This is a genomic window from Leifsonia sp. 115AMFTsu3.1 (genome assembly GCF_004362795.1).
GTDB lineage: Bacteria > Actinomycetota > Actinomycetes > Actinomycetales > Microbacteriaceae > Leifsonia.
The window spans coordinates 725,628-953,219 of the sequence record NZ_SNYB01000001.1; the positions used below are offsets into that span (position 1 = coordinate 725,628).

Genomic DNA, 227,592 nt, shown 5'->3' on the forward strand with positions numbered 1-227,592 from the left:
CGCCCGTCACCGAGGCGTAGCCCCGCGCGGCCGGGTGCTTCCAGGAGAGGGTCGCCCCGCCGGAGAGGCGGGCGTCGACGGCCGGGTACGTCGCCCGCTCACCCGCGGTGACATCGTGGAGGTCGAACCGGTCGAGCGTGATGTCCGCACCGGGCAGCAGGGTCGTCCCGTCGACGCTCGCCCGCAGCGACAGCGCGTGAGTGCCCGCGGTCAGGTGGATCGTGGCATCCGCCGTCCCGCGGTATCCCCAGCCGAGATCGGCGGAGTACTTCACCAGCCGGCCGAAGGCGCCGTCGACGAACAGCGCGTGCTGCCCGGGCGACGCGTTCGTGCCGCTGAGCACCGACAGCCGGTAGTCGCCGGTCGTCGGCACGGTCACGTTCCAGGTCGCGGAGGATCCGGCGCGGTTGAACGAGCCGACGTCCTTGCCGCCGGACGCCATGAAGGACCACTCGCGCGACGGGTCCTGCGTGTAGACGGTCGCGTTCGCGAGAGTAGCGTTCTCGGCCTCCGTGCTGTTCACCAGGTCTGCCGACACCGGCTGCGGATCGGTGAGCCGCGGGGTGATTTCCAGCTGGTACGCCGAGTAGCGGTCACTGTTCGGAACGGTCACCGAGAGCCGCCCGTCTGTGACCTCCGCGGTCGTCGACAGGATCACCGGAGGCTGGAGCGAGGCGCCCTCCGCCCCGTTGAGGCGGTCGGCGCGGACGCGCACGTCGACGGTCGAGCCGAAGGTGGATGCGTCGAGTCCCTTCACATCGACCGCCACGTCCGAGGATCCTCCGCCGAACAGCACGGTGGCCGTGCGAGCGCCGGTGTCGATGGCGGCGAGGCCCTGGAGGGAGTCCGGCGTGTTCAGCTTCGGCGGGGTGACCTGCGCGGTCGTGGAGCCGGCGAGGTCGCCGTACCAGTTGAACATCCACCATCCGCCGTTCGCGCCGTTGTTGCGCGAGGAGTTGTCGGAGAGGTTGCCCGCGTAGTTCCAGTACGCCGTCTGCGCGTCGACCTTCTCGCTCTCGAACATCGAGATCCACTGGATGAGCTGGCCGGGCACGCCCATGTCGCGCAGCATCCCGAACTCGGTGATGTTGACGGGGATGGGCGCGATCCCGAGCCGCTGGAGCAGCGCGGTGTACTCGTCGTGGTGGCCTCGGAACGTGGCCAGGTTGTAGGTGCCGAGTTCGTGCCAGATGAAGATGTCCGGGAGTTCGGAGCGGGCCTTGGCGTAGGCGAGGAAGTCGGCGCTCCGGTCGGGGTGCCAGACGGAATCGCCCGGTCCCCCGACGCGGGCGTGCCCGAGGCCGTGCTCGGCGTAGACGCCCTGGATCACCTGGTAGGCGGCCGACCAGTCGGCGAGGAACTGGTCCTTCTGCGTCGACCAGTTCGGGTACCAGTTGCCGCCGTCCGGCTCGTTGAACGGGATGAAGACGTACTTCTCGGGATGCTTCGACGTCGTCGCGACGTCCTCGACGACCTTCTTGAGAATGGGGAGGTAGTCCCAGACCCCGTCGCCGTTCGCGTCGCCCGGCCGCGTGCCGCCGTTGTAGGGCCAGTCCGGATACATGTCCTGCGCGTAGACGTACAGGTCCTGGCCTCCGCCGGCGAAGAACGACGACTCGACCTGCAGCGCGTCGCCGTTGGGATGCTGAGCACCGAAGGGCGGCTTCTGCGACGTGTTGGTGATGTGGGCGCCGTTCAGGACGGACTGGCTCGGAACCCCGTCGTCGCCGAGGCCGTAGAGCGTGCCGGTGGCGCCACCTCGGAAAGCGCCGGTGGTCTGGGAGAAGTCGACACCGAGGTGGTCGACGCCGGCGGCGCCGGCGGGAAGGGCGGAGAGGCCGCTCACCGCGAGGGCGAGCCCGGCAGTGATGGCGATCGAGGGCGGGAGGATGCTGCGCAGGCGGCGCCTGCGATGTGTTCCGTTCACGCGGTACTCCTTCGTACGGATCGGTTGGACGGTTCCGGGCTCGCGTCGGGTCCCCACTGTGGAGCGCCACTCTGAAACCGCTATCATGATAGCGATATCGCCGCGGCCCGCAAGTGTCGATGTCACCCAATGACCGCGCCGCTGATAGCGCTATCAGAAAAGACTTGCGCTGCGATCTGATAGCGCTATCATGAACCGACGCGGCAACCGGCCGCCACCATCCACGATGACGAGGAGACCGATGACCGACCGCCTGAGCTGGGGCACCGAGAAGCTGACCGTCGAGATCGAATGGTCGGCAGACTCCGCACCCCGAATCGCCGCGGTCGAGCACGACGGGCTGCGGCTCGACATGCCCACGGGGCTCCCGCTGGTCGACGTGCTCGCGGTCAACCAGGGGCACTCGCTCGCCAGCGACCGGCTGGTCCACACGGCGATCGGGCACGACCTCCGCTATGCAGGCCACGACGAGGCGGCCACCGCCACCGGATCGGCCCTGCGGGTCCGGCTCGACCACGTACAGGCCGGCCTCCGCATCGAGCTGCTCCTCGAACTCACCGACGGCCTGTCGGTGCTCCGTTCATCTGCCACCGTCCTCAACGACGGTCACGAACCCGTCGTGCTCCGCTCCATCCCATCGCTCGCGCTCTATCTCGGCGGCAACGGCCGCAGCAGCATCCGCGAGTGGGAGGTCTACCACGCGCTCAGTGACTGGCTGGGCGAAGGGCGGTGGGTGCGCGAGCCGCTCAACGGCGTCCGCTTCCCGCGCCTCGAACAGCAGCTGACCAACCACAACCCGCGCGGAGAGTTCAGCGTGATCTCCTCCGGCACCTGGTCCACCGGCAAGCACCTGCCCGTCGCGGCGGTCCGGTCGACGCGGCTCGGAGCCGCCTGGGCCTGGCAGATCGAGCACAACGGCGCCTGGCGCTGGGAGCTGGGGGAGGACACCGCGAGCGGCTATCTCGCCCTCTCCGGGCCCACCGACACCGACCACCAGTGGAGCGAGGAACTCCGGCCCGGCGAGTCGTTCACCACGGTCACCGTCGCCCTGGCTCTCGCCCGCGACGTCACGTCGGCGATCGGCCAGCTGACCGCCTACCGGCGCGCACACCGGCGGCCCCATCCCGACAACAGCGCGATGCCCGTCGTCTTCAACGACTACATGAACACCCTGAACGGCGACCCGACGACGGAGAAGCTGCTCCCGCTCATCGACGCGGCCTCCCGCGTCGGCGCCGAAGTGTTCTGCATCGACGCGGGTTGGTACGACGACAGCGGCGAATGGTGGGACACCGTGGGGGAGTGGATGCCGAGCACCACACGTTTCCCCGGCGGGCTCTCGGAGGTCATCGACCACATCCGAGACGCCGGGATGGTGCCCGGCCTCTGGCTCGAGCCCGAGGTCATCGGGGTGAACAGCCCGATGGCCGACCGTCTGCCCGACGGCGCCTTCCTGCAGCGCAAAGGCGAGCGCGTCGTCGAGCACCACCGCTACCACCTCGACCTCCGGCATCCGGCGGCGCGCGAGCACCTGGACTCCGTCGTCGACCGGCTCGTGCACGAGTTCGGGATCGGCTTCTTCAAGCTCGACTACAACATCAACCCGGGGCCGGGGACCGATCGGGATGCGGACAGCGTCGGCGCCGGACTGCTGGCCCACAACCGCGCCCACCTCGACTGGCTCGACGGCGTGCTCGACCGCCATCCCGGTCTCGTGCTCGAGAACTGCGGTTCCGGGGCGATGCGCTCCGACTACGCCATGCTCTCCCGGCTGCAGATGCAGTCCACCTCCGACCAGCAGGACTTCCTCAAGTACCCGCCGATCGCGGCGAGCGCGCCGGCCGCGATGCTGCCGGAGCAGGCGGCGAGCTGGGCGTATCCGCAGCCGGAGATGACGATGGAGGAGGTCGCCTTCTGCCTCGCCACCGGACTCCTCGGCCGCTACTACGTCTCCGGGCATCTGGCGCGCATGGACGCCGATCGCCTGGCGCTCGTCTCCGACGCGGTCGGGGCCGCCAAGCAGCTGCGCGGCGAGCTCACCGCATCCACCCCCTTCTGGCCGCTCGGCATCCCCACCTGGGACGCGGGGTGGACCTCGCTGGGGCTCGCGATCGACGACGGCGCCCTGGTGGCCGTCTGGAACCGCGACCCGGCGACCCCCGAGGTCCGGCTCTCCCTTCCGGCGTTCGCCGGACGGGAGCTCACGGTCTCGACCGTCTTCCCGCGATCCCTTCCCGACTGGGAGACCCACTGGGACGCGGGGACAGGAGAACTCACCGTCACCAGCCCCACCGGCGAGGTCGGCGCGCGGGTCCTCCGCCTCCAGGCCGCGACGAACATCGCGTCCGCACCGCATTCCGCAACCCGAACCCAGTAGCGCTACCGTCGCTACGTCACTCAAGGAGAGCAGTTCAATGAAGATCGCTTGGAAGGGAGCCGCCTCGATCGCGGCCATCGCCGCCGCCGCGGCGCTCGTGCTGTCGGGGTGCAGCGACCCCGGATCCGGAGGCGGCAGCGCGGGCAGCGCGTCGTGGCCGGCGCAGGACACCAAACTCGACGGCGTCGACCTCACCATCTGGGCCGCGCAGAACTCGAACAAGACCCCCGAGAGCGTGATCACGGGCTTCGAGAAACTGACCGGCGCGAAGGTGAAGGTCGTCACCATCCCCGACCCGTACGAGCAGGGCGTACAGACCAAGGTCGCGACGGGTGACAAGCCAGACCTCGCCTTCTGGCAGCCCACGGCTTCCGAGCTCACGGCGCTCAACGCGGCGCAGAACCTGCAGTCGCTGGAGGGCGCTCCGTGGGTGAAGAACTACACCGGCAACCTGGCCGACATGACGGGCACGCTGGACGGCACGCGCTACGCCGCCCTGGTGACCACCCCGGCCGTCATCGGCGTCTACTACAACAAGGAGGTGTTCTCGAAGAACGGGATCACCGCCACCCCGAAGAACTGGGACGAGTTCATCGCCCTGGCCGAGCAGCTGAAGGCCAAGGGAGTCGACCCCTTCTACGAGATGGGCGGCGACAAGTGGGCCACCCAGTGGTGGGTGCAGGCGCAGCTGGCCGACGCCGCCAAGGACGGCCTCTGGGACAAGGTGAACAAGAACGAGGAGAAGTTCACCGACCCGACCATCCAGGGCGCGATCGACAACTATCAGAAGCTGATCCAACAGGGGCTGTTCAACGCCGACATCAAGACCGCGACATTCGTCGACCAGGGGAACGCACTGCTCGGAGGCAAGGCGGCCATGGCGATGCAGGTCAACTCGTTCTTCGGCGAACTGCAGGCCACCTCCAGCACCGAGGAGCTGAACAAGAAGATCGGATTCTTCCCGATCTCGCCGAAGGGCAACGTCGGCACGTACATCCCGGACCAGTCGAACGCCCTCGTCGCCTTCAAGACGGGTGACAGCAAGCGGGAGGCCGCCGCCCGTCAGTTCCTCAGCTACTGGCTCGGAGACGGGTACGCCGACTTCGTGAAGGCGCAGTCGACCGTGTCCCTGATCAAGGGCGTCGACACCCCCAGCAGCGTCCCCACCGCCCTCACCGATGTGGCGGCATCCCTCGACGGGTCGGTCGGTTCGATGCAGGCGCTCGCCGTCGCGAACCCCGACCTGTATCTGAACCTCGCCGACATGATCCAAGGGACCAAGACCCCGGTCCAGGTGGCAGAGGCGACACAGGCGCAGTTCGCACAGCTCGCGAAGGCGCAGGGAGTCAAGGGCTTCTAGCCGACGGGCGTCGGGGCGGACCCCCCACCCGCCCCGGCGCTCCCCGACCACTCGCAGAAAGGCAGACACCGTGACCGCCCAACTCGCCCCGCCCGCCCCCGCGGCCGCGCCGACGGCCCGCCCGAGTGCGCCGCGACCGCGAGGCCGCCGACGGCAGGACCACCCTGCTTGGTTCCTGGTGCCCGCGCTCCTCGTCCTGATCGTCTTCTTCTTCGTCCCGACGATCTTCAACTTCGTGTACGCGTTCACGAACTGGTCCAGCTTCCACAGCGACATCGGCTTCGTCGGCACCGACAACTTCGCGGCTCTCTTCACCAACGGCAGCCTGCTGAACGACCTCCGGATCACGCTCGTCTACGCCATTCTCGTCGCCGTGTTCCAGAACGTGTTCGGTCTCATCCTGGCCCTCGTGCTGGAGCGCGACACCCCGATCAACCGCTTCGCGCGCGTCGCCTTCTTCGTCCCCGTCGTGATGTCGGCGCTCGCCGTCGGCTACATCTTCCAGGCGATGCTGAAGCCCGAGGGCGCGCTCAACCAGATCCTCGGCTTCGTCAGCGGGCAGCACGTGTCCATCGCCTGGCTCGGCAGCACCACGTGGACCATCGTCGTCGTCGCCCTGATCCACGCGTGGAAGTGGATGGGCCTCTCCATGCTGATCTACCTGGCCGGTCTCAAGACCATCAACGAGGACATCCTGGAGGCCGCCCGCCTCGACGGCGCCGGCTGGTGGACGACGTTCCGCACCATCCGGTTCCCCCTCCTCGCCCCCGCCGTGACGTTCAACGTCGCGACCGCCTTGCTCGGCTCGATGAACGGCTTCGACGTCGTCCAGGCGACGACGGGAGGCGGCCCCGGTGGAACGACCGAGCTGCTCAACATCTTCATCTTCCGCACGTTCGGGCAGGGACTGTTCGCGCAGGCGACCACCATGAGCCTCACCCTGTTCCTCATGGTGACGGTCCTGGCCTTCCCGGTGATCTACTTCCTCCGCAGAAGGGAGAACGTGCTGTGAGCGCGCTCGCCTCCACCGCCCGCCGTCGCCGCCGGCCTCTGAAGCCCTCGCGCGTCGTCCAGCCGATCGTCGCCATCCTGCTGGTCGTGCTCCTGCTCGGCATCCCCTTCTGGCTGGTCGTCGTGACCGCGGGAAAAGACCAGGCCGAGGCCCTCAACCCCAGCCTGGCGCTGCCGACCAGCTGGCACCTGCTGCCGAACTTCGCGACCGTCCTGGACCAGGGACGCATGGTCCCCGCCTTCTTCGGCAGCCTGCTCATCATGGTGCCGTCGGTCTTCGGCGTCCTCCTCCTCGGCGCGATGGCGTCGTGGATCCTGGGCCGACGGCGCGGGCGCGCGATCTCGTTCGTCTATGCGCTCGGCATCAGCGGGATCGTGCTCCCGCCCGCGGTCGTGACCATCGTGCTCCTGCTCCGCCAGTTGGGGCTCGCGGGCACGGCCGTCGGGATGATCGGCGTCTACATGGGCATGTACATGTCGACCGTCATCTTCTTCGTGACGGGTTTCGTCCGCACCATCCCGGTGGAACTGGAGGAGGCGGCGCGCGTCGACGGCGCCGGCCCGGTGAAGGTGTTCTTCCGTGTCATCCTGCCGCTGCTGACCCCGACGCTCGCGACGGCGACGATCCTGATCTGCCTGTACATCTGGAACGACGTCTTCTACGCGCTGTTCGTGGTGGGGGGACGGCTCGACACCCTCCCGCTCAACCTCTACCAGGTCGCCAGCGCGGGTCTGTACCTGCAGAACTGGCACCTGATCTTCGCCTACATCATCCTGATGAGCCTTCCGCTGCTGATCACCTTCACGGTGATGCAGCGCCGCATCATCTCGGGCATCACCAGCGGGGCCGTGAAGTGACGGAGCGGGGCGCGTGGCTATGCTGAGGGCGATGCCGAACAACGCGCCGAAACCGCCCGTGATCAGCGACGTCGCGCGCCGCGCCGGCGTCTCGGTCCCGACGGTGTCGCGCGTCCTCAACGGCGCCGCGTACGTGTCCGACGAGAAGCGCTCACGCGTCATGGAGGCGATCCGGGAGCTCGACTTCCGTCCCTCCGCCGCCGCGCGCGCGCTGGTGGCCCGTCAGCCGCGGCTCATCGCCGTGATCGCCGGCAACACCTCCCGGTACGGGTACGCCGAGACGATCCGTGGGATCGAGGAGCGCGCCCGCGCGGCCGGTTACACCGTGAGCATCACCGTGGTGGAGTCCGCCGACGATGAGACCGTCGACGGGGCCGTGTCGCTCGTGCTCGATCAGCCGATCGCCGGGGTCGTCGTCCTCAAGTTCGACCCGCCCGGCGTCGCGGCGCTTCATCGGCTTCCGAAGTCCATCCCGACCGTGTCGATCTCCGGCGTCCGGGAGTCGGGGGTTCCCCAGGCGGTGCTCGCCGAGGCGGACGCCGCGGAAGAGGTCGTCGACTACCTCCTGGAACTCGGCCACTCGACCGTCCATCACGTACGAGTGCCGCCGTCGCGCAAGGAGGACGGCCGAACGACCGGCTGGAAGCGGGCGCTGACCGCCCGCGGAGCCCCGGTCCCCCCGCCGGTCGACGCCACCTGGGAGCCGGAGTCCGGGCGCGAGATCGGACGCGCCCTCGCCGACGACCCGTCCGTCACCGCCGTGTTCTGCGGAAACGACGAGATCGCGATGGGAGTCATCCGGGGTCTCGTGGAGAAGGGCAAGCGCGTGCCGCAGGACGTCAGCGTCGTGGGGTTCGACGACCATCCTCTCGCCCGGATGTGGAGCCCGCCGCTGACCACGGTGGACCAGGACTTCGTCGGGCTCGGCTCCCGCGCCTACGACCTGCTCGAGCGCGTGATCGCGGGCGGCAAGGTACGGAAGTTCTCCTCGGAGCGCCCGACCGTCGTCATCCGCGAGAGCACGGCGCCGCCGCCCGCCTGACGACGGGAGTGATGCCTGATCGCGGCCCCGCCGGACCGGGGGCGTATGACTGGAGCATGACGAACACTGCTGCCACCACCGACGGCTGGACGGGCGCCTGGGCCGGCGATCCCGGCGAACTGGTGTACGGACTCGACCTGTCGCGGTTCGCGGACGGCGACGGCGACGGGTTCGGCGACTTCGCCGGGGCGATCGAGCACCTCGACTACGTCGCCTCGCTCGGGGTGACCTGGATCTGGCTGCTGCCGTTCTATCCCAGCGCCCGTCGCGACAACGGCTACGACGTCGACGACCATCTCGCCGTCGACCCGCGGTTCGGCGACCTCGACAGCCTGCGCGCCTTCCTCGACGCGGCGCACGAGCGGGGGATGCGCGTCCTCATCGACGCGGTGCTGCACCACACCTCGGACCGGCACGCCTGGTTCCGCGCGGCCGTCGACGCGCCGGACTCCACCGCCGGACGCTTCTTCATCTGGAGCGAGGACGACTCAGTCGAGCCGGGCGACCATCCGATGTTCCCGGGCGAGGACGACGCGGTCTGGGCGTACGAGCCCCGGGCCGGCCGGTACTACCACCACCAGTTCTACGAATTCCAGCCGGACCTCAACGCCACGGATCCGGACGTGTTCGAGGAGATCGTCCGGGTGCTGAGCTACTGGCTGGAGGTCGGCGTCGACGGCTTCCGCATCGACGCGGCCCTCCTGATCGTGCAGGGCAAAGGCCGGCCGGACACGGATGTGGACGACGGCTCCTTCTTCGACCGCCTGCGCGCACGTCTCCGCGAGGTGAAGCAGGATGTGGCGCTCATCGCCGAGGCGGACGAGTCGCCGGAGCTCATGGCGGCCCTCGTCGAACGCGGCCGGTTCGAGGCGGTGATCGACTTCACGCTGAACAACTCACTCATGCTCGCGCTCACCCGGGGTCGGGCGCAGCCACTCGTGGACGCCCTCCGGCGTCTCGACGACACCATCCCGCCCGATGCGCGGCTCAACTTCGTGCACAACGCCGACGAGCTCGACCTGCAGCAGTTGAGCGACGACGAGCGGAAGGAAGCGTTCGAGCATTTCGCGCCCGACCCGTCCATGCTGATCTACGGGCGCGGCATTCGGCGCGGCTGGGCGCCGATGATGCAGCCCGATCAGCGGGTGCGCATGACCCTGAGCCTCCTGTACGCGCTGCCGGGCGTCCCGCTGTTGCTCGCCGGCCAGGAGCTCGGAGTCGGCGACGACCTGAGCATCGAGGGTCGCGGGGCCGCCCGGACCACGATGCAGTGGGACGATTCGCGGTGGGGCGGGTTCACGAGCGCGGAGGAGTCGCCCCTCACCCTGCCGGCGCAGGTCGACGGGCCGTACGGATTCCGGGAGGTGAACGTGCGGGCGCAGGAGGGCGACCCGGCGTCGCTGCTGACCCTCGTGCGGAGGATCGCGGAGCTCCGCCGGGAGAAGGGGGCGGGTGCAGCCGGATGGACGGCGCTCGACGTGGGCGCCCCCTCCGTCCTCGCCCTGCGGCGGGACGGGCTCCTCACCGTGCACAACCTGTCGGGCGAGTCCGTCCAGCTCGATCTCGCCCGTCACCTCGACCTCGGGCGCGAGCCGGAGGCGCCGCTCGCGGAGGGATGGGACGGCCGGGTGCTCGGCCCGTACGGCTTCGCGTGGCTGTCCCTGTGAGCGCATCCGACGGAGTGTCGACGGCGGGATGCCCTACTCGACACCGCGTACAGCGCTGCCGCCGGCCGGCTCCGCCTAGCATCGCAGTGCGCGCGGCCCGTCGTGGAAGGCCGCGCGCACCTTCTTCCCCTGGATGGCCTTCGCTAGACGGCGCGGATGGTCCAGGATGCGGTGGCCGATGCTCCCGGTTCCAGCACGATGAGGTCGGTGCCCGAGTTGTAGGCGTCCGGCGGGCACGTCATCGGCTCGACGGCCAGTCCGAGTCGGTTCAGCTCAGGGACGGGCTGGTCGGCCGTGTGGATCTGTACCCACGGGCAGTCCTCGCCCCAGGCGAGCTCCACTCCGGTGCCCTCCGCGGTCGTGACACGGACGACGGCCGCGCCGCCCGCCGAGCGGGAGAGGCCCGTGAAGGCGTGGTCGATGAACGTGTCGCCGATGGTCCGGGGCGTGCGGAAGTCCCAGTCGCCGCCCTGCTCGGTCGCGACGTCGGCGAGGCCGGTCGGGATCAGGCGGTCCTCGGTGACGGTGAGCACCTGATCGGCGGGGAGGGACAGCGTCCAGTCGTCCACTCGGCCGTCGCCCGCGACGAGGTACGGGTGCGGGCCGGTGCCCCACGGGGCGCGCGTCGGCCCGGTGTTCGTGCCGGTCACCGTCGTGTGCAGGCCCTCCTCGTCGAGGGAGAACGCGACCGTCACCTCCACGCGGTGCGGGTAGCCGGCCTGCGCCTCGATGGTCGCGGCGAACGTCACGCTGTCCGCGGCTCGATCGACCGCGACGAAGTCGAGCCAGGCCGCCAGTCCGTGCAGGGCGTGCCCGCGGGTGGGCTCGGTGAGCGCGAGCTGCTGCTCGACGCCGTCGAAGGTGTAACGGCCGTCGACGACCCGGTTCGGCCAGGGTGCGAGGGTGGCGCCGCGGAACGCGGGACGCACCTCGTCGGCCTCGAACGGGACGACGAGGTCGCGTCCGTCGAACTGGAGCGTCCGCAGGGTGGCGCCGACCGACGCGATGGTCGCGTGGTAGTCGCCCGCCGTGAGGCCGAAGTGGGTACCGGAGATGGGTGTGCTCATCCGCCCATTCTCTCCAACCCCTCCGCCCACCGTCGAGTCCGCAAACTTTGCACGCTCTGGAGCTCCAGAGCGTGCAAAGTTTGCGGACTCGACGGCGGGGGAAGAGGGGCGTCAGGCGGAGGCGCGGAGGGCGGCGTAGAGGTCGGCGCGGGCGGCGAAGGACGTGAGGTCGCGACCGAGCAGCCGCTCCGCCTCGGCGACGCGCGCACGGAGTGTGTGGCGGTGGATGCCGAGCTTCCGGGCGGCGACGTCGTACACGCCGTCCGAGTCGAGCCAGGTGCGCAGGACGCCCGGCAGCGACGGATCCGCGGCGGTCAGCGGGCGGAGCGCGCTCTGCGCCACCGCGCGGGCGTCCGGCGTGTGCAGCAGCGCCAGCATCCCGGCCCCGGCCACGTCTTCGAACGAGGGGATGGGGTCATCGGCGGTTGCGCGGCCGCGCGCCGCGATCGCCTGCTCCAGGGCCGCGGGCAGCGCATCCAGCTCGGCCGGAGCCGACAGCCCGCCGCGCAGGTCGAACCGCACCGCGATGGCCGAGGCCGCGTCGTCGTCGCCGAGCACGAGGAGGTCGGCGCCCTCCCGCGCGAAGAAGCCGGATGCGTTGCTCTCGAGCCAGTCGAGCGCGGCGGCGATCGCCGGGCCGCTCAGCACGGCGACGCGGAGCGGCGCGGCGGGGAGCGCCCCCAGCACCGGCTCGGCGACGGACGCGGCGACACCCAGGTCGCCGGCGAGCAGGGCGCGCCACACCGCCGTGCGGAGACGCTCCCGTGCCGCGTCGGCGGCCCGCGACTGTTCGAGCGCCAGCCCGGCCAGGGCGACGACGCCGGTCACGACCTGCTGTGCGGCGGCATCCAACCCGTCCGACCCGACGGCCAGGACGCCGCGGAGGCGCCCGGCGGCGCCGAGGGTCTGCAGAGCGAACGGTCCGGCGTCGGTCCCGACCGTACCCGCGGCGCGACGGCCGCTCCGCAGCAGCGGGTCGGCGGCGTCCGCGAGCGCCTTGCGTGCCCGCGCGTCGAGCACACCCGACGGGTAGCTGCGCGCAACGGCGCCGTCGCCGCCGACGAGCGCGACCGGTCGCTCGATCTGCCGCGACAGCTCGGACAGCACGGCGCCGAGGGCATCCGGCCGCAGGGCCGCGAGCGAGATCGCGCGCGACGCACGCAGCGCCCAGGTGCTGCGGGCGTACGCATCGGCCGCCACGCGGTCGGCCACGAAACGCGCGATCGCGATGAACGGCGTCCGGTAGGGCACCTCGAACAGCGGGAGGCCGTGCCGGGTGCACGCCTCGACGAGCGCTGCCGGCGCCCCGTCACGGACCACCTCCGTCCCGAAGCCGAGCGCCGCGATGCCGTGTTCGGCCAGCCGGCCGACGTACGGCTCTGCGTCCTCCGGCGGCTCCGTCACCAGCAGCACCTGGCCGCGCGACAGGAAGGGCGTCGGGTCGGGCAGGTCCGAGCTGTGCGCCCAGGCGAGGGACGCATCCGGGTCGCCCACTCCGGCGGGGGTCAGCAGGCGCAGGCCCAACTCGCCGCGCGCGAGCAGCTGGGTGAGGGTGGCGGGCATCGTGCTCCATCTGCCAGGGTGTCGATCCCCGACGCTGCGATTGTACGTCGCGTCCAGGTCGTGGTTCGCGCCGACTTCTTACATTCGACACATGACCATCCTCGACACCGCCATCGACACCCCCGTCGGCGGACCCTCGCTCCCGCAGGAGCGCCGGCTCGTCACCCCGATCCCCGGCCCCGAGTCGCGCAAGCGCGCCGAGCGCAAGGCCCAGGCCGTCGCCGCCGGCGTCGGCACGACCATCCCCGTCTACACGGTCGCAGCGGGAGGCGGCGTGCTGGTGGATGTGGATGGCAACTCCCTCATCGACTTCGGCTCCGGCATCGCCGTGACCGGCGTGGGCAATTCGGCCCCGCGCGTCGTCGACGCCGTCAGCGCGCAGGTCGCGGCCTTCACCCACACCTGCTTCACCGTCGCGCCGTACGACTCGTACGTCGACGTCGCCGAGGCGCTCAACCGGCTGACCCCCGGCGACTTCGCCAAGCGCAGCGCCCTGTTCAACTCGGGTGCGGAGGCCGTCGAGAACGCCGTCAAGATCGCCCGCCACTACACGGGCAAGCAGGCCGTCGTCGCGTTCGACCACGCGTACCACGGCCGCACCAACCTCACGATGGGCCTCACCGCCAAGAACCAGCCCTACAAGAACGGCTTCGGGCCGTTCGCCCCGGAGATCTACCGCGCACCGCTCAGCTACCCGCTGCGCGACGGAGGTCTCTCCGGCGCGGAGGCGGCCAAGCGCGCCATCGCCATGATCGAGAAGCAGATCGGCGCAGCCAACCTGGCCGCGCTCATCATCGAGCCCATCCAGGGCGAGGGCGGCTTCATCGTCCCGGCCGACGGCTTCCTCCCCGCCCTGCAGCAGTGGGCGAACGCGAACGGCGTCGTCTTCATCGCCGACGAGGTGCAGACCGGCTTCGCCCGCACGGGCACCATGTTCGCCTCCGAGCAGTTCGGCATCGTCCCCGACCTCATCGTCACCGCGAAGGGGATCGCGGGCGGCCTCCCGCTGTCGGCCGTCACCGGTCGCGCCGAGATCATGGACGCCCCGCAGGTCGGCGGCCTCGGCGGGACCTACGGCGGCAACCCGCTCGCCTGCGTCGCCGCGCTCGCCGCGATCGAGACCTACGAGCAGGAGGACCTGGCGGCGCGCGCCCGGCAGATCGGCGACATCCTGTTCGAGAAGCTGGGCGCCCTGCGCGATGCGGACGCTCGCGTCGCCGAGGTGCGCGGCCGCGGTGCGATGGTCGCGATCGAGCTCGTCGACCCCGCAACAGGCGAGCCGGATGCCGCGCTCACCGCGAAGGTCGCCGCCGCGGCCCACGCGGCCGGTGTCGTGCTGCTCACCTGCGGCACGTACGGCAACGTCATCCGCTTCCTCCCTCCGCTGAGCATCCCGGACCACCTCCTCATCGAGGGCCTGGACGTCGTCGCAGAGGCGGTGGCGGGCGCATGACCATCGTCGACACCACCGCGGAGCTGACCGCACGTGAGGCCGAGCTGCTCGCCCGCGTGCCCGACGGCCTGTTCATCGCGGGCCGCTGGGAGGCGGGCTCCCGCGACCCGATCCAGGTGCAGGATCCGGCCACCGGGCGCGTCATCAAGCGCATCGCCAACGCCGATCCTTCGGACGGGATGCGCGCGCTGGATGCCGCGGTCGCCGCCGCCGACGAGTGGGCCGCCACCGCGCCCCGCGTCCGCGCCGAGATCCTCCGCCGCGCCTTCGACCTGCTGCAGGAGCGCCGGGACGACTTCGCCCTGCTGATGACGCTCGAGATGGGCAAGCCGCTCGCCGAGGCGAACGGCGAGGTCACCTACGGCGGCGAGTTCCTGCGCTGGTTCTCGGAGGAGGCGGTGCGCATCTCCGGCCGCTTCGGCCAGAACCCCGAGGGCACCGGCACGATGGTCGTCTCGCAGCGCCCGGTCGGCCCGTGCTTCCTGATCACGCCGTGGAACTTCCCGCTCGCGATGGCCACCCGGAAGATCGCCCCGGCGCTCGCCGCGGGCTGCACGGTCGTGGTGAAGCCCGCCGAGCTGACGCCCCTGACCACGCTGTTCTTCGCTCAGCTGCTCGCCGATGCCGGTGTGCCCGCCGGCGTCGTGAACGTCATCCCGACGAGCACGGCGCGCACGGTCTCCGAGCCGATCATCGCCGACCCGCGCCTGCGCAAGCTGTCGTTCACGGGATCGACCCCGGTCGGCCGGTCGTTGCTCGCCCAGGCCGGCCAGAACGTCCTGCGCACCTCGATGGAGCTGGGCGGAAACGCGCCGCTCGTCGTGTTCGGCGACGCCGACCTCGACAAGGCGGTGGAGGGCGCGATGCTCGCGAAGTTCCGCAACATCGGCCAGGCCTGCACGGCGGCGAACCGGTTCATCGTCCACGAGTCGGTCGCCGACGAGTTCGCCCGCCGTGTCACCGAGAAGGTGCAGGCGCTGCGGATCGGGCGCGGCACCGAGGAGGGCGTCACCATCGGACCGCTGATCGACGACCGTGCCGTCGCATCCATGTCGGCCCTGGTCGAGGATGCGGTGGGCCGCGGCGCCCGCGTGCTCACCGGCGGTGCCGCGCCGGAGGGCGACGGCTCCTTCTTCGAGCCGACCGTGATCGTGGATGTTCAGCCCGGCAGCGAGATCCTCCGCGAGGAGATCTTCGGGCCGATCCTCGCGATCACCACCTTCTCGACCGAGGACGAAGCGGTGGCCGCGGCGAACTCCACCGAGTACGGCCTCGTCGGCTACGTCTTCACCCAGGACCTGGCTCGCGGCCAGCGGATGATCGACCGCATCGACACCGGGATGATGGGGCTCAACACGGGCCTGGTGTCCAACGCCGCTGCGCCGTTCGGCGGCGTGAAGCAGTCGGGCCTCGGCCGCGAGGGCGGCCTGGAGGGCATCCACGAGTACCTCAGCACGAAGTACACGCTGATCCCGGCCTGATCGGGACGACGGGGGAGAGCGCGCCGATCAGTCGGCGCGCTCTTCCGCGTTCAACTCCTGCTTCACGTCGTGCTCGATGAGGACCGGGACGAAGTCGCGGACCGGCGCCCCCTCGAACTCCTCGTGGTGCTTCTCGACCAGCTCGTCGATGCGCTCGCGCGGCACCTGCGGATAGCGCTCGGCGAGCCGCTCGGCGGCGTGCTCGACGGCGAGGTCCTCTTCGCTGGCGTTCTGGCGGTCGTCGATCGTCATGGCGCGATTATGCACCCGCCGGGTTAACGAAGTGGAGGCCTTCTGCCAGGCTGATGCCATGGATGAGACCATCGAAGTAGTCGTCGTTCGCGTGTTCACGAACGAGAGCGGCCGTAACGGCAACGAGCTCGGCATCATCACGAGCTCCCCGGCCACGGCGTCCCGCGAGCAGGACATCGCCAACCCGCTCGGCTTCAGCGAGACCGTGTTCGTGGATGCGCTGGACGAGGCGGGGCGTGCCGCCACGATCCGAATCTTCACACCGGCGCGCGAGCTGCCGTTCGCGGGCCACCCGAGCGTCGGCACGGCCTGGTGGCTGTCCGATCAGCGGACCCCGGTCGACGTGCTCCGGGAGCCCGCGGGGGACGTCGAGGCCACCGTCGACGACGACACCGCGTGGATCACCGCCCGCGCCGAGTGGGCGCCCACCTTCGAGTGGCTCGAGCTCCAGTCGCCGGAGGATGTGGACGCGCTCGACCCGTTCGCGTTCACCTCCGGCCACCACTACGCCTACGCCTGGATCGACGAGGCGGCGGGGACGCTGCGCTCGCGGATGTTCGCACCGGACATGGGGATCATCGAGGACGAGGCGACCGGCGCGGCGGCCATCGCGCTGACGGCACGCCTGGGCCGGCCGCTCAGCATCCTGCAGGGCGAGGGGTCGCAGCTGGCGACCGAGCCGCTGGGCGACGGCCGCATCCGCGTCGGCGGGAGCACGGTCTACGACCGCACGATCGAGGCGACGCTCTAGCAGCGGTCTCCGAAACGCGGCACGCCGCCATCCCGAGCGGGATGACGGCGTGCTGCGCTGTGGAAGGGGCGTGCCTACTCGGCGACGCCCACGTACTCCGCGGCCTCGTCCGGGGTCTGCGCCGCCGAGTCGAGGCGGTCGCGCAGCGCACGGCCGAGCGACGCATCCACGTTCGTCCAGTACTGGATGGCGCGCTCGCGGATGTCCTCGCGCTTCACACCGCCGACGGCGCCGGCGATCGTGTCGAGGAACCGGGCTCGCGCCGCGTCGTCGAACACCTCGCGGTAGAGCGCGCCGGCCTGACCGAAGTCGTCGTCCTCCGCGTGCAGCGTCGCCGCCGAGCGGACGAGCGCGCCGTCGGACTCCCAGGAGCCCTCACCCGCACGCTCCGCCTGGGCGGACGGACCGCCGAACGAGTTGGGCGCGTACACCGGGGCGTCCGCGGGCTTGAAGCCGTGGCGCGCCGCGCCGTCCTGCGAGTAGTTGTGGACGGGTGCGACCGGGCGGTTCACCGGCAGCTCGTTGTAGTTGGTGCCCACGCGGTAGCGCTGGGCGTCCGGATACGAGAACACGCGGGCCATCAGCATCTTGTCCGGGCTGATGTCGATACCGGGAACGGTGTTGGCGGGCGAGAACGCGGCCTGCTCGATCTCGGCGAAGAAGTTCTGCGGGTTCTCGTTGAGGGTGTGGATGCCGACCTCGATCAGCGGGTAGTCGCTGTGCGGCCACACCTTGGTCAGGTCGAACGGGTTGAAGCGGTACGTCTTGGCGTCCTCGTACGGCATGACCTGGACGGACACGCGCCACGCCGGGAAGTCGCCGCGCTCGATCGCCTCGTACAGGTCGCGGCGGTAGTGGTCCGCGTCGGCGCCGGCCAGCTGCTCGGCCTCGACGCCCGTGATCTCCTCGTTGCCCTGCAGCGAGTGGAAGTGGTACTTCACCCAGAAGCGCTCGCCGGCCGCGTTGATCCACTGGTAGGTGTGCGAGCCGTAGCCCGGCATGGTCCGCCATGAGCGGGGGAGACCGCGGTCGCCCATGAGGTAGGTGACCTGGTGGGCCGACTCGGGCGACAGCGTCCAGAAGTCCCACTGCATGTCGGCGTCGCGGAGGCCGGATCCGGGGAGGCGCTTCTGCGAGTGGATGAAGTCGGGGAACTTGATGCCGTCGCGGATGAAGAAGACGGGAGTGTTGTTGCCGACGATGTCGTAGTTGCCCTCGGTCGTGTAGAACTTCACCGAGAAGCCGCGCACGTCGCGCCAGGTGTCGGGCGAGCCCTGCTCGCCGGCGACGGAGGAGAACCGCTGGAGGGTGCGGGTGGCGGTGCCGGGCTGGAAGACCGCCGCCTTGGTGTAGGCCGTCACGTCGCCGGTGACGACGAACTCGCCGAACGCGCCGCCGCCCTTTGCATGGACGATGCGCTCCGGGATGCGCTCGCGGTTGAACTGGGCGAGCTTCTCGACGAGGTAGCGGTCGTGCAGCGCGGTGACGCCGTCGCGGCCGGCCGTCAGCGAGTGGGCGTCGCTGGCGACGGGGGTTCCGGTCTGGGTCGTTGTGTAGTCGTCCGTCATTGTTCTCCCGGTGTCGGTGAGCGCTCGCGAGTGCTGAGCGTTCAGGGTTGCTGAGCGCGCGCGGCGCGCTCCTGGCAGGACGGGCACAGACCCCAGAAAGTGACTTCGGCCGTGTCGATCGCGAAGCCGCCCGCATCCGAGGGATGCAGGCAGGGCGCGTGACCGACGACGCAGTCGACGTCGGCGACCGCACCGCATCCGGTGCACACCACGTGGTGGTGGTTGTCTCCGATGCGCCGCTCGTAGAGCGCAGCCGAGCCTGCCGGCTCGATCCGCCGCAGCAGTCCCGCCGCAGTCAGGTCGCCCAGAACGTTGTGGACGTTCTGGATCGACGTACCCGGAAGGGTCGGCAGCAGCGTCCGGAAGACGGTCTCCGCGTTCGCGTGCGGCCGGTCGGTCAGCGCTTCCAGCACCGCCACCCGGCCACGTGTCGCTTTCAGGCCGGCATCGCGCAGTGCGCTCTCGAGCCGTGCCGTGTCCATGACCCGAGCTTAGCCCGATATTTTGAATAGCTAAAAATACGTGATGACCCGGGCGTGGCGCCGCCCGAGTTCGGCGCGCGACCGGCGGACCGGCAGCTTCTCATGCGCGACGGTGACCGGGCCGATGGCTTTGCTGATCGCGCGCAGGGCGTCGCCCTCGGTCTCGGCCTCGACGGCGACGACCATGCGACGTCGGTCGCGGTTGCGAATCACGGTGAGCTCCATGACGCTCCTCTTCCTCCCGCCCCCTGCGGGTCTCATCCACTTGAGACGAGAGCACGGGACGGTCGTGACGCGGGCGGTCGGCGTTCGCAGAGGTCTGTCAGGAATCGCTACCGCGAGCGGGAGCGGAGGCGGGTCTCCTCGAGATCGAGCAGCGCCTGCGCCTCGGTGAGGACGCGGGAGGGATACGACCCGCGGGAGCGTTCGAGCAGCAGCCGCTCGCGCTCGGCATCGACGACGGCGAGCCGCAGCGTCCGGTAGACGTGGTGCGGGCGGCTGTCCTGGGGTGCGTCGCTCAGCAGGGTGCGCTCCCACGCGGACTCCGCGCGCAGGTACGACGACTGCCGCACCCGCTCGACCACCTCAGGGTCGATCGTCGTCATGGTCTGGGCCGCGGTCTCCGGGTCGTCGAGCACCGCGAGTCCCGCCTCGCTCAGGTCGTCGAGGAGCTGCGCGAGCAGCCGGCGGTCCTCCCGGGCGTCCGCGCCCTGGAGCCCGAGGGTCCGGATCAGCCAGGGCAGCGTCCCCCCCTGCACCACCAGGCTGACGAACGCGACGGTGAATGCGATGAGGATGAGTTGGGGGCGGTAGGGGATGTCGCTCGGCAGCGACTGCGCGGCCGCCAGGGTGACGACGCCGCGCATCCCGGCCCAGCCGAGGACGACGCCGCCCTTCCAGTCGATCGCCTCCTGCCGGTACTCCTCCAGGTCGGTGCGATGCCGCTCGTACCGCTGCTCCGCCCGCTGCTTCCGCAGGGCCTGCCATCGGTAGCGGACGGGATGGTCGCGGAAGTAGCTGATCATCAGCCACTCGCGCAGCACGGAGCGTTCGGCATGCTCCGCGCGTCTTCGCAGGCCGAAGATGAGCGGGACGATGAGCACGAACCGGATGACGATGAGCGAGAGCACGGCGATGAGCCCGAGGCCGACGGCGTTCCACACGCTCAGCACCTCGGGGTTCTCGACGTCGCTGACCAGCGTCCGCAGTTCGAGGCCGATGAGCAGGAAGACGCCGTTCTCGAGCAGGAACTGGATGGTGCGCCAGTTGATCTGGTCGCTGATCCTCGCCTGCGCGCTGAACTGACGCGGTGCGGCGTGCCCGGTGTAGAGGCCGGTGATGACGACTGCGAGGACGCCGGAGCCGTGCAGGGCCTCGGTCGGCGCGAACGCGGCGAACGGGACCACCACGGAGAGCGCCGTGTCGAGCACCGGGTCGCTGAGCTTGGATCGCACCCACACCGAGACGAAGCCGACGACGAGACCCACGACGAGCGCGATGACCACGGCGGAGATGAAGTCGACGACGCCCGCCCACGGAGTCGCGAGGGCGCCGAGCGCGGCCGCGAGGGCCGTCCGCAGGAGCACGAGGGCGGTCGCGTCGTTGACCAGGCCCTCGCCTTCCAGCACGGTCAGGAGGCGGGGTGGGAGACCGAGCTTGCGGCCGATCGATGTGGCCGCGACGGCGTCGGGCGGGCTGATGATCGCGCCGAGCGCGATGGCCGCCGCGAGGTTGAGATCCGGCAGCATCGTGTACAGCACGAAGCCGGAGGCGAAGGCCGTGATCACGACGAGCACGACGGAGAGGCCGGCGATCGGGGCGAGGTTCCGCCGGAAGTCGGTCAGCGGGACGCTGATGGCCGCCGCGTACAGGATCGGCGGGAGGAGGCCGTCGAGGATGATCTCGGGCGGCACCTCGATGTCGGGGACGCCGGGCAGGAACGACAGCGTGACGCCGACGATGACCAGGATGATCGGAGCCGCGATGCCGAGCTTCCGCGAGAATGCGGCCACGCCGACGATGACCGCCACAGCGATCACCGCATAGACGCCCAGCTCCATCCTCTAAGCGTACGGGGCCGTCCGGCGGGGCGCCCTGGTCAGCGGGGGCGGAGACCGTCGATGGCCATGGCGAGGACGCGGTCGCGCTGCTGGTCGTCGTCGAAGGCGACCCCGGCGATCCCGGACACCATGCGGATCACGTCGCCGATCGTGGCGTCGGAGCGCAGCTCACCCGCTTGCTGCGCCCGGCGGACCAGCGGCTCGCCGGCGTCGTAGAGCGAGGTGCGGCAGCTGAGCAGCACGGGGGAGTCCTTGTTGAGGCCTTCGATGAGCGCCCGCTTCGTACCGACGTAGGCGATGAAGCGGCGGAGCCAGGCCTGGACGGCCTCCCAGGGCTCGAGCGATCCCGCCTCCTCCGCTGCGCGGACGACGGCGGCGACCTCGTCGATGTATACGGCCTCCACCAGCGAGTCGCGCGTGGGGAAGTTGCGGTACAGCGTCCCGATCCCGACCCCGGCGCGGCGGGCGATGTCCTCGAGCGACGCGTTCGGTCCCTGCTCGGCGAAGGCCTCGCGTGCGGCGGCGAGCAGCGCGTCGAAGTTGCGTCGGGCATCCGCCCTCTGCGGTCGGGCGACGCTCGGTGCTGTGGTCTCGGTGCCGGTCACGGCAGCTGTCCTTTCGGGTCGGACCTCGGGGGTCGAAAACTCGAGGTTGCGAAGCGGAGGCACCCTCCGGTAATGTATTGAGCGTAACCGGAGGAACCCTCCGAACGGAGCCTCCCTCCAATTCTACGCCTTTCGGCACCTCTCGAGAAACGGAAACCCCGGACAATGTCTCGATCCCATCCCGGACTGACCTTCGCCGTCCTGGCGCTCAGCGTCGGTTCCTTCGCGACGCTCCAGTCGCTCGTCGTCCCCGTCCTCCCCGTCATCCAGTCCGACCTGCACACCACGACCGCAGGCGTCACCTGGACCATGACCGCGTGGCTCATCGCCGCCGCGGTCGCGACGCCCCTGCTCGGTCGCGTCGGCGACCTCGTCGGCAAGCGTCGCATCCTCGTCCTCGCGCTCCTGGCCGTCGCTCTCGGAAGCGTCGTGGCCGCCGTCGCGCCGTCGATCGGCGTCGTCATCGCCGGTCGCGTCATCCAGGGTCTCGGCGGGGCGATGTTCCCGCTCGCCTTCGGCATCATCCGCGACGAGTTCCCCGCGCGCCGCCTCCCGTCCGCGATCGGCGCCATCGCCTCGATCATCGCCATCGGCAGCGGTCTCGGGACGGTGCTCGCCGGACCCCTCGCCGACGCGCTCAGCTGGCGCGGCCTGTTCCTGCTCCCCGTCGCCCTGACGGTGACCGCCGCCGTGCTCGCGCTGATCTTCATCCCCGAATCGCCCACCCGGGCGACCGGTGGCGTGAACCCGTGGGCGGCCGTTCTGCTCTCCAGCTGGCTCGTCGCCCTCCTCCTGCCGCTCAGCACGGGCGCGCAGTGGGGCTGGTCGTCGCCGGGCGTGATCGGCCTGTTCGTCGCCGCCGCGCTGCTCCTCGCCGGCTGGATCATCGTCGAGCTGCGCTCACGGCATCCCCTCGTCGACATGCGGCTCATGCGCGAGCCGGGCGTCTGGTCCATGAACGCGGCGGCCGTCTTCATCGGCGCGTCGATGTTCGCGATCTTCGCCTTCTTCCCGCGGTTCGTGCAGACGCCGACCTCGACCGGGTACGGCCTGGGCGCATCCGTGGCGGAGTCGGGGATGCTGATGCTCCCGATGCTGGTGACCATGGCCGTGACCGGCTTCCTGAGCGGCCCGCTCGCCCGCTGGGTCGGCTTCCGCGCGCAGATCGTGGTGTCGGCGGTGCTCATGGGGGCCGCGGCCCTCTCGCTCGCCTACCTCCACGGGTCGCTCGTGGCCGTCGCCGCCGCCTCCGGCGTGTTCGGCATCGGACTCGGTCTGATCTACGCGGCCATCACGAGCGTGGTGGTGCAGAGCGTCCCGGCCACCCAGACCGGGATCGCGAGCGGGATGAACGCCAACCTGCGCACCGTCGGCTCGGCGGTCGGAGCGGCCGTGATGACGGCCCTCGTGACCGGCGCGATCGCTCCGGACGGGCTCCCCGCGGAGTCCGGCTACACCGAGGGCTTCACGACGGCCGGCGTGCTGGCGCTCGCGGCAGGGGCCGTGACCGTCGTGGCCGCGTTCCTGATGCGGGCGGCCCGGCGCGTCGCCGAGGCCGAGGCCGAGGAGATCGTCGCGACCGCGGTCGTGGAGACCGTCGAGCCCGTGCCGGCGGCAGCCCTGGTGGACATCGCGGCGCTGTCCTCCGCGGAGGCAGAGGCGGCCGAGATGGCCCGCCTCGCTGCGAAGGTCGACGGCGAGCTGTCCGTCACCGTGCGCGACGAACGGCGCGAGAGCCTCGAGGTCGCCTGACCGTCTCTCTCTCGACGAAGGCCCGGATCCGCACGGATCCGGGCCTTCATCGTCGTTCGGGACACATCGGCCGTGGCCGGCGTCAGACGCGCAGTGCCGCCGCCTCGCTGCGCCAGCGCGCGAGCGGGGCCCACGGGTCGTCGGCGCCGGCGCGGACGAGATCCACGTGGGCGACCAGCGCGGGGTCGGTCTCGAACCACTCGGTGCCCGGGATGCGCAGGTGCGCGAACTGCTCGTGGCGCCGGTGCTCGACGGTCCGGTCGCCGCGTTCGAACGCGAGCACCTCGTCGTGCGGCAGCGCCGCGAACCGTTGGGCGGGGTTCGCGGTCGTGCCGATCTTGATGCGGTCACGGAACCGCAGGTAATAGACCACATCCACTCGGGATGCGGCCGCGCCCTCCGGAGGCGGCTCGCCCACTCGCCACTCGCACACTGCGCAGAGCCACCCCGACGGGTAGCGGACGCCCAGCCGCGAACCGCAGAACGCGCACGGTGACGGCAGCGCGTCCGTCACGCCGAACTCGGCGTCAACCAGATCGTGCGCCTCCAGCAGGTGGGTCAGGCACAGCCGGAGGGACGCGCCGGGATGCGCGGGGCTCTCGCAGAGTGCGCAGACGGTGTCCATAGGGTGAGGCTAGCCGCGCCCGCCGACAGCGGGCGCCTCAGAGAGTTCGCGGTGCAGCTCAGCGCGGCGGGCGGCAGCGGATCAACTCGAGCTCGCCACTCAACCCGATCGGGCCGTCGGCGAACGCGGTGAGCACCGTCGCCCCGCGGCTTAGCGGCACGACCGTGCCGCCCTCCGCCTCCAGCCGTCCCTCTCCGCCGAGCACGACGAGCACCGAGAACCCGAGGTCGAGCTCGCGGGAGCCCGAGACGCGGAGGCGTTCCGCCGCGAAGAACGGATCGGCATCGCCCGGGAACAGCGTCTCGGCGCCGCGTCCCCGGCGCAGGGCGGCGATCCGCTCCTCGGGCGTCACGTCGCGGGTCAGCCCGTCGATCGCTGTTTCCAGGTCGAGGCCGAGCAGCGCGTCGTGCTCGGAGAGCATCCGCCGCTCCAGCAGCACCGAGAGGTCGGTCGGCTGCTGGAGCTCCACGAGCGTCACACCCGGGCCGATCGCGTGCGCGAGCCCGGCCGGGACGAGCAGCGTGTCACCGGCGGCCAGCGGGACGCTGTTCATCGCATCGAGCATCGCGTCGGCGTCCTGGCCGTCCCACCAGACGCGGACCTCGTCGGTCGAGACGGGGCGGCGGAACCCGAGGAACGCGGAGGCGCCCGGCTCGGCCTCGATGACCGCCCACGCCTCCGTCTTGCCGAGCGGGCTGTTCAGGTGGCGATCGGCGAACGCGTCGTCCGGGTGGTAGTGGACGAAGAGGCGCTCGGCGGTGTCGAGCAGCTTCACGAGCAGCATCGTGCGCGCGCCGAAACGGGCGACATGCTCCTGGCCGAGAAAGGGCACGGGGTCGGCCGCGACCGCGTCGCGCAGGGTGCGGCCGTCGGGCAGCACGGTGAGACCGACACCGCCACCCGCGAAGACCTCGGTGGTCGAGGCGACGAAGTCCTCCGGCGTGAACGGGCTCGGCTGCGGTGTTCCGCGGAAGCGCGCGATGCCCGCGCCGCCCCGGTACGGCCGATCGAGAGGCTGGTTCGGGCCGAGCAGGAGCGGCGTCGCAGTGGTCACCGACACACAGTAGTACCGCGTGCGCAGTGCCGGGACGGGCGCCCCGCTCGCGCTACGTTGGGACAATGCGTGCAGGGGACGGGCAGCTCGGTCGAGTCCGCCCGTTCTGGCTGCTGCGGAGCCGTGCGCAGCGCGGAACGCTCGTGTCCACCGGCCTCGTCGTCGTGGTGATCGCCTTCCTCGCGTCCGTGATGACCGGCCTGGCGCTCCGCTCTCCGGATACGGCGGTGCGGGCCACGCTGGAACACGAGCCGGCTGCGGCGACCTCGCTCGCACTGCAGGCGTCGCAGGGATCCGACCCGGAGGTTCAGGACGCCGCGGTCCGGTCGGTCGTGGCGCGCCAGTTCCCGGGTGTCCCGCTGCGCATCGCGCAGACGACGTTCGTGCCGACGGTCGCCGTGGCGGGCGGTGGCAGCGCGACATTGCTGGTCGCCTCCGATGCCCTGCAGGAACGAGCGCGGCTGACCTCGGGACGCTGGCCCGCATCCACCCCCGGCCCGGGCGCGGGCGAAGCGGCGGTCGACACCGACTTCGCGCGGGCGCACCGGCTCGGTCTCGGCGACACGGCCGTCCTGTCCGGCCCGGACGCCCCGGTCAGCGTCACGGTGGTGGGCATCTGGCGCCCGGTCGCCCCGGCGTCGGCGGCGTGGCTGGGCCTCGCGAGCGGCGCCGGCGGAACCGACGGTCGGGCGATCGTCTCGGATGCGCTGGCGGGTGAGGCGGGAGACGGCACCTCGGTGCAGTGGGTCCTGACCCCGGACGCCGACCGCATCACCGCCGCGCAGCTACCGCGGCTGCGGGCGGGGCTCGCCGGCGTCGCGGACGCACTGAGCGACGACTCGACCGCCGCGGCCAGCCCGTTCTCGTCGAGCGGTCAGGCGCTCGCGACGACGACAGCCATGGAACGCTCGGTCGTCGCCGTGCGCGCCGTCATCCCGATCCCGCTGAGCGTGCTCGCGGTGTGCGCGGTGATCGCTCTCGCGCTGCTCGGCCGTCTGCCCGCCGATGCTCGCCTGGTCGAGACGCGACTGCTCCGGTCGCGCGGCGTGACCCTCCCGTGGCTCGCACGCTCGGCGGCGCTGGAGTCCGGCGCGGTGGCTCTCGTCGCGGTGATCGTGGGCACGGCGGCCGGCCAGCTCGTGCTCCGATCGCTGACCGGCGGGCCCTCCGCGGGTCTCCCCGGAGCGGTGGATGTACTGCTCCCACCCCTCGCCGCTCTCGTCGCCGCCGTGGCCGCCGCCACGCTGACGACCGTGCTGTCGGCGCGGTCGCTCACCGACGCCCCGGGAGCCGTCGAGGCGGGCAGGGGCCGCACCGCCGTCTCGGCCGGTCTCGCGGTGCTGGCGATCATCGCGGCCGCCGTTGCCCTGTGGCGGGTCGTGGTCTTCAGCTCGTCGACGGCGTCGGGAGACGGGGGCGGGATCGATCCGGCCGGCGTCGTCGCCCCGGCCGCGGTGCTCTGCGCCATCGCGCTTCTCGGGCTGTCGCTCTTCGGTCCAGCAGCCGGCGCCGTCGAGCGGCTCGCCGGCCGCGGCCCCGGCGTCGCCGGCGTCCTCCCCGCGCGTCAGGTCGGGCGCGGGATCGCGCTGTTCTCCGGGCCCGTCGCCCTCATCGTCCTCACGGTCGGCGCGTTGACGTTCGCGGCGGGATATGCGGGCACGTTCTCCGGCTTCCTCCGCGACTCCACCCTGCTGACGACCGGGGGAGCAGTCCGCGCCGATCTCGGCGTCGGCGGCAGCCCGAACGACGGCGGCGACCTGTCCGGCGCTGATCGCCTCGAGGAGGAGGGGGTCACAGCGTCGCCCGCCATCGTCGACGACGCCACCATCGGCGACACGAACGCTTCCGTGATCGTCATGGACACCAGCCGGCTCCCCGCACTGGTTCCCGTCGGCGGGTATCTGCTCGGAACCGGCGCGCTCGCCGCCTCCCTCCCTGACAGGGCCGGTCTGCCCGGAGCGGACCTGCCCGCCGACACCCGGTCGGTGGCGCTGCGTGCGACGACGGCGTCGGCCACCGGTGTGGCGACGCCGACACAGGTGACGGTGTGGATGGCGACAGCCGCGGGCGAGGCCGTCCCCATCACCGCGCAGCCGGCAGCCGCCGGTGACACCGACATCGCGTTGCCGGATCACGTCGGGCGTCGGCTCGTCGCCGTGGATGTCACGACCGAGTCCGCGGGCGCGACCGACGTGACCGTCGCGGTGACCGGACTGCCTGTCGCCTCGAAGCCCGCTGGGGCGTGGTCGCTCGCGCCGACCGCCTTCGGCGCGGAGACGCCGTTCCGTGCCGCCGGGACCGGTCGGGCCTCCGCAGCTCTGCTCGAGGGGAGGGTGACCACCCGCTTCCTGCCGGACGCCGAGCCGATGCTGCGGGTCGCCGTCACGACGGCTCTCGCCGCGGACGACTCCCTGCGGGTGGGTCAGCAGATCGACGTGAACAGTCCGGTCGGCGGACTGACCGCGACCGTCGACCGCATCGTCCCCGCGCTGCCCGGGACCACCGCGGAGCGCGCCGTCCTCGCCGACTACTCCGCGGTCACCGCACAGCTGCTCCGCACGACACCCTCCGTGACGCGCGCGAGCTCGATCTGGGTCACCGGCCCCGACACGGCAGCCCTTGAGCGCTCCGTCGCCCGAGTCGCGGGACGGGATGCGGTGGTCACCACCGCAGAGGGCGACTTCGTGTCGCGCTTCCTCAGCGGCGCCGTGCTGAGCACCTGGTTGGGCGCGGCCGGCTGCGCGCTGCTGGCGGTCGCCGCGGTGGCCGCCGCGATCTCCTCCGCGCTGCGCCGCCGCCGCGGCGAGGTCATCGTGCTCCGCGCGGTCGGCCTGTCGGCGAAGCAGCAGGCATGGACCCGGCGGGCCGAGGTCATCGGCGTCTCTGCGGCCGCAGTCCTGTTCGGCCTGGCCGGCGGCGTGGTCGTCGTGCTGCTCGTCGGCAACACGCTCGCACGGCTCTCGGTCGTGACAGCGCCGTCGACGCTGTCGGTGCAGGGGCGTGTGGATCCGATCGGGATGGGTGTCGGCCTCCTCGCGCTGGTCGCCGCTCTCGCCGTCGCCGTCTGGGCCTACGGGCGGTCCGTGCGGCGTCAGGCGTACGACACGGCCTACCGGGAGGAGACCCGGTGAACGCGCGTCCCGTCTCGGACCTCCGGCTGTTCGTCCGCTCGCTCCGAGCGTTCGGAGGCGGCCTCGCCCTGCTCGGTCTGGTCGCCCTCGTGACCGCGACGGCGCTGGCCGCCTGGCCGCGGGTGAGCAGTGAGATTCTCGGCGGTGAACTGCGCCATGAACTCCAGCAGGCCGGAGCGGGTGGCCGTGACCTCACCACCGCGATCCGCACCGGGGGCGTGTCGAACGGGCCGGCCGTCGATCCGGTTCGGCTGTGGGACGGCCTGCCCGGGATCGCCGAGAAGGTGCGCGACCGGATGGCGCCGACGCTCCGTGCGGCGACCGAGCCGGGTGACTCCGCGGCTCGGAGCGACGAGCTGCCGACCACCGCTCCGGCGGGCGCGGAGGGCAACAGCCGCTACTCGGTCACCATCGAGGCCTACCGGGACCTGCGGAAGACGGCACGGCTCGTGGAGGGCACCTGGCCGACCTCCCCCGGAGCGTCGGCTGCTTCGCCCGTCCCGGTGGTGCTCACCGCCGATGCCGCTCGGCTGCTGGGCTGGCGTGTCGGCGAGGACCGTCGATCCTCCGTCGCGCCGGGCGAGGAGCTGTCGTTCCGCTTGACGGGGACGATCGCGCCGCGGGACGGCTCAGCCGACTTCTGGGATCTCGACGTCAGCAGAGCGCGCGGACACTTCGTCGACGGCGGCGACTCGGGCAAGGACTTCGGAGGGGTCGCATGGGTCGATCCCGGAACGTGGACCGCGCTCGCACCGCGCGTCGGCGCGACCTTCGCCTCCGTCTGGTTCCCCGTCGAGCCGCGGCGGTTTACCGCAGAGACGCTGCCCGCCGTGCGCAGCGCGCTGGGCGGGTTCCTGGCCTCCCCGCTGTCGGCCACGGTGGGCGACGCGACCATCCCGCTCGCCGTCGCCACCGCGGTACAGGGGCCGCTGGACGAGTTCGTCGCTCGCGCGCAGCCGGCCCAGACCCTGTTCGCGATCCTCGTCAGCGGACCCCTGGTGGTCGCCTTGACGGTTCTCGCGCAGGGGACACGTCTTGTTCTGGACCGGCGGCGACCCGCGCTCGCGCTGATGACCGCGCGCGGCGCATCCCCGGTCCGCCTCCGCACCGAGCTTGCGGTGCAGGGGCTGCTCGTGTCGGTCCCGGCCGCGACGCTCGGACTGCTCGCGGCGGTGGCCCTCACCCCCGACGGCGTGCCCGTGACGCTGCCGGCCGCTCTCGCCGCCTTCTGCGCTGTGCTGCCTCCGATCGCACTGGTGGTGGCGGCCGGGCCGCTGTCTCCCTCGGCCGGGCACGGCGGACGGTCGCGCTGGGCCTGGGTCGCCGAGACCGTGGTCATCGGCCTGGCGGCGCTGAGTGTCGTGCTGCTCACCCGGCGCGGGCTCGCGTCTCCGGCGGCCGGCCTGGAGGTCGACCCGCTCACCGCCGCCACCCCGGTCCTCGTGGCGCTCGCCGCCTGCGTGGTCGTCGTCCGGCTGACCCGGTACCCGATCGGCTGGATCGCGGCTGCCCTCCGGCGCGGCCGCGGGCCGGTGGCGTTCCTCGGCGCTTCGGCGGCTGGGCGATCACGCTCCGGACTGCTCTGGCCCGTGTTCACTCTCGTCGCCGGGGTGAGCATCGCGCTCTTCTCGGTCAGCATGCTGGCGACGGCGACCGCCGGTGTGGCGGAGGGTGCGCGCATCCGGGTCGGAGCCGATCTGTCGCTCACCGCCGCATCCACCCTCAGCCAGCGGCAGGTGGATGCGGTCGGCGACCTCGCGGGCGTCCAGCGCACGGCCACGGTCGAGTGGGCCGGCGGCCTGCGCCTCACGGCCGGCGGAGTGTCGTCGGACGTCTCCGGGTACCTCGTGGACCCCCGGCGGCTCGACGCGGTGCAGGCCGACCTGCCGCCTGCGGCGCGGCTCTCCTCCGCCCTGAAGGGCGGGATTCCGGGCCGCACCGCGGCAGCGCTCGGCGGCTGGTCGAGCCAGATCCCGATCACCAGCGCGCTCGTTGTCACCGGCGGCACCAACGTGCACCTCGGCGTGAAGGAGCTCGATTTCGTACCCGGCATCTACGTGCGGGACGCCGAATGGGTCTACCTGGACGGCACCGCGCTCCCGGCCTCGAGCGACATCTCGGGCCGCCCGCAGACCGTGCTGGTGAAGCTCGCTCCGGGCGCGGACGCGGCGCGCGTCCACGCCGAGCTCGTCCGGATCGGGGGAGAGGGAGCCCTGGTCGGTGACGCGATCGCCGAGCGCGACGCCCTGCGTTCGTCCCCGTTGGTCGCGGGCACCGAGCTGGTGGCCGTGCTGTCCATCGGGCTGACCGTCCTGCTCTGCGTGGCCGCGTTGCTTCTCACGCTGGTCATCAACACGTCGGCACGGGTGCGGCTCGTGGCGACCCTGCGGACCATCGGATACAGCTCGCGCCAGACCGCCGGAGTCCTCGCCTGGGAGCTCGGGCCGGTGCTGGTCGTCGGCATCCTCGCCGGAGCCGTCGTCGGGCTCGTGCTGCCCGCCGTCGTGCTGGAGCCGCTCGACCTGCGCGGCTTCACCGGCAGCCCCGTCCAGCCGCCTGTCGTGCAGGACCCGCTGCTCGTCGCCGCGGCATTGACCGGGTTCGTCGTCGTCGCCGTCGTGGCGACGCTCGTCGCCCTCGCAGCAGCACGTCGTCGTTCGGCGGCGGCCGTGCTGAGGATCGGAGGAGGAGAATGACCACCGTGACCGTCCCTGCCGACGCAGCCATCGACTGCACCGACCTGGTCCGCATCTTCACGGCCGACGGCATCGAGGTGCAGGCGCTCCAGGGACTCACCCTGCGCGTCGAGAGCGGCGGCCTCGTCGCCATCGTCGGGGCGTCCGGATCCGGCAAGTCGACGCTCCTCGGCATCCTCTCGGGGCTCGACAAACCGACGGCCGGGTCGGTGACCGTGGCCGGGCGGGACCTGCTCGCGCTGCGCAGCCGGGAGCGCGTGGACTACCGGCGCCGCACGGTCGGATTCGTCTGGCAGCAGACCTCGCGCAACCTCCTCGGCTATCTGACCGCCCGCGAGAACCTGGCCCTCGCGATGTCCGTCGCCGGAACCGGCGACCGCGACCGGCGCGCGGTCGAGCTGCTGGAGCTGCTCGAGGTCGGGCACTGCGCCGACCGCCGCCCGACCGAGATGTCCGGTGGCGAGCAGCAGCGCGTCGCGATCGCGGTCGCCCTGGCCAACGAGCCGCGGGTGCTGCTCGCCGACGAACCGACGGGCGAACTGGATGAGGCCACCAGCGCCGAGGTGCTGGAGGCCATGCGCGGGGTCAACCGCGAGCTGGGCGTCACCACGCTGATCGTCACGCACGACCCCACCGTCTCGGAGCATGTGGCGCGCACCGTCCAGATCCGCGACGGGCGCACCGCGACCGAGGTGCTGCGGCGCACGGGTGTCAACGAGGAGGGTCACGAGCACACGGTCGCCGAGGAGTTCGCGGTGCTCGACCGTGTGGGGCGGCTGCAGCTGCCGCAGGAGTACCTCACCAGCCTGGGGATGCGCGACCGGGTCCGACTCGCGCTGGAGCAGGACCATGTGGGCGTCTGGCCGCACGCCGCAGACGAGCCGCACGCACCAGAAGAGGAGGTCCGCCCGTGACGATCGCAGAGACCCGGCGGGGCCGACCGGACTACGAGCGGGATATCCCGCTGCTCGTGGCGGAGAGGGTGACCCGCACCTTTGGAACGGCGGCGGGAACGGTGACGGCGCTCGCCGAGGCGAGCCTGACGGTCCGCCCCGGTGAGCTGGTGGTGGTCAAGGGCCCGTCCGGTTCGGGCAAGACGACCCTCCTGAACGTGCTGAGCGGCCTCGATCGGGCGAGCGGTGGTCGCGTGGTTCTCGACGGCGTCGACCTGTCGACCGCGTCGGAGGCGCAGCTGGTGGACCTGCGACGCCGCAGCACCGGGTTCGTCTTCCAATCGTTCGGGCTGGTGCCCGTACTCTCCGCGGCGGAGAACGTCGAGCTGCCGCTCCGCCTGCTCGGCGTCGCCCCGGCGGAGCGCGATGCCCGGGTGGATGCGCTCCTGGACAGCGTCGGACTCGGCGGCCATGCGCGGCAGCGGCCGACGGAGCTCTCCGGCGGTCAGCAGCAGCGCGTCGGTATCGCGCGGGCGTTGGCGGGCGAGCCGCGCATCCTGTTCGCCGACGAGCCGACCGGGCAGCTGGACAGCATGACCGGCCGCGCGATCATGGACCTGCTGGTCGCCCTCGTCCACGGCCAGGGGATCGCCGCGGTCGTGACCACGCACGATCCACTGCTGATGGCACGCGCCGACCGGGTGCTCGAACTGCACGACGGGCGGCTGGGAGCCGGGACGTCACGCCCGCGCGGCCGCCACGCGGCGCCCCTCGTGGGCGGCGAAGTGGCCGACCACGGCAGCAGCCGCGGTCACGACCGTGGCGAGTCCGAGCGGTAGGGCGATCCCGAACCTCAGCAGCAGCGCCCCGACCAGTGCACCCAGCGCGATGAGCACGACCGCACCCGCCCGCCGGCGCCACGGCTGGCCGGAGCCGCCGGCGAGCACCGAGTCGGCGGCGAGGCCGGTGATCGTGGACGTGACGACGACCGTGGTCACATCCTTGACGGCCAGGTGCCGGGCGACGGCCGCCTGGAATCCCATCGCCGCGGCGAGCAGGACGGTGATGCCGAGCTCCCACGGCTTCGGCGGGACGCCGCCGGTCGCGATCGTGACGCCGGTGAGCACCGCCAGAGCGGCGGCGACAGCGGTGAAGGACCAGCTCGTCCGCGTGTTCCAGCCGATCGTCTCCCGACGCAGCGTCCGGCCGCCGATGACGGCTCCCGCCATGAAGGCGATGAGCGCGACCAGCGGCCCGACCCACGGCAGGCCTTCGGCGCCCACGATGGCCATCCCGAGGATGACCACATTGCCGGTCATGTTGCCCGCGAACACTTTGTCGAGCCCGAGGTAGCCGACCGCGTCGACGATCCCGGTCGAGAAGGTGAGCGCGAGCATGAGCACCAGGGTCATCTCGCTCTGCCGCTTGCTGCCGTCTGTCATCGGTCCTCCTTCATGCCGCTGACAGGATCGCATGCGGGCGCACCGAGTCCCGCATCGGGGCGAGCGGATAACGACTTCGTAACGGCCGTTTGCGTCAACGCGTTTGACGCTCATAGCGTGACGTCAATCGATTGAAGTCAACCGATTGACGCACAGAGCGAAGGAGCGCCGATGCTGACGATGAAGGACATCGCCTCGCACGTCGGCGTCTCCGTGTCGAGCGTCAGCCTGGTGCTCAGCGGTCGCGGCGAGGGCCGCGTCAACGCCTCGGTCGCGCAGCGCATCAAGCAGGTCGCCGACGAGCTCGGCTACGTGCCGAATCAGCTGGCCCGGTCGCTCAAGACCAAACAGAGCCGCACGATCGGGATGGTGTCCGACCAGGTCGCCACGGTGCCGTTCTCCGGTCACATGCTCGCGGGCGCGCAGCAGGCGGCCTGGGACAGCGGCTTCATGCTGATGCTCATCGACACCTACGGCAACGACGAGGTGCAGACCCCGGCTGTCCAGTCCCTCCTGCAGCGTAACATCGAGGGCCTCATCGTCGCGACCAACTTCCACAAGCTCGTCGAGTTGCCGCTCGTCCCGCCGACGATGCCGGTCGTCATCCTCGACGGGCGTCCCTCCGTGGAGGATGCGCATCCCACGGTCGACTACGTCGTGCCCGACGAGGAGCTGGGGGCCTACACCTCGACGCGCCTGCTCATCGAGGCCGGTCACACCCGGATCGGCTTCTGCGACGTCCGCGCCTACCCGATCGCCTCGCGGCTGCGCGCCCGCGGCCACGAGCGGGCGCTGACGGAGGCCGGCCTCCGCCGGGACGAGAGCCTCACCGTGGTCGCGGAGGACGCGGCCACGCGGTTCGCCGTCGAGCCGGCCCGGCAGCTGCTCGACCGGGAGGACAGGCCGACCGCCGTGTTCTGCTTCAGCGATCAGACCGCGATGGGCTTCTACCAGGTGGCGCGCCACCTCGGGCTCGACATCCCCGGCGACCTCTCGATCGCCGGCTTCGACAACCAGGAGTTCGTCGCCGAGGCGCTCGACCCCGGCCTCACGACCGTGCAGCTGCCGCACCGCGACATGGGCGCGTGGGCGGTGCGCCGCGTGGTCGGCCGGCTCGACGGATCCCTCGACGGGGCCGAGCGCGAAGGGTTCCTCATGCCCTGTGCGCCCGTCCTCCGGCACTCGATCGGGCCGCCTTCCGGCACCTGACCGCATCCCGGCCCACATATCCCGCCGCACACACCCGAATCATCGACCGGAGGCACCGGTGGCGCGAGCCTGCCCGCGCGCCCGCCGTCCTCCTCGCCATGCCCACCATCCGCACCACCCAGAACACACGCACCCCGAACACCCGATGCAAAGGAGCAACGCAATGACAACACCCCGGAAACCGGGCGGCCGCACCGTCGCCCGTCTCGCCGCCGCAGCAGCGGCGGTCGCCGTAGCCGCCGCCGGCCTCGTCGGCTGCAGCAGCGGCAGCGGCGGAGACGCCGGCAAGACGTTCACGATCCTCCAGTACGAGGACCCGAAGACGGCGCAGGGCCAGGGCTGGCAGCTCGCCCTCGAGATGTTCAAGAAGAAGCATCCCGACGTGAAGGTCGACTTCCAGACCACCAGCTTCGACGCCGTCCGCAAGAACGCCAAGCTCACCCTCGGCGGCAACAAGGTGCCCGACGTCGTCGAGTTCAACAAGGGCAACGCCGACGGCGGCCAGCTCGCCAGCCAGGGACTGCTCACGCCGCTGAACGACCAGGTGGAGAAGTACGGCTGGGACAAGAAGGTCACCGGCGGCATGCAGTCCTTCGCCAAGTACGACGAGCAGGGCAAGGCCGGCTCCGGCGACTGGTACGGCATCCCCAACATCGGCGAGTACGTCACCTTCTACTACAACAAGGATCTGTTCGCGAAGGCCGGCATCGCCGCCGAGCCGAAGACCATGGACGAGTTCGTCGCGGCGATGCAGAAGCTGCAGGCCGCCGGGATCACGCCGGTGTCGTCCTCGGCGTCGACCAACCAGGGCTTCAACCAGATGTGGGTCTGGTACTCGCTCGTCTCCGCCTACGCCGACCGGAAGCAGATCGACGACTTCATGTTCCTGAAGGGCAAGGTCGACTTCTCCGCGGACCCGTGGAAGAAGGGCACAGAGCAGTTCCAGGACTGGATCGACAAGGGCTACCTCGGCACCGACCTCGCCGGCCTCACCTACGAGCAGGCGAACGTCAACTTCCTCAGCGGGAAGACCGGGATGCTCATCTGGAACAACGGCGTGTTCTCGCGGGTGAAGGACCAGAAGGACTTCGCCTGGGGCTACTTCACCCTCCCCGGCGCGAACATGTCGATGGGGTCGTCCGGCCACCTGTGGGGCGTGCCCGCGAAGGCGAAGAACAAGGACCTCGCCTACGACTGGATCGACACGACGCTGAGCCCGGAGGTCCAGAACAAGATCGGCGAACTCGGCGGCCTTCCGCTCGCGGGCGACTCCTCGAAGATCACCGACCCGGTGACCCGCGCGTACACCGAGCGCTTCGACGAGATCGTCAAGGCGGACACCCTGACCTTCTACCCGGACTACCCGGTCCCCGGGTTCCTGGACTTCATCCAGACCAACATGGCCGCGATGTCCAACAAGAACGAGACGGCTGACGAGTACATCCAGAAGCTGCAGAAGTTCTACGACGACGGCAAGAAGGCGACCGACCAGGGCTGAGCGGCGGGGCGGAGCCGCCGAACGCGGCTCCGCCCCACCCTCCGGATCCGGAGAGCATGACATGACGACAGCGACACCATCCGCGGCGCCCCCGCTGCGGCGCCGGCGGTCAGCGCGACGCGCCGGGTACTGGATGTACCTCCTCCCGATGATCATCGGGACGGCGGTGATCGTCCTCCTCCCGTTCGCGGTGAACGTGTTCATCAGCCTGTTCCGCTGGAAGGGCGGCATCGCCCCGATGCGCTGGAACGGTCTGCAGAACTACGTGGACCTGCTGCACGACTCGCAGTTCTGGCTGGCGTTCACGAACACGATCTTCATGATCGTCGGCATCGTGATCGTCCCCACCCTGCTCGGGCTGCTGCTGGCGGCCATGCTCTTCGACTACATCGGCCGGGAGTTCGGCGGCCGGACGGCCGCGTTCCTCCGAGCCACCTACTACCTGCCGCAGATCCTCCCGATCGCGGTGGCCGGCTTCATCTGGAGCTGGGTGCTCGCCACCCAGAACGGCCTGCTGAACAGCGTGATCGAAGCGCTGGGGGTGAAGAGCCCGCCCGACTGGCTCGGCGACCCGAACATCGCGATCTACGCCGTGATGCTGATGCTGATCTGGCTGCAGCTCGGCTATCCGGTCGTCATCTTCATGGCCGCCCTCCAGCGCGTGGACCCGGAGCTGTACGAAGCGGCCTCCCTCGACGGCGCCGGCTGGTGGCGGCGGTTCCGCGCCATCACGGTCCCGCAGATCCGGCCGGAGGTGTTCGTCGTGGTGATCACCGCGACCGTCGGCGCGCTCAAGGTCTTCGCGCCCATCCTCATCCTCACCGGAGGCGGACCGGAGGGCTCGACCGTCGTGCCGTCCTACTACTCGTACCGGAACTTCTTCGAGCTCTCCAAGGTCGGCTACGGCTCCGCCATCGCGACCGCCATGTCCATCGTCATCTTCCTCGTCGCCGGCGTCATGCTCTGGCTCCAGCGGCGGGGCGCCCGAGAGGAGGCCGCCGGATGACCACGACGACCGCACCCACCGAGTCCCGTCCGCGCCGGGCCGATGCGCCGCAGCGGACCGTCCACGCGGGCACCCGCCGACGCCGCCCGCGACGGCCCCTTCGGTGGCTCATCCTCGCGGCCGCCGTGCTGATCGCGCTGGTGATGCTCGCGCCCCTCGTCCTGCTCGTGCTCAATGCGTTCAAGACCGGCACCGACTACTCGGCGCATGGCCCGCTCGCGCTTCCGACCAGCTGGAGCCTGCAGTCGTTCCAGGACTACCTCGACCGCGTCGACTTCCTCCGCGCGCTGTGGAACTCGGTGGTCATCTCGACGCTGGTGGCTCTGCTGGGCACGCTCGTCTCGCTGCTCAGCGCCTACGCGATCGGCGTCGGCCGGGTTCGCGGGAGCACGGCGCTTCTCGCCGTGTTCCTGCTGGCGACGATGCTGCCGCAGGAGGCGCTGATCTACCCGCTGTTCTACGGGGCGCAGGCCACCGGTACCTTCAACACCGTGTGGAGCGTCATCATCGTCTTCACCGTGCTGCAGGCCGCATTCGGCACCTACCTGCTGTCGAGCGTGATGTCGACGCTGCCGCCGTCGCTCCTGGAGGCCGCCGCGCTCGACGGCGCCGGACGCTGGCGCATCCTCTGGTCGGTCGTCTACCCGGTGATGCGGCCGACGCTCTCGGTGCTGATGGTGTTCTTCTTCGTCTGGACGTGGAACGAGTTCTACATCCCGCTCATCCTGCTCTCCGACCAGTCGGTGCAGACCGTGCCGATCGCCCTCGCGACCCTGCAAGGTCAGAACTCCATCGACATCACCTCGCTGAACGCCGGGTCGCTGCTCTCGCTGCTGCCCACGCTGGTGTTCTTCATCATCTTCCAGCGCACCCTGAGCCGCGGCGTGACCGTCGGCTCGGTCAAGTAGCCGCCCGACCCACCCATCCGATCCACCCATCAGACCTGAGGAGAACCGTGCTTCCCACCCTGTCCGACCTGCTCGCCGCCGACGGCGTGCGCTCCCGCTCCATCAACGCGGAGAACCCCACGGGCGCGCCTGGCGCGGCTGCGGCGGCGAGCTCGCACCTCGGCCCCGGCCGGAAGGGCAGCGCGTACGCGGCCCTGCCCGCCGGCGGCAGCCTGACGCTCGCCGACATCGAGGGGCCCGGCGTCATCCGCCACATCTGGATCACGGTCCCCGACCGCACGGACGGCGGGCCGTTCGTGCTGCGCGACCTGGTGCTGCGGATGTACTGGGACGACGAGGAGCAGCCCGCGGTCGAGGCGCCCCTCGGCGACTTCTTCTGCAACGGCTTCGCCGCGCGGGCGCTGGTCACCTCCGAGCCGATCGTGGTGGCGCCCACCGGCGGGATGAACTCGTACATCCCGATGCCGTTCCGGCGGCGCGCCCGCATCGTGCTGGACAGCGACCACGCAGTTTCGGTCGACCACGTCTTCTTCCAGGTCGACTACACCGTCGGCGACGACATCCCCGAGGGGACGCCGCTGTTCCACGCGCAGTGGCGGCGCTCCAACGCGACCACGGCGCTGGGGGAGGACCACGTCATCCTCGACGGCGTCGCCGGACGCGGCCGCTACCTCGGCACCTACATCGGCATCGCCTCGCTCTCGCGCTACTGGTGGGGGGAGGGTGAGGTGAAGTTCTTCGTCGACGGCGACACCGACCTCCCGACGCTGTGCAGCACCGGGCTCGAGGACTACGCGGGAGGCGCCTGGGCCTTCCAGGACGAACTGCGTCACGACCCGGAGCCCGTTCCTCTGACGTTCAGTGCGCCGTACTGCGGCTATCCGTTCTTCAGCACCCGCGACGACACGCGCGGGGGCACCTTCATCACCTCCACGGCGCCGATGCACGCGGTGTACCGGTGGCACCTGCCCGACCCGATCTTCTTCGAGAGCGACCTGCGCGTGACCGTGCAGCAGATCGGCGTCTGGGACAAGGGACTCTTCGAGCGCACCGACGACGTCTTCTCCGTCGCCTACTGGTACCAGACCGGTCCGCGGCCGGAGGCGCCGGCCTTCCCGGACGCCGCGGCCCGCGTCCCGCGCTGATCCGCGGCGGGGAGCTCAGACCCGGGCGGCGACCGACGCCCGTTCGATGACCGGCATCGGGATGAGCTCCTCGCCCGCCGGGCCGGGATGCAGCAGCAGCTCGACCGAGCGAGCGCCCATCGCCTCGTGCGGGAGGGCGACGGTTGTGAGGCCGGGCCGCAGGTAGGCGGCGAGCTCGTCGTTGTCGAACGAGACGATGGAGAGGTCGTCCGGGATGCGCAGGCCCGCTTCGCTCACGGCCTGGTAAGCGCCGAACGCCAGCCGGTCGTTCATCGCGACGATGGCCTGCGGGCGGTCCTTCCGGCGGAGCAGCTTCCTGGTCGCCTCGTAGCCCTCGTCGGGCTCCCACAGCCACACGGACGTCTCGGAGACGAAGTCGAGGCCGAGCTCCGCCATCGTGTCGCGGATGCCGGCGACGCGCTGTGCGACGGTCGCGGAGCGGAACAGCCCCTTCTCCTTCGCGTCGCTCTGGCCGAGAAGGGCGATGCCGTCGCGGAAGCCGGCGTCCGCCAGCACGTGGACGGCTGACCGGCCGCCGCCGTACTCGTCCGGCAGCACCGCGTGCGGGAAGCGCGCGTTCGTCGCGTTCAGCATGACCACCGGCGTCTCGATCCGCATGTCGGGGAGGAACAGCTCCCTCGCACGCATCGTGGCGAAGACGATGCCGTCGACCTGCCGGTCGAGCGCTGCGCCGATCGCCTCGGTCTCGCGCTTCGGTTCGCCGTCCGTCTCGAGCACCATCATGACGTGACCCGCCGTCTCGGCCGCGTTCAGGGCTCCCTTGATGAGCCCGGAGGCGAAGCGGGTGGTGGCGACGACGTCGGAGATGAACGCGATCGTGTGCGTCTTGTCCGTCTTGAGCCCGCGGGCCGCGACGTTGGGCCGGTAACCGAGCTCGGCGGCGGCCGCGTGGACGCGGTCATGGGCGTCCTGCGAGAGGCGTGTGTCCGGGCGGCCGTTGAGGATCATGGATGCCGCCGAGACGGAGAGGCCCGCCTTCCTGGCGACGTCGGCCAGGGTCACGCGCTTGCTCAGCATCGAGACGTCCTCCTCCTGTTCGGGATGGTAGCCGCTTGGGTGCGCCGTTCGCGGAACGCAGTTGACAATGTGCGCGACGTATCTCAGTATAGGGCCTGCTGAAAGCATTTAGCACTGGGATCGGTATCGACCCATCCTGTCGACGAAGGAGTCCTGCATGTCCACACCATCTCGCGGGCGGAGGGTGCGCGGCGCAGCAGCCGCCGGCCTCATCGCCTCGCTCACCGCACTCGTCTTCACCGGCTGCGCGCCCGGATCCTCCACCTCCGGCGCGACCACCGCGACCGACGTCAGCACGAAGCTCACGTCGGACAAGGTTCAGCTGACGATCGCCGACGAGACCGGGTTCCCGCTGACGGACGACCTGACCAAGGAGTTCACCAAGCAGCACCCGAACATCACGTTCAAGATCACCCGCGACACGTTCCAGAACCTCACGGCCAACGCCCCCAAGCTGCTCGCCAGCTCCACGCCGCCCGACCTCATCCGCCTCCCCACCCTCGGCGACACGGTGAAGGACGGCCTGGTGGCCAACCTCGATCCCTTCTTCACTGCGTACGGCTGGGACAAGTGGTCCCCGGCCCAGCTCGCCCCGCTGCGCATGACCAAGGACGGCGTGCGCGGCAGCGGTTCGCTCTACCAGCTGGGCCTCGGCTACAGCGTCACGGGCATCTTCATGAACACGAAGCTCGCGGCCCAGGCCGGGATCACCGCTCCGCCGGAGACCCTCGGCGAGCTCGAAGCCGACTTCGCCAAGGCCAAGGCGGCCGGCATCGCGCCTCTCGTCGAGGGCGACAAGGACGGCGTGGTCAACTTCACCGTCCAGGCGGCGATGAACCAGTACGCCGACAAGCAGGAGTTCCTCGACTGGATGTTCAACAAGCCGGGCGCGACCTACAACACCGCGGGCAACGTGAAGGGCGCCGAGCTCATCCGGAAGTGGGCGGACGCCGGGTACTTCCCGTCGGACATCAACGCGCTCGACTACTTCACGTTCGTCAGCCGCTTCCAGGACGGCGGGGGCGTCTTCACGTTCAACGGCAACTGGGAGGCCGCGAACTACGCCAAGAAGCTCGGTAAGGACCTGACGTTCTTCCTGGTGCCCCCGGCGGAGAAGGGCGGAGACCACGTCGCGATGGGTGCGGCCAACTCGTTCTCGGCCGCAGCGAAGTCGAAGCACCTCAACGAGGTCGCCTACTTCCTGAACTGGGTGCACACCAACGACAAGGCGCGCCAGATCGTGGTCGACGTGACCGGCGCCGCCCCGGGCGGTGACCCGGCGCAGGCCCAGCCGAAGGTCGAGAAGGGCTCCATCACGGAGCAGGTCCTCGCGGCGGCGGCCCAGATCGCCAAGGAGGACGGCCAGGTCGACTTCATGGCGAACACCACGGCGGGCATCTACGCCGGCGCGATCATCCCCGAGTCGCAGCTGCTGGTGACCAGCAAGATCAGCGGCCAGGAGTTCGTCGACAAGGTGCAGGCGTTCTACGAGCAGGAAGTGAAGAAGTAACGATGACCTCGGTGCGACCCCGCGCGGGCGACGACACGACCCGCCATACCCCGTCGGCGCGACGGGCGGTTCGCGACGGTTCGCGCGGGGCCGCATCCGGGACCCCCGTGCGTCCGGCCACCCGGAAGCGGATGGCCGGACGCACGGGACGGATCGGCTGGCTGCTCGTCGCTCCCGCCCTGTTCTTCTACGCCGCGTTCGTGCTCTGGCCGCTCATCCAGGGCGTCCAGTACTCGTTCTACGACTGGAACGGCATCGGCGCCTCGACCTGGGTCGGGCTCTCGAACTACCTGACGGTGTTCACCGATCCCGACCTCCTCGGCGCCATCCGGAACGCGTTCATCCTCATCGCGTTCTTCACCGTCATCCCGGTGGTGGCGGGGCTCGTGCTCGCCACGCTCATCCGCTCCATCCGGGCCGGGTTCTTCTCGAGCCTCTCGCAGACGGTGCTCTTCCTCCCGCAGATCATCCCGCTCGCCGCCGCCGGCATCGCCTGGTCGTGGATGTACGCCCAGACCGGCGCGGTCAACCAGATCCTGGGATGGATCGGGCTGGGCGGTCTCGCGCGCCCGTGGCTCGGCGACTACCAGACCGCCCTCCCGTCCGTCGGACTGATCGGCTCGTGGACGCTGACCGGCCTGTGCACCGTGCTGCTCCTCACCGGCATCGGCAAGATCGACGCCTCCCTCTACGAGGCCGCGCGGCTCGACGGGGCCGGCTGGTGGCGCGAGTTCTTCACGATCACCCTCCCCGGCCTCCGCCAGGAGCTGGCCGTGCTCATCACCATCACGATCATCGCCGCGCTCAGCAGCTTCGACATCATCTACACGACCACTCTCGGCGGTCCCGGCCGAGCCACCCTGGTGCCCGGCATCTCCATCTACCGGATCGGGTTCACGCAGAGCGAGGTGGGGCTGGCCTCCGCTTTCGGCATCGTGCTCATGATCCTCGTCCTCGTGGTCGTCCTCCCGATCCAGCGCCTCTCGAAAGTCCGTGACCAATGATCGTCAATCCCGTCGAGAAGTGGACCGGCCGCGTGCTGCTCGTCCTCGTGCTCGTGCTCACCGTCATCCCGCTGCTGAACATGGTGTCGGCGGCGCTGCAGCCGGCCGACGTCAACCCGACCGGTCTCGCGTGGCCGACGAACCCGCAGTGGGGCAACTTCGCCGAGGCGTTCAACACCGGTCATGTCTGGGAGCTCCTCGGGTCGAGCGCCCTCATCGTGCTCGGCGTCGTGCCGATCAGCCTCGTCATCGCGAGCCTCGCCGGCTACGCGCTCGGCAGCCTCCGGATGAAGGGGTCCCGCGCCCTGCTGATCCTGTTCGTGCTCGGGCTCACCATCCCGTTCGAGGCGCTGATCATCCCGCTCTACTACGAGATGCAGTCGCTCAACGTGCTGAACACGCAGTGGGCGATCATCCTCCCGCTGATCGGGCTGTTCATGCCGTTCAGCGTGTTCTGGATGCGCGCCCACTTCGTCGGAGTGCCCACCGAGCTGTCCGAGGCGGCGCGGGTCGACGGCGCGGGGATGTGGCAGGAGCTCCGGCTCATCCATCTTCCCCTCGCGCGTCCGGCGCTGTCGGCGCTCGGCATCCTGCTGTTCCTGTGGACGTGGAACCAGTTCCTGCTGCCCGTCGTGCTCATCGCCGACCCGCTGCAGCGCACGGTTGCCGGAGCGCTGACGTTCTTCCAGGGGCAGTACAGCCTCAGCATCCCGCTGCTGAACGCGGGAGCGCTGATCATCATCCTGCCGACGATCCTGGTCTTCGTCATCTTCCAGCGCCAGTTCATCAAGGCGCTCATCCAGGGCGCGGTCAAGGGCTGACGGATGGGGTTCAGCAGAGACGGTCACTGGGTCTGGGATTTCTGGGTCGCCGACGACGGCGACCTCTTCCACCTGTTCTACCTGCACGCGCCGGTGTCGCTCGTCGACCCGGACCTGCGGCACCGCAATGCCAGGATCGGGCACGCCACCTCGGCCGACCTCGTCGACTGGGACGATCACGGGACGGTGCTGGGCCCCGGGGGTCCGGGCGACCTGGACGCCTCGGCGACCTGGACGGGCAGCGTCGTCCGCGGCGACGACGGCGCCTGGCGGATGTTCTACACCGGGTCGGCGTTCCTCTCGGCGGCCGAGATCACCAACATCGAGACCATCGGCGTCGCGGTGTCCGACGACCTGTTCCACTGGCGCAAGGACGATCGGCTGCGGCTGCAGGCCGACCCGCGCTGGTACGAGGTGCTGCCGGACCGCACCTGGCACGAGGAGGCGTGGCGCGATCCGTGGGTGTTCCGCGATCCCGGCGGAGAGGGCTGGCACATGCTGATCACGGCCCGCGTGCGTGACGGCGCGTCCGTCCGTGACCGCGGCGTGGTGGGCCACGCGGTCTCGCCCGACCTCGTCGACTGGCGGGTGCAGTCGCCCCTGACGGAGCCGGGAGCGGGGTTCGCGCACCTGGAGGTGCCGCAGAGCGTCCGGCTGGACGGCCGCGATTGGCTGCTGTTCTCGTGTGACACGGCGCATCTCGCCGGCGAACGTTCGGACGGCCCCGGCGGGATCTGGATCGCGCCATCGGCGTCGCCGCTCGGGCCGTTCGAGCTCGAGGCGGCCGACCTGCTTCTGGACGAGCGTTACTACGCAGGGCGCGTGGTGGTCGATCGCGATGGGTCGCCGCACCTCCTGGCGTTCGAGAACACCGGGGAGGCGGGCGGTTTCGGCGGCCGGATCACCGACCCGATCAGGCTGACGACGGAGCCGGACGGCTCCGGAGGGATGCGGCCGAGAGCTGCGATCGACGAAACGGAGACGAAGACCAGATGACCGACGTGATCGAGGGCACCGCAGCGACCGGCTTCGAGGAGGTCGGCTCGGCGTTCGCCGACGCCTTCGCCGGGAGGCCGACGATGGGCGCGGCCCTGTCCGTCCGCGTCGACGGCCGGCCGGTGGTGCAGCTGTGGGGCGGCGTGAAGGACGAGCGCGACGGACAGGCGTGGACGGCGGACACGGCATCGGTCGTGTTCTCGTGCACCAAGGGCGTCATGTCCATCCTCGTCGCCCGCCTGGTGCAGGACGGCCTGCTCGACTACGAGGCGCCCGTCAGCCGCTACTGGCCCGAGTTCGCCGCAGCGGGGAAGGGCGACGTGACGGTCGCCGAGCTGCTGTCCCACCGCGCCGGACTCTCCGCCCTGCGCGAGCGGCTCACTCTGGATCAGGCGCTCGACTGGGAGACGGTCACCGGGTTCCTCGCCGCCCAGGAGCCGCTGTGGAGGCCGGGTTCCGGCTACGCCTATCACGCGCTCACGCACGGCTGGCTGGCGGGCGAGCTCGTCCGCCGCGTCACCTCCACGATGCCCGGCGCCTACCTGGCGTCGGTCGCCGCGCCCTGGTCGGACGACCTGTGGATCGGGCTGCCGGCCGGCCGCGCCGACCGCGTCGCGCACCTGCAGGCGTCGGAGAGCCAGCGCGAGGCCGGAGAGCAGCTGGAGCAGGCCGAGTCGCCGTGGACGGCCCTCGCGATGACGCTCGGGGACGCCTTCCCGCCGGAGCTCGTGACGCCGGAGGGCGGCTTCAACGACCCTCGGGTCCGGGCCGCGCAGATCCCCGGCGCCGGCGGGATCGCCACCGCGGACGCCCTCGCGTCCCTCTGGTCGTCGACCGTCGTCGAGACCGACGGCGTTCGGGTGCTGGACGACGATGTGCTGGATGCGGGTCTCATCCCGATGAGCGGCGGTGAGCCGGTGTTCCCGACGCCCGGGCCGTGGCCTCGGTGGGCGCGCGGCTTCCAGCTGGACTCGGAGGCGCGGCGGTACCTCGGTCCGTCGAGCCTGGGACACGACGGAGCCGGTGGCCAGGTCGCCTTCGCCGACCGCGACACGCGCGTCGGGTTCGCGTTCGTCACCAACTGGATGGAAGCGGGAGCCGACGAGCGGGCGACGAACATCGTCGCGGCGCTGAAGCGCGCGCTCGCGGGCTAGCCAGCCCCGCCCTCCGCTGAAGTGCACGTAGTGGTGGCTATTCCGCCGGGATAGCCGCCACTACGTGCACTTCGACGCGGGATTCGCGACCGACCTCGTGCTCGTGGAGGGACGAGGCGAGCATCTCCATCCCGATGCCCGGGGCCAGCGGCGCGCGGTAACGTCCGCGGGTAACCTCGGCCGGGGTGACGAAGTGCTCGTGCAGGTGCGTCGTGTACTCGATCATCCGGCCCTCCTGGCTGCCCGAGACGGCGACGAAGTCGAACATCGAGAAGTGCTGCACCGCCTCGCACAGGCCGACGCCGCCGGCGTGCGGGCAGACCGGGACGCCGAACTTCGCCGCGAGCAGCAGGATCGCGATGTTCTCGTTGACCCCGGCGACGCGGGTCGAGTCGATCTGGACGATGGATGCGGCGCCCGCCTGCAGCAGCTGCTTGAACAGCACCCGGCTCATGCCGTGCTCGCCGGTCGCGATCGGCACCGGCGCCACGGCCCGGGCGATCGCCGCGTGCGCGAGCACGTCGTCCGGGCTGGTGGGCTCCTCGACCCAGGCGAGGTCGAAGGGCTGGAGGGCGCGGATCCACTCGATGGCCTGGTCGCGATCCCAGCGCTGATTGGCGTCGATGGCGATCCGGATGTCGGGGCCGACCGTGTCGCGGGCCACGCGGAGGCGGCGGAGGTCGTCATCGAGCCGGTCGCCGACCTTGAGCTTGATCTGCGTGAAGCCGTCGTCGACCGCCTCGCGCGCCAGGCGCCGCAGCTTCTCGTCGGAGTAGCCGAGCCAGCCGGGTGTCGTCGTGTATCCGGGATACCCGTCGGCGAGCAGTTCGGCCTCGCGCGCAGCACGGCCGGGCTCCGCCGCGCGCAGCAGCTCGAGCGCCTGCTCGGGGGTGAGGGCGTCGGTGAGGTACCGGAAGTCGACGAGCGAGACGAGCTCTTCCGGCGACATGCGGGACAGCAGCTGCCAGAGGGGGAGGCCCGCGCGCTTGGCCTTGAGATCCCAGAACGCGTTCACGACGGCGCCGATGGCCATGTGCATGACGCCCTTCTCGGGGCCGAGCCAGCGCAGCTGCGAGTCGTGGACGAACTCGCGCCAGAACCCGCCGAGGTCGTCCAGGATCGCCTCGACGTTCCTGCCCTCCACGCGGTGGGCGATGGCCTCGATGGCGGCGACCTGGACGTCGTTGCCGCGGCCGATCGTGAACACGAAGGCGTGGCCCTCGTGGCCGTCCGGGGCGTCGGTCGTAACGCGCAGGTACGCGGCGGAGTAGTCCGGGTCCGGGTTCATCGCGTCCGACCCGTCCAGCAGGGCGGATGTCTCGAACCGCACATCCAGGGTCTCGAAGCCCGTGACGATGCTCACTCCGTTGTCCTCTCGCTCGTCCTCCTCAATATCCTATTGGATATAGTCCAACGAGCGCCAGCAAGACACATCGTGCACGCGGGAAGTGCGACCGGCCAGGAGGTGTAGTGGTCGGCGGGGTGACTCAGGCGTGCGCCAACGGGGTGCGTCGCACGTGATCCTTTGCGGTCGCCGCCAGCACTTCGGCGATGCGCTCCACCCCGGCGTCGCCGCGGAGGGAGGAGCGGTAGGCGACGTCGATGTGCCGCTGCAGCGGGAGTGTGGGCGCGCACAGTGTCACGCCCTCAGGGACCGACGGGACGGTGAGTCCAGGCACGAGCGCGACACCGGCTCCCGCGGCGACGAGTTCGAGCTGTGCGGCGAAGTCGACGCTCTCGGCCACGACCCTCGGCCGGAAGCCGGCCAGCCCGCAGGCGCGATCCACCATCTCATAGCAGGTCAAGTCCGCCTGCGGCGCCACCCACGAGTGCTCGGAGAGATCGGCGATGTCGACCATCGGAGCCGCCGCGTCGTCGTCGGCGCGGATCGCCAGCCAGACCCGCTCGCTGACGAGCCGGCGGCCCACGATGCCGTCCGGGAGGCGGCGGGGGACATTGGAGTACGAGTGGACGACGGCCACATCCGAGAGCCCGCTGAGCAGATTCGCGAGGGCTTCCGCCGGCTCCGGCGTGCTCAGGTTCAGCTGGATGCCGGAGTGCTCGGACAGGTGCCTCCAGGTGTCGGCGACGAAAGTCCGGGCAGCCGAAGGGAAGGCGGCGAGCCGGTAGGTTCCGGCCCTCCCGAGTCGGAGGGATTCCACCTCGAGCTCGGCGAGCGAGAGCCGGTCCAGTACATCCCGCCCGTGCTCGGCGAGCAGTCTCCCGGCTGGCGTGAGCGCCAGGCGCCGCCCCTGACGCTCGGTGAGGGTGACGCCGAGCTCCTTCTCCAGGGCGGAGAGCTGCATCGAGATGCCGGGCGCCGTCAGCTGAAGCTCCTCGGCGACCGCCGCGATGGTCCCCAGCCGATCCAAGTCGGCGAGCATCCGGAGCTTGCGTACATCTATCATCTGTGAACTTTAGCATTCAGAGCTTAAGGCCGAATCGATGCTGAGCTCAGACGGCGAGAACGTCACACAAAACTAAGCGTGAGTGAGTTATCGCATAAAGATTATTCACTTGTGCTGTATGGAACACGTCAAGAATCCTTGGAGAGTGAAAGCGAATCGCGGAGTCTTGGGCGGTCTGGCCGTCGTCGTGCTGTGGGCCAGCGCCTTCCCTGCTATCCAGGTGGCCGCGCCGGCCTTCGGTGTGATCGGGCTCTCGTTCGTCAGACTCGCGGTGGCGATGATCGCGCTCCTGGCGTTCGCAGCGGTGAAGCGGGTCAGGCTCCCGAGGCCGCGCGATTTCGGTTGGATCGTCGCCGCTGGATTCTTCGGGATGACCACCTACCAGCTACTCCTCAACGAGAGCGAGCTGCACGTGCCTGCGGGGACGGCGAGCATCATCGTCGCGGCCGCACCGCTCGTCTCGGTCGCGGTCGCCTTCCTCCTCTTCCGCGAACCCGTCACGCGGTTCACCGTCGTCGGCAGCCTGATCGCCCTGGCGGGGGTGGCCGTTGTGTGCCTGGCGCGAGCAGGCGTGTCGCTGTCCGCCTCCGTGTGGATCGTCGTCGCGGCGATGGTCGTACAGGGCATCTATCATCCCCTGCAGCGGCCGCTGTTGAAGACCTACACCGGTCTCGAGGTCGCCACCTACACGATGGTCGCCGGCACCGCGATGACGCTGCCCCTCGTCCCGTTCGGGTGGGGGCGGCTGGTCGAGGCGTCGCCGACAGGATGGATAGCGGCCGTCTACCTCGGTCTTCTGCCGTCCGCGCTCGGGTTCGTGCTCTGGGGCTACGCGGTCGGCCATCTCCCGATGGCGATCGCGACCTCTCTGCTCTACCTCGTCCCGCCGATCGCGGTGTTCATCGCCTGGGTCTGGCTGGGCGAGATCCCGCTCCCCACCGAACTGATCGGCGGCCTCATCGTGATCGCAGGCGTCGTCGTGATCTCGCAGGGCGCACGCCTCGTCCGGCGCGCCCATCGCCGTCAGCCGGCGACGGTATCCATCGAGCGCTGATCGTGGAATCGAGCAGTGGAGAAAGCGCGACGGGAAGAGGGACCCTAGCCGGCCTTCTCGGCCTCGGCGAGGCTCGCGGAGATGCGGGCGTACGACTTGGTGATGTGGTCGAGCATCGCCTTCTCGGCCGAGGCGGGCTTGCCGCTGCGCAGCGCCTCGAGGACGGCCTCGTGCTCGCCCGACGTCTCGTCCACGACGCCGTGCTTGAAGTAGATGCGGTACTGGTGCATGTGCGAGCGGAGGCGCCCGATCGCGTCGGCCAGCAGGGCGTTGCCCGAGTGCTCGGCGATGATGCGGTGGAACTCGGCGTCCTGGTTGGCGAAGTCCTTGTAGTCCTTGAAGCGGTCGCCGCCGGTCTGCGCCGCCTGGCCGCTGCGGTGCATGGCGTCGCAGAGGTCCTCCAGCTGCTTCAGCGTGTCCGCATCCAGCTCGCCCGCCGCGTTGCGGGTCGCGTACGGCTCCAGCAGCCGCCGCATCTCGAACAGCTGACGCAGCCCGTCGCTGTCGAGCAGGGGCGCCGCGGTGTAGCCCTTCAGGGCCTTCTTGACGACTAGGCCCTCCGACTCGAGGCGCGCGAGCGCCTCCCGGACCGGGGTGGGGGAGACGTTGAGCTGGCGGGCGATGCCGTCGATGCTGGCGCGGCTGCCCGGCTCGATCACCTGGTCCATCAGCAGGCCGAGGACGGCGTCGTACACGTCATCGGCCAGCGCCCGCCGCGCCGGCAGGAAGTGTTCCCCCGATTGGATCGTCATGTGCACATCCTAGGTCGGCGTCCGAAGAACCGAGAGGATAGAGGATGCAGGATCTTCACGGCAACAGCCCCTCCTCCCGCAGCTCCCCCCATACCGCCTCGGGCACCGGGGGAGTGGACAGCAGGGCGTTCCGTTCCATCTGGGCCGGGGTGTCCGCCCCCAGCACCACGGTCGAGACCGCGGGATGCCGCAGCGGGAACTGCACCGCCAGCTGCGGCACCGTGACGCCGTGACGCTCGGCGACGTCGGCGATGCGGTTCACCCGCGCGATCAGCTCAGGCGACGCCGCGCCGTAGACGAACGTCGCGTCGGGCGCGGGCCGGTCGGTGGCGAGGATGCCGGAGTTGAAGACCGCCGCGACGGCGACCGACACTCCTCGCTCCTGCGCCGCGGGGAGCAGCTCCTCCTCGGCGGAGGGGTCGAGCAGTGTGTACCGGTTCGCGCACATCACGATGTCGAGGTCCGTCTCGCGGACGAAACGGGTGAGCATGGCGGTCTGATTCATCCCGGCCCCGTAGGAGCGGATGACGCCCTGCGACCGGAGCTCGTCGAGCGCCGGGAAGGCGCCCTCCAGTGCTTCCCGCTCGTGATCGTCCGGGTCGTGGACGAACAGCACGTCGATGCGGTCGACACCGAGGCGTCGCAGGGAGTCCTCTACCGAGCGGAGCACGCCGTCGCGCGAGTAGTCGAAGCGGCGCCGCAGGGTCGCGGGCACGTCGAACAGGTTCGCGATGTCGGTGTCTCCCGGCCGGTAGTCCGGGTTGGGATCGAGGACGCGGCCGACCTTGGTCGAGAGCACGTACTCGTCGCGCGGGAAGGCGCGCAGGCTCTCGCCCAGACGCTCCTCGGCGAGCCCCAGGCCGTAGTGCGGCGCCGTGTCGTAGTAGCGGACGCCCGCCTCCCAGGCGGCGGGGACGATGCGCGGCCACTCGTCTTCGGGCCGTGCGCTGTAGAGGTTGCCGAGGGCGGCGGCGCCGTAGCCGATCGGACCCACCGACAGCCCGCCCCGCCCGAACGCGCGCTTCGGGCCCATCAGGCGACCCGCAGGTCGTCGACGGCGTCCAGGTCCCACTCGATGCCGAGGCCCGGCTGCGACGGCGCGAGACCGTGACCGTCGCGGATCGCCATCTCGGTGCGGGTCACAGCGCGCAGCTGGGGGATGTGCTCCAGATAGAGCGCGTTGGGCACCGCGCAGCACAGCGACACGTGCAGCTCCATCAGGAAGTGCGGAGCCACCGCCACGTTGAACGCCTCCGCGAGGTGCGCGACCTTCAGCCACGGCGTGATGCCGCCGACGCGGGCGACATCGACCTGGACGATGGAGGCGGCACCCGACTGCAGGTACTCGCGGAAGTGGCCGACCGAGTAGATCGACTCGCCGACCGCGACCGGGACACTGGTCGACTCGGCGAGCCGGCGGTGCCCGGCGACGTCCTCCGCGGGGAGGGGCTCCTCGAACCAGAAGATGTCGAGCTTCTCGAACAGGGCGGCGCGGCGGATGGCCTCGGCCGCCGTCAGGGACTGGTTCGCATCCACCATGATGTCCATCCTGTCCCCGACGGCCTCGCGGACGGCGCTCAACCGCTCGAAGTCCTCGTGCGCGCGCGGCTTGCCGACCTTGATCTTCACGCCGCCGAGCCCGCGCCGCTGCGACTCGACCGCCTGAGCGACCAGCTCGTCCGTGCTGAAGTGCAGCCAGCCTCCCTCGGTGTCGTACAGCGGGATGCGCGGCTGCGCTCCTCCCGCCGCCACCCAGAGCGGCAGGCCCGCCGCCTTGCAGCGCGCATCCCATACCGCGGTGTCCACGGCGGCGAGCGCGAGCGAGGTGATCAGGCCGACGGTCGTGGCACGGGTGGAGGAGAACAGGGCGCGCCAGACGTCCTCCGGACGGTTCACGTCCATCCCGACCACCACGTCGAGCAGCGTCTCGCGCAGGAGGCTGAGGACGGCGGCGCCGCCGGTCCCGATCGTGTAGCTGTAGCCGATCCCCTCGACCCCGCCCACCGTGCGCAGCCGGACGAAGATGGTCTCCTGCTTGAGGAACGACTGCACCGCATCCGTGCGGACCGTCTCCACCTCCAGGTCGCTCAGCCAGGCCTCGGCGCTGACGATCGTGCCGTCGACGGCGGTGAGGGCGGCGGGCGGGGCGAGGCTCATGGGTGTCTGCTTTCTGGTGAGGGACGGGGAGGTCAGCGGCCGCCGAAGCCGCCGAGGGCGACGCCCTTGATCAGCTGGCGCTGCAGCAGCGCGACGATGATCAGCGACGGGATGATCGCGATGGTGGATGCGGCCATCATCAGGCTCCACTGGGTGCCGTGCTCGCCGGTGAACATGGAGAGCCCGAGGGGCACGGTCGCCAGCTCCTGGCTGTTGATGATGATCAGCGGCCACAGGTAGGAGTTGTAGTAGCCGACGAACGAGAAGACGCCCAGCACCGACAGCGGGGCGGTGAGCTGCGGGAGCAGCACCGACCACAGGGTGCGGAAGCGCGAGGCGCCGTCGATCAGCGCCGCCTCCTCGAACTCGATCGGGATCGTCAGGAAGAACTGGCGGAGCAGGAACGTGCCGAACGCGGTGAACGCGAACGGGATGATCAGGGCCGTGTACGTGTCGACGAGCCCGAGCTGGTTCATCATGATGAACAGCGGGACGACCAGCACCTCCTGCGGGAGCACCAGCGTGAGCACGTAGAGCAGGAAGATGCGGTCGCGGTACTTGAAGCGGAGGCGCGAGAACGCGTACGCCGACAGCACCGCCACGATGACGGAGAGCAGAGCGCCGCAGATCGAGACGAAGAAGCCGTTGAAGATGAACCGGCCGAACGGCACCAGGGTCCACGCATCCACGAAGTTCGACCACTTCACCTCGGACCCGATGAAGGTCGGGTGGGGCGAGAACACCTCGGACTCCGGCTTGAGGGCCGAGAAGAACATCCAGATGAAGGGGAAAGTGAACAGCAGCGCGACGATGGCCATCAGCAGCGTGTTGAGCCAGGTCTTCGTCACGACGACGCGCTGGGCCGGCCGGAGTCCGTGCCGGCGGCCGTTCGTGCGAGTGCCCGCGCGTTCGAGCGTGTCACTTGTCATAGTTGACCCACCTCTTCTGGCCCGCGAACTGCAGGGCGGTGATGATCATGACGACGATGAACAGCATCCACGCCAGCGCCGACGCATAGCCGAGCCGGTCGAAGACGAAGCCGTTGCGGTACAGGTAGAGCACGAACGTGTTCGTCGACTCGCCCGGTCCGCCCTGGGTCAGGATCTGCGGCTGAACGAAGACCTGGAACGCGCCGATCATCGTCATCGTCATGGTGAAGAACAGCGACGGCGAGATCATCGGCAGGATGATCGACCGCAGCCGCTGCCAGGCGTTCGTTCCGTCCATCCGGGAGGCCTCGAGGATCTCCTTCGGGATACCGCCGAGACCGGCCGAGAGCACGATCACGTTGTAGCCGAACGACTGCCAGACCGACATCGCGATGACGGACGCAAGGGCGAAGCGGGAGTCGGAGAGCCAGCTGGGACCGTCGATGCCGATGCCGGCGAGCGCCGAGTTCACCAGGCCGTCGTCGCTGAGGAGCAGCCGCCAGACCAGGGCGTTCGCGACCATCGGGGTGATGGCCGGCAGGAAGAAGATGACGCGCCAGAACCCGGCGAACTTGATGCGGGTGTTGAGCCACAGCGAGACCGCCAGGGCGACGGCCAGGTTCAGGGCCGTGTAGACGAAGGCGAAGATCACCGTGTTGATCAGTACCGTGTAGAACGTCGGGTCGCTGAACAGCTTCTGGTAGTTCGCCAGCCCGATGAACGTGGGGGAGCCGAACAGCGGCCACTCGAACAGGCTGATGACGAGCGACCCGAGCAGCGGGACCACGATGAAGAACGTGAAGCCGGCGAGACCCGGCCAGAGGTAGGCGAGGGCGACCAGGCCGTCCCCGCGGCGCTTGCGGCCGCCCCGGCGGGGAGGGGTGGGATGCGGCACGCCGAACGGGCGGGTCGGGGGCGCGGCGGGTGCCGCCGTCTCCTCGGAGACGACGGCACCTGTGACCAGGGGGGAGGTCATGCGCTACTGCCCGACCGACTTCTGGATCGTGCTCAGCACGTCCTTGGCCGTCTTGTCACCCCGGTATCCCTCGACGCCGTACTGGGTGAACAAGGTCTCCACCTGGTTCCAGGTGGGGGTGGTGATCTGCGCCGTCGCGTTCTTCAGCAGAGCCTGCACCGCGGCGTACGCCTCCGGCGACTTGCCCTCGGCCCAGGCCGACTGGGCGTCGGCTCGGGAGGGCACGATGCCGCGCTTCTCCGCCTGACCCTTCAGGACGCTGGTGTCGGTCATCGCGACGATCGCCTTGAAGGCCGCGTCCGGGTTCTTGCAGTTCTTCGCGATGCCGAAGCCGGAGCCGGCCGTCATGCCGTGCGCCTCACCAGAGGTGCTCGGAACGATCGTCACGCCCATCGTGAACTTGGCGGCGTCGGCGAAGGTGCCGTACATCCACGGGCCCTCGATCAGCATGTCGACGGCGCCGCTGGTGAACGCCGACTGGGAGACGTCGGAGCCGTCCGCGGCCTCTGGCGCCTTCGCGATGCCCTCCTTGCCGACCAGGTCGAAGTAGGACTGCACCTGGTCCACCAGCTTGGAGTTGGTGAGGTCGAGCTTGGAGTCCTTCACGGCCTCCGCGCCGTCGGCGATGGCCCAGGCGTTCGGGATGAAGAAGCCGGGGGAGATCGCGAGCGCCTTGTGGTCGCCCGTCGTCAGCTTCTTCGCGTCGGCCAGGAACTGCTCCCGCGTGTAGGTGGTGCTCGGGAGCTGCAGGCCCGCCTTCGCGAAGTTGTCCGCGTTGTAGTAGAGGACGATCGGCTCGGCGTCGTAGGGGATCGCGCGGATCGTGCCGTCCACCGTCATGCCCTTGAGCATCGACTCGTCGAACTTCGAGGTGTCGAGCTTGTTCTTCTTGATCAGGTCGTTCAGCGGCATGAGCAGTCCCGAGAGCTCCTGGGCCCGCGCGGCCTGGGTGGTGAGCAGGCAGGGCGGGTTGGAGCCGCTGAGGCGGGTCTTGACCTTGGTCCAGTAGTCGTTGAAGCTCGGGCCTTCGATCGTGACGTCAAGGTCGGGGTCGACCTTCTTGCCGAGATCGATGAAGCCTTCCCACTGGTCGCGGTCGCTCTGACTGCTGACCCAGGTGTACATGCTGATCGGGCCGCCCTTGGCGTCGCCCCCGCTGCCGCCGGCGCAGCCGGCCAGTGCGGTGAGTGCTCCGGTCAGCAGGACGGCGGTGCCGATCCTGGCCGCCCTGCGCTTGCTTCGTGGTGTCACGTGCTGTGCCTCCTCCATTGGATTCATCCAGGTGATCGCCTTGCGTTGGTGGTGCCTGTCGTTCTGTCTTCGTGAGGATCGTCCGGGGCGTCCTCGCCCGTCGGGTGGTTCACAATCCTATAGGGTCTACGATATAGGCCTCATGCGGAGCTTAGATCGGACCCGGTCGGCGGTCAAGAGGTCGGCCCGGTCTACGCGAAATCGATCGCGATGACATCGACGACCGCGCCCGATGCTGCCGGCGCCGGGATGTGCAGCTCGCCCAGCGGGTCGACTCCGGGCGCCGGCTGCTCGTGCACCTCCAGGTTCACGTCGTACGGAAGCTCCTCGCCGGTGGCCAGCAGGCGGACCCCCGTGACCCGGCCGACGGGGATGCCGCGCACGACGACCTCCTCGATCGGACGCATCACCAGGTGCAGGTACAGGGTCCCCAGCCGAGCGGTGGACGGACCGTAGAAGTCGACGCCGACGGTGGGGGAGACGTCCACGACGCTCTCGGCGTGCACGTCCATCCACTCGCCGATCTCCTCCAGGGTGCGCACCTGCGACTCGTTGAGGCTGCCGTCGCCCTTCGGTCCGATGTTGAGCAGGAGGTTGCCGCCGCGCGACGCCACCTCGATCAGTGTCGTGATCAGCGAGGTGGTGCTCTTGCTCTTGGTGTCGCCCGGCCGCCACGCCCACATCTGGCCGATGGTCATGCACAGCTCCCACGGCCCGTCGGGCGCGGTGACGGGGAAGCCCTGCTCGGGCGTCTTGTAGTCGCCCTGGCCGAGCAGGCGGTCGTTGATGACGACGTCCGGCTGCAGGGACTTGATCAGAGCGCGCAGGCCCGCGCTGTCCCACTCCTGCTCCGACCGCTCCCACTCCCCGTCGAACCAGAGCAGGTCGATGGTGCCGTAACGGGTGAGCAGCTCGGTGAGCTGGCCGCGCAGGTACTCCTGGTAGCGCTGCCACTGCTCGGGCGCCGCGCGGCGGTGCCGGTCGTCGGCGACCGGTGTTCCGGCGTTGGCCGGGTCCCCGGCGGCCGGCCAGTGCTCGAGAGCGTACGGCCGGTCCTCCATGCGGAACGCGGGGTAGTCCGGGTGGTTCCAGTCCGGGAGGCTGTAGTAGATCCCGACCCGGATGCCCTCCGCGCGGATCGCCTCGACGAACTCGCGCGTGATGTCGCGCCCGAAGGGGGAGTGCTCGATGCCGAAGTCGGACTGCTCGGTGTGGAACATGGCGTAGCCCGCGTGGTGGCGGGCAGTGAAGACGACGTAGCGGGCGCCTGCGCGCTTCGCGAGACGGGCCAGAGCGACCGCATCCCACTCGACCGGGTTGAAGGTCGCCGCAGTGGACTGGTACTCGTCGACGGTCACGGTGTCCTCGACGCCGTCGGAACCGGGGATGATGGAACGACCGACCAGCGGCCAGGAGATCTCGATCCCCTGCTGGCTGGCGTGGTCCCAGTGCACGAACAGGCCGAAGCCCGCACCGATGAACCATTCGCCTCCGGGCAGGCGGAAGTCGGTGGGCCGGACGAACGAGGCGGGGGGTGCGTCGAGCGCGGTGGTCACGGGAACTCTCCTTCGAGTGGGGGATCGCATCGTTGAACACGGATGCTATTGCCTATAGGATATGGATTCCGGACGCATCCCACAATCGCTCCGGCGCATCCATTCGACGACGAAGGAGACCACCCGTGGCCATGTTCACAGACGATCCCGTCCGCCCGGAGAACTACCGCCGGTTCGAGCGCGAGGTGCCGCAGTGGTTCACCGACGCCAAGCTGGGGATCTTCGTGCACTGGGGGCCGTACTCGGTGCCGGCGTGGGCCGAGCCGATCGGTGAGCTGGGCACGATCGAGAAGGGGTACTGGTTCGCGCACAACCCGTACGCCGAGTGGTACTACAACACCATCCGCATCCCCGGCAGCCCGGCTGCCGACCACCAGCGGGATGTGTACGGCGGAGCGCCCTACGACGACTTCATCGACCAGTGGGACCCGGTCGACTTCGACCCGGAGGCGTTCATCGCGCTCGTGAAGAGCACCGGCGCCCGCTACTTCGTGCCGACGACGAAGCATCACGACGGCGTGACCCTGTGGGATGCGCCCGGCACCGACGGCCGCAACACCGTCGCCCGCGGCCCGCGCCGCGACCTCGTCGGCGCCTTCGAGCAGGCGACCCGTGCGGCCGGCCTGCGCTTCGGCGTCTACTACTCCGGCGGGCTCGACTGGCACTACTCCGAGCTGGAGCCGATCACCGACGACGGCCAGGCCTTCCGCCGCCCCGTCGACGCCGGCTACGCCGAGTACGCGTACGAACACGTCGCCGACCTCATCGACCGCTACCGTCCGGATGTGCTCTGGGGCGACATCGAGTGGCCGGATGCGGGCAAGCCCAGCGGTCCGCACAGCATGGAGCGACTGTTCGAGAAGTTCTACGCCGCCGCCCCCGACGGCGTCTCGAACGACCGCTGGGGCGAGACGCACTGGGACTTCCGCACCAGCGAGTACCAGAACGGCACCAACGTCGAGGGCGCCGGCGCGTGGGAGAACTGCCGCGGGATCGGCTACTCCTTCGGCCACAACACGCTCGAGGACGAACGGCACATGCTGAGCGGCCCGGATGCGGTGAAGACCTTCGTCGACATCGTCTCGCGCGGCGGGAACCTGCTGCTCAACGTCGGCCTGACCGCTCGCGGGACCGTACCCGATCTGCAGCGCCGGACGCTGGAGCACCTGGCCGCGTGGAACGCGGTCAACGGGGACGCCGTGTTCGGCTCGCAGGTGTTGGACGCATCCATCGCCCGTCCGTCGGAGGAGCCGTGGGTGCGCTGGACGCGCGGCGGCGAGGGCGGCGGGTGCGACTCGGTCGCGAACGCGTTCGTCGACGCGACGGGCTCGGTGCGCCTCGAGGGTGTGTCGTCCGCGGTGGATGCGGGCAGCGCGCGGCTCGCGGACGGCACGCCGGTCGCCGCGACGCGGGACGGCGACGCCATCGCCCTGACCCTCCCGGAGCCGGCGGTCGCCGGGCCGGCCCTCGTCCGGTTCGACCTGGTCTGAGCCATGGCGATTGACGCGCACCTGCACCTGTGGGACCTGGAGCACGGGACCTACTCGTGGCTGTCCGACGCGGTCGCCCCGATCAACCGGACCTTCACGCTCGCCGAGGCGGAACCTCAGCTGCGGGAGGCCGGGGTGGACGGGGTCGTGCTCGTCCAAGCGGCGAGCACGATCGAGGACTCCGCGGCGATGTTCGCCGTCGCTGCCGAGTCGCCGCTGGTCGCCGGTGTCGTCGCGTGGGTCGATCTGCTCGACCCCGACCGGGTCGGAGAGCAGCTCGACCGCTGGGCGGAGGCGGGGCCGCTTGTGGGCATCCGGCACCTCATCCACGACGAACCCGACCCGGACTGGCTGGCGCAGGAGCCGGTGCGCCGGTCGCTCGGTGTGCTCGCCTCCCGCGGGCTGACGTTCGACGTGATCGGAGTGCTGCCGCGGCACCTGGAGCATGCGGTCGCGCTCGCCGACGAACTGCCGGAGCTGCGGCTCGTCATCGACCACCTCGGAACCCCGCCGGTCGGCGCGGAGCCCGGTGACTGGGGGAGTCTGATGGACTCGCTTGCGCGCCGCCCGAACGTCTTCGCGAAGCTGTCCGGCCTGACGACCCTCGGTCCGGCCGGGCGGGCGTCGGCGGCGGACCTGCGTCCGTACGTCGATCGAGCGCTCGCCGCATTCGGCCCGTCGCGCCTCCTCTACGGCGGGGACTGGCCGGTCTCGACCCTCGCGACGCCCTACGCCGAGACCATGGCCACCGCGCGCGCCCTCCTCGAGCCGCTGACCCCCGCCGAGCGCGACGAGGTGCTGTCGCTCACGTCGCGCCGCGCCTACCGCCTCCCCTGACCCGCGACATTCGTGCCGAATGTGCGGAATGCGGCGCTCAAAGCGCACATTCGGCACGAATGTGCGCGTCCTCGCCCCACCGCGGCGTGTGAGATTTGCGCCAAATCGCGGTTCTGAGCGCCGCATTCCCGCGATTTGGCGCAAATCGTGCGGGTGATCCGCCGTTGTCTGCGAGCACCCCGCGCTGACAAGCCCCGAGATTCGTGCCGAATGTGCGGAATGCGGCGGGCAAAGCGCACATTCGGCACGAATGTTGCCGCCCTCTCCCCATCGCTGCGTGTGAGATTTGCGCCAAATCGCGGTTCTGAGCGCCGCATTCCCGCGATTTGGCGCACATCGTGCGGGAGATCCGCCGTCGCTTGCGAGCACCCCGCGCTGACAAGCCCCGAGATTCGTGCCGAATGTGCGGAATGCGGCGGGCAAAGCGCACATTCGGCGCGAATGTGGGCGCCCTTACGGCGTTCGCCCGACTCCGCGGTGCGAGATTTGCGCTCAATCGCGGTCCTGCGCGTCACGTCCCGTGAAGATTTGCGCCAAATCGTGGTTTTGGGCGCCGTATTACCGCGATTTGGCGCAAATCTCGCGCGGAGGTGGCGTGGGTTGCCGCGATTTGGCGCAAATCTCGCGAGGGGATCAGGCGTCGGCGTCCTCGCGCGCAGCGGCGGGGGCGTTGCGGAGGGGTTGCAGGCGGGTGAGTTGGGTGACGTGGTGGGGGCCGAGTTCGGCGAGGGAGGTGACTTGGAGGAGTTTCATGGTGCGGGTGAGTTGGTCGGTGAGGATGTGGATGGTGCGGTCGACACCCTCCCGGCCGCCGGCCATGAGCCCGTAGAGGTAGGCGCGTCCGATGAGGGTGAACTTGGCGCCGAGGGCGTAGGCGGCGATGATGTCGGCGCCGTTCATGATGCCGGTGTCGATCGCGACCTCCGTGTGCCGGCCCACTTCCCGCACCACGGACGGGAGCAGGTGGAACGGGATCGGGGCGCGGTCGAGTTGGCGGCCGCCGTGGTTGGAGAGCACGATCCCATCCACCCCGTGGTCGACCAGGGTGCGAGCGTCTTCGAGGGTTTGCACGCCTTTGATCACGAGTTTCCCGGGCCACATGTCCCGGATGATCTTCAGGTCGTCGTAGTTGATCGACGGGTCCATCGCCGCATTCAACAGATCCCCGACCGTGCCGCCGGTGGACGACAACGACGCGAACTCCAGTTTGGGGGTGGTGAGGAAGTCGTACCACCACCACGGCCTGGGGATCGCGTTCAGAATCGTCCCCAGGGTCAGCTGCGGCGGAATCGAGAACCCGTTGCGTTTATCCCGCAACCGCGCCCCGGCGATCGGGGTGTCCACGGTGAAGAACAACGTGTCGAACCCCGCAGCCGCCGCCCGCTCCACCAGACCGTAGGAGATCTCCCGCTGCCGCATCACATACAACTGGAACCAATTCCGGCCGTGCGGGTTCGCCGCCTTCACATTCTCGATCGACGTGGTCCCCAGCGTGGACAGAGTGAACGGGATCCCCGCCGCCCCCGCAGCCCCGGCCCCGGCGGTCTCGCCCTCGGTCTGCATCAACCTCGTGAACCCGGTCGGCGCGATCCCGAACGGCAACGCCGACGGCCCACCCCAAATCTCACACGACGTATCCACCGTGGACACATCGCGCAAGATCGACGGATGGAACTCCACATCCTGAAACGCCTGCCTGGCCCTGGCCAGCGACAGTTCGCCCTCCGCGGCGCCCTCGGTGTAGTCGAACGCCGCCTTCGGCGTCCGCCGACGCGCGATCCTGGCCAGATCCTCGATCGTGAGCGCCGCCTCCAGGCGACGCTTCTTCGAATTCAGCTCCGGCTTCCGGAACTGCATCAACTCCAACAACTCCGCCGGACGAGGCAACTGACGATCGACCACCGGGCTACCTCCGCGGCCGCAGCGAGTACATCCCGCCGTCGACCGGCAGGATGACGCCGTTGCTCGACCCGGACGTCGGCGACGCGAGGTACGCGACCGCCTCCGCGACCTCCTGCGGCTGCACCAGGCGTCCGCTCGGCTGGCGTGCCTCGAGCGCCGCGCGCTCCGCATCCGGGTCGGCGGCGGAGTCGAGCAGGCGGCCGACCCACGGGGTGTCGGCGGTTCCGGGCGCGACGGCGTTGACGCGGATGCCCAGCGGCAGGCAGTCGGCGGCGATCGCCAGGGTCATGGCTGAGATGGCGCCCTTGGATGCGGAGTACAGGACCCGCTGCGGCAGGCCGGCCCAGGCGGCGATCGAGCTGGTGAGCACGACAGCGGGCGAGGGCGACTCCTTGAGGTGCGGCATCGCGTGCCGGATGGTGCGGGCCGAGCCGATCACGTTGACGTTGAGCACGCGCATCCACTCGTCGTCGTCGTTCGCCTCGATGTCGCCCTGCGCGCCGATCCCGGCGTTCGCGATGACGACATCGAGCCGCCCGGCCTCGGCAACGACCGCGGCGATGGCCTCCCGCACGCTGGCGTCGTCCCCGATGTCGCAGCGGATGCCGGTGTGCGGGGCGCTCACGGCGTCCGGGTCGAGGTCGAGCGCGAACACGCGCGCTCCCTGGGCGGCCAGCTCGTCGGCGATCGCCCGGCCGAGCCCGGACGCACCGCCGGTGACGGCGGCCACCAGGCCATCGAAGTGCGACATCCTTGTCTCCTTGCAGTGAGGGTGGGTGATGGATGCGGTCAGAGCGCCGGCCGCACGGTCGAACGCTGCGCGCCCAGGCCGTCGACTTCGACCTCGACCTCGTCGCCGGCGGCGAGGTACGGGAAGCGACCGGAGAGGCCGACCCCCTCGGGGGTGCCCGTGTTGATGAGGTCGCCCGGTTCGAGCACGGTGAACCGGCTGAGCCGGTAGACGATCTCGGCGACGTTGAAGATGAGGTCGCTGGTGTTCGAGTCCTGGCGCGATTCGCCGTTGACGCGCGAACGGATGCCGAGTCCGCTCCCGTCGCCGACCTCGGCGGCGGAGACCAGCCATGGGCCCAGCGGGTTGAAGGTCTCGAAGCTCTTGCCCTTGCTCCACTGGCCGAGGGAGCGCTGCAGCTGGTACTCGCGCTCGGACACATCGTTGGCGACCGCGAAGCCGGCGATGTGGTCGATGGCCTGCTCGGGGGAGTCGAGGTAGCGGGCGCGCTTGCCGATGACCACGGCGAGTTCGACCTCCCAGTCGGTGGTCGTGGACCCGGGCGGGAGCAGGATGTCGTCGTTCGGCCCGACGACGGTGTTGGGGTGCTTGTAGAAGACGACGATGTCGGTGGGCGGCTCGGAGCCGGACTCGCGGGCGTGCGCCGCGTAGTTCATGCCGATGCAGATGACGGATTGGGGGCGGGCGATGGGGGCGCCGATGCGGAGTCCGGCCGGGTCGAGCTCGGGGAGGTCCCCCGCGCCTGCGGCGGCCTCGGCCCGCGTCAGGCCGTCGTCGGAGAGGAAGGCGCCGTCGATGTCGGCGGTGAGGGGGCGCAGGTCCCACGTGGTGGTTCCGTCGGTGACGACGGGGATCTCCGCTCCCGGCTCGCCGAGTCGCATGAATCGCATCGAGGGTCCTTTCGCTCGCCTTCCGGCATCGAGACTATTACTATTTCCTATAGGAATTCAAACTTCGGACGCAAAGGAGCACCGGGATGCGCGTCGCGCTTCACTCCATCATCCGCGACGGCCACGAGGCTGCCTACGACGCCGCGCACTCCGCCATCCCGGACGACCTCGTCGCGTCATTCGAACGGCTCGGAATCCACGACTGGCAGATCTGGCGCAGCGGACGCGACCTGTTCCATGTGGTCGACTGCGACGACTTCGCCGCGGCGATGAGCGCGCTGGACGACGACCCCGCCAACCAGCGCTGGCAGGAGTCGATCAACCAGCACGTCGACCACTTCGCCACGTCTGGCCCCGGCGCCGAGGGGATGGTGCTGCCGCAGGTGTGGAGCCTGGCGGCCCAGCGCGTCGATGCCTGAGACGGTGCGTCTTCAGGCATCCACGAGCCGCAGACGATCGCGAAGGACCGCGAGCGCGCCGCGCCGGTCGCCAGTGGCCCCCGCCTCGTGCCCGGCGCCCGGCCACTCGCGCAGCGTCACCGGGGCGGCGTAGGCCTCCGCTGCCGCGCGGGCGGTCGCCGGCGGGCAGATGTCGTCGTCGAGGCCGTCGCTGATCCATCCCGGTGCCGACGCGTGCCGGGCGGACGTGACTCCGTCCACGTACGCCAGCGTCCACGCCACCGCATCGGACCGGTCGGGATGCTGCGCCAGGTACGCGCGCAGCTCCAGCCACGGCCCGTTGCGCGCCAGCCGGATGCCCTGCGGCGCGTCCGTGAGGAAGGGCGCCTGCGCCAGAACGGCGGAGAGCTCGGGTCGGAGGGCTCCGACGCCGAGGGCGATCCCGCCGCCCTGGCTGTTCCCGATCGCCGCGATCCGGTCGCCGTCCACCTCGTCCAGCGAGCGCAGCACGTCCACGGCGCGAGCCGCATCCACGAACACCCCACGGTAATAGGAGCGGTGCGGGTCCTCGATCCCGTCGAGCAGGTGCCCGGTGCTGCCGCCGCCCTGGCCGTGCGTGTTCATGACCAGCTGTGCGAAGCCCGCGACCGGCCACGTGAGGTCGTCGATCGGGTCGAGTCGTCCGGCGCCGTAGCCGTTGAAGTGCACGAGGCCCGGGAGCCGTCCCTCGCGGTGCCGCGGCAGCCGGAGCCATCCGCTCACCCGCCGTCCGTCCGCCCCCGCGTATGAGATGTCGAACACGTCGACCGCGGTGAGGCCCGTGTCCACCGGCTCCAACTGGACGGCGAGCGGATGCCGGGCGGCGTCGTCGAGAGCGCTCGCCCAATAGGCGTCGTAGTCGTCGGGGGTGGGGAGGGGGGCGGGCCCCAGGAGGGCGTCGGAGTCGGAGCCGGACATGCGGAGGGCCTTTCGGAGAGGGTGGGCCGGGAGGTGCTCCCGGCCCACCCGACGGATCAGCGGACGGAGTAGCGGAGGGCGTCGGCGCGCATCACCGCACCCGACTCCTTCACCGCCATGATGGTGTGCTTCCCGTTGCGGAGTCCCGAGACGCTGAACACCTTCTGCTGGGTGCGGCGGGTGTCGCTGTGGGTGTCGACCCGCTTCACCAGCTTGCCGTCCAGGTAGACGTCGACGATGCCCTGGTCGGGACCGGTCGGCGCGAGCCAGTCGGCCCCGGTGCCGGTGAACGTGTACGACACCGAAGCTCCGGTCGCCGTCGTGGCGTGGACGTCATCGAGGTAGTCGCCGCGGAAGCCCACGTTGAGGGTCGTCGCCCCGACGGGCAGCGTCGCGAGGTACGACGGCCGCAGCGTGACGGTCGACCCGGACACGGTGTAGTCGGAGCCCTTCTTCAGCGCCGTGCCGTTCGCCGTGATCCCGGTGAACTCGTCCGGGTCGCGCAGCACCGAGAAGGTCGCCGGCGCCGGCGCCTTCGTGTCGAACGACACGCTGGACGGGTCGATCAGGCTCGGCTGGATGACGTCGAGCCGGTCGAGCAGCATGAACTGCCCCGACTTCATCACCACCCGGAGCGTGTGCTTCCCGTCGGTGAGGTCGTTCGTCGTGAACACCGTCTGCTGCGCCGTGTGGGAGGCGCTCGGGATGTTGGCGCTGATCGTCTTCACGAACTGCCCGTCGATGTACACGTCCGCTTCGCCCTCGGAGGAGTCGAGCTCGGTGAGGTACGAGATCCCGGTGCCGGTGAAGGTGTACGAGAACGAGTCGCTGCCGGGATGCTCCGCATAGTGCACGTCGTCCTGGTAGTCGCCGAAGTTGCGCCCGTTGCTGTACCCCCACTGACCGGAGTAGGCGATGCCGGGGTCGGTGTCGTTGATGCTCGTGGTGCGGGTCGGCCCGGTCGACGTCGGCGGCGCCGGCGTGCCGGTGTCGGTGACGTTGACGGTCAGCGGCTGCGAGGTCGCGGCGACTTCGGCACCCCCGTTGCGCGTCCAGTCGCCGCCGTACGAGAAGCCCTGGGCGTCGTCGTTGACCGTGACCGTCGCGCCCTTGTCGGGCGTGACCTTGAGCAGCCGGACGCCGTGGATCGGCACATCCGTCGCCGTGAACGAGCCGTCAGCGCGGCCGATGTTCTTGCGCGCCCACAGGTCGCGGACCGTCGCCGACCCGGTCAGGCCGATGTCGGACCACTTCGCGGTGATGTCGGACTCGGCCCGGCCCAGGTTGAACAGCGCGACCGTGTAGCTGCCGTCCTTGTTCAACGCGTACCAGACCTGCTGCTTCGTCGTCGTCGAGACCGGACGTGCCGGGACGCCGGCCTGGTCGACGCCGACGACCTCCGGGTTGGTGAGCAGATCGACGCCCAGCTGGTCGAGCTTGGTGAGGTCGTTGCCGGTATACATCGGCGCGGCGGAGACCGCCCACAGCGTGGTGGCGGTGCGGCGCTCGTCCGGCGTCAGGCCGTCCATCTTCCCGTTGCCGACGTCGAGCGAGTCGAAGTCGTTCCACCCGCCCGGTCCGGCGTGACGCCACCAGTCAGCGGCGCGGGGGAAGAGCCGGGCGATGTTGTCCCACTGGGTGAGCGCTTCGTTGCCGCAGTAGCACTCGACGTCCCACTCGACACGCCAACCGTTCGCGTACTGCTTCCAGTAGTCGGCGTAGTTGATGTCGAGCGCCCAGGACAGCTCGAACCAGATGTTGTGCTTCTTGAGGGCCTTCGACCAGGCGGCGACGTCGTCACGCGCGTCCACCGAGCCGTCGCTGATGCCGGAGCCGGGGGTGACGCTGTCGAACTTGACGAAGTTCACGCCCCACGCGGCGAGCTGGTCTGCGATCGAGTCGATGTACTTCTGCGAGCACGGGTTCGAGAAGTCGATGGCGTAGCCGATCTTCCAGTAGTCCGCCTGCGTCAGCGGCTGCTTCGCGATGTCGTGCGTGGTGCATCCCGGTGCGCCGGCGATCGGGTACGCCTTGTTGTAGACGTCCGGTCCGATGCCGGGGATCAGGTAGACACCGAACTTCTGGTCGTTCGCGTGAACGTGGTCGATGACCTTCTTCAGCCCCTGCGGGTAGAGCGTCGCGCTGGGAGTCGGCCGGCCGTTGGCGTCGACGCCGTCGCTCCAGCCGGCGTCGACGTTGATGTAGTCGTAGCCGGCCTTCTGCAGCTTGGCGTGCATGGCATCCGACTGGGCGATGAGCTGGTCGGCGGTGATCCACTTCCCGTTGCCCGAGTAGACCTGCATGCTGTAGCTGCTCCACCCCATGTAGGGCGTGACGGCCCACGGGTCCACGGCGGGGGCAGCGGGCGGGATGGGGGTCGGCACACCGGGCGTCGTCGACGTCGGAGCGCCCGTCGGAGTCTCCTTCTTCGGACTCTCAGTGGATGTGGGGGTCGGTGTGCCCGTCGCGGTCGGCGACGCGGTGGGCGTCGGCGTCCCTGTCGGGGTCGTGGATGGTGTGGCTGTCGCCGTCGGTTCCGGCGTCGGCGTCGCGCCGGCAGGGGCGGCCGCGGCGGCCACGATCCCCAGGGCCGCGACCGTCACGACCAGAGCACGCAGGCTCCGTCGTGCACGCGTCATGCGTGTCATGCGTTCTTCCTCTCTGAAGAGCCCCGGGCGCGTCGGTGCGCGAGGGGTGTTCGGTGCGGTGGGCCGTCTGGGTCAGACCGGCGTCCGGTGGCTCACGCCAGCCGGACGAGGTCGAAGAGCATCGCCTGTTGCGGGTTGAGGGTGGGAAGGGGGACGCCGGCGGCGGCGAGGACCGAGCCGGGGAGCTCGACGCCGCCCGGTTCGAGGGCGGAGGTGATCCAGGAGGGATCGGCGCCCTGGTGCCGGCTGGCCGGACCGAACTCGTCGCGGACGCGCACCGTGTAGCGGGCATCGGGGTCGAGCCCGGGGAATCGGACCCGGCCGGACTGGCCGGGAGCCGAGGTCACGAGCCGCGCCCAGGTGTAGAGCGCTCGCGACCCGTCCTGGGCGACGATCCCGGTGAGCGCGGTCGCATCGTCCGAAAGATCGGCGTTGACGATTCGGCCGGAGTGGATCAGTCCCCGGAGCTCGCGATAGACCTCTGCCCAGCGGGCGATCCGGTCCAGCTCGTCGTCGTCCGCCTCCTGAAGGTCCCACTCGATGCCGGCGTGGGCGGTGAGGGCGACGATGAGCCGGAACGACAGGTCCGTCCGGCGGGATGTGGTGTGCGACCGCTCGGCGCCGAGGTGCGAGCCGATGAGCTCCGGCGGGAGGAGCATGCGCGTCCAGCGCTCGATCTGCAGGCGCTCGACGGGGTCGTTGCAGTCGGAGGCCCAGACGCGGTCGGTCCGTTCCAGGATGCCGAGATCGACCCGGCCGCCGCCTCCCGAGCACGTCTCGATCTCGAGGCGCGGGTGGCGGGCACGGAGGGTGTCGAGCATCCGGTAGAGCGCGAGCGTCTGCTCGTGGACGGCCGGCCGGTCGACACCGGGCGAACTGCTGACGGCTTCGGACAGATCGCGGTTGTGGTCCCACTTGATGTAGTCGACGGCGTACTCCTCGATGATCGCGCTGATCTGCTCGAGGACATGGGAGTACGCGTCGGGGCGGGTCAGGTCGAGCACGTACTGCGCGCGGGAGGTCGCGCCGAGCCCCTGGCGCGGGCCGAGCACCCAGTCGGGGTGCTCCCGCGCGAGGTCGGAGTCGAGGTTCACCATCTCGGGTTCGAACCAGATCCCGAACTGCATGCCGTGCGACCGGACCAGGTCGACGAGCGGCCCGAGGCCGTCCGGCCACACGGTACGGTCGACGAACCAGTCGCCGAGCCCGGCGTCGGCGGCACGGCGGCCGTGGAACCAGCCGTCGTCGAGGACGACGCGCTCGACGCCGACCCGGGCCGCGCGCTCCACCAGAGCGGTCAGGTGGGCGAGGTCGTGGTCGAAGTAGACGGCCTCCCACGAGTTCAGGGTGAGCGGACGCGGGGACCGTGGATGCGACGGCCGCGCGCGCAGCCGGCGGTGCAGCCGATCGGCCAGGCCGTCCAGGCCGTTCGCCGACCACACGAAGAGAGCTGTGGGAGCGGTGTACCGGTCGCCGTCGGCGAGCACGATCTCACCGGGCCGCAGACCCTCCCCGACGCCCAGCACCGACGAGAACGCACCGGCGCCCTCCGTCAGCCGCTCGACGACGTACTCGCCGTCGCCGCTCCACGCGAGATGCGTCGCCCAGGCCTCGCCGCGGCCGAAGCCGAGGTCCTCTGTGCCGGCGACGACCAGGAACGGCGCATCGTGGCCGGGCTTGCCCCTGCGTGCGCGGCGCACGTGGCTGCCGTAGAACAGCGGACCGCGCTGGGGCGCGCGCTCACGGCACCACTTGCCGGTGAAGTCGAGGATGTCCACCGCGCGCTCCGGGACGGGCAGCATCACACGCAGGGCGTCGAGGGTGTACGGGATGCCCGCGTCGCCCAGGGCGGCTTCCCGGACCAGGGTCGTGTCCACCGAGAGCACGCCGAATCGGTCGAGCACCAGGGTCATCGTCGTCCGCAGGGCGGTGATCTCGTCGACCAGCTCGATCTCGATCGTCCCGCCCTGGTCGTCGTCCGTCCGGTACCGGACGGCCACTGTCCGCGGGCGCGGGGTGGTGGCGGTTCCGGAGGCGTGACCCTCCTGCGCCGGTGTCCCGGCCCATCCCTCGAACTCCGTCGGCAGCAGGCTGAAGGTGCGCGGGACGTCGGGTGAGTTGTTGAGCAGAGCCGGTCCGGCGGTCGCCCGCAACGCCTCGGCGCCGGCGTCGTCGATGGGGCCGAGATCCGCGCCCCAGTGCAGCACGCGAGGCACTCGACCCGCCGCATCGATGACGAGTGACGTGCCTGCGGCTCGCAGGCTCAGAACGGCGCCGTAGCCGTCGAGCATGAAGGACTCCTCGGAGGTTTCCGGTTACTTGACAGTGTCAATTAACCATGCCTAGTGTGTCGAGTGCAACCCCGAGAAGGAAGACCGATGACGATCTCCACCGATACTCTCCAGCTCGCCTGGAGCCGTCCCGCCGACCAGTGGGAGGAGGCCATCCCGATCGGCGACGGCTCCCTCGGTGCGATGGTCTTCGGCGGGTCCGAGGGCCGCTACCAGGTCAACGACGCGACCGTGTGGTCCGGCACTCCGGAGACGGCAGCGGACGAGCTGCGTCGCGTGCTCGCCGGAGGCGCGGGGCCGGAGCGCCTCCACGAGGTGCGTGAGGCGCTCGCCGCAGGCGACCTCGATCGCGCGGAGGAACTGCTGCTCACCTTCGAGGGGCGCTACAGCCAGGAGTTCCTCCCTTTCGTGGACCTCACGGTCGGACTGCCGGGGGCAACGCCGGTCGACGGTGAACCCGCGCGCGTGCTCGATCTCGACCGAGGGATCGTCGAGGAGGCGCTGCAGGTCGGGGGAGCGAGCGTCGAGCGGGTGTCGCGCATTGCGTCGCGAACCCTCCTGGTCTCCCTCCGTTCCTCCGAGCCGCTCCCTGAGGTGCGCATCTCGCTTCGCACGCCGCTCCGCGAGCTCGCGCGCACCTCGGCGGACGGGATGCTGACGCTCGACCTCGCTGTTCCGATCGACGGAGCGCCCCTCCACGAACAGTCCGTCGTCCCTCCGTTGCGCTACGCGGAGCAGGACGACGCAGACTACGACGGCTTCGCCACCGCGACCCTCGCGGTGCGGAGCGACGGCACGACGGAGTCCGCCGATGGCGACCTCATCGTGCGTCATGCCCGTCGGCTGTCGATCGCCCTCTCGTCGTCGACCCGCGCTGAGTCGTGGTGGGCCGGCGCGGACGACGAGTGGCGGACCGTCTCCCGTGAGACGATCCGGGACCGCGCCGGTGCCCGTGCCCTCAGCGCCATCGCCGAGGACGCGGGCGTGCAGGACGACGTATCGCGTCGTCCTGCGCCGGCGCGGTTCGCGATCGGCGGGCGGCGCGAGGGCCGGTGGGATGTCGAGGCCGACATCCTGCGGGGCGGCGACGACGGGCTGCGGGCGACCGTTGCGGCCGAGTACGGACGCTACCTGCTCACGTCGTCGTCGCGTCCGGGCGGACCGGCGGCGAACCTCCAAGGGATCTGGAACGGCGAGCTCCGTCCGGCCTGGTCGTCGAACTACACGATCAACATCAACACCGAGATGAACTACTGGGCGGCCGGACCGCTCGGGGTGATCGACCGAGCCGAGCCCCTGATCTCGCTCGTCGAGCGTCTGGCCGCAAACGGTCGTGACGTCGCGCGCGAGCTCTACGGCTGCCGCGGCTGGGTCGCCCACCACAACAGCGACCTCTGGGGTTGGGCACTTCCCGTCGGCATGGGTCATGGCGCGCCGAGCTGGGCGATCTGGATGATGGGCGGCGTGTGGCTCACCCACTCGCTCTGGGATCACTACGAGTTCAGCGCGGACGACGCGCTGCTGCGCGAGCGGATCTGGCCGCTGCTGCGCGGCGCGGCGGAGTTCTGCCTCGACTGGCTCCAGGTCGGGCCGGACGGCCGCGCATACCTCGCTCCGTCGACCTCGCCGGAGAACTCCTACCGGGACGCCGACGGGAACCCGCGCTCCCTGGGCCTCACGGCGACGATGGACCTCGAACTCATCCGCTCCCTCTTCCAGCGCTGCCTGGACACGCTCGACGTGCTCGGCGAAGGCGACCCGCTCCGGCGGGAGCTGGAGGCGGCGCTCGCCGTCATCCCGGAGCCGCCGATCGGCAGCGACGGGAGGCTGCAGGAATGGTCCGAGGAGGTGGCCGATCACGAGCCCGGGCACCGGCACATGTCTCCGATGGTCGGCCTCTACCCGCTCGACCTCATCACGCCCGAGGGCACCCCGGAGCTCGCGGACGCGGCTCGCCGGTTCCTCGACGCGAGGGGGCCGGGTGCGATGGGGTGGTCCTGGGCGTGGAAGATCGCACTCCGTGCGCGACTCGGCGATGGCGATGCCGCTCACGAGCTCCTGCAGCAGGCTCTGACCCCCTACGACGGCGACGCCCGCCGGCACGGGCCGGTCGACGGCTCGGAGTGGGGCGGACTCCTCCCCAACCTGTTCAGCACGCATCCCCCGTTCCAGATCGACGGCAACCTCGGGTTCCCGGCGGGCATCGCCGAGCTGCTCCTGCAGAGTCACGGGGGAGTCATCCATCTGCTGCCCGCGCTGCCCGCCGCGTGGCCCGACGGGCGGGTCACGGGGCTCGGCGCCCGCGGGGCGCTCCGCGTCGACCTCGAGTGGGCGGGAGGACGGCTGACGACGGCCGTCATCCGCAACCCCCACGGCGCGCCGCGCACCGTCCGTCTCCGGCATGACGGCACCGACGTCGTCGTCCGGCTGGAGGCCGGAGGCGAGCATGTCCTGCAGGGCGAGCCCCGGCTCCCCGTCTCCACTCCGTAAGGTGGAAGCACCCCGACCGGAGAGAGCACCCCATGAACGACGAGCTGCGAGCGCGGACAGCGCTGCTCGGATCGTCATCGGAGGCGGCGACCCGGGTCTTCACCACCATCCTCACCCGCAGCCCCATCAGTCGGATCGACGTCGCCCGGCTCACCGGCCTGTCGCAGGCCGCGGTCACCAAGGCGGTGACGCCACTGCTGGCCGCCGGTCTCGTCGACGATTCGCTCGGGGTCACGCCCACCGGCTTGCCGGGCCGGCCCGCGAACCCGGTCGCGGTGGTCCCGGACTCCGTCATCGCGCTCGGGATCAAGGTGAACGTCGATGAGCTCATCGGCGTGGCGACCGATCTGACCACGCGGATCATCGCCTCCGATCGCGTGGAGCTGGCGTCGCACGATCCGGTCGCGGTGGTGGACGCCATCGTCCGGATGTGCGGCCGCCTGCAGGAGCCGCTCGGCGACCTCCGGTCGAGCGTCGCCTCCATCGGCGTCTCGGTGTCGGGCGACGTGGACACGGCGACCGGCGTCGTCCGCGACTCGGCCATCATGGGCTGGCACGGTGTGGAGCTCGCCGCCGCGCTGCGCGAGCACCTCGACGCCGAGATCGTGGTGGACAACGACGTGCGAGCGCTGACGATCGGCGAGCACTGGTTCGGCGTCGGGCTCGGTACGAGCTCGTTCGCCATCGTCACGATCGGCCGCGGCATCGGGAGCGGCCTGCACCTGAACGGCGAGGTCGTAGAGGGCGCCTACGGGGTCGCGGGCGAGATCGGCCACCTGCCGCTGACGTCGCCCGACCGCGTCTGCGCGTGCGGGCGCCGCGGCTGCGTCGAGGCGGTCGCCGCGACCAGCGCGATCGTCGCGGCGGTCTCCACGGCCCACGGCCGGCCCGTCACAGTCGAGGAGGCCGTCGCGCTGGCGCACGCGGGGGATCGGGCGGCCGTCGAAGCGTTCGGCGAGGCCGGTGCCGTCATCGGACTGGCGATCGCCAGCCTGGTCAACATGGTCGGACCGGAGCTCGTCATCATCGGCGGCGAGGGCGTCGTCGAGTTCGGGCTCTTCGAGGAGCGTCTTCGCGCTGCCTATGCCGAGCACGTGTTCGAGTCCGCCGGCCGCTGCCGCATCGTCGTGCGGCCGCACACCTTCGAGGACTGGGCGCGCGGTGCGGCCGCCTCGGCCATCCGCTCCCTCGTCCTCTGACGCGCCTCAGTCCGCGGTCTGCTGGGGCGAAACCGTGATGGATTCGCGGAGCGCGGCCACCGCAGCGCCGCGAGCCCAATCGGTGAAGGTGTGGCGGCGGACGACCAGGCGGCAGTTGGCCGCGGCGCCGAACGCGTGCGCAAGGAACTCCTCGCGGAACCGGCGCTCGTAGAGGTCGTAGTCCATGACGCCCTCGCCGGCGATCACCACCACTTCGGGCCCGAACAGGTTCACAGTGGCGGCCACCGCGGCGCCGATGGCCGTGCCCGCCCGCTCGAAGGCGTCGACGGCTGCGGGGTCGCCCTCGTGTGCGAGACGTATGACGTCCGCCAGGGTGAGGTCCGGCTCCCCTCTTTCCAGGCTCACCGCGTCGCGGATGGCCCGGGATGAGGCGACGGCCTCGACGCATCCGCGGCGGCCGCACACGCACAGGGCGTCGGACGATGCGAGCGGGAGGTGCCCGATCTCGCCCGCGACTCCGTGAGCGCCGACGACCACGTCGTCGTTCACGTAGATGCCGCATCCGATGCCCGCACCGATCGTGATGATGGCGAACGACTCCACGTCCCTGCCCGCTCCGAACCACTGCTCGGACTTCGCGAGGGCCCTCACGTCGTTCTCGACGGTGATCGGCAGCGGGATCTCGTCCGCCAGGCGGCTGCCCAGCGGGAAGTGAGTCCAGCCGAGCAGCGGGGAGTCGCGGACGAGCCCGGTCGTGCTGTCGATGTCGCCCGAGACCGAAACGCCGACGCCGGTGAGGTTCGCGGCCGTGTCGCCGAGCTGCGCGATGAGCGACGTCACCGACGTCACGATGGCGGCGACCGTGCTCTCCGGGTCGTGGCTCTTGAGCCGGCGACGGGTGGAGCCGAGCACCTCGTTGCCCAGGCTGACGGTCACGGCGAAGATCTCGTCCGCGTTCACCTTGACCCCGATCGCGATCATCGACCGCGAGACGACGCTGAGGGGACGGACGGGGCGGCCGGGGAAGGAGTGCTCGGCGTGCTCGCCCACGGTCACGTAGCCGCCCTCGATGAGCGGATTGACCGTCTTCGTCACCTTGGCCTGCGACAGGCCGGTGAGACGGCCGATGTCGAGCCGGCTGACCGGTCCGTGCGTGATGATGCGCGTGAAGATCTCGGCCGACCGGGGAGTCCCCAGTTCCGGCCGCCGACGGGTGCCCACGTCATCGAGTGGCATGTCGAGAGAGTACCCCATCGTGTCGCTTTCTTTCTTTCGTGTTCGAATGCGCAGCGTCCACGATTCGCGCGAACACGGGAGGATCGAAGGTTCGCGCGGCGGAGTGCGCCTGCTGTCAGGATAGATTATTGACAACGGTAAGGAAATAGGTTTTGCTGTATCCAGTCCGGGCGGACCGAGCGTCCATCCGGCTCGATCTGTTCAGGAGTCTTCGATGACGAAGCGGCAACACCGTTGGCACGCGGCGGTGCGCGGATGACCAGCGCCCCGCCCATGACGACCACCACCACCCGGCAACCGGCTCGGACCACTCCGCCGCCGAAAGCCCGCGTGACGACCCGGCGCAGGACCCTCGGTCAGCGCTGGCGCATCGCGCTCCGACGGCACTGGCAGCTGTACCTGCTGACGGTGCTGCCCCTCGCCTACTTCGCGATCTTCAAGTACGTGCCGATCTCCAACGCGATCATCGCGTTCAAGGACTACAGCCCGGTGCTGGGCGTGTGGGGGAGCCCCTGGAACGACTTCGCGAACTTCCAGGCGATGCTGCAGAACCCGCAGTTCCCCACCCTGGTCTCGAACACCCTGATCCTCTCCGGGTACGCGGTGCTGGCGAGCTTCCCCATCCCGATCATCCTGGCGCTCGCACTCAACGAGGTGCGTCACCGGTGGTTCCAGAAGACCGTGCAGATGGTCACGTACGCCCCGTACTTCATCTCCACGGTGGTCGTCGTGTCGATGCTCATCCTGATCATGGCCCCGCGACTGGGCGTCATCAGCCAGGTCTTCGGGTTCTTCGGCGTGCCGTCGCCCGACCTCCTGGGCAACCCCGACTACTTCCGCAACATCTACGTCTGGTCGGACGTGTGGCAGACCGCCGGCTACTCCGCCGTCATCTACATGGCGGCGCTGTCCGGCATCGACCCGTCGCTTTACGAGGCCGCGCGGATGGACGGCGCCTCCCGCCTGCGGAAGATCTGGCACGTCGACATCCCCGGGATCATGCCGACGGCCATGATCGTGCTCATCCTGAGCGTCGGGAACATCATGGCGATCGGCTTCGAGAAGGTCTACCTGCTGCAGAACCCGCTCAACCTGGGGCAGTCGGAGATCATCGCCACCTACGTCTACAAGCTGGGCATCCTCAACGCCGACTTCGGGACGGCGACCGCCGTCGGCCTCTTCAATTCCGTCGTGAACCTCGTGCTCCTGCTGGTCGTCAACTGGGTGGCACGCCGAGTGAGTGGGAGCGGACTGTGGTGACCATCGATCTTCCGGCCGAGCGCGCGCGGCAGAAGGCGCGTGCGAAGCGCATCAAGAAGCCCCGCCGCATCAAGGAGTCGCCGGGCGACCGCGCGCTGCTCGTCGTCATCTACCTCGGGCTCACGCTGGCGGTCCTCGTCGTCCTCCTGCCCCTGCTGTTCATCCTCGCCAGCTCGTTCTCCTCGCCGCATGCGGTGACGGCGGGCCAGGTCTTCCTCTGGCCGGTGGACTTCACGCTCAAGGGGTACCAGACGGTCCTGGCGGACCCGCAGGTGCTGATGGGCTACGCCAACTCGCTGTTCTACATGGTCGCGGGCACCCTGATCAGCACCACCCTCACGGTCTGCATCGCGTGGCCGCTGTCGCGCCCGTCGTTCATGGGCCGCAACGTGATCATGTCGCTGCTGCTGTTCACCATGCTCTTCAGCGGCGGACTGATCCCGACCTACATGGTCGTGCAGAACCTCGGCCTCCTCGACACGCGCTGGGCGCTCCTGCTGCCGCAGGCTGTCGCGGTGTGGCAGGTCATCATCGCGCGGACGTTCTTCCGCTCGGCGATCCCCGAAGAGCTGGTCGAGGCCGCGTCCCTCGACGGTGCGAGCGACTTCCGGTTCCTGCGGACCGTCGTGCTCCCGCTCTCGAAGCCGCTGATCGCCGTCATCGCGCTCATGTACGCGATCGGCCAGTGGAACGGCTACTTCGACGCGCTCCTCTACCTGAAGAGCTCCGACCTGTTCCCGCTCCAACTCGTCCTGCGCAACATCCTGGTCCTCAACGCGACCAACGGAGGCGTGAGCGACCTGGCGGCTCAGGCGCAGAACCAGGAGCTCGTGAACCTCCTCAAGTACGCGCTCATCGTGATCACGAGCGTCCCGGTGCTGATCATCTATCCGTTCGTCGCCCGGTACTTCAACAAAGGCGTGCTCATCGGCTCGGTCAAAGGCTGAGCCGGCCGATCGAGCATCATCTCCCACCACACACGGCACCATCCACATCACTGACACACCCGAAGTTCCAAAGGAGGAACGCACCATGTTCTCGAAGACTGATCGACGACCCCGCCGGGTCCGGTCGCGGGCGCTCGTCGCCGCGGTGGGCGGCACCGCCGCGCTGCTGGCCCTCTCCGCCTGCACCCCCGCGAGCGGGTCGGGTGCCGACGACAAGATCGGCGGGACGGCGCACCTGAGCGTCTTCGCCCAGCAGGGCACCGGACAGGACCTGGCCACCAACGCCTTCACCAAGGAGGTGGAGAAGAAGTTCAACATCAAGTTCTCCTGGCAGACCACGACGCAGGATTCGTCGGTGGCGCCGGAGAAGCGTCAGATCCTGATGGCGAGCGGCGACTACCCCGACGCGTTCCTCCTCATCCCCTGGGTGGACCAGTTCAATCAGGTCGACGTCGAGAAGCTGGCGAAGCAGGGCGTCGCGCTGCCGCTCAACGACCTCATCAAGCAGTACGCCCCCGACATCCAGAAGGCGCTCGACAGCAACCCGGACTACAAGGCGATGGCGACCTCGCCCGACGGCAAGATCTACGGCCTGCCGCAGCTCGCCGAGACGCTGCACATCCAGTACCCGTCGAAGCTCTGGATGAACACGGAGTGGCTGAAGAAGCTCGGCCTCCAGATGCCGAAGACCACCGACGAGATGACGAAGGTGCTCGAGGCGTTCAAGAACGACGACCCGAACGGCAACGGTCAGAAGGACGAGATCCCGCTCAGCGGCGACTCGCACGACACCCTGATCCCGTTCTTCATGAACGCGTTCATCTACGACCCGCAGAACCCGGACAAGGGCATCCAGTCGACGACGGTCCTCAACAAGGGCAAGGTCGACATCCAGGCGAACAAGGACGGCTGGCGCGAGGGCCTGAAGTACATCAAGTCGCTGTGGGATGCGGGTCTGATCGACAAGGGCGCGTTCACGCAGAACCCCGCGGCGCTCGCCCAGGAGGGCAACAACGAGGGTCCCGTGCTGCTCGGAAGTGCGAGCGGGCTGCACCCGTACATCTTCGTCAGCCCCGGCGCGAAGGATGGCCGCGACAAGCAGTACGACGCCGTCCCGCCGCTCACCGGTCCGGACGGAGCGGACTACGCCACGTACGCCTTCGGCAGCACGCCGGGCGCGACGTTCATGCTCACGAACAAGGCGTCGAAGAACGACCAGGTGGCCGCGATCAAGCTGGTGAACTACCTGTTCACCGAGAAGGGCCAGCTCGACGGCAACTTCGGCCCGGAGGGCAAGGGCTGGGATAAGGCGCCCGCGGGCTCCGAGGCGCTCAACCCGGACGTGAAGGCGCAGTTCGTCAACCTGCAGCTGCCTCAGGATGAGGCGAACGCCGTGCAGTGGGGTGCGCTGTCCACCTATAACCAGAACGCTGCGTTCCGTGAGTCGCAGGCCGTGCCGACGGACATCTACGACACGTCCGGGTACGAGCGCCGCCTGTTCGAGGCGACGCAGCTCTACCAGGGCCACGAGGACAAGAGCCAGATCTACCCGAGCTGGAAGGTGTGGCCGGATCCCGCGAAGGCGACCCAGGTCGCAACGCAGCAGACGAACATCGACAACTACGTGACCCAGAACGCCCTGGCCTTCATCACGGGTTCGAAGAGCCTCGACAGCGACTGGGACTCCTACGTGAAGGGCTTCGACGGGCTCGGGCTGAAGGACTACCTCAGCACGCTGCAGAAGGCGTACGACGCGTCGAAGAAGTAGTGCCGCGGACGCCGGCGGGGATGTCCCCGCCGGCGTCCGTCACACGCCGAGCAGGCGTTCCGTCTCGTCCCACAGCCGCCGCTGCCACTCCGGGTCGCCACCCGGGTGCGCCGGCGTCAACGGCTTCGCACTCCGCACCGAGTAGTACCCGCCGTTCCTGCCCGCGAACGCGGGATCGGTGGCCAGCCGCACGATCAATCCAGCGCCTCTGGCGGGGTCGCCGATGCGCAGCAGGCGCAACGCGCGCTCGAGCGGTGCGGCGAAGCGCAGCTCCCGTCCCAGACCGGTCACGTTGAACCCCGGGTCCAGGCAGTTCGCGGTGACGCCGGTGTCCTCGATCCGCCGGGCGAGCTCCCGTGTGAACATGATGTCGAGGAGCTTCGTCTTTCCGTAGACGACGGAGGATCCCCGCGCGGTGAACGGAGTCGTGTCGGTCAGATCCTCGGGCAGCGCGAGCGTGCCGTGCCGACGGGAGGCTTCGGAGGCGACGTTCACGATCCGCGCTCCCGGCGTCCGCGTGAGCACGGGGAGCAGCTCCCGCGTGAGCAGCCACGGCGCGAGGTAGTTCACGGCGACCATCTCGGGGAAGCCATCGGCGGTCACGCGCTGCTCGAACGCGTGGATGCCGGCGTTGTTCACGAGGACGTCGACCTGCTCGTAGGCGGCGGCGATCTCCCGTCCGACCCGGCGGACGTCGTCCATGCGGGTGAGGTCGGCCGAGAACACGCGGACCTCCGCGCCTGGGTGGACCTCTTCGATCGCGGCGCGCGTGGCATCGGCGCGGCGGGCATCCCGAGCGGTGATCGCCAGTCGGGCGCCCTGGCGGGCCAGCTCGATGGCGGCGAGCCGCCCGAGGCCGCTGGTGGCGCCGGTGATGACGATGGTCGGTGGATGCGCGGACGAGCCGGATAAAGTGGGCATTTCCACACCATAGAGAATTGATGGGGAAATGTCCACTAATTCACGGGCGGATGCGGACCGCCGGGCAGCCGAACTCGCCCTCGGCGTCGAGCTGAACGCCCTGCTCAGCGCATCCCGTGCCCTCACCGAGCGCAGCGCCGCCGTCTTCCACCCGGGCGTCCAGCCGGCCGCCTTCCATGTGGCCCGCTGGCTGTATGCCTACGGCCCGGCGAACCCGAGCGCCGTGGCCGACGCGGTCGCGATGGACCGCAGCTCCACCAGCGCCCTCATCCGCCAGCTGAAGGCGGCCGGCCTCGTCGAGAGCACCCCCGACCCGACCGACGGCCGGGCCGTGCGGGTATCGCTGACGCCCGCCGGCGCCGAGCGGGTGCGCGAGGCGCTCGACCTGCGCGGAACCGCCTTCTTCGAGCGCACCGCGGACTGGTCGGTCGCGGACCTCCGCACGCTCGCGCGCCTCCTGCACGAGCTGACGGGGCCGCGCGACGACGGGAGCGCATCCTCTCCGACGGAATAGCACGCCCCGCCCCACGGTTTCGCCGAGTGTGACGATCACCGGGATGCGCGCCCCCGCCACACTGGACGAGCTGCTCTCCACGCTCGAGTGGCACGTGGATGCGTCGCGCCGCGAAGCGTTCGACCGCGGGATCCGGATCCGGTTGGAGGGCCCGACCTTCGTCTACGTCGTCGACGGATCCGTGCGTGTGCGCTCCACCGGACCGCAGCCGATCTCGTTCGCCTACGGCGCGGGCGACGTGGTCTTCCTGCCCGGTCGGCATGACTCCGAGCTGAGCGCCGACGGCCCCGGCGAGGTCGTCGTCACCGCACTCCGGCCGACGGCCGGATTCCACGCCCTCGACCTGCTGCCCGACCATCTCGGCGTCCATCGGCTCGCCGACCTCGACCCCGGTGTCGCGCTGCTCGCCTCCCGGATGGGCTGCCAGACCGCGGTCCGTCGCGCCGGCGACCGCGTGATCTGCGGCCGGATGGCGACCACGATCATCTCCGTCGCGATCCGCGCCTGGGCCGAGGGCGATTGCGCGCCCGACAACTGGCCCGTCGCCGTCGAAGACCCCTTCCTCAGCCGTGTGCTCGACGCCATGCACACGAACCCGGGGCACCCGTGGACGCTGCGCGACCTCGCGGCCGTCGGCGCGATGTCGCGGACCACGTTCGCCGAGCGCTTCCGGGAGCAGGTCGGTCAGTCGCCGGCGAGCTACCTCGCGCAGGTGCGGATGGAGGCGGCCATGACCTACCTCTCGCAGGACGGCCTCACCGTGAGCGAGACCGCCCGCCTCCTCGGCTACGAGTCGGATGCGGGCTTCAGCCGCGCGTTCCGCCGCCACACCGGGGCGGTCCCGTCCGTGTGGCGGCAGCGCGCGAGCTGAACGCGGCGGATGGCGGTGGATGGGCCGCCGCGCTAGTGTCGCCTCATGCAGACGCCCCGCTCGAGTGCACCTCGGCGCCTCCCCGTTCCGCTCGTCGTCCTCCTCCTCGTCGGCGCTCTCGCGACGGTCGTGGGCGAAGGGTGGTTCCTGACCGCGAAGGCCGCGGTCGCGAACAGTGCGCAACGGTCGAATTCCCTGCCGACTCTCCCGGTGCACGTCTACGCGCAGTACACCCAGCACCTGCCCGCGATCGACACCTCCGGCCTCTGGACCGGCCTGCTGATCGCCGGGCTGGGCATCGCAGTGCTCCTGGCGGCCGCGGTCGTCGCGATCAGGCGGTCATCCGTCCGCTGATCGGGCGTGGGCCGAGTGGATGCGGCCGGCATCCCCTCGACTCGCTCAGCGCAGAGCCGCGCTGCGTCGCCCGGCGCTGCCGAACAGCACGACCCCGACCGCGACGACGGCCACGGCGACGAAGTAGGTGAACCGCACGTCGACCGTGTCGACGAGGAGGCCTCCCACGCCTGCGCCGAGCGTGATCGCCAGCTGGAACCCGGCGACGACCAGGCCGCCGGCCGCCTCCAGCCGATCCGGGATGTAGCGGCCGGCCCACGTGTTGATGACCGCGGGCCAGGCGCCGAAGCCGAAGCCCCAGACCACGACGGCCGCCGCCACGACGATGACCGACCCCTGTCCGACGATCGCGAGCAGGATGGCGCCGGCGATCAGCGACGGCTGCAGGTAGCGCAGCAGCGCCAGGTGCCGATCGGCGAGTGCCCCGACGACCAGGTTGCCGATCACTCCGCCGACGCCGAAGGCCACGAGCAGCGCGGCCGCGAACGCCGTGTCCAGCCCGGGCACCTGGTCGAGGGCGAGCCGGATGAACGTGTACGCCATGAAGTGGCCGAGGACGATCAGGATGTGACCGGCCAGTCCCTGGCGCACTCCCGGCCGCCGCAGCGTGTCGCCGAGGATGCGCAGGCTCGACGCCTCGGCCGGGGCGACCGGGGGCAGCGCGAGACGCAGCGCGACCGCGACCAGAGCGGTGAGGATCGCCGCTCCGACGAAGACGCCACGCCAATCCACGAGGGCGGTGAGGTACACGCCGACCGGGACGCCGGCGACGACCGCGAGCGTCATTCCGGCGCTCACCGTGGTCAGCGCGCGGCCGAGCCGGTCGGGGGTCGCGAGCGATGCGGCTACGGTCAGCGACATCGACCAGAAGCCGCTGATCGCGACGCCGATGAGCAGTCGCGCGATCAGAAGGACCCACAGCGACGGTGCGAGCGCAACGGCGAGATTGGAGACGGCCGCGAGTGCCGCGACCAGCACGAGCAGCGTCCGGCGGTCCATCCGCGGGATCAGGATGCCGATGGTCGGCGCGGCGAGGAACCCGACGAACGCGGTCACGGTGACCGTCTGTCCGGCCTGCCCCGGCGTGACGCCGAGCTCTGCGGCCATCGCGGTCAGCACACCGGACGGCAGGAACTCGGCGGTCACCAGCACGAAGCTGGTCAGGAACATGACGATGAGGCCGGCCCAACGCGTGTGCGTGAGCGGCTGGGCGGCGGGGGAGGTGGCCCGGATGGGCGAAGTGTCTGTCGTCACCCTTCGACTCTGCCGGATCGCAGCCGTTGGCACCTGACTCTGCGTCCGGCGTCGGGCGACCGACCGTCCAATCGATCCGGCCCGCCGCACGCTGCTGCCGGAGAGCGGTCAGGGAGCACCGATCGGTTCGGCGATCCGGCCGTCGACCAGGCGCAGGACCGCGTGCATCCGTGGGAGGTGCACCAGGTCGTGGGTGACGAGCAGCGTGGAGGTGTCGAGTTGGTCGGTGAGCCGCAGGATCAGATCCATGATGGCGGCGCCGCGCTCCTGATCGAGCGCGCTGGTGGGCTCATCGACCAGCAGGACGCTGGGGTCGTTCATGAGGGCGCGTGCGATGTTCACGCGCTGGCGTTGGCCTCCGGAGAGCTCGTGGGGGCGCCGGCCGGCCTGGTCCGCCAGGCCGACCGCGTCGAGCAGCTCGCCCGCACGGGCGGACGTCTTCGCGCGGGCGCGCCGGCCGGCCCGGCCGCCGAGCTCGTTCATCACGCAGAGTTGCTCCCGGGCGGTCAGCGAGGGGATGAGGTTGCTCTGCTGGAAGACGATCCCGATCGACGTGCGGCGAAGCTCGGCCGCCGCGGTGCGATCGAGGCGGGTCGCATCCACGTCGTCGATGAGCACCTCGCCCGAGTCCGGGCGGATGAGGGTGGCGGCGACCGCGAGGAGGCTGGACTTACCCGAGCCGGACGGTCCGGTGATTCCGGTGACCGTCCCCGGTCGGCCGGTGAGGGAGACGTGGTCGACGGCCGTGACACGGCCGTCGCCGTCGGGGAAGGTGAGTGTGATGTCGGTCAGGCGGATCATCGGTTGCTCCCGAGGGCGGTGAGGGGGTCGGCGGAGGTGACGGAGCGGAGGGCGAACGCGGCCCCCGCGAGTCCGAGCGCGATCATGATCGCGCCGGGCAGGAGCGTGGTGAGGGGGCTGAGGAGGAACGGAAGGGCGGTCCCGGCCAGCGCCCCGAGCAGGGCGACCAGGCCGAGGCCGACCCCGATCCCGGCGACGAGAACGATGAGGGCCTGGCCGAGCGCATCCCGGACGAGGGATGCCGTCGTCGCGCCGAGCGCTTTGAGCACGGCGATGTCGCCCTTCCGCTGCATCGTCCAGACCGTGAAGAACGCGCCGATGACGAGTCCCGAGATCCCGAACAGCAGGGCGACCATGAGCAGCAGGGAGCCGATCTCCGACCGGAACGCGCTGAGCGCGGTCAGCGACTCCAGCGGCGTCTTCGACACGGTTCGATTCGCCGCGTCGGCAGCCGCCCAGGCGGGGGAACCCGCGACGGCCAGCACGGTGGCGTAGGCGCCGGGGTCGCCGGTGGCCGAGGCGTACGCCTGCCAGTCGTGGAGGGTCATCGTCACGACCGGGGTGTGGCTGTACCAGGCGTCGCCGCCGACGCTCTCGACCCGGTAGGAGTTCCCGGCGATCGAGACGTCGTCACCGACGGCGGCGCCGAGGGCCTTCGCGGCGGGAAGCGACAGACCGAGCTGGCCGTCGCGCGTCGGAGTGGCCCGACCGGCTCCCGGCTCCATCCCGAACAGGGCGATCGCCGCCACCGTGTCTCCTGCCGTGCCGCGCGTCTGGCTGATCCCGACCGGATCGACCGCGGTGACGCCGTCCGTCGCGCGCCAGTCCGCGGCCTGCTTCTCGGTCACAGCGGAGTCCGAGTAGCTCACGCCGCTGTCGCCGGAGGGGAGGGAGAACACGATGCGGTCGCCCGGCAGCCCGAGTACGGCGGAGATGTTCTGTGTGGCCAGACCGCCGGTGAGGCCGCTGAGGAATCCGACCAGCACCGTGATCAGGCCGACCACCGACCCGATGAGGAGGAACCGGCCCCGGGCGAACCGGAGGTCGCGGAGGGCGACGAACATGGTGACGTTCCTTATCTGTCGCCGGAGGCGGCGACACATCCAGCCTCCCGGGCAGCGCCGGCTGCGTCATCGGCGGGGAGGAGGGACGCGGGCGACGAGAGGATGGACGCCGGTTTCGTCCTTTCGGACGATGACCGCCCGAGCGCCCCCGCGTAGTCTTCAGCCCATGGCGCACACCGCATTGACCCCGGTCTTCGTGGGCCTGCGCACCGGTCTGCACGTGCTCTTCCTCGCCCTCACCGCGCTCGTCGTGGGGCGCGCGCTCCTCGTGCCGACCGCCGCGAGCGGTGCGGTGATCGCCCTGTGCCTCGTACTGGCCGCGACCTACCTGGCGGGCGCTCTGCTCGCGCGACGGGGACGCGGAGCCTCGAAGGCGCCGACGATCGCCTGGCTCGCCCTCCTGACTCTCGAGTGGATGGCGCTGCTCTGGCTGATCCCGGAGGCCGCGTACCTCGTCTTCCCGCTCTTCTTCCTCTACCTTCACCTGCTCGGCCGGAGGTGGGGCCCTGTCGCCATCCTCGTGACGACCGTGGTGGCGATCTGCGCGCTCGGCGTCCACGGCGGTTGGACCGTCGGGGGCGTGGTCGGTCCTCTCGTCGGTGCGGGTGTCGCCCTGTTGATCGGGCTCGGATACCAGGCCCTCGCGCGGGAGGCCGCGGAGCGGGAGGCGCTGATGGCGGAGCTGCTGCGCACGCGGGACCAGCTGGCGGCGACCGAGCACGAGTCCGGCGTGCTCGCCGAGCGCGCGCGACTGGCCCGGGAGATCCACGACACGCTCGCCCAGGGGCTGTCGAGCATCCAGCTCCTCCTCTATGCCGCCGAACGCTCCGATCCCGATCGCCCGGGAATCGCGCACATCCGGCTGGCGCGCGAGACCGCCGCGACGAACCTGGCGGACGCGCGGCGGTTCATCCAGGAGCTCACTCCGCCTGTGCTCGACGACCAGGGGCTGGGCGGTGCGCTGCGCCGCCTGGCCGACACCCAGTGGTCGACACAGGGGTTGGAGGTGCGCGTGCGGGTGTCCGAGACGACCGCGCTCCCCATGCATCTGCAGACTGCCCTGCTGCGGATCGCGCAAGGAGCGATCGCCAACGTCATCCAGCATGCGCACGCGTCGACCGCCACCATCGCGCTCGAAGTCGAGGGCGACGAACTGCTGTTCCGCGTGGAGGATGACGGGGACGGCTTCGACCCTTCCGTCATCCCGTCCGACCAGGCCGGGCGGTCGGACTCGTTCGGCCTGCGGGCGACGCGGGAGCGCGTCCATCAGCTGGGGGGCACGCTCGAGCTGCGTTCGGCTCCGGGCCGCGGGACCACGCTCCTGGTGCGGCTCTCACCGGTGGTGACGTCGTGATCCGGCTGGTCGTCGCCGACGATCACCCGATCGTCCGCGCCGGGCTCGTCGCCCTGTTCTCGCTCGAGGACGACTTCGAGATCGTCGCGGAGGCCGGCACACCGGATGCGGCGGTCGCGGCGGCCGAGCGGGAGAACCCGGATGTGGTGCTGATGGACCTGCAGTTCGGCGCGAACGCGAGCACCACCGGCGCCGATGCCACCCGGCGGATCCGCGCGCTCGACGCGCCGCCGTATGTGCTCATCCTGACCAACTACGACTCCGATTCCGACATCCTCGGCGCGGTGGAGGCGGGAGCGAGCGGCTACCTCCTCAAGGACGCCCCGCCGCACGAGCTCACGGCAGCCGTGCGGGCGGCGGCGGCCGGCGAGAGCGCGCTCGCACCGGTCATCGCGACCCGCCTGCTGAACCGGCTCCGCGCCCCGCGCGTGAGCCTGAGCACGCGCGAGATCGACGTGCTGCAGCTGGTCGCGGCTGGGCGCTCGAACAGCGAGGTCGCCGCATCCCTCTTCATCAGCGAGACGACCGTCAAGTCGCACCTGGCGCACATCTTCACCAAGCTCGGCGTCGCCTCCCGGACCGCCGCGGTGTCCGCGGCACGGGAGCGCGGCATCCTGCGGTAGGGGCGCCACCTCGCCGCTGCCGGTCAGGCGTACTCGGGCCGGCCGCCGACGCGGTACGTGAGGGCGACGATGCCAGTGGGGAACACGCGCGTGTCGGTGAGGTCGAGGGCGAAGTCGAGTCCCCGCTCGGGCAACCAACGCTCGCCCTCGCCGACGATCACCGGGAACTGGACGAGGTTCAGTTCGTCGACCAGCTCGTTCTCCAGCAGCCATCGTGCGAGCGCCGCGCTTCCCACCACCAGGAGTTCGCCATCCGCGTGGGCCTTCAGCTCGCGGACCCGGGCCGCGACATCCCCGGAGATGACGGTCGTCCCCTGCCAGGTCGGCGCGGTCAGGGTGCGCGAGACCACGTACTTCGGCCGGGAGCTGATCGCCTCACCGAAACCGCCGTCGTCGCTGCGGGCGCCCCAGTAGGTCTCGAACAGCCCGTAGGTCTTCCGCCCGAGCAGGAAGGCGTCGGGACGCCGCCAGGTGTCGAGGATGTACTGCACGGCCTCGCCGTCGTTCAGCGGAAGCGCCCAGCCGCCGCGGGTGAATCCGGGGTCCATCTCCTCGTTGTTTCCGCCGTTCGCCTGGGCGACGCCATCGAGGGTGACCTGGAGACTGATCGTGAGCTTCATGGTGTGATTTCCTCTCTCTCACCCCTGCAACGAACGACTCTCCTCCATTTCGACAGCGTCCACGTGCGATCACTCGAGCAATATCTTCACCTTGCGCTGATGCCAGACGATCGGCGCCGGGAGCTCGTCGCTCATCATCGCGAGCACGCGCAGCACGATGATGTCGTGATCGCCCGCGGGATAGCGGTGCTCGACGACGCACTCCAGCCAGGTGGGCGATCCTTCGAGGAACACCGCGCCGGACGGAAGCTCGGCTTTGCGGACACCGCGCAGCCGGTTCTGCTTGTCTCGCGAGGCGAGCTGACTGGTCTTGCCCGCGTGGTCTTCGCCGAGGATGGACACTCCGATCACCGGGGCGCTCGCCAGTTCCGGCCAGGTCGTCGAGCTCCGCTGCGCCGCGAAGGACACCATCGGCGGATCGTAGGAGACGCCGACCGAGAAGGAGGAGGCGATCATCACGACCGGCTCGCCGCCGATGGTCGCGGCCAGCGCAGCGACCCCGGACGGGAACCCGGCGAAGGCCGCTCTCATCTCCTCCGGGTCTGAGGTGAAGTCGTACGTCATCGTCATCGTGATCGGTCCTCCCGCAGAGAAGCATGGATCGCGGGGGCCCACGCGGTCACCCAGGTGTCGAGTGCCCCCTCCTCGGCATAGCGCGAGTCCAGTTGGTAGAGGCCCTGGGCGGGACAGACCGCGCCGAGCTCGACCAGCACGGGCTTGAGCGTCAGCTCGGGAGCGAGGGCGTGCGTCGGACCCCCGCCCAGCATCAGCGGGATGCCGACCTGACCGGCGAGGCCGGTGGCCGTCGCGAACTGGTCGAGGAAGAGCTTGAGCAGCCCCGAGTAGGTGCCCTTGAACGTGGGGGATGCGGCGATCACGAGGTCCGCATCCTGTACCCGGGCCACGGCTTCGGCGACGACCGGGTCGCCGAAGCCGAGGACACCGGCGCCCAGCTCGGACACCTCGATCGTCGTCGCGGTCGCCCCGAGGGCGGACGCGAGGCGCTCGGCGGCGTCGCGGGTGCGCGACTGCGGCTTGGGGTTGCCCACGATGACGGCGGCTGTGAACATCAGGAGACCTTCCTTTCGTGTGATTGCCGGGCGATGAGCAGCGAGCGGGCCTCCCGCTCGTCCTGCCGCATGGCCTCGACCAGTTCCTCGGGGCTCGCGAAGGCCCTCTGCGTGCGGATGAGCCGATCCGTCGTCACCTCGGCGCGGCGTCCGTAGAGGTCGCCCGCGAAGTCGAGCACGTGGACCTCGATCGTGTGTGCCCGGCCGGGAAAGGTGTCGTTCGTCCCGATCGAGATCAGCGCAGGCAGCGGCTCGCTCCATGTCTCGGCGCGGAACCCGCCGATGTAGACGCCGTCGGCCGGCAGGCCGGCCCGCTCCTCCAGGTCGAGGTTCGCGGTGGGGAAGCCCAGGCCGAGTCCCGCGCCCGCGCCCCCCACGACGGTGCCGATGAGGATGCCGCCGCGGTCCTGGTCGCTCGCGTCGCCGGCGTCCGTCGGGGTGACGCGGAGGAGGGAGGCGGCGACGATGCTCAGCACGCCCACGAGCGCGAGCACCGCCAGCGCGACGGCGTTGCCCGTCCACGCCAGCACGACCGCCGTCGCGGCGCTCCCGAGCACGGCGCCCAGCTGCTTCACGGAATTGAAAGCGCCGGAGGCCGCTCCGATCGACGACCGCTCGACCGAAGTGACCGTGGCGATGGAGAAGGGCGACCACAGGAACGAGTTCGCGATCCCGAACAGAGCGAACACCCCGGCGATCGCCCAGATCGGCGCCTCCGCCCAGACGAGCGCCGCCGTGCCGCCGATCGAGAGCACGAGCGCGACGCCGCCGATCACCGCGACCACCCGCAGCCCGACGGTGTTGTTCAGCCGGGCGGACACCGGAGCGGCAAGGAGGCAGACGACGCCCATCGGGACCAGGACGATCGAGGCCGTCACCACATCCAGCCCCCGATCCTCCTGCAGCGCCAGCATCAGCGGGATGGGCGCGGAGCCGACACAGAACGCGGCCGCCGCCGCGCCCCAGGAGGCGGTGACGAAGCCGTGGCTGCGGAACAGCGACACCGGCAGCAGCGCGCGGTCGAGGGACCGGCGTTGCAGCCACACCACGCTCGTGACGAGCGCAGCGCCCATCACCACCAGGAGCCACCGAGGGATATTGGCCACGGAGGAGGAGGCCGCGTCGGTTCCCTGGATGCCCATGACGAGCGCGGCGACCCCGAGGGCGTTGCCCGCCATCGCCCAGAGCGGGATGCGCGCGGGCAGGCGCTCGGACGCCGGCACCCACAGCAGCACGGCGACCGCCGTGATCACGCCGATGGGCAGGTTGACCGCGAAGATCGACGGCCAGCCCGCCGCACCGACGAGAAGGCCTCCCAGGATGGGACCGGCGACCGTGGCGGCTCCGCCGACAGCACCCCAGATCCCCAGTGCGATCGCGAGTCGCGGCGGAGCGAACAGCGTCCGGATGATCGTGAGGCACTGCGGCGTCATCAGCGCGGCTCCGACGCCCTGGGCGACGCGCCAGCCGATGAGCGAGCCGATGTCCTGCGAGACCGCGCACAGGACGGACCCGATCGTGAACGCGGCCAGCCCGATCAGGTAGACCCGACGTCGGCCGAACCGGTCGCCCAGCCTCCCGGCGATCAGCAGAGGGACCGCGTAGGCGACCAGGTACCCGCTGTTGATCCAGATCGCGAGGGTCGACGTCGTTCCGAGCCCGGCGATCAGGGCCGGCAGCGCGACCGAGGTGATGGTGCTGTCCAGCAGCAGCATGAAGAAGCCGAGACACAGGCTGCTCAGGGCGAGCCAGTCCCGCGTCGTACGCCGCACAGCGCCACCCACCTCAGACCGCCAGGTTCTCGCGCAGGGTCGAGCCGGGGTAGCGCGGCGCGAGGGCGCCGCGCCGGCGGAGCTCCGGGACGAGCAGCTCGCTCAGGTCGGCGAGCCCCGACGGCATCGACAGGGGGCTCGACAGCATGTACCCGCCGCGCGAGCCGGTCTGGGCGAAGTTCTCCTCCAGGGCGTCGGCGACCGTGGCGGCATCGCCGACGACGGTGTGGTCGAGTCCGCTGGCCGCCTCGAAGCCGTGCTCGAAGAACTCGGCCCTGCTGATGGTGTGGTCCTCGCCGAACTCCGCGACGAGCGCGCCGACGAAACCGGCCGGGCTCGCCTGGGCCGCGACGATCTCATCCCGGAGCTCGCCCAGCCGGAACGATGCGGGCAGCGTGGAGAAGTCGTACCCGGCGTTGTGCGACAGCATGGTGCCGACGGCCTCGTCCGTCCAGAAGTCGAGCACCGCATCCCGCCGCGCAGACGCCTCCGCTGCCGTGCGGCCCACGATCGCCTGCGTCGCCCACAGGATGCCCACGTGCTCCGCATCGCGCCCCTCGGCGGTGAGCGCCTCGTCGAGCAGGCGCCGGTGACGCTGCTGACCGGCGAGGCTTCCGCCGAAGCCGAAGACGAGATCCGCGAACGCCGCAGAACCCGCGATTCCGCGCGGAGAGTTGCCGGCCTGCACGATCACGGGGTGCACCTGCGGGCTCGGCACCGAGGCGAGCGGACCCTTGACGGTGAAGAACCGCCCGTCGTGGTCGATCGGGCGCACCTTCGACGGGTCGGCGAACCGGCCGGTCGCCGGATCGCGGACGATCGCGTCGGGGGCCACCGAGTCCCACAGCGCCCGGCAGACCTGGATGAACTCCTCCATCCGCTCGTAGCGCAGGTCGTGGTCGATCAGCTGCGCGTACCCGTAGTTCGCGGCGTCGGCCCCCCGACTGGAGGCGACGACGTTGAAGGCGATCCGGCCCCCGGTCACGTGGTCGAGTGAGTTGAGAAGGCGCGCGACGTAGAAGGGGTGCATGAAGGTGGAGGAGTAGGTGAGCCCGAACCCGATGCTCTCCGTGACCGTCGACATCGCGGCGATGATCGGCGACATGTCCTGGCGCGGCCACTGGATGCCCCACTCCACCGCCGGGTCGATGCTTCCCCGCCAGGTGCTCGGGATGCCGGAGCCATCGCCGAAGAACAGCATGTCCACGCCGGCGCGCTCGGCGGTGCGAGCCACCTCCAGGTACATGCGCACGTCGGGGAACTGCTGCCCGACCCACGACCCGGGCTGAGCCCAGCGGCCCTCGGTGTGCGTGAACGACAGATCGTAGGCGATGTGCATGCCGCTCACGCGGTCACCTGCTTCCAGAGGGACACGACCTCGTCGGTGTCCGAGAGCACGGCGACGTTGAGCTCCAGCTGAACGAGCGCCGCCTCGTTCACGGCGAGGTCGTATGCGGCGGTCGCGTCCCGGGGCACGACGACCGGCCAGTCGAGCTGCATGGCGTCCTGGGCGGTCGCGTCGACGCAGCACTCGCTGGTGAGGCCGACGATGGTGAGCCAGTCGTAGCCGGCGGTGCGCATCCGCTGGTCGAGGTCGGTCCCGAGGAAGCCGCTGTACCCACGCTTGACGACGCGGAGCTCGCCGTCTGCCGGCTGCATCCGGTACCACTCCGCGCCGGGCGTTCCGACGATGCACGGCTCCGACTCGCCCATCGGGGCGTCGTAGTCGCCCTCGCGCAGCCAGTTGCTCGAGCGCCAGGGACGGGACGGGTCGCTGCCCAGTTCCACCCAGACCACCGGCACGCCCAGCTCCCGGGCGGCGTCCACCAGGGCGCCGATGCGGGTCACGGTCGCGTCGAGTTCGGCGACGACCTCCTCGCTCAGACCGTAAGCGCCCAGCGCGGCCGGGTCGCCGAAGTCGCGCTGGACGTCGACGACGATGAGAGCGGGTGCGCTCCCGGGCCGGGTCAGCTGCGCGAACTGCGCCTCGCGGAGGGCGCTCACCGGTCGCCGCCCGCGTCGTGGGCGCGCAGCGCGGGGAGGACCGTCTCGCCGAACAGGACCATGTCCTGGTCGTACTCGGGGAAGATCAGCATGAGGCCGTCCAGATCCGCCTCGCCGACGATGTACTGGATGTGCTCGGTGACGGTCTCCGCGGACCCCGCCACGTACGCCGTCTGGAACGCCGCCTCGCCGACGGCTCCGGACGCCCACGCGCGAGCCTGGTCCTCCGGGACGCCCCACGACGCCCGCATGTTCGCCAGGGCCTCGCGGTCGACGCCGGCGCCCCACTCCTTCACCTTGGCCTCGGCGAGCGCGTCGGTCTCATCCTGGACGACGGTGAGCATGGAGTACGTCTTGCAGGTGCGGCCGTTCGCCTCGGCCCTGGCGTGGACGTCGGCGGAGAGCTCCTTCATCTCCTCCAGGCTGTCGCCGGCGAGGAAGGCCCCGTCGGCGAACCGCGCCTGGAAGGCGCGTGCGGCCTCCGACTTCCCGGCGCTGATGATGGTCGGCGTCGAGGACGGGTGCGGGCGCGACTCGCAGTCGACCAGGTCGAAGTACGGGGTGTGCATGGTGACGGAGTCCTCCGACCAGAGCCGGGTGACGGCCTCCGTCCAGAGCTCGGTCATCGCGTAGCGGTCGGCGTGGCTGAGGGTGGGGTCCCAGATGCCGAACTGCTCGAACTCGCCGGCGTAGGCGCCGTTGACGATGTTCATGCCCGCCCGGCCCCCGGACACGTCCTGCAGCGTGGCATACATCTTCGCGGCGATCGCCGGGTTGTGCACGTTGGCGTGCATGGTTGCCCAGATCTTGACCCGCTCGGTGGCCTCGGCGAGCGCCGACATCATGGTCATCGACTCCAGCGAACGGCCCCAGTGGTCCGTCGTGCCGCCGAAGCCGCGCCACTTCGCCATCGACATGATGAAGTCGAGACCGATCTCCTCGGCGTGCAGGGCGGCACGCTTGTTCCAGGCGTACGTGGCTTCGGGATGAGGGGCGGTGGTGGACAGCATCCAGCCGCCGTTCCCGATCGGGAGGAAGATCCCATAGTCTTTCGCGGGCATTGCTCGCCTTTCGCTGCGCTCGGTGGTGTGGTTACGGGGCGGGCCAGATCAGGGTGTCGCCCTTGTAGATGGCCTCGATGTAGGAGTTGTCGAACCACTTCGCCGCCTCGTCGCCGGTCACGCTGTCCGGGACGATCTCGAACTGGTGCAGCATGTCGACGAGCTTCGTCACGTTGGCCGGGTCCATCCCGCCGAGCGGCTGGCCCGGGGTCGGGTTGTCGGCCACCACCTGGGTCTCGGTCTTCCAGATCGTGGCGTTCAGCTTCTTGTCGTACGTGGCGCCGCCGGACAGGTCGGCCGCGAAGCCGACGCACTTCTCGGTGTTCGCGTCGCTGGCGCTGCAGTAGTCGTAGGCGTGCAGGGCGGCGCGGAGGACGTCCTGCACCGCGGTGGGGTGAGCCTTCGCGAAGGCCGGGTTGACCGCCATGGCGCCGAGCGAGCTGGGGATGCCGTACTTCACCGGCTGCCAGACCGTGACCTTGTCACCGGCCGCCTTGAGCTGGTTCGGCTCGTTGGAGATGAATCCGGTCAGCGCGGCGAGGCCGTCCTGCTTGCGCGGAAGCACCGACGGGTCGTAGCCCTCCTTGACCAGGGTGAGGGACTTCCAGTCGACGCCTGCCTTCACCATCATCGCCTCGACGGAGGCCGGGACGTAGCCCTTGTGGCCGACGACCTTTCCGTCGAGCTGGGTGAGGTCGGTAATGTCGGGGTTGGTCATCAGGATGTCGAGGCCGGCGTTCGAGTACGACGAGATGCCCTCGATGTCGATGCCGTTGGCGCGTGCCTGGATGAGGTCCTGCTGAGCGATCGCGGAGACCGTCGCCTGCCCGCTCGCGAGCAGCTTGGTGTTCTGGGCGGTGTCGCCGGTTCCCGGCTTCAGCTGCACGTTCAGGCAGAGTTCCGAGAAGTACCCGAGCTTGCTGGCGGCGACGTACTCCAGGATCGAGGCGGAGGACTGGAACTGGTAGCCGGACAGGTACGTGATCGGGCCGGCCGCCTTGTTCTCTTCGCAACGCTTGGCCGAGATGGCGGTGCCGGACGACGCGGAGTCCGCGGGGGAGCCGGAACTGCACGCGGCGACACCGAACGTCAGGACGACGGCGGTGAGGGACGCGAGACCGGCCTTGATGAGACGGTGCTGCATGGGTCACTCCTTCTTCGGATGGGGTGGTGCAGGGGTGCGCTGAGGCAGGGGTGGGCCTGGTCGCCGGTCGGCGACAGGTGGGGGGAACGCGAGGCGGGGCGGGCAGCCCTCGCTCAGTCGGTGGAGCTCTCGTGCCAGTGCAGGACGCGGCGCTCGATCAGGGTGATGAAGGCGAGCAGGAGGACGCCCATCACGGCGAGGACGAAGATCGCCGCATAGACCACAGCGAGCTGGTTCATCGACGACGCGACACTGATGGCCGTCCCCAGGCCGCCGGTCGACCCGGACGCGGAGAGTTCTGCGACGACGGCGCCGATGATCGAGAGCGGGAAGACGATGCGCAGGGCCGCGAAGATGTACGGAAGCGCGTTGGGGATGCGCAGGTGGATGAGCATCTCCAGCCGCGACGCGTCCATGGTCTTGTAGACCTGCATCACTTGCTGCGGCACCGAGCGGAGGCCGACGGCGGTGTTGATGAGGATGGGGAAGAAGCAGATCAGGGCAGTGATGATCAGCTTGGGCAGCGGGCCGAATCCGAAGGCCACGACGAGTGCGGGGGCGATCGCGACGAGCGGCGTGACGTTGAGCACGACCGCGATCGGCATGATGGCTCTCCGCGCCACCGGGAGCTCGCTGATGAGCACGGCGACGACGAAGGCGGCGCCGAAGCCGATCGCCAGGCCGGCCGTCGCCTCCCCGAGGGTGATCAGGGCGTTGCCGAGGTAGTAGCCGATGTTGCCGGCGAGCGAGTCCCCGATCGCCTGCAACGGCGGGAGGAGGTACGGCATGGATGCGGCGCCCCACTGCCAGAGCCCGGCGAGCAGGGCGAGCATGACGACCAGCGGCAGCCACACCGCGGGACGGATCCACGCCAGCCGGGACTTGGGATGCTTCAGGCTGAACCGCGACGGCTCGGCGGGGACGCCGTCCGGCAGCGGCGGCCGTACGGTTGCTCGTTCTGTTGCGACGCTCATCCGGTGGCCTCCTATGCTGCGTCCGTGGATCGCCAGGCGGAGTGCAGGCGGTCTCTGATCAGGTCTTCGTATTCGTGGAAGCGGCGCTCCTCGAACAGCTTCTGGTTGCGGGGCCGTGGCAGATCGATGTCGATCACGTCGACGATCCGCCCGGGACGCGGCGCCATCACGACGACCGTGTCGGACATCCGCACGGCCTCGGACACCGAGTGCGTCACGAACAGGACCGTCGTCTTCAGCTCGTCCCAGAGGTCGAGGAGCTGGTCCTGGAGGCTCTCGCGCGTGAACTCGTCGAGGGCCGAGAACGGCTCGTCCATGAGGAGCACATCCGGTTGGAGGCCGAAGGCCCGCACGATCGCCACACGCTGCTGCATCCCGCCGGAGAGCTGGGCGGGGAGCTTGTGCGCGGCGTCCGCCAGCCCGGCTCGATCGAGGAGTTCGAGCATGTCCGGGGCCTGCGTGCGGTCGCCGCGGTCGGCGAGGTCGCCGATGCGCTGCCGTCGCCGCGCCGCCCCTGGGTTGATCTTCTGCGGCAGCGTCACGTTCTTCAGCACGGACAGCCACGGCAGCAGCGCCGGGGTCTGCGGCACCAGCCCGATCAGCTTCGCCGCACCCGCCTCGCTGGGCGTCACATCGTGGACGCGCACCTCGCCGCGATCAGCGGATTCGAGACCCGCGACGATGCGCAGGAGCGTCGACTTGCCGCATCCACTCGGGCCGATCAGGCTGACGAACCGCCCCGGCTCGATGGCCAGATCGACCTCGTTCAACGCGATCATCGCCGAGGGTCCGTACCCGTAGATCTTGCCGACCGAGGTCAGCCGTACCGCTGGCGTCACCATCCACACCCTCCATGCCGTGTACGGACCCATAGGCCCGTTCCCAGATGGCGGAGAGCGTGCGTAGCGAGGTTGATGTCTGCCACGCGGAGTCCGCTTGTTGTTCCACAACGCTACCGAGCCAATGTTTCGTGAATCGGCCTCCGGAGATTGCGTGGATGTTAACTCTGGCCGGCCAGCGGGGCGACGCCGTCCCCGTCGAAGACGTACACCTCGACACCCAGCTCGGCCGCGGCCACGGCGACCCAGCCGTTGAGAGCCTGGGTCGTGCGGGCACTGACGACAACGGCGGCACGCGTGACCCCGGGCACGGCCGCGCGCAACCAGAGGAGCTTGAACATGTCGGCCATCACCTTGTTCCGGTACGACGGCTTGTAGGCACCCTGGTTCGCCACCAGCTGCACGACGATCGTTCCGTCGTGATCCATGCCCTCGACCTCCACGCGCGCGCCGTGGGCGAGGGAGAGCGACCGGGGTCGCAGGGGGACCCCGAAGTGAGCGCCCAGTGCGAGGAGCATCCGCTGCTCGACGGAGCCGTCGGCGAACCGCCCCCACTCCCGCGGTGCGCTCGGTTTCGGCGAGGACATGGCGCAAGGGTAGTTGCGGTTGATTTCCTGCGTGTTACTCGCTGGGCCGCGCACCGTCGCGTGCCGACGTGTCAGGGCGCGGGGTGGTCTCTGAGCCACGAAGGCTTCTCAGACCGCTGCGGCGCTGTTGATACCTCAGCCGAGCCGTGACGAACGATCCTGACGATGCGCGGGACTCGTTGACGTGTTCTTGAATCGCCGGACGCACTCGAGGAGTATGAAGTGTTGCTGAGAGGAACTGTAACGGGAGCGCGTGTCCTGCCATGACACCACAAGATCTACTGGATCGACAGGAACTGATTTCGCGTGCTGAACGCTCCGACTTGCGTGTCGCTCCGCGCCTGGCGGCCGAACTAAGAAGTCTGGAGTTGCCGGCGTACCGCTGCCCATCGGTTGACACTCACCGACTGATCAATATCTACGAGCGCCGTCGGCGTCGTTTGTCGGCTGACACTGTCCTTGCTCGCCAGATAGACGCCTGGCTCGAAGCGCTGCGAGGACGGGAGACAGTTCGGCTTGTATCGGTTGAAGATGCCACCGATCCGCTAGCCCTTTTAATTTCCGAGGACCGGTCCGAGCTTTTAGCGGCCATTTGGCCGCGGGCGACAATCGATCCGTAACTCACGACGACGGAGGCGCATCCCTTCCGACTATAAGGAACACCTGCTGGGTTCCCGGCCCAAGCAGGGCATCGGCCGTCGGCTGCGCGACGCCCTCGGCACACCGACGAGCTGACCTACATCGAGACACTCCCACTTGTCGAAGCAGCACAACTGACCACTTCCAAACGGCAGGACCCAGGGGCTCTTGCTTTGGGTGGTGGAGCTGGAGTCGGAGTTCTATCTGACGAAGCAGCAACCTGAGGAGAGCCTCGTCGACTCATCCAACCGGGGGGCTTCGTTCGGAGGAGCGCGCCAGCAGATGACTACGCTTCCATTTAGAGAACGGTTGATTGCGATGACGCTTGCTTGAAGGTGGTTAGCCGATGAATCGAGTTGAGCTAAGCCAACGGCTCGTGGCGGAAGGGATCCGAGCTGATTCGTACTCTCTCGATGGAGGCGGCCCGTCCGAACGGTTGGTTCTTGAGGACGCGCGTTGGTCTTGGAACGTGTACTACTCCGAGCGCGGCCAGCGAACGGGCGAAAGGACTATTCTTGGTAGCCCTGAGTATCGATCCGACCGCTGATGTTGGCTCACTCAGCGAGAACACCAGGGATGGAGATCCTTGGGCCCGAATCGACAGCGTGCCGTCGCTGTCCCGCATCGTGGACGCACGACGCCGGACTACCTCGGCTAGCGGCCTTGAGGCGGCCTCGGGACTCACTCCGAACGGCTCGCCGTCGGCGAGCTGACGGATCGACAGCGCGGAGGTTGTCGTTGTGCGAGGCGAACAGCCCGACTTGCAGCGACCAAAAAGAATGGTGGACGAGCATGCCAACCAGAAACAGAGAGCTGTCAAGGGAGCTAGTACGCCGTGGTGAGTAGCGAATCACCGGCGCATCCCGAGATTCTTCTTCTAGCAGCTGGTCGTGGCCGCTGGCGAGTGTTGCGTGAGGTGATTGCCGTCTGGGACATGCTCAACGCAGGTGTCCCGAGTCGGGCTCAGCTTGAGCAATCAATCGCGATTCTCCTTGGATCCAAGCTGATCGAAGCAGATGACGAAGGGCGGTTCCGCGTCACCCGCGCGGGAAAGCGATTGTTGGATGATCGCCAGTTGAGGAGATTGAGGCCCAGAGCGCGCCCGTCAGTCCTGATGGGCGAGTTGGCGAATCACCTTCAAACCCCGGCCCCCTACGTATTGGATGACGACAAGTATCGGGCAGCCGTCGAAGCTTACGTGGGCCGCTGACCAGCTCTCGTCCGCGTTCACGCCGCAACGGGAGAATGGCCGCGAATACTGTGCCAATAACCCCGCAGCGCCGAATGATCCGTGAGGCGAGTGCTATCAGGAGTTCTCCGACCGTTTGATATGTACACGCATGCTCGGCTGGAATCGGCGAAGCAACCCGTTCGAGTGTCAGCGCTCGTGGGACGCCAGGTTCGGTCTGGTCCGCCCCAACCGGGCCCCTTTGAGCGAGCGCGTCACCTGTCGGACGACTTCTCTGGGCGTTGTGCCGAGTTGTCGAGGCTGGCGACCGGGAGACAGCACAGCCCACCGTCCCGATTGACCGCGCCGAAAGGCCGACACGCCGACACGCCGACACGCTCAAGGACTCTCACGCCTAGGCAAGTGTGGGCACCAGGCAATCCCATCGGCGTCGAAGTGGTGCCAACCAGCATGCGAGCAGCGTTTTCCTGCAGGTCATGCGCGAGAAATGTCATCAATGGCGCGTTAGGCGTCCGGGTCGATGCGAACTGAAAATGTCGGTGGTCGCCCCTACTCTGGGGGCAGCGAGAAAAAATCCCCAAAACACAACATGTAGTGGAATGACAATCGTGTCATTCGGGTTATATAGTGGGTGAACACCGCGGGAACGCGGATCACCAAGACTTCTAGGGGAGGCCATCATGGACTACGAAAACGACAGCGTTGGCGGCTACTCGGTTCCCGTCGACCCCATGGACCTGCTGCAGTGCGACAGCTGCCAGTAAGGCGCTAGCACCGAGCACGAAGACCCCGGAGGCCCCACGGCCTCCGGGGTCTTCTGTCATTCGGGGGTGCCAGGGACCGGCGAGGAACGCGCCAGTAGAATCGTCGGGTGCCAGTGAACCCAGAGCTGCAGGGGCGTGAGTTCCCGCCCACCCGGCCGTACCTCGTCGGGCGAGAGAAAGTGCGCGAGTTCGCTCGTGCGGTCTTCGCGACCTCGCCGGTCTGTTTCGATGTCGACGCGGCGCGCGCGCAGGGACACCGCGACCTCGTGGCCCCGCCGACGTTCCCGGTGGTAGTTCAGGAGGCGACGCTCGCGCAGCTGCTCTCCGAGCCCGACGCGGGGATCGACTTCAGCCGTGTGGTCCACGGCGACCAGCGCTTCTCGTTCTCGCGCCCGGTGTTCGCGGGCGACGAGCTGACCGCGACCCTCCGGGTGACCTCCGTGAAGTCGCTCGGCGCGCACTCGATGGTGACAGCAGAGTCGACCATCGTCGACGCCGACGGCGCGCACGTGGTGACCGCGACATCCACCCTGGTCGTGCGAGGAGACGAGTAATGGCCACGCCCGACTTCGACAGCCTGACCGTCGGCGACGTGGTCGCCGAGCGCACGGTCGAACTGACCCGTGACTCGCTCGTTCGATACGCGGGAGCCTCCGGCGACTTCAACCCCATCCACTACCGCGACGACATCGCGACCTCGGTTGGCCTGCCCGGCGTCATCGCGCACGGGATGCTCACCATGGGCCTCTCCGTGCAGCCTGTGGTCGACTGGGCCGGTGACCCTGCCCTGGTGGCGGACTACCAGGTCCGGTTCACCCGCCCGGTGGTTGTCGACCCGACGGAGGGCGCCACGGTGACCGTGACCGCCAAGGTCGGCCAGCTGGATGCGGAAGCGCGAATCGCCCGCATCGACCTGACCACGACGTTCGGCGGCGAGACGGTGCTCGGCAAGGCGCAGGTCCGCGTCCGGCTGGCATGACCGACTCGACGCCGGCACTCGCCGAGCTCACCACCATCCGCGTCGGCGGCGTGCCGCACCGGCTCGTCGTCGCCAACGACCGCGACGGCGTGGTGGATGCGGTGCGGGAAGCGCGCGACACTGCCGAGGACTGGCTGCTGCTCGGCGGCGGCTCGAACACGGTGGCGAGCGACGACGGCTTCGATGGGACCGTCATCCACATCCGCAGCCGTGGTGTCGAGCGTCTGGCCGCGCCCGAGGGCCGAATCCGGCTCCGCGTGCAGGCCGGCGAGCCGTGGGACGAGCTCGTCGCCCTCACCGTGCGCAACGGCTGGTCCGGGATCGAGGCGCTGAGCGGCATCCCCGGCTCAACGGGCGCCGCGCCCGTGCAGAACATCGGCGCGTACGGCCAGGAACTCGAGTCCGCGCTGGTCGGGGTGGAGTTCCTCGACGATGCCTCGGACGAGATCGTGTACCTCACTCGACAGGAGCTGGGGTTGGGATACCGCACCTCGGTGCTCAAGCGCGGACGCATCGGCGTCGTGCTCTCCGTCGACCTGGAGCTCGCAGACGGCGCAGTGCCCGGCGCGATCGGTGCGCCGCTGAGCGCGCCGGTGGCGTATGCCCAGCTCGCGGACGCCCTGGGCGTGCCTCTCGGTTCCCGGGTGCCCGTAGCCGAACTGCGTCGCGCGGTGCTCGCCCTGCGGTCGTCGAAGGGCATGGTGCTCGACCCGGCCGACCCCGACTCGGTCAGCTCCGGCTCGTTCTTCACCAACCCGATCGTGTCAGAGGGCTTCGCCCGCACCCTTCCCGCCAACGCCCCCCGCTGGCCGCAGGCGCCGCTGGAGGCCGACACGGTGATGGACATCCCGCTCGGCGGCGTGCACCCGCTCGATGTTCCGCCCCTCGCGACAGCCGAGTACACCGTGAAGCTCAGTGCCGCGTGGTTGATCGAGAACGCGGGCATCCGTCGCGGATTCGCCCTGCCCGGCTCAGGCGCTGCCATCTCGTCCAAGCACACGCTCGCGATCATCAATCGCGGTGGCGCGACGGCGGCCGACGTCGCCCAGCTGGCGTCATTCATCCAGTCGAGGGTGCAATCCGAGTTCGGTGTGGTGCTGCAGCCGGAACCCGTCATGGTCGGCCTCAGCCTCTGACGGCGGCCTTGCGTCGTGTGGTCTGGCGCCCGGTCGTGTGGCGTCCGGCTGTCTGGCGTCCGGCGGTCTGGCGTCCGGCGATCTCGCATTCGGCGCTGTGCTGACACCCATCCAACTCTGAGAGTTTTCTCACGCCGCGCTCCGTAGGCTGAACTCCACACGGCGCGTTCGCGCCGGGAAGGACCGGAGGGGACGACATGGGATTCCTGGACCGCCTGCTCGGACGCGAGGAACCGCGCCCGAACGGCACGCAGACGCAGAACACCGCCAACCAGCCGTACGGCGGAGGCCAGGGCCAAGCGCCGGGACAAGCTCCCGCCCAGCCGCAGGGCCGCAGTGAGGACGAGATCGCGGTCGAGCGCTACCGGTACCTGCTCCGTACCGCGCCGCCCGAGACGATCGAGCAGGTGCACGAGGAGGCGTTCGCGAAGCTGACGCCCGACCAGCGGCGCCTGCTGTTCCAGCAGCTCAGCGAGAACGCTCCCGCAGGGGAGCAGCCGCGCGGCGACGACCCCCGATCGCTCGCTCAGGCGGCGACCCGCTCCGAGCTCCGTCAGCCGGGCACCCTCGAGCGTGCCCTCGGCGGCGGTGGCGCAGGCGGCGCCGGCCGTCCCGGCTTCGGCGGAGCGGGCTTCGGCAGCATGTTCGCCAGCTCCCTGCTCGGAAGCGTGGCCGGTTACGTGATCGGCTCCGCCCTGGTCAGCGCGTTCCTTCCGGCGCCCGGCGCCGACCAGGCCGACGGCGGCGCAGGCGACCAGAACGGCGACAACCAGAACGGCGACAACCAGAACGGCGACAACCAGGACGGGAACGACCAGGGCGGCGACCAGAACGGCGGCGACCAGGGCGGCGACGGAGGCACCGGTGACGCCGGCTCGGTCGACGCGGCCGGCTGGGACGGGGGCGGCGACGCCTCCGGTGGCAGCGACTTCGGTGGCGGTGGCGACTGGGGCGGTGGCGGCGACTGGGGTGGCTTCGGGGGCGGCGACTTCGGCGGGGGCGGCGACTTCATGTGACCGGCTGAGGGAGGCGAGCACCGGATCGGCGCTCGCCTCCCTCAGCCGCGCTCCCACCTGCACGGAGTGCGACATGACGGAGCTCAGTTACGCACTGCGGCCGCGAACGGGAGAACTGCCCCTGCGCCCGCACGCAGGAGCTCTTGACCGGCGACCGTGATCGTCCAGCGACTGTCGACGAGGTCGTCCACGAGGAGGACGGGGACGCCGGGGGGCAGATCGAGCCCGTCGGCCGAGAACCGGTTCCACACGGACGCCAGCCGGAAAGCGCTGTTGCCGCCGGGTCCTCCGGTCGGCGGTCCACCTCGCCAGTCGAGCGTCCCGGCGAACGGAAGGCGGCCGATACCCGCGAGCCCGCGAGCGAGGGACTCGATGAGCACCGGTCGCCGGCGTGAGGGCATCGCGACGACGGCTCCCGGGCGCGCATCCCAGTCCCAGTCGGCGAGTACCCGCACGCACGCGTCGAGGACAGCGGGCGGCACCGGCTGGTCGGCCGCGTCGTCGGCCAGCAGCTCACGCAGGCGACCGCCCCAGCCGAGGTCTGTCAACCGGGCGAGCGCCCTACCGGGCCGGAGCTGCTGGTCCACCCCGATCTTGCCCTTCACCCCAACCCCGAGGCGATCAGCGCCCGTCGGCCACAGCTTGCGCGGCTCGAGCTCGACACCGACCCGGTCGAGGATGGTGCCGACCTCTCCGGCCGCACTGCCGTCCACCTCCGTCGGGTACCAGACGCCCGCGCAGTTGTCGCAGCGGCCGCAGGGGCCGGCATCCGGGTCGTCGAGCGCGCGCTGCAGGAACTCCATCCGGCACCCGGACGTGGACTCGTAGTCGAGCATCGATTGCTGCTCCGCCTCGCGGGCGGCGGCGATGCGGGCGTACCGCTCTTCGTCGTACTCCCAGGGTGCGCCGGTCGAGACCCAGCCGCCGCTCACCCGTCTCACGGCGCCGTCGACATCCAGCACCTTCAGCAGCAGTTCGAGCGTGGACGCCCGGAGGTCGACGCGGCTCTCCAGTACGCGCGTCGACAGCGGCTCCGATCCGAGCGCCTCGAGCACAGCGGCGGCCTTCTCGCGCGACGGCATCGAAGCGGTCGCGAAGTACTGCCAGATGGCGCGGTCCTCTGGGCCCGGGAGCAGCAGCACATCGGCGTTCTCGGTCGCCCGGCCGGCGCGACCCACCTGCTGGTAGTAGGCGACGGGAGACGACGGCGCCCCCAGGTGGACGACGAAGCCGAGGTCCGGCTTGTCGAAGCCCATCCCGAGAGCACTCGTCGCCACGAGCACCTTGACCTCGTTGCGCTTGAGCCGGCCCTCCAGGTCTTCCCGCTCGGCGGTGTCCGTCTGCCCGGTGTAGGCGTGCGCTTCGTGGCCGGCGCGGCGGAGCACCCGCGCGGTGTCCTCCGCGGCCGACACCGTCAGGGTGTACACGATGCCGCTGCCGGGCAGGTCGCCGAGGTGACCGGCGAGCCAGGCGAGCCGGGCGGTGGCGTCGGGCAGCGGGAGGACTCCCAACCGCAGCGATCGCCGGGCGAGTGGCCCGCGGATCGTCACGACCTCGGCTTCGCGGCCGACACCGAGCTGCTCCACCACGTCGGCCACGACGCGCTCGTTGGCCGTCGCCGTGGTCGCGAGCACGGGCACGCCGTCGGGAAGCTGCCCGATCAGGTCGCGGAGCCGGCGATAGTCGGGCCGGAAGTCGTGGCCCCAGTCCGAGATGCAGTGGGCTTCATCCACCACCAGCAGTCCGCTTCGCTCGACCAGGGCCGGCAGCTGCGTGTCGCGGAAATCCGGGTTGTTGAGCCGCTCCGGGGAGACGAGCAGCACGTCGACCGAGTCCTCCCGGAGACGCGCCGCCACATCGTCCCACTCGTGCCGATTGGACGAGTTGATGGTAACGGCGCGCACGCCCGCCCGCTCAGCTGCCGCCACCTGGTCGCGCATGAGCGCCAGCAGAGGCGAGACCAGGATGGTCGGCCCCGCGCCCCGGGCTCGCAGCAACATGGTCGCCACGAAGTACACCGCGGACTTGCCCCATCCCGTGCGCTGCACGACCAGGGCCCGTCGATGATCGTCGACCAGAGCGCTGATGGCCTCGAACTGCCCGTCATGGAACTCGGCATCCGGTCGCCCGACGAGGGCCCGGAGGCTGGAGAGGGCATCTGTTGCAGTGGTCATGGAGCCATCGTGTCAGGGACGCCTGACGCCCGCTCCCCGCCGAGGACATCGGTGGAGAACGGGCGTCGACGCCGTCCTGTGGACGGAACCGGTCAGATCCGCGCGCGCACGCGCCTGCGCTGGGAGGCTCGGATGCCGCCGAGCAGGGCGGAGACGACGATGACGAGGCCGATGACGGCGGCTCCGAGCGCCCAGGCCGAACCCGGCGTGAGCGACGCGAGCCAGTCGGCAACGTCGCGGACGCGTTCCCATGACGCCAGCACGTAGAGGGTGGCAGCGGCGAAGAGCGTCAGCAGGAGTCCCCAGACCACGCCGCCCCAGCGCACCGGTGCTTCGCCTGACGGGGTGATCGGCGCCGTGTACACAGGGCTGGGCGGAGGCGGCGTCGGCGCGGTGAACGGTGCTCCCGTCACCGGCGCCGCCTCGGAGCTCGATGCGTCCTGCGGTGCGTTCTGCGGGTTCTGGTCGGTCATGGTCGTCTCTCCCGGTCGATTCTCGGCCAGCACGGATCAGTGCTGGAGGAGCGCGGGCAGCCCGACGCTCGTCAGGTGGATGCCGGCGACGTTGTCACCCGCGAGGAACAGTGCGGCCGTCGTGAGCACGGCCAGCAGGATCCCGAGGAAGATGAGGAATCCGCTGCGACGCCGCGCCAGCCCGGCGATGAGCACGACGACGCCGACGACGAGCGTGGCGGCGGCGAGTCCGGCGGCCGTCGTAAAGCGAGTGACGTCGGCCAGTTGCGGCCACACGATGGCCACCAGCGATCCGGCGACGAGAGCCAGTCCGACGGTCAGCCAGCCGACCGCGGCGCCGACGCGCGGGTTCGCCGCCCGGTAGGCCTCCCGGCGCGCAGCCGCCTCGGCCGTCGCGGTGGCGACCTGCGTCCGGAGCTCGGCCGACCGCTGCGCCTTGACTGCGCGCATGTCCGCGGCCAGCCGCTGCTTCCACGCCGCGTGCTCCGCCCGCCACTGCGCCTGGCGCTGCTGCCAGTCGGCGACCTCGTCGGCGGAGGCGCCCAGGCGCGGTGCGGGTGGGGCCGTCGGCTCGGCGGCGGTGTCGAGCTGCGGTGCCGGAATGGATGCGGCGCTCGCCGCCGGTACGGTCGAGGACGGGGTTCCGGCGGAAGCGGTGCCCGCGTCCGTCGCCGCGTCCGTCGAGGCCGCGGAGCCCGCGTCCGCCGTGAAAGTGCTCGCCGTCGTGTCGGCACCGGCCGTGGCCGCCGTCCCGAACCCACTCGACCCCGCCGCCGCCGCCGGCGTCGGCGGTGTCGCCCGCGTCGCCGCCCGGGCGTCCGAGTTCCGCACGGCGATGACGATGAGCGCGACCACCGCGCCGATGACCACCAGCGTCCAGATGACGCGGCCGATCACATCGCCCCAGGCCGGAACGTTCCAGAACGGCCCGTCAGCCCACCAGACGCCGCTCGTCCACGGCAGCAGCGAGAGCAGCGCCATCACGCCGATCGCGACGATCGGCGGCTGGAAGTCGCCCTCGAAGAGCTGCTGGAGGTGGATGCGGCCTTCGCGGTCCGGCAGGAGGGCCCACGCCGCCGCGTACAGCAGCAGCACCGGTGCGCCGAGGATGCCGGCCACCACGATGATGCCGCGCACGATGAGAGGGTCGATGCCCAGGCGGTACGCCACCCCGGCGCTCACTCCGCCGAGCCAGCCGTCGGCGCGGACGATGCCGAGGCCGCGCATCCAATCGAAGAAGCGTGTTCCGCGGCCGGAGAATCCGGTCTGCGGACCGCCGTAGGGGTTCGCGGGCGTCCCCACCGGGGGAGTCGAGTCGTTCTGTGACATGTTCCCCATCCTGGCGTCGGGCTTCTCGCCCGGGTATCGGGTGAACCCCTGAGCGGACCCTGATTAGGGCGGCCATCGGGTGCGGGTCCCCTCGGGGTCTGCTTGGATCTGACTATGTCGTCCACAGCGCCCGCCGGCTCGCGCGCCGGCCTGCCGCGGCCCCCGTTGGCGCGGCCGCGCACGTGCGCCGTGAGCGGGGTGAGCGTCGCGCTCGCCGACCACCTCGGCTGGCCCGTCGCTGCCGTGCGCTGGGCGTTCGTGGGTGCCACCTTCCTGGGCGGCGCCGGCATCCTGCTCTACCTCTGGCTGTGGGCATTCACGCCGTTGCGCGCCCCGTCGGGCCTCGACCCCGCGGACGGCGTGCGCCGCCGGGTGAACCTGCCCTGGCTGCTCGCCGGCGCCGGTGCGGCCGCGGGGATCACGGCCGTGGTCCTCGCTGCGGGCGGGGCACTCGGCCCCGGTTTCGGGGCGCTGGTCGCCTGCGCCGCCTTGCTGGTGCTCGCCGTCGCCTGGGAGCAGCTGGCGGACGAGGAGCCGGTCGCCTTCGCACCTCTCTCTCCCGCGGCCTTCCGCATCGTCTGCGGCGCCTTCCTCGTGCTGGTCGCGCTGGCGATCGCCCTCACGCAGAACGTCGCCGGCTCCGGGATGCTGTGGCTCGGCATCCTGATCGCGACCTTCGCCGGCGCGGCCGTGCTGGTCGCTCCGTGGGGTCTGCGGCTCTGGCGGGAGCTGATCACAGAACGGACGGCACGCATCAAGGAGGAGCAGCGGGCGGAGATGGCGGCGCACCTGCACGACTCCGTACTGCAGACGCTCGCGCTCATCCAGAACCGCGCGGGGCCGTCGAGCGAGGTCGGGCGCATCGCCCGCGCCCAGGAGCGTGAACTGCGGGAGTGGCTGTTCACCGAGGGTGCGGCGGCCTCGGGAGCGGAGGAGCGGGACCTCGCCGCCGAACTCCGGGAGGTCGCGGCCGCCCTGGAGGTGGAGCATCCCGTCACCTTCGACGTCGTCTCTGTCGGCGAGCCGGTGAGGAACGCGCCCTCCGAGCTGGGAGCGGCCGCACGCGAGGCGATGCTGAACGCCGCGCGTCACGCGGGAGGCGCCGTCTCCGTCTACGTCGAGCACGCGTCCGGACGAGTGGATGTGTTCATCCGCGACCGCGGACCGGGCTTCGACCTCGGGGCGCTTCCCGAAGGGCGTCTCGGTGTCAGAGAATCGATCATCGGCCGTATGCGCCGTGCCGGCGGTCAGGCGACCGTGACGGCGCGCGAGACCGGCACCGAGATCCAGCTGACCATCGATATCGCGAACGAGGCCGCATGACCGAGAGCACCGCCACCGGCCGACCCGTCACCGTGGTGATCGTGGACGACCACTCCATCTTCCGTTCCGGGCTCCGCGCAGACCTCGACGACCGCCTGCACGTCGTCGGAGAGGCCGCCGATGTGGATGCGGCGGTCGCGGTGGTCCTGGAGACCCGGCCCGACGTCGTGCTGCTCGACGTGCACCTGCCCGGCGGCGCCGGCGGCGGGGGAGCGGAGGTCGTTCGCAGGACGGCGGCCGAGACACCGTCCACGCGCTTCCTGGCGCTCAGCGTGTCGGATGCGGCCGAGGATGTGGTGGGCGTCATCCGCGCCGGAGCCCGCGGCTACCTCACGAAGGGCAGCTCGGGCGGCCAGGTCAGCGACGCGGTCGTCGCGGTGGCCGGCGGCGACGCGGTCTTCTCGCCCCGCCTCGCCGGCTTCGTGCTCGACGCCTTCGGCGCCGCCTCCGGCGAGCAGGCGGAGTCGACCGACGAGCTGGACCGGCTGTCCGCGCGGGAGCGCGAGGTGATGCGGTTGATCGCCCGCGGATACGCCTACAAAGAGGTCGCGGCCGAGCTGTTCATCTCGATCAAGACGGTCGAGACGCACGTCTCCGCGGTGCTGCGGAAGCTTCAGCTCTCCTCCCGGCACGAGCTCACCGCGTGGGCTCTGGAGCGCAAACTCCTGTAGTCCGGTGACCGCTTTGCGGCCGACCTGTCGCGTCCCGTACACTTGACGCGGTGGTTGAATCTGCCAAGCTTTTTTGCGCCCTTTTTCTGGTGTAGCGACGGCAGTACTGCCCCGCTCCGGCCGGGCATCCGCAGCACGTTCGGATGTTCGATCGGTTAGCCTGGAACAGCCAGCGCAGGAAGTCGGCGATTCGGTTCCCTAGGGCGGTAGCTCAATTGGCAGAGCAGCGGTCTCCAAAACCGCAGGTTGCAGGTTCGATTCCTGTCCGCCCTGCAAGTCGGCACTCTGGTGCCGATCCACGAAAGGTGTAACGAGGTGGCCCGAAAGGTAATCGACGAGCCGAGCGAGGAGATCGTCGCCAACGCGAAGAAGGATCGCGCCGCACGGCGCAACCCTTTCGCGCGCATCGCCCTGTTCATCCGGCAGGTCATCGGCGAGCTGAAGAAGGTCGTCACGCCGACCCGCAAGGAGCTCTTCAGCTACACCGGCGTCGTGCTCGTGTTCGTGGTGATCATGATGGCTCTTGTGTCACTCCTTGACTGGGTGTTCGGCATGGGTGTCGTCTGGGTCTTCGGAAACCCGAAGTAGACGACGTCGATCGGGCCGCACCGGCCCTCCCGACAAGAAATGGAATGAATTCAGTGTCTGAGACGAATCGCGACGACGTGGACTGGGCGCCCGCTGCGGAGCAGTCCTCCGAGGACGACGAGGCGCAGACCGGCAACGTTCTCGCCAGCGAGGACGAGGCGTCCGACTCCGCCGAGCACGAGGCGCTGCACGTCGTCGCCGACGACGGCACCGAGATCGACCTCGACGCCGTGCTCGACGCCATGGCGGAGGCCGTGGACCCCGAGGCCGACCGCGCCGTCGACGAGGCGCTCGAGGTCGACAGCGAGGACGAGGCCGAGGCGGCTCTCGAGGCCGTCGAGGACGAGGAGGAGGAGACCTCCGTCGACCCGTACGAGGAGTTCCGCGCAGAGCTCCGCTCCAAGCTCGGCAAGTGGTACGTCATCCACTCGTACGCCGGCTTCGAGCGTCGCGTGAAGTCCAACATCGAGAACCGCATGGTCTCGATGAACATGGAGGACTACATCTACGAGGTGCAGGTCCCCATGGAGGACGTGGTCGAGATCAAGAACGGCCAGCGCAAGATGGTCAACCGCGTGCGCATCCCCGGCTACGTGCTGGTGCGCATGGACCTGAACGAGGACAGCTGGTCGGTCGTCCGGCACACGCCGGGCGTCACCGGGTTCGTCGGCAACGCCCACAACCCGACGCCGCTGCGCTTCGAAGAGGCCTTCTCGATGCTGAAGAGCCTCGTGCAGGTCGAGGCCGCCCCGGCCAAGGGCGCCGCGAAGGGCCAGAAGGCCGCCGCGCGCGTCATCCCCGCCGAGGTCGACTTCGAGATCGGCGAGACCATCACCATCAAGGAGGGCTCGTTCGCGGGCCTCCCCGGCTCCATCAGCGAGATCAAGCCGGAGAGCGGCAAGCTCACCGTCCTCGTCTCCCTGTTCGAGCGCGAGACCCCGGTCGAGCTCAGCTTCGACCAGGTCACGAAGCTCTAGGGAACATTCAGAGCCTCCCCACTGTTTTTCAGAACACCGGGTCTCGGAAGGGCCGAGAAACCGGGAGAGCGATGCGGACCGCGGTCCGGCTCGCTCGAATACACAAAGAAGGAAGAGACATGGCACCGAAGAAGAAGGTCACCGGTCTGATCAAGCTTCAGATCAACGCCGGCGCCGCCAACCCCGCCCCGCCTATCGGCCCGGCGCTCGGTCAGCACGGCGTGAACATCATGGAGTTCTGCAAGGCGTACAACGCGGCGACCGAGTCGCAGCGCGGCAACGTCATCCCCGTCGAGATCACCGTCTACGAGGACCGTTCGTTCACGTTCGTCCTGAAGACCCCGCCGGCGGCAGAGCTCATCAAGAAGGCGGCCGGCGTCGCCAAGGGCTCGGGCGTCCCGCACACCAACAAGGTCGGCAAGCTGACCCAGGAGCAGGTGCGCCAGATCGCCGAGCAGAAGATGGTCGACCTCAACGCCAACGACATCGACGCGGCGTCGAAGATCATCGCAGGCACCGCCCGCTCGATGGGCATCACGGTCGAGGCGTAAGCCCCAACCCACTCAAGACATCTCGTGGAAGAGCCGGCCAGGCTCGCACCACATTCTCGTAAGGAGAAATCACATGGCACAGAAGTCCAAGGCCTACCGGGCCGCGGCCGAGAAGATCGAGGCCGGAAAGTTCTACACCCCCGCTGAGGCCGTCGCCCTGGCGAAGGAGACCGGCTCCGCCAAGTTCAACTCGACCGTCGAGGTCGCGCTGAAGCTGGGCGTCGACCCGCGCAAGGCGGACCAGATGGTCCGCGGTACCGTCATTCTTCCTCACGGTACGGGCAAGACCGCCCGCGTCATCGTGTTCGCGACCGGCCCGGCCGCCGAGGCGGCCATCGCCGCCGGTGCGGACGAGGTCGGCGGCGCGGAGCTGATCGAGAAGGTGGCCGGCGGCTACACCGACTTCGACGCGGCCGTCTCCACCCCGGAGCTCATGGGCCAGGTCGGTCGCCTCGGTAAGGTGCTCGGCCCGCGTGGTCTCATGCCGAACCCGAAGACCGGAACGGTCACGCCGGACGTGGCGAAGGCCGTCTCCGACATCAAGGGCGGAAAGATCGAGTTCCGCGTCGACAAGCACGCCAACGTGCACTTCGTCGTGGGCAAGGCGGGCTTCACCGCCGAGCAGCTGAACGACAACATCACGACCGCTCTCGAGGAGGTCGTGCGTCTCAAGCCGTCCGCCGCGAAGGGCCGTTACATCCAGAAGGGCGCCGTGTCGACCACGTTCGGCCCGGGCATCCCGCTGGACGTCAACGCCATCTGAGTTCGTTCCGCGAACACACTCCGACGGGGTCGGGACCGCTTTCCGGTCCCGGCCCCTTCGTCGTTTCCCGGGAGAGTGGATGCGGTTCGCGGGTGAGGATGCTTCACCTACAGCAACGATCACGACAGAACTGTCTACCCCTCGTTGCGGTGGTAGAACGATGAGGTCTAGTGTCGCTCCTGTCGCGCGCCGTGCGCGGCGGCTCGAAGTCGAGTCCGTCCGAGCTAAGGATGACATTCATGGCACATCGCACCACGGGATCCCTCCACAAGAGGGCGCTCGGAATCATTGCCACCACGTCTGCCGTGGTGGCTTTGTCGTTGGCGGGGGCATCGGCGGCGAACGCAGCCGACCGGGTGACCTACGCCGGTTCCGTCCCCTCCTGGGCGACCGCGGCGAACGACGCCGGCGCCGCACCAGCCGACGAGACGGTGGAGGGTGAGATCTACCTTCCGCTCCGCGATCAGGCGGGCGCGGAGGCTCTCGCCAAGGCCGTCTCGAACCCCCTCGATCGCGGATACCGCAAGGCTCTCAGCCCGAAGCAGTGGATCGACCGCTTCGCGCCGAGCCAGGCGGACTCCGACGCGGTGGTCAGCTTCCTGAAGGCGGCGGGCCTCACCATCTCGGCTGTTCCCACCAGCCGCCAGTACGTCGTCTTCCGCGGCACTCCGGACCAGCTCGGCTCGATCTTCGGCACGTCGCTCCACGCGTTCAACTACGCGGGGCGCCAGCTCGTGGCTCCGGCTTCGGCGCCGTCGCTTCCGACCTCGATCGGCGGCAAGGTCTCGGGTGTGAGCATCGAGCAGTCGCGCACGTTGACGCGTCCCGACTCGATCAAGCAGGGCGACCTCGGTCCGTCCGGCGCACCGCAGGTCGCGCGCAAGGCGGCCGCGGCGCCCGTCATCCAGACGCCGTGCTCGCACTACTACGGTGAGCACACGGTGACGGTCCCGCCCGCGTACAACGGCAACACGCAGTACAGCACCTACAACTGCGGCTACACGCCGCAGCAGCTGCGCAGCGCCTACGGCCTGAACGACCTCGGCAAGCGCGGCATCAACGGCTCCGGCCAGACGGTCGCGATCATCGACGCCTACGCCAGCCCGACGATCGTCAAGGACGTCAACAGCTACTCGCAGCAGAACGGCGAGCCCGGCCTGACCAACAGCAGCTACCAGCAGCTGGTGCCGAGCCCGAGCGAGTTCGTCGACCAGGAGCTGTGCCAGTACCCGAGTGGATGGCAGGGCGAGCAGACGCTCGACGTCGAGTCCGTGCACGCCATCGCACCGGGAGCCCGCATCCTCTACGTCGGCGGCTTCAACTGCGGCGGCGGCCTCGATGTGGCCATGTCGAAGATCCTCGACAACAAGCTCGCGAACATCGTCAGCAACAGCTACGGCAACGTGGGCGAGGCCGTCCCGGCCGACGTGATCCAGGGCGAGGTGAACCTGCAGCTCCAGGCGGCGGGCGAGGGCATCGGCCTGTACTTCTCGAGCGGTGACAACGGCGACGAGGTCGCGAACCTCGGCTACCCGTCGCCGGACTTCCCGGCGTCCTCGCCGTGGGTGACCTCGGTCGGTGGAACCAGCACCGGGATCGACAAGAACGGCAAGATCGCGTGGGAGACGGGCTGGGGCGACCAGTTCGACCAGATCGTCAAGAACACCGACGGCACGCTCAGCTACGCTCAGCCCCTCCCGGGTACGCGGTTCGTCGGCGGCGCCGGCGGCGGAACGAGCGCGGTGTTCGCGCAGCCGGACTACCAGCGCGGCATCGTGCCGGCGGCTCTCGCGAACGGCAAGCGCGTCTCGCCGGACGTCGCGGCCCTCGCCGACCCGTACACCGGATTCCTGATCGGCATCCGTCCGATCATCGACGACACGACGCTGGAGACCGGCGACTACGTCAACGAGACCTACGGCGGAACATCGCTGGCCTCGCCGATCGTCGCGGCGCAGATCGCGATCGTGCAGCAGGCGACGCGGTCCACGATCGGGTTCGCGAACCCGACGCTGTACGGCGTGAAGCGCATCCTGCCGAACGCGTTCCGCGACGTGCTGCCGCAGAACCCGACCCAGGCGCTCGTCTACACGAGTGCGATCAGCGGCAACACCTACCTGGTGTCGATGGATCAGGACACCTCGCTGAAGACCGCCAAGGGCTATGACCCGGTGACCGGCCTCGGCGGTGTCTCCTTCGACCTGCTCAGCTGGGTGGCGCAGGGGCGGCACTAGCGACCCTGCGGCTCCGGCCGCACCGCACCACGGACCGGCCGTCTCCCGATCGGAGGCGGCCGGTCCGCTGTGTGAAACCGGCCCGTCCGCTGGCTAGGCTGGCGGGGTGACCGTCACCATCCGCCCCGCCGTCGCCGGAGATGCCGCCGCCCTCGCCGCGGTCGCCGCTGCGACCTTCCCGCTCGCCTGCCCGCCGCACACGACCGAGGAGGCGAAAGCGGCGTTCATCCGGACCGTGCTCTCGGAGGAGCGGTTCGTCGAGTACCTCGCCGACGCATCACGTCGCCTGCTCATCGCGGAAGACGACGAGGGCAACGCGGTCGGCTACACGATGATCAACCTGGGCGAACCGGCCGACGCCGACGTGCGCGGCTCCCTGCGCATCCACCCCACCGCCGAGCTGAGCAAGTGCTACGTCCTCCCCGGCCACCACGGCGAGGGCGTCGCGGGCCGGCTCATGGCCGAGAGTCTGCGGGCCGGCGGCGAAGCGGGAGCCGAGGGGATGTGGCTGGGCGTCAACGAGGAGAACGCCCGCGCCCAGCGCTTCTACGGCAAGCACGGCTTCGAGCGTGTGGGCGCGAAGCGGTTCCTGGTCGGCGACCGGTACGAGGACGACTGGGTGATGGAGAGGCCGCTCACCCCGGTCGGCTAGGTCAGCCCTCCGCGACCTTCAGCACGACCTTGCCGCGCGTGTGGCCGCTCTCGACGGCTCGGTGTGCCTCGGCGATCTGCTCGAGGGCGAAGATCTGGTCGACGTGCACGCGCACGTTCCCCGACTCCAGCAGGCGGGCGATGACCGCGAGCGTGCTGCCGTCCGGCGCGACCTTGTAATCGGTGCCGCGCACTCCGGCGGCGGCGGCGTCCTCCGCGAAGGTGGGCCAGCTCCCGGTCGGCACGTTGACGATGAGGCCGCCGGGGCGCAGAACGGAGAGGGAGCGGGTGCCGGTGTCGTCGTGCACGTTGCCGACCAGGTCGATCACCACGTCGGCGTCGTGCACCACGTCCTCGAAGCGCGTGGTCGTGTAGTCGATCACTTCGGCCGCGCCGAGGGAGCGCATCCACGACGCGTTCGACCCGGAGGCGGTGGCGATGACGTGCGCGCCGAAATACGAGGCGAACTGCACGGCGAAATGACCGACGCCTCCGCTGCCCGCGTGGATGAGCATCCGCTGTCCCTCGTGCGCCTTGGCGACCTCGACGACCAGACCCCACGCGGTCAGAGCGGCCAGGGGTGCGCCGGCCGCCTCGATGTGGCTCAGGGTCGCCGGCTTGCGCACGACGCTCAGCGACGGCACGGAGATGTACTCGGCGAAGCTGCCGCCCAGGCGCGGCACCATGACCATGCCGAATACCTCGTCGCCCGGACGGATGGGGTGCGCGCTGTACGGCGACTCCACGACGACGCCGCTGAAGTCGTGGCCGAGCACGGCGGGGAACGAGTGGATGGCGTCGTAGATCCCGCGTCCGGCCCGCGTCTTCGCGTCGATCGGGTTCACGCTCGAGGCGACCACCTTGACCAGGAACTCGGCGTTCACACGATCCGGATAGGCGGTCTCCCCGATGCGGAGTGCCTCCGGGGCTCCCGCGGCGTCCAGAAGTGCGGCCCGCATGGTCTTCGGCATTCGTCATCCCCTCGTCGGTCTGCCGCTGCGTCGGCGCGGCGTCCCCTCAGTCAATCCTGCGTGTGCTTCACCGGTGTTACGGTCGGGTCACCAGATGTGAACAGTCTGTTTCGGATACCCCCAGGCCGTTTCCCAGCGTCGCGCCGGTTAGGATGCTGCGACCCGGGGCGTACGACGCCTGCGGGAGCGGACCATGACGGCCAGACCCGAGGAGCGACAGGTGCGACAACTGCTGCGGATCGCTCGCGAGCCCTTCGCCGTCCCGGTCCTTGCGCGCGGGTGGCAGCGCGCCGTCCCCATCCTGCTCGGCATCGGCACCCTCTGCGTCCTCGGCGGCCTCGTCATCATCTGGGCCGCACGGCTGACCGTGCCGTACCCGGTGTACGTGAGCGAGCTCGGCGCGAAGGGCGCGGCGACGTCCGGCGCCTTCGCTGTCGCACTGCTCCTCATCGCGGGCGGCGGCTTCGCGATCGCCGTCGCGAGCGGCCACATCCGCTCGTCCGCACGAATGCTCGACCGCTGGGCTCCTGCGGTCACGCTCGGGTTCGCCGCTGTGTGCTTCGTCCTCGCGTCGCAGGTCACCTGCACGGCGTACTGCCCGGTGCCGATCGTCGACCCGAAGTCGACCGTGCAGGATCTGGTGCACACGGTGTCCGCCGTCATCGGCTTCGCGGCGGCGTGCTTCGCCATGCTGCAGGTGGGCTTCAGCCGGAAGCTCCCTCGCCTCTCCCGCCTGTCGCGGCTGAGCTGCGGGGCGGTCGCCGTGATCACGATCGTCGGGGGGCTGCTCGCCATCGTCCGCGTCGGCGCCGACGTCGGCGCGTGGCTCGAACTGATCGGGACGACGGTCGCCGTCGGGTGGATCGCCGTCTACGCGGTGGCGCTGACCCGCATCCCGGTCGGAGTCGTGGATGCGGCCGGGCCCGAGGCGGCGCCGGCCTCGGTGACCGACACCGTCGCCGGGGCTCCAGCCGACGTCGCCTGACGCAGCAGCTCGATCAGATCCGCCGCCAGCGCGACCAGCTTCGCGATCTCGGCATCATCACGGTCGACCCAACGGCACTCCGGCTCGTCGCGGAGCGGGACGAAGCCGTCGTGCTGCTCCCAGACGAAGAGGGTGCGCTCGGCGCCGAGCACGTACTGCTGCCACCAGATCTGACGGAGATACGGGCGGGGGATGCTGCGGAACGGCTTGTTCGTCGTCTTGATCTCAGCGAGTTCGAGCGTGCCGCCGGTTCGGGCGATCAGGCCGTCGGGAGTCGCCAGGTGCCGACGGTCGCGCTCGGCGTGGAAGAGCAGGTCGGACGGCTCGATGCCGTGCGTCGCCGCCACCCAGGCGGCGATCTCCGGTTCACGCGAGCGGCCGTGCTGCGTGAAGACGTTGCCGCTGAACCCTGTGCCGTGCAGCTTGTCGTAGGCGGCGGCGCGGATGGATCGCGGGCTCGACAGCTTGGCGACGTCGGTGGCGGTGATGCCGCGGCTGCGGGCCCGCAGCCAGCTCACGCGGTCGCTCGACCGCGCCACGACGCGTGCCAGGTGCCCGGTCTCACCGGGGACGGCCGGCACCACCGGGACGGGAGCGGGCCGCGCCGGGCTCAGATCCGCGAGGACGCCCGGCCGGTAGAGGTCGGCGGTGCGGTACGGAGCGGAGTCGAGCACCTCTCCATTGTGCCGCTTCGCGCCGACGCTCGCCGTCACTCCACGCGGGTCGCCCCGAGTTGCCTGCGTGCCTCGTCGATCGTCGCCAGCGTGTCGACCGCCTCCGCGAGCGGGTGGAGCGGCGACTCCGTCCGCCCCTCGGCGACGAAACGGGCGAGGGCCGCGGCCTCGTACGACATGCCGTCGCGGTGCGGCCGGCCGAACGGGTCGCGCCAATGCGCGGCGAGCGTTCCGTCACCGCGGAACACACGCAGACCGCTCGGCCCCCAGAACGGGCTGTCCGTCTCGACGCGGCCCGCGCTCCCGCTGATCGTCGCGAGCGAGGGCGTTCCGGCCAGCAGGGTGGTGCTCAGGAGAGCCTGCCCGCCGCTCGCGGACGACAGCACCAGTGCTGCCTGCTCGTCCACGCCCGTCTCGGCGAGGGTCCCGGCCGCGATGATCCCGGCGGGCGCGCCGAGCGCGAACGAGGCCCACGACACCGTGTAGACACCGAGGTCGAGCAGCGCTCCGCCCGCGAGGGCGGGATTCCACAGCCGACTCGACGGATCGAACGGCGCCCGACCTCCGAAGTCCGCCGTGACGACACGGATGTCTCCGAGCGCCCCGTCTTCCAGCAGCTGACGCACGATGTCCGTCTGCGGCAGGTAGCGCGTCCACATCGCCTCCATCGCGAAGACGCCCGCCTCGCGTGCGGCCGTGACGATCCGCCTGGCCTGGTCGGCGGAGACCGCCATCGGCTTCTCGATGAGGACGTTCTTGCCCGCCGCGATCGCGAGCAGGGAGTGCTCGAGGTGTTCGCTGTGCGGGGTCGCGACGTACACGACGTCGACCTCCGGGTCGCCGACGAGCTGCTCGTAGGAGCCGTACGCGCGCTCCACCCCGTGTGCGTCGGCGAACGCCTGCGCCCGCTCTGCAGAGCGCGACCCCGCCGCCACCACCCGCTGACGGGTGTGCCGATGGAGTGCGTCGGTGAAGTCGGCGGCGATCGCGCCGGGACCGAGCACGCCCCACCGCAGCGGCGGGGCGTCGGCGGGGTCGGGATGGCGCGGCTGGGGGAGCGTGGACCATACGTCGGTCATGGGCAGGTCTCCTCGTCTCCGTCGGTTCTGTGCTGATCGGCCTAGACCGGCTGCGGGTTCGACACCTCGGGCGCCTGACGCGCGCCCTCCACGGGGGCGGCCCACTTCACGCCGTTGGCGAGCACGCGGCGCACCTGCGGGTGGAAGTAGACCGGGTACTCCTGATCGCCGGGGCTGAAGTAGAAGATCTTGCCACGCCCGCGGGTGAAGGTGACGCCGGAGCGGAACACCTCGCCGCCGGTGAACGAGCTGATGAAGACCAGATCGTCCGGCGTCGGGATGTCGAAGAACTCCCCGTACATCTCCTGCGCCTCGATGACGATCGGCTGCTCGACGCCCGCGGCGATGGGATGCGTCGGGTTGACGTTCCACACCAGCTCGCGCTCGCCGCCCTCCGGGTTGCGCCAGCGCAGTGAGCAGGTCGTGCCGAGCATCCGGATGAAGATCTTCGAGAAGTGGCCGGAGTGGAGGACGATCAGGCCCATCCCGCCGAGGACGTGACGGCGGACGCGCTCCACCACCTCGTCCGAGACGCGGTCGTGCGCGATGTGGCCCCACCAGAGCAGCACATCGGTCCCGTCGAGCGCCTGCTCGCTGAGCCCGTGCTCGGGGTCGTCGAGGGTCGCCGTGCGGACGGCGACCTCGTCGCCGAGCAGCTCGGACAGCCCCTCGGCGATGGCTCCGTGGATGCCATGCGGGTAGATGGCGGCGATCTCGGGCTGGGTCGCCTCGTGGACGCCCTCGTTCCAGACGGTGACGCGCAGTGTCATGGTCATGCTCCCTTCAGGGCGGTGTCGGTGGTGCTGGCCGCGTTGGTCGCCGGGGTCAGCCGGACTTCGGCGCCGATGCGGGCGGACTCGTAGGCGGCGTCGATGACGCGAGCGCGGTCGAGGGCGAGCGAGCCGTCCCAGTTCGACCAGTTCGCGCGGTCGGCGACGTGCTCCAGGAAGGTCTCGACCACAGCGAGGTGCCCACGGCCGGGGTCGGCCGTGACCGTGATGTCCTCGCTCTGCTCGCCGTCGCCGGTGAAGATCGTCAGTTCACCCGACGGGGCGTAGTCGACGACGCGCAGGTCGGCGCCGCCCTCGGTGCCGTAGAGGGTGATGCCGAACTCGTCGCCGGCCGGGCGGTAGGCGGCCCAGCTGGTCTCGATGACGATGGAGCCGCCGCCCTCGAGCCGGAGCAGGAGGCTGGCGAGGTCTTCGACCTCGTAGTCCGACCCGACGTGCTGTTTGGAGGCGGAGGCCCCGCCGCGGCCGCGGACCCCGAGCTCGGAGTGGGTGACGGCCGAGACGGCCTCGACGCGGGGCTCGCCGAACAGGTGGAGGGCGTAGTCGAGGACGTGCACGCCGATGTCGATCAGCGGGCCGCCTCCGGCCATCTCGCGGTTGGTGAACCAGCTGCCGAGCGCGGGGATGCCGGCCCGCCGGAGCCAGACCGCACGCGCGTGATACGGCCGGCCGATCTGCCCGTCGTCGATCGCGGCCTTCAGTGCCTCGATGTCTCCGCGGCGGCGGTGGTTGAAGGCGACCTCGAGCACACGGCCGGCGCGGTGGGCTGCATCCACCATGGTCTGGGCCTCCGCCGCGGTGCGGGCGATCGGCTTCTCGCTGAGCACGTGGATGCCTGCGTCGAGTGCTCCGACGGCGATCGGCGCGTGCAGGAAGGTGGGGACGGCGACGCTGACGACGTCGAGGTCGCCCTCGGCGACGAGGTCCTTCCAGTCGCGGTGCAGGCGCTTGACGTCGTAGGTCTCGCCGAGCTCGGCGCGGGGGCCGTCCTCCATGCCGGCGATGGCGACGAGTTCGACTCCGGGGAGGGCCGAGTAGGCCGCCATGTGCTGCTGTCCGGCCCAGCCGAGGCCGACCACTCCGGCGCGGAGGGGGCGGTCGAGGGGTTCGCTCTGGGTGCTCACGGCACTCCTTTCAGTGTGATCCTTGGGGGATTCGAATCGATTCGAGGTAGTGAGGGACGGGGTGGATGTTCCGCCGGCGGCGTCAGCGGAAGAGGGAACGCGGTGTGCCCGCGTCGGGATCGAGCGCGCGCTGGATGACCATGATGGCCGCCCCGATCGCGCCGCCGGTCTCGCCGGAGCGCGACTGCGTGATGGTCAGATGCTGCGTCGCCAGCGGCGTGGACCGCTGATAGACGACCTCGCGCATCCCGGCGAGGAGCTGCTCGCCGACGCGGGAGAGGCTGCCGCCGACGACGATCATCGACGGGTTCAGGAGGTTGACGCAGGTGGCGACGACCGCGCCGAGGTCGCGTCCGGCCTGCCGGATCGCATTCTGGACGGCCGGGTTGCCCGTGCGCGCCAAGGCGACGACGTCGTCGCTGGTCTCGGCGGCGAGACCGGCTTCGGAGAGTGCCCGCGCGATGGCCGGACCACTCACCAGCGACTCGAGGTCCGCATCCTGCTCGCCATGGCTCGGGGTGTCGCTGCCGAAGGGGACGCGGACGTGACCCAGGTCTCCGGCCGAGCCGAGCGCTCCACGCTGCAGGCGGCCACCGCTGATGATCCCGGCGCCGACGCCCGTCGCGACCTTGATGAAGAGGAGGTCTGTCTCCTCCGGCCACATCAGTGCCTGCTCTCCCAAGGCGAGCAGGTTGACGTCGTTGTCGACGAGGACGGGCACGTCGAAGACGCGACGGATGTAGGCGGGGATGTCGAAGCGGTCCCAGCCGGGCATGATCGGCGGGTTCACCGGCAGCCCGGTGGAGTGCTCGACCGGGCCGGGCACCCCGACGCCGACGCCGATCAGCTCTTCCGGCTGCCGGCCGCTGGCCACGTAGAGCTCGGACGCCGTCTCCATCGCCCAGTCGAGCACCGGCTGCGGGCCGTCGGCGATGTCGAGCCGGCGTGACTCGCTCGCCGTGATGTTGCCGGCGAGATCGGCGAGGGCGACCACCCCGTGCGTCGCGCCGAGATCGATCGCCACGACCACGCGCGACTCCGGGTTGAAGCGGATGCGCGAGGGAGGCCGGCCTCCGGACGACACGTCGTCGCCGGCAGGCGCGACGAGTCCCGCCGCGGTGAGCGTGTCGATCCGGGACGCGATGGTGGAGCGCGCCATGCCGGTCAGCTCGGCGAGCTGCGCGCGGGTGCGCGGGATGCCGTCGCGCAGGATCGCCAGCAGCTCCGCGGCGTCTGCGGCGACGAGCACCGAGTCTCGCGCGCTGTCGGTCATAGAGGGTATTGAACCACAGTGCCGGCGGACTGCTCAAAGATCGTCTGCATTCGGTCGACTTTTGATTGACATCCGGCAGAAGTGGCACTTGAATGGAGGCGCGCCATCCGGCGCCTTTCCACTCCATGAACTCGACGAGGAGAACAGTGTCGACGTCAAAAGTCTCCGTGCAGCTGTACACGGTCCGGGAACTCCTGACCGAGGACACGGTCGGTACCCTCAAGCGGATCGCCGAGATCGGGTTCACCCAGGTCGAGCCCTTCGCCTTCCTCACCTTCGGTGACGCGCTCCGCCAGGGCCTCGCCGAGGCCGGCCTGTCCGCGCCCACCACCCACCAGGGCTTCATCGGCGGCGACCTGGACGAGGTGTTCGGCGCCGCGAAGGAGCTGGGCGTCCAGACGGTCATCGACCCGTTCGTCGCGCCCGAGCGCTGGCAGACCGCGGAGGACGTCGCGCAGATCGCCGAGCAGCTCAACGCCGCCGCCGAGGTCGCGGCCCGTCACGGTGTGCGTGTCGGCTACCACAACCACGCTCACGAGCTCGAGAGCACGATCGAGGGTACGACGGCGCTCGAGTTCTTCGCCGGCAAGCTCGCCCAGGAGGTCGTGCTCGAGGTCGACACCTACTGGGTGGCCGTCGGCGGCGTCGACCCGGTCGCGCTGCTCCCCAAGCTCGGCGAGCGTGTGGTCGCCCTCCACATCAAGGACGGCCCCGGCACCACCGAGACGAAGGACCAGGTCGCCGTCGGCCAGGGTTCGCTCCCGATCGAGCAGATCATCGCGGCAGCACCCGACGCCCTCCGTGTCATCGAGCTCGACGACTCGCGCGGTGACCGCTTCCAGGCTGTCGCCGACAGCTTCGCCTTCCTGACCTCGAAGGGCCTCGCATGAGCGGCGGGCGCGTGGGAGTCGGCGTCATCGGCGCCGGTGTCATCAGCAACCAGTACCTCGAGAACCTCACCGTGTTCCCCGACCTCGATGTGCGCTTCGTCGCCGACATCGACCTGGAGCGGGCCAAGGCACAGGCCGACAAGTACGGCGTGCCGGGGTCCGGCACGGTGGAGGAGCTGCTGGCTGACGATGACATCGAGATCGTCGTCAACCTGACCATCCCCAAGGTGCACGTCGAGGTGGCGCAGCAGGCGCTCGCCGCCGGCAAGAACGTCTGGAGCGAGAAGCCGTTCGCCCTCGACCGCGCGAGCGGTCGCGAGCTGCTCGAAGCCGCGCACGCGGCCGGGCTCCGGGTCGCTACGGCGCCCGACACGTTCCTCGGCTCGGGCATCCAGTCGGCCCGCCGCCTGATCGAGAACGGCGACATCGGTGCTCCGCTGACCGCGCTCACGCTGATGCAGAGCCCCGGCCCCGAGTCGTGGCACCCCAACCCCGACTTCCTGTTTCAGGAGGGCGCGGGTCCGCTGTTCGACATCGGTCCGTACTACCTGACGGCCCTCGTGCAGATCTTCGGACCGGTCGCCCGGGTGAGCGCGAGCGCATCCCGCGCTCGCGAGACCCGCGTCATTGGCTCCGGGCCGCGCGCCGGCGAGGAGTTCGCCGTGACCGTGCCGACGCACGTCAGCGCGCTGTACGAGTTCGAGAGCGGGCAGACGGCCCAGGCCGTGTTCAGCTTCGACTCCAAGCTCGGCCGCACCCAGTTCGAGGTCGCGGGTGTCGACGGCACGCTGGTCGTTCCCGACCCCAATACCTTCGAGGGCGAACTGCTGGTCCACGGCGGCGACGGCATCGAGACGGTCCCGTCGACCGGAACGACCGATTCTCGTGGCATCGGTGTGGTGGAGCTCGCACGGGCCATCCGCGCCGGCGTCCCCGAGCGCGCATCGGGCGAGCAGGCCTACCACGTGCTCGACATCATGGTCTCGACCATCGAGGCGGGGGAGTCCCGTACTCCGGTCGAGGTCGAGAGCACGGTGGATGTCGCGCCGGCCCTCCCTGAGGACTGGGACCCGCGAGCGGTGACCCTGGCGTGACGGGAGCCGAGCGATGACGGACGGGAATCAGGCCGGAGCTTCGGCCGGCAGTGCCGCGACCAACGGCGGGCTCACCCGCCGCGACGGCGGTTCGGCCGGAGCCCGGCTCCGCGTCGCGATCGTCGGCGGCGGCTTCATGGCGGAGGTTCACTCGCGTGCGGCTCGTGCGGCACGCGCCGACATCGCCGGACTCGTCTCCTCGACGCCGGAGCGTTCGGCGGCGGCCGCCGAACGGCTCGGCATCGGCCGCTCGTACGGATCGATCGACGAGCTGCTCGCCGATGACACGGTCGACGTCGTGCACGTCACGACGCCCAACGCCCTCCACGCAGAGCAGGCGGCGGCCGTACTGGCCGCCGGCAAAGACGTCATCTGCGAGAAGCCGCTCGCCACGTCGGTCGCCGACGCCGAGAGCCTGGTGGCCGCGGCGGAGGGGCGGACGGCGACCGTTCCCTTCGTCTACCGCTTCCACCCGCTGGTGCGGGAGGCCCGCGCCCGCTTCGCCTCCGGCGAGGCCGGACGCGTGCTGAGTATCAACGCCTCCTACCTGCAGGACTGGCTGCTGGGCTCCGACGACGACAACTGGCGGGTGGATGCGGCGCAGGGCGGCCGCTCGCGCGCCTTCGCCGACATCGGGTCGCACCTCGTCGACCTCGTCGAGTTCGTCAGCGGCGACCGCGTCAGCCGCGTCTCCGCCACCAAACGCACGGTGTTCGCCGAGCGCGCCTCCCATGCGGCGATCACGACGGAGGACGCCGTCGCCGTGGTGATCGAGACGCGTTCCGGCGCTCTCGGAACACTGCTGGTGTCGCAGGTCGCTCCTGGCCGGAAGAACCGCCTCTGGCTCGAGATCTCCGGCAGCGCCGAGAGCGTCGCCTTCGATCAGGAGCAGCCGGAAACGCTGTGGGTGGGCCGTCGAAAGGGAAGCCTGATCATCCCCCGCGACGCCGACCAGCTCAGCGAAGACGCCGCCCGCCTGTGCGTCGTGCCCTCCGGGCACCCGCAGGGCTACCAGGACGCGTTCAACGCGTTCGTCGCCGACAGCTACGCGGCGGTCGCGGGGGAGAACCCCGACGGCCTCCCGCGCTTCACCGACGGCCTTCGTGCGGTGCGGATCACGGATGCGGTGATCGACGCGGCCGAGTCGGGCACCTGGATCGAGATGGGAACGAACAATGACTGACGCCACCAGTGCAGGCGGCTCGGAGACCACCGAGTCGGGCCGGACGCACCCGGTCACCCTCTTCACCGGTCAGTGGGCCGACCTCACGCTCGAAGAGGTCGCGAAGTACGCGAGCGAGTGGGGCTACGACGGCCTCGAGATCGCGTGCTCCGGCGAGCACCTCGACGTCTGGCGCGCCGCCGAAGACGACGCGTACCTGCAGGGCCGACTCGACATCCTCGACCGCTACGGCCTCAAGGTCTGGGCCATCTCCAACCACCTCAAGGGCCAGGCCGTTTGCGACGACCCGATCGACTTCCGCCACCAGGCGATCGTCGGGTCGAAGGTCTGGGGCGACGGCGACCCGGAGGGCGTGCGCCAGCGCGCCGCCGAAGAGCTCAAGCTCACGGCGAAGGTCGCCCGCAAGCTGGGCGTCGACACGGTCGTCGGGTTCACGGGGTCGAGCATCTGGCCGTACGTCGCGCAATTCCCGCCGGTGCCCGCCGAGGTGTTCGACCGCGGCTACCAGGACTTCGCCGACCGCTGGAACCCCATCCTCGACGTCTTCGACGGCGAGGGCGTCCGGTTCGCTCACGAGGTGCACCCGTCCGAGATCGCGTACGACTACTGGACGAGCGTGCGGTCCCTCGAGGCGATCGACCACCGCGAGGCTTTCGGCTTCAACTGGGACCCGTCCCACATGATGTGGCAGGACATCGACCCCGTCGGGTTCATCATCGATTTCCAGGACCGCATCTACCACGTGGACTGCAAGGACACGCGTCTCCGGCCGAAGAACGGCCGCGCCGGCGTGCTCGGTTCCCACCTGTCGTGGGGCGACCCGCGTCGCGGCTGGGACTTCGTCTCCACCGGCCACGGCGACGTGCCGTGGGAGGACGCCTTCCGAGCCCTCGAGTCCATCGGCTACACGGGCCCGATCTCGATCGAGTGGGAAGACGCGGGGATGGACCGCCTGCACGGCGCCAAGGAGGCCGTGGGCTACATCCGATCCCTGCTCTGGAAGCAGCCGACCGCCTCCTTCGACGCGGCGTTCAGCAACCAGGACTGAGCGCGCCGATCACGGGACGAGGACGAGGCGGTCACGGGTCGTGGCCGCCTCGTCCCATGCCCGCTCGACGTCGGAAAGCGGTACGGCACGTGCGTCGGTGACGAACGCGCCGCCCGCCACCTCGACGGCCAACTCGGAGAGCTCATCGACGATCGCCTCCGTGCTCACCGAACCCTGACCGCTACCGATCAGCCGCAGATCGACAGCGCGCAGAGCAGCCGACAGGATCGGTGACTCCGCTCCGGCAACGGACCCGATCTGCACCCACGTGAGCGGCTGATCGTCTCGCGCCCGACCGGGGATAACGGCGCGGAGTGCATCCGCGGTCGGCTCGCCCCACAAGTAATCCAGCACCACATCCACGTCGCTCGCGGCCCGTGCCAGCGCATCCGCGTCGCCCAGCTCGACGACGACGTCAGCCCCCGAATCGTCCAGCCGGTACGAGTCCCTCGAGACCGCAACCACCCGGCCGGCGCCCAAACGCCGGGCGACCTGCACCGCCAGCCCGCCGGCGTTACCCGACGCACCGAGCACCAGCACGCTCTGGCCCGGCTGCATCCGTGCGCGGCGACGCAACGCGACCCAGGACGACATGGCCGGATTCATCGCCGCGGCCAACGGGACGGGATCGGCGTCCGGCGGCAGTGCGACGCTACGCCGCAGATCCACGACGGCCCGTTCGGCCATCGCGCCCTTCGTGGTCTCCGGGAGGATGAAGTACCGGAGCGTACCGTCAGGAGTTCGTCCCACCCCATCCAACCCCGGGATGAGCGGCAGCTCGTCCGTGCTCGTGTAGTGGCTGCCCGCCGCCTGCGATCGCACCCGCGGGGAGATCGCGGCGCCCAGAACCTCGGCCACGACCTCGTGGGCTCGCCGTGGTGCGGGCTCCTCGACGTCCAGGTAGCGCGGGTGGGCGCCGAACTCGGTGACGACGGCTGCTTTCATGACAGTCTCCAAATGGTTGGGATTACGAATTAAATAGATGGTAACCCCAACTAATGCGCTACGCTAGCGACATGGCGACCTCGGCACACCCGCACGACTCGGAGCGCCTTCTCGACGCCCTGGTGCAGACCTCGTTCGAGGTCATCGGCGTGGTCAGTCGTGTCGCAGCCGACAACGAGTTGTCCCTCACTCAGCTGCGCGTGCTGGCCATCCTGCGCGATCGGGAGCCGACCATGTCCGAGCTCGCAGAGCACTTGGGTGTGGACCGTTCGTCCGTCTCCGGCTTGGTCGATCGGGCGACGCAACGGGGGCTCGTGACCCGCGTCCGGGACACCGTCGACCGCCGCTCCGCCCGAGTGGGGCTCACGCCGGCCGGTCACGAACTGGCGCGGGCCGGAGCCGCGGCCATCCATACCGGAGTCGCGCCCCTGCTCGGCGGCCTGGGGCCCGACGACGGAGCGCGACTCACGGAACTGCTGGAAGCTCTGCTCGGCGGCCGTCGCTGACGGTCACGCCACGTCGAGCACCCAGGTGACGCCGAAGCGGTCCGTCAGCATCCCGAACCCCGCGGACCAGGCGGATGTCGCCAGTGGTTCGACGACGGTGGCGCCCTCCGAGAGGCGCTCCCAGTAGCCGGCCAGCTCGTCGAGGGATCCCGCCCGGACGGAGACGAAGAAGGGCTGGTCGGTGATGGTCATCCCGTTCTCCCGCCGCGTCGATGCGGACTGAGCCGCGCCCTGATCTCCAGTGCCCGGAACGTCGTACGCCATCACCCGGAACCCCTCGGGTGAGACGACCTGGCCGAAGACGATGCGCTGCGCGTCAGGGAGTTCGGGGGGCATGCCGAAATCGGCATACGTCGCCGCGGTCACCTCTCCGCCGAACGCGCCGGCGTAGAAGTCGAGGGCTGCTCGCGCCTCTCCGGCGCGGAAGTTCAGGTGCGTGGTGACGGTGATACTCATGACTGTTTCCTCTCGGTGAGATCGCCGGCTTCTCCCGGCGACGCCAGAATCGCAGCGGTAGCGGACAGTTTCGGTCCGCTACTCCCGCGAGAATCGAGGCATGAACGCACCCTCCTCGCGCATGCTCACGATGCTCTCGCTGTTGCAGGCGCGACGGGACTGGCCCGGGCAGGCGCTCGCGGATCGGCTCGACGTGAGCACCCGGACGGTCCGGCGGGATGTGGACCGCCTCCGCGAGCTCGGCTACCGCATCGACGCGCTGAAGGGTCCCGACGGCGGGTACCGTCTCGCCGCGGGCTCCGAGTTGCCGCCCCTCCTGTTCGACGAAGAGCAGGCCGTCGCCCTCTCCATCGCACTACAGAACGCCGGGGCGTCTGGAGCCGAGATCGAGGAGGCCGCTGCCCGCGCGCTCGCGACCGTCCGCCAGGTCATGCCATCTCGCCTGCGGCATCGCATCGACGGCATCCGCTTCGACCGGCCCAGCGCGGGACCGGCGGTCGAGCCGGCGGTGCTCGGCGCGGTGAGCACCGCCGTCCGGGAGAGGAAGGTGCTCCGGTTCGACTATGCCGGAGCGGACGGACCGCCGCGTCGCACCGAGCCGCACGGTCTCGTGGCTCGGGATGCGCGCTGGTATCTGGTGGCGTGGGACCTCGACCGGGACGACTGGCGGGTGTTCCGGCTCGATCGGCTGGCGCCGAGGTTCCCGGCCGGTCCGGGGTTCCGTCCGCGGCAGATCCCCACCGGAGACGCGACGTCGTTTGTAGCGGCGCGCTTCAAGGGCAGCGACGACGAGGACCGCTGGCCATGCGTGGGCGAGGTCGTCATCGACCTGCCGCCGCGCGACGTGATCCCGTGGGTGACCGACGGCCACGTGGAGCCCGTGGGCGAGTCCCGGAGTCGTCTCACCCTCGGCTCGTGGTCGTGGATCGGCGTGCTGGCGTCTCTCACGCGGTTCGACGTCGCGTTCGAGATCGTCGGCCCGCCCGCACTGGCGGAGGCCGCGGCGACGCTCGCCAACCGTCTGGTCGCGGCGGCCCGACCGCTCGGGCCGCCGGGACCGCCCGAACGGGGGAGGGTCGCCTAGCCGCCCCCGCAGGCGTCCAGCCCGCAGTCAGTAGGTATCCTCAGTACTCACTGGGGACACCTGGCGGCGAACGGAGGACCTGTGGCCAGAGGAGCCAACCTCCCCGCCATCGCGGCGTTCAACGAGACGGTCGTGCTGGATGCCGTCCGACGGTCGCCGGACGGGCTCAGCCGGGTGGAGCTGGCAGCGCGAACGGGCCTCTCGGCGCAGACCGTCACCAACGTGACGCGCCGCCTCCTGCAGCAGGGGCTCATCCGCGAGGCCGGGAAGCAGAGCGAGGGCAGCCCGGGCAAGCCGCGCACCATCCTGCGCCTGAACCCGGCGGGCGCCTACGCCGTGGGTGTCCACCTCGACCCCACCGTGATCGCCTGCGTCCTGCTCGATCTCGAGGGGTCCGTGGTCGCCCATGTGCACCGTCCGTCCCCGCCGGACGGCGACGCCGTCTCGACGCTCGCGGCCGCCGTCGACGCCATCCACGAGGTGCTCGCGACGCCGGGCGTCGATCCGGAGCGCGTGATCGGCGTCGGCGTCGCCGCGCCGGGCCCCATCGACGCTGAGCGGGGTGTGGTGGTCCGGCCGCCGTTGATCCCGAGCTGGAACGACTTCCACCTCCGGGACGAGCTGACGGCTGCGACCGGCCTGCCCTCCCTGGTCGCCAAGGATGTGACGTGCGCGGCCGTCGCCGAGCGGTGGAGCGATCCGGCCGGAGCATCCCGGGACTACGCGTTCGTCTACTACGGAACGGGCGTCGGCGTCGGCCTGGTGCTGGGCGGAGAGGTCTACACGGGATCCACCGACAACGCCGGCGATGTCGGCCATGTGCTCGTCGACCCCGGCGGAACGCTGTGCGCCTGCGGCCGGCGCGGCTGTTACGGGGAGTCCGTCCGGCCGTACCGGCTGGTCATGCAGGGCCTGTGGGCGGGGGTGCTGACGCCGCCTGTGGGCACGACCGTCGTGCCGGAGGAGGACCTGCAGCTGGATGTGGAGACCGTCGACGAGCTCTTCACCGACCTGGCATCCGCGGCGGAGGCCGGTGACGCGGGGGCGCGGGAGATCATCGACCGGAGCATCCGCAACTCGGCCTTCTACCTGTCCAATCTGACGTCCCTCCTCGATCTCGACCGCATCGTCTACGGCGGCCCGTCGTGGTCGCGGGTGGAGCGCCGCTATCTGGACCAGCTGCCGGCGCGGCTGGCCGAGCTCGACACGGGCATCCTGACGCACGGCATCGCGATCGCCTCCAGCGCGATCGGTGAGGACGTCGCGGCCGTAGGTGCGGCCGCGCTCGTCCTGGACGGGACGTTCTCGCCGCGCGCTGTCGTCCGCTGACCGCTGCCGCGCTGCTCTTGCGACACGGCGGGGGACAATCTCGCCGTTTCCCTTGCGCTTGTAAATCAAATTGATTTATAAATTACGCAGGTCCGGCGGCGTCACGCCACGGACATCAATGCAAAGGAGCATCGATGAAGCGAAGCAGGATCCTGGCCGCCACCGTGGCCACTGCGGCCCTCGTCGCAATGGCGGGATGTTCGTCCTCGTCCGGCGGCAGCGACGGCACGACCATCAAGGTCGCCTTCCAGGACTTCGGGTCCGACATCATGGCCAACTTCATGACCAAGGCCAAGGCCGACTTCGAGAAGGCCAACCCGGGGAAGAAGATCACGCTCGTCCCGATCAAGGCGGCCGAGAACGACTACTACACGAAGCTCTCCCTCATGAACCGTGCGGCCACCACGGCGCCCGACGTGATGTCGGAGGACACCTTCCTCATCCGCGCCGACGCGCAGGCCGGCTATCTGGCCCCGCTCGACTCGTACGTCGACACATGGTCGGACTGGTCGAACTTCTTCGACAACGCCAAGGACGCGGGCAAGGGAGACGACGGCAAGGTCTACGGCATCCCGACCGGCACCGACACCCGGGGCCTCTGGTACAACAAGGACATCTTCGCGAAGGCCGGCATCCCGACCCCGTGGCAGCCGAAGACCTGGGATGACGTGATCGGCGCCGCGAAGAAGATCAAGGCGGCCGTGCCGGGCGTCATCCCGCTCAACATCTTCTCGGGAAAAGCCGCGGGTGAGGCGAGCTCGATGCAGGGCTTCGAGATGCTGCTGTACGGAGCCAGCGAGAAGGGCCTCTACGACGACTCGAAGGCCAAGTGGATCGTCGGCTCGAAGGCGTTCACGGACGCGCTCGACGTGATCAAGGAGGTCTACCAGGGCGGCCTCGGCCCGAGCCAGGAGGTCACCAGCGACACGAACTACCAGAACACGATCAACAACCAGCTCATGCCGCAGGGCAAGCTCGCGATCAACCTCGACGGCTCGTGGGCCTCGAACGCCTGGCTGCCGACCGGCGCGACGCCGTGGGCCGACTGGTCTTCTGTCATGGGCACCGCGGCCATGCCGACGAAAGAGGGGCAGGACCCCGGAAAGATCAGCCTGTCCGGCGGGTGGACGTTCTCGATGGGCGCCAAGAGCAAGGCCAAGGACCTGGCGTGGAAGTTCATCACCTTCCTGACCGACAAGCAGCGCTCGCTCGAGTACAACATCAACACCGCCGGCATCCCGGTCCGCAAGGATGTCGCCGACGACGAGAAGTACAAGACGTCGAACCCGACCTCGGAGTTCTTCTCGTCGCTCGTCGCCGTGACCAAGTTCCGGCCCGCCACACCCGACTATCCGAAGATCTCGAACGGCATCCAGGTCGCGATGGAGTCGGTGATGACCGGGCAGGCCACGCCCGCAGAGGCCGCCAAGACCTACGACGACACCGTCGTGGGGATCGTCGGTGAGGGCAAGACGGAGTCGAAGTAGTGACCTCCACCGTCCCCGCCGTCTCGGACGCGCGCGGCCGGGCCTCGTCGGCCCGGCCGCCGCGCCAGCGGGACACGGCACGTTCGCGCGCACACACCCGGCGGTCGCTCGCCCGCTCGGTCCCCCTCCTCCCCGCCATCGGTCTGCTCGTCGTGTTCCTGCTCGGGCCGATCCTGTCGTCGTTCTACGGCTCGTTCACCGACATGTCGCTGACGGGTTCCGCTGCCGCATCCAGCCAGTGGGTGGGGTTGCAGAACTACATCGACCTCTTCAAGAGCCCGGACTTCCCGGTCTCGGTCTGGCTGACCCTGGTCTTCCTGCTCGGGTCCGCGGTCATCGGCCAGAATGTCGCCGGGATGGTGCTGGCTCTGCTGATGCGGAGCGGGAGCCGCTGGGTCGGCGCGATCGTCTCGACCTTCGTCGTCGGCGCGTGGGTCCTTCCGGAGATCGTCGCGGCGTTCGCGTCGTACGCGTTCTTCAGCCAGCACGGGACGCTGAACGCCATCCTCGCGATGTTCGGCGTGACGGGTCCGTCCTGGCTGTTCGCCTTCCCGATGCTGTCGATCATCCTGGCCAACACGTGGCGAGGCACGGCCTTCTCGATGCTCGTCTACTCGGCGGCGCTGCAGGAGGTGCCGCCGGAGATCACCGAGGCGGCGGAGGTCGACGGCGCCAACGGCGTCAAGCGGTTCTTCCTCGTGACGCTGCCGATGATCCGGCGGAGCATCTCCACCAACCTGATGCTCATCACGCTTCAGACGTTGTCCGTCTTCACCCTCATCTACGTGATGACCGGAGGCGGCCCGGGCAACAAGAGCATGACGCTCCCCGTGCTGGCGTACCAGGAGGCGTTCAAGTTCTCCGAGCTCGGCTACGGCACCGCGATCGCGACGATCCTTCTGCTCGTGGGAGCGGTGTTCGCCGTGATCTATGTGCGGGCCCTCAAGACGGAGGTGGACTGATGAAGCTGTCGTCACCCAACGGGGTCGCCCTGCGCTGGACGTCGAACGTCATCCTGCTCCTCATCGGCGCGGTCTTCGTGCTCCCGCTGGTGTGGGTGGTGCTCGCGTCGTTCGACGGCGGGGCCACGCTCTCGGTCGCGTGGCCGAAGCAGTGGTCCCTGGAGAACTTCCGCAAGGTGCTCACGCCTGAGCTGTCGTTCCTGCCGCTGTGGAACAGCCTGCTGCTGTCGGCGGGATGCGCGATCGTCACGGTGGTGGTCGCCATCCTCGCGGCGTACCCGCTGTCGCGTTACCGCAACCGGTTCAACCGGCCGTTCCTGTACGCGATCCTGTTCGGCACCTGCCTGCCGATCACCGCGATGATGGTGCCGGTGTACAGCCTGTTCGTCTCGCTGAACCTGATCGACTCGCTCGGCGGGACCATCCTGTTCCTCGCCGCGTCGTCCCTCCCGATGGCGATCTGGATGACGAAGAACTTCGTCGACTCGGTGCCCGTGCAGCTGGAGGAGGCGGCCTGGGTGGATGGCGCATCCAGCATGAAGACGCTGTGGACGGTCGTCGTCCCCCTCGTCCGCCCCGGGATCGCGGTGGTGTTCATCTACGTGTTCGTGGCAGCCTGGGGCAACTTCTTCGTCCCCTTCGTGCTGCTGCTGAGCCCGGAGAACCAGCCGGCGGCCGTGAGCATCTTCACGTTCTTCGGCCAGTACGGTGCGGTCGCCTACGGGCAGCTGGCGGCGTACTCGCTCATCTACTCCGTTCCCGTGATCGCCCTCTACGTCATCGTGTCGCGCGCGCTCGGCGGTTCGTCCGCGCTCGCCGGCGCCGTCAAGGGATGAGCCCGTCCCTTCGCCCCGTCCCATCCCCTCACCCAAGGAGAACCGTTGTACCAGCAGAACCAGCTCGCCGAGATGCGCATCGACCGCTTCGTTCGCGAACGCCTCACGCCCGCCCTCGAGCGTGCGGCCGCGCCCGCGTCGATCGAGGCGTGGGAGGCGCCCGGCGAGCCGGTGCCCTTCGCTGACGCCGTCGCGAACGACTTCCGGCCGTTCGCGGCGGGGGAGGCGTGGGGTCGGCCGTGGGGCACCGTGTGGTTCCGCGTGACCGGCACGGTCCCGGCGGAGTGGGATGCGGCGGCCGAGGATGTCGAGCTCCTCGTCGACCTCGGGTTCACGCTGAGCCAGGTGGGATTCCAGGCGGAGGGTCTGGTGTGGACTCCCGAGGGCACCATCCTGAAGGCGCTGGAGCCGTACAACGCCTACGTGCGCCTCCAGGCCCGGCCGGGGGAGTCGTTCGAGCTGTACGTCGAGGCCGCGGCCAACCCGGATGTGGGCTCGAACTGGACCTTCGCGCCGACCGGGATGGGCCGGGTGTCGACAGCGCCGCAGACCCCGATCTACACGCTGCGCCGTGTGGACATCGTGCATCGCGACCGCGAGGTGTGGGAGCTGGTGCAGGACATCTTCACCGCGAAGGGGCTCGCGCTCGTGCTGCCCGAGACGTCGCCCCGCAGGGCCGCCCTGTTCGCCGCGCTGGAAGCCGCCGTCACCGCGGTCGATCCCTTCGACGTCGCCGGGACGGTGTCGCGGGGGCGGGAGGCGCTCGCCGGGGTGCTCGCCTCGCCTGCGTCGGCGACGGCGCACCGGGTCTTCGCGGTCGGGCACGCGCACATCGACTCGGCCTGGCTGTGGCCGGTGCGCGAGACCATCCGCAAGTGCGCCCGCACCTTCTCCAACGTGCTCGACCTGATGGACCAGGACCCGGACTTCGTGTTCGCGTGCTCGTCCGCCCAGCAGTTCGCCTGGATGAAGCAGTTCTATCCTGAGCTGTTCGAGCGCATCCGGGCACGTGTCGCCGAGGGCCGGTTCGTCCCGGTGGGCGGCATGTGGGTCGAGTCGGACACCAATATGCCGGGATCGGAGGCGATGGCCCGGCAGTTCGTCGAGGGCAAGCGGTTCTTCCTGGAGGAGTTCGGATACGAGCCGCGCGAGGTGTGGCTCCCCGACTCCTTCGGCTACTCGGGCGCACTGCCGCAGATCGCGCGCGAGGCGGGGATGGACAACTTCCTCACCCAGAAGATCTCGTGGAACGAGGTCAACCTGTTCCCGCACCACACGTTCCAGTGGGAGGGCATCGACGGATCGCGCATCTTCACGCACTTCCCGCCGGTCGACACGTACAACTCGATCCTCTCGGGCCAGGAGCTGGCACGCGCCGAGCGGAACTTCGCCGACAAGGGCCGGGCGAACACCTCGCTGGTGCCCTTCGGATTCGGCGACGGCGGCGGCGGCCCGACCCGGGAGATGCTCGCGGCGGCGGAGCGCACCGCCGACCTCGAAGGGTCGCCGACGGTGCGCGTCGCATCGCCCGCCGCCTTCTTCGAGGCGGCGCGCGCGGAGTTCGACCCCGCACCGGTGTGGGTGGGGGAGCTCTACCTGGAGTTCCACCGCGGCACGTACACCTCCCAGGCGCGGACCAAGCACGGCAACCGCCGCAGCGAGGCGCTGCTGCACGAAGCCGAGCTCTGGGCGGCCACCGCCGCCGTCCGTACCGGGGCCGACTACCCGGAGCGCGAGCTGCGCGAGGCGTGGCGGACCGTGCTCCTACAGCAGTTCCACGACATCCTGCCCGGTTCGTCGATCGGCTGGGTGCACGACCAGGCGGTCGAGAACTACGCGCGGGTGGCGGAGTCGCTGGAGGCGGTCATCGCGCGGTCGCTGGCGGCTCTGGGTGACGGAGTTGCGGATGGAGTTGCGGATGCGACGAGCGCCGGTCTCGTCGCCAACTCCTCCCCGTTCGCCGTGGACGGCGTACCGGCCGGCGGAGTTGCGGTCCCGCAGCGGACCGGCGACGCGCGCATCGAGCGCGACGGCGACGGCATCCGGCTGTCGAACGATCGCGTCAGCGTCCTCGTCGATGCCGACGGTCTGATCGCGTCCCTGGTGGATGCCGCCACAGGTCGCGAGGCGGTGCCTCCGGGCACGCGCGCCAATGTGCTCCAGCTGTTCCGCGACACCCCCGCCCAGTGGGACGCCTGGGATGTCGACATCGAGTACCGGCTCTCCGGCGAGGATCTGAGCGGTCTCGACTCCCTGGAGGTGGTCTCCGAGTCGCCGGAGCTGGTCGCGCTGCGGGTCGTCCGCCGGTTCGGGGCGTCCACCGTCACGCAGACGCTCGCGCTCGCCGCCGGCTCCCCGGCCCTCGACATCGAGACGAACGTCGACTGGCACGAGCGCCAGCGCATGCTGAAGCTCGCCTTCCCCGTGGATGTGCACACCGCCTCCGCGCGGTCCGAGATCCAGTTCGGCCACATCGAACGCCCGACGCACACCAACACGAGCTGGGATGTCGCCCGGTTCGAGACGAGCGCGCACCGCTGGGTCCACGTCGGCGAGCCGGGGTTCGGCGTCGGGGTCGCCAACGACTCCACCTACGGCCACGATGTGACACGCCACCCGCGCGACGGTGGCGGCACCTACTCCCTGGTGCGCCAGACGTTGCTGCGCGCCCCGCTCTTCCCGGACCCGGAGGCAGACCAGGGCCGGCACACGCTGCGCACCTCCCTCGTGGTGGGCGGAGTGGACGCGGCGATCGAGGCCGGCTACCGGCTCAACCTGCCCCTGCGTCCCGCGCCCGCCGCGGTGGATCCGCTGATCGTGTCGAGCGATCCGGCCGTCGTCGTGGAGACCGTCAAGCTCGCCGAGGACGGCTCGGGCGACGTCGTCGTCCGGCTGTACGAATCGCTCGGGTCGCGCGCCGCGACGACGTTGGTCGCGTCGTTCCCGTACCGGCGCATCCAGAGGACGGATCTGCTCGAGCGCGAGACCGGCGACGGCGCGCTCGACCTGCAGCTGCGCCCCTTCGAGCTCGTCACGCTGCGGTTCGTCCGCGAGTGACGCACGATCGCCCGCCCCGGGCCGCGCGAACCCCGGGGCGGGTACAGGTCATTCCGCGAGGGTCCGCCGCGCGCGCCGGTCGAGGACCCAGGCGCGGACACCCGCGATGAGGGAGGCGAGGATGACGACGCCCGCCACGACGTAGGCGACCGGCCGCACGCTCGGATTGACGGCGGCGAAGTAGCCGATCACGGTGATGAGCACGCCCCAGCTGAGCGCTCCGACGATGTTGGCGGTGAGGAACCGCCAGTAGCTCATCGCGCTGATCCCGGCGATCGGCGGGATGAAGACGCGACCCCACGGGATGTACCGGCTGATCACCACAGACCACCAGCCGAAGAGTTCGTAGAAGCGCTCAGCCCGTTTCACCCCGGCCTGCACCCAGCGACCGCCGCGGCGGGTCAGATACGGCCGGCCGAGCCGACGGCCGAGCCAGAATCCGACCTGGTCGCCCAGCACGGCGGCGATCCCGACGCCGATGGCGAGGACCCAGATGTTCAGCTCCGGGTTGGTGCCGGTGAGGATGCCGGCGCCGAACAGCAGTGAGTCGCCGGTGATGAACGGGATGAAGACGCCGATGAAGAGCGCGGTACCGGCGAAGACGAGTCCCCACACCGCCAGGTAGAACACGAGCGGCCCGACGTCGCCGAGGAAGTCAGCGAGATCGTGGGCCATACCCCGAGCGTATCGGACCCCCCTCCGCCCCTCCGCCCACTCCCGTCGCGCCTCCGCCCCACCGTCGAGTCCGCAAACTTTGCACACGAAGCGCCGCGGCGGCGTGCAAAGTTTGCGGACTCGACGGTGGGTGGAAGGGGGTGGAGGGGGGAATGTGACGAAAGGTGTATTCATTTGGGGGAGGGAAGCGATTACTTTCAATGTGCGCCTTCGGGGGAACGGCGCTGGTGGTGGCGGGAGCGGGGGCCTGCCACCGCCCCAAACTCTTCAGCAAACAGCGTCAGTCGAGCAGCCCCAGGCGCGCGGCCTTCCGGACGGCGTCGATCCGGGATGTGGCTCCCAGCTTCTCGTACATGTTCGTCGTATGCCGCTTGACCGTGCCCTCGGCGATCGACAGCGACATCGCGATGTCGCGGTTCGAATACGCCTGGGCGATCATCCGGAGCACCTCCTGCTCACGCACCGTGAGGATGGCGCCGGCTGCCTCCGCGTCGGCGCCCGCCTCCGCCGCTTCTCCGACGGGCGGGGTCGCACGGGCGATCACCGCGATCAGCTGCTCGCTGCCTACGGTCTTGGTGACGAAGGCCGCCGCTCCGGCGCGCAACAGCTGCCGTTCGAGCACGGCGTCGCTGTGCATCGTGAGGATGACGACCGCCGTCTCCGGGTGATGCCGCCGGATGCGCGCGATCGTCTGCTCCGCCGGCACCCCTGGGATCTCGACGTCGAGGAGCAGCACGTCGGGCGCATGCTCGGCGACGAGCGCCCACGCCTCCTCGCTGGACCCGCCCTCCCCGACGATCCGGAACCGGTCCTCGATGAGCGCCCGGATGCCCTGGCGGAACATCCCGTGGTCGTCGATCAGGACCACGGTTCGCATTTCGTCGTTCATGCGGCTTCCCGCCCTCTCGGAATGGTCAGTGTGAGCACGGTCCCGGTGCCGAGACCCGGAGCGATGTGGAGGTCGGCGCCGATCAGTTCGGCACGCTCCTGCGCCGCGATCAGGCCGAGTGCGCCCGACCGGACCGCTTCGTGGGCGAATCCGTGCCCGTTGTCGCTCACCACGATGGTGAGAGTGCGGCGGTCCCAGCGCGAGTGGACACGGATGAGTTCGGCGCCGGAGTGCCGTCGCGCGTTGTGCACCGCCTCGCGGACGATGATGAACGCCTCCTCCTGAACTGCGGTGGAGAGGCGGTACGGCTCCCCGTCGACCGTGGTCTCGACCGGCGGGCCCGAGTCGTCGAGGTCGCCGACGTAGTCGCGCAGCGCCTCGTCGAGCCGCTTGTCGCCCACGGCGTGACGGAGGTCGAGGGCGATCGCGCGGGTCTCGTCGAGTGCGGCGCCGAACAGCTGCAAGCCTTCCCGCAGGCGGGGATCCGACGCGTCGTCGACGCCCCCGAGCTGGAACCGCTGGAGACCAGCGGCGATGCTGTGCGCCACGCGGTCGTGCAGTTCGCGCGAGATGCTGAGGCGCTCCTCGCTGTGGGCGACGGCCAGGCGTTCCAGCAGCACATCGACGTACCCGATCGAGGCCGGGACGACGGCATCCATGATGGAGGCGTTCAGGGCCCGCGCCAGATCGGCGAGGCTGACGGCCGAGTCCTGGTCGGCGCTGATGATCGAGAACGCGACATCGAAGAGCTCGGTCGCCGCGCTGAGACTGTCGACCGGGTGGATGTTCTGGCGCGCCCGCGTCTCGCCCACGCCGGACCCGTGCCGGGCCGGAGTCGCGAGCCGTCCCGCACCGGCTGGGCGGCCGAGCCGGTCGAAGGTGCGGTCGAGGATCCAGTCGACCTGCGCCACGAGCTGCTCGCTCACGTCGGGGTCTGCGACCAGCGTGCTCTCCGCGCCCCGGAGCCGCTCGAACAGCGCCTCCACGATGCGGTCACGCAATGCGACTCCGTCGTTACCGATCACCACGTCCGACCCTCAGCTCTCGAGCGCGCCTAGAAGCGCTGCGACGTTCAGAGCGTACTGACCCGCCATGAAGGAGCGGTACGGCCGCTTGTCGCGTCGGCGGTCTCCGCCATCGACCAGCAGGGTGAAGGCGATCACGACGGGACCGGCGACGCCGAGGGCGATCAGGGCCCGCAGCTGGTGGACGAGTGCACCGAGGGCCATCGCCGTGGCCGACACGACACCCGTTCCGATCGCCACCACGACGCGGGCGCGCTGGATTCCGAGCATCACCGGAAGGGTCCGGCGCCCTTCCGCCGCGTCACCCGCGACGTCTCCGAAGTCCTTGGTGTGCCCGGCGACCGCGATCCAGCAGGACGCCACCGCCGCGAAGACCAGCGCGGATGTCGGCACCGTTTCGGCAACGACGAGCGCCGCAGCGAGATACGTCAGGAACACCCCGGCGGCCGCGATGATGAGTGCCGCGATCGCCGCCTTCTTGGCCGCCCACGGCCCGACCGAGTAGACGAGTCCGAGGCCCACGAACGCCACCACGGCGAGCAGGAACGGGCGGGGGAGCAGGGAGGCCATGAGGAGCGATAGCGCGAGCAGAGTCGCCGCGATCGCGGACGCCGACGGCAGATCCAGCCTGCCGGTCGCCAGGGGGCGGGGTGAGCCATTGAGTCGGTCGCCTTCGACGTCGCTGATCCCGTTGATCAGGTAGACGGCCCATACCGCGAGCATCCACGAGGACGCGCCGAGCCACTGCGCCGCTGACGCCCCGTCCTCGCCGGCGGCCAGCAGCCTGCCGACGAGGAAGCGGAGCGCGAAGACGCCCATCACCACCGGACGGCCCTCGAGGAAGGCCAGCCCCACCCGGGTCGCGCAGGACGCGAAGGCGCCCAGGTTCGGGTGGGCCGCGGTGCTCATCCGCTCATTGTCGAGTGGTCCTCACCATTTCGGGGGCCCGATCGACTACAACGAAAGTCACATTCCGCGGGGCAGGTGGCCGCCGCCCGCCGCTCCGCGCCGGGCTAGGCTCGCCTCGTGACGGACGGCGGAGAGACCATCAAGGGCGAGGACTGGTACGGGCGCGAGCTCGACTCGGTCGAGTACACCGGGGTCGTGTTCGACGACGTCGACTTCACCGAGCTGCGCAGCAGGGGCGCGACCTTCACCGAGTGCGTGTTCCGCAAGGTGCGTTTCAACGTGAGCGAGCACGACGACTCGGCGTTCGTGAACTGCCGCTTCGAGTTCTGCAACTTCTTCGACGCGAGCTTCCGGCGCTGCAAGGTCACCGGCAGCTCCTTCCAGGGATGCGAGTTCTCCTTGCTGAAGGTCACGGGCGGCAACTGGTCGTTCGTCGGTCTGCGGCGCGCGGAGCTACGGGGTGCGTCGTTCGAGGGAGTCCGCCTGCGCGAGGCCGACCTCTCCGAGGCGCGGTGTCAGGACGCCCGGTTCGAGGGATGCGACCTCAGCGCCGCGACGCTGACCAGCGCAGACCTCACCGCGGCGAGCATCGCGGGAAGTGACCTGACGGGCGTCGACCCGTCGGAGGTCGTCCTCCGCGGCACGGTCATCGACGAGCGACAGGCGGTCGTGCTGGCCGAGGCGCTGGGGATGGTCGTCGTGCCGACCCCTCGTTAGGCCAGAGGTCGAGTCCGGCGCACGGTGGCCATGGCGGCCGATGTCGCCGGCTGACCGAGGTAGGCGGTCAGCAGGATCATCAGCGAGGCCAGCCCGTCTTCGGTGACCCCGTTGGCGCGGGCGGCCGAGAGATAGGTCGCCAGCCGGTCGTCGACGACGTGTTGGCCGACGAGGGCGGCGATGACCGCGATCGACCGGTCGCGATCGGTGAGCTGATCGCCCTGCCAGCCGGGGCCGCCGGCGGCCAGGAACGCCTCCCGCGTGTATGCGGCGCCGGCGCGTTCGGTCATCATCGCCTCGACCTGCGTCTCGTCGACGCCGACGTTGCGCGCGTAGGTCGCCCTTCCGGCGGCGATCCGGTCGTTCTCGGTCATGGCCGCGATCCGTCGGTGTCGGTGTCGGTGTCGCCGACGATGGCGAAGAGGATGCGACGAAGTCGGACGATGTCGTCGTCGTCGAAGTCGCGCAACGCGTGGCGTTCGGCTTCGTCTGCCGACCGCGCCGCCGCGGACCGCAGGGCTTCGCCCTCCTCGGTGATGACCGGGATGCGGGCGCGCCGATCGCGCGGGTCGGGGCGTCGCTCGATGAGGCCGTTCCGCTCCAGCCGGTCGAGCTGGCTGGTGAGGGTGGTCTTGTCCAGCCCCAGAACCCTGCCGAGCTCGATCTGGGTCAGCCCCGTCGTCTTGTCGAGGGCGCTCAGGATGATGTAGTCGCGCAGCTGGAGCCCGTGCGCGACGGCCTCCCGTTCGGTGACCGCATGCATGCGCTGCGCCGCCCGGTGCAGGAGCCAGGTGATCTCGGACTCTGGTCCGGGACCGGCTGCGGACGCCTCGGCAGGGGCTGGAGATTCCGCGGTCATCGTTGGCTCCCATCCACGGTCGGGAATCGGGCGGGCAGTGCTGCGATGCTCTCATACGCGCCGCCGTCGTGGGCGGGCACGATCCGCATGAGGTCTCTGAGCGCGATCACCCGTTGCAGGTTCTCACGCACTTTCGCCGCATCCGTGTCCGCCATCTTCCGCATCAGCCACGGACGTTCGAGCCCGTCGGTGATCGCATCGAACTGCCAGGCGATGTCTCCGATGAACGCGTAGCGATCGCCGTCGGGCACGGTCACGAAGACCACGACGGAGCCGAAGGTGTGCCCACCCGCTTCAGCGATCACCACCGAGCCGTCGCCGTACACGTCATGGCTGGCGGGGAAGCCGAGGTAAGCGGGCCCGTCGAAGGCGTACTGGTGGACGGGCAGGCCGGCCGACACCGTCCGGAACACGGCGCCATGCGTGTCTTCTGCGCCGTATCGCATTTCATCCGCGTTGATCCAGATGGGGACGTGCAGGCTGTCGAGACCGCTCACGTGGTCCCAGTGGACGTGGGTGACCAGCACTCCGCGCAGGTTCGCCCAGTCGTAGCCCGCGGCGTCGAGCTGCTCCTTCACCGTCTTCTCGCGCGAATACCGAGCGCGTTCGACCCGAGGGAGCAGGGCGACATGGTCGGACAGGTCCGCTCCGAAACCGGCGTCGATCAACAGGTCCCCGGCGGGGTGGGTGATGAGCGCCGACGAGGCTGCGAAGTGGCGCTTGTCACGGAAGGCCCCACCTTTCACGGCGAAAGCCGCCCGGGTCTCGTAGAAGCCGGTCGGTAGCCGATACAAGGACATGCCCTGCGGCGGGGATGCGTCCGGCAGGCCGAGCGACCAGGGTGCGACAGCGAGATGATTGGTCATGAGCAGATAGTACCATTTTGGACTATCTTGAAATGAACTACTTTGGAGCCGCCGTCGTTCCCCGGACGATGAGTTGCGAGCCGAGTGTTGCGGCTTCCGTGAGCGTTGCGCCGGCCATCACCTGCAGCAGGAGCTCGACGGCGAGCGCTCCGCATCGCTCGATCGGCATCTTGACCGTCGTCAGCCCGGGGTTCACGGCGCTGGCCATGTCGATGTCGTCGATTCCGATGATGCTGATGTCGGCCGGGCAGGACCGTCCCATCTCCGACATGCCGGCTTCGAGGCCGAGCGCGACGAGGTCGTTGTAGGCGATGACGGCCGTCGCCCCGCTCGCGATCACGGGCGCGGCCGCGGCCCGCCCGCCTTCGATCGACGCCGCTTGGTGGCTCAGGTGCGTGAGGCGGATGCCGAACCGCTCGCACGCCTTCGTGATCGTGGCGGCGCGCCGGCCGTCTGCCCAGGATCCTGTCGGCCCGGCCGCATAGGCGATGTGCGTGTGGCCGAGTGCAGCGAGATGCTCGACCGCCTGCTGCGGCCCGTTCTCCATGTCCATGAGCACGCAGGGGGCGCCCTCGATGAAGCGGTTGACGATGACGAAGGGGGTGTCTCCGGCGAGCGTGAGCACCTCGTCGTCCGGCAGGCGGGGTGAGCACAGCAGCATGCCGTCGAGCTTGCGCGCCTGCTCGATCTGCTCCCGCTCGCGCCAGCGATCCTCGTCGGTGTCGAACAGTACGGTGCGGTGACGACCGTGCCATGCCTGCGAGTGGATGGCCTTGAGAAGCGTGGCATAGACGGGGTTGGCGACGTCCGGCACGACGACGCCGAACGAGCGGGTGGCGGTCGCCACCTGGGGGCTGTCGTAACCGAGATCATTGGCGGCCTGGAGCACCCGGTCTCGTGTGGCGGTCGCGAGGCGGTCGGGTTCTCCGAAGGCGCGGGATGCCGTGGCGATCGAGACGCCCGCGCGTCGCGCCACGTCAGTCAGCGTCGCACCCATTGCCGCCTCTCCGGTGTTGCGGGAACAGTTGTTCCATCATGGCTCATCCTGCAACATGGAATGCGTCTTGACAATTTTGTACAAACCATTCACACTCTTTTCCATGCCGATCATCGAAGATCCCAGGACCCGCCGACGGGCACCTCGAACCGGGGTGCACTCGTGAGCGGCACTCCGCAGCGCCTGTCGCGCTCCCACCACGGTGCTGTCCCGCTCCCCGAGACTCCCGCCCGTGCCGGAATCCTCCACCTGGGCCTCGGCAGCTTCCACCGCGCACACCAGGCGGTCTACACGGCTGCGGCCATCGCGGCCGACGGCGGCGACTGGGGCATCGTGGGCGTCGCCTCGCGATCGCGGACCGTCGTCGACGCGATGCGCGCACAGGACCTGCTCTCCTCGGTCGCGACGATCTCGCCCGAGGGAATGTCGCTGAGTATCCCGGGCGTGCACACCGACGCCTTCGTCGCGGCGGACGAGCCCCAGCGCGTCGTCGAGAGCATCGCCGACCCCGACATCCGCATCGTCACGCTCACGGTCACCGAGAACGGCTACAGCTCCTCGCCCGCGACCGGTCGCCTCGACACTGCCGACCCGACCATCGTCTCCGACCTGCGCGGAGGCCACCCTCACTCGACCATCGGACAGCTCGCGCGCGGCATCCAGCGGCGTGCCGCGGCATCCGGAGCGCCTCTGACGATCCTCAGCTGCGACAACCTCGCCGCCAACGGCGCCCGCACGAAGGCTCTCGTCCGCGAGTTCCTGGAGGCTCTGCCCGCCAGCGAGGGCGGCGAGGCGCTGGCCTTCCTCGAGTCGTCGGTCTCGTTCCCCTCGAGCATGGTCGACCGCATCGTCCCGTCGACGACGCCCGCGCTCCGCAGCGAGGTGTCGTCGCTTCTCGGCGCGTGGGACGAGATCCCCGTCCCCGCCGAGCCCTTCACGATGTGGGCGGTCGAGGACGACTTCGCCGCAGGACGGCCCGCCTGGGAGGCCGGAGGAGCGGTCTTCAGCACGGAGGTCGGCCGCTACGAGGACATGAAGGTGCGGCTCCTCAACGGAACGCATTCGTTGATCGCCTACCTGGGCGCGCTGCAGAACGCCGAGTCGATCCCGGATGCCGTGGGCCGGCCGGCGATCGAGCGTGCAGCGCGCGCGGTGCTCGCCCACGAGTACACGCCGTCCATCCAGGTCCCGTCGGGCGTCGACATCGCGGAGTACGAGCGTCAGCTGTTCCTCCGCTGGGGCAACACCGCACTCGGGCACAAGACGAGCCAGGTCGGCACGGACGGCTCCGTCAAACTGCGTCAGCGCATCCCCGAGCCGGCGCTCCGGCTGCTCGATCGCGGCGAGATGCCGCACATGATCGCCCTCACCGTGGCCGCCTACCTCTCCTGCATCGCACCCCGGCCCGGATTCGATCCCGGCCCCTTCGCCGCCGCGATGAAGGATGCCGCCCGCGAGCGACTGATCCCGCTCGCCGGGTCGGCCCGTACCGGGGCCGACCTCGCCGCGGCCTCGATCACGGACCTCGGGCTCTTCGGCGCCGACCTCGCCGACCGTCCGGCGTTCATCGAGCGGGTCGGCGAGCTGGTCGACACGATCGAACGCGACGGCGTCTCGGCGGCGATCACGGAGAGCGTCACGGCGGCGGAGACCGACATCAGGTCACGAGCATCGGAGGTCCCGGCATGAGCACGGTGAACCCGACCCACGATCACGAGGAAGGCGCGACGATGAAGGCGCTCGCCATCCACGGCAAGGAAGACATCCGCTGGGAGGACCGCGAGGTGCCTCAGCCCGCGTCGGGCGAGGTGCGGCTCCGGGTCCGGTACGTCGGCATTTGCGGTTCCGATCTGCACTACTACTTCCACGGCGCGAACGGCGAGTACACCATCCGGGAGCCGCTTACGCCGGGCCATGAGCTCTCGGCCGTCGTCGACCTCGACCCGTCGGGGCGCCTCGCCACCGGGACCCCCGTGACGGTGCACCCGGCCCGCCACGGCGCAGATGTGCCCGGCCTCGAGGACAGGCCGCACCTGCGGCCCGGCGGCGACTACTTCGGCAGCGCCGCCACCATGCCGCATCGCCAGGGCGGCGCCGCGGAGTACCTCCTCGTCGAGGAACACATGGTCCGTGTTCTCCCCGAGGGCCTTCCGCTGGAACGTGCGGCACTCGCAGAGCCGCTCGCCGTCGCCCTGCACGCCGTCAGCCTGGCGGGCGACATCAGCGGAAAGCGTGTGCTCGTCATCGGCGCGGGCCCCATCGGACTGCTCGTCGTCTCGGCGGCCGTACACGCGGGGGCCGCCACCGTCGGCGCGAGCGACGTGCGCGCCGAGCCCCTCGATCGCGCCGCGGCCCTGGGCGCGAGCGAGCCCGTGCTCGTCGGCCGCGACTCCATCGCGGACGAGTCGTATGACGTCGTCTTCGAATGCTCCGGCGTCCCCGTCTCCGTCACCCAGGCCGTCCGCGCGGCGCGCCGGGCGGGAACCGTCGTGCAGGTCGGGATGCTCGCCGACGCGGAGATCGGCGTCAACCTCGCGCCGATGCTCGCCAAGGAGCTGACCCTCCGCGGCGCATTCCGCTTCTCGACCGAGATCGACGACGCCGTCGCGATGCTCGCCGAGTCGGACGCCCTCGACTCCGTCATCTCGCACACCATCGACGCCGCAGACGCCGTCGACGCGTTCCGGGTCGCGCGCGACTCGTCCGCGTCGGCCAAGGTCCTTCTGCGTCTCTGACCCTCCACCACCCTCCCCCCACTCATTTACGAAGGAGTAACGATGAGCACTTCCAACGTCCCCGGTGTGGACGCCTCCGCGCCCCCGCAGACGGTCGAGAGATCGACCGGCGACCTCGTCCGCGCCGCGGTCTCGGGCTGGCTGGGCACGGCACTGGAGTTCATGGACTTCCAGCTCTACTCCCTGGCCGCCGCCCTCGTCTTCAGCCAGCTGTTCTTCGCCGGGGAGGAGCCCGGCATGGCCGTCGTGCTCGCCATGGCGACCTACGGCGTCGGCTACATCGCCCGCCCGCTCGGCGCCTGGTACTTCGGCCGGATGGGCGACAAGGTCGGCCGCCGCAAGGTCCTCTTCTACACGATCCTGCTCATGGGGCTCGCGACGACGCTCATCGGCTTCCTGCCGACGTACGCGCAGGCCGGCATCCTCGCGCCGATCATGCTCGTCGTGCTGCGTCTGGCGCAGGGCTTCGGCGCCGGCGCGGAGATCTCCGGTGCCGGCGTCATGCTCGCCGAGTACGCTCCCGCGCGTCGGCGCGGCATCATCGCCTCCCTCGTCGCGCTCGGCACGAACTGCGGAACGCTCTTCGCCTCCGCGATCTGGGCACTCCTCCTCGCCGTCATGATGGAGGACGACGTCATCGCCTGGGGCTGGCGGATCCCCTTCATCGCGAGCTCCATCGTGATGGTGTTCGCCGTCTGGGTGCGCTTCCGCCTCAAGGAGAGCCCCGTCTTCGAGGAGCGCACCGACGTCGTCGACGGCAAGGCGCTCTCGCGCGATGAGATGGTCGACCTCGCGACCAAGAGCAACGACCTCCGCGCGCTCGAGGCCCTGCGGAAGAAGCCGGTCAAGGCGACGCTCGTGTCGTTCTTCCTCCGCTTCGGCCAGGCCGGCAACTCGGGTCTGATCCAGACCTACATGATCTCCTTCATCACGATCACGCTCGCCGTCCAGAAGGGCGTCGGCCCCGAGATCGTGATCGTCTCCTCGCTCATCGGCTTCGGCACCATCCCGCTGGTCGGCTGGCTCGGCGACCTGTTCGGCCGCCGGCGGATGTACATCATCATGACGTCGCTTTCGCTCGTGCTGATCATCCCGACGATGCTCGCGATCAACACCAAGGAGGTCGGCTGGATCTTCGTCGGCTACGCCGTGATCCACAACGTCTCGGTCCTCGGCCTCGCGTCCATGGAGAACATCTCGCTCCCCGAGATCTTCGGAGCGCGGAACCGCTACACGCTGACGGCCATCGTCCGCGAGATCGCCGCCATCATCGCCACCGGCATCGGCCCGATCATCGCTGCGGCCTGGGTCGCCGCGACGACCGGCAGCATCATCCCGGTGATGGTGCTGCTCGGCATCTACACCGTGTGCGCACTGGTCGCCGCGATCGTTGCGCCCGAGTGGACGGGGCGCGACCTCACCGACCCGCGCGCCGCGATGTGACAAGGAAGGACGATCAATGACCATCGACCGCGTCGATACCATCATCACCAGCCCCGGACGCAACTTCGTCACCCTCAAGATCACGACCTCGGACGGCATCGTCGGCTGGGGGGACGCCACACTGAACGGGCGCGAGCTCTCGGTCGCCTCCTACCTGGAGGACCATGTCGCCTCCACTCTCATCGGCCGTGACGAGGACCGCATCGAGGACACCTGGCAGTACCTCTACCGCGGCCCCTACTGGCGGCGCGGACCGGTCACGATGGCGGCCATCGCCGCGGTCGACATGGCCCTGTGGGACATCAAGGCCAAGAAGGCCGGGATGCCGCTCTACCAGCTCCTCGGCGGTGCGAGCCGGTCGGGTGTCCGCGTCTACGCCCACGCCTCCGGCACCGACTACGACGCGCTCGCGAACGCGATCACCGGCTACCAGGAGCTCGGTTTCACCGCCGTGCGCGTGCAGACCGGTGTGCCGGGGCTCGGTCAGATCTACGGCGTCTCGGCGGCCGGACCCGGGGTGCGCTACGACTATGAGCCGGCCAAGCGCGCCGAGAACGGCCGCCCGAGCGAAGAGACGTGGGACACCCGCAACTACCTCAACCACATGCCGGGGATCTTCGCCAAGATCCGCGAGGACTTCGGCACCGACCTCCGGATCCTCCACGACGGCCACCACCGGATGACGCCGATCGAGGCCGCGCGCTTCGCGAAGGACATCGAGCCGTACGACCTGTTCTGGCTCGAGGACTGCACCCCGGGCGAGGACCAGACGGCGCTCCGTCTCGTGCGCCAGCACTCGACGACGCCGCTCGCGATCGGCGAGGTCTTCAACACCGTCTTCGACTACCAGACGCTCATCACCGAGCGCCTCATCGACTACGTCCGCTCCGCGGTCACCCACACCGGCGGCATCACCGCGATGAAGAAGCTGCTCGACTTCGCCGCGATCTACGGGATCAAGTCCGGCATCCACGGTCCGACCGACATCTCGCCCGTCGGGATGGCGGCAGCGCTCCACCTCGACCTCGCGATCCACAACTTCGGCATCCAGGAGTACATGCCGCACAACGAGCAGACGCTGGAGGTGTTCCAGACGTCGTTCACGTTCGACCGCGGCTTCCTTCACCCGGGGGAGGAGCCCGGGCTCGGTGTCGAGCTCGACGAGGACGCGGCGGCCGCCTTCGAGTACACCAAGGCCTACCTCCCCGTGAATCGGCTCACGGACGGGACCGTCCATGACTGGTGACGTCGCGCGGCTTCCGCTCCCGCAGAAGACGGCGCAGTCGCGGCTCATCGTCGTGGCGCGAGCCCGGAGCGCCGAGGACTACGACCCCGTGCTGGAGGTGCTCATCGATGCCGGCATCCGCAGTGTCGAGCTGACCCTCACGACACCGGGGACGATCGAGCACCTCCCGGGGCTGATCGAGCGCTTCGGCGATGACGTCGACCTCGGCATCGGGACCGTGACCGACACGGACCAGCTCCGGCGTGCAGTGGATGCGGGCGCCCGCTACCTCGTCACACCGATCACGGTTCCCTCGCTCCTCGCCGCGGCCGTGGAGGCCGGTGTGCCGCTCGTTCCCGGCGGGTTCACGCCGACCGAGTTGTTCGCCTCGTGGTCGGCCGGGGCGTCCGCCGTCAAGGTGTTCCCTGCCGGACGGCTCGGCGCGGGATACGTCAAGGATCTGCGGGGACCGTTCCCCGACATCGAGGTGGTGCCGTCCGGAGGCATCGACCTCGAGAGCGCCGCGCAGTGGCTCGCGGCCGGTGCCGCGGCCGTGAGCGTCGGCGGCCCGCTGCTGGGCGACGCGTTCCAGGGCGGCGACCTCGTCGCCCTGGGTGAGCGGGCCCGCGCGTTCGTCGCTGTCACCGCCGGGGGCAGGGCATGACCGTGTCCGACCGCCGACGGGTCGCGACGCTCGGCGAGACGATGGCTCTCGTGCGCAGCCGCGACATCGGCAGCCTCCGGCACGCGTCCGACCTCGCTCTGGGCGTCGGCGGCGCCGAGAGCAACGTCGCGATCGCCCTGCGCAGGCTCGGCGTCGACGTCACGTGGCTCGGTCGGGTCGGCGACGATTCGCTGGGGGAGCGCGTCGTGCGCGAGATCCGCGCGGAGGGGGTCGACGCGCGCGCCGTCGTGGATGCGGGCGCCCCGACGGGCCTCATGCTCAAGGAGCGTCCCAACCCGACCTCGACCCGCGTGCTGTACTACCGATCCGGCTCGGCCGGATCGCGCCTGTCGCCCTCCGACCTGCCCGACGGCTGGATCGAACAGGCCGACCTGCTCCATCTCACGGGGATCACGGCCCTCATCTCCGAATCGGCCCGCGAGACCCTCTCGGTCGCGATCGACCGCGCCCGAGCGGCCGGCGTCGTGGTGACCTTCGACATCAACTACCGATCCTCTCTCGCTGCCCCGGCCGTCGCGGGGCCGTGGCTCCGGGAGGTGGCCGAACGCGCCGACATCGTGTTCGGCGGCGCGGAGGAGTTCGAACTGCTCTCCCCGGGTACGGATGCCGCGGCCGCGTGCGAGCGCCTCCTCGCGCATCGCCCCACGGAGGTCGTGCTCAAGCGCGGCGCCGAGGGCGCGACGACCATACTGCGGACGCAGGCGGTCGACGCCCCGGGGTTCGTCGTCGATGTCGTCGACACGGTCGGAGCCGGCGACGCCTTCGTCGCGGGGTACCTGAGCGGCGTCCTGGACGGATCGGACGTCGCGGCGCGCTTGCACCGCGCCAACGTCTGCGGAGCGATGCTCTGCATGACGCCCGGAGATTGGGAGTCGAGTCCCACGCTTCGGGAGGTCCGGCAGTTCACCGCAGGCGTCGGCGACCCCGTGCTCCGCTGACGCGTCTCCCCACCGTTTGGCGATCGAGGCGAATCGCGTTACGATACGGTACGTGTCGTATTCACAGACCAGCCCACGCCGTGCGGGGCGCCCGCGCGACGACAGCCGCGAGTCGCACATCCTCGCCGTCGTCAACGCGCTCCTCGCCGAGCGCGGCTACGACGGCGTCTCGTTCGAGGAGGTCGCCCGCCGAGCCGGCGCCTCCAAGCCGACGCTGTACCGCCGCTGGGCGAACAAGCGCGAGATGGTCGTCGCCGCACTGAAGGTCGGCCCGGCCCGCCGGGACGACGCCGACGCGATCGACACGGGGTCGCTGCGTGGCGACCTGCTGGCGCTGTGCCGCCGCCTGCTCACGACCCTCCGCTCGGCCGACGGCCAGACCGCGCTCGCGCTCCTGCAGGCCGGGTTCGAGGACCCGGAGCTCGGCGAGACGATCGAGCAGACGGTCGGCCCGACCGGTGCGCGCCTTCCGGCGGACGTCGTCGCGGCGGCGGTCCGCCGGGGAGAGCTGCCCGAGGGGGTCGACCCCTTCCCGTTCGAAGAGGTCACCGGCTCCGCGCTCCTGCTCCGCTGCCTCAACGGCCTCGCCGTCACCGACGACTACCTCGAGGCACTGGTCGACACCATCCTGATCCCCGCGCTCCGCGCGACGGCATCCGGCACCCGACCCCTTCCCGCCGGCATCTTCTCCGGTCACCCGGCGACCGCCGACGCCTGACCGCCCACTCCACCGCCCCACGACCCCCCACCACCAGGAGGCAGATCCACCATGGCCACGATCGACGGCTTCAGCTACCAGACCATCCCCGGCAGCGGCGGGATCCCGCTGCACGTCGCGGTCGGCGGGACCGGCCCGGCGGTGGTGCTGCTCCACGGCTTCCCGCAGACCCACTACATGTGGCGCGAGGTCGCGCGGCGGCTCGCCGACGATCACACCGTGATCGTCCCCGACCTCCGCGGCTACGGCGAGAGCGGCAAGCCGGAGGAGGACGGACCGGACACCTACTCCAAGCGCACGATGGGCGACGACGTCGTGGCGGTCGCGTCCGCCCTCGGACACGACCGGTTCGGGCTCATCGGCCATGACCGCGGTGCGCTCGTCGGCGTCCGCGCCGCGCTCGACCACCCGGAGCGCGTGCAGTACCTCGGCATCCTCGACGTGCTGCCCACCCTCGACACCTGGGACGTGCTGCACGGGGTGGATGCGAAGATCGCCTGGCACCTCTACCTGATGGCCCAGCCGGTGGGGCTGCCCGAGCGCATGATCTCCGCGGTCGCCGACGACTTCTTCGCCTCGTTCCTCGACGCGTGGGACACCGACGGCACCACGTTCACGCCGGACGTCCGCAGGCACTACATCGACAGCTCGGTGGCGGCGGTGCCGTCGATCGTCGCCGACTATCGGGCGAGCGCCGGGATCGACCTGGAGCTGGATCGCGCCGATCGCGCCGCGGGCCGTGGGCTGGCCATGCCGGTCGGCGTCCTGTCGCAGGACTGGGGGTCGCAGCTCGGCTTCGACCCGCGCGCGATCTGGGGCGCCTGGTCGGACGACCTGGTCTACGAGCCGATCGACGCCGGCCACTTCATGGCCGAGGAGAAGCCGGATGACGTGGCCGGCTTCATCCGCTCGCTCGCCGCGCGCGCCCGCTCCTAGACCGTGTCAGTCGACCTCGCGCACCTGCCCGTGCTTGATGTGCAGGCGGCGCTGGGCGCGCTTCGCGACCGCGGTGTCATGCGTCACGATCACGACGGTGAGACCGCGGTCGCGCCACAGCCCTTCGAGCAGGTCCATGATCTCGTCCCGCGTCTCCTCGTCCAGGTTGCCCGTCGGCTCGTCCGCCAGCAGCACCTCCGGATCCTTGACCAGCGCCCGCGCGATCGCGACGCGCTGCTGCTGGCCGCCGGAGAGCTCCGACGGCAGGTGGTTGCCTCGGTCGGCGAGCCCGACCGAGGCCAGGGCCTCCGCCGCGCGGCGCTTGCGGTCGGCGGCGCTGACCTTGAGCGGCGCGAGAGCCGTCTCGACGTTCTCCTGAGCCGTGAGGGTCGGGATGAGGTTGAAGCCCTGGAAGACGAACCCGATCTCCTTCGCCCGGATCTTCGTGAGCCGTCCGTCGTGCTGCTTCGAGAGGCTGTCGGCCCCCAGCTCGACCGAGCCGGAGGTCGGCCGGTCGAGCGCCCCGAGCATCTGCAGCAGGGTCGACTTGCCTCCTCCGGTCGGCCCCTGGATGGCGACCAGCTGGCCGTCCGGGATCTCCAGGGTCACGTCGTTGAGGGCGACGACCTGGCGCTTGGACTGGCTGTAGGTCTTGGTGACGTCGGTCAGGGTGTACATGTGTGCTCCTTCGAGGCGGGATGACCGGGTTCAGGCGACCGAGCGGAGGGCCGCGGCCGGGCGGAGTCGCGAGGCACGCCATCCGCCGATGGCCCCGGCGATCAGCCCGCCGAGGACGGCGAGGCCGACCGCGCCGACGATGATCCACAGGGTCACCGGGGCGTGCAGGGCGATGTTCGCGGAGGTCGTCGCGGCCTCCCTGGCCGCTCCGAAGGCGCCGCCGAAGCCGCGGGCCGCGCCCTCGCCGGTCGCACCCGTCGCCGCACCGGAACGCCCGGCGGCGCCGCTGGTGGTGCCGTGGCTGATGCTGCCGGTCAGCGTCGGCGAGATCAGGTTGACGACCAGCACCCCGAGGAGGCCGACCGCGACGCCGATCACGCCGCCGATGACGCCCTGCACCACGGACTCGCCGGCGACCTGCCCGACGATGCGCCGGTTGGACCAGCCGATCGCCTTGAGGGTGCCGAACTCGCGGGTGCGCCGGGTGACACCGGAGATGGTGAACAGGATGGCGATGAGGAATGCGGCCGCGAGCACGATCACCGACAGCCAGGTGCCGAGGTTCGCGATGAGCTGGCCGGCGCTGCCGAGGGAGCCGGAGACCGTCGAGGCGAGGTCGGCCTGCGTGCTGACCGTCGCCCCGGACACGGCCTTCGTCAGATCGGTCTTGATCTGGTCGATGTCGCCGGAGGAGGCCGCCTTCACGTACACCGACGAGATCTTGCCGCTCTGCCCGGAGAGCGTTTGGGCGACATCCAGCGGGATGTACGCGTTCGCCGCGGTGGTCGCGTCGGAGCCGGTCGCCGCGACGATCCCGATGACCGAGAAGTCCGTGCCGCCGATCGTGATGGTGTCGCCGACGGCTTTGCTCGCCGTCTTGGCGTAGCTCGCGTCGAGCACCACCACATCCTTGCCCGCGTCGGCCGCCGTGAAGCTCCGGCCGCCGGTGAGGGTGACAGAGGCGAGCGGGCCGACGGACTTGCCGGCGGGATCGAGGCCGAGCACCGAGAACGAGTCGACGGTGAAGGAGCTGCCGCCTGCGCCGTCGGAGCCGCCCGTCGGGGGCGCGGTCGGCTGTGCCGCCTGACCGTTCTCACGCTCCTGGCGCAGCTGCTGGAAGTTCGGCAGGGTTCCGCTGAAGCTGGTGTTCGTGAGCGAGAGCACGGCGGCGGCCGACTCGACGTTCTGCACCTTCTTCACCGTGGTGAGAGTGGATGCGTCCATGACCGTGGCGCCGCGGGTCGGTTCGAGACGGGAGGTGTTGACCTGCCGTGCGCCGCCGGTGTCGGTGCCGGCGTTGGCGCCGAAGTCGAAGCGTGGACCGCCTCCCGCGCCCTGCAGCCCGGTCGCGTTCTGCGCGGTCGCGGGCTGGCTCACCGTGATGTCCGTGCCCACCCCGTACACCGACTGCAGCACGCTCTCCTGCGCCTGGCGCACCCCCGCCGAGACCGCGTCCACGATGATGACCAGCGCGATCGCCAGGGCCATCCCGATGGCGATGATGATCGTCTGCTTGCGGCGGTTGAGCAACTCGCGCCGCAGATAGGTTCCGAACATGGGCTCCCAAACTGTGCTGTCGGATGAACGTCTGGCGTGAGGTTAGGAACGGCCGTTTTCGGGTCGCTGTGGCGAAGCTATGCATCTGCCGAGTGCCCGGTTTCCTGCGGATTGTCACATCCGGCGCCCCTGCCGTGTCGTACGGGTGAAGGCAACGAGAAGGAGGAATCCCATGCAGCAGCAGGCCCAGGTCGTGGTGATCGGAGGCGGGTATGCCGGAGTCGCGGCGGCCAACCGGCTCAGCGGTCGGGACGACGTCTCCGTGACCCTGGTGAACGCGCGGCCGGTCTTCGTCGAGCGCATCCGTCTCCACCAGCTGGCGGCGGGCACAGACGACGCGATCGTGGAGTTCGGGAAGGTGCTGGCGCCGTCGGTCCACCTGGTCGTCGACGCCGTCGAGCGCATCGACGCGCCCGCACGACGGCTGGAGCTGTCGTCCGGCGGCCACCTCGACTACGACTACCTCGTCTACGCAGCGGGCAGCGTCCGCGCGCTGGCCGATGTCCCTGGCTCTGCCGAGCACGCCCTCCCGATCGCGCAGCTCGGCGACGCGGACCGGCTGCGGGAGGAGCTGGCGGCACTCGGGTCGACGGACCCGATCGCGGTGGTCGGCGGCGGTCCGCTCGGCATCGAGGTCGCCTCGGAGCTCGCCGAGCAGGGCCGTTCCGTCACGCTCTACTGCGGCGGACCCCTCGGCCCGTCGCTGCATCCCCGCGGACGCCGCTCCATCGCCCGGCGGCTCGCCGCGCTCGGCGTCACGGTCGAGGACGGCCCCGGCTCCCGGGTGATGGCGGTCGAGCAGGATGCGGTGGTGCTGGCCGACGGGAGCACGCGCCCCAGCGCGCTCACCATCTGGGCGGCCGGGTTCGTCGCAGCCGACCTCGCGCGCCGCAGCGGACTCACCGTGGATGCCGCCGGCCGGCACCTGACCGACGAGACCCTGACGAGCGTCGACGACGACCGCATCGTCGCGGCGGGCGACTCGGCCGCGCCGTCCGGGCACCCGCTCCGGATGAGCTGCCAGGCCGCCGGGCCGCTCGGCGGTCACGCCGCCGACACCGTCCTCCGCCGGATCGACGGCCGCGACCCGGAGCCGTTGGTGATGGGATTCGTCGGTCTCTGCATCAGCCTGGGCCGCCGTCACGGGATCTTCCAGTTCGAGCACAGGAACGACACGGCGACGCGGGCGCACATCGGCGGCCGTGCGGGAGCAGCGGTGAAGGAGCTGGTCTGCCGGGGCACGGTACAGCAGCTGACCCTCGAGGCGCGGCATCCCGGCGTCACTCGACTGCCTGCGGCCTTCGGCGACCGCGAGCGCCGCCGTATGCTCGCAGTGAACGGGTCGGCCCCTGAAGTCGCGGGCGCGACCCCGGGACGGGAGGGCGCATGAGCTCGCACCGGACGGATGCGGCGACGTCGCTCTTCGTGGCGCACCGCAACCTCCTCTTCACGGTGGCGTACGAGATGCTCGGCTCGGCGGCGGACGCCGAGGACGTGCTGCAGGAGACCTGGCTGCGCTGGAGCACCGTCGACCAGGCGGAGGTGCGGGAGCCCCGCGCCTACCTGGTGCGGATCGCGACCCGGCTGGCGCTCAACCGCCTCCGCAGCGCGCAACATCGTCGCGAGGCGTATGTCGGACCCTGGCTGCCCGAGCCCCTGCTGACCTCGCCCGATGTCGCGGACGACGCCGAGCTCGCGGAGAGCATCTCCATGGCCCTGATGGTGGTCCTGGAGACTCTCGGGCCGACCGAGCGCGCTGTGTTCGTGCTGCGCGAGATCTTCGGCTTCGAGTTCGACGAGATCGCAGCGGCGGTGGAGAAGACGCCGGCGACCGTGCGTCAGATCGCCCACCGCGCCCGGCAGCACGTGGAGGCGCGGCGCCCGCGGGTCAGTGTCACCGCCGATGAGGCTCGGGCCGCGCTGGACGCGTTCCGTATCGCGGTGGAGACCGGGGACGTGCAGGCGATGCTGAACGTGCTCGCCCCCGACGTCGTCCTCATCAGCGACGGCGGCGGAGTGAAGCAGGCCGCACTCCGGCCGATCCTCGGCGCGACAAGGTGGCGCGTTTCATCTCCGGCGGCATCCGGAAGACCGCCGTCGATTTCGCCATCGAACCGGCCGTCGTCAACGGCAACCCGGCACTGGCGCTGCATGTGGCGGGCGAGTTCGACGGGGTGCTGGCTGCCCGCGTGCAGGACGGCAGGATCACGGGGCTGTACATCGTCCGCAACCCGCAGAAACTGTCGTGGCTGGGGGAGGAGCTGACCCTGTCGCTGCGCTGATCGATCCAAATAGCCAAATGTTGGACATTTAGGGGAGCCTGCCCTAGCGTGGAGGAATGCCACGCATCGCCCCCAGTCCCACGCTCGCCGAACAGGTCACCGATCAGCTGCGTCGGCGGATCTCCGCGGGGGAGTTCCCCGTCGGCGCGCTCCTGCCGCCGGAGACGGAGCTGGCCGAAGAACTCGGCGTCAGCCGCAACAGCATCCGCGAAGCCCTCCGGTCGCTTGTCCACGCGGGGATGCTGGGCGCGCGGGCGGGATACGGCACCTTCGTGCGCGCCACGAACGACGTGGCCCCGACCCTGGCGCGACGCCTCGACCAGGAGAGGGACGTCGATGTCGCAGAGGTGCGTGCCCTCCTCGAGAGGGAGGCCGCCCGGCTCGCGGCCCTCCGGCGCACGCCCGAGCAGCTCGCGCGGTTGAACGAGGCCCTCGCCGAACGGACCGCGCTGATCGGCCTCCCCGGATACGACGACGCGGACATCGCCTTCCACCAGGCTCTCCTCGACGCCACCGGCAATTCCCTGCTGGCCGAGCTGTACCGCGGGGTAGGAGGCAACGAACGGGCTCTGCACGCCCTTCGCGACGAGGCCGCCGTGTCCGCCGGCGGCGAGGCGCGACCCACCGACATCGACGAAGCGCACGCGCCCATCGTCGCGGCGGTCGCCGCGGGCGATCCGGTGGCCGCAGCCGCGGCGGCGGAGGCGGCGGTCCGCCTGATCAACGAGAGACAGGGCATCCACCTGCCCGGATACGACGCGACGGGCACGGGCCGATGATGTCGGAAAGGACGGCGCTGCGCGGCGGCGGGAGCGGGGGCGCTCGCATCATCCGGACCCTGAGTCCCGCGCTCGTCCTCACCGGTCTGCTGCTCGTCGCCGGAAACCTGCGAGCGGGGCTCACCACCGTCGGCCCAGTCCTCAGCGACATCACCAGTGCGCTCGGCCTCACCTCCGTCGCAGCGTCCGTGCTGGTCAGCCTCCCGCTCGTCGCGTTCGCCGTCGTGTCGCCGTTCGCGCCGCGTGTTGCACGCGCGCTCGGGCTCGAACGGTCCCTGGCGCTCGCGCTCCTCCTCCTCGCCGGCGGCCTCGTGCTCCGCTCCCTCCCCGGCCTCGGCTCGCTCTGGACCGGCACGGCCCTCATCGGCGTCGCGATCGCCGTCCTCAACGTGGTGCTGCCCGCGTTGGTGAAACGCGACTTCCCCACGCGCATCGGGCAGATCACCGGCGCATATTCGGTCGTGCAGGCCGTCTTCGCCGCAATCGCGGCCGGTGTCGCCGTCCCGGTCGCCGGGCTGACGGCGGTCGGCTGGAGGCTCCCGCTCGGGATGTGGGCGGTGCTGGCGGTCATCGCGATCGCCGTCCTCGCACCGCAGCTGCGCCGCAGAACCGTCGTGCCCGACGGGCAGGAAGACCTGACCCTCGGTAGGGAGGGCCATCGCAGCGGCGGAAGCTCGCCGTGGCGGTCGGCCCTCGCGTGGCAAGTGACCGCGTTCATGGGGCTGCAGTCGGTGGGCTTTTACATCTTCATCACCTGGCTGCCCTCGATCGAGAGGTCGGCGGGGATCAGCCCGGAGGCGGCCGGGTGGCACCAGCTCCTCCTCAATGGCTGCGGCATCGTCGGCAGCGTCACGTGCTCCTTCCTCATCCCGCGGTTCCGGGACCAGCGGCTGCTGGCCGCCGCGGCACCCGCCTTCACGGTGATCGCGATGCTCGGTGTGCTGTTCGCTCCGGCGCTCTCGGCCATCTGGGACAGCATCGCCGGGGTGGCGGGCGGTGTCACGATCGTGCTGGCGCTCTCGTTCTTCGGCCTGCGCACCCGCCACCACGCGCAGGCGGCCGCACTGTCGGGCATGGCGCAGTCCGTCGGCTACCTTGTCGCCGCCGCCGGCCCGATCGGCGTCGGCGCGCTGCACGACGCGACCGGGTCGTGGACGGGTCCTCTCCTGGTCGTCATCGGTGTGCAGGTCGTGCTTCTGGTGTTCGGTCTGCTGGCCGGACGGAACCGCATCCTGGAGTGAGCCTGAGCGCTCAGAGAGTTCATAGGTTGTGCAAAGACGGCATCCATCACCCTCCTCATAATGAGAAAGGTGACCATCAACGCGCGCGCCGCCTCCGGCCCCTCCAGCCAGCCCCGTACCCTCCTGCGCCGCGCGGACGGCAGCGCCATCCGCGTGCTCGTCGTCGACGATGAGGCGACGCTGACGGACCTCCTCGCGATGGCCCTCCACTACGAGGACTGGGAGGTCAAGACGGCGTCGAACGGTCAGCAGGCGCTGCAGCTGTCGCGCGAGTTCAAGCCGGACGTCGTGGTGCTCGACATCATGCTCCCCGACATCGACGGCCTCCAGGTGCTGTCGCGGATGCGCGCCGACGGCAACGAGGCGCCCGTTCTCTTCCTCACCGCGAAGGACTCCCTCGACGACCGCATCGCCGGTCTCACCGCCGGCGGCGACGACTACGTGACGAAGCCGTTCAGCCTGGAGGAGCTCGTCGCGCGCCTGCGCGGTCTGCTGCGCCGGTCGCGCGCGGCGGTCGCCGACCACGACGACCCCGTGCTGATCGTCGGCGACCTCGTCCTCGACGAGGACAGCTACGAGGTCCACCGCGACGGCGAGCCCATCCAGCTGACCGCCACCGAGTTCGAACTGCTGCGCTTCCTGATGCGCAACCCGCGCCGCGTGCTCAGCAAGGCCCAGATCCTCGACCGGGTCTGGAGCTACGACTTCGGCGGATCCTCCAGTGTGGTCGAGCTCTACATCTCCTACCTGCGCAAGAAGATCGACGCCGGCCGCGCCCCGATGATCCACACCGTCCGCGGCGCCGGTTACATGGTGAAGGCCGCGCAATGACCTCCGCCCGCGACGCGGGCGCCCCGGTCACCGGGCCAGGCGGAACCGGTCGCGCGAGCGGCCGGTCCTGGCGTATCCGCCCGTTCCGCTCGTGGACCCTCCGGAGCCGTGTCGTGCTCGTCGTGGTGGCGATGCTGGCGGTGCTCGGCGCCGTGATCGGGACGGTTAGCGTGTTCGCGCTGCAGAACTACCTGATGCAGCGGCTGGACGGGCAGCTCACCTCGGCGCTCGACCGCGGCCAGCGGGCCGCCGATCGCATCTACGGCGATCAGCCCACAGGACCGGACGTCATCGGCATCGTCCAGACGCCGGGTCAGCAGACCGGCACGTTCGGCGTCATCCGCAGCGGCGACATGCTGCTGTACCCGGTCATCCTCTCCGAGAGGCCGGCCGGAAGCACCCCCGATCAGCCGGTGGCGCCGAAGCGGGTGCTCATCTCCACCACTGCCCTGCTCAGCCTGCCGTCGGACGGGCACCCGCGGACCATCGACCTCGGCGCGTCCCTGGGGGAGTACCGCGTCGCCGCGGTCGAGCTGACCAACGGCGACAGCGTCATCATCGGCCTCCCGCTCAGCGACGTGAACGCGACCGTCGCCCGGCTCACGCTCGTCATCGTGCTGGTCACCCTCGCCGGGCTGGTGTTCGCGTTCCTTCTCGCGAGCGTCGTCGTCCGGCTGGCGATGCGTCCGCTGGAGCGGGTCGCGGACACCGCGGAACAGGTCTCGTCCCTGCCGCTCGATCGAGGAGACGTCGCGCTCTCCGTCCGTGTCCCGGAGGCCGACACCGACCAGCACACCGAGGTCGGAAAGGTCGGCTCCGCCCTCAACCGGATGCTCGGCCACGTCGCCTCCGCCCTGACCGCACGCCAGGCGAGCGAGCAGAAGGTGCGCCAGTTCGTCGCCGACGCCAGCCACGAGCTGCGCACACCGCTCGCCTCCATCCGCGGCTACGCCGAGCTGACCCGCCGTGCCCCCCACGAACTCCCGCCGGACGTCACGCACTCGCTCGGCCGCATCGAGTCGGAGGCGACCCGGATGACCTCCCTCGTGGAGGACCTGCTGCTGCTCGCCCGGCTCGACGAGGGCCGCGAGCTCGACCGCGATCCCGTGGACCTCTCCCTGCTGCTGGTGGATGCGCTGAGCGACGCCCACGCGGCCGGACCCGACCACGAGTGGGCGCTCGACCTGCCCGACGAGCCCGTCGAGGTCGTCGGCGACGCCCCGAGACTGCACCAGGTGCTCATGAACCTGCTCGCGAACGCGCGCGTGCACACGCCGGAGGGCACGAAGGTGACGGCCGGCCTGCGCGTGGATGAGGACGCGCACCGCGCCGTCATCACGGTCGCGGACGACGGACCGGGCATCCCGGAGGACATGCAGGCGACGCTGTTCGAGCGCTTCGCCCGAGGCGACAGCTCCCGCAACCGCGCCACCGGATCCACCGGGCTGGGCCTCGCCATCGTCCAGGCGGTCGTGCAGGCGCATGAGGGAGACGTGACGGTCACGAGCGAGCCGGGCCGAACCGTGTTCACGGTGTCGCTGCCGCTCGTGCCGGCCGCCGTCTGAACTCGATTTGCAGACCGGGGTGCGCATCCCGTACCCTGTACGAAGCCAAAGACCGCTGGTTGTCGTGCTCGCATGACCGAAGATCCACTCAGGTGGGGGCCCGCGCAGGTGTATGAAGCAAGTTCCGCATTTTCTGCGTCGCCAGCTCCGTGCCTCTGCGCCGGAGCTTTTTTCTTTGTCCGGTGACGGTGTCGTCCAGCGACTTTGGCGGGCACACCGCTTCCGCGGTGTGCGACGAAGAAGATTGAGGAGTAGGCCATGGCGAACAAGGAAGCCACGGTCGCCGAGCTCACGAACCTGTTCGAGAGCTCGACCGCCGTTCTGCTGACCGAGTACCGCGGTCTCACTGTCGCTCAGCTCAAGCAGCTGCGCACGTCGATCAGTGAGCACGCGACCTACGCCGTGGTGAAGAACACGCTGACCAAGATCGCGGCCAACAACACGGGCATCTCGTCGTTCGACGAGGAGCTCGCTGGGCCGTCCGCGATCGCCTTCGTGCACGGTGACCCTGTCGCCGTCGCGAAGTCGCTGCGTGACTTCGCCAAGGCAAACCCTCTGCTTGTGGTCAAGGGCGGTTACTTCGACGGTAACCCGCTGACCGCAGAAGAGGTAGGCAAGCTCGCCGACCTCGAGTCCCGTGAGGTTCTGCTGGCCAAGCTGGCCGGCGCCTTCAAGGCCTCGCTGTTCGGAGCCGCATATCTGTTCAACGCACCGCTGTCGCAGGCCGTTCGCACGGTCGACGCGCTGCGTGAGAAGCAGGAGTCCGCTGCCTGAGTCCTCACGGACCAGGCCAGCGGTGAGTAACCACACACACTAAGGAGAGAACAATGGCAAAGCTTTCGACTGAGGAGCTGCTCGACGCGTTCAAGGAGCTCACGCTCATTGAGCTCAGCGAGTTCGTGAAGAAGTTCGAGGAGACCTTCGAGGTCACCGCCGCCGCCCCCGTCGCCGTGGCCGCTCCGGCCGCCGGTGGTGCGGGCGCCGCTGCCGAAGAGGTCGAGGAGAAGGACTCCTTCGACGTCGTCCTCGAGGCCGCCGGTGACAAGAAGATCCAGGTCATCAAGGAGGTGCGCGCCCTCACCAGCCTCGGCCTCGGTGAGGCGAAGGCCCTCGTTGACGGCGCTCCGAGCACCGTGCTCGAGGGTGCCAACAAGGAGACCGCAGACAAGGCGAAGGCCCAGCTCGAAGAGGCTGGCGCCACCGTCACCCTGAAGTAATCAGGGCCCCATCGGGGCTCTTCTTACCGACGGCTGACTGCCGCTGTGTCGTAGACACAGGCGCGACGCGGACTCCTCCACTAGAGAGTGTCCGCGTTGCGGAGGGCGTCGCCCCCGTAACGGGGCGACGCCCTCCGTGCGTTAAGTGACGCACGGGCGCGGATGCTCACCCATCCCACGCGTCCGATCGCGCCCGCCAGCGGGCATCGGTGTGCAAGGACGCACAACCGGAAGAAGAACCACGATGAATACCAGTTCTTGGCGTGCCTACGCCTCGCGACTGCGTGACTTCGGTCACGCGATGCTCCACGGTGAGGACCGCGACAGCGGTTGCCACCCACCGGATCTGTGCCGCAGGACCCTCCTCTACGACAGGTACCTGCGGTAACACCCACCACGAGGCGCCCCCGACCACCCGGCCGGGGGCGCTTCGCCGTCACGCAAGGCCCAGCACCCGAGCGACGCCGAGGTCCGCGAGGCGAGCGGGATCGGCGAGCACGTCGAGCCGGACGATGCGGTCGTCCTCGATCTCGAACGCCATGACGGAGACGACGCGACCCGACAGCACCGCCGCGACGCCCGGACGGCCGCCCAGCAGCACCGGCGTCGAGTGGGCGGCGAGCCGGGCGGAGAGGACGGCCTGGGCCGCGATCTCCTCGGCTCCGACCAGATGCTGCTCACTCGTCCCGTAGTCGGCATCGAGCACCGCGCCGTCGTCGAGGAGGCTCAGGAGTCGGCGCACGTCTCCCTGCTGCGCCGCCGCCAGCCACGCGTCGACGAGCGGTCGCGCCCGGCGCCGATCCGGCTGTGCCGCGTCCGGGGAGCCGTGGAGGCGACGTCGAGCGCGCGAGGCCAGCTGACGAGCGGCCTGCGGAGAGCGGTCGAGCGCCTCCGCCACCTCCTCGAACGGCCGGCCGAAGACGTCGTGCAGGACGAACGCGATGCGCTCGGCGGGGCTCAACGCATCGAGCACGACGAGGAGCGCGGTGGCGATGCGGTCTCCCTGCTCCGCCTCCGCGGCGGGGTCGCCGAAAGTCGAGACCGGCTCGTCCATCCACGGGGTGACCTCCCACGATCGTTCCCGCGTGCGACGCGGCGACCGCAGCTGGTCGAGGCAGACCCGGGACACGACCGTGGTCAGCCAGGCGTCGATGTTGTCGATGCCGGCGGGGTCGGTGCGGCTCAACCGCAGCCAGGTCTCCTGCACGGCGTCCTCCGCGTCGGCGTGCGACGACAGCAGCCGTCCGGCGATGGCGGTGAGCCGCGGTCGTGCCGCCTCGAAGTGCTCGGCGAGGGGTCGTGCATCCGTCATGTCACGTTCTCCGTCTCTCGATCGTCACCCTATCGACGAGCCGGAGACGGCACATGTGACACCAGACAGGAGGACGGCCATGAACGACACCATCGTGGTGACAGGAGGTACCGGCAGGATCGGGCGCAGCGTGGTCCCGCTGCTCCGCGCCGGAGGGCGTGACGTGCGGGTGCTCAGCCGTCACCCGCAGCAGGCTGGGACGGACCCCGGCATCACCCATGTCGGCGGCGACACCGTCGCGGGCGACGGGCTGGAGGATGCGTTCGCCGGAGCGGGGACGGTGCTCCACCTCGCCGGCGGCGCGACCGGTGACGACCGGGCGGCCGCCAACGTCGCAGAGGCGGCACGGAGCGCGGGAGTCGGCCATCTGATCCTCATCTCCGTGGTCGGGGCCGGGCGGATGCCGATCGGCTACTTCCGCGCGAAGGCCGCGGCCGAGAAAGCGATCGCCGCGTCGGGGGTGCCCTGGAGCATCCTGGCGGTGTCGCAGCTCCACGAGTTCGTGCTGCCGCTGGTCCGGGGGATGGCGCGTCTGCCGTTCACCCCGGCGCCGCGAGGGCTGCGGTTCGAGCCCGTGCACCGGGAGGAGGTCGCAGAACGACTCGCGTCGCTGGCGCTGGCGGATCCCGCAGGGCGGGTGCCCGACCTGGCGGGGCCGGAGGTGCTGGACATCCCCGACCTGGTGCGCGCCTACACCGGGCGTCGCCGGCCCACGATCGCGCTGCCGCTGCCGGGAGCGGTCGGCCGTGCCTATCGAGCGGGAGAGAATCTCGCCGGCCCGGCGGCGACCCGGGGCACGCGCACCTGGGCGGAGTTCGTCCGCGAGCTCGCGGCGTCTGAGAACGTGCCGGGTCGGTCCTCCGCCCTACGATGAGTCGCGTGACCGAGCCCGCCGATGTGACCGCCACCCGTCTCGCCTACGACACCGTCGCCCAGGACTACGCCGACCTGCTCCGCAACCACCTCGCGGGAAGCGAGTTCGACCGCGCCATGCTCGGCGTCTTCGCGGAGCAGGTGGCGCGCGGCGGAGGCGGCCCGGTGGGGGACCTGGGATGCGGTCCCGGCCGCATCGCCGGGTACCTGGCGGGACTCGGACTGGAGGTCGTCGGCGTCGACCTGTCGCCCGGGATGATCGAGGTGGCCCGGCGCGAGCATCCTGCTGTTCGGTTCGAAGTCGGGACGATGGCGGCCCTTCCGTTCGCGGACGGCGCGCTCGCCGGAGCGCTCGCGTGGTACTCCGTCATCCACACGCCGGAGGAGCGCCAGGGGGAGCTCTACGCGGAGTTCGCCCGTGTCGTCCGGCCGGGCGGGATCCTCCTCCTCGCCTTCCAGGTGGGGGAGGACGTCGTGCACCTCACGCACGCCTACGGGCACGACCTCGACCTCCACACCCGGCGACAGCATCCCGACCGGGTCGAAGAGCGGCTCGTCGAGGCCGGGTTCACGGTGACCGCTGAGCTCATCCGGCAGGCGGTGCCGCCGGAGAAGTCGCCCCAGGGCTACGTGCTCGCGCGCCGCGACGTTTGATAAACATAGGCAAGCTATATATAATTGGTCTCATGCCCGAGACCCCCGAACTCCACCAGATCCTCGGCGACCTCGTGGTCGCCGCCCACCGTCTCACCCGGCTCGCGGCCCGGGTGACCGGCAGCACCGAGTCGCCCGCCACCTGGCGCACCCTCAGCGTGCTGCAGACGGTCGGCCCGATGCGCCTCGGCGAGCTCGCCGAGCACAGCCGGGTGTCGCAGCCCACGATGACCAAGATCGTCCGCAACCTCGTCGACGCCGAGTGGGTCAAGCGCATCGCCGACACCTCCGACGCGCGCGCCTGGCAGATCGCGATCACGGGGAAGGGCGCCGACGCGCTCCAGACGTGGCGTGATGAGCTGTCCGCCGCGCTCGTCCCGATGTTCGCCGACCTCAGCGACGACGAACTCGCCGCCATGCGCGCCACCGTCGAGATCATCGGATCACGTGTCGACCTCTCCACGGCCGCCTCGGCCGCTCTGGCCGGCCGCGGCTGAGTCGCATCCCGTCGCCACATCCCCTCTCTCCGCACAACCGACCGGCAAGGAGCCGTCTCCCCTTCATGTCCCACGAACGCCCCACCAGCATCCTGAAGCAGCCGACCGCCGTCTGGGCCGTCGCCTTCGCCTCCGTCATCGCCTTCATGGGCATCGGTCTCGTCGACCCGATCCTGCCCGCGATCGCGAAGAGCCTGGAGGCGACGCCGACCGAGACGGAGATGCTGTTCACCAGCTATCTGCTCATCACCGGCGCCGCCATGTTCTTCACCAGCTGGATCTCGAGCCGCATCGGGGCGAAGAGGACGCTGCTCATCGGGCTCGCCCTGATCGTCGTGTTCGCGCTCGCCGCCGGCCTGTCGCAGAACGTCGAGTCGATCATCGGGTTCCGCGCCGGCTGGGGGCTCGGCAACGCGCTGTTCATCTCCACCGCGCTCGCGACCATCGTCGGGGCAGCGTCGGGCGGGACGTCGGCGGCGATCATCCTCTACGAGGCCGCCCTGGGACTCGGCATCGCGATCGGACCGCTGCTCGGCGGCCTGCTCGGCAGCTGGAGCTGGCGCGGGCCGTTCTTCGGCACCGCGACCCTGATGGCGATCGGCTTCATCGCGATCGTCGCCCTCCTCAAGAAGAACCCGGAGAAGCCGCAGCCCACGAAGCTGTCCGCGCCGTTCCGCGCCCTCGGCCGGCCCGCGCTCGGCTTCCTCGCCGGCGCCGCCCTGTTCTACAACATCGGCTTCTTCGTGCTGCTCGCCTACACGCCGTTCGCGCTCGTGCCGCTCGGGGTCGAGGATGCCATCACGCTCGGCCTGATCTTCTTCGGCTGGGGCGTCGCCCTCGCCGTCACCTCGGTGTGGGTCGCGCCGCTCCTCACGGCCCGGCTGCCGCGCACGCGGGTGCTCTGGCTCGTCATGCCCCTGCTCGCGCTCGACCTTCTGGCCGCAGGGCTGTTCGTCGGCTCGCTGGTCGCGCTCATCGTCTGCGTGATCGTCGGCGGACTGCTGCTGGGCATCCTGAACACCGTGCTCACCGAGTGCGTCATGGAGGCGACCGATCTGCCGCGATCCGTGGCGTCGAGCGCCTACTCGGGCGTCCGCTTCCTCGGCGGCGCCGTCGCCCCGCCGGCCGCGACACTCCTCGCCGACATTGTCGGCCCGGCCATGCCGTTCTACGCCGGAGCCATCTCGGTGCTGATCGCGGCGGCGCTGATCATGATCGGCCACAAGCACCTGAAGCGGGTGGATGCACCCGCAGAGACTCCGCAGCAGGAGGCCGAGGTGCTGTCGCTCGCCGACGCCGACTGACGAGAACCGCCGGTGCGGAAACGTTCCCACCGAATTCGAAGAGCCGCCCTGTCCTAGTCAGGGCGGCTCTTCCCGTCATATGGGCCCCGATAGCCCGACGGGCGACCCCGTCAGCTGACCGTGCCTACCCGAAAGGCGCGCTCAGCCGGATGGCCGCCTCACCATTCTTTCAGACAGCGGGCGCGCAACGGGACATCAGCGCGGCGGTGCGGTGGACGAGCGGACCACCAGGCTGACCGGCGACCCCACCGATCCGGTGCGCGGTTCGGCACCGGCGAGTTCGTCCAGCAGGATTCGCGCGGCGGTCGCTCCCTGCTCGAAGGGGTCCTGCGCCATCGTCGTGAGCCCGAATCCGGCGGCGTAGTCGTGGTCGTCGATGCCGATCACCGACAGGTCGTCCGGCACCCGCAGGCCGTGATCGCCCGCCGCGAGGATGGCACCGAACGCCATCTCGTCCGATCCGGCGAACACTGCGGTCGGCCGGGGGCCGGGCGCATCCAGCAGCCGGTTCATCGCCGCGCGGCTCTCGGGCAGCGAGAACCCGCCGGGGATGACCCACTCGGGACGCACCGGGAGACCCGCGTCGCGCATCGCATCCTTGAACCCGTGCAGGCGCCCGATCGGCACCTGGCTGTTGAGGCCTTCCTCGTCCTCTCCGCCCAGGTGCGCGATCGCCGTGTGACCGAGCGAGATGAGGTGGGAGGTCGCGGTGTAGGCGGTCGAGGTCTCGTCGATGCCGACGCTGCGGAGGCCCTTGACCGGTCCGCCGACGACGATCGTCGGATGTCCGAGCGTCGCCAGCTGCTCCCGCTCCTCCGTCGTGAAGTCGAGGCACAGCGCGAGCAGGGCATCGGTGCGCTTGCGCAGGATGCTGCGGTGGAAGACGCGCTCCCGGTCGCCGCGGTGCCCCCCGAGGTTGAAGAGGATCATGTCGTAGCTCGCCGACCGCAGCTCCGCATCCACCCCCTCCAGCACCTGGGTGTAGAACCACCGGCTCACCGACGGGACGACGACCCCCATGGCCAGGGTGCGGCCGCTGGCGAGGCCCGACGCGCTCGACGACGCGACGTAGCCGAGCTCGTCCGCCGCTCGGCGGACCGCCGCGCGCGTCTTGTCCGAGACGTTCGGCAGGCCGCGCAGCGCCCGGGAGACGGTGGCGGTGGAGACCCCGGTCGCGCGCGCGACCTCCTCGATCCCTGGCATCGCCCGGCTCCGTTCAGGAGTCCTGGTGCTCGAGCCGCGCCTCCTCGGCCTCCTGCCGCCGCGCGATGATGCGGCGGCGCAGCTGCAGGAGGCCGATGAAGGCGAGGACGAGTACGAGGAGGGTGAGCGCCCAGCCGAGAGCCGGTTCGCCGGTCAGTTCGCAGAAGACGGTGATCCCGAGGAACGCCACCGCGAAGAACCCGACGAAGCCGAGGCCGACGTCGACGACCTCGCGGGAGTCGCTCCAGCGCATCCGATCAGCCCTTCACGCCACCGGCCGTGAGTCCGGCCACGATGCGCCGCTGGAAGATCAGCACCAGGATGATCAGCGGCACGGTCACGATCGTACCGGCTGCCATGACCGCGGTGTACGGCTCCTGGTGCGGCTGGCTGCCGGTGAAGGAGGCGATGGCCACGGTGACCGGCTGGGTCGCGTCGCTCGACAGCTGGCTGGAGATCAGGAACTCGTTCCACGACGAGATGAACGCCAGGATCGCCGTCGTGAACACGGCGGGAGCCGCCAGCGGGAGGATGATCTTCCTGAATGCCTGCGCCTGGGTGCACCCGTCGATCCGCGCGGCCTCCTCCAGGTCCCACGGCATCTCGCGGAAGAACGAGTTGAGCGTGTAGACGGTCAGGGGGAGGGCGAAGGAGATCTCCGGGATGATCAGCGCCTGGTAGGTGCCCATCCAGCCGATGTTGGTGAACAGCTGGAACAGCGGGGTGATCAGCGCGACGCCCGGGAACATCGAGGCGGCGAGGATGATCCCCAGCACGATGCCCTTGAACTTGAAGTCCAGGCGGGCGAGGGCGTACGAGGCGAAGATGCCGACGACCAGGGAGATCACCGTGACGCAGATGCCGATGAACAGCGAGTTCAGCAGCGCCTGGCCGAGGTGGTTGCCCAGGTTGGTCGAGAGCGCGGTGACGTAGTTGTCCCAGGTGAAATGCGTGATCCACGGGGTGTTGTCGTTGGTGAAGCCGACATCCCGGAACGAGGTCACGACCATCCAGTAGAAGGGCAGCAAGCACCACAGCACGATCACGATCGCCTGGATGCCGGTGCGGAGACCGGCGTTGCGGCGGCGCTGCCTGCCACGGTTCTTGGTCTGGGTACGAGGGAGAGCTCCCGCCTCGGCGGTCGCTGCTGCCTGGCCGGCGACGGCGGTCATCGCTTCGCCCCCTTCTGCTGGTCCTCCTGCGTTCGCACGACGTTCGTCCCGAGGAGCCGGACGAAGATGAAGGCGATCAGGAAGATGATGATGAACGTGATGGTGGACAGGGCGGCCGCGCTGTTGAAGCCCTGCCTGATCTGATCGACCACCAGGATGGACAACGTGGTCGTGGCATGGCCTGTGCCACCTCCACCGCCAGTGAGGATCTGCGGCAGGTCGTAGATGCGGAGGGCGTCGAGCACACGGAACAGGATCGCGACCATGAGCGCCGGCTTCAGCAGCGGCATGGTCACGCGCCAGAAGCGCTGCCAGGTGGTCGCGCCGTCGACCTTCGCGGCCTCGTAGACCTCCTCCGGGATGATCTGCAGACCGGCCAGGATCAGCAGCGCCATGAACGGCGTGGTCTTCCAGGTGTCGGCGATGATGACCGCGAACCGGGACGCCCACTCATCCGACGTCCACAGGATGTGGGCGCCGAGGACCGCGTTGGCGACACCGGCGACCGAGAAGATGAAGAACCACAGCTTCGCGGTGACCGCGGTGGGGATTGCCCACGGGATCAGGATCGCCGCGCGGACGAGGCCGCGGCCGCGGAACGCGCGGTTCATGATCAGCGCGAACCAGAGGCCCAGGCCGGTCTCGAGGATGACGGTCGTCACCGTGAAGAAGAAGGTGACGAACACGGCGCTCCAGAAGCTGGAGCCGAGGTTGCCGGGCGGACAGGAGATCGTGGTGCCGTTGGGGCCCTGACACTGCTGGAGCAGCCAGTGGGCGTAGTTCTGGAAACCGGCGAACCCGCCCTGCACGAACAGGCCGGTCGCCGGGTCGAGACCCGCGTCCTTCTGGAAGGACATCACGATCGCCGAGACGACCGGGTAGCCGATCACGACCGCGAGCAGGACCAGGGTGGGGATGATCAGGTAGAAGGCCCAGCGACTCTGCTGGGCACGCTGCCGCTTCGCGCCGGCGCGGATCGGCGGCTTGCCGTTCTTACCGGTACTGGTGGATGAGGGGGCGACGACGTTCGACGTTGACATGTGTGCCTCCGGATGCTTGTCGGAAGGAGAGGGGCCGGGCGGCGGGAGAGGTCCCGCCGCCCGGCAACCGTTTCAGGCCGGGCTCAGCCGGCGCTGGCGGTGTTGATCGCCGATGCCATGTCCTTCAGGGCTTCGTCGACCGTCTTGTCACCCTTGAGGGCGGCGTACGCGTTGTCCTGCACGGCCTTGGTGATGGCCGGGTAGAACGGCGACACCGGACGCGGGACCGCGTTCTCGATCGAGGTCTTCAGCGTCGACAGGTACGGCAGCTGGCTGTTCAGCGCCGCGTCGTCGTACAGCGAGGACACGACCGGTGCCAGAGAGCCCTGGGTCACGAAGAACTTCTGCGTCTCTTCGCTCTGCAGGAACTTCAGGAACTCGAAGGCGGTCGCCTTGTGCTTGGAGTACACGCTGATCGCGGCGTTGTGGCCACCGAGGCTGGAGACGCCCGGCTTGTCCGCGCTGATGCCCGGGAGCGGCGCGATGCCGAAGGTGTCCTTCACCGTCGAGGAGCCGTCGGTCTTGGCCAGGTTGTACACGTACGGCCAGTTGCGCAGGAACATCAGCTTGCCGGCCTCGAACGCCTGCCGACCCTGCTCCTCCTGGTAGGTGATGGCCTCGGCCGGGATCTGCCCGTTCTTGAAGCCGTCCACCAGCCGGGTCAGACCCGCCTTCGCCTCGTCGCTGTCGACGGTGACCTTCTTGCCGTCCTCACCGACGATCGTGCCGCCGTTGGTGTTGATCGCCTCGGCGACGTTCACCGTGAGGCCCTCGTACTGGGCGAACTGACCGGCGTAGCAGCCGATGCCCTTCGCCTTGGCGATGTCACAGTCCTTGAGCATGTCGTCCCACGTCTTCGGGGGCTCCGGGACCAGGTCCTTGCGGTAGTACAGGATGCCGCCGTCAGAGGTCTGCGGCGCCGCGTACTGGGTGCCGTTGTACGTTCCCGACTTCACCGTCGGCTCCAGGAGGGCCGAGTTGTCCATCTTGAACTTGCCGGTCAGCGGCTGGAGCCAGCCCTTCGCGGCGAACTCACCCGTCCACACCACGTCCACGTCGACGACGTCGTAGTTGGTGTCCTTGGCCTGGAAGTGCTGCACGAGGTCGTCGTGCTGCTGGTCCGCCTGGTCGGTCTGCTCCTTGAAGGTGACCTTCTCGTCCGGGTGGGCCTTGTTCCACTTCTCGATCAGCGGGCGGACCACATTGGAGTTGTCCTTGCCCTGCACGTAGGTGATGGGACCCTTGCTGTCGAGATTCGAGTTGGCGTCGCCGCCACCGCTTCCCGAACCGCCGCCACCGGTGCATCCTGCCAGCGCGAGGCCTGCGAGGGCCACCCCGGCGATCACGGAGAGACGTGCTGCTTTCATTTCACTCCTCGTTGAGCTCTTGGTGCGGGCACAGGTGTGCGCCCGCCGATCACCGTACCCCCACGCTCTCGCGTGATGCAAGCGTTTACGTCAAGCGCTTGCATCACGGTTGCGTCACGTCGGAGGGGTCGCCGGCGGGGGTTACGCTGAGACCATGAGCGGGATGCGCGGCATGGCTGCGGCCGGAGGCGGCGGCGGTCGCGGGCGCGTCAGCGGCGGCGACGCGGAGGCTCAGCGGGCCATCAACGCGGAGGCGCCGAAGATCCCGCACCTGTTCCGCCGGATCGTCTCGCTCTTCTCGGCGCACCGCATGGCGATCGTGTTCACGATGGTGCTCGTGCTGATCGGCGCAGCGCTGTCGGTGGTGCCGCCGCTGCTCACCGAGCGGGCGTTCGACGACGGGCTGTTCCCGCCAGGCGGCCCGAACATCCCGGTGCTCGTCGAGATCGTCGTGTTCATGCTCATCGTGTACATCGCGTCGGCGCTGCTGGGCGTCTGGCAGACCTACCTGACGGCGTCGGTCGGCAACAAGGTGATGGGGGCGCTGCGCGTCCGGCTGTTCTCGCATCTGCAGTCGATGGAGCTCAGCTTCTTCACGCACACCAAGACGGGCATCATCCAGTCGCGGCTCCAGAACGATGTCGGCGGGGTCGCCAGCGTCCTCACCAACACGATCTCGAGCATCCTCGGCAACACCGTGACGGTGATCGCCGCGCTCGTCGCGATGCTGCTGCTCAACTGGCAGCTGACCATCGTCGCCGTGGTGCTCATGCCGATCCTCGTGATCGCGCAGCGCCGGGTCGGCCAGGTCCGTGCGCGCATCGCGACCAAAACGCAGGAGTCGTTGTCGGACATGACGGCGATCACGCAGGAGACGCTGAGCGTCAGCGGCATCCTGCTGTCGAAGAGCTTCAACCGCCAGACCACCGAGGTCGGCCGTTACTCCGCCGAGAACGAGAACCAGATCCGCCTCCAGGTGTCGCAGGCGATGAGCGGCCAGTGGTTCTTCGCGATGGTCAACATCTTCCTGTCGTCGATCCCCGCCATCGTGTACCTGGTGTCCGGGTGGCTGATCGTGGGCGGTGCGACGGACATCTCGGCCGGAACGATCGTCGCGTTCACCACCGTGCAGGCGCGACTGCTGTTCCCGCTGCTCGCGCTGATGCGGGTGGCGCTCGACCTGCAGACCTCGGGTGCGCTGTTCGCCCGCATCTTCGAGTACCTCGACCTGAAACCGGCGATCGCCGACCGTCCGGACGCCGTGCCGGTGGATCCGTCCGACGACCTCGGGAGGATCGAGTTCGACCACGTCGTGTTCCGCTACCCGGACGCCCGCGACGGGGAGCGCAACACCCTCGACGACGTGTCGTTCGTCATCGAGCCCGGGGAGTTCGCGGCGTTCGTCGGGCCGAGCGGCGCGGGCAAGACCACCGTCTCCTACCTCATCCCGCGGTTCTACGACGCGACGAGCGGCTCGATCCTCTTCGGCGAGACGGACGTGCGCGACCTCCAGCAGGACTCGCTGGTCTCGCACATCGGGGTGGTCAGCCAGGAGACCTACCTGTTCCACGCGACCATCGCCGAGAACCTGCGCTACGCCCGGCCGGACGCGACGCAGGAACAGTTGGAGGACGCGGCCAAGCGTGCCAACATCCACGACACGATCGCGCGCTTCCCGGACGGCTACGCGACGATCGTGGGGGAGCGCGGCTACCGGCTCTCCGGCGGCGAGAAGCAGCGGATCGCCATCGCCCGCGTGCTGCTCAAGGACCCGGAGGTGCTCATCCTCGACGAGGCGACGAGCGCCCTCGACACCATCTCGGAACGGGTCGTGCAGCAGGCGCTCGACACCGCATCCAGTGGCCGCACCACCATCGCCATCGCGCACCGGTTGTCGACCATCGTCTCGGCGGACGTGATCTTCGTGATCGACCACGGGCAGGTCGTCGAGCGCGGGACGCACCGCGAGCTGCTGGACCTCGGCGGCGTGTACTCGCGCCTGTACCGCGAGCAGACCGAGAGCGCAGTCCTCGAGGAGTAGCGTCCTCATCCATCCGACGAAAGGGCCTCCCGTGCCGACGATCACCGACCTGCTGTCCGCCAACCTGCTCGAGGTCTTCGGCAACCGCGACGCGGGCTCGCGCCGCGCCGCCATCGAGCGCACCTACACCGAGGACGTCGTCTTCGCCGATCCCGAGGGCGAGGTGACCGGATGGGATGCGCTCGAGGCGAAGGCCGCCGGCCTCATCGACGACGCGCCGGCCGCATTCGCGTTCGCGGACGCCGGCCCCGTCTACCTCGGACGCGACACCGGCGCTCTCGCCTGGACGTTCGGCCCCGAGGGCGCGCCCGTCGCCCGCGGCATCGACGTCATCGAGGTGCGCGACGGCCGCATCGCCGCGCTCCGCACCCTCCTCGCCTGACGCCTCCGCCCCCTGCCCCACCACCGTCGAGTCCGCAAACTTTGCACGCTCCGGGGGCGTTCGGCGTGCAAAGTTTGCGGACTCGACGGTGGGGGGAGGGGGAGAGTTAGACTGGGCTAACTTTTTAGGTAGGCGAGGTTGCGGATGAGCGTCGAGGTCGAGGAGCGGGTGCCGCGGGCCGCGCCCGCGCGGCTCCTGCTGCTGCTCGGACCGGCGTTCGTCGCGGCCATCGCGTACGTCGATCCGGGCAACGTCGCCGCCAACCTGACGGCCGGCGCGCGGTACGGATACCTGCTCGTCTGGGTGCTGGTCGCCGCCAATGCGATCGCGGTCTTCGTGCAGTACCAGTCGGCCAAGCTCGGCATCGTCACCGGTCGCAGCCTCCCCGAACTCCTCGGGGAGCGGCTCGGAACCGGCGCTCGCCGGGCCTACTGGGTGCAGGCCGAGCTCGTCGCAGCGGCCACCGACATCGCCGAGGTGATCGGCGGCGCCATCGCGCTGAACCTGCTGTTCGGGCTGCCGCTGCCCATCGGCGGGCTGATCGTCGGCATCGTCGCCATCGGCATCCTCGCCATCCAGTCGCGCCGCGGCCAGCGCCCGTTCGAGGCCGTCATCCTGGGGCTGCTGGCCGTGATCGCGGTCGGGTTCCTCGCCGGGCTGTTCGTCAGCCCGGTCGACTGGGGCCAGGCGGTCGGCGGGCTGGTGCCGCGATTCGACGGCGCCCAGACCGTGCTGCTCGCGGCCAGCATGCTGGGGGCGACGGTCATGCCGCATGCCATCTACCTGCACTCGGCCCTGGCCCGCGACCGGCACGGCACCACCGCAGACCCCGGCCGCATCCGCCGGCTGCTGCACGCCACCCGAGTGGATGTGGTGCTCGCGCTCGTGCTCGCCGGCGCCGTCAACATCGCCATGCTGCTCGTCGCGGCGTCCGCCCTGCGCGGCGTCGACGGGACCGACACCATCGAGGGCGCCTACCACGCGATCTCCTCCGCCCTCGGCCCGGCGATCGGGGTCGTCTTCGCGATCGGCCTGCTCGCCTCCGGCCTGGCCTCCACGTCGGTCGGCAGCTATGCGGGCGCGACGATCATGGGCGGACTGCTGAAGCTGCGCGTGCCGCTCCTCGTCCGCCGGATCGTGACGCTGATCCCGGCCGTGATCATCCTCGCCGCCGGCGTCGACCCCACCTGGGCCCTGGTGCTGTCGCAGGTGTTCCTCAGCCTCGGCATCCCGTTCGCCATGATCCCGTTGCTGCGGCTGACCGGCTCGCGGGCCGTGATGGGCGCATCGGCCGACCGGCTGTGGGTGCGCATCCTGGGCGGCGTCGTCGCGGGCCTCGTCGTGCTCCTGAACCTCGCCCTGGTCGGCCTGACCATCGCGGGAGGGTAGGCGGCGGGTCCGCTGCTCAGGCCTGCGCGGCCACCCAGACGGCCGCCGCGGCCGTCGCCCCGAGCACGATGTGCTGCTCGTCGACCGTCACCGTGACATCGCCCGCGAAGGCGCGGTGCTCCTCCACGCTGAGCACGGTGTCGAGTCCGATGCCCCGCTCTCCGAGGTAGCGGAGCACCGCCGGGTCGGCGTCCGAGATACGCGCGACGCTCAGGGGCGTTCCGCTCTCCGCGTCCAGCAGCGGGACGGCGTCCGGGCGGCGCGGTGTGCCGTCCGCGGTCGGGATCGGGTCTCCGTGCGGATCGCGGGCCGGGAAGCCGAGGCGCCGATCCAGACGCTCGACCAGGTCGTCCGAGACGGCGTGCTCCAGCACCTCGGCCTCGTCGTGCACCTCGTCCCAGCCGTAGCCGAGCTCCTCCACGAGGAACGTCTCGATCAGCCGGTGCCTCCGCACCATGGCGACCGCGTGCCGGCGCCCGGCGTCCGTCAGCTCGACTCCGCCGTACCGCTCGTGGGCGACGAGCCCCTGCTCGGCGAGCCGCCGGATGCCGTCCGACACGGTCGCTGCGCGCACGCCCATCCGCTCGGACAGCTGCTTGACCGTCACCGGGTCGTCCGACCATTCGGTCGCCGACCAGATGATCTTCAGGTAGTCCTGTGCGACGGACGACAGGTCGGACACGGGCATGAGCCGATTCTAGGGCGGGCGTCATACTCTGCCAGCGGTGCATCCGCGCTGTTAAGGTGGGTCGGGTGAAGTACGCAGAGACCATCATCGACTTGGTCGGCGACACCCCGCTCGTGAAGCTCAACAGGCTGACCGAGGGGATCGCGGCGACGGTGCTCGTCAAACTCGAGTACCTGAACCCCGGAGGTTCGTCGAAGGACCGCATCGCCTCCCGCATCATCGACGCTGCGGAGCGCGACGGGCTGTTGAAGCCCGGCGGCACCATCGTGGAACCGACGAGCGGCAACACCGGAGTCGGGCTCGCCCTGGTCGCGCAGCAGCGCGGCTACCGGTGCGTGTTCGTCCTCCCCGACAAGGTGGGCGAGGACAAGATCAACGTCCTCACCGCCTACGGAGCGGAGGTCGTGGTGACGCCGACGTCGGTGCCGCCGGACCATCCCGACTCCTATTACTCGGTCTCCGACCGCCTGACGGCCGAGATCCCCGGTGCGTTCAAGCCCAACCAGTACTTCAACCCGAACGGTCCGCGCAGCCACTACGAGACCACCGGTCCCGAGATCTGGCGCGACACCGACGGTCGCATCACGCACCTCGTCGCCGGTGTGGGCACCGGTGGCACGATCAGCGGCACCGGGCGGTACCTCAAGGAGGTCTCCGAGGGGCGCGTCCGCATCGTCGGCGCCGACCCCGAAGGGTCCGTGTACTCCGGCGGCACCGGTCGGCCCTACCTCGTCGAGGGCGTCGGCGAGGACTTCTGGCCCGGCGCCTACGACCCCAGCGTCGTCGACGAGGTGATCGCGATCAGCGACGCCGAGGCGTTCCGGATGACCCGGCGGCTCGCCCGCGAGGAGGGCATCCTCGTCGGCGGGTCGAGCGGCATGGCCGTCGCGGCGGCCCTGCAGGCGGCGAAGGACCTCGGTCCGGACGACGTGGTCGTGGTCATCCTGCCCGATGGCGGCCGCGGCTACCTCGCCAAGATCTTCAACGACCGGTGGATGCAGTCCTACGGTTTCAGCGAGGTGCCCGACGAGTCCACGGTGCACGACATCATCAAGACGAAGAGCGGCGCCCTGCCGGACCTGGTGCACACGCACCCCTCTGAGACGGTGCGCGACGCCATCCAGACGATGAACACCTACGGCGTCTCGCAGCTCGTGGTCCTCACCGCCGAGCCGCCCGTCGTCATGGGCGAGGTCGCCGGCGCGCTCGACGAGCGGTCGCTGGTGGATGCGGTCTTCAGCGGGCACGCCGAGATGAGCGACTCCGTCGGCACCCACCTCGGGGAGCCGCTCGAGCTCATCGGCGTCAACGAGCCGGTCACGGCCGCCCGCGCCGCGCTCGCCACGACGAACGCCCTTCTGGTGACCGACGGCGGCAAGCCCGTCGCGGTGCTCACCCGCCAGGACCTCCTCAACTACTTCAGCGACTGACCCGTACCGGGCCGACCCACACAGGAACAGAGACAATGACACACGGCTTCGCCACGCGCGCCATCCACGAGGGTCAGGAGTTCGACCCGACGACCGGCGCGATCATCCCGCCCATCTACCAGACCTCGACGTTCGTGCAGGACGGCATCGGTGGGCTGCGCAACGGCTACGAGTACGGTCGCGCCGGCAACCCGACGCGCACGTCCCTCGAGACGCTGCTCGCCTCGCTGGAGGGCGGCGTACGCGCCCTGTCGTTCGCGTCGGGACTGGCGGCGGAGGACGCCCTGCTGCGCGCGGCGCTCCGCCCGGGTGACCACATCGTGCTCGGCAACGACGCGTACGGCGGCACCCACCGGCTGATCGACCGCATCCACAGCGAGTGGGGGATCCGCAACACGACCGTCGACCTCGCCGACCTGGACGCCGTGCGCACCGCGCTCTGGACCGACGGCACCCGCATGCTGTGGATCGAGACGCCGAGCAACCCGCTGATGAAGATCAGCGACATCGCGGCGCTGGTGGAGCTCGGCCACGCCGTCGGCGCGATCGTCGTCGTCGACAACACGTTCGCGTCGCCCGCGCTGCAGCAGCCACTGTCGTTCGGCGCCGATGTCGTCGTCCACTCGACCACGAAGTACCTGGGCGGACACTCGGACGTCATCGGCGGCGCGCTGATCTTCGCCGACGAGGAGCTCGCCGAGAAGGCGCAGTTCATCCAGTTCGCCGCAGGTGCCGTGTCGTCGCCGATGGATGCGTGGCTCACCACGCGCGGCATCAAGACGCTGCAGGTGCGCGTCCGCCAGCACAGTGCGAACGCGCAGGCGATCGCGGAGGCGCTGGTCGGCCACGCGGGCATCGAGACCGTTTACTACCCGGGCCTGCCGACGCATCCCGGGCATGAGCTCGCGGCGCGCCAGATGAGCGGGTTCGGCGGCATGCTGTCCGTCGCGCTCTCCGATGGTGCGGCGGCCGCCCGGCGGTTCGCGGAGTCGACGCAGGTGTTCCAGCTGGCGGAGTCGCTCGGCGGTGTGGAGTCGCTGATCGGATACCCGACCGAGATGACGCACGCCTCGGTTCGTGGGACCGCGCTCGAGGTGCCGGACAACATCGTGCGCCTGTCCGTGGGCATCGAGGATGTGGACGACCTGCTCGCGGATGTGGAGCAGGCGCTCGGTCGCTAGCGGGGCCGGTCGCACGCGGCGTTCGATCGTTCACCAGGGAGTCGGTGGCCGGGGCTAGCCTCGGGCGCATGGATCAACGCATCAGTCTCGTGACGCTCGGAGTGGCCGACCTGGCGAGGAGCCGCGCCTTCTACGAGGACGGACTCGGCTGGAGGCCGGCCGACGCGCCGGAGGGCGTCGTCTTCTACCAGCTGCCCGGCATGGCGTTCGCGCTGTTCGGGCGGGAGGAGCTGGCCGAGGACGCCCGGCATCCGGTCGACGGGACGTTCAGCGGCATCACCCTCGCGTGCAACCAGCGGTCGGAGGAGGACGTGGACCGCGTCTTCGCGCAGGCCGAGGCTGCCGGTGCCCGCATCCTGAAACCCGCCGAGCGTGTGTTCTGGGGCGGGTACTCGGGGTACTTCGCCGATCCGGACGGCCACGTCTGGGAGGTCGCGTACAACCCGGGATGGACGCTGGCGGAGGACGGCACGCTCACGGTCGGCTGAGGGCCCCGCGTGCGACGGCCAGCCGGTCGGACAGCGGCGCCAGCCGCGCTTTCGTGAGGTTCTCGCGGGCGATCCAGCGGGCGTCGCCGTCCGTGGAGGTGGCGAGGCGTTCCAGGAGGGCCACCCCCGCATCGGGGTCGGCCGCCGCGACCACGCTCACCGCATAGCCGAGGGCCTTCCGGAGCACCCGGACGTCCGGGTCGCGGCGCCCGGAAGGCGGGACGGCGAGCAGCGCGTCGACCGCACACTCGATGACGGAGGCGGCTTCCGCGGCGTGGCGGGGATCCCGCAGGAGGGACGGCTCGGCGACCGCGGCGACGGCCGCTCGCACGGGAAGCGGGCCGGCCGGCAGCCAGGCGTGCGCGTGCGCGATGCCGCGATCCCAGTCGGCGGCGAGCACCCGTTGCAGTCCTGTGGCGGCGAGTTCGCGCACGCGCCAGCGGGGATCGGCGGTCGCGGCGTCGAGGAGCGCCAGCGCATCCGGATCCGGACCGGTGGCGAGGATCGCGCCGGCCGAGAGAGCGGCCACCGCGGCGAGGTATTCGCGATGCGCCTCGGGAAGGTCGGGGGCGGGGCCAGGGTCGTCGCTCAGCCACCGGCGGAGCACGCGGAGGGCGTCCGCCCGGTGCTCGGGCGGCGTCGCGTGCGCCAGGTCCGCGACGCGGTGGGCGAGCTCGAGGTTGGCACGCGGTCCGGGGAGGCGGCTGCCCTCCGCGAGGTGGCGCTCCAGCGCATCCGCATCGCCGTCGAGCGCGCGCTGCCAGGAGGCGGCCGGTTCGGAGTCGGTGGAAGCGGTCACGTCAGGGGTCCGGGGCATGCCCGGAGTCTAGAGGGGCGGCCTCAGGCGGGGGCGGTCCCGTCGCCGGTGCCGTCGCACACCGGGTACACGCGGGTCTCCCGTTCGAAGAACCGCGGGGGCGTCGTCGACGTGCGGATGAGGCCGGCCCGGTGGAAGGACCGCAGGTCGGCGAACAGGCCCGGCAGGTGCATCCCGTGCAGCTCGTCCATGCTGATGCCCGGACGTTCGAGCAGAAGGGCCATCAGCCGCATCCGTGCGGCGGCGTCGCTGCGCTCGGTCAGCAGGGCCGGATCGAAGGGGATCCGCGTCGCCGTGTCCCACATGGAGGCTCCTCGATCTCGCATCACTGCGCCGGCGATTCCTTGCGCCGCAGGGTCAGTTATAGGGCAACGTCGGCATCCCCGCAATCCATGCACGCCACGATTCGCCGAATAGAGCAAATACACCGCAACGGATGTGCGGCAGCCGCGATCGATGGCCCGGCCGCCGACACAAACCGACGCACGGCACATTCACGGCTGATCGGGTATTGTCCGGCCGCCCGCCCTCGCCGATAGTGGTCTCGTGAGGACTTTCGGGGTGGAGGAGGAACTCCTCCTGGTAGACGCGCGCGGCATGGCCACGCCGGTGGCTCCGTCCGTCCTCGCGGACGCTCCGCCGGTCGTCGACGGGCCGTCGGTGAGCGCGGAGTTCCAGCAGGAGATGATCGAGACGCAGACGCGTCCGCAGCTGCAGACCAGCGAGCTGCTGCTCGACATCATCGGCGGCCGCGAACTCGCCGACGGACTCGCTCAACGTCACGGCGCCCGGGCCATCGCCGTCGGAATGTCGCCGATGCGGCTCCGCCCGCACGTGACCGACGACCCCCGCTACGCGAAGATGATCGAGCGCTACGGGCTCACGGCTCGGGGCACCCTCGTCTGCGGCTTCCACGTGCATGTGGGCATCGACTCCCGCGAGGAGGGCGTCGCGGTGCTTGACCGCGTCCGCACCTGGCTTCCGACCCTGCTTGCCCTAAGCGCGAACTCGCCGTTCTTCGGCGGAGCGGACACCGGGCACGCCAGTTACCGCTTCGCCGCATGGCACCAGTGGCAGAGCGCCGGACCGACCGACGTGTTCGGCTCGGTGGAGGCGTACGACCGGTTCGAGCGCTTCCTGGTCGACACCGGCGTCATCCTCGACACGGGGATGCTGTACCTCGACGCGCGCGTCTCGCACAAGCAGCCGACGGTGGAGGTCCGGGTCGCCGACGTCTGCCTCGACGCCCGCGACGCCGCGGTCATCGCGGCACTCGTCCGCGCCCTCGTCGACACGGCGGCGGCGGACTGGCAGGCGGGCGTTCCTCCGGCGCCCGTGCCCTCGGCGGCACTGCGCCTCGCCGAGTGGCAGGCGGCGCTCACCGGCGTCCGCGGCTCGCTGCCGCATCCCGTCACCTGGCGCGAGGTGCCGGCGGTCGAGGCCATCGACGCGCTGCTGTCGCACACGGCGGCCGCACTCGAGGCGAACGGGGATCTGGTGCTCGTGCGCCGCGGCCTCGCGCGCATCCTCACCACCGGTGGAGGAGCCGGTCGTCAGCGCGCGGCGTTCGAGCGTCGAGGGCGGATGCGCGATGTGGTCGCGCTCGCCGTCTCGGCCACCCACGAGCAGTCGGAGGACGACGACCTGGTCGTCGCCTGACCCGTCCGAGCCCGGTGGCGCCCTCTGTGATGGCGCGCGTGTTCACGCGCTGTCACGCGGCCTTCCGCCCGCGAGGGATCGCGCCTATTCTGCGGTCATGACGGAGAAGGAGCTCGCCCACCAGCACGCCGTCTACACCTACGGCTCGCTGCCGCTGACGCTCATGTACAGCCCCACCGCGACCGCGGCATGGGAGGTCTATTACGGCGGCGAGTACCTCGGCCTGATCGAGGAGGTCCACGACACCGGCGAGCTGTGGCCGGCGTTCGTCGCCCGGCTTCCCGGCGAGGAGGAGGACGGCGAGGGCATCCCCGCCCGCGACTGGCGGGTGGCCGTCGAGGTGCTCGCGGGGCAGGCGGGGCTCTAGCGCCCGGTGCCGTGCGCTCCGATTCGCCGCGTCAGAACGCGAACTGCGACCACTCGTCGCGCGCGAGCGAGACCTGCTCACCGCGCGAGTCGACGATCCAGGAGTCGGATGTGCATCCCAGGTATGTGCAGAGCAGGGTCTCGCTGGACCACCCGTCCGCCGAGCGCACCCACCGCACCAGATGCACATCCTGACCGGGCTTCGGAACGTTCCCGATCGGTGATTCGAATGTCGTCACGCTGCACCCCTCCCCTCGGGCGGCCTGTCTGACCACGACCCTAGCGGGGTACACGACCGGGGGACAAGAGGTGCGGGCGATCAGTTGCCGCTGTCGTCCTCGAGCGGATCGAACTCGTCGTGCTCCGGCTCGACGAAACCGTCGGCGTCGTACGGTCCTTCCCCGCCGCCTTCGGCGATGGCGTCGGTGTCGACCGGTTCGCCCGACGGCGTCTCCGGCCAGTTCTCCTTGGCGTCGCTCATGGCGTCCCTCCCGGATGGCTCACGTGGATGCTCTGAGCGCGATGGTAGACGGCTCTCGGGCTCCCGGGTAGGGCCGCCGGGCAGGGACGCAGCTCACTCGCCGGGTTCGCGCCCGGTGAGCCGGACCTCCTCTACGTCGAGCCGCCGCTGGATGTCGCGGAGCACGATGTCGTCGATCTCGCCCTCATCCCGCAGCCGGACCACCTCTTCGCGTTTGCAGTGCAGCAGCGCCAGCCGGAGCTCGGTGTCCTGTCGGCTCCGCTCCGCCGCCTCCTCGCCGTCGCGCGACTCGTCCTCGACCTCCAGCAGTTCGAGGTGCTCTTCGAATTCGCCCTGGATGCGTTCGCTGATCTCCGGGTCGACGCCGAGCCTCTGAGCGAGTTGCGGCAGCTCGTCGAGGGCCGCGCGGGTCGCGCTCGTCTCTGCGAGCCGCAGCTCGTGCCCGACCGACTCGTCGGAGGGAAGGTGCGCCCAGCGGACGACCGCCGGGAGGACGAGCCCCTGCCCGACCAGCGTCACGACGATCACGCCGGTGGTGACGAACACGATGAAGTCGCGGCCGGGGAAGGGGGAGCCGTTCTCCAAGGTCGTCGGCACGGCGAGAGCGGCGGCGAGGGAGACCGCGCCACGGAAGCCGGAGAGCCCGCTCACGACGCGGGCGCGGTCGCTCATCCGGCGCTTCTTCTGCTGCGGGCGCCGATCGAGGAGCCGGATCAGGTACACCGTGCCGAAGAGGTAGGCGAAACGGACGGCGACGATGACGGCGGTCACGGCGGCGATCGCGACCAGACCCATCCCGACGTCGACCGCCGCCAGTTCCATGGTCGAGCGCGGCAGCTCGATGCCGACGAGGACGAACAGGCTGGCGTTGAGCAGGAAGGTCGTGAAGGTCCAGAAGGCGTCCGACTGCCTCCGCCCCTCGGCCACGCCGATGCGGGGACCGGCCTGGCTGATGATCAGCCCGGCGACCACCACGGCGAGCACCCCGGAGGCATGCACCAGCTCGGCCAGCAGGTATGCCACGAACGGGGTCAGCAGCATGGCGATGTTCTGGGTGATCGCATCCCGGAGCCGACGGCGGGCGAGGATGGCGATCCAGGCGACCAGGGCGCCGATGACGGCTGCGCCGACGTACGCGATGAGGAGGGTCAGCGTGACGGCGCCGACGCTGACATCGGTGTCGCCGACAGTGAACCCGACCGCGAGGGACCACAGCACGAGGGCCGTCCCGTCGTTCACCAGGCTCTCCGCGCGCAGGATCGTGACGTTGCGGCGGGGGAGCGAGCGCGTGAACGAGGTCATCGCGGTCGCGTCGGTGGGCGCGATCGCGGCGCCGAGCGTCCACGCCGCACCCCACGGCAGACCCATCGCATGCGCCAGCACCGCGACTGCGGCGGCGGTGACGACGACGAGGCCCGTGCTCATCAGGACGATGCCGCGCAGGTTGGAGCGGATCTCCCGCAGCGAGGTGGTCAGGCTCTCCCAGTAGAGGATCGCCGGGAGGAAGAGGAACAGCACCACCTCCGGCGCGAGTTCGATGTCGCGGAACAGGGGGATGAACCCGATCAGCACGCCGATGCCGACGAGGAGGAGCGGCTGGGCGATCCCCGTCTTCCGCGCGATCACCTTGGTGAGCAGGGTGGTGACGCCGATGACGACGACCAGTTCGAGTCCGAGCACTGGACCTCCTTCTGCCGCACATCCTCCCGCGGTGTCGGGTGCGCCGTAACCCTCGGCGGGTGGATGTGCAGGGCATAGGAACTCCGCAGAGAAGGCATTCACGGCTCATAGGACTGCGAAAGGTCACAGGAATGTAACGACGCGAGGGTGTCGGGATGACGCACGAATCCTCTCCCCACCCTGCGCCCATCTTGGCGCTCGACGTCGTCGTGCCGGTCTACAACGAGCAGGCGACGCTCGACACGTCCATCCGCCGACTGCATGCCTACCTGAGCGCTGACGTGCGCTACAGCTGGCGCATCACCATCGCCGACAACGCGAGCACGGACGCGACGCCGGCGCTCGCCGATGCGCTGGCGGCCGACCTCCCGCACGTCGTCGCCGTGCATCTGCCGCTGAAGGGACGCGGTCGCGCACTCAAACTGGTGTGGGGCACGTCGCCCGCCGAGGTGCTCGTGTACCTCGACGAGGACCTCTCCACCGACCTCGCCGCGCTGCCGCCGCTCGTCGCGCCGCTGCTGTCCGGTCATTCGGATCTCGCGATCGGCACCCGGCTCGGGCGTTCCTCCCGGGTGGCGAGAGGCGGGAAGCGAGAGTTCATCTCGCGCAGCTACAACCTGCTGCTGCGGCGGGCCATGTCCGTCGGTTTCAGCGACGCCCAGTGCGGGTTCAAGGCGATCCGGCGGGATGTGGCCCAGCGACTGCTGCCCCTCGTGGAGGACGACGGCTGGTTCTTCGACACCGAGCTGCTCATCCTCGCCGAGCGCGCCGGGCTGCGCATCCACGAGATCCCGGTCGACTGGGTCGACGACCCGGACAGCTCGGTCGACATCGTCCGGACGGCGACGGACGACCTGAAGGGGATGCTGCGGGTGGGCACGAAGCTGGCTCGCGGTCGCATCCCGCTCGAGTCGGTGTACGCCGAGCTCGGCCGGCGCCCGTTCGCGCCCCCGCGTCCGCCCGGCTTCTTCGGGCAGGTGCTGCGCTTCGGGATCGTCGGGGTCCTGTCGACCGCGGCCTACGCCCTGCTGTACCTCGTGTTGCAGAGTGCGTTGTCCGCGCAGGTCGCCAATCTGGCGGCGCTGCTCCTCACCGCGATCGCGAACACCTGGGCCAACCGGCGTTTCACCTTCGGCGTCGACGGGCCCGGGATGGTGAAGCACCAGTTCCAAGGGCTCGTGGTGTTCGGCATCGCGTGGGCCCTCACCAGCGGTTCGCTCGCCGTGCTCCACGCCGCGGTCCCGCACGCCTCTGCACAACTCCAGCTGCTCGTGCTGACGGCGGCGAACCTCGTGGCCACGCTGCTGCGCTTCGTACTGCTGCGGCTGTGGGTGTTCCGGCGGCCGCGGGTGGGTGCGGCCCCCGTGCCGTCCACCACTTCCACTCCCACGCTCTCCCTCACCTCCACCGAAAGCGAGTGAACGCCATGTCCACCACTGCCACCACCGGCACGCCGTCCGTCCTCCCGGGTTCCGGAGCTACGCCGTCCGAGGCCGCTCCGAGGCATTCCCCGGGGCGTGTCCGCGATGCCCTTCGCCGGATCGTCCGCGGGCGGGAGGGTGCCGCCCGCTGGGAGCGCCCCGCACTGCTCGGCCTCCTTGCTGTGACCGCGCTGCTCTACCTCTGGGACCTCGCGGCGAGCGGTTACGCGAACTCCTTCTACTCCGCGGCCGTGCAGGCCGGGAGTGTGAACTGGGAGGCCTTCTTCTACGGGTCGAGTGATGCGGCGAACTCGATCACGGTGGACAAGCCGCCCGCGAGCCTCTGGATCATGGCGCTGTCGGTCCGTCTGTTCGGACTCAGCTCCTGGAGCATCCTCGTTCCGGAGGCGCTGATGGGCGTCGCCACGGTCGGTCTCGTCTACGCGACCGTGCGCCGGCGGTTCGGCGCGCAGACCGCCCTCCTCGCGGGCGGCGTGCTGGCCATCACTCCGGTCGCCGCGCTCATGTTCCGGTTCAACAACCCGGATGCACTGCTGGTGCTCCTGCTGACCTTCTCGGCGTACCTCACGTTGCGCGGCATCGAGAGCGGACGGGTGCGCTGGGTGGTGTGGGCCGGCGTCGCGGTCGGGTTCGCGTTCCTGACGAAGCAGCTGCAAGCGTTCCTCATCCTCCCGGTCCTCGCCGGGGTCTATCTGGCCGCAGCGCCGCTGTCGTGGCGCAAGCGGTTCGGGCACCTCGTCGCCGCCCTCGGCGCCGTTGTCGTCTCCGCCGGCTGGTGGGTCGCCATCGTCGAACTCGTACCCGCCTCCCTGCGGCCCTACATCGGCGGATCGCAGACCAACAGCTTCCTCGAGCTCACGTTCGGCTACAACGGCCTCGGGCGGCTCACAGGCGACGAGACGGGATCGGTCACCGGCGGCGGAGGAGGGGCCGGCGGTGGGATGTGGGGCCAGACCGGCATCCTCCGACTGTTCGAGAGCGAGATCGGCGGTCAGATCGCCTGGCTCCTTCCCGCCGCGCTCGTCCTGTTCGCCGTGGCCCTCGTTCTCGGGCGCGGGATGGCCCGGACCGACGCGCGCCGGGCGACTCTGCTCGTCTTCGGCGGCTGGCTGCTCGTGACCGCCCTGGCGTTCAGCTTCATGGCGGGCATCTTCCACGCGTACTACACGGTGGCGCTCGCTCCGGCGCTCGCTGTCACGGTGGCGGTCGGCGCCTCCGCGCTCTGGCAGGCGCGCGATCGGCTCTGGATCCGCATCGTCTCCGCGGTCGTCGTCCTCGGGACGGGGATCTGGGCCTGGGCGCTGCTCGACCGCGCAACGGATTGGCTGCCGTGGCTCAAGGTCGTCGTGCTCGTCGCCTCCCTCGTCGCGGCCGTGATGCTCGTGCTGCCGCCGCGGCGGGCGCTCGCGGGCGCGACCATCGCGGTGACCCTGGTGGCCGCGCTTCTCGCGCCACTCGCGTACACGATCCAGACGGTGACGACGGCTCACACCGGCTCCATCGTCACCGCCGGACCGACCGTGGCCGGCGGGATGGGCGGCCCGGGCGGCGCCCGCGGCTTCGGAGGCGCCCTCGGTGGGGCGAACGGCGGTCCCGGCGGCTTCGGCGGCCAGGCGACTCCTCCGGGCGCGACCGGCACGGCGCCGGGCGGGACGGGCGCGACCGGAGGCACCGGAACCGCGCCCGGCGGCGGGGGAGGGATGGGCTCGCTCCTGGGCGCTGGCGCCGTCGGCTCCCAGCTCGCGGCGCTCCTGAAGGCGGACGCGTCGTCCTATACCTGGGTCGCCGCAGCCGTCGGCTCTAACTCGGCCGCCGGTTACCAGCTGGCGACTCAGGAGGCGGTCATGCCGATCGGAGGCTTCAACGGCTCCGACCCATCGCCCACGCTCGCACAGTTCCAGAAGTACGTGTCCGAGGGACGCATCCACTACTTCATCGCGGGCGGCGTGGGCGGTCGGGCCAACGGTGGGAGCAGCGCGTCCAGCCAGATCGCGGCCTGGGTGGCCGACACGTTCACCGCGCAGACCGTCGACGGAGTGACGGTGTACGACCTGACGGAATGACGCAGCTACGCGCATGTCGGGGGCCCGCGACATCATGGGAACATGACGGAACGCGGGCCCTCGACGACGAACCGCAGCACGACGCGCAGCGGCGGTCCGGAGCCCGAGCTCAGCGATCCGCGGGTGCCCGCGACCCCGCACGGGCGGCTGGGAGTGGCCGGCGGCACCGCGCTGTACATCGCGGCGGTGCTCGGCACGGGCATCCTCGTGCTCCCGGCGCTCGCCGCGGCCGCCGCCGGTCCCGGCGCGATCCTCGCCGTCGCGGCGCTCGCCCTGATCTCGGTGCCGCTGGCGAGCACCTTCGCCGCGCTCGCGCGACGGCACCCCGACGCCGGTGGCGTCGCCACCTTCGCGCGGCGTGCGTTCGGTCCGGACGCCGCCCGGGTGATCGGGTACTGGTTCTTCTTCGGCACGCCCATCGGCGCGCCGATCGCGGCGCTCATGACCGCCCGGTACGTGGTCGCGGTGATCGGGGGCGACGCGCTCAGCACGACCCTGATCGCCATCGGGCTGATGGTGATCCCGGTCATCGTGACGGCCTTCGGCGTGCGGTTCGCCGCTTCGGTTCAACTCGTCCTGTCGGGCGCGCTCGTCGCGGTGCTGATCTTCGTGCTGGCGGCGGCGGCGCCGCACGCGCGCCCAGAGAACCTCGAGCCTCTGCTCCCGCACGGGTGGGCGGGCGTCGGACTGGCCATGAGCCTCTACATCTGGGCCTTCGCCGGGTGGGAGGCCGTCGCCGGGATCGGCGGCGAGTTCCGGAACCCCCGGCGCGACATCCCCCGGGCGACCGCGCTCGCGCTGGTCATCGTCTCGGTCGCGTACCTCGCCATCCAGGCTGTCACGGTCGTGGTGCTCGGCGAGAAGGCGGCGACGAGCGATGTCCCGCTGCTCGACCTCGTCCGGGTGGCGACCGGTGACGGAGGAGGCGTGGTGGTCGCCGTGATCGCCGCCATCGTGGTGACCGGCGTCTTCAACGCCTACCTGGCGGCCTTCAGCAAGCTCGGCGCGGCCATGGGACGCGACGGCGACCTCCCCGCCTGGTTCGGCCGGGGCGTCGAGAACGGCGCGGTCGCCCGGCGCGGGCTGCTGCTGTCGGCGGTCGTCATGGCTCTGTACTCGGTCGTCGTGCTGGCGAGCGGCGACCTCCAGCCGTTCATCCTCGTCCACACCAGCATCGCGGCCGCGGTCTACGGCCTGGGAGTGGCGTCGGCGTTGCGGCTGCTCCCGGCGCGCTCGCTCGGCTGGTGGATGGCGCTGATCTCATGCGTGCTCGCCGCCGGGCTGCTCGTGCTGGCCGGATGGCATCTGGTCTTCCCCGCGGTCGCGGCCGTCGTCGCACTGGGGGTCGGCGCCCTCTCGCGCTCGCGCCGTCGGCGTTCCGGGCGGCCTGCTGGAGCCGATCCCGCATAATAGGGGCAGCCGCGGCGCCGCCGCGCGCGTCGCGACGCACGGGAGGGGGCGCGGTGACCGAGCATCAGCGGGCCTCCAGCATGCGGGATGTGGCCGCCCTCGCCGGCGTCTCGCACCAGACGGTCTCGCGCGTGATCAACGGTCATCCGAGCATCCGGGAGTCGACGCGGCAGCGGGTGCTGGTCGCCATGGACCAGCTGCACTACCGGCCCAATCGCGCCGCCCGGGCGCTGGTCACCGCCCGATCGCGCACCATCGGCATCCTCTCGACGTCCGCCGCGGCGCTCTACGGGCCAGTGTCGAGCATCAACGCCATCCAGGATGCGGGCCGCGCGGCCGGCTACTTCATCGCCGTCGCCCAACTCGCCGACCTCGAGCCGGAGTCGATCGCCGCCGGCCTCGACCACCTGCTCGCGCAATCGGTCGAAGGGCTCATCGTCATCGCGCCGCAGGAGGTCGTGCTGCAGCAGCTCGAGACGGTACGCCTCGACGTCCCGTACGTCACCCTGCTGGGCGGTCCGGCGTCGGTCCAGCGCGAGCTCACCGTCGACCAGGTGGCCGGCGCCCGGGCCGCGACCCGGCATCTGATCGACCTCGGCCACCGGCGGATCGTCCACCTGTCCGGGCCGCTCGAATGGTTCGAGGCGCAGGCCCGTGTCCACGGCTGTCGGTCGGAGCTCGCCGCCGCCGGCCTTACTCCGATGCCGTCGCCGGAAGGCGACTGGACCGCGGAATCCGGCTACCGCCTCGGGCGCGAGGTGCTCGGTGATCCGGAGGTGACGGCGGTGTTCACCTCCAACGACCAGATGGCGCTCGGCGTCTATCACGCGGCGCACGAACTGGGTCGGCGGATCCCCGAAGACGTGAGCGTCGTCGGCTTCGACGACATCGCCGAAGCCGCTCACTACTGGCCGCCGCTCACGACCGTGCTGCAGGACTTCACCCAGCTCGGCCGGCGAAGTGTCGAGAGCCTGGTGACCGAGATCGAGGGCGGGACGGAGCCGACGCCGGTGACGCTGCGGCCCGACCTCGTGGTCCGCGCCTCCACCGCTCCTCCCGTCTCCGTCGGCTGACGCCACCGGCCGACCCGGGCGCTCGGGACCGGCCCCGACCGGCGTCGGCGGCTCGGCCTAGGCTGGAGCCCATGAGCTCGCGCGACCTGGATTCGGAGATCGCGGCCCCCGCCACCCCCGATGTCGCGCCGGCCGGCGGTGTGCTGAGCGCACCGTTCCGCTGGACGAGCATCGGGATGTGCCTCCTGATCACGCTCGCGGCCTTCGAGGCCCTCGCCGTGACCACGATCATGCCCACCGTCAGCCGCGAGCTCGACGGCGCCTCGCTCTACGCGTTCGCCTTCGCCGGTCCCCTCGCGGTCGGCGTCGTCGGGATGGTGGCCGCCGGCGCGTGGACCGATCGCGGCAATCCCCGGTCGGCGTTAATCGCCTCCGTCGTCCTCTTCGCGGCCGGTCTCCTCACCGCGGGACTGGCCCCGACGATGGGGGTGTTTGTCACCGGCCGCCTGGTGCACGGTCTCGGCGGCGGAGCGCTCACCGTCGTGCTGTACGTCATCGTGGCCCGGGTGTATCCGCCGCGACTGCATCCCCGGATCTTCGCCGGCTTCGCCGCGGCGTGGGTCATCCCGTCGCTGATCGGTCCGTTCATCGCGGGCGTGCTGAGCGAGACCGTCGGCTGGCGCTGGGTGTTCCTGGGCGTCGTCGCGCTGACCGCCCTCGCCATGCTGATGGTGGTTCCGGTGATGCGCGGCGTGCGCCGGGCTCCCGATGAGCCGGGGTCCTTCCCGGTCGGGCGCATCCTGTGGTCCCTGCTGCTCGCCGTGGCGGTGCTCGCCCTCACTCTCGGCGCCGAGGCGTCCGGCCCGATCCAGTGGATCGTGCCGGTGCTCGCCGTGGCGGTCGCGGCTGTCGCGATCCGTCCGCTGGTGCCGCGGGGGACACTGGTCGCGCGTCGCGGTCTGCCGAGCGTCATCCTGATGCGTGCCATCGTCGCCGCAACCTTCTTCGCTTCCGAGGTCTACGTACCGCTCATGATGGTGACCGAGTACGGGCTCTCCGCCGCCATCGCCGGCCTCGCTCTCACCGCGGCCGGCCTCAGCTGGTCGGCGGCCTCGTGGGCGCAGGGCCGCTTCCCCGGCATCGGCAACCGTCTGGCCGCACGCCTCGGCGCCACCGGGCTGACTATCGCCCTCGCGTCGCTGATCGCCACGGCGGCCTGGCACCTCGATCCGTGGGTCGTGGTCGTCGGCTGGGCGTTCGCCGGCGCCGGCATGGGTTTCGTGTACCCGCGCCTCGGCGTCCTCACGCTGCACTACTCGACGACCGCCGACCAGGGTTTCAACAGTTCCGCCCTGACGATCGCCGACTCCACCGGCTCCGCGGTCGCGCTGGCCGCGACGGCGGTCGTCTTCGCAGCCCTTCGCGGCCTCGCCGGCGGCGTTCCGTTCGTCGGGGCGTTCGCAGTGACAGCGGTGCTCTGCGGCCTCGCGTGGGTCGTCGGCTCGCGACTCGTGCGTCGCTGACGCGCCCGCATACCAGCGCTGGGGGATCGCCCTGGTATCGTGTGGTACTCCTTGGTATGCACATGGAGGCAGCATGCAGACGGTCGACGAACCCGCGATCCTCGTGAGCCATCTCGGCTACGACACGGAAGCGCCGAAGGCCGCCGTGCTCGTCGGGTTCGATGTCGCTCCACGCCTTCGGATCGAGCGACTCGACGACAGCCACACCGTGTCCGTCGCCGTCGACTCACCGCAGCGCGTCTCCCGGTGGTCGGCGCGGCCCTACGCCCGCGCGGACTTCTCGTCGATCACGACGCCCGGTCGCTATCGGCTCGTCGCCGAGACCGACGAGGGCGGGGTCGCGTCGGCGCCGTTCGTCATCGCGGAGGACCGCATCCCGAGCCTCGTCGTGTCCGACGTCACGGCGATGTTCCGCGCGCAGCGGTCGAGCGGGGAGATCGATCGCAAGGATGCCGCAGCGCGCTTCTACGACGACGACTCCGGCCGCACGGTGGATGCACGCGGCGGCTGGCTCGACGCATCCGGTGACTACAGCAAGTTCCTCAGCCATCTCACCTACACCCGGATGATGAGTCCGCAGCAGATCCCGCTCTGTGCCTGGGCGCTGCTGACCGCGGGCCGGGAGCTGCGCACGGCGCATCCGGGCTTCCGGACGAGTCAGTATCCGCGGCTCCGTGACGAAGGCCTGTTCGGCGCCGACTTCCTGGTGCGCTTCCAGGATCCGAGCGGCTTCTTCTACACGGCCATCTTCGACGCGCTGACGAAGCGGCTGGAGGAGCGCGTGATCACGGCGCCGCTCCAGGACAGTGTCCGCACCCAGCGGTGGCAGGCGGCGTACCGCCAGGGAGGGGGCCTCGCGATCGCCGCGCTTGCTCTCGCCTCGTGTGCCGACGACGAGGGCGATTTCCGTCGCGAGGAGTACTTCGCCGCGGCGGTGCGCGGCTTCGAGCATCTGGAGCAGCACAACCGCGACTATCTCTTCGACGGCGAGGAGTCGATCGTCGACGACTATTGCGCGCTGCTCGCCGCCGCGGAACTGCTGGCAGCCACCGACGGTACCGGGGTGGAACGACAGGCATTCGCGGCGGCGGGGGCGCGCCGCGCAGAGTCCATCGCACAGCGACTTCGCGACGGCGAGACCGGGGCATGGCTGGTGGGCGACGTGGAGGGGCGGCCCTACTTCCATGCGGCCGAGGCCGGCCTGCCCGTTGTGGCGCTGCTGCGCTGGGCCGAGGTGCTGAGGCAGGGCTCGGCAGCGGGCACGGACACGGACGCGGACGCGGATGCCGCCGACGCCGCGGAGCGCACTGCGCTCGCCATCCTCACGGGAGTGCTGCAGCGCACGGATGCCGTGCCCAACCCGTTCGGGTACCCGCGGCAGCGCGTCCAGCCCATCGGAGCGGAACCGCGCGACGCGTTCTTCTTCCCGCACGAGAACGAGACCGGGTACTGGTGGCAGGGCGAGAACGCCGGGCTCGCGTCCTTCGCCTATGCCGCCGCAGTGGCGGCGCGTCTGCCGCAGATCGACGAGCGGCTCCGGGCCCGCCTCCGTCGGCTGAATGCCGACGTGATCGCCTGGGTCGGCGGCCTCAACCCGTTCGACTCGTGCATGCTCCAGGGCCGCGGGAGAAACGGAGTGGAGTACTCCGCGGTGTATCAGAACACCCCGGGAGGCATCGTCAACGGCATCACCTCCGGCTGGACGGACGAGGAAGGCGTCGCCTTCCTCCCCGCCGACGCACCGGACGGCGAGGAGTGGCGGTGGGCGGAGCAGTGGATCCCGCACTCCGGCTGGTTCCTCCTCGCCGTCTGCGCCGGCTGAGCAGCGCGAGAGACGAGACGGCTCAGGCCTCCGGGAGAGGTGCAGGGTCCTCCTCCGAGAAGTCCATCGCGGGCGGCTTGCGCCGGAAGCCAGAGGTGAGGATCGCGAGCAGGACGACGCCGATCAGCACCCAGATCCCGCCGGCGATGATGGTCGTGAGGGAAAGGCTGGTCCAAAGCCAGACGGTGAGGGCGAAACCGATCAGCGGCGCTACCAGGTGCGCCAGCACGGCACGCGTTCCCCGCTCGTGCTGGTCGATCAGGTAGTGCTTGATCACGGCGAGGTTCACGAAGCTGAAGGCGACGAGGGCGCCGAAGGAGATCACCGATGCGGCGACGTCCAGCGGCAGGAGCAGTGCGCCGATGAGACCGACAACGCCGACGATGAGCACCGACAGCCACGGCGTCGTGAAGCGCGGGTGGATGGCGGCGAACACGCGGCGAGGCAGCTGGCCGTCGCGGCCCATGGCGAACAGGATGCGCGCGACACTGGCCTGCGACGTCATCGCAGAGGCGAAGCTGCCGGCGATGTAGGCGGCGGTGAAGAACGTGAACAGTGCGCCGCCGCCGATCCGCGTCATCACGTCGAGCGGAGCGGAGTCGGTGTCGGTGAAGTTCGTGAAGTCGGGGAAGACCAGCCCGGCGACATAGGCGGTGACGATGAAGAGCAGGCCGCCGACCAGGGTGCACAGGATGATCGCGCGCGGGATGCTCTTCCTGGCGTCCTTCGCCTCCTCGCTGAGGGTCGAGACGGCGTCGAAGCCGAGGAACGCGAGCGCCAGGATGGCGGCGCCAGCGGCGATTCCGCCCAGCGTCGTGTTGCCCGAGAAGAACGGGTCGAGCAGGTTCGGGACGGTCGCCCCGCCCGAGAGGTACGCGATCCCGGTGGCCACGAAGACGACGATGAAGACGACCTGCACTCCGACGAGCGCCAGGTTGGCGCTCGACACCAGGGTGATGCCGATCACGTTCAGCAGGGTGACGACGACCACCGATCCGACCACCCACACCCACGCCGGAACCGCGGGGAAAGCCGCATTGAGGTAGATGCCGATGACGAGGTAGTTGAGCAGGGGGAGGGCGAGGTAGTCGAGGAGCAGCGTCCACCCGGTCAGGAAGCCGAGGTGGCGGCCGAAGGTGCGCTGCGTGTATGTGTACGCGGACCCGGCGACGGGGTAGGCCCGCACCATGCTGGCGTAGCTGCCGGCGGTGAACAGCATCGCGATCGTCGTGACGAAGTAGGCGCCGGCGAGGTGGCCGCCGGTGGTCTCGGTGACGAGACCGTACGTGGTGAAGACGGCGAGCGGCAGCATGTAGGCCAGGCCGAAGAGCAAGAGGGACGGCGTGCCCAGGCTGCGCTTCAGTCGCGGACCGGCGGGAGCGGCGGTGCTCGAGGGTCGGGAGGTGGTGGTCACGGGTGTGCCCTTCGTCGAAGCCGGAAAGCGGTTACCCGGGAATGTATAGCTTTGGTGCGCGATTGGTAAAGAGATATTTTCGGAAGGGACGGCAGGCGCCCCGCCGGCTCACGGCTCGATGACGGCCTTCACGAATCCGGAGGCGCGCTGAGCCATCAGCTCGTAGGCCGCATCCACCCCGTCGAGCGCGAAGCGATGCGTGATCAGCGGCGCGAAGGTGAACCCGCGCGAAGCGACCTGCGCCAGGGCGTCCCGCATCGCCCGCATGACGCGCGGATGGTCCGGGCAGAAGCCGTTGACCACCGTCGCGCCCTTGTACCAGAGCTCCATGTCGAAGGGGGCGGTGCCCGCGTGGTGGTATCCGACGACGCACAGGGTGCCGAAGGGCCGGACCAGCAGGGATGCGGTGGCGAGTCCCGGTGTCACCCCGGTCGCCTCCAGCACGACGTCGGCGCGGGGGTCAGCGGTCCCGGCGCCCTCGGCGGCATCCACGAAGGCGGCGACCTCGTCCGGGTGCAGGGCGACCGCGGCGCCGAGGGCGAGTGCGCGCTCCCGCGCCTCCGGGTTGGGGTCGACGGCGATGACGGTGCGCGGTGCTCGGGCCAGCGCGAGCTGCAGCAGCCCGAGACCCATGAATCCCAGTCCGACGATCGCCACGCGGGCGCCGGGGCTGAGCGGGGTGCGGGAGATCGCCTCCTCGAGTGTCGCGATCGGCTCTCCGATGGCGTGAGCCGGCTCGATCCCGGCGGGGACGGGAAGGAGCCGGTCCTCCTCCAGGAGGGCGTGGGTCGCGAAGCCGGGGCCGCCGAGGCCGGTCACGAACTCGCCCTCTTTCCAGCGCGACGCGGAGGATCCCATGGCGACGACGCGGCCGGAGATCTCGTGCCCCAGCTCGATGGGCTCGCCGCCGTCTCCCGGTCCCCGCAGCCACGGGGAGAGGTCCGAGGTGCACACGCCGCTGGCGACGATCTCGACGAGCACCTGGCCGGGGTGCGGCTCCGGGGTGGGGACCTCCTCGATGCGGGAGGTGCGGGCGGCGACGACACGGCTGATCAGCATGCGAGCAGTGTAGCGCGGTGGTCCGTTGTGGTCTTATGTGGATGCGCGCTCGGGTCGATGAAAACCGGTCACACATTGTTTCGACCGCGTAAACGAAGAAACCATCTCTTGTTACCGCTCACATTCTGTCTTAGTCTGGCATTGGGTGGTATCGATCTGGGATACAGTCGGGTCCACCCCGCAGCCGATTCGGCACCCGAGAAGTTCAATGGAGAAGCACATGCAGACGTACTCTGCGGTCGTCGTCGCCGCCGGTGGGCAGGGCCGGGTCCACGCCGCCGCCTACCAGGCCGACGAGCGGGTGCGACTCGTCGGGGTCGCCGATGTCGACAGCGGCGCGGCCGACCGGCTCGCGACCGAACTCGGAATTCCGCGGAGCTACTCCGACGTCTCGGCGATGCTGCGCGAGGAGCGACCGGACATCGTGAGCGTGTGCACGCCTCCCGCCTTCCGCCGCGCCGTGGTCGACGCGGCGATCGACGCGGGTGTCCGCGCCATCCACTGCGAGAAGCCCTTCGCGCTCAGCTATGGCGATGCCGTCACAATGACCGAGCGTGCGGCCGATGCAGGCGTCCAGCTGACCGTCAATCTGCAGCGCCGCTTCGAGCCGGTGCACCGCTTCGCCCGGGCCCAGCTCGACGACGGCGCCATCGGCGAGCTGGTCAGCATCGAGGGCTACTGCCCGAACCTCTTCGACTGGGGCAGCCACATCGTCGACCTCGCGCTGTTCTACCGGCACGACGAGCCGGCCGAGTGGGTGCTCGGACAGATCGATGTCAGCACCAACCGCTACGTCTACGGCGCGTTCGTGGAGACGTCGTCGCTGACGCAGGTCGCCTGGTCCGACGGCGTCCGCGCGACCATCGCGACCGGTCGTGAGCCGGCCACGCCCATCCTGAACCGCGAGAACAACCTTGGGCTGATCCTGCAGGGCAGCCGCGGCAGGATCGTCGTGAACGGCCAGGAGTGCATCGTCCAGCGGTTCGGGGTCGACGGCATGCGCTTCGCGTCCCCGTACGCGAGCGATCCGTCGACCTGGGACCACGGGATCGATCCGGCCATCTTCGCCTGCACCCGCGAGGCCGTCGCCGATCTGGTCGACGGCCTGCAGACCGGCGAGGAGCCTGTTCTGGCCGCGCGCCACGCTCTCGCCGGCGCGGCCATCGTCTTCGCGACCTACGAGAGCAGCCGGTCGCGGGGCCGCGTCGGGCTGCCGCTCCAGGTGTACGACAACGCCCTGCTCAGCGGGCTCGACAAGGGACTGTGGTCGCCGGTGGGCGAACTGCGGTCGACGTGGTGACGCGGATGGGAACGGCGACGGTCATGCTCGTGGGCGACGACGTCTACGAAGACCTCTTCGGCGCGGGCGTCGAGCTCCAGGCGATGCTGGCCGACGAAGGTCTCGCCACTCGCGTGCGCATCGGCGCGGGGTCGCTGCGCGAACCGGCTTCCGCATCCGTCCCGCACGCGCCGGACGACGTCATCGCCCTCTATCGCGCCGCCGGCGAGCTCGACGACGACGCCCGCCGAGGCCTCGAGCGCGCGGTGGCCGGCGGCGCAGGACTGCTCGCCGTCCACTCCACCGCCTACCTCGAGGACGACGCGCTCGTGCCGGTGATCGGCGCGCGGTACCTCGACCACGGTCCGCGCCCCCACGAGTCGCGGTTCGCCGTCGGCCTGGCGCCGCATCCGGTGACGGAGGGCGTCGAACCGTTCGAGCTGGAGCACGAGCACTACCGCCTCGCCGTCGAGCCGGGGGTGGATGTGCTGGCCTGGCGCGATGCCCCGTACGGACGCGAGCCGCTGGTGACCGCGCACGCCTACGGACGCGGACGCGTCTGCTACCTGCAGTTCGGCCACGACCTGCGGGCCTGGGGGTCGACGGAGGTCCGCCGGCTCGTCACGAACGCGGCGCGCTGGCTCGCCCAGCCCGCACGGACGGCCGCAGAGGCCGCACCCACCACCCGCCCGATCGACGCGGAGGACACCGACCGCCCATGAGAGTGCTCCTGAGACGAGCCGTCTTCTATCTGATCACCGCCTGGGCGGCGATCAGCCTCAACTTCCTGCTCCCGCGCATCATGCCGGGAAGTCCGGCCGACGCGCTGATCGCCAAGTTCCACGGCAAGCTGTCGCCGGACGCCATCCAAGCGCTCCGCGTGCTGTTCGGCCAGAGCGACGCGAGCCTGTGGCAGCAGTACCTCGACTACTGGAAGAACCTGTTCACGGGCAATTTCGGCACGTCGTACGCGTACTATCCGACCCCGGTGTCGGACGTGCTGGCGAGCAGCATCGGCTGGACGCTCGTGCTCATCACGGTGTGCACGGTGCTCGGCTTCCTCATCGGAACCGGGCTCGGAATGATCGTGGGCTGGAAGCGGGGCTCGTGGCTGGACGGCCTCATCCCGTTCACGACACTGCTGTCGAGCATCCCGTACTTCTGGTTCGCGATCTGCGTCGTGCTGATCTTCTCGATCGTCCTGCACTGGTTCCCGCTGTCCGGCGGCTATTCGGTGACCGAGACGATCGGCTGGAACCTGGGCTTCATCGGCAGCGCCACGTACTACGCGGTCCTCCCGGCGCTCACCATCGTCGTCGCCTCGATCGGCGGCTGGCTGATCGGGATGCGCAACATGATGGTCACCACCCTCAGCGAGGACTACGTCCGGCTGGCGGAGGCGAAGGGCCTCCCGAAGCGGCGCGTGATGTTCAGCTACGCGGCGCGCAACGCCATCCTCCCGTCGTTCTCGAGCTTCGCGATGTCGCTCGGCTTCGTGGTGGGCGGCTCGATCGTGACCGAGGTCGTCTTCAACTACCCCGGGATCGGCACCGTGCTGTTCAAGGCTGCGCAGGCCCAGGACTACCCGCTCATGCAGGGCATCTTCCTGGTGATCACGATCACCGTCCTGGTCGCGAACCTCCTCGCCGACCTCATGTACGTCTTCCTCGACCCCCGCACACGAGAGAGCTGAGCTGACATGGCCATCGCCGCCGCCACCGCCGTCGAAGCGGAGAACGCCGAGACGGACACCCCGACATCCCGCTTCGCGTGGATGCGCGCCTTCCGCTGTCCCTGGACCCTCACCGGCATCGTCATCACCGCCGTCTTCTGCATCTTCGGGATCATCGGCCCCTGGGTGGCGCCGTACGACCCGTCGGCGGTCAGCAAGGCGACCCTGCAGCCGCCGAGCCCGGAGCACTGGCTCGGCACGACGCAGACCGGCCAGGACGTGCTGTCGCAGATGCTGTACGGCACGCAGATCTCGTTGCTCGTCGGCGTCGGCGCGGCGATCGTCGCGACCGTGCTGTCTGTGCTCGTCGGTCTGGCCGCCGGCTACCTCGGCGGGCTCTCGGACGAACTGCTGTCGCTGCTCGCCAACGTGTTCCTGGTCATCCCCGCCCTGCCCCTGACGGTCATCCTCGCCTCCTACCTGCCGAAGTCGGGATCGCTTGGCATCATCCTGGTGATCTCGATCACGGGATGGGCGTGGGGCGCTCGCGTGCTGCGGGCGCAGACCCTGTCGTTGCGCAAACGCGACTTCGTCGAGGCGGCCAGAGCGACCGGCGAGCGCACGTCCAGCATCATCTTCCGCGACATCTTCCCGAACCAGATCGCCGTCATCGCCGCGAGCTTCCTCGGAACGGTCACCGGCGCGATCCTCACGCAGGCGAGCCTCGCGTTCCTCGGGCTGACGAACGTGACCGAGTGGTCGTGGGGCACCATCCTCTACTGGGCGCAGGTCTCGAGCGCGATGCTGACCGGCTCCTGGTGGTGGTTCGTCCCCGCCGGGCTCGCGATCGCCCTGCTCGGCACCGGGCTGTCGCTCGTGAACTTCGGGATCGACGAGTTCATCAACCCGCGGCTGCGCCAGGCGGGCATCGGCACCAGGAAGGCGCAGCGGGCGCAAGTGCGTGCGCAGCGGGCGAAGATCGTCCGCGGGCCGGCGCGAGTGCGCGGCCAGCGTCCGCCGCACCAGCCGTACGACCCGGTGACCAGCGACGTCATCCTGAAGATCGAGAACCTGCACGTCGACTACGTCGGCGAGAACTCGGTGACGCCGGCCGTCAACGACGTGTCGCTGACGCTCCGCCGGGGCGAGGTCCTCGGCATCGCGGGGGAGTCCGGGTCGGGCAAGTCGACGCTGGCCTACGCCATCACTCGGCTGCACAAGCCGCCTGCGCAGATCACCGGCGGCGGGATCCTCTACACGAACTCCGACGGCTCGACCATCGACATCCTGCGGATGAGCGAGAGCGAGCTGCGCGACTTCCGGTGGGACGAGCTGTCCATCGTGTTCCAGTCGGCCATGCACGCGCTCAACCCCGTGCTGACGGTCGGCGCGCAGCTCGACGACGTGCTCCGCGCGCACCGCCCCGACCTGTCGGCCGCGGATCGCGCCGCACGCGTGGTCGAGCTGCTCGGGCTCGTCGGCATCCAGACCGACCGGGTGAACGCCTACCCGCACGAGCTCTCCGGTGGGATGCGGCAGCGCGCCATGATCGCGGTGGGGCTCGCCCTCGACCCCGAGATCATCGTGATGGACGAGCCGACCACGGCGCTCGACGTCGTCATCCAGCGCCAGATCATCGAGAAGATCATCGAGCTGAAGGACCGGCTGGGCTTCGCCGTCGTGTTCATCACCCACGACCTCTCGCTGCTCATCGAGCTCTCGGACACCATCGCGGTCATGTACGCCGGACGCGTGGTGGAGCTCGCGGACGCCGACGAGTTCTACCGGAACCCGCGGCACCCCTACAGTCAGGGGCTGCTGGCGTCGTTCCCGACCCTGTCCGGCCCGAAGCGCGAGCTCGCCGGCATCCCCGGGTCGCCGCCGGACCTCCGCAAGCTGCCGACGGGATGCGCCTTCGCGCCCCGCTGCCCGCTCGCGTTCGACCGCTGCGTCGAGGTCGTTCCTCCGCTCATCCCCCTGGCAGGACCGGCCGAGTGGCGACAGGCGGAAGCCGCCTGCCTGCTCTACGAGGGGGACGGTTCTGCGCCGAACCGGACGCCGGACGCCGTCGCCGAACTTCCGCACGCCCGAATGGAGGATGCCCGATGACCACCATCGAGACCGCGCCGCAGGAGGTCGCACCCTCCGGTGAGGATGCGCCCCTCCTGGAGGCACGCCACGTCACCAAGCACTTCACGGTGCACAGTTCGCCGTTCCGTCGCGGTCCGCGCCGCGTCGTCCACGCCGCCGACGACGTGTCGCTCGCCCTCTACGCCGGGCGGATCATGGCGCTCGTCGGCGAGTCCGGATCGGGCAAGTCGACCTTCGCCCGGCTGCTGGCGCAGCTGCACCCGGTGACGTCGGGAGAGATCCTGTACCGCGGCAAGCCGGTTCGCGTGAAGGGCGGGGCGTCGTTCCGGGCGCACGTCAGCAAGGTGCAGCTGATCCTGCAGGACCCGTTCGGGTCGTTCAACCCGGTCGCGACGATCGCGCGCACCCTGACGCGCGCCGTGCGCATCCATCACCCGAAGGCCGACGGCGCCGCCCAGCGGCGCATCATCGACGACCTGCTGGCACAGGTGAGCCTGCGGCCGGCGCGCCAGTTCACGGAGAAGTACCCGCACGAGCTGTCGGGCGGTCAGCTGCAGCGCATCTCGATCGCGCGGGCGCTCGCCGCCGACCCCGATGTCTTCCTCGCCGACGAGCCGGTGTCGAGCCTCGACGTGTCCATCCGCCTCGGCGTGCTCAACCTGCTGCGCCGGCTGGTGGAGGAGCGCGGCGTCGCGCTGCTGTATGTGACCCACGACATCGCGTCCGCCCGCTACTTCGCCGAGGACACCAGCGTCATGTACGCGGGACAGCTCGTCGAAGCCGGCCCGAGCGAGACGGTCACCCAGAAGGCGGCGCATCCGTACACGCAGCTGCTCATCGCCTCGGCACCGGATCCGTCGCGTCCCGACGAGGCGCGGCCACGCGACATCGGCCAGCCGCCGAGCCTGATCGACCCGCCCACCGGCTGCCGGTTCCACCCGCGCTGCCCGTTCGCGATGGAGCGGTGCCGCACGGACGCGCCGCCCGCCTTCGCCCTCGAGGAGGGCCAGTGGGCGAAGTGCTGGCTGTACGCGGACGACGCCGAGGCGACCGAACGGCGCTCCGAGAACGCCGTCGCCTACGGGCTCGGCGCCGTGCGACCGGCGGGCCGCCGCATCCACACCGGGCCGCAGGCCCCCACAGACGCTCCAACGAGCACAGACGCTCCAGAAACAACCGATACCAAGGGAGACCAGCAATGAATCGCAGAAGGTCCATACGTCGCGCCGCCATCGGCGCGGCTTTGGCCGCCTCGCTCGTCGTGCCGCTCGCCGCCTGCTCGTCGAACGGTTCGGGCTCGGGCGACGGACTGATCCTCAACGTGGCGAGTCAGTCCGACAGCCTCACGCAGTCCTTCAACCCGTACCTGCCGAACACCGCACAGGGGGCCACCTACACGAACCAGGGCGCCGGCGGCTTCATCTACGAGCCGCTCGTGCAGATCAACAACGTCGACATCGGGCACGACATCCCGTGGCTGGCGAAGTCGTGGGAGTGGAGCGACGAGAACAAGACGCTCACCCTCCACCTCCAGTCGGGCGTCAAGTGGACGGACGGCCAGAAGTTCTCGGCCGACGACGTCGTGTTCACCTACGACCTGCTGAAGAAGTACCCGGCCCTCAACGTGGGCGGCGTCGACTTCGACACCATCACGGCCAAGGACCCCGACACCGTCGTGATGACCTTCGCGGCACCGTCGGAGACGAAGTTCACCTCGCTGGTCTCGGCCGCGATCGTCTCCAAGCACATCTGGTCGAAGGTGGGCGACCCCACCAAGTACGTCGACAAGAACCCGGTCGGCACCGGGCCGTTCATCCTCGACACCTTCTCGCCGCAGAGCTTCGTGCTCAAGACGAACAAGGACTACTGGCAGACCCCCGCCACGATCGGCGGCATCCGGTTCATCCCCTACAAGGACAACCAGGGCCAGACGAACGCGCTCGTGCAGGGCCAGGCCGACTGGTCGGGCACCTACATCGCCGACGCCGAGAAGACCTACCTCTCCAAGAGCAAGGACAACCACTACTGGGCCCCGGTCGTCGGATCGGACGGCCTCATCCCGAACCTGGAGAAGTGGCCGCTGAGCGACATCGCCGTGCGCCGCGCGATCAGCCTCGGCGTCGACCGGGCGCAGATCGGCGCAGCGACGGACTCGCCGCCCGCGACGAGCCAGACCGGGCTCCCGATGCCGGCCTTCGAGAGCGAGGTCGCATCCAAGTACAAGAACCTCGACTTCAAGCAGGACAAGCCGGCCGCCGAGAAGCAGCTGACCGATGCCGGTTACACGAAGGGATCGGACGGCTACTACGAGAAGGACGGCAAGAAGGTCGAGTTCTCGGTCAGCTTCCCCGCGTCGTACACCGACATCGCGGCCCGCGCCCAGGTGCTCGTGTCGCAGCTGAAGGACCTCGGCATCAAGCTCGACATCGACACCACCTCGGTGAACGACATCAACAAGATCACCGCCGACGGCACGTTCCAGTCGACCATCGGATACCCGGTGGGCCCCGCACCCCGCGCGTTCAACATCTACGACTCGATGATGAACCCGAACAAGTACTACCCGCTGGGGCAGGCGACACCGACGTTCGAGAACATCGAGCGGTTCAACGACCCGGTCGCGAAGGAGCTGTTCAACAAGTACCCGCTCGCGACCACGGACGAGGAGCGGGCGAAGATCCTGGAGCAGCTCGAGGGCATCTGGATCGACCAGCTCCCCATGATCGTGATGTTCTACTGGGGCAACTACGGCGACTGGAGCAGCGCGAAGGTCACCGGCTGGCCGAGCGAGGACAACCCCTACTTCGCGCCGTACCCCAACCCGGTGGTGGCGCTGAAGCTGAAGCCGGTCTCCTGACCGGACGTGCACCGTCCGCGGGCGGGCCGGTCAGCCGGTCCGCCCGCGGTCTCGCGAGAGAACGAGAGAGATGACGCGCAACAAGAACGCACTGGTCGTCGTGAACGGCGACGACATCCACCACGACCTGCTCACCGCCTCCCTGGTGTACCAGCAGCTCGGCATCGAGGCGGGCCTGGTGACCCGGCGCGGGATGGGCATGAACCGCTTCGTCGACGCCCGCCCGGAGACGGCCGACGCCGACACCTACCTGCTGTACACCTCCGGCGGGCTGTTCCCGACGGCGCAGCAGGAGGCGCTCGCCGCGGCCGTCCGCGGAGGGAAGGGGCTCGTCGGCATCCACGGCGCCAACATCCTGGGCTGGCAGGGCGACGGGCTCGACCCGGCGGACCGGCCCATGTTCGAGCTGCTCGGCAACCGGTATCTGTCGCACGGGCCGGGTCACCACGAGGGGAGGCACACGATCGAGATCGTGGGTGACCACCCCATCACCGAGGGCATCGACGACTTCGAGCTGTTCGACGAGTACTACGAGTTCGAACTCGCGGACGACGACGTGCAGGTGCTCGCGCGGCGGCACAGGGCGGACGGCGCGGAGATCCCCGTGATGTACGCGCGCCAGGTCGGCGACGGTCGTGTGGTCTACCTGGCACTCGGCCACGACCTGCGCTCGTGGGGCGAACCGCCCGTGCGCGAGCTCGTCCGGCGCGCCCTGCAGTGGACGGCGGGCGCGCTGTGAGCGCGGAGGACTCCGGCGGTGGCGCACGACCACTCGCCGTGATGGGGTACACGATCCTGGAGCAGGCGCTCGCCGACCTGGAGGGCACCTTCGACCGCGTCGCCGCCCTCGGCTATCTCGGCGTCGAGACGTACGGGCTGGTCGAGGCGTACGGCGCGGAGCGGGTGCGCATCGCCGCCGCGTCCTCGGGCCTCGCCATCACGAGCGCCCACACTCCGTTCCCGACGGGCGAGCCCGCGGAGCGGCTGCTGGATGCGGCCCAGGCTCTCGGCGCGCCGACCCTGGTGTGGTCCATGGAGCGCGAGGAGTTCGACTCTCCGGAGAGCATCCGCGCCGGCGTCCAGCGGGTGAACGAGGCCGCGGAGAACGCGGCCGCCCGGGGCCTCGCGATCGGGTACCACAATCACTTCGCCGAGTTCTCGCAGAACTTCGACGGGCGCCAGGCGTACGACCTGCTGCTCGACCTCCTCGACCCGCGGGTCGTGGTCGAACTCGACGCCTACTGGGCGCGCATGGGTGGCGCCGATCCCGCCGAGGTGCTGACCCGGCTGGGCGACCGCGCGCGCCTGGTCCACATCAAGGACGGGCCCGCGGTCAGCTATGAGGACGACGTCATGGTGCCGATCGGCGAGGGCGCGATGGACTGGGAGCGCATCCTGACGGCTCCCTCCGGTCTGCGCTGGCACATCGTCGAGCTGGAGCGGCTCAGCGTCGACACCTTCGACGCGCTGGAGCAGTCGTACCGTCACCTGGTCGGCCTGGGCGTGTCCCGCGGGAGCGTGGACGCATGAGCGCGCGGGTGCTCTTCCTCGGCGGCAACGGGATGATCGGCTCGGCCGCCGCGCGCGAGGCCGTCGAGCGCGGGATCGACCTCACCATCGTCACGAGGTCCGCGCCTCGCCGCCCGGTACCGGAGGGTGTCCGCCTCCTGACCGGCGATGTGCGCGACCCGGCAGCGCTGGCGGCCCTGCTCGGCGACGAACGGTGGGACGCCGTCGTGAACTGGGTCGCGTTCACGCCGAAGGACCTGGACGGCCACGTCGACTACTTCGGCGAACGCACCGGCCAGTACGTCTTCATCTCGACGTGCTCCGTGTTCGCGCGCCCGGTGCCGCTGCTGCCCATCACCGAATCCACCCCGCGCCGGCAGCCCGTCTTCGGGTACGCCCGCGACAAGATCGCCTGCGAGCTGCTGCTCGAAGAGGCGTACCGCGAGCAGGGATTCCCGCTCACGATCGTCCGCCCGTTCCACACGTACGACGAGACGACGGTCCCGGTGCTCGCCGGCTGGACGGCGATCGAGCGGATGCGCGCGGGCGAACCCGTCGTCGTCCACGGTGACGGCACATCGCTCTGGACGCTCATGCACTCGAGCGACTTCGCCCGCGCGTTCGTGCCGCTGCTCGGCGAGGGCCACGCGATCGGAGAGAGCGTGAACGTCGTCAGCGGCGACATCCTCACCTGGGATCAGATCCACCTGGAGCTGGCCCGCGCCGCCGGCGTGCGCTCGCCGCTGCTGGTGCACCGCTCGAGCCAGACCATCGGCGAGGAGATCCCCGGCTGGGACGAGGTGCTGGAGCACGACTTCCGGCACACGATGCTGTTCGACACGACGAAGCTGCAGCGGCTCGTGCCCGGCTTCGCGCCGCAGGTGTCGTTCGCCGAGGGGGCGCGTCGGGTGGTGCGTCACCACGACGAGCACGCGGATGCGCGCGGAGTCAGCGCGGAACTCGCCGCGGCATTCGATCGTCTCGCGGCGCGGTAACGAGTGGTATGAATGAGGCGTGCTATCGGCAGGGAGAGGGTATCGACGTTGACGCAGCCGGAGACTCTCGGTCGAGACGCGGTCGCCGCCATCCGGCCTGACTACCCCGAGCCCCTGTGGATCCAGGTGATCAACCTGATCACCCACGAGATCGCCACCGGCGTGCTGAAGCCGGGCTCACGTCTGCCACCGGAGCGCGAGCTGTGCCAGCAGCTGTCGATCTCGCGGGTGACGCTGCGCAAGGCGCTCAGCCAGCTGGTCGAGGACGGCGTGCTCAGCGCGTCGCACGGCCGTGGCTGGTACGTCGCCCAGGCGCCGGCGCCGGGCAAGGACTTCCCGAACAACCTCGAGTCGTTCACCGAGACCGCGAACCGGATGGGGCTGGCCGCGTCGTCCACCGTGCTGCGCGCGGAGACGAAGGCGGCGACGCTGGACGAGGCGGAGGAGCTGGGCGTGGCACCGGGCACTCCGCTGTTCCACCTGGAGCGGGTCCGCCTGCTCGACGAGGTGCCGATCGCCGTCGACGTCACGCGGCTGCCGGCGACCATTGCCCCGTCGCTCGAATCGGTCGACTTCGCCACGGCATCCTTCTACGAGGCCCTGGCGGACGCCGGCGTCGAGCCGTTCCGCGCCGACGCGACGATCGAGGCGCGCGAGGCCACCGGAACGGTCGCCGAGCACCTGGGGCTGGAGCTCGGGAAGCCCGTGCTGGTCATGCGCCAGGTCGCCGTCGACCAGTCCGAGCGTCCGCTGTTCGTGTCGACGATCACGTACGCGGGCGAGCGCTACCGCCTGCGCACCCACTTCGCCCGCACGCGCTAGCCGCATCCCTCCGGCTCCGCCCGTTACGGCGTCACCCTCCGTCCGCTGCGCAAACGGAGGACATCCCGGACCGTGCGGCGCCGCGTGCCTCCGTTCGTGGCGAATCGCCGCGCCGGTCGCTGGGATCTCCTCCCTTTCGAACGGCGACGAAAACGGAGGAGTTCCCAGGGCGGCACGCCGCGGGATGCGGGAAACGGAGGTGGTTCGGGGCCGGAAAGGTTCCGAGCACCTCCGTTTTCCGCATCAGGCGGGGGGCCGGGGTCAGGCGGTGGCGAGCAGCTCCGCGACGGCGGCGTCGTCCGCCCACGCACGCGCCCAGTGACCCGGCTGCGCGGGGCCCGGGTCGTCGGGCGTCACCAGCACGTCGGGGGAGAGGCGGAAGCGCTCGGGGTCGAGGTCGAAGGCCTCGGAGTGCGGGTCCGGCGCCGCCCGCACCAGCAGCTGCGTGTACGGGTGGATGGGGTTGAGGATGACATCGCTCGACGGACCGCGCTCGACCACCCGGCCGTGGCGCATGACCACGATCTGCGTCGAGAAGTGCCGCGCGGTCGCGAGGTCGTGCGTAATGTAGAGCACGGCGAGGTTCCGCTGCTTCTTCAGGTCGTCGAGGAGCTGCAGGATCTCGAGCCGGATGGACACATCCAGCATCGACACCGGCTCGTCGGCGATCAGCACCTCCGGCTGCGGGGCGAGCGCCCGCGCGATGGCGATGCGCTGACGCTGCCCGCCCGACAGCTCGTGCGGATACTTCGCCAGGATCTCGGCAGCCGGCCCCAGGTTCACCGAGTCGAGCAGCCGGTGCAGCTCTCTCTCCTCCTCCGCGCGGGTGTGCACGATGCCGTGGATGCGCAGCGGCCGCACCAGCTGGTGGCGGATCGGGAGCGACGGGTTGAGGGAGGAGAACGGGTCCTGGAACACCATCTGGACGCGTTTGCGGTAGCGCTTGGTGGCGCGGTGTCCGGAGCCGATGCGCTCCCCGTCGAGCGTGATGTCGCCCGCCGTCGGATCGACCAGCCGGATGAGCATCTTGGCGATCGTCGACTTGCCGCTGCCCGACTCGCCGACCAGGGCGACGGATTCGCCCGGACGCACGATCAGCGAGACGTCGTCGACGGCCTTCAGGATGTGCGGGCGCAGGCCGCTCCCGCGGATCTGGTAGTCCTTGGCCAGGTGGAGCGCTTCGAGCGTCGTCATGCCAGCGCCTCCTCTCCTCGTTCGATGTCGACATAGCGTGTGCCCGTGAGCGGGACGTCGCCGCGGAGGCTGGGGAACGACCGCAGCAGGTGCCGGGTGTATTCGTGGCCGGCGCCGTCGAGCAGCGCCTGCGGGGTGTTCTCCTCCACCAGACGCCCCGACAGCATCACGCCGACCCGGTCGCTGATCTCGAGCAGCAGACCGAGGTCGTGGGTGATGAACAGCACGGCGAAGCCGAACTCGCTGCGCAGCCGGTCGATCTCCTCCAGGATGTTGCGCTGCACGACGACGTCGAGCGCGGTCGTCGGCTCGTCCATGATGATCAGCCGGGGCCGCAGGGCGAGGGCCATGGCGATCATGACGCGCTGCCGCATCCCGCCGCTCAGTTCGTGCGGGTAGCTCTTCAGCCGGTCGACCGGGATGCCGACGGTGCGGAGCAGTTCGGCGGCGCGCTCCCGGCGCTCCGCGCGGCTGAGTCCCGCGCGGTGGTCGACGAAGACGTCCTCGATCTGCGCCCCGATCCGGTGGACGGGGTTGAGGGCGTTCATGGCGCCCTGGAAGACCATCGAGATCTCCTGCCAGCGGAAGGCGCGAAGCTCGCGGCCGTCGAGACCGAGGATGTCGGTCGTCCCGCCGTCTTCGCGTCGCCACTCGATGGAGCCGCCGCTGATCTGGGCGGGAGGCTGCAGGAGCCGGGTCACGGTGTACGCCAGGGTCGACTTCCCGCATCCCGACTCTCCCGCCAGCCCGACGATCTCGCCGGGGTGGATCTCGAGCGAGACGCCGTCGACGGCCCGCACCGGGCGGTCGGTGGCGTAATCGACGGTCAGGTCGCTGATGCGCAGCAGCGGTTCGCTCATGCGGCTGCTCCCTTCGGGGCGGTACGGGAGCGCTTGGCGATCGCCGCCGTCCGCAGCCGCGGGTTGATGCGCTCATCGATCGAGAAGTTGATCAGGCCGAGGGCGGCCCCGAGGATGGCGATGCAGAGCCCCGGCGGGACGAACCACCACCACGCGCCGAGGGTGATCGCCTGGGCGTTCTGGGCGAAGAACAGGATGCTGCCCCAGCTCTTGCCGCCGGGCGCGCCGAGCCCGAGGAAGGACAGCCCGGCCTCCGCGAGGATCGCGCCGAGGGCGCCGAAGACGAACTGGCTGGCGATGATCGGCATGAGGTTGGGGAGGATCTCGCGCAGCATGATGCGCCAGTTCGACTCGCTGGCGACGCGCGCAGCATCCACGTAGTCCCGGGAGCGCACCGAGAGGGTCTGTGCGCGGAGGACGCGGGCCGCGCCCGCCCACGACACCAGGGCGATGACGACGGCGATCACCACGATGTCGCGCGACTCGACGTAGTCGGTCACGATGATGAGCAGCGGGAGGCCGGGGATGACGAGGAACACGTTGCTGATGAGGGACGAGAGGTTGTCCCAGAACCCACCGAGGAACGCGCCGCCGATGCCGAACAGCATCGAGAGCACCACGGTGATCGCGCCGGCGACCACGCCGATCACCACGGAGCCCGTGGTTCCTGCGTAGACCTGCGCGAAGACGTCCTGCCCGATGTTCGTCGTGCCGAACCAGTGCTCCGCGCTCGGCGGCTGGAGTCCGACGGGGCTGGACTGGTTGGGGTTCGGGACGAGGAGGGGAGCGGTCAGGGCGACCAGCGCGAAGAAGACGCAGATCGCGATCCCGACCCAGAACTTCCACCCGCGGGAGGTGCGGCGCCGGTCGGTGCGGCGCGATCGGCCGGCGGCCCGGAGGAACCCGGTGCGGGCGGCCGCGGCGTCGTCGGCGTCGGGCTCGGAGCCGGACAGCTCCGGGTCGGCGAGTTCTTGCTGCGTGAAGCTCATGGGGACTCCTAGTTCGCCAGCCGCGTGCGCGGATCGATGAAGCCGTAGACGAGGTCGACGACCAGGTTCGCGCCGAGGACGGCCAGGGTGATGATGAGGAACAGCGCCTGCATCAGCGGGTAGTCGTTGTTCTGCACGGCGGTCAGCAGGGTGAAGCCGACGCCCGGGTACCCGAACACGCTCTCGGTGACCACCGATCCGTTGACGATGAAGCCGAGGGACATCGCGAACCCGGCGACGCTGGGGAGCAGGGCGTTCCGCATGGCGTACGAGCCGAAGACCCGTCCCGGTCGCAGCCCTTTCGCCCGCGCGGTGACCACGTAGTCCTCCGCCATCGTCGACACCATCATGTTGCGGGTGCCGAGCAGCTGGCCCGAGACGGACGCGAGGATGATCGTGATCGCCGGGAGGGCGCCGTAGACGATGACGGAGCCGATGAACTCCGGTGTGAAGCCCGGCACGATGTTGAGGTCGTAGCCGCCGCTGACCGGGAACCAGTGCAGGATCGAGCCGAACACGTAGACGAGCACGAGGGCGAGCCAGAAGTAGGGGATCGCCGAGAAGAAGGTGGAGGCGGGGAGGATCGCGTCGGTCCAGCTCCCGCGACGCCAGCCGAGCCACGAGCCGAAGACGACGCCGATCACGTAGCTGATGACGGTCGCGAGGCCGACGAGCGCGAGCGTCCACGGGAGCGCCTGCATGACGACGTCGATCGCCGGGGTCGGGTAGTAGCTGACCGAGAGGCCGAACTGGCCGGTGAAGATGTTGTGCAGGTACTGCCCGTACTGGACGATGAGCGGCTCGTGCGAGACGCCGAACTGCAGTTCGAGGGCGTGCCGGGCCTCCGGGGGCATCGGGGCGACACCCTGCGTCTTGGCGAGGATGACATCCACCGGGCTGCCCTTGACCAGCCGGGGGAGCAGGAAGTTGAGGGTGATCGCGATCCAGCCCGCGATCAGGTAGAAGCCGAGCTTGTTGAGGTAGTAGCGCATGAGGTGGTCCCGCCGGGTCGGGGCGCGGGACGACGGATGACCGCCGTCCCGCGCCGAGGGGTCACTTGACGGGCTTCAGCGACTTGGCGACGTAGCCGATGTTGCCGGACAGCCAGTTGGACGGGGTCGCCCACAGGTTGTCGGGCGTGGGCATCCCGGTGAAGTACTGGTCGCGGTAGGTGGTCACCGCGCCGTTCTGGCTGAGGATGATGTACGGCTGGTTCTCGGCGAAGTAGGTGCCGAGCGCCTGGTAGGCGCTGGTCAGCTGAGCCGGGTCGTTGGTGCCGCCCGCCTGCGCGATCAGCTGGTCGACCTTCGGGTCCTGGAAGCGCACGAAGTTGGCGTTGGCCGGCTTGCCGACCGGAGCCGTCTTGGCCGAGTCCAGGCTGTCGCTGAACTGCTGGAAGGGGTTCGGGCCGGTCGGGATGCGGTCGTCCAGGAGGTCGAACGAGCCGTTCTGTCGAGCGGTGGAGTAGGCGCCGAGCGACAGCTCCTCCGGGGTCGCCTGCACGCCGATCTTCTGGAAGTCCTGCACCAGCAGCTGGTTGGCGGTGATCGTGTCGGTGTAGCCCGTGACGGTGGTGATCTTGAATTTCACCGGCTGGCCGTCCTTGCCGATCAGGTTGCCGGAGCCGTCGTACGAGTAGCCGGCGTCGGTGAGGATCTTCTTGGCCTTGTCCACATCCTGGTCGAGCGTCTTGCCCGTGTAGTCGGCCGGGATGTAGGCCTCGTCCCGCGGCTGCAGGAGGCTCGTCGGGTTGGCCGGGGTGTCGGTCCCTCCGAAGGCCTGCTTGATGATCGCGTCGCGGTCGATCGAGAGGCTGAGCGCCTGACGGAAGGCGAGGTCGTCGAAGGGCGCCTTGCTGAGGTTCGGCATCAGCACCTTGATGTCGGCCGGGATGGACGTGTACTTGTTGTACTTCTTGTCCTTGTCGACGAACGACTTCTGCACATCCTGCAGCGCGATGCCGGCCCAGTCGATCTGGCCCGCGTTGAGCGAGTTGAGCGCCGCGGCGTTGCCGGTGGACGTGACCAGCCGGATGCCGGGGATCGCCGGCTGTCCCTTCTGGTAGTAGTCCTTGTTGGCCGTGAGGGTCACCGACTGCGGGGTGAACTGCCCGAAGTCGAAGGCTCCGGTGCCGATCGGCTTCTGGTTGGTGGTCTTCGCCGGGTCGGAGATGGACGACCAGATGTGCTCCGGCACGATGAAGGTGAGGCCGAGCAGGCGGTACTCGTTGGGGTAGTCCGGCTGGCTGAGCGTGATGGTGACGTGGGTGTCGTCGACGGCCTTCGCCTCGGCGATCTTGAGGCCGTAGAGGTTCAGCTCCGGCTTCTTCTCGAGCAGGTTGTACGTGTAGGCGACGTCGGCCGCGGTGAACGGCTTGCCGTCCTGCCACTTCACGCCGTCGCGCAGGGTCACGGTGTAGGTGAGGCCGTCCGGCGAGACGGTGTACTCGGTGCCGAGCCACGGCTGCGGCTTCTCGTTCTTGGCGGAGTTGAAGTAGAAGAGCGGCTCGTAGACCGCGCCGAGCACGGCGCCGTTCGCGCCATAGGCGACGTCGGCGACGAACGGGTTGAAGTTGTCGGTCAGGTTGCCGGGGTTGCCGGAGTACACGTTCAGGTAGCGGGAGCTGCTGGACGCGCCGCTGCCGGCGCATCCCGTGATGATCAGCGTGGCCGCCGCCACCGTCGCGAGAGCCGCAGCCACTCGCATCTTCATCGACTTGCGTGGTCGCACTGCATTCTCCTCGGGTTCGGGGTGATGGATTGACCGCGAGCATACATAGCGGTCCATAGAGGTAGCAAGAGGTATTTTGTTTCTGGTCTATTACGGGTTTCGGTATAGACCAATGGCGTACCACATGGCTACTATGGCGATCACACCCGTTCCAGCAGGAGGAAATGTGATTCGAGTAGGACTCCTCGGTTCCGGCTTCATCGCCGACACGTACGCGGACGCCCTCCAAGACGTCCGCGGGGCCGAGCTCGTCGCCACCTACTCGCGCGACCTCGCCCGCGCTCAGGCCTTCGCCGAGAAGTGGGGCCCCATCCCGCGTCAGTACGACGACATGGCGGCCCTGTGCGCCGACCCGGAGATCGACCTCGTCGTCATCGCCCTCCCCAACGAGGTGCACGTCGAGGCGGTCCGCATCGCCGCGGCCGCGGGCAAGGGCATCGTATGCACCAAGCCGCTCGCCCGCACCGGAGCAGAGGCGGCGGAGATCCTCCGCATCGTGCGCGACGCCGGCGTCTGGCACGGCTACGCGGAGAGCTCGGTCTTCTCGCCGAACATCGCGAAGGCCCACCAGATGGTCGTCGCCGGCGCCATCGGCGACCCTCTCACCATGCGAGCGCGGGAGGCGCACTCCGGCCCGCACGCCCCGCACTTCTGGGACGCCGAGACGGCCGGCGGGGGAGCCCTGCTCGATATGGGCTGCCACACCGTCGAGTCCGCACGCCACTTCTTCGGGAAGGACAACCCGGTCACCGAGGTCTTCGCGTGGGGCGCGACGATGGCCCACGCGGACAAGACCACCGGAGAGGACACCGCCATCGCCCTCCTGAAGTTCGCGGGCGGTCAGCTGGCCCAGATCGAGTCGTCGTGGATCGAGAAGGGCGGCATGCAGCTGCGCCACGAACTCGTCGGCACTGCCGGGCGCCTCGTCACCGACACCTCGCACACTCCCGTCTGGGGCTTCATCGAGAATCCCGCCGGTTATCTGGTCGAGAAGGCGGACGCCGAGACGGGATGGGTCTACCCGGTCCCGGAGGAGGCGCGCGCCTACGGGTTCAGCCAGGAGATGCGGCACTTCGTCGAGCGCTTCGCCGAGGGGCGCGAGCCGGACGAGACGTTCGACGACGGCTTCGTCGTCAACTGCATCCTCGACGCCTGCTACGCCTCGATGCGCTCGGGCGTCTGGGAGACGGTGAGCCTCGAGCGATGACGACGACACCGACAACGACGGGCGTCGTCCGGACCGACTACCCGGACCCGCTCTGGATGCAGGCGGCCGACTCGCTGCGCGAGCGGATCGCCTCCGGCTCGCTGCCGGCTGGCGCGCGCCTTCCACCCGAGCGGGAGCTCTGCCTGACGCTCGGGATCAGCCGCGTCACTCTCCGCAAAGCACTGCAGGCCCTCGTCGAGGACGGCGCGCTCGCGCCGTCGCACGGCCGGGGCTGGTACGTGTCCGGCGAGAGCGATCAGCGCAACGAGTGGCCGAACAGCCTCGAGTCGTTCAGCGAGACCGCCGAGCGGATGGGTCTGGCGGCGAGCTCGCGCGTGCTGCAGGCGAGCGTCGCCCCCTCCACCATCGACGACGCGGAATTGCTCGGCATCGCCCCGGGCCTCCCGATCTTCCGGCTGGGCCGCGTGCGGATGCTCGGCGGCGTTCCGATCGCCCTCGACTGGGCGCTCATCCCGGCCGCCCTGCTTCCGGACGCCGAGAGCTACGACTTCGAGACCTCCTCGCTGTACGAGGCGCTCACCGAGACCGGCAACGAGCTCGCCAATGCGGAGACGACCATCGAGGCGCGCGAGGCGAGCGCCGACGTCGCAGGCCAGCTCGGCGTCCAGCCGGGAACACCGACCCTCGTGATGCACCAGGTGGTGCGCAACCGGTCGGAGCGGGCGGTGCTCGCCTCGACCGTCCAGTACGCCGGCGACCGCTATCGCCTCCGCACCTACTTCTCCCGCCACAACCGAACGGAGTCCTGACGTGACCGAAACCGCCCAAGCGCCTGCCGCACCGTACGCGGACCCGGAGGCCGACGCCGCCATCGCGGCCGCCCTGGCGAGCCTCCGGCCGGAGGAGGTCGCCGCCTCGCGGGCGATCCTCGAGCGGGAGGGACTGCTCGGCCCCGACGGACATGTGTCCTATTTCGGCCTGCTCGAGCAGGACAAGCGCACTCTGCTCGCCCCGGGGTCCCGGCCGGAGGCCCGCCGGTTCCGCGCGATGCTGGTGGACTTCGCCACGGGAGCGTCCCACGACGCCGTCGTCTGTCCGGCGGAGGACCGCCTCGTGTCGGTGGTGGAGCTCGACCCGGCAGACGGCCAGGTTCCGGTGGTCCTGGCCGAGTTCGGGCTCGTCGAGGAGATCGTCCACCAGGACGAGCGCTGGCTCGCGGCCATGGCGAAGCGCGGCCTCACCGACATCTCGACACTGCGCGTGAACCCGCTCTCGGCCGGCGCTCCGGCGACCGACGAGGCCGGCCGACGCATCCAGCGCTGCTTCACCTTCGTGCAGAAGACGCCGGACGACCTCGGCTGGGCGCATCCCGTCGACGGCGTGACGGTGATGGTGGACGTCGTGACCCGTGAGGTGCTCGACGTGATCGACTACGTCGAGCTGCCCGTGCCGCAGGAGGACGGCAACTTCCACCTCACGGAGTGGGTGGGGAAGCCCGAGCGCGCAGGCCTCAAGCCGATCGAGATCAGCCAGCCGGACGGTCCGAGCTTCACCATCGACGAGAACGGCGTCCTGTCGTGGCTGGGCTGGAAGCTGCAGGTGTCGTTCGACCAGCGCGAGGGGCTGGTCTTCCACAACGTGTCCATCGCGGACGACGGAGTGCAGCGCCCGGTGCTCTACCGCGCATCCATCGCCGAGATGATGGTGCCCTACGGCGACCCGAGCCCGCAGCGCTGGTTCCAGAACTTCTTCGACTGCGGCGAGTACCTGCTGGGCGGCTTCGCGAACTCGCTGGAGCTCGGCTGCGACTGCGTCGGAGACATCACCTATCTGGATGCGACCCTGGCCGACAACGCCGGGAACGTGCGCGTCATCCCGCAGGCGATCTGCATCCACGAGGAGGACGCCGGGATCCTCTGGAAGCACTTCGACAACTGGAACGGCTCGAGCGACTCCCGCCGCAACCGCCGGCTGGTGGTCAGCTTCTTCGTGACCGTGGGCAACTACGACTACGGCTTCTACTGGTACTTCTCGCTCGACGGCAACATCGAGCTGGAGGTGAAGGCCACCGGCGTCGTGTTCACCTCCGCGTACCCGGGCCCGGGCTACGCCTACGCGTCGGAGCTCGCTCCCGGCCTCGGGGCGCCGTATCACCAGCACCTCTTCTCGGCGCGTCTCGACATGATGGTCGACGGCGTGGAGAACGCGGTCGACGAGCTGGAGGCGGTGCTCGTCCCGCGCGGGCCGGAGAACCCGACCGGCACCGGGATCACCCAGACGGTCACCCGGCTGCGCACGGAGAAGGAGGCGCAGCGGATGGCGGACAACGCGAAGAACCGGGTCTGGCTCGTCTCGAACCCGGGCAGGAGGAACCGGCTCGGCGGCGCCGTCGGGTACGTGCTCTACCCGGAGGGAAAACCCGCCCTGCTGGCCGACGAGCTCTCCGACATCCACCAGCGCGCCACCTACTCGGCCAAGCACCTGTGGGTCACGCCTTACGAACCCGCCGAGCTGTACCCGGCGGGCGACTTCGTCAACATGCACCCGGGCGGCGCCGGCCTCCCAAAGTGGACGGCGGCGGACCGCGACGTCGACAACGCCGACATCGTGCTCTGGCACACCTTCGGGCTGACGCACTTCCCGCGCATCGAGGATTGGCCGGTGATGCCGGTCGACTCGGCGGGGTTCGTGCTCAAGCCGCACGGGTTCTTCGGTGCCAACCCGACCCTCGACATCCCGGAGTCGGTCGGCGACCACTGCGCGCCCGGTCATCACGGGCACGCGGATGCGCACACGCACGATCACGGAGGGCACGGCGCGTGAGTCTCGGAATCCAGCTGTACAGCGTCCGCGAGGACATCGGCCCGGACCGGCTCGAGGGCACTCTCGAACGCCTGGCGGGTTACGGATTCACCCATGTGGAGCCGTACGACATCCTGAGCGACACCGCGGGGCTGCGCGCCGCGGTCGCTGCCACGGGCCTCACCGCGTCGACCGCGCACGCCAAGATCACGGAGCTCGACCGCGACGCCGTGCTCGATGCGGCGGAGAGCCTCGGCATCGAGACCGTCATCGTCCCCTTCGTGCCGCCGGTGAGCATCGCCGACCGCGACGGCGTGCTGGCCCTCGCCGACGCGATCAACGCGGTGGTTCCGGTGGCGGCCGAACGCGGCATCCGCATCGGGTACCACAACCACGACTTCGAGTTCTCGCAGTCGGTCGACGGCCGGACGGCCTACGACATCCTGGTCGAGGCGCTCGACCCCGCTGTCGTGCTGGAGCTCGACACCTACTGGGCGGCGGTCGGCGGCGAGGACGTGCTCGGCCTCATCCCGAGACTCGGCGACCGGGTGCGCTTCCTGCACGTCAAGGAGGACGGCACCAACCCGTTCGACGTCACCGCGGCCATCGCCGCCGCCCGATCGCTGGAGCTGCCGGTGGTCGAGGTGGTCGTGCACGAGGGGGATGTGTTCCCGCTCGTCGAGCGCAACGCCGCGTTCTTCGCCGAGCGCCTCCCGCGGGCGGTGGACGCATGACCGCCACCGGCGTCGGGATCGTCGGCGCAGGAAACATCTCGGACGAGTACCTGCGCTCGCTCGCGACGTACCCGGATGTGCGGGTGGTCGCGATCGCCGACCTCGACGTCGAGCGCGCCGCGGCGCAGGCCGACCGGTACGGCGTGGAGGCCGCGCCCACCGTCGCCGACCTGCTGGCACGCGACGACATCGAGATCGTCGTCAACCTGACCATTCCGGCCGCCCACGCCGACGTCGCGCTCGCCGCCATCGCTGCGGGCAAGCACGTCTGGGGCGAGAAGCCCCTCACGCTCGACCTGGCGTCGGCCCGCGCGGTGCTCGACGCAGCGGAGGAGGCCGGCGTCGTCGTGGCCAACGCGCCGGACACGATCCTCGGCGAGGGCATCCAGAACGCGCAGCGGCTGCTGCTCGACGGTGCGGTCGGAGAGCCCAGGACGCTGCTCACCCTCATGCAGGGCCCTGGACCGGATGCCTGGCACCCGCGGCCGCAGTTCCTGTTCGCCCGGGGCGCCGGTCCGCTGTTCGACATCGGCCCGTACTACGTCAGCACGATGATCCAGCTGCTCGGTCCGATCGTCCAGGTGGAGGCGATGGGCCAGCGTCCGCGCGCCGAACGCGTCGTCGGGTCGGGACCGGACGCGGGTCTGCGGTTCCCCGTCGAGGTCGACACGCATCTCAGCGTGCTGACGCGGTTCGCCTCCGGTGTGGTCGGCACCTCCGTGTACAGCTTCGACTCGCCACGTCGGCGGCAGGCGTTCGAGATCACCGGATCGGAGGGCGTGCTCGAGGTGCCGGTCAGCGGCTTCGACGGACCAACGCGGGTGCTCGCCGGCGACGACCGCGACCACGCCTGGAGCGAGGTCGCCCCGCCGGGAGCCCACCGCGAACGCGGTGTCGGCGTGCTGGAGCTGGCCCGCGCCCTGCGCGACGGCCGGCCCCCGCGCGCGTCCGGCCCGCTCGCGTTCCACGCGCTCGAGGTCATGCTCGCGGTCGAGGAGTCGGCGCGCTCCGGCGTGCCCGTCGCCATCGACAGCACGGCGCCGCCCGTCGAGCCGCTCCCGTCCGACTGGGACCCGAGCGCAGCGACCACACCATCCAGCTCGGCAGCAACCGGCTCGCGAGCAACCAGCCCAGCACAGTCAGGGGGACTCCGATGAAGGGGTACATCACGTACGCGTCCGCGCGGGCGACGCAGGCGGAGGAGCTCGGCCGGGCGATCCCGCTGATCGCCGACCAGGTCGAAGCACGCTCGGCGCTCGGCCAGCTCGCGGGACCCGGCCCGATCTTCGTCGGGATCGGCGCGAGCCTCGCCGCGGCGTGCGCGCCGGTCTGGGAGCTGCGCTCGCGCGGCATCCACTCGTTGCGCCTCGGCGCCGGCGACTACCCCGTGCCGTTCCCGCCGAGCGTGCATCCCATCGTCGGGATCTCGCAGAGCGGCCGCAGCGCCGAGACCTTGGCGGTGCTCGAGTCGGTGCCGGAGGAGCTGCGCTTCGCGGTCGTGAACAGCGAGCCGTCGCCGATCGGCCGCATCGCCTCGACGCTGTCGCTCGGCAACCTGGCCGACAGCTACGCCTCGACCCTGGGGTACACGGCGACCGTCGCGGCGCTCGGGCTGCTCGCCGATGTCTGGGACGGCGGGACGCCCGATGCCGGATGGGCGCGGCTGGCCGAGACGTTCGCCGCGGTGGAGGACCGGCTGACTGCTCCGGTCTCGGCGCTCGCCGAGCTGTTCGCGACGGTCTCGTCGAGCGATTTCGTCGGCGCGGGACCGGCGGTCGGATCGGCCGAGGCGGGTGCGCTGCTGTTCCGAGAGGTGGCGCGCATCCCGGCGACCGGGATGAGCACGCGGCAGTACCTGCACGGCTCGATGGAGTCGGCGGGCGACGGGGTGCATGTGGTCTTCGGCGACAGCCGGGAGCTCGATCTGGCGACGACGCTGGCGGATGCCGGCCACCACGTCGTGCTCATCTCGGCCGAGTCCGTCGCTGCGACGAGCACCCTGCACCCGGTGCGCCTGCCCAAACTCCCCGCCGCCCAGCGCGCGGTGCTCGAGGCGCTGGTGATGCAGATCCTCGTCGGCGCCGTGGCCGAGGTGCGGGGTGTGGACATCGAGGAGTTCGTGTTCCACAACGCGGACACCAAGGTGTCGGTGGATGCGGGGGGCGCCGCGTGACGGCTGTATCCCCTCTTCTTTCCCCTTTGATCGTGGGCTTGGATGCCGGTGGCACCAAGCTCGGCGTGCGTGCTGAGACCCTCGACGGCTCACGCGTCGCCGACGTCGCCCTGCCGGCGGATGAATGGAGCGCATCCCCGGCAGGCGGCGCCGCTCGGTGGCTGCACGCCCGCATCCGGCACGTACTGCCCGAGGGCGCGACCGTCTCCGCTCTCGGCGTCGGCGCTCAGGGACTCGACACCGTCGAGCACGCCCGTGAGCTCCGCGCCGCCCTCGGCGAGCTGGGCTACCGCGCTGCTGTCGTGAACGACGCCGAACTGCTCGTCCCCGCCGCGGGCCTGCGGGAGGGCATCGGCGTGATCGCCGGAACCGGCTCCATCGCCGTCGGCGCGGATGCGTCCGGCCGGACCCTGTTCGCCGGCGGCTGGGGATGGGTCATCGGCGACGAGGGCGGTGCGCCCGCCATCGTCCGCGACGCGACCATCGCCGCTCTCCGCGCCGACGACGACGGCGCCCCGGACGACGGCCTCTTCGCCGCTCTGGAGCGTGCGTTCGGGGTGTCGTCCGCGCCGGCACTCGCCCGCGCCGTCAACGACGACCCGACACCGGAGAACTGGGGTCCGCGCGCCGTCGCCGTCTTCGCGGCGGCGGACGGCGGCTCCGCCCTCGCCGTCTCCGTCATCGACCGGGCCGCCTCCGAGCTCGCTGCGCTGATCGGCCGCCTGATCGCCCGGGGAGCCGCCGGTTCGCACATCGTGGTGGGCGGCAGTGTGTTCGCCCACCAGCCGCGACTGCTTGCGGCCTTCTCCGGGGCGGTCGCGGCCGCGCATCCCGGACTCACCGTCGTGCCGCTCACGGACGCACCGGTCGCCGGCGCCGTCGAGCTGGCCAGGCGCATCGCGGTGTGAGCCGCGCGCGCATCCCATCGGCCGTCACAACAAAGGAGTAACCATGGCCATCGCCACCATCAACCCCACCACCGGCGAGACGCTCAAGACGTTCGAGCCGCACACGGCCGAGCAGCTGGAGGAGATCCTCGCCGCGGCCGAAGCCGCCTACCGCGGGCTCGCGGACACGACGTTCGAGCAGCGGGGCGCGTGGATGCGCGCCGCCGCCGACCTCCTCGACGCCGAGCTCGACGAGGTCGCCGCGCTCGTCACGACCGAGATGGGCAAGACCATCGGAACGGCGAAGTACGAGGTGTCGAAGTCGGCGCGCGGCATGCGCTGGTACGCGGACCACGCCGCGGAGTACCTCGCCGAGGAGCGCCCGGTCGCGGCGGGCGATGTCGGCGCCTCGGCGGTGAGCGTCCGCTACCAGCCGATCGGGACGGTGCTGGCGGTCATGCCGTGGAACTACCCGTTCTGGCAGGTGATCCGGTTCGCGGCCCCCGCGCTCATGGCCGGCAACACCGGCATCCTGAAGCACGCCTCCAGCGTTCCGCAGAGCGCGCTCTACCTCGGTTCGCTGTTCGAGCGGGCCGGGTTCCCGGCCGGAGCGTTCCAGACCGTCCTCGTGGAGGGCGGCGCGGTGGCGCCTCTGATCGACGACCGCCGCATCCGCGCGGTCACGCTCACCGGTTCGGTCGGGGCGGGGTCGTCTGTGGCGGAGGCAGCGGGACGCAACATCAAGAAGTCGGTGCTGGAGCTCGGCGGCACGGACGTGTTCGTCGTGATGCCGTCGGCCGACATCGCGGCGGCGGCCGCAGCCGGGGTGAACGCGCGCGTGCAGAACTCGGGTCAGAGCTGCATCGCCGCCAAGCGGTACTACGTCCACGCGGACGTCTACGACGCGTTCGAGGAGGCCTTCGTCGCGGGGATGCGCGCGCAGGTCGTCGGCGACCCGTTCGACGAGGGAACGTCGTTCGGCCCGCTGGCCACCGAGCAGGTGCGTCGCGACACCCACGAGCTGGTCGAGGACGCCGTCGCCAAGGGTGCGACCCTCCTGGCCGGAGGCGAGCTGCCGGACGGCCCCGGCTGGTTCTACCCGGCGACGGTGCTGCGCGATGTCACCCCCGAGATGCGCATCTTCCGCGAGGAGTGCTTCGGGCCGGTCGCGTGCCTGTACCGGGTCGAGTCGGCCGAGGAGGCCGTCGAGCGCTCGAACGACTCGGACTTCGGCCTGAGCTCAAGCGTGTGGACGCAGGACGATGACGAGGCCGCCTTCTTCCAGGACCGCATCGAGGCCGGCGGCGTCTTCGTCAACGGGCTCACCGCATCCTTCCCGCAGCTGCCCTTCGGCGGCATCAAGGACTCCGGGTACGGGCGCGAGCTGTCGGCGTTCGGCATCCGCGAGTTCACCAATGTGAAGACGGTCTGGCGCGCGTGACCATGGGGGCGGCCGTGGCGCCGGAGGTGGATGCGGTCGCGACCGCATCCACCTCCGGCGCCACGGTGCGCCGTCGCGGGCGCGCGCACCGGACGGCGGGCACCCTCGTGCACGAGCTGCCCGCGGCCGGGGTGATGGCGCTCGCCTGCGCCGCCGGGAACGCGGCGGCGCTCTGCGCGGGCGCTGTCGCACTCGCCCTGCTTGCCTGCGGCTACGGGCGGATCGCCCGCCGATCCCCGTTCGCGCGCGAGCATGTGGTCGACCTCTGGGCCATGCTCCTCGTCATGGTGGGGATGGCCTTCTCGGCTGCTCCCGTTCCGGCTGGTGTCGTGGGCTCGGCTGTCGCGTCCCCGCACCGACACCTGGACCCGTCCGTCGGCGGCCCGGTCGGCCCGGCGCTCGTCGCCATCGCGGTGGCTGGCTGGCTGATCGGCCGCCTGGTGCTGGCTCGCCGGGTGCGCCGCCTGCACACCGTCGTATCGGCGGCTGTGTGCGGCGGGATGCTCGTCGCGATGCTCATGTGAGCGACGCGTCAGCTGGTACGTAGGGGTCCCGACGCGCCCGTCACGACTCCGGGGCGATGCGGAGGGCCGCCGCGGCGGCCGCGAGCAGGGGCACCGGTGTGCCGAGGTGGTCGGCGCGGCGCACGAGGTCGCCCAGCACCGCTTCCACCTCGACCGGACGGCCCGCGCGATGATCGCGGTACATCGAGGTCGTGAAGTGCGACCCCGCCTCGGTGAGGACGCCGCGCGCACGCTGGACGGCATCCGTCCGCGGCGCATGACCGGCGCGCGTCATCACGTCGACGACCTCGTCGACCACGGCTTCCGCCGTCCGTGCGCCGCCGTCCGCCGCGACGATGCGGCCCACATCCGCCCCCAGGAGGGTGTTGGTCGCACCGCCGGACGCGAGCAGCAGCCACTTCTCCCACATGTCCGCGACGATGGTGGTCGACGCGGAGCTCTCGATGGGCGAATCGCTCAGGTCGTCCGCGATCCGGCGCACGCGCTCAGTGTCCCGCCCGTCGAGCTCGCCGAAGCCGAGGGTGGCCCCGGGCCGGAGGATCCGGATCGCGCCGTCGTCCCGCAGCTCGGTCGCCGTGAGGCAGACGCCGCCGAGGACCTGCCCGGGAAACGCGGCGTCGAGCGCCTCGATATGGGCGATGCCGTTGAGGGACGGGATGACGACAGTGCCCGGTCCGATCGCGCCGCGCAGGTCGGCGATCGCCCCTGGCAGGGCGTACGCCTTCACCGACAGCAGCACGACATCGTATTCGGGGCGCACGGTGTCCGCCGTGACGGTCTCCATCGGGAAGGCGGAGGTCGGGCCGTCCGGTTCGGCCAGCACCAGCCCGTCCCGCGCGAGGATGCGTGCCCGCTCCGGCCGGACCAGCAGCGTCACCCGGTGACCGGACTCCTGGAGCAGCGCAGCGAGATAGCCGCCGACGGCCCCTGCCCCCACGATCAGGTATCTCATCGACCGCCCTCCGCTGACCGATCGCGGATCGCCCACGCCGCCAGGACGGCCAGAACGCCGCCCGCGGTCAGCACCGCCCAGGCGCCGGCGTACCCGGTGAGGGAGCTCGTCGCTCCGAGTGTGAGTGCCACGAAGACCGCGACTCCGATGGCCGAGCCGATCTGGCGGGCGGTGTTGAGCACGCCCGCGCCGGCCGAGTATTCGTGCTGGGGGAGGCCCGCCGTCCCGCCGGCGATGAACGCCGTCTGCGCGAGACCGGCTCCGAGACCCGTCAGCACGATGCCGGGGAGGTAACCCCACCAGAACGAGCCGCCGGCGGTGAGCAGGATGGTCCACCACAGCCCGCCCAGCGCGAACAGTGCACCGCCGAGGAGGCCGAGGGCGCGCGGGGTGGACGGGAGGCGCCCCGCGACGATGGTGGAGACCACAGCGGCGGCGGGTCCGGCACCGAAGGCGATGCCGGCGACGGCCGGAGACAGGCCGAGCGGGCCGGTGAGCACCAGCGGTGCTCCGACCAGCATGATGCCGAAGCCCGCGTAGAAGAAGAACATGCCGGCCGAGGCGGCGCGGAAGCCGTGATCGCCGAACACCTGCAGATTCACGGCGGGGACCGCCGCCCGCCGGCTCCTCCACACGAACAGCACAGCGAACAGCGCGGCGAGCAGCGCGCCGACGCCGAGTTGCCAGAGGCTCACGTCGGGGTCGGAGCTGTACGAGACGGTCCAGACCACCAGTGCGGCCGCGGCGGCGAGAGCGAGCGAGCCGAGGAGATCCGGTCGCCGACCGCCCGAGCCGGGCGCGGAGGGCACGCGGGGGAGGACGATCAGGGCCGGCAGCGCGAGCACGACGTTGATGAGGAAGATGAAGCGCCAGTCGACCTGCACGAGCAGCCCGCCGACCGTCGGCCCCAGGGCGGCGGCGATGGATCCGGTGGCCGCCCAGACGCTGACGAGCCGGGTGTGCCGCTCTCGCGGTGCCGTGGTGAGGAGGAGTCCGAGGCTGGTCGGGATGATCGCGGCAGCGGCCGCTCCCTGCACGGCGCGTGCCGCGATCAGCACCCCGATCCCGGGCGCGATCGAGCAGACCGCACTGGCGACGACGAACACGACGAGACCGGTCACGAAGGTCCGCTTCCTGCCCACGACGTCGGCCAGTCGGCCGAACGGGATCAGGAGCGCTGCGAAGGCGATGCCGTAGGCGTTGAGCACCCAGGCGAGCTGCTGGGGCTGCACGCCGGGAAAGCTGGCGCTGATCGAGCCGAACGCGATGTTGACGATGAAGAGGTCGAGGGAGGCGAGCACACTCCCGGTGGCGACCACGAAGAACGTCAGTCCCAGTCGGGAATCTCGCGTCTCGTCTTTACTAGCTTCAAGCAAGTCAGCCACGGAACAAGTAGGCCACAGGCTGCCGCTGGAGCGCAAGCTCGGATGCTGAACGAGCATTCAGGGGTGCTAGCGCTAAGCTAGCTGCAGGAGGACGACATGCCGCTGAGATCCGATTGGTCGACCCGCCCGTGCACCATCGCCCGAGGCATCGATGTCGTCGGCGACCCCTGGGTGCTGCTCATCCTGCGCGAGGCGTTCGCCGGTGCCCGCCGCTTCGAGGAGTTCGCCTCCCGGACCGGCATCACCGACAAGGCGCTGAGCGCCCGGCTGCGCACGATGGTCGAGAGCGGTCTGCTCGAGCGGTCCACCGCGGGCGACGGGGCGCGCCCTCGGGCGGAGTACCGGCTGACGGAGTCCGGCGCCGCAACCCTGCCCATCCTGCACGCATTCGCCCTGTGGGCCGACGAGCACGGGCCGGAACCCCGACCGGGCCGTCTCGGCATCAACTGCGTCGCGTGCGGAGCGCGCGCCGAGGCGGCCGATGTCTGCGTCTCGTGCGGCCGGCGGCTGACGCCGGACAATGTGCGGTGGACGCGACCCGGCGAATGGGATGGCGCCCAGGTCGAGCTCGTCGGCGCCGCGACACCGGCCGACTGAGCCGAGCGGACATCCCGCCGCGCCCGGTATGCGCATTCCCAGGCGGTGGCGGAGCCGGTACTGTTGCCGTGTGGGTGAGGCGAAGAGCGAGGCGGCGCCCCGACGTCCCGTCACTCTGACCGACGTCGCGCGGCGGGCCGGCGTCTCACAGCCGACCGCGTCCCGGGTGCTCAACGGAAGCGCGCGGACCGTCGCAGACAGCTACCGGCGCCGGGTGCTCGACGCCGCCCGCGAGCTGGGTTACACGCCCAACCTGGCCGCACAGGTGATCGCGCGCGGCACCTCCCGCACCATCGCCCTGGTGATCAGCGGGATCTCGGACCCGTACTTCTCGGCCATGGCCTCCGAGCTCATGAAGCAGGCGGCGGAGTACGGGATGCGCGTCTCGATCGCCGTGACCGACCGCCGGGTGGACCGCGAGCTGGAGCTGGTGCGCGAACTGCGCGGACAGCAGCCGCAGGCGATCGTGCTGGCGGGCACCGGGTACGTCGATCCGCCCAACGGGGACGAACTGGTGGCCGAGCTGCGCCGCTTCGAGGAGACCGGCGGCCGGGTCGTGCTGATCAGCCGGACCGATCTGCCCTTCGAGACCGTCACCTTCGACAACCGCGAGGGCGCACGCGAGCTCGCCGCGGAGCTCACGACCCTCGGCTACCGGCGCGCGCTCGTGCTCGGAAGCGCCACCCCGCTCCTCTCCATGCAGCAGCGCGTCGACGGATTCGTCGAAGGGTTCGGAGGGGAGGCGGCCGTCGCGTATCCCGAGTTCTCGTGGGAGGGAGCCCGCGAGCACATCCGCTCGCTGCCCGACGACGAGCTCGCGAACATCCAGCTCGTCTTCGCGATCACCGACGACATGGCGCTCGGGGCGATCGCCGGGCTCCGCGACCGCGGGCGGCGCATCCCCCAGGACGTCGCGGTCGCCGGGTTCGACGACATCACCACGCTCCGTGACGTCGTGCCCGCCCTCACCACCGTCCACGTGCCGCTCGACCAGGTCGCCGACGAGACGGTCCGCCGTGCCCTCGACGGGGATGCGGGGGGCCGCACGGTCCCGGCGCACCCCGTGATCCGGGCATCGACCCCGCCGGTGCGGCGGTAGGCCCGCAGGTGACGGCCGGTAGGTTGGGGCTGTGAGCGAGAACGCCCCCACCCTGTCCGACGTCGCCGCGCATGCCGGCGTCTCGCTGGCGACCGCGTCCCGCGCGCTGAACGGCAGCACGCGCAAGGTCAACGCGGCGCTGCAGGACCGGGTGCTCGCTTCGGCCCGCGAGCTCGGCTACAGCCCCAACGTCCAGGCGCAGGCGGTCGCCCGGGGCACGAGCAACGTCGTCGCGCTCGTGGTGGGCGACATCGCCGACCCCTACTTCGCCTCCATCGCCTCCGGGGTCGTGCGTGTGGCGGACGAGCGCGGCCTCATCGTCACGATCACCGCAACGGGGCCCTACGCGGGCCAGGCGTCGGTCGCGCGCGAGCAGGCCGCACTGGCGGCTCTCCGCGGGCAGCGCCCGCGCGCGGTCGTCCTCGCCGGAAGCCGCGTCGTGCGGCCGGACGCCCAGAGCGCCGCCGCAGCGCCGGACGACCCGCTCGCGGGCGCCCGCGCGAACGTGGCCGTGGTCGGCGGGGGAGCTCCGGAGCATCGCACCGTCGCCGTCGACAACCACGGCGGGGCGGCGGCGCTCGCCCGCGAGCTGCTGGCGCTCGGCTACAGCGACTTCGCCGTCATCGCCGGCCCCGAGGAACTGGTCACGGTGCGCGACCGCGTCGACGGTTTCCGGTCGGTCGTGCCGTCGGCCTCCATCGCCCACGCCGAGTTCTCGCGCGCGGGAGGACGGGATGCCATGGCCGAACTGCTCCGCTCGGGTGCGCGCCCCGAATGCGTCTTCGCGGTGAGCGATGTCATGGCGATCGGGGTGATGGCGGCTCTGCGCGAAGCGGGCATCGCACCCGGCGAGGAGGTGGCGGTGGCGGGATTCGACGACATCCCGCTCGTCGCCGACGTCACTCCCGCCCTCACCTCGGTGTCGCTTCCGCTGGCCGAGATCGGAGCCCGTGCGCTCGAGCTCGCGCTCGCGGACGAGTCGGACGAGCAGGGCGGGCCGGACGGAGAGCGTACGCCGGTCTCCGCCGAGGTGCGCGTGCGCGCATCCACTCCTCGGCGCTGACGAGGACGGGCCTCAGAGCTTGACGCCGCCCGAGATGAGATCGATCTTCCAGTAGCGCTGCAGCGACAGGAACAGGATGGCCAGCGGCACGATCGACACGAGCACGCCCGCGATCACGATCGAGTACTGCGCCGCCTGGCCGCCGGTGATGATCATGAGGCCGTACAGCCCGAGAGTCAGCGGGTAGAGCTGGTCGTTGTTGATCATCACGAAGGGCAGGAGGAAGTTGTTCCAGATCCCGATGAACTGCAGCAGGAAGACCGTCACCAGTGCCGGCATCATCAGCCGCGATCCGACCGACCAGAAGATGCGCCACTCGCTGCCGCCGTCGATCCTGGCGGCCTCCATGATCTCGTCGGGAACCGACGCCTCCGCGTAGATCTTGCACAGGTAGATCGCGAACGGCGACACCAGCTGGGGGAGGATGACGGAGGCGTAGGTGTTCGTCATCCCGAACTTCGCCAGCAGCAGGAACTGCGGGATGGCGAGCATGATCTGGGGGAGGAGCACCGCGGCCACGATGAGCCGGAAGATCCACTTCGACCCGGTGAACGTGTACTTGCCGAGGGCGTACCCGGCCGCCCCCGCGATGACGGTGGACAGCACGCCGCCGCCGATCGCGTAGATCACCGAGTTGAGCGCCCAGCGGCCGAAGATGCCGTTGTTGTAGGTGAACAGCGCCTGCATGTTGGTCCAGAAGCCGCCCGTGAAGGACGGCACGAACGACGGGGTCGAGAACAGCTCGTCGTTGGTCTTCGTGGAGGCGATGAGGATCCACAGCACCGGCAGGACGCAGTACAGCGCGCCGACGATGAGGATGAGGGTGGGGACGATCCGCAGACCGGAGCGCGTCCGCAGCGGCGGTCGCGGGTCGGATCGTCGCGCCGCCGTCGTCGGCGGCCCGTCGGGGGTGCGTACGGTCGCGGTGGTCATCGGGTCTCCCTCCGGGCGAAGCGCCGGCCGATCACGTTGACGATCACCGTTGCGGCGACGGTCATGAGGATGAGGATGAACGAGGTGGCAGCGCCCTCGTAGATGCTGTTGTTGACGAACGCGTCCGTGTACACGCGCATGAGCGGCACCCAGGTGGACGAGATGGCGTTCGCCAGCGGCTTCAGGGTCGTCGGCTCGTTGAACAGCTGCAGGGCGCCGATGACGGAGAACAGGGCGACCATGGTGATGGCCGGGGCGATCAGCGGCAGCTTGATGCGCAGGGCGACCTGCAGCTCGCTGGCGCCGTCGAGCTCCGCCGCCTCGAACAGCTCCTTGGGGAGGCTGCGGACGGCGGTGTAGATGATCACCATGTTGAAGCCGACGACGCCCCATACCGCGACGTTGGCGACCGAGAAGAAGATCCCGGTGCTCCCGAAGTAGTCGATGAAGCGGCCGCCGATGGGGCTGGTCGCCGGGAGGTACATGAAGCCCCAGAGCAGCGACGCGACGACGCCGGGAACCGCGTAGGGGAGGAAGATCGCCAGTCGGGTGACGCCGACCAGCCGGGCGCGCTTGGCATCGAGGCAGAGAGCGAAGAGGGTGGCCAGCACGATGGTGAGCGGCACGCCGATCAGGGCGATCAGCAGCATCCGTCCGAGGCTGGCCCAGAACTCCGGATCGGTGAGGGTCGTCACGTAGTTGGCGAAGCCCGCGAAGACCTCGGTCG

The 227,592-nt window shown here is 70.1% G+C and carries 208 protein-coding genes and 1 tRNA gene (2 of these 209 running past the window's edge); 121 read left to right on the forward strand and 88 right to left on the reverse strand.

The features are described 5' to 3' along the window. Positions 1–1,927, reverse strand: the 5' portion of a protein-coding gene (locus AXZ95_RS03675; RefSeq protein ID WP_018189657.1) for a CBM35 domain-containing protein. 782 nt of this gene lie to the left of the window's left edge; only the first 1,927 of its 2,709 coding nucleotides appear in the window; its start codon is at positions 1,925–1,927; the stop codon falls past the left edge of the window. A gap of 241 nt (positions 1,928–2,168) precedes the next feature. Between AXZ95_RS03675 and AXZ95_RS03680 the strand changes: the two genes are divergently transcribed. The 6 genes from AXZ95_RS03680 to AXZ95_RS03705 all read left to right on the forward strand — a co-directional run bounded on the left by AXZ95_RS03680 (position 2,169) and on the right by AXZ95_RS03705 (position 10,242). Then, positions 2,169–4,304: an alpha-galactosidase gene (locus AXZ95_RS03680; protein WP_018189658.1), complete on the forward strand. Its 2,136-nt coding sequence runs from the start codon at positions 2,169–2,171 to the stop codon at positions 4,302–4,304. 37 nt (positions 4,305–4,341) lie between these two features. Beyond that, the gene (locus AXZ95_RS03685) at positions 4,342–5,664 is read left to right on the forward strand and encodes an ABC transporter substrate-binding protein (RefSeq protein WP_018189659.1); all 1,323 of its coding nucleotides are present in this window, start codon (positions 4,342–4,344) and stop codon (positions 5,662–5,664) included. 70 nt (positions 5,665–5,734) lie between these two features. After that, positions 5,735–6,676 (forward strand): sugar ABC transporter permease, encoded by a 942-nt coding sequence (locus tag AXZ95_RS03690; RefSeq protein WP_231374329.1) that lies wholly within the window; start codon positions 5,735–5,737, stop codon positions 6,674–6,676. After that, positions 6,673–7,533 carry a carbohydrate ABC transporter permease gene (locus AXZ95_RS03695; RefSeq protein ID WP_018189661.1) on the forward strand — a complete coding sequence of 287 codons (861 nt, stop codon included), beginning with the start codon at positions 6,673–6,675 and terminating at the stop codon, positions 7,531–7,533. The genes AXZ95_RS03690 and AXZ95_RS03695 overlap by 4 nt, the downstream gene beginning before the upstream one ends. Before the next feature lie 31 nt (positions 7,534–7,564). Continuing rightward, on the forward strand, positions 7,565–8,575 hold the full coding sequence (locus AXZ95_RS03700; RefSeq protein WP_018189662.1) for a LacI family DNA-binding transcriptional regulator: 1,011 nt from the start codon (positions 7,565–7,567) through the stop codon (positions 8,573–8,575). A 56-nt stretch (positions 8,576–8,631) separates the two neighbouring features. Then, positions 8,632–10,242 (forward strand): alpha-amylase family glycosyl hydrolase, encoded by a 1,611-nt coding sequence (locus tag AXZ95_RS03705; RefSeq protein ID WP_018189663.1) that lies wholly within the window; start codon positions 8,632–8,634, stop codon positions 10,240–10,242. Between the two features lie 143 nt (positions 10,243–10,385). Here the strand turns inward: AXZ95_RS03705 and AXZ95_RS03710 are convergent, their stop codons facing one another. Both AXZ95_RS03710 and AXZ95_RS03715 read right to left on the reverse strand, forming a co-directional pair. Beyond that, positions 10,386–11,309 (reverse strand): aldose 1-epimerase family protein, encoded by a 924-nt coding sequence (locus AXZ95_RS03710; protein WP_018189664.1) that lies wholly within the window; start codon positions 11,307–11,309, stop codon positions 10,386–10,388. Between the two features lie 111 nt (positions 11,310–11,420). Continuing rightward, complete coding sequence (locus AXZ95_RS03715; RefSeq protein WP_018189665.1) at positions 11,421–12,872, reverse strand: PucR family transcriptional regulator; 1,452 nt, start codon at positions 12,870–12,872, stop codon at positions 11,421–11,423. Between the two features lie 91 nt (positions 12,873–12,963). On the opposite strand from AXZ95_RS03715, the gene gabT reads away from it, so the two are divergent. Further along, on the forward strand, positions 12,964–14,325 hold the full coding sequence (gene gabT, locus AXZ95_RS03720; RefSeq protein ID WP_018189666.1) for a 4-aminobutyrate--2-oxoglutarate transaminase: 1,362 nt from the start codon (positions 12,964–12,966) through the stop codon (positions 14,323–14,325). Continuing rightward, a complete protein-coding gene (locus AXZ95_RS03725) occupies positions 14,322–15,806 on the forward strand; it encodes an NAD-dependent succinate-semialdehyde dehydrogenase (RefSeq protein WP_018189667.1) in 1,485 nt (494 codons plus the stop codon). The genes gabT and AXZ95_RS03725 overlap by 4 nt, the downstream gene beginning before the upstream one ends. Positions 15,807–15,833: 27 nt before the next feature. On the opposite strand, the gene AXZ95_RS03730 is transcribed toward AXZ95_RS03725, so the two are convergent. Further along, positions 15,834–16,058, reverse strand: coding sequence for a hypothetical protein (locus AXZ95_RS03730; protein WP_018189668.1), 225 nt, complete (start codon positions 16,056–16,058; stop codon positions 15,834–15,836). 58 nt (positions 16,059–16,116) lie between these two features. On the opposite strand from AXZ95_RS03730, the gene AXZ95_RS03735 reads away from it, so the two are divergent. Next, positions 16,117–16,809 carry a PhzF family phenazine biosynthesis protein gene (locus AXZ95_RS03735; RefSeq protein WP_018189669.1) on the forward strand — a complete coding sequence of 231 codons (693 nt, stop codon included), beginning with the start codon at positions 16,117–16,119 and terminating at the stop codon, positions 16,807–16,809. A gap of 74 nt (positions 16,810–16,883) precedes the next feature. Here the strand turns inward: AXZ95_RS03735 and AXZ95_RS03740 are convergent, their stop codons facing one another. The 5 genes from AXZ95_RS03740 to AXZ95_RS03760 form a co-directional block, all read right to left on the reverse strand. Continuing rightward, on the reverse strand, positions 16,884–18,377 hold the full coding sequence (locus AXZ95_RS03740) for a catalase (RefSeq protein ID WP_018189670.1): 1,494 nt from the start codon (positions 18,375–18,377) through the stop codon (positions 16,884–16,886). Between the two features lie 41 nt (positions 18,378–18,418). Beyond that, positions 18,419–18,859, reverse strand: coding sequence for a Fur family transcriptional regulator (locus AXZ95_RS03745; RefSeq protein WP_018189671.1), 441 nt, complete (start codon positions 18,857–18,859; stop codon positions 18,419–18,421). Positions 18,860–18,889: 30 nt separating this feature from the next. Then, a complete protein-coding gene (locus AXZ95_RS03750) occupies positions 18,890–19,084 on the reverse strand; it encodes a hypothetical protein (protein ID WP_018189672.1) in 195 nt (64 codons plus the stop codon). 107 nt (positions 19,085–19,191) lie between these two features. Further along, on the reverse strand, positions 19,192–20,919 hold the full coding sequence (locus AXZ95_RS03755) for a sodium:proton antiporter (RefSeq protein WP_018189673.1): 1,728 nt from the start codon (positions 20,917–20,919) through the stop codon (positions 19,192–19,194). A gap of 38 nt (positions 20,920–20,957) precedes the next feature. Further along, positions 20,958–21,524, reverse strand: a complete 567-nt coding sequence (locus tag AXZ95_RS03760; RefSeq protein ID WP_018189674.1) for a TetR/AcrR family transcriptional regulator — start codon at positions 21,522–21,524, stop codon at positions 20,958–20,960. A gap of 165 nt (positions 21,525–21,689) precedes the next feature. On the opposite strand from AXZ95_RS03760, the gene AXZ95_RS03765 reads away from it, so the two are divergent. Next, positions 21,690–23,276 (forward strand): MFS transporter, encoded by a 1,587-nt coding sequence (locus AXZ95_RS03765; protein ID WP_018189675.1) that lies wholly within the window; start codon positions 21,690–21,692, stop codon positions 23,274–23,276. An 82-nt stretch (positions 23,277–23,358) separates the two neighbouring features. On the opposite strand, the gene AXZ95_RS03770 is transcribed toward AXZ95_RS03765, so the two are convergent. Both AXZ95_RS03770 and AXZ95_RS03775 read right to left on the reverse strand, forming a co-directional pair. Further along, positions 23,359–23,901, reverse strand: coding sequence for a GIY-YIG nuclease family protein (locus tag AXZ95_RS03770; protein WP_018189676.1), 543 nt, complete (start codon positions 23,899–23,901; stop codon positions 23,359–23,361). A 58-nt stretch (positions 23,902–23,959) separates the two neighbouring features. Then, positions 23,960–24,955: a class I mannose-6-phosphate isomerase gene (locus tag AXZ95_RS03775; RefSeq protein ID WP_231371108.1), complete on the reverse strand. Its 996-nt coding sequence runs from the start codon at positions 24,953–24,955 to the stop codon at positions 23,960–23,962. Between the two features lie 65 nt (positions 24,956–25,020). On the opposite strand from AXZ95_RS03775, the gene AXZ95_RS03780 reads away from it, so the two are divergent. The 4 genes from AXZ95_RS03780 to AXZ95_RS03795 are packed head-to-tail and all read left to right on the forward strand — an operon-like array spanning position 25,021 to position 32,514. Continuing rightward, a complete protein-coding gene (locus AXZ95_RS03780; protein ID WP_018189678.1) occupies positions 25,021–28,086 on the forward strand; it encodes an FtsX-like permease family protein in 3,066 nt (1,021 codons plus the stop codon). Continuing rightward, positions 28,083–30,782: an FtsX-like permease family protein gene (locus tag AXZ95_RS03785; RefSeq protein ID WP_018189679.1), complete on the forward strand. Its 2,700-nt coding sequence runs from the start codon at positions 28,083–28,085 to the stop codon at positions 30,780–30,782. The genes AXZ95_RS03780 and AXZ95_RS03785 overlap by 4 nt, the downstream gene beginning before the upstream one ends. Further along, the gene (locus AXZ95_RS03790) at positions 30,779–31,696 is read left to right on the forward strand and encodes an ABC transporter ATP-binding protein (protein ID WP_018189680.1); all 918 of its coding nucleotides are present in this window, start codon (positions 30,779–30,781) and stop codon (positions 31,694–31,696) included. The genes AXZ95_RS03785 and AXZ95_RS03790 overlap by 4 nt, the downstream gene beginning before the upstream one ends. Then, positions 31,693–32,514: an ABC transporter ATP-binding protein gene (locus AXZ95_RS03795; protein WP_018189681.1), complete on the forward strand. Its 822-nt coding sequence runs from the start codon at positions 31,693–31,695 to the stop codon at positions 32,512–32,514. Before AXZ95_RS03790 ends, AXZ95_RS03795 begins: the two co-directional genes overlap by 4 nt. On the opposite strand, the gene AXZ95_RS03800 is transcribed toward AXZ95_RS03795, so the two are convergent. After that, positions 32,416–33,117 (reverse strand): YoaK family protein, encoded by a 702-nt coding sequence (locus tag AXZ95_RS03800; RefSeq protein ID WP_018189682.1) that lies wholly within the window; start codon positions 33,115–33,117, stop codon positions 32,416–32,418. The genes AXZ95_RS03795 and AXZ95_RS03800 overlap by 99 nt on opposite strands. Before the next feature lie 171 nt (positions 33,118–33,288). On the opposite strand from AXZ95_RS03800, the gene AXZ95_RS03805 reads away from it, so the two are divergent. From AXZ95_RS03805 to AXZ95_RS03825, 5 genes are all read left to right on the forward strand, one after another. Continuing rightward, entirely contained in the window at positions 33,289–34,326 is a 1,038-nt protein-coding gene (locus AXZ95_RS03805; RefSeq protein WP_018189683.1) for a LacI family DNA-binding transcriptional regulator, read from the forward strand. A gap of 163 nt (positions 34,327–34,489) precedes the next feature. Then, complete coding sequence (locus tag AXZ95_RS03810; protein WP_018189684.1) at positions 34,490–35,824, forward strand: extracellular solute-binding protein; 1,335 nt, start codon at positions 34,490–34,492, stop codon at positions 35,822–35,824. Between the two features lie 61 nt (positions 35,825–35,885). Continuing rightward, positions 35,886–36,830 carry a sugar ABC transporter permease gene (locus AXZ95_RS03815; RefSeq protein ID WP_231374330.1) on the forward strand — a complete coding sequence of 315 codons (945 nt, stop codon included), beginning with the start codon at positions 35,886–35,888 and terminating at the stop codon, positions 36,828–36,830. Continuing rightward, positions 36,827–37,738, forward strand: coding sequence for a carbohydrate ABC transporter permease (locus AXZ95_RS03820; protein ID WP_018189686.1), 912 nt, complete (start codon positions 36,827–36,829; stop codon positions 37,736–37,738). The genes AXZ95_RS03815 and AXZ95_RS03820 overlap by 4 nt, the downstream gene beginning before the upstream one ends. A 47-nt stretch (positions 37,739–37,785) precedes the next feature. After that, on the forward strand, positions 37,786–38,883 hold the full coding sequence (locus AXZ95_RS03825; protein ID WP_018189687.1) for a glycoside hydrolase family 172 protein: 1,098 nt from the start codon (positions 37,786–37,788) through the stop codon (positions 38,881–38,883). 15 nt (positions 38,884–38,898) lie between these two features. On the opposite strand, the gene AXZ95_RS03830 is transcribed toward AXZ95_RS03825, so the two are convergent. Next, positions 38,899–39,921: a LacI family DNA-binding transcriptional regulator gene (locus AXZ95_RS03830; protein WP_018189688.1), complete on the reverse strand. Its 1,023-nt coding sequence runs from the start codon at positions 39,919–39,921 to the stop codon at positions 38,899–38,901. A gap of 157 nt (positions 39,922–40,078) precedes the next feature. On the opposite strand from AXZ95_RS03830, the gene AXZ95_RS03835 reads away from it, so the two are divergent. The 5 genes from AXZ95_RS03835 to AXZ95_RS03855 all read left to right on the forward strand — a co-directional run bounded on the left by AXZ95_RS03835 (position 40,079) and on the right by AXZ95_RS03855 (position 45,406). Then, positions 40,079–41,431, forward strand: a complete 1,353-nt coding sequence (locus AXZ95_RS03835) for an extracellular solute-binding protein (protein WP_231374332.1) — start codon at positions 40,079–40,081, stop codon at positions 41,429–41,431. Between the two features lie 131 nt (positions 41,432–41,562). Continuing rightward, positions 41,563–42,435, forward strand: a complete 873-nt coding sequence (locus AXZ95_RS03840; RefSeq protein ID WP_018189690.1) for a sugar ABC transporter permease — start codon at positions 41,563–41,565, stop codon at positions 42,433–42,435. Beyond that, positions 42,432–43,256 carry a carbohydrate ABC transporter permease gene (locus AXZ95_RS03845; protein ID WP_018189691.1) on the forward strand — a complete coding sequence of 275 codons (825 nt, stop codon included), beginning with the start codon at positions 42,432–42,434 and terminating at the stop codon, positions 43,254–43,256. Before AXZ95_RS03840 ends, AXZ95_RS03845 begins: the two co-directional genes overlap by 4 nt. A gap of 3 nt (positions 43,257–43,259) precedes the next feature. Further along, entirely contained in the window at positions 43,260–44,252 is a 993-nt protein-coding gene (locus tag AXZ95_RS03850; RefSeq protein WP_018189692.1) for a glycoside hydrolase family 68 protein, read from the forward strand. After that, positions 44,249–45,406 carry a serine hydrolase domain-containing protein gene (locus AXZ95_RS03855; RefSeq protein ID WP_018189693.1) on the forward strand — a complete coding sequence of 386 codons (1,158 nt, stop codon included), beginning with the start codon at positions 44,249–44,251 and terminating at the stop codon, positions 45,404–45,406. Before AXZ95_RS03850 ends, AXZ95_RS03855 begins: the two co-directional genes overlap by 4 nt. A 37-nt stretch (positions 45,407–45,443) precedes the next feature. Here AXZ95_RS03855 and AXZ95_RS03860 read toward each other — a convergent pair whose 3' ends face one another. Further along, positions 45,444–46,769 (reverse strand): enolase C-terminal domain-like protein, encoded by a 1,326-nt coding sequence (locus AXZ95_RS03860; protein WP_018189694.1) that lies wholly within the window; start codon positions 46,767–46,769, stop codon positions 45,444–45,446. Between the two features lie 124 nt (positions 46,770–46,893). Further along, positions 46,894–47,814 (reverse strand): LysR family transcriptional regulator, encoded by a 921-nt coding sequence (locus tag AXZ95_RS03865; protein WP_043742045.1) that lies wholly within the window; start codon positions 47,812–47,814, stop codon positions 46,894–46,896. A gap of 145 nt (positions 47,815–47,959) precedes the next feature. On the opposite strand from AXZ95_RS03865, the gene AXZ95_RS03870 reads away from it, so the two are divergent. After that, positions 47,960–48,868: a DMT family transporter gene (locus AXZ95_RS03870; protein ID WP_026307040.1), complete on the forward strand. Its 909-nt coding sequence runs from the start codon at positions 47,960–47,962 to the stop codon at positions 48,866–48,868. Positions 48,869–48,912: 44 nt separating this feature from the next. Here AXZ95_RS03870 and AXZ95_RS03875 read toward each other — a convergent pair whose 3' ends face one another. The 7 genes from AXZ95_RS03875 to AXZ95_RS03905 all read right to left on the reverse strand — a co-directional run bounded on the left by AXZ95_RS03875 (position 48,913) and on the right by AXZ95_RS03905 (position 56,489). Next, positions 48,913–49,620 carry a GntR family transcriptional regulator gene (locus tag AXZ95_RS03875; RefSeq protein ID WP_018189697.1) on the reverse strand — a complete coding sequence of 236 codons (708 nt, stop codon included), beginning with the start codon at positions 49,618–49,620 and terminating at the stop codon, positions 48,913–48,915. Between the two features lie 55 nt (positions 49,621–49,675). Next, on the reverse strand, positions 49,676–50,653 hold the full coding sequence (locus tag AXZ95_RS03880) for an aldo/keto reductase (protein WP_018189698.1): 978 nt from the start codon (positions 50,651–50,653) through the stop codon (positions 49,676–49,678). Further along, the gene (locus AXZ95_RS03885) at positions 50,653–51,777 is read right to left on the reverse strand and encodes a mandelate racemase/muconate lactonizing enzyme family protein (protein WP_018189699.1); all 1,125 of its coding nucleotides are present in this window, start codon (positions 51,775–51,777) and stop codon (positions 50,653–50,655) included. The genes AXZ95_RS03880 and AXZ95_RS03885 overlap by 1 nt, the downstream gene beginning before the upstream one ends. 32 nt (positions 51,778–51,809) lie before the next feature. Continuing rightward, positions 51,810–52,706, reverse strand: a complete 897-nt coding sequence (locus AXZ95_RS03890) for a carbohydrate ABC transporter permease (protein WP_018189700.1) — start codon at positions 52,704–52,706, stop codon at positions 51,810–51,812. Beyond that, positions 52,696–53,682, reverse strand: coding sequence for a sugar ABC transporter permease (locus tag AXZ95_RS03895; protein WP_018189701.1), 987 nt, complete (start codon positions 53,680–53,682; stop codon positions 52,696–52,698). Before AXZ95_RS03895 ends, AXZ95_RS03890 begins: the two co-directional genes overlap by 11 nt. Positions 53,683–53,685: 3 nt before the next feature. Then, positions 53,686–54,933, reverse strand: a complete 1,248-nt coding sequence (locus tag AXZ95_RS03900; RefSeq protein ID WP_231374333.1) for an extracellular solute-binding protein — start codon at positions 54,931–54,933, stop codon at positions 53,686–53,688. 191 nt (positions 54,934–55,124) lie between these two features. Next, positions 55,125–56,489: an alpha-L-fucosidase gene (locus tag AXZ95_RS03905; RefSeq protein ID WP_018189703.1), complete on the reverse strand. Its 1,365-nt coding sequence runs from the start codon at positions 56,487–56,489 to the stop codon at positions 55,125–55,127. Between the two features lie 131 nt (positions 56,490–56,620). On the opposite strand from AXZ95_RS03905, the gene AXZ95_RS03910 reads away from it, so the two are divergent. Continuing rightward, entirely contained in the window at positions 56,621–57,979 is a 1,359-nt protein-coding gene (locus tag AXZ95_RS03910) for an alpha-L-fucosidase (protein WP_231374415.1), read from the forward strand. Between the two features lie 3 nt (positions 57,980–57,982). Further along, the gene (locus AXZ95_RS03915; protein ID WP_018189705.1) at positions 57,983–58,816 is read left to right on the forward strand and encodes an amidohydrolase family protein; all 834 of its coding nucleotides are present in this window, start codon (positions 57,983–57,985) and stop codon (positions 58,814–58,816) included. A 633-nt stretch (positions 58,817–59,449) separates the two neighbouring features. Here AXZ95_RS03915 and AXZ95_RS03920 read toward each other — a convergent pair. The 3 genes from AXZ95_RS03920 to AXZ95_RS03930 are packed head-to-tail and all read right to left on the reverse strand — an operon-like array spanning position 59,450 to position 62,359. After that, positions 59,450–60,718, reverse strand: coding sequence for an alpha-hydroxy acid oxidase (locus AXZ95_RS03920; protein WP_018189706.1), 1,269 nt, complete (start codon positions 60,716–60,718; stop codon positions 59,450–59,452). A 4-nt stretch (positions 60,719–60,722) separates the two neighbouring features. Further along, positions 60,723–61,469: an SDR family oxidoreductase gene (locus AXZ95_RS03925; RefSeq protein WP_018189707.1), complete on the reverse strand. Its 747-nt coding sequence runs from the start codon at positions 61,467–61,469 to the stop codon at positions 60,723–60,725. Between the two features lie 38 nt (positions 61,470–61,507). Then, positions 61,508–62,359: a fumarylacetoacetate hydrolase family protein gene (locus tag AXZ95_RS03930; RefSeq protein ID WP_026307042.1), complete on the reverse strand. Its 852-nt coding sequence runs from the start codon at positions 62,357–62,359 to the stop codon at positions 61,508–61,510. Positions 62,360–62,445: 86 nt separating this feature from the next. Here AXZ95_RS03930 and AXZ95_RS03935 point away from each other — a divergent pair, with 86 nt between their 5' ends. Further along, positions 62,446–62,778, forward strand: coding sequence for an L-rhamnose mutarotase (locus AXZ95_RS03935; protein WP_018189709.1), 333 nt, complete (start codon positions 62,446–62,448; stop codon positions 62,776–62,778). Between the two features lie 12 nt (positions 62,779–62,790). Here AXZ95_RS03935 and AXZ95_RS03940 read toward each other — a convergent pair whose 3' ends face one another. From AXZ95_RS03940 to AXZ95_RS03950, 3 genes are all read right to left on the reverse strand, one after another. Beyond that, complete coding sequence (locus AXZ95_RS03940) at positions 62,791–63,714, reverse strand: acetylxylan esterase (protein WP_018189710.1); 924 nt, start codon at positions 63,712–63,714, stop codon at positions 62,791–62,793. 56 nt (positions 63,715–63,770) lie between these two features. Then, the gene (locus AXZ95_RS03945; RefSeq protein WP_018189711.1) at positions 63,771–66,362 is read right to left on the reverse strand and encodes a X2-like carbohydrate binding domain-containing protein; all 2,592 of its coding nucleotides are present in this window, start codon (positions 66,360–66,362) and stop codon (positions 63,771–63,773) included. 92 nt (positions 66,363–66,454) lie between these two features. Then, the gene (locus AXZ95_RS03950; RefSeq protein ID WP_018189712.1) at positions 66,455–68,653 is read right to left on the reverse strand and encodes an alpha-galactosidase; all 2,199 of its coding nucleotides are present in this window, start codon (positions 68,651–68,653) and stop codon (positions 66,455–66,457) included. Between the two features lie 87 nt (positions 68,654–68,740). On the opposite strand from AXZ95_RS03950, the gene AXZ95_RS03955 reads away from it, so the two are divergent. Together AXZ95_RS03955 and AXZ95_RS03960 are read left to right on the forward strand one after the other, a co-directional pair. After that, positions 68,741–71,143, forward strand: a complete 2,403-nt coding sequence (locus tag AXZ95_RS03955) for a glycoside hydrolase N-terminal domain-containing protein (protein WP_018189713.1) — start codon at positions 68,741–68,743, stop codon at positions 71,141–71,143. A gap of 32 nt (positions 71,144–71,175) precedes the next feature. Beyond that, entirely contained in the window at positions 71,176–72,342 is a 1,167-nt protein-coding gene (locus tag AXZ95_RS03960; RefSeq protein WP_018189714.1) for an ROK family protein, read from the forward strand. 6 nt (positions 72,343–72,348) lie between these two features. Here AXZ95_RS03960 and AXZ95_RS03965 read toward each other — a convergent pair whose 3' ends face one another. Next, positions 72,349–73,539 (reverse strand): ROK family protein, encoded by a 1,191-nt coding sequence (locus AXZ95_RS03965; protein ID WP_231371103.1) that lies wholly within the window; start codon positions 73,537–73,539, stop codon positions 72,349–72,351. A 273-nt stretch (positions 73,540–73,812) separates the two neighbouring features. On the opposite strand from AXZ95_RS03965, the gene AXZ95_RS03970 reads away from it, so the two are divergent. From AXZ95_RS03970 to AXZ95_RS03980, 3 genes are all read left to right on the forward strand, one after another. Then, the gene (locus tag AXZ95_RS03970) at positions 73,813–74,799 is read left to right on the forward strand and encodes an ABC transporter permease subunit (RefSeq protein ID WP_231371102.1); all 987 of its coding nucleotides are present in this window, start codon (positions 73,813–73,815) and stop codon (positions 74,797–74,799) included. Beyond that, positions 74,793–75,746 (forward strand): carbohydrate ABC transporter permease, encoded by a 954-nt coding sequence (locus AXZ95_RS03975; RefSeq protein WP_018189717.1) that lies wholly within the window; start codon positions 74,793–74,795, stop codon positions 75,744–75,746. Before AXZ95_RS03970 ends, AXZ95_RS03975 begins: the two co-directional genes overlap by 7 nt. Before the next feature lie 85 nt (positions 75,747–75,831). Continuing rightward, positions 75,832–77,514, forward strand: a complete 1,683-nt coding sequence (locus AXZ95_RS03980) for an extracellular solute-binding protein (protein WP_018189718.1) — start codon at positions 75,832–75,834, stop codon at positions 77,512–77,514. A gap of 39 nt (positions 77,515–77,553) precedes the next feature. Here AXZ95_RS03980 and AXZ95_RS03985 read toward each other — a convergent pair whose 3' ends face one another. After that, a complete protein-coding gene (locus AXZ95_RS03985; protein ID WP_018189719.1) occupies positions 77,554–78,435 on the reverse strand; it encodes an SDR family NAD(P)-dependent oxidoreductase in 882 nt (293 codons plus the stop codon). A gap of 28 nt (positions 78,436–78,463) precedes the next feature. Here AXZ95_RS03985 and AXZ95_RS03990 point away from each other — a divergent pair, with 28 nt between their 5' ends. Genes AXZ95_RS03990 through AXZ95_RS04000 form a run of 3 tightly spaced genes read left to right on the forward strand, consistent with a single transcriptional unit; the run spans position 78,464 to position 80,174 of the window. Further along, the gene (locus AXZ95_RS03990) at positions 78,464–78,949 is read left to right on the forward strand and encodes a MarR family transcriptional regulator (protein ID WP_018189720.1); all 486 of its coding nucleotides are present in this window, start codon (positions 78,464–78,466) and stop codon (positions 78,947–78,949) included. A 43-nt stretch (positions 78,950–78,992) separates the two neighbouring features. Continuing rightward, a complete protein-coding gene (locus AXZ95_RS19695; RefSeq protein ID WP_018189721.1) occupies positions 78,993–79,820 on the forward strand; it encodes an AraC family transcriptional regulator in 828 nt (275 codons plus the stop codon). Positions 79,821–79,865: 45 nt separating this feature from the next. After that, on the forward strand, positions 79,866–80,174 hold the full coding sequence (locus AXZ95_RS04000) for a hypothetical protein (RefSeq protein ID WP_018189722.1): 309 nt from the start codon (positions 79,866–79,868) through the stop codon (positions 80,172–80,174). A gap of 45 nt (positions 80,175–80,219) precedes the next feature. On the opposite strand, the gene AXZ95_RS04005 is transcribed toward AXZ95_RS04000, so the two are convergent. The 3 genes from AXZ95_RS04005 to AXZ95_RS04015 form a co-directional block, all read right to left on the reverse strand. Then, positions 80,220–81,428: an MFS transporter gene (locus tag AXZ95_RS04005; RefSeq protein WP_018189723.1), complete on the reverse strand. Its 1,209-nt coding sequence runs from the start codon at positions 81,426–81,428 to the stop codon at positions 80,220–80,222. A gap of 108 nt (positions 81,429–81,536) precedes the next feature. Next, positions 81,537–82,229 carry an ABC transporter ATP-binding protein gene (locus tag AXZ95_RS04010; protein ID WP_018189724.1) on the reverse strand — a complete coding sequence of 231 codons (693 nt, stop codon included), beginning with the start codon at positions 82,227–82,229 and terminating at the stop codon, positions 81,537–81,539. After that, positions 82,226–83,293 carry an ABC transporter permease gene (locus tag AXZ95_RS04015; protein WP_018189725.1) on the reverse strand — a complete coding sequence of 356 codons (1,068 nt, stop codon included), beginning with the start codon at positions 83,291–83,293 and terminating at the stop codon, positions 82,226–82,228. The genes AXZ95_RS04010 and AXZ95_RS04015 overlap by 4 nt, the downstream gene beginning before the upstream one ends. 166 nt (positions 83,294–83,459) lie before the next feature. Between AXZ95_RS04015 and AXZ95_RS04020 the strand changes: the two genes are divergently transcribed. Continuing rightward, on the forward strand, positions 83,460–84,647 hold the full coding sequence (locus tag AXZ95_RS04020) for a sensor histidine kinase (protein WP_018189726.1): 1,188 nt from the start codon (positions 83,460–83,462) through the stop codon (positions 84,645–84,647). Next, complete coding sequence (locus AXZ95_RS04025) at positions 84,644–85,270, forward strand: response regulator transcription factor (protein ID WP_018189727.1); 627 nt, start codon at positions 84,644–84,646, stop codon at positions 85,268–85,270. Before AXZ95_RS04020 ends, AXZ95_RS04025 begins: the two co-directional genes overlap by 4 nt. 23 nt (positions 85,271–85,293) lie before the next feature. On the opposite strand, the gene AXZ95_RS04030 is transcribed toward AXZ95_RS04025, so the two are convergent. The 11 genes from AXZ95_RS04030 to AXZ95_RS04080 form a co-directional block, all read right to left on the reverse strand. Continuing rightward, entirely contained in the window at positions 85,294–85,890 is a 597-nt protein-coding gene (locus AXZ95_RS04030) for a dihydrofolate reductase family protein (RefSeq protein ID WP_018189728.1), read from the reverse strand. 69 nt (positions 85,891–85,959) lie between these two features. Beyond that, on the reverse strand, positions 85,960–86,460 hold the full coding sequence (locus AXZ95_RS04035; protein ID WP_231374334.1) for a flavin reductase family protein: 501 nt from the start codon (positions 86,458–86,460) through the stop codon (positions 85,960–85,962). Beyond that, entirely contained in the window at positions 86,457–86,960 is a 504-nt protein-coding gene (locus tag AXZ95_RS04040) for an NAD(P)H-dependent oxidoreductase (RefSeq protein ID WP_018189730.1), read from the reverse strand. Before AXZ95_RS04040 ends, AXZ95_RS04035 begins: the two co-directional genes overlap by 4 nt. Then, positions 86,960–88,732, reverse strand: coding sequence for an MDR family MFS transporter (locus tag AXZ95_RS04045; protein ID WP_018189731.1), 1,773 nt, complete (start codon positions 88,730–88,732; stop codon positions 86,960–86,962). The genes AXZ95_RS04040 and AXZ95_RS04045 overlap by 1 nt, the downstream gene beginning before the upstream one ends. 13 nt (positions 88,733–88,745) lie before the next feature. Beyond that, positions 88,746–90,071, reverse strand: coding sequence for an NtaA/DmoA family FMN-dependent monooxygenase (locus AXZ95_RS04050; protein ID WP_231374417.1), 1,326 nt, complete (start codon positions 90,069–90,071; stop codon positions 88,746–88,748). Positions 90,072–90,076: 5 nt separating this feature from the next. After that, the gene (locus tag AXZ95_RS04055) at positions 90,077–90,736 is read right to left on the reverse strand and encodes an isochorismatase family cysteine hydrolase (RefSeq protein WP_018189733.1); all 660 of its coding nucleotides are present in this window, start codon (positions 90,734–90,736) and stop codon (positions 90,077–90,079) included. Continuing rightward, a complete protein-coding gene (locus AXZ95_RS04060; protein WP_018189734.1) occupies positions 90,733–91,797 on the reverse strand; it encodes an LLM class flavin-dependent oxidoreductase in 1,065 nt (354 codons plus the stop codon). The genes AXZ95_RS04055 and AXZ95_RS04060 overlap by 4 nt, the downstream gene beginning before the upstream one ends. A gap of 31 nt (positions 91,798–91,828) precedes the next feature. After that, a complete protein-coding gene (locus AXZ95_RS04065) occupies positions 91,829–92,941 on the reverse strand; it encodes an ABC transporter substrate-binding protein (RefSeq protein WP_018189735.1) in 1,113 nt (370 codons plus the stop codon). A gap of 113 nt (positions 92,942–93,054) precedes the next feature. After that, positions 93,055–93,915, reverse strand: coding sequence for an ABC transporter permease (locus tag AXZ95_RS04070; protein ID WP_018189736.1), 861 nt, complete (start codon positions 93,913–93,915; stop codon positions 93,055–93,057). Positions 93,916–93,926: 11 nt separating this feature from the next. Next, positions 93,927–94,757: an ABC transporter ATP-binding protein gene (locus AXZ95_RS04075; RefSeq protein WP_018189737.1), complete on the reverse strand. Its 831-nt coding sequence runs from the start codon at positions 94,755–94,757 to the stop codon at positions 93,927–93,929. Positions 94,758–94,915: 158 nt separating this feature from the next. Continuing rightward, positions 94,916–95,341, reverse strand: coding sequence for a hypothetical protein (locus tag AXZ95_RS04080; protein WP_018189738.1), 426 nt, complete (start codon positions 95,339–95,341; stop codon positions 94,916–94,918). Positions 95,342–96,818: 1,477 nt separating this feature from the next. Here AXZ95_RS04080 and AXZ95_RS04085 point away from each other — a divergent pair. From AXZ95_RS04085 to AXZ95_RS04110, 5 genes are all read left to right on the forward strand, one after another. Beyond that, positions 96,819–97,190: a hypothetical protein gene (locus AXZ95_RS04085; RefSeq protein WP_155825388.1), complete on the forward strand. Its 372-nt coding sequence runs from the start codon at positions 96,819–96,821 to the stop codon at positions 97,188–97,190. An 850-nt stretch (positions 97,191–98,040) separates the two neighbouring features. Continuing rightward, complete coding sequence (locus AXZ95_RS04095) at positions 98,041–98,487, forward strand: MaoC family dehydratase N-terminal domain-containing protein (RefSeq protein ID WP_026307047.1); 447 nt, start codon at positions 98,041–98,043, stop codon at positions 98,485–98,487. After that, entirely contained in the window at positions 98,487–98,912 is a 426-nt protein-coding gene (locus tag AXZ95_RS04100; RefSeq protein ID WP_018189741.1) for a MaoC family dehydratase, read from the forward strand. The genes AXZ95_RS04095 and AXZ95_RS04100 overlap by 1 nt, the downstream gene beginning before the upstream one ends. After that, positions 98,909–100,048 carry a UDP-N-acetylmuramate dehydrogenase gene (locus tag AXZ95_RS04105; RefSeq protein WP_018189742.1) on the forward strand — a complete coding sequence of 380 codons (1,140 nt, stop codon included), beginning with the start codon at positions 98,909–98,911 and terminating at the stop codon, positions 100,046–100,048. Before AXZ95_RS04100 ends, AXZ95_RS04105 begins: the two co-directional genes overlap by 4 nt. Before the next feature lie 197 nt (positions 100,049–100,245). After that, a complete protein-coding gene (locus tag AXZ95_RS04110) occupies positions 100,246–101,064 on the forward strand; it encodes a hypothetical protein (protein WP_018189743.1) in 819 nt (272 codons plus the stop codon). Between the two features lie 83 nt (positions 101,065–101,147). Here the strand turns inward: AXZ95_RS04110 and AXZ95_RS04115 are convergent, their stop codons facing one another. The 3 genes from AXZ95_RS04115 to AXZ95_RS04125 form a co-directional block, all read right to left on the reverse strand. Then, complete coding sequence (locus AXZ95_RS04115; RefSeq protein ID WP_018189744.1) at positions 101,148–103,238, reverse strand: RecQ family ATP-dependent DNA helicase; 2,091 nt, start codon at positions 103,236–103,238, stop codon at positions 101,148–101,150. Positions 103,239–103,330: 92 nt separating this feature from the next. Further along, positions 103,331–103,711: a hypothetical protein gene (locus AXZ95_RS04120; RefSeq protein WP_018189745.1), complete on the reverse strand. Its 381-nt coding sequence runs from the start codon at positions 103,709–103,711 to the stop codon at positions 103,331–103,333. Between the two features lie 36 nt (positions 103,712–103,747). Next, positions 103,748–105,040, reverse strand: coding sequence for a PspC domain-containing protein (locus AXZ95_RS04125; protein WP_018189746.1), 1,293 nt, complete (start codon positions 105,038–105,040; stop codon positions 103,748–103,750). A gap of 114 nt (positions 105,041–105,154) precedes the next feature. Between AXZ95_RS04125 and AXZ95_RS04130 the strand changes: the two genes are divergently transcribed. The 9 genes from AXZ95_RS04130 to AXZ95_RS04170 all read left to right on the forward strand — a co-directional run bounded on the left by AXZ95_RS04130 (position 105,155) and on the right by AXZ95_RS04170 (position 112,799). Next, positions 105,155–106,363, forward strand: coding sequence for an ATP-binding protein (locus AXZ95_RS04130; RefSeq protein WP_018189747.1), 1,209 nt, complete (start codon positions 105,155–105,157; stop codon positions 106,361–106,363). Then, positions 106,360–107,034, forward strand: coding sequence for a response regulator transcription factor (locus AXZ95_RS04135; RefSeq protein ID WP_018189748.1), 675 nt, complete (start codon positions 106,360–106,362; stop codon positions 107,032–107,034). The genes AXZ95_RS04130 and AXZ95_RS04135 overlap by 4 nt, the downstream gene beginning before the upstream one ends. Positions 107,035–107,234: 200 nt before the next feature. Next, positions 107,235–107,307: transfer RNA gene (locus tag AXZ95_RS04140), tRNA-Trp, on the forward strand. Positions 107,308–107,349: 42 nt separating this feature from the next. Beyond that, entirely contained in the window at positions 107,350–107,622 is a 273-nt protein-coding gene (gene secE / locus AXZ95_RS04145) for a preprotein translocase subunit SecE (protein WP_018189749.1), read from the forward strand. A gap of 53 nt (positions 107,623–107,675) precedes the next feature. Then, the gene (nusG, locus tag AXZ95_RS04150) at positions 107,676–108,599 is read left to right on the forward strand and encodes a transcription termination/antitermination protein NusG (protein WP_020075653.1); all 924 of its coding nucleotides are present in this window, start codon (positions 107,676–107,678) and stop codon (positions 108,597–108,599) included. A 119-nt stretch (positions 108,600–108,718) separates the two neighbouring features. Beyond that, on the forward strand, positions 108,719–109,150 hold the full coding sequence (gene rplK / locus AXZ95_RS04155) for a 50S ribosomal protein L11 (RefSeq protein ID WP_018189751.1): 432 nt from the start codon (positions 108,719–108,721) through the stop codon (positions 109,148–109,150). Positions 109,151–109,223: 73 nt separating this feature from the next. Further along, positions 109,224–109,913 (forward strand): 50S ribosomal protein L1, encoded by a 690-nt coding sequence (gene rplA / locus AXZ95_RS04160; RefSeq protein ID WP_018189752.1) that lies wholly within the window; start codon positions 109,224–109,226, stop codon positions 109,911–109,913. Positions 109,914–110,152: 239 nt separating this feature from the next. Then, a complete protein-coding gene (locus AXZ95_RS04165) occupies positions 110,153–112,147 on the forward strand; it encodes a S53 family peptidase (protein WP_231374335.1) in 1,995 nt (664 codons plus the stop codon). A 106-nt stretch (positions 112,148–112,253) separates the two neighbouring features. After that, positions 112,254–112,799 (forward strand): GNAT family N-acetyltransferase, encoded by a 546-nt coding sequence (locus tag AXZ95_RS04170; protein WP_018189754.1) that lies wholly within the window; start codon positions 112,254–112,256, stop codon positions 112,797–112,799. 1 nt (position 112,800) lies between these two features. On the opposite strand, the gene AXZ95_RS04175 is transcribed toward AXZ95_RS04170, so the two are convergent. Further along, positions 112,801–113,769 carry an NADP-dependent oxidoreductase gene (locus tag AXZ95_RS04175; protein WP_018189755.1) on the reverse strand — a complete coding sequence of 323 codons (969 nt, stop codon included), beginning with the start codon at positions 113,767–113,769 and terminating at the stop codon, positions 112,801–112,803. Positions 113,770–113,962: 193 nt separating this feature from the next. Here AXZ95_RS04175 and AXZ95_RS04180 point away from each other — a divergent pair, with 193 nt between their 5' ends. Then, positions 113,963–114,754, forward strand: a complete 792-nt coding sequence (locus AXZ95_RS04180) for a DUF998 domain-containing protein (RefSeq protein ID WP_081626587.1) — start codon at positions 113,963–113,965, stop codon at positions 114,752–114,754. On the opposite strand, the gene AXZ95_RS04185 is transcribed toward AXZ95_RS04180, so the two are convergent. The 5 genes from AXZ95_RS04185 to AXZ95_RS04205 form a co-directional block, all read right to left on the reverse strand. Continuing rightward, a complete protein-coding gene (locus AXZ95_RS04185; protein WP_018189757.1) occupies positions 114,640–115,467 on the reverse strand; it encodes a YqaJ viral recombinase family protein in 828 nt (275 codons plus the stop codon). The genes AXZ95_RS04180 and AXZ95_RS04185 overlap by 115 nt on opposite strands. Then, positions 115,464–116,507, reverse strand: coding sequence for a Gfo/Idh/MocA family oxidoreductase (locus tag AXZ95_RS04190; RefSeq protein ID WP_018189758.1), 1,044 nt, complete (start codon positions 116,505–116,507; stop codon positions 115,464–115,466). The genes AXZ95_RS04185 and AXZ95_RS04190 overlap by 4 nt, the downstream gene beginning before the upstream one ends. 41 nt (positions 116,508–116,548) lie before the next feature. Next, positions 116,549–117,283, reverse strand: a complete 735-nt coding sequence (locus AXZ95_RS04195; protein WP_018189759.1) for a trehalose utilization protein ThuA — start codon at positions 117,281–117,283, stop codon at positions 116,549–116,551. Next, positions 117,280–118,422, reverse strand: coding sequence for a Gfo/Idh/MocA family oxidoreductase (locus tag AXZ95_RS04200; RefSeq protein ID WP_018189760.1), 1,143 nt, complete (start codon positions 118,420–118,422; stop codon positions 117,280–117,282). The genes AXZ95_RS04195 and AXZ95_RS04200 overlap by 4 nt, the downstream gene beginning before the upstream one ends. An 82-nt stretch (positions 118,423–118,504) precedes the next feature. After that, complete coding sequence (locus AXZ95_RS04205; protein ID WP_018189761.1) at positions 118,505–119,695, reverse strand: ROK family transcriptional regulator; 1,191 nt, start codon at positions 119,693–119,695, stop codon at positions 118,505–118,507. 167 nt (positions 119,696–119,862) lie between these two features. On the opposite strand from AXZ95_RS04205, the gene AXZ95_RS04210 reads away from it, so the two are divergent. From AXZ95_RS04210 to AXZ95_RS04225, 4 genes are read left to right on the forward strand one after another with little or no spacing between them, the layout of a single operon-like run. Then, positions 119,863–120,585 carry a sugar phosphate isomerase/epimerase gene (locus AXZ95_RS04210; protein WP_018189762.1) on the forward strand — a complete coding sequence of 241 codons (723 nt, stop codon included), beginning with the start codon at positions 119,863–119,865 and terminating at the stop codon, positions 120,583–120,585. After that, complete coding sequence (locus AXZ95_RS04215; RefSeq protein ID WP_018189763.1) at positions 120,582–121,679, forward strand: Gfo/Idh/MocA family oxidoreductase; 1,098 nt, start codon at positions 120,582–120,584, stop codon at positions 121,677–121,679. Before AXZ95_RS04210 ends, AXZ95_RS04215 begins: the two co-directional genes overlap by 4 nt. A gap of 13 nt (positions 121,680–121,692) precedes the next feature. Continuing rightward, a complete protein-coding gene (locus tag AXZ95_RS04220) occupies positions 121,693–122,862 on the forward strand; it encodes a Gfo/Idh/MocA family oxidoreductase (protein WP_018189764.1) in 1,170 nt (389 codons plus the stop codon). After that, complete coding sequence (locus tag AXZ95_RS04225) at positions 122,855–123,910, forward strand: sugar phosphate isomerase/epimerase family protein (RefSeq protein ID WP_018189765.1); 1,056 nt, start codon at positions 122,855–122,857, stop codon at positions 123,908–123,910. The genes AXZ95_RS04220 and AXZ95_RS04225 overlap by 8 nt, the downstream gene beginning before the upstream one ends. 9 nt (positions 123,911–123,919) lie before the next feature. Here the strand turns inward: AXZ95_RS04225 and AXZ95_RS04230 are convergent, their stop codons facing one another. Continuing rightward, a complete protein-coding gene (locus tag AXZ95_RS04230) occupies positions 123,920–124,855 on the reverse strand; it encodes a hypothetical protein (RefSeq protein WP_018189766.1) in 936 nt (311 codons plus the stop codon). 71 nt (positions 124,856–124,926) lie between these two features. Between AXZ95_RS04230 and AXZ95_RS04235 the strand changes: the two genes are divergently transcribed. After that, positions 124,927–125,361 carry a MarR family transcriptional regulator gene (locus AXZ95_RS04235; RefSeq protein WP_018189767.1) on the forward strand — a complete coding sequence of 145 codons (435 nt, stop codon included), beginning with the start codon at positions 124,927–124,929 and terminating at the stop codon, positions 125,359–125,361. A 3-nt stretch (positions 125,362–125,364) separates the two neighbouring features. Here the strand turns inward: AXZ95_RS04235 and AXZ95_RS04240 are convergent, their stop codons facing one another. Beyond that, positions 125,365–125,817 carry a VOC family protein gene (locus AXZ95_RS04240; RefSeq protein ID WP_018189768.1) on the reverse strand — a complete coding sequence of 151 codons (453 nt, stop codon included), beginning with the start codon at positions 125,815–125,817 and terminating at the stop codon, positions 125,365–125,367. Positions 125,818–125,917: 100 nt separating this feature from the next. Between AXZ95_RS04240 and AXZ95_RS04245 the strand changes: the two genes are divergently transcribed. The 6 genes from AXZ95_RS04245 to AXZ95_RS04270 all read left to right on the forward strand — a co-directional run bounded on the left by AXZ95_RS04245 (position 125,918) and on the right by AXZ95_RS04270 (position 134,572). Then, positions 125,918–126,901, forward strand: a complete 984-nt coding sequence (locus tag AXZ95_RS04245; RefSeq protein ID WP_018189769.1) for a WYL domain-containing protein — start codon at positions 125,918–125,920, stop codon at positions 126,899–126,901. Positions 126,902–126,982: 81 nt separating this feature from the next. Next, complete coding sequence (locus AXZ95_RS04250) at positions 126,983–128,230, forward strand: ROK family transcriptional regulator (protein ID WP_018189770.1); 1,248 nt, start codon at positions 126,983–126,985, stop codon at positions 128,228–128,230. Positions 128,231–128,364: 134 nt separating this feature from the next. Further along, positions 128,365–129,717, forward strand: coding sequence for an extracellular solute-binding protein (locus AXZ95_RS04255; RefSeq protein WP_018189771.1), 1,353 nt, complete (start codon positions 128,365–128,367; stop codon positions 129,715–129,717). Then, on the forward strand, positions 129,717–130,679 hold the full coding sequence (locus AXZ95_RS04260; RefSeq protein ID WP_018189772.1) for a sugar ABC transporter permease: 963 nt from the start codon (positions 129,717–129,719) through the stop codon (positions 130,677–130,679). The genes AXZ95_RS04255 and AXZ95_RS04260 overlap by 1 nt, the downstream gene beginning before the upstream one ends. Beyond that, positions 130,679–131,515: a carbohydrate ABC transporter permease gene (locus AXZ95_RS04265; RefSeq protein ID WP_018189773.1), complete on the forward strand. Its 837-nt coding sequence runs from the start codon at positions 130,679–130,681 to the stop codon at positions 131,513–131,515. The genes AXZ95_RS04260 and AXZ95_RS04265 overlap by 1 nt, the downstream gene beginning before the upstream one ends. 45 nt (positions 131,516–131,560) lie before the next feature. Next, entirely contained in the window at positions 131,561–134,572 is a 3,012-nt protein-coding gene (locus AXZ95_RS04270; protein ID WP_018189774.1) for a glycoside hydrolase family 38 C-terminal domain-containing protein, read from the forward strand. A gap of 48 nt (positions 134,573–134,620) precedes the next feature. Here AXZ95_RS04270 and AXZ95_RS04275 read toward each other — a convergent pair whose 3' ends face one another. The 4 genes from AXZ95_RS04275 to AXZ95_RS04295 form a co-directional block, all read right to left on the reverse strand. After that, positions 134,621–135,247: a DedA family protein gene (locus AXZ95_RS04275; RefSeq protein ID WP_018189775.1), complete on the reverse strand. Its 627-nt coding sequence runs from the start codon at positions 135,245–135,247 to the stop codon at positions 134,621–134,623. 280 nt (positions 135,248–135,527) lie between these two features. Continuing rightward, positions 135,528–136,136, reverse strand: coding sequence for a response regulator transcription factor (locus AXZ95_RS04285; protein ID WP_026307049.1), 609 nt, complete (start codon positions 136,134–136,136; stop codon positions 135,528–135,530). Further along, the gene (locus AXZ95_RS04290; protein WP_018189777.1) at positions 136,133–137,164 is read right to left on the reverse strand and encodes an ATP-binding protein; all 1,032 of its coding nucleotides are present in this window, start codon (positions 137,162–137,164) and stop codon (positions 136,133–136,135) included. The genes AXZ95_RS04285 and AXZ95_RS04290 overlap by 4 nt, the downstream gene beginning before the upstream one ends. A gap of 9 nt (positions 137,165–137,173) precedes the next feature. Further along, entirely contained in the window at positions 137,174–138,070 is an 897-nt protein-coding gene (locus AXZ95_RS04295) for a UbiA family prenyltransferase (protein ID WP_018189778.1), read from the reverse strand. 117 nt (positions 138,071–138,187) lie between these two features. Here AXZ95_RS04295 and AXZ95_RS04300 point away from each other — a divergent pair, with 117 nt between their 5' ends. Next, positions 138,188–138,787 (forward strand): pentapeptide repeat-containing protein, encoded by a 600-nt coding sequence (locus AXZ95_RS04300; RefSeq protein ID WP_018189779.1) that lies wholly within the window; start codon positions 138,188–138,190, stop codon positions 138,785–138,787. On the opposite strand, the gene AXZ95_RS04305 is transcribed toward AXZ95_RS04300, so the two are convergent. Genes AXZ95_RS04305 through AXZ95_RS04320 form a run of 4 tightly spaced genes read right to left on the reverse strand, consistent with a single transcriptional unit; the run spans position 138,784 to position 141,488 of the window. Then, complete coding sequence (locus AXZ95_RS04305; protein ID WP_018189780.1) at positions 138,784–139,161, reverse strand: carboxymuconolactone decarboxylase family protein; 378 nt, start codon at positions 139,159–139,161, stop codon at positions 138,784–138,786. The genes AXZ95_RS04300 and AXZ95_RS04305 overlap by 4 nt on opposite strands. Continuing rightward, on the reverse strand, positions 139,158–139,646 hold the full coding sequence (locus AXZ95_RS04310; RefSeq protein ID WP_018189781.1) for a MarR family transcriptional regulator: 489 nt from the start codon (positions 139,644–139,646) through the stop codon (positions 139,158–139,160). The genes AXZ95_RS04305 and AXZ95_RS04310 overlap by 4 nt, the downstream gene beginning before the upstream one ends. After that, entirely contained in the window at positions 139,643–140,512 is an 870-nt protein-coding gene (locus AXZ95_RS04315) for an MBL fold metallo-hydrolase (protein WP_018189782.1), read from the reverse strand. Before AXZ95_RS04315 ends, AXZ95_RS04310 begins: the two co-directional genes overlap by 4 nt. Positions 140,513–140,549: 37 nt before the next feature. Beyond that, complete coding sequence (locus tag AXZ95_RS04320) at positions 140,550–141,488, reverse strand: LacI family DNA-binding transcriptional regulator (protein ID WP_231374337.1); 939 nt, start codon at positions 141,486–141,488, stop codon at positions 140,550–140,552. A 183-nt stretch (positions 141,489–141,671) separates the two neighbouring features. Between AXZ95_RS04320 and AXZ95_RS04325 the strand changes: the two genes are divergently transcribed. From AXZ95_RS04325 to AXZ95_RS04360, 8 genes are read left to right on the forward strand one after another with little or no spacing between them, the layout of a single operon-like run. Beyond that, positions 141,672–143,198 (forward strand): mannitol dehydrogenase family protein, encoded by a 1,527-nt coding sequence (locus AXZ95_RS04325; protein WP_018189784.1) that lies wholly within the window; start codon positions 141,672–141,674, stop codon positions 143,196–143,198. Then, on the forward strand, positions 143,195–144,244 hold the full coding sequence (locus tag AXZ95_RS04330) for an L-idonate 5-dehydrogenase (RefSeq protein WP_018189785.1): 1,050 nt from the start codon (positions 143,195–143,197) through the stop codon (positions 144,242–144,244). Before AXZ95_RS04325 ends, AXZ95_RS04330 begins: the two co-directional genes overlap by 4 nt. 42 nt (positions 144,245–144,286) lie before the next feature. Then, a complete protein-coding gene (locus tag AXZ95_RS04335) occupies positions 144,287–145,687 on the forward strand; it encodes an MFS transporter (protein ID WP_018189786.1) in 1,401 nt (466 codons plus the stop codon). Between the two features lie 16 nt (positions 145,688–145,703). Next, the gene (gene manD / locus AXZ95_RS04340; RefSeq protein WP_018189787.1) at positions 145,704–146,933 is read left to right on the forward strand and encodes a D-mannonate dehydratase ManD; all 1,230 of its coding nucleotides are present in this window, start codon (positions 145,704–145,706) and stop codon (positions 146,931–146,933) included. Next, the gene (locus tag AXZ95_RS04345; RefSeq protein ID WP_018189788.1) at positions 146,923–147,576 is read left to right on the forward strand and encodes a bifunctional 4-hydroxy-2-oxoglutarate aldolase/2-dehydro-3-deoxy-phosphogluconate aldolase; all 654 of its coding nucleotides are present in this window, start codon (positions 146,923–146,925) and stop codon (positions 147,574–147,576) included. Before manD ends, AXZ95_RS04345 begins: the two co-directional genes overlap by 11 nt. Next, entirely contained in the window at positions 147,573–148,535 is a 963-nt protein-coding gene (locus tag AXZ95_RS04350) for a sugar kinase (protein WP_018189789.1), read from the forward strand. Before AXZ95_RS04345 ends, AXZ95_RS04350 begins: the two co-directional genes overlap by 4 nt. A gap of 52 nt (positions 148,536–148,587) precedes the next feature. Continuing rightward, positions 148,588–149,253 carry a TetR/AcrR family transcriptional regulator gene (locus AXZ95_RS04355; RefSeq protein WP_018189790.1) on the forward strand — a complete coding sequence of 222 codons (666 nt, stop codon included), beginning with the start codon at positions 148,588–148,590 and terminating at the stop codon, positions 149,251–149,253. Between the two features lie 51 nt (positions 149,254–149,304). Next, complete coding sequence (locus AXZ95_RS04360) at positions 149,305–150,189, forward strand: alpha/beta hydrolase (protein WP_018189791.1); 885 nt, start codon at positions 149,305–149,307, stop codon at positions 150,187–150,189. A 6-nt stretch (positions 150,190–150,195) separates the two neighbouring features. Here AXZ95_RS04360 and AXZ95_RS04365 read toward each other — a convergent pair whose 3' ends face one another. Further along, positions 150,196–150,867: an ABC transporter ATP-binding protein gene (locus AXZ95_RS04365; protein WP_018189792.1), complete on the reverse strand. Its 672-nt coding sequence runs from the start codon at positions 150,865–150,867 to the stop codon at positions 150,196–150,198. Between the two features lie 30 nt (positions 150,868–150,897). Next, complete coding sequence (locus AXZ95_RS04370) at positions 150,898–152,424, reverse strand: ABC transporter permease (RefSeq protein WP_018189793.1); 1,527 nt, start codon at positions 152,422–152,424, stop codon at positions 150,898–150,900. A gap of 172 nt (positions 152,425–152,596) precedes the next feature. On the opposite strand from AXZ95_RS04370, the gene AXZ95_RS04375 reads away from it, so the two are divergent. From AXZ95_RS04375 to rplL, 8 genes are all read left to right on the forward strand, one after another. Continuing rightward, complete coding sequence (locus tag AXZ95_RS04375; protein ID WP_018189794.1) at positions 152,597–153,814, forward strand: FAD-dependent oxidoreductase; 1,218 nt, start codon at positions 152,597–152,599, stop codon at positions 153,812–153,814. Continuing rightward, positions 153,811–154,689: an RNA polymerase sigma factor SigJ gene (gene sigJ / locus AXZ95_RS04380; RefSeq protein WP_331272598.1), complete on the forward strand. Its 879-nt coding sequence runs from the start codon at positions 153,811–153,813 to the stop codon at positions 154,687–154,689. Before AXZ95_RS04375 ends, sigJ begins: the two co-directional genes overlap by 4 nt. Before the next feature lie 73 nt (positions 154,690–154,762). After that, on the forward strand, positions 154,763–155,485 hold the full coding sequence (locus AXZ95_RS04385; RefSeq protein WP_018189795.1) for an FCD domain-containing protein: 723 nt from the start codon (positions 154,763–154,765) through the stop codon (positions 155,483–155,485). Next, the gene (locus AXZ95_RS04390; protein ID WP_231374338.1) at positions 155,482–156,726 is read left to right on the forward strand and encodes an MFS transporter; all 1,245 of its coding nucleotides are present in this window, start codon (positions 155,482–155,484) and stop codon (positions 156,724–156,726) included. The genes AXZ95_RS04385 and AXZ95_RS04390 overlap by 4 nt, the downstream gene beginning before the upstream one ends. A 60-nt stretch (positions 156,727–156,786) precedes the next feature. Then, positions 156,787–157,557 carry a response regulator transcription factor gene (locus AXZ95_RS04395; RefSeq protein WP_269209383.1) on the forward strand — a complete coding sequence of 257 codons (771 nt, stop codon included), beginning with the start codon at positions 156,787–156,789 and terminating at the stop codon, positions 157,555–157,557. Then, entirely contained in the window at positions 157,554–159,122 is a 1,569-nt protein-coding gene (locus AXZ95_RS04400; RefSeq protein ID WP_018189798.1) for a HAMP domain-containing sensor histidine kinase, read from the forward strand. Before AXZ95_RS04395 ends, AXZ95_RS04400 begins: the two co-directional genes overlap by 4 nt. A gap of 258 nt (positions 159,123–159,380) precedes the next feature. Continuing rightward, complete coding sequence (rplJ, locus tag AXZ95_RS04405) at positions 159,381–159,896, forward strand: 50S ribosomal protein L10 (RefSeq protein ID WP_018189799.1); 516 nt, start codon at positions 159,381–159,383, stop codon at positions 159,894–159,896. Positions 159,897–159,949: 53 nt separating this feature from the next. Beyond that, positions 159,950–160,339 carry a 50S ribosomal protein L7/L12 gene (rplL, locus tag AXZ95_RS04410; RefSeq protein WP_018189800.1) on the forward strand — a complete coding sequence of 130 codons (390 nt, stop codon included), beginning with the start codon at positions 159,950–159,952 and terminating at the stop codon, positions 160,337–160,339. A 436-nt stretch (positions 160,340–160,775) separates the two neighbouring features. Here the strand turns inward: rplL and AXZ95_RS04415 are convergent, their stop codons facing one another. Continuing rightward, positions 160,776–161,651 carry a sigma-70 family RNA polymerase sigma factor gene (locus tag AXZ95_RS04415; protein WP_018189801.1) on the reverse strand — a complete coding sequence of 292 codons (876 nt, stop codon included), beginning with the start codon at positions 161,649–161,651 and terminating at the stop codon, positions 160,776–160,778. 79 nt (positions 161,652–161,730) lie between these two features. On the opposite strand from AXZ95_RS04415, the gene AXZ95_RS04420 reads away from it, so the two are divergent. The 4 genes from AXZ95_RS04420 (at position 161,731) to AXZ95_RS04435 (ending at position 164,979) form a co-directional block, all read left to right on the forward strand. Then, positions 161,731–162,525, forward strand: coding sequence for an NAD(P)H-binding protein (locus AXZ95_RS04420; protein ID WP_018189802.1), 795 nt, complete (start codon positions 161,731–161,733; stop codon positions 162,523–162,525). Then, complete coding sequence (locus tag AXZ95_RS04425) at positions 162,522–163,178, forward strand: class I SAM-dependent methyltransferase (protein WP_231374339.1); 657 nt, start codon at positions 162,522–162,524, stop codon at positions 163,176–163,178. The genes AXZ95_RS04420 and AXZ95_RS04425 overlap by 4 nt, the downstream gene beginning before the upstream one ends. Before the next feature lie 32 nt (positions 163,179–163,210). Next, positions 163,211–163,675 carry a MarR family transcriptional regulator gene (locus tag AXZ95_RS04430; RefSeq protein ID WP_018189804.1) on the forward strand — a complete coding sequence of 155 codons (465 nt, stop codon included), beginning with the start codon at positions 163,211–163,213 and terminating at the stop codon, positions 163,673–163,675. A gap of 65 nt (positions 163,676–163,740) precedes the next feature. Then, entirely contained in the window at positions 163,741–164,979 is a 1,239-nt protein-coding gene (locus AXZ95_RS04435; protein ID WP_018189805.1) for an MFS transporter, read from the forward strand. Positions 164,980–165,174: 195 nt separating this feature from the next. Here the strand turns inward: AXZ95_RS04435 and AXZ95_RS04440 are convergent, their stop codons facing one another. From AXZ95_RS04440 to AXZ95_RS04460, 5 genes are all read right to left on the reverse strand, one after another. Continuing rightward, positions 165,175–166,182 carry a LacI family DNA-binding transcriptional regulator gene (locus AXZ95_RS04440; protein WP_018189806.1) on the reverse strand — a complete coding sequence of 336 codons (1,008 nt, stop codon included), beginning with the start codon at positions 166,180–166,182 and terminating at the stop codon, positions 165,175–165,177. A gap of 13 nt (positions 166,183–166,195) precedes the next feature. Further along, a complete protein-coding gene (locus AXZ95_RS04445) occupies positions 166,196–166,435 on the reverse strand; it encodes a hypothetical protein (protein WP_018189807.1) in 240 nt (79 codons plus the stop codon). 4 nt (positions 166,436–166,439) lie between these two features. Beyond that, a complete protein-coding gene (locus AXZ95_RS04450; RefSeq protein ID WP_018189808.1) occupies positions 166,440–167,354 on the reverse strand; it encodes a carbohydrate ABC transporter permease in 915 nt (304 codons plus the stop codon). After that, complete coding sequence (locus AXZ95_RS04455; RefSeq protein ID WP_018189809.1) at positions 167,351–168,394, reverse strand: sugar ABC transporter permease; 1,044 nt, start codon at positions 168,392–168,394, stop codon at positions 167,351–167,353. Before AXZ95_RS04455 ends, AXZ95_RS04450 begins: the two co-directional genes overlap by 4 nt. Positions 168,395–168,477: 83 nt before the next feature. Further along, positions 168,478–169,761 carry an ABC transporter substrate-binding protein gene (locus AXZ95_RS04460; RefSeq protein WP_018189810.1) on the reverse strand — a complete coding sequence of 428 codons (1,284 nt, stop codon included), beginning with the start codon at positions 169,759–169,761 and terminating at the stop codon, positions 168,478–168,480. A gap of 172 nt (positions 169,762–169,933) precedes the next feature. Between AXZ95_RS04460 and AXZ95_RS04465 the strand changes: the two genes are divergently transcribed. The 3 genes from AXZ95_RS04465 (at position 169,934) to AXZ95_RS04475 (ending at position 173,573) form a co-directional block, all read left to right on the forward strand. Then, complete coding sequence (locus AXZ95_RS04465; RefSeq protein ID WP_043742181.1) at positions 169,934–171,802, forward strand: ABC transporter ATP-binding protein; 1,869 nt, start codon at positions 169,934–169,936, stop codon at positions 171,800–171,802. A 31-nt stretch (positions 171,803–171,833) separates the two neighbouring features. After that, entirely contained in the window at positions 171,834–172,184 is a 351-nt protein-coding gene (locus AXZ95_RS04470) for a nuclear transport factor 2 family protein (protein ID WP_018189812.1), read from the forward strand. A gap of 144 nt (positions 172,185–172,328) precedes the next feature. Then, complete coding sequence (locus AXZ95_RS04475; RefSeq protein ID WP_018189813.1) at positions 172,329–173,573, forward strand: Nramp family divalent metal transporter; 1,245 nt, start codon at positions 172,329–172,331, stop codon at positions 173,571–173,573. Between the two features lie 16 nt (positions 173,574–173,589). Here the strand turns inward: AXZ95_RS04475 and AXZ95_RS04480 are convergent, their stop codons facing one another. Next, positions 173,590–174,261, reverse strand: coding sequence for a metal-dependent transcriptional regulator (locus AXZ95_RS04480; protein ID WP_018189814.1), 672 nt, complete (start codon positions 174,259–174,261; stop codon positions 173,590–173,592). A gap of 65 nt (positions 174,262–174,326) precedes the next feature. Here AXZ95_RS04480 and AXZ95_RS04485 point away from each other — a divergent pair, with 65 nt between their 5' ends. The 3 genes from AXZ95_RS04485 (at position 174,327) to AXZ95_RS04495 (ending at position 177,360) form a co-directional block, all read left to right on the forward strand. Further along, a complete protein-coding gene (locus AXZ95_RS04485) occupies positions 174,327–175,691 on the forward strand; it encodes a cystathionine beta-synthase (RefSeq protein ID WP_018189815.1) in 1,365 nt (454 codons plus the stop codon). Between the two features lie 35 nt (positions 175,692–175,726). Next, positions 175,727–176,872 (forward strand): cystathionine gamma-synthase, encoded by a 1,146-nt coding sequence (locus tag AXZ95_RS04490; RefSeq protein WP_018189816.1) that lies wholly within the window; start codon positions 175,727–175,729, stop codon positions 176,870–176,872. A 68-nt stretch (positions 176,873–176,940) separates the two neighbouring features. After that, on the forward strand, positions 176,941–177,360 hold the full coding sequence (locus AXZ95_RS04495; protein WP_026307053.1) for a VOC family protein: 420 nt from the start codon (positions 176,941–176,943) through the stop codon (positions 177,358–177,360). Here the strand turns inward: AXZ95_RS04495 and AXZ95_RS04500 are convergent. Both AXZ95_RS04500 and AXZ95_RS04505 read right to left on the reverse strand, forming a co-directional pair. Continuing rightward, entirely contained in the window at positions 177,347–178,177 is an 831-nt protein-coding gene (locus AXZ95_RS04500; protein WP_231374341.1) for a hypothetical protein, read from the reverse strand. The genes AXZ95_RS04495 and AXZ95_RS04500 overlap by 14 nt on opposite strands. A 23-nt stretch (positions 178,178–178,200) precedes the next feature. Beyond that, the gene (locus tag AXZ95_RS04505; RefSeq protein ID WP_018189819.1) at positions 178,201–178,482 is read right to left on the reverse strand and encodes a hypothetical protein; all 282 of its coding nucleotides are present in this window, start codon (positions 178,480–178,482) and stop codon (positions 178,201–178,203) included. Positions 178,483–178,723: 241 nt separating this feature from the next. Between AXZ95_RS04505 and AXZ95_RS04510 the strand changes: the two genes are divergently transcribed. Together AXZ95_RS04510 and AXZ95_RS04515 are read left to right on the forward strand one after the other, a co-directional pair. Further along, positions 178,724–179,836: a glutamate--cysteine ligase gene (locus AXZ95_RS04510; RefSeq protein ID WP_166645313.1), complete on the forward strand. Its 1,113-nt coding sequence runs from the start codon at positions 178,724–178,726 to the stop codon at positions 179,834–179,836. A gap of 97 nt (positions 179,837–179,933) precedes the next feature. Then, on the forward strand, positions 179,934–180,203 hold the full coding sequence (locus AXZ95_RS04515; protein ID WP_018189821.1) for a hypothetical protein: 270 nt from the start codon (positions 179,934–179,936) through the stop codon (positions 180,201–180,203). 31 nt (positions 180,204–180,234) lie between these two features. Here the strand turns inward: AXZ95_RS04515 and AXZ95_RS04520 are convergent, their stop codons facing one another. From AXZ95_RS04520 to AXZ95_RS04525, 3 genes are all read right to left on the reverse strand, one after another. Beyond that, entirely contained in the window at positions 180,235–180,441 is a 207-nt protein-coding gene (locus AXZ95_RS04520; protein WP_018189822.1) for a hypothetical protein, read from the reverse strand. A gap of 80 nt (positions 180,442–180,521) precedes the next feature. Continuing rightward, on the reverse strand, positions 180,522–180,683 hold the full coding sequence (locus tag AXZ95_RS19575) for a hypothetical protein (RefSeq protein WP_018189823.1): 162 nt from the start codon (positions 180,681–180,683) through the stop codon (positions 180,522–180,524). Between the two features lie 93 nt (positions 180,684–180,776). Further along, positions 180,777–182,363: a Na+/H+ antiporter gene (locus AXZ95_RS04525; RefSeq protein ID WP_018189824.1), complete on the reverse strand. Its 1,587-nt coding sequence runs from the start codon at positions 182,361–182,363 to the stop codon at positions 180,777–180,779. A gap of 155 nt (positions 182,364–182,518) precedes the next feature. On the opposite strand from AXZ95_RS04525, the gene AXZ95_RS04530 reads away from it, so the two are divergent. From AXZ95_RS04530 to AXZ95_RS04555, 6 genes are all read left to right on the forward strand, one after another. Next, positions 182,519–183,784, forward strand: coding sequence for a bifunctional glycosyltransferase family 2/GtrA family protein (locus AXZ95_RS04530; RefSeq protein ID WP_051087271.1), 1,266 nt, complete (start codon positions 182,519–182,521; stop codon positions 183,782–183,784). Continuing rightward, entirely contained in the window at positions 183,781–185,868 is a 2,088-nt protein-coding gene (locus AXZ95_RS04535; protein WP_018189826.1) for a glycosyltransferase family 39 protein, read from the forward strand. The genes AXZ95_RS04530 and AXZ95_RS04535 overlap by 4 nt, the downstream gene beginning before the upstream one ends. A 42-nt stretch (positions 185,869–185,910) precedes the next feature. Further along, on the forward strand, positions 185,911–187,278 hold the full coding sequence (locus tag AXZ95_RS04540; protein ID WP_018189827.1) for an amino acid permease: 1,368 nt from the start codon (positions 185,911–185,913) through the stop codon (positions 187,276–187,278). A 53-nt stretch (positions 187,279–187,331) separates the two neighbouring features. Continuing rightward, positions 187,332–188,351 (forward strand): LacI family DNA-binding transcriptional regulator, encoded by a 1,020-nt coding sequence (locus tag AXZ95_RS04545; RefSeq protein WP_018189828.1) that lies wholly within the window; start codon positions 187,332–187,334, stop codon positions 188,349–188,351. A 71-nt stretch (positions 188,352–188,422) separates the two neighbouring features. Continuing rightward, complete coding sequence (locus AXZ95_RS04550; protein ID WP_018189829.1) at positions 188,423–189,814, forward strand: MFS transporter; 1,392 nt, start codon at positions 188,423–188,425, stop codon at positions 189,812–189,814. A gap of 73 nt (positions 189,815–189,887) precedes the next feature. Continuing rightward, a complete protein-coding gene (locus AXZ95_RS04555) occupies positions 189,888–191,636 on the forward strand; it encodes a glycoside hydrolase family 9 protein (protein WP_018189830.1) in 1,749 nt (582 codons plus the stop codon). Between the two features lie 22 nt (positions 191,637–191,658). On the opposite strand, the gene AXZ95_RS04560 is transcribed toward AXZ95_RS04555, so the two are convergent. Both AXZ95_RS04560 and AXZ95_RS04565 read right to left on the reverse strand, forming a co-directional pair. Continuing rightward, the gene (locus AXZ95_RS04560; RefSeq protein WP_018189831.1) at positions 191,659–193,050 is read right to left on the reverse strand and encodes an APC family permease; all 1,392 of its coding nucleotides are present in this window, start codon (positions 193,048–193,050) and stop codon (positions 191,659–191,661) included. Between the two features lie 108 nt (positions 193,051–193,158). Then, positions 193,159–194,109 (reverse strand): zinc-binding dehydrogenase, encoded by a 951-nt coding sequence (locus tag AXZ95_RS04565; protein WP_018189832.1) that lies wholly within the window; start codon positions 194,107–194,109, stop codon positions 193,159–193,161. A 220-nt stretch (positions 194,110–194,329) separates the two neighbouring features. On the opposite strand from AXZ95_RS04565, the gene AXZ95_RS04570 reads away from it, so the two are divergent. The 10 genes from AXZ95_RS04570 to AXZ95_RS04615 all read left to right on the forward strand — a co-directional run bounded on the left by AXZ95_RS04570 (position 194,330) and on the right by AXZ95_RS04615 (position 205,334). Further along, positions 194,330–195,409: a Gfo/Idh/MocA family oxidoreductase gene (locus AXZ95_RS04570; protein WP_231371097.1), complete on the forward strand. Its 1,080-nt coding sequence runs from the start codon at positions 194,330–194,332 to the stop codon at positions 195,407–195,409. 5 nt (positions 195,410–195,414) lie between these two features. Further along, positions 195,415–196,110 carry a ThuA domain-containing protein gene (locus tag AXZ95_RS04575; protein ID WP_231371096.1) on the forward strand — a complete coding sequence of 232 codons (696 nt, stop codon included), beginning with the start codon at positions 195,415–195,417 and terminating at the stop codon, positions 196,108–196,110. Then, positions 196,107–197,081 (forward strand): ABC transporter permease, encoded by a 975-nt coding sequence (locus AXZ95_RS04580; RefSeq protein WP_018189835.1) that lies wholly within the window; start codon positions 196,107–196,109, stop codon positions 197,079–197,081. The genes AXZ95_RS04575 and AXZ95_RS04580 overlap by 4 nt, the downstream gene beginning before the upstream one ends. 6 nt (positions 197,082–197,087) lie before the next feature. After that, positions 197,088–199,169, forward strand: coding sequence for a dipeptide/oligopeptide/nickel ABC transporter permease/ATP-binding protein (locus AXZ95_RS04585; protein WP_018189836.1), 2,082 nt, complete (start codon positions 197,088–197,090; stop codon positions 199,167–199,169). Then, entirely contained in the window at positions 199,166–200,353 is a 1,188-nt protein-coding gene (locus AXZ95_RS04590; protein WP_018189837.1) for an ABC transporter ATP-binding protein, read from the forward strand. Before AXZ95_RS04585 ends, AXZ95_RS04590 begins: the two co-directional genes overlap by 4 nt. Next, positions 200,350–202,008, forward strand: coding sequence for an ABC transporter substrate-binding protein (locus tag AXZ95_RS04595; protein WP_231374342.1), 1,659 nt, complete (start codon positions 200,350–200,352; stop codon positions 202,006–202,008). Before AXZ95_RS04590 ends, AXZ95_RS04595 begins: the two co-directional genes overlap by 4 nt. Positions 202,009–202,078: 70 nt before the next feature. Beyond that, on the forward strand, positions 202,079–202,747 hold the full coding sequence (locus tag AXZ95_RS04600) for a ThuA domain-containing protein (protein ID WP_018189839.1): 669 nt from the start codon (positions 202,079–202,081) through the stop codon (positions 202,745–202,747). After that, positions 202,744–203,538 (forward strand): sugar phosphate isomerase/epimerase, encoded by a 795-nt coding sequence (locus tag AXZ95_RS04605; protein ID WP_026307054.1) that lies wholly within the window; start codon positions 202,744–202,746, stop codon positions 203,536–203,538. The genes AXZ95_RS04600 and AXZ95_RS04605 overlap by 4 nt, the downstream gene beginning before the upstream one ends. Beyond that, on the forward strand, positions 203,535–204,512 hold the full coding sequence (locus AXZ95_RS04610) for an NAD-dependent epimerase/dehydratase family protein (RefSeq protein WP_018189841.1): 978 nt from the start codon (positions 203,535–203,537) through the stop codon (positions 204,510–204,512). The genes AXZ95_RS04605 and AXZ95_RS04610 overlap by 4 nt, the downstream gene beginning before the upstream one ends. Positions 204,513–204,560: 48 nt before the next feature. Further along, complete coding sequence (locus AXZ95_RS04615) at positions 204,561–205,334, forward strand: GntR family transcriptional regulator (protein WP_018189842.1); 774 nt, start codon at positions 204,561–204,563, stop codon at positions 205,332–205,334. A 261-nt stretch (positions 205,335–205,595) separates the two neighbouring features. Here the strand turns inward: AXZ95_RS04615 and AXZ95_RS04620 are convergent, their stop codons facing one another. The 5 genes from AXZ95_RS04620 to AXZ95_RS04640 form a co-directional block, all read right to left on the reverse strand. Then, positions 205,596–206,528: an ATP-binding cassette domain-containing protein gene (locus AXZ95_RS04620; protein WP_018189843.1), complete on the reverse strand. Its 933-nt coding sequence runs from the start codon at positions 206,526–206,528 to the stop codon at positions 205,596–205,598. Beyond that, a complete protein-coding gene (locus AXZ95_RS04625; RefSeq protein ID WP_018189844.1) occupies positions 206,525–207,388 on the reverse strand; it encodes an ABC transporter ATP-binding protein in 864 nt (287 codons plus the stop codon). Before AXZ95_RS04625 ends, AXZ95_RS04620 begins: the two co-directional genes overlap by 4 nt. After that, entirely contained in the window at positions 207,385–208,377 is a 993-nt protein-coding gene (locus AXZ95_RS04630; protein WP_018189845.1) for an ABC transporter permease, read from the reverse strand. Before AXZ95_RS04630 ends, AXZ95_RS04625 begins: the two co-directional genes overlap by 4 nt. 8 nt (positions 208,378–208,385) lie before the next feature. Continuing rightward, positions 208,386–209,369, reverse strand: coding sequence for an ABC transporter permease (locus AXZ95_RS04635; RefSeq protein WP_018189846.1), 984 nt, complete (start codon positions 209,367–209,369; stop codon positions 208,386–208,388). A 61-nt stretch (positions 209,370–209,430) separates the two neighbouring features. Next, a complete protein-coding gene (locus tag AXZ95_RS04640; protein WP_231374343.1) occupies positions 209,431–211,107 on the reverse strand; it encodes an ABC transporter substrate-binding protein in 1,677 nt (558 codons plus the stop codon). Positions 211,108–211,273: 166 nt separating this feature from the next. On the opposite strand from AXZ95_RS04640, the gene AXZ95_RS04645 reads away from it, so the two are divergent. From AXZ95_RS04645 to AXZ95_RS04685, 9 genes are read left to right on the forward strand one after another with little or no spacing between them, the layout of a single operon-like run. Then, positions 211,274–212,314, forward strand: a complete 1,041-nt coding sequence (locus AXZ95_RS04645; protein ID WP_018189848.1) for a Gfo/Idh/MocA family oxidoreductase — start codon at positions 211,274–211,276, stop codon at positions 212,312–212,314. Next, on the forward strand, positions 212,311–213,084 hold the full coding sequence (locus tag AXZ95_RS04650; RefSeq protein WP_018189849.1) for a GntR family transcriptional regulator: 774 nt from the start codon (positions 212,311–212,313) through the stop codon (positions 213,082–213,084). The genes AXZ95_RS04645 and AXZ95_RS04650 overlap by 4 nt, the downstream gene beginning before the upstream one ends. Before the next feature lies 1 nt (position 213,085). Then, positions 213,086–215,098, forward strand: coding sequence for a primary-amine oxidase (locus AXZ95_RS04655; protein WP_018189850.1), 2,013 nt, complete (start codon positions 213,086–213,088; stop codon positions 215,096–215,098). Beyond that, positions 215,095–215,811, forward strand: coding sequence for a sugar phosphate isomerase/epimerase (locus AXZ95_RS04660; RefSeq protein ID WP_018189851.1), 717 nt, complete (start codon positions 215,095–215,097; stop codon positions 215,809–215,811). The genes AXZ95_RS04655 and AXZ95_RS04660 overlap by 4 nt, the downstream gene beginning before the upstream one ends. Further along, entirely contained in the window at positions 215,808–216,968 is a 1,161-nt protein-coding gene (locus AXZ95_RS04665; RefSeq protein ID WP_018189852.1) for a Gfo/Idh/MocA family oxidoreductase, read from the forward strand. Before AXZ95_RS04660 ends, AXZ95_RS04665 begins: the two co-directional genes overlap by 4 nt. After that, positions 216,965–217,984 carry a hypothetical protein gene (locus tag AXZ95_RS04670; protein WP_018189853.1) on the forward strand — a complete coding sequence of 340 codons (1,020 nt, stop codon included), beginning with the start codon at positions 216,965–216,967 and terminating at the stop codon, positions 217,982–217,984. The genes AXZ95_RS04665 and AXZ95_RS04670 overlap by 4 nt, the downstream gene beginning before the upstream one ends. A gap of 32 nt (positions 217,985–218,016) precedes the next feature. After that, the gene (locus tag AXZ95_RS04675; RefSeq protein WP_231374344.1) at positions 218,017–218,892 is read left to right on the forward strand and encodes a BadF/BadG/BcrA/BcrD ATPase family protein; all 876 of its coding nucleotides are present in this window, start codon (positions 218,017–218,019) and stop codon (positions 218,890–218,892) included. Between the two features lie 43 nt (positions 218,893–218,935). Next, the gene (gene aldh / locus AXZ95_RS04680; protein WP_018189855.1) at positions 218,936–220,312 is read left to right on the forward strand and encodes an aldehyde dehydrogenase AldH; all 1,377 of its coding nucleotides are present in this window, start codon (positions 218,936–218,938) and stop codon (positions 220,310–220,312) included. 2 nt (positions 220,313–220,314) lie between these two features. Then, positions 220,315–220,836, forward strand: a complete 522-nt coding sequence (locus AXZ95_RS04685) for a hypothetical protein (RefSeq protein WP_231374419.1) — start codon at positions 220,315–220,317, stop codon at positions 220,834–220,836. Between the two features lie 40 nt (positions 220,837–220,876). Here AXZ95_RS04685 and AXZ95_RS04690 read toward each other — a convergent pair whose 3' ends face one another. Further along, positions 220,877–221,788 carry a ketopantoate reductase family protein gene (locus AXZ95_RS04690; protein ID WP_018189857.1) on the reverse strand — a complete coding sequence of 304 codons (912 nt, stop codon included), beginning with the start codon at positions 221,786–221,788 and terminating at the stop codon, positions 220,877–220,879. Further along, on the reverse strand, positions 221,785–223,173 hold the full coding sequence (locus AXZ95_RS04695) for an MFS transporter (protein ID WP_231374345.1): 1,389 nt from the start codon (positions 223,171–223,173) through the stop codon (positions 221,785–221,787). The genes AXZ95_RS04690 and AXZ95_RS04695 overlap by 4 nt, the downstream gene beginning before the upstream one ends. Positions 223,174–223,269: 96 nt before the next feature. Between AXZ95_RS04695 and AXZ95_RS04700 the strand changes: the two genes are divergently transcribed. The 3 genes from AXZ95_RS04700 to AXZ95_RS04710 all read left to right on the forward strand — a co-directional run bounded on the left by AXZ95_RS04700 (position 223,270) and on the right by AXZ95_RS04710 (position 225,932). Beyond that, entirely contained in the window at positions 223,270–223,770 is a 501-nt protein-coding gene (locus tag AXZ95_RS04700; RefSeq protein ID WP_018189859.1) for a helix-turn-helix domain-containing protein, read from the forward strand. 70 nt (positions 223,771–223,840) lie between these two features. Next, on the forward strand, positions 223,841–224,869 hold the full coding sequence (locus tag AXZ95_RS04705) for a LacI family DNA-binding transcriptional regulator (protein WP_018189860.1): 1,029 nt from the start codon (positions 223,841–223,843) through the stop codon (positions 224,867–224,869). 31 nt (positions 224,870–224,900) lie between these two features. After that, complete coding sequence (locus tag AXZ95_RS04710) at positions 224,901–225,932, forward strand: LacI family DNA-binding transcriptional regulator (RefSeq protein WP_018189861.1); 1,032 nt, start codon at positions 224,901–224,903, stop codon at positions 225,930–225,932. A gap of 12 nt (positions 225,933–225,944) precedes the next feature. Here AXZ95_RS04710 and AXZ95_RS04715 read toward each other — a convergent pair whose 3' ends face one another. Continuing rightward, a complete protein-coding gene (locus tag AXZ95_RS04715; RefSeq protein ID WP_018189862.1) occupies positions 225,945–226,865 on the reverse strand; it encodes a carbohydrate ABC transporter permease in 921 nt (306 codons plus the stop codon). Next, on the reverse strand, positions 226,862–227,592 hold the 3' portion of the coding sequence (locus AXZ95_RS04720) for a sugar ABC transporter permease (RefSeq protein WP_018189863.1). Its footprint extends 184 nt past the window's final position; 731 of the gene's 915 nt are visible here — the last part of the coding sequence; its start codon lies beyond the right edge, outside the window — the gene reads right to left on this strand; its stop codon occupies positions 226,862–226,864. Before AXZ95_RS04720 ends, AXZ95_RS04715 begins: the two co-directional genes overlap by 4 nt.

Bases quoted from the DNA above. Each gene is read 5' to 3' on its own strand.
- AXZ95_RS03680 (WP_018189658.1), top strand. From the start codon at position 2,169: ATGACCGACCGCCTGAGCTGGGGCACCGAGAAGCTGACCGTCGAGATC.
- AXZ95_RS03685 (WP_018189659.1), top strand. From the start codon at position 4,342: ATGAAGATCGCTTGGAAGGGAGCCGCCTCGATCGCGGCCATCGCCGCC.
- AXZ95_RS03700 (WP_018189662.1), top strand. From the start codon at position 7,565: ATGCCGAACAACGCGCCGAAACCGCCCGTGATCAGCGACGTCGCGCGC.
- AXZ95_RS03705 (WP_018189663.1), top strand. From the start codon at position 8,632: ATGACGAACACTGCTGCCACCACCGACGGCTGGACGGGCGCCTGGGCC.
- AXZ95_RS03710 (WP_018189664.1), bottom strand. From the start codon at position 11,309: ATGAGCACACCCATCTCCGGTACCCACTTCGGCCTCACGGCGGGCGAC.
- AXZ95_RS03715 (WP_018189665.1), bottom strand. From the start codon at position 12,872: ATGCCCGCCACCCTCACCCAGCTGCTCGCGCGCGGCGAGTTGGGCCTG.
- gabT (WP_018189666.1), top strand. From the start codon at position 12,964: ATGACCATCCTCGACACCGCCATCGACACCCCCGTCGGCGGACCCTCG.
- AXZ95_RS03725 (WP_018189667.1), top strand. From the start codon at position 14,322: ATGACCATCGTCGACACCACCGCGGAGCTGACCGCACGTGAGGCCGAG.
- AXZ95_RS03730 (WP_018189668.1), bottom strand. From the start codon at position 16,058: ATGACGATCGACGACCGCCAGAACGCCAGCGAAGAGGACCTCGCCGTC.
- AXZ95_RS03735 (WP_018189669.1), top strand. From the start codon at position 16,117: ATGGATGAGACCATCGAAGTAGTCGTCGTTCGCGTGTTCACGAACGAG.
- AXZ95_RS03740 (WP_018189670.1), bottom strand. From the start codon at position 18,377: ATGACGGACGACTACACAACGACCCAGACCGGAACCCCCGTCGCCAGC.
- AXZ95_RS03745 (WP_018189671.1), bottom strand. From the start codon at position 18,859: ATGGACACGGCACGGCTCGAGAGCGCACTGCGCGATGCCGGCCTGAAA.
- AXZ95_RS03750 (WP_018189672.1), bottom strand. From the start codon at position 19,084: ATGGAGCTCACCGTGATTCGCAACCGCGACCGACGTCGCATGGTCGTC.
- AXZ95_RS03755 (WP_018189673.1), bottom strand. From the start codon at position 20,919: ATGGAGCTGGGCGTCTATGCGGTGATCGCTGTGGCGGTCATCGTCGGC.
- AXZ95_RS03765 (WP_018189675.1), top strand. From the start codon at position 21,690: ATGTCTCGATCCCATCCCGGACTGACCTTCGCCGTCCTGGCGCTCAGC.
- AXZ95_RS03770 (WP_018189676.1), bottom strand. From the start codon at position 23,901: ATGGACACCGTCTGCGCACTCTGCGAGAGCCCCGCGCATCCCGGCGCG.
- AXZ95_RS03780 (WP_018189678.1), top strand. From the start codon at position 25,021: ATGCGTGCAGGGGACGGGCAGCTCGGTCGAGTCCGCCCGTTCTGGCTG.
- AXZ95_RS03790 (WP_018189680.1), top strand. From the start codon at position 30,779: ATGACCACCGTGACCGTCCCTGCCGACGCAGCCATCGACTGCACCGAC.
- AXZ95_RS03800 (WP_018189682.1), bottom strand. From the start codon at position 33,117: ATGACAGACGGCAGCAAGCGGCAGAGCGAGATGACCCTGGTGCTCATG.
- AXZ95_RS03805 (WP_018189683.1), top strand. From the start codon at position 33,289: ATGCTGACGATGAAGGACATCGCCTCGCACGTCGGCGTCTCCGTGTCG.
- AXZ95_RS03810 (WP_018189684.1), top strand. From the start codon at position 34,490: ATGACAACACCCCGGAAACCGGGCGGCCGCACCGTCGCCCGTCTCGCC.
- AXZ95_RS03815 (WP_231374330.1), top strand. From the start codon at position 35,886: ATGACGACAGCGACACCATCCGCGGCGCCCCCGCTGCGGCGCCGGCGG.
- AXZ95_RS03820 (WP_018189686.1), top strand. From the start codon at position 36,827: ATGACCACGACGACCGCACCCACCGAGTCCCGTCCGCGCCGGGCCGAT.
- AXZ95_RS03830 (WP_018189688.1), bottom strand. From the start codon at position 39,921: ATGCTGAGCAAGCGCGTGACCCTGGCCGACGTCGCCAGGAAGGCGGGC.
- AXZ95_RS03835 (WP_231374332.1), top strand. From the start codon at position 40,079: ATGTCCACACCATCTCGCGGGCGGAGGGTGCGCGGCGCAGCAGCCGCC.
- AXZ95_RS03840 (WP_018189690.1), top strand. From the start codon at position 41,563: ATGGCCGGACGCACGGGACGGATCGGCTGGCTGCTCGTCGCTCCCGCC.
- AXZ95_RS03845 (WP_018189691.1), top strand. From the start codon at position 42,432: ATGATCGTCAATCCCGTCGAGAAGTGGACCGGCCGCGTGCTGCTCGTC.
- AXZ95_RS03850 (WP_018189692.1), top strand. From the start codon at position 43,260: ATGGGGTTCAGCAGAGACGGTCACTGGGTCTGGGATTTCTGGGTCGCC.
- AXZ95_RS03855 (WP_018189693.1), top strand. From the start codon at position 44,249: ATGACCGACGTGATCGAGGGCACCGCAGCGACCGGCTTCGAGGAGGTC.
- AXZ95_RS03865 (WP_043742045.1), bottom strand. From the start codon at position 47,814: ATGATAGATGTACGCAAGCTCCGGATGCTCGCCGACTTGGATCGGCTG.
- AXZ95_RS03875 (WP_018189697.1), bottom strand. From the start codon at position 49,620: ATGACGATCCAATCGGGGGAACACTTCCTGCCGGCGCGGCGGGCGCTG.
- AXZ95_RS03880 (WP_018189698.1), bottom strand. From the start codon at position 50,653: ATGGGCCCGAAGCGCGCGTTCGGGCGGGGCGGGCTGTCGGTGGGTCCG.
- AXZ95_RS03885 (WP_018189699.1), bottom strand. From the start codon at position 51,777: ATGAGCCTCGCCCCGCCCGCCGCCCTCACCGCCGTCGACGGCACGATC.
- AXZ95_RS03890 (WP_018189700.1), bottom strand. From the start codon at position 52,706: ATGACAAGTGACACGCTCGAACGCGCGGGCACTCGCACGAACGGCCGC.
- AXZ95_RS03895 (WP_018189701.1), bottom strand. From the start codon at position 53,682: ATGACCTCCCCCCTGGTCACAGGTGCCGTCGTCTCCGAGGAGACGGCG.
- AXZ95_RS03910 (WP_231374415.1), top strand. From the start codon at position 56,621: ATGTTCACAGACGATCCCGTCCGCCCGGAGAACTACCGCCGGTTCGAG.
- AXZ95_RS03915 (WP_018189705.1), top strand. From the start codon at position 57,983: ATGGCGATTGACGCGCACCTGCACCTGTGGGACCTGGAGCACGGGACC.
- AXZ95_RS03925 (WP_018189707.1), bottom strand. From the start codon at position 61,469: ATGTCGCACTTCGATGGCCTGGTGGCCGCCGTCACCGGCGGTGCGTCC.
- AXZ95_RS03930 (WP_026307042.1), bottom strand. From the start codon at position 62,359: ATGCGATTCATGCGACTCGGCGAGCCGGGAGCGGAGATCCCCGTCGTC.
- AXZ95_RS03935 (WP_018189709.1), top strand. From the start codon at position 62,446: ATGCGCGTCGCGCTTCACTCCATCATCCGCGACGGCCACGAGGCTGCC.
- AXZ95_RS03940 (WP_018189710.1), bottom strand. From the start codon at position 63,714: ATGTCCGGCTCCGACTCCGACGCCCTCCTGGGGCCCGCCCCCCTCCCC.
- AXZ95_RS03945 (WP_018189711.1), bottom strand. From the start codon at position 66,362: ATGACACGCATGACGCGTGCACGACGGAGCCTGCGTGCTCTGGTCGTG.
- AXZ95_RS03950 (WP_018189712.1), bottom strand. From the start codon at position 68,653: ATGCTCGACGGCTACGGCGCCGTTCTGAGCCTGCGAGCCGCAGGCACG.
- AXZ95_RS03955 (WP_018189713.1), top strand. From the start codon at position 68,741: ATGACGATCTCCACCGATACTCTCCAGCTCGCCTGGAGCCGTCCCGCC.
- AXZ95_RS03960 (WP_018189714.1), top strand. From the start codon at position 71,176: ATGAACGACGAGCTGCGAGCGCGGACAGCGCTGCTCGGATCGTCATCG.
- AXZ95_RS03965 (WP_231371103.1), bottom strand. From the start codon at position 73,539: ATGCCACTCGATGACGTGGGCACCCGTCGGCGGCCGGAACTGGGGACT.
- AXZ95_RS03970 (WP_231371102.1), top strand. From the start codon at position 73,813: ATGACGACCACCACCACCCGGCAACCGGCTCGGACCACTCCGCCGCCG.
- AXZ95_RS03980 (WP_018189718.1), top strand. From the start codon at position 75,832: ATGTTCTCGAAGACTGATCGACGACCCCGCCGGGTCCGGTCGCGGGCG.
- AXZ95_RS03985 (WP_018189719.1), bottom strand. From the start codon at position 78,435: ATGCCCACTTTATCCGGCTCGTCCGCGCATCCACCGACCATCGTCATC.
- AXZ95_RS03990 (WP_018189720.1), top strand. From the start codon at position 78,464: ATGTCCACTAATTCACGGGCGGATGCGGACCGCCGGGCAGCCGAACTC.
- AXZ95_RS19695 (WP_018189721.1), top strand. From the start codon at position 78,993: ATGCGCGCCCCCGCCACACTGGACGAGCTGCTCTCCACGCTCGAGTGG.
- AXZ95_RS04000 (WP_018189722.1), top strand. From the start codon at position 79,866: ATGCAGACGCCCCGCTCGAGTGCACCTCGGCGCCTCCCCGTTCCGCTC.
- AXZ95_RS04010 (WP_018189724.1), bottom strand. From the start codon at position 82,229: ATGATCCGCCTGACCGACATCACACTCACCTTCCCCGACGGCGACGGC.
- AXZ95_RS04015 (WP_018189725.1), bottom strand. From the start codon at position 83,293: ATGTTCGTCGCCCTCCGCGACCTCCGGTTCGCCCGGGGCCGGTTCCTC.
- AXZ95_RS04020 (WP_018189726.1), top strand. From the start codon at position 83,460: ATGGCGCACACCGCATTGACCCCGGTCTTCGTGGGCCTGCGCACCGGT.
- AXZ95_RS04030 (WP_018189728.1), bottom strand. From the start codon at position 85,890: ATGAAGCTCACGATCAGTCTCCAGGTCACCCTCGATGGCGTCGCCCAG.
- AXZ95_RS04035 (WP_231374334.1), bottom strand. From the start codon at position 86,460: ATGACGATGACGTACGACTTCACCTCAGACCCGGAGGAGATGAGAGCG.
- AXZ95_RS04040 (WP_018189730.1), bottom strand. From the start codon at position 86,960: ATGTTCACAGCCGCCGTCATCGTGGGCAACCCCAAGCCGCAGTCGCGC.
- AXZ95_RS04050 (WP_231374417.1), bottom strand. From the start codon at position 90,071: ATGCACATCGCCTACGATCTGTCGTTCACGCACACCGAGGGCCGCTGG.
- AXZ95_RS04060 (WP_018189734.1), bottom strand. From the start codon at position 91,797: ATGCCCGCGAAAGACTATGGGATCTTCCTCCCGATCGGGAACGGCGGC.
- AXZ95_RS04065 (WP_018189735.1), bottom strand. From the start codon at position 92,941: ATGCAGCACCGTCTCATCAAGGCCGGTCTCGCGTCCCTCACCGCCGTC.
- AXZ95_RS04070 (WP_018189736.1), bottom strand. From the start codon at position 93,915: ATGAGCGTCGCAACAGAACGAGCAACCGTACGGCCGCCGCTGCCGGAC.
- AXZ95_RS04075 (WP_018189737.1), bottom strand. From the start codon at position 94,757: ATGGTGACGCCAGCGGTACGGCTGACCTCGGTCGGCAAGATCTACGGG.
- AXZ95_RS04080 (WP_018189738.1), bottom strand. From the start codon at position 95,341: ATGTCCTCGCCGAAACCGAGCGCACCGCGGGAGTGGGGGCGGTTCGCC.
- AXZ95_RS04100 (WP_018189741.1), top strand. From the start codon at position 98,487: ATGGCCACGCCCGACTTCGACAGCCTGACCGTCGGCGACGTGGTCGCC.
- AXZ95_RS04105 (WP_018189742.1), top strand. From the start codon at position 98,909: ATGACCGACTCGACGCCGGCACTCGCCGAGCTCACCACCATCCGCGTC.
- AXZ95_RS04110 (WP_018189743.1), top strand. From the start codon at position 100,246: ATGGGATTCCTGGACCGCCTGCTCGGACGCGAGGAACCGCGCCCGAAC.
- AXZ95_RS04115 (WP_018189744.1), bottom strand. From the start codon at position 103,238: ATGACCACTGCAACAGATGCCCTCTCCAGCCTCCGGGCCCTCGTCGGG.
- AXZ95_RS04120 (WP_018189745.1), bottom strand. From the start codon at position 103,711: ATGACCGACCAGAACCCGCAGAACGCACCGCAGGACGCATCGAGCTCC.
- AXZ95_RS04125 (WP_018189746.1), bottom strand. From the start codon at position 105,040: ATGTCACAGAACGACTCGACTCCCCCGGTGGGGACGCCCGCGAACCCC.
- AXZ95_RS04130 (WP_018189747.1), top strand. From the start codon at position 105,155: ATGTCGTCCACAGCGCCCGCCGGCTCGCGCGCCGGCCTGCCGCGGCCC.
- AXZ95_RS04135 (WP_018189748.1), top strand. From the start codon at position 106,360: ATGACCGAGAGCACCGCCACCGGCCGACCCGTCACCGTGGTGATCGTG.
- rplK (WP_018189751.1), top strand. From the start codon at position 108,719: ATGGCACCGAAGAAGAAGGTCACCGGTCTGATCAAGCTTCAGATCAAC.
- rplA (WP_018189752.1), top strand. From the start codon at position 109,224: ATGGCACAGAAGTCCAAGGCCTACCGGGCCGCGGCCGAGAAGATCGAG.
- AXZ95_RS04165 (WP_231374335.1), top strand. From the start codon at position 110,153: ATGGCACATCGCACCACGGGATCCCTCCACAAGAGGGCGCTCGGAATC.
- AXZ95_RS04175 (WP_018189755.1), bottom strand. From the start codon at position 113,769: ATGCCGAAGACCATGCGGGCCGCACTTCTGGACGCCGCGGGAGCCCCG.
- AXZ95_RS04180 (WP_081626587.1), top strand. From the start codon at position 113,963: ATGACGGCCAGACCCGAGGAGCGACAGGTGCGACAACTGCTGCGGATC.
- AXZ95_RS04190 (WP_018189758.1), bottom strand. From the start codon at position 116,507: ATGACCGACGTATGGTCCACGCTCCCCCAGCCGCGCCATCCCGACCCC.
- AXZ95_RS04195 (WP_018189759.1), bottom strand. From the start codon at position 117,283: ATGACCATGACACTGCGCGTCACCGTCTGGAACGAGGGCGTCCACGAG.
- AXZ95_RS04205 (WP_018189761.1), bottom strand. From the start codon at position 119,695: ATGACCGACAGCGCGCGAGACTCGGTGCTCGTCGCCGCAGACGCCGCG.
- AXZ95_RS04215 (WP_018189763.1), top strand. From the start codon at position 120,582: ATGAGCGGCGGGCGCGTGGGAGTCGGCGTCATCGGCGCCGGTGTCATC.
- AXZ95_RS04220 (WP_018189764.1), top strand. From the start codon at position 121,693: ATGACGGACGGGAATCAGGCCGGAGCTTCGGCCGGCAGTGCCGCGACC.
- AXZ95_RS04225 (WP_018189765.1), top strand. From the start codon at position 122,855: ATGACTGACGCCACCAGTGCAGGCGGCTCGGAGACCACCGAGTCGGGC.
- AXZ95_RS04230 (WP_018189766.1), bottom strand. From the start codon at position 124,855: ATGAAAGCAGCCGTCGTCACCGAGTTCGGCGCCCACCCGCGCTACCTG.
- AXZ95_RS04235 (WP_018189767.1), top strand. From the start codon at position 124,927: ATGGCGACCTCGGCACACCCGCACGACTCGGAGCGCCTTCTCGACGCC.
- AXZ95_RS04240 (WP_018189768.1), bottom strand. From the start codon at position 125,817: ATGAGTATCACCGTCACCACGCACCTGAACTTCCGCGCCGGAGAGGCG.
- AXZ95_RS04245 (WP_018189769.1), top strand. From the start codon at position 125,918: ATGAACGCACCCTCCTCGCGCATGCTCACGATGCTCTCGCTGTTGCAG.
- AXZ95_RS04255 (WP_018189771.1), top strand. From the start codon at position 128,365: ATGAAGCGAAGCAGGATCCTGGCCGCCACCGTGGCCACTGCGGCCCTC.
- AXZ95_RS04265 (WP_018189773.1), top strand. From the start codon at position 130,679: ATGAAGCTGTCGTCACCCAACGGGGTCGCCCTGCGCTGGACGTCGAAC.
- AXZ95_RS04275 (WP_018189775.1), bottom strand. From the start codon at position 135,247: ATGGCCCACGATCTCGCTGACTTCCTCGGCGACGTCGGGCCGCTCGTG.
- AXZ95_RS04285 (WP_026307049.1), bottom strand. From the start codon at position 136,136: ATGAACGACGAAATGCGAACCGTGGTCCTGATCGACGACCACGGGATG.
- AXZ95_RS04295 (WP_018189778.1), bottom strand. From the start codon at position 138,070: ATGAGCACCGCGGCCCACCCGAACCTGGGCGCCTTCGCGTCCTGCGCG.
- AXZ95_RS04305 (WP_018189780.1), bottom strand. From the start codon at position 139,161: ATGACCGAGAACGACCGGATCGCCGCCGGAAGGGCGACCTACGCGCGC.
- AXZ95_RS04310 (WP_018189781.1), bottom strand. From the start codon at position 139,646: ATGACCGCGGAATCTCCAGCCCCTGCCGAGGCGTCCGCAGCCGGTCCC.
- AXZ95_RS04315 (WP_018189782.1), bottom strand. From the start codon at position 140,512: ATGACCAATCATCTCGCTGTCGCACCCTGGTCGCTCGGCCTGCCGGAC.
- AXZ95_RS04330 (WP_018189785.1), top strand. From the start codon at position 143,195: ATGAGCACGGTGAACCCGACCCACGATCACGAGGAAGGCGCGACGATG.
- AXZ95_RS04335 (WP_018189786.1), top strand. From the start codon at position 144,287: ATGAGCACTTCCAACGTCCCCGGTGTGGACGCCTCCGCGCCCCCGCAG.
- manD (WP_018189787.1), top strand. From the start codon at position 145,704: ATGACCATCGACCGCGTCGATACCATCATCACCAGCCCCGGACGCAAC.
- AXZ95_RS04345 (WP_018189788.1), top strand. From the start codon at position 146,923: ATGACTGGTGACGTCGCGCGGCTTCCGCTCCCGCAGAAGACGGCGCAG.
- AXZ95_RS04350 (WP_018189789.1), top strand. From the start codon at position 147,573: ATGACCGTGTCCGACCGCCGACGGGTCGCGACGCTCGGCGAGACGATG.
- AXZ95_RS04360 (WP_018189791.1), top strand. From the start codon at position 149,305: ATGGCCACGATCGACGGCTTCAGCTACCAGACCATCCCCGGCAGCGGC.
- AXZ95_RS04365 (WP_018189792.1), bottom strand. From the start codon at position 150,867: ATGTACACCCTGACCGACGTCACCAAGACCTACAGCCAGTCCAAGCGC.
- AXZ95_RS04370 (WP_018189793.1), bottom strand. From the start codon at position 152,424: ATGTTCGGAACCTATCTGCGGCGCGAGTTGCTCAACCGCCGCAAGCAG.
- AXZ95_RS04375 (WP_018189794.1), top strand. From the start codon at position 152,597: ATGCAGCAGCAGGCCCAGGTCGTGGTGATCGGAGGCGGGTATGCCGGA.
- sigJ (WP_331272598.1), top strand. From the start codon at position 153,811: ATGAGCTCGCACCGGACGGATGCGGCGACGTCGCTCTTCGTGGCGCAC.
- AXZ95_RS04385 (WP_018189795.1), top strand. From the start codon at position 154,763: ATGCCACGCATCGCCCCCAGTCCCACGCTCGCCGAACAGGTCACCGAT.
- AXZ95_RS04390 (WP_231374338.1), top strand. From the start codon at position 155,482: ATGATGTCGGAAAGGACGGCGCTGCGCGGCGGCGGGAGCGGGGGCGCT.
- AXZ95_RS04395 (WP_269209383.1), top strand. From the start codon at position 156,787: ATGAGAAAGGTGACCATCAACGCGCGCGCCGCCTCCGGCCCCTCCAGC.
- AXZ95_RS04400 (WP_018189798.1), top strand. From the start codon at position 157,554: ATGACCTCCGCCCGCGACGCGGGCGCCCCGGTCACCGGGCCAGGCGGA.
- rplJ (WP_018189799.1), top strand. From the start codon at position 159,381: ATGGCGAACAAGGAAGCCACGGTCGCCGAGCTCACGAACCTGTTCGAG.
- rplL (WP_018189800.1), top strand. From the start codon at position 159,950: ATGGCAAAGCTTTCGACTGAGGAGCTGCTCGACGCGTTCAAGGAGCTC.
- AXZ95_RS04415 (WP_018189801.1), bottom strand. From the start codon at position 161,651: ATGACGGATGCACGACCCCTCGCCGAGCACTTCGAGGCGGCACGACCG.
- AXZ95_RS04420 (WP_018189802.1), top strand. From the start codon at position 161,731: ATGAACGACACCATCGTGGTGACAGGAGGTACCGGCAGGATCGGGCGC.
- AXZ95_RS04425 (WP_231374339.1), top strand. From the start codon at position 162,522: ATGAGTCGCGTGACCGAGCCCGCCGATGTGACCGCCACCCGTCTCGCC.
- AXZ95_RS04430 (WP_018189804.1), top strand. From the start codon at position 163,211: ATGCCCGAGACCCCCGAACTCCACCAGATCCTCGGCGACCTCGTGGTC.
- AXZ95_RS04435 (WP_018189805.1), top strand. From the start codon at position 163,741: ATGTCCCACGAACGCCCCACCAGCATCCTGAAGCAGCCGACCGCCGTC.
- AXZ95_RS04440 (WP_018189806.1), bottom strand. From the start codon at position 166,182: ATGCCAGGGATCGAGGAGGTCGCGCGCGCGACCGGGGTCTCCACCGCC.
- AXZ95_RS04445 (WP_018189807.1), bottom strand. From the start codon at position 166,435: ATGCGCTGGAGCGACTCCCGCGAGGTCGTCGACGTCGGCCTCGGCTTC.
- AXZ95_RS04450 (WP_018189808.1), bottom strand. From the start codon at position 167,354: ATGACCGCCGTCGCCGGCCAGGCAGCAGCGACCGCCGAGGCGGGAGCT.
- AXZ95_RS04455 (WP_018189809.1), bottom strand. From the start codon at position 168,394: ATGTCAACGTCGAACGTCGTCGCCCCCTCATCCACCAGTACCGGTAAG.
- AXZ95_RS04460 (WP_018189810.1), bottom strand. From the start codon at position 169,761: ATGAAAGCAGCACGTCTCTCCGTGATCGCCGGGGTGGCCCTCGCAGGC.
- AXZ95_RS04465 (WP_043742181.1), top strand. From the start codon at position 169,934: ATGGCTGCGGCCGGAGGCGGCGGCGGTCGCGGGCGCGTCAGCGGCGGC.
- AXZ95_RS04475 (WP_018189813.1), top strand. From the start codon at position 172,329: ATGAGCGTCGAGGTCGAGGAGCGGGTGCCGCGGGCCGCGCCCGCGCGG.
- AXZ95_RS04480 (WP_018189814.1), bottom strand. From the start codon at position 174,261: ATGCCCGTGTCCGACCTGTCGTCCGTCGCACAGGACTACCTGAAGATC.
- AXZ95_RS04490 (WP_018189816.1), top strand. From the start codon at position 175,727: ATGACACACGGCTTCGCCACGCGCGCCATCCACGAGGGTCAGGAGTTC.
- AXZ95_RS04495 (WP_026307053.1), top strand. From the start codon at position 176,941: ATGGATCAACGCATCAGTCTCGTGACGCTCGGAGTGGCCGACCTGGCG.
- AXZ95_RS04500 (WP_231374341.1), bottom strand. From the start codon at position 178,177: ATGCCCCGGACCCCTGACGTGACCGCTTCCACCGACTCCGAACCGGCC.
- AXZ95_RS04505 (WP_018189819.1), bottom strand. From the start codon at position 178,482: ATGTGGGACACGGCGACGCGGATCCCCTTCGATCCGGCCCTGCTGACC.
- AXZ95_RS04515 (WP_018189821.1), top strand. From the start codon at position 179,934: ATGACGGAGAAGGAGCTCGCCCACCAGCACGCCGTCTACACCTACGGC.
- AXZ95_RS19575 (WP_018189823.1), bottom strand. From the start codon at position 180,683: ATGAGCGACGCCAAGGAGAACTGGCCGGAGACGCCGTCGGGCGAACCG.
- AXZ95_RS04530 (WP_051087271.1), top strand. From the start codon at position 182,519: ATGACGCACGAATCCTCTCCCCACCCTGCGCCCATCTTGGCGCTCGAC.
- AXZ95_RS04540 (WP_018189827.1), top strand. From the start codon at position 185,911: ATGACGGAACGCGGGCCCTCGACGACGAACCGCAGCACGACGCGCAGC.
- AXZ95_RS04550 (WP_018189829.1), top strand. From the start codon at position 188,423: ATGAGCTCGCGCGACCTGGATTCGGAGATCGCGGCCCCCGCCACCCCC.
- AXZ95_RS04555 (WP_018189830.1), top strand. From the start codon at position 189,888: ATGCAGACGGTCGACGAACCCGCGATCCTCGTGAGCCATCTCGGCTAC.
- AXZ95_RS04565 (WP_018189832.1), bottom strand. From the start codon at position 194,109: ATGCTGATCAGCCGTGTCGTCGCCGCCCGCACCTCCCGCATCGAGGAG.
- AXZ95_RS04570 (WP_231371097.1), top strand. From the start codon at position 194,330: ATGCAGACGTACTCTGCGGTCGTCGTCGCCGCCGGTGGGCAGGGCCGG.
- AXZ95_RS04575 (WP_231371096.1), top strand. From the start codon at position 195,415: ATGGGAACGGCGACGGTCATGCTCGTGGGCGACGACGTCTACGAAGAC.
- AXZ95_RS04580 (WP_018189835.1), top strand. From the start codon at position 196,107: ATGAGAGTGCTCCTGAGACGAGCCGTCTTCTATCTGATCACCGCCTGG.
- AXZ95_RS04585 (WP_018189836.1), top strand. From the start codon at position 197,088: ATGGCCATCGCCGCCGCCACCGCCGTCGAAGCGGAGAACGCCGAGACG.
- AXZ95_RS04590 (WP_018189837.1), top strand. From the start codon at position 199,166: ATGACCACCATCGAGACCGCGCCGCAGGAGGTCGCACCCTCCGGTGAG.
- AXZ95_RS04595 (WP_231374342.1), top strand. From the start codon at position 200,350: ATGAATCGCAGAAGGTCCATACGTCGCGCCGCCATCGGCGCGGCTTTG.
- AXZ95_RS04600 (WP_018189839.1), top strand. From the start codon at position 202,079: ATGACGCGCAACAAGAACGCACTGGTCGTCGTGAACGGCGACGACATC.
- AXZ95_RS04610 (WP_018189841.1), top strand. From the start codon at position 203,535: ATGAGCGCGCGGGTGCTCTTCCTCGGCGGCAACGGGATGATCGGCTCG.
- AXZ95_RS04620 (WP_018189843.1), bottom strand. From the start codon at position 206,528: ATGACGACGCTCGAAGCGCTCCACCTGGCCAAGGACTACCAGATCCGC.
- AXZ95_RS04625 (WP_018189844.1), bottom strand. From the start codon at position 207,388: ATGAGCGAACCGCTGCTGCGCATCAGCGACCTGACCGTCGATTACGCC.
- AXZ95_RS04630 (WP_018189845.1), bottom strand. From the start codon at position 208,377: ATGAGCTTCACGCAGCAAGAACTCGCCGACCCGGAGCTGTCCGGCTCC.
- AXZ95_RS04635 (WP_018189846.1), bottom strand. From the start codon at position 209,369: ATGCGCTACTACCTCAACAAGCTCGGCTTCTACCTGATCGCGGGCTGG.
- AXZ95_RS04650 (WP_018189849.1), top strand. From the start codon at position 212,311: ATGACGACGACACCGACAACGACGGGCGTCGTCCGGACCGACTACCCG.
- AXZ95_RS04665 (WP_018189852.1), top strand. From the start codon at position 215,808: ATGACCGCCACCGGCGTCGGGATCGTCGGCGCAGGAAACATCTCGGAC.
- AXZ95_RS04670 (WP_018189853.1), top strand. From the start codon at position 216,965: ATGAAGGGGTACATCACGTACGCGTCCGCGCGGGCGACGCAGGCGGAG.
- aldh (WP_018189855.1), top strand. From the start codon at position 218,936: ATGGCCATCGCCACCATCAACCCCACCACCGGCGAGACGCTCAAGACG.
- AXZ95_RS04685 (WP_231374419.1), top strand. From the start codon at position 220,315: ATGGGGGCGGCCGTGGCGCCGGAGGTGGATGCGGTCGCGACCGCATCC.
- AXZ95_RS04690 (WP_018189857.1), bottom strand. From the start codon at position 221,788: ATGAGATACCTGATCGTGGGGGCAGGGGCCGTCGGCGGCTATCTCGCT.
- AXZ95_RS04700 (WP_018189859.1), top strand. From the start codon at position 223,270: ATGCCGCTGAGATCCGATTGGTCGACCCGCCCGTGCACCATCGCCCGA.
- AXZ95_RS04715 (WP_018189862.1), bottom strand. From the start codon at position 226,865: ATGACCACCGCGACCGTACGCACCCCCGACGGGCCGCCGACGACGGCG.